205 protein-coding genes, 4 tRNA genes and 3 rRNA genes (1 of these 212 running past the window's edge) are annotated in these 227,875 nt (G+C 66.3%); 139 read left to right on the top strand and 73 right to left on the bottom strand.

From position 1 onward, the window contains the following. Positions 1-132: 132 nt before the first annotated feature. A complete protein-coding gene (locus tag ACVXZ4_RS15450; RefSeq protein WP_461795693.1) occupies positions 133-522 on the top strand; it encodes a VOC family protein in 390 nt (129 codons plus the stop codon). A gap of 21 nt (positions 523-543) precedes the next feature. On the opposite strand, the gene ACVXZ4_RS15445 is transcribed toward ACVXZ4_RS15450, so the two are convergent. Then, positions 544-1,626: a GAF domain-containing protein gene (locus tag ACVXZ4_RS15445; protein ID WP_461795692.1), complete on the bottom strand. Its 1,083-nt coding sequence runs from the start codon at positions 1,624-1,626 to the stop codon at positions 544-546. A 411-nt stretch (positions 1,627-2,037) separates the two neighbouring features. Between ACVXZ4_RS15445 and ACVXZ4_RS15440 the strand changes: the two genes are divergently transcribed. Further along, positions 2,038-2,376 carry a YciI family protein gene (locus tag ACVXZ4_RS15440; protein WP_461795691.1) on the top strand — a complete coding sequence of 113 codons (339 nt, stop codon included), beginning with the start codon at positions 2,038-2,040 and terminating at the stop codon, positions 2,374-2,376. 83 nt (positions 2,377-2,459) lie between these two features. On the opposite strand, the gene ACVXZ4_RS15435 is transcribed toward ACVXZ4_RS15440, so the two are convergent. After that, a tRNA-Thr gene (locus ACVXZ4_RS15435) sits at positions 2,460-2,536 on the bottom strand. A 65-nt stretch (positions 2,537-2,601) separates the two neighbouring features. Between ACVXZ4_RS15435 and ACVXZ4_RS15430 the strand changes: the two genes are divergently transcribed. After that, the gene (locus tag ACVXZ4_RS15430) at positions 2,602-3,570 is read left to right on the top strand and encodes a DMT family transporter (protein ID WP_461795690.1); all 969 of its coding nucleotides are present in this window, start codon (positions 2,602-2,604) and stop codon (positions 3,568-3,570) included. On the opposite strand, the gene ACVXZ4_RS15425 is transcribed toward ACVXZ4_RS15430, so the two are convergent. Both ACVXZ4_RS15425 and msrB read right to left on the bottom strand, forming a co-directional pair. Next, positions 3,557-4,102, bottom strand: a complete 546-nt coding sequence (locus ACVXZ4_RS15425) for a nitroreductase family protein (RefSeq protein ID WP_461795689.1) — start codon at positions 4,100-4,102, stop codon at positions 3,557-3,559. The two genes, ACVXZ4_RS15430 and ACVXZ4_RS15425, sit on opposite strands and share 14 nt — an antisense overlap. Before the next feature lie 7 nt (positions 4,103-4,109). Next, on the bottom strand, positions 4,110-4,532 hold the full coding sequence (gene msrB / locus ACVXZ4_RS15420) for a peptide-methionine (R)-S-oxide reductase MsrB (protein ID WP_461795688.1): 423 nt from the start codon (positions 4,530-4,532) through the stop codon (positions 4,110-4,112). 49 nt (positions 4,533-4,581) lie between these two features. On the opposite strand from msrB, the gene ACVXZ4_RS15415 reads away from it, so the two are divergent. The 7 genes from ACVXZ4_RS15415 (at position 4,582) to groL (ending at position 10,223) form a co-directional block, all read left to right on the top strand. Next, complete coding sequence (locus tag ACVXZ4_RS15415) at positions 4,582-5,040, top strand: GNAT family N-acetyltransferase (protein ID WP_461795687.1); 459 nt, start codon at positions 4,582-4,584, stop codon at positions 5,038-5,040. Further along, positions 5,040-5,996, top strand: a complete 957-nt coding sequence (locus ACVXZ4_RS15410) for a DUF2332 domain-containing protein (protein WP_461795686.1) — start codon at positions 5,040-5,042, stop codon at positions 5,994-5,996. The genes ACVXZ4_RS15415 and ACVXZ4_RS15410 overlap by 1 nt, the downstream gene beginning before the upstream one ends. Before the next feature lie 91 nt (positions 5,997-6,087). Continuing rightward, positions 6,088-6,402, top strand: a complete 315-nt coding sequence (locus tag ACVXZ4_RS15405; RefSeq protein WP_461795685.1) for a DUF3263 domain-containing protein — start codon at positions 6,088-6,090, stop codon at positions 6,400-6,402. Positions 6,403-6,422: 20 nt separating this feature from the next. Further along, positions 6,423-6,986 carry a LytR C-terminal domain-containing protein gene (locus ACVXZ4_RS15400; RefSeq protein WP_461795684.1) on the top strand — a complete coding sequence of 188 codons (564 nt, stop codon included), beginning with the start codon at positions 6,423-6,425 and terminating at the stop codon, positions 6,984-6,986. 117 nt (positions 6,987-7,103) lie between these two features. Then, a complete protein-coding gene (locus tag ACVXZ4_RS15395) occupies positions 7,104-7,310 on the top strand; it encodes a cold-shock protein (protein ID WP_185201570.1) in 207 nt (68 codons plus the stop codon). Positions 7,311-7,401: 91 nt separating this feature from the next. Then, a complete protein-coding gene (locus tag ACVXZ4_RS15390) occupies positions 7,402-8,469 on the top strand; it encodes a DUF3048 domain-containing protein (RefSeq protein WP_461795683.1) in 1,068 nt (355 codons plus the stop codon). A gap of 125 nt (positions 8,470-8,594) precedes the next feature. Then, positions 8,595-10,223 (top strand): chaperonin GroEL, encoded by a 1,629-nt coding sequence (groL, locus tag ACVXZ4_RS15385; RefSeq protein WP_461795682.1) that lies wholly within the window; start codon positions 8,595-8,597, stop codon positions 10,221-10,223. A gap of 562 nt (positions 10,224-10,785) precedes the next feature. Here groL and ACVXZ4_RS15380 read toward each other — a convergent pair. The 3 genes from ACVXZ4_RS15380 to ACVXZ4_RS15370 form a co-directional block, all read right to left on the bottom strand. After that, positions 10,786-11,076: a WXG100 family type VII secretion target gene (locus ACVXZ4_RS15380; RefSeq protein ID WP_461795681.1), complete on the bottom strand. Its 291-nt coding sequence runs from the start codon at positions 11,074-11,076 to the stop codon at positions 10,786-10,788. A gap of 87 nt (positions 11,077-11,163) precedes the next feature. Next, a complete protein-coding gene (locus tag ACVXZ4_RS15375; protein WP_461795680.1) occupies positions 11,164-12,825 on the bottom strand; it encodes a sensor histidine kinase in 1,662 nt (553 codons plus the stop codon). Positions 12,826-12,892: 67 nt separating this feature from the next. Then, complete coding sequence (locus ACVXZ4_RS15370) at positions 12,893-13,585, bottom strand: response regulator transcription factor (RefSeq protein ID WP_461795679.1); 693 nt, start codon at positions 13,583-13,585, stop codon at positions 12,893-12,895. 162 nt (positions 13,586-13,747) lie between these two features. Between ACVXZ4_RS15370 and folP the strand changes: the two genes are divergently transcribed. Both folP and ACVXZ4_RS15360 read left to right on the top strand, forming a co-directional pair. Continuing rightward, a complete protein-coding gene (folP, locus tag ACVXZ4_RS15365) occupies positions 13,748-14,551 on the top strand; it encodes a dihydropteroate synthase (RefSeq protein ID WP_461798003.1) in 804 nt (267 codons plus the stop codon). Beyond that, positions 14,551-15,297 (top strand): pyrimidine reductase family protein, encoded by a 747-nt coding sequence (locus ACVXZ4_RS15360; protein ID WP_461795678.1) that lies wholly within the window; start codon positions 14,551-14,553, stop codon positions 15,295-15,297. The genes folP and ACVXZ4_RS15360 overlap by 1 nt, the downstream gene beginning before the upstream one ends. A gap of 204 nt (positions 15,298-15,501) precedes the next feature. On the opposite strand, the gene ACVXZ4_RS15355 is transcribed toward ACVXZ4_RS15360, so the two are convergent. The 5 genes from ACVXZ4_RS15355 to ACVXZ4_RS15335 form a co-directional block, all read right to left on the bottom strand. After that, positions 15,502-17,160: a DNA repair helicase XPB gene (locus tag ACVXZ4_RS15355; protein ID WP_461798002.1), complete on the bottom strand. Its 1,659-nt coding sequence runs from the start codon at positions 17,158-17,160 to the stop codon at positions 15,502-15,504. Positions 17,161-17,455: 295 nt separating this feature from the next. After that, positions 17,456-18,451 (bottom strand): DUF1700 domain-containing protein, encoded by a 996-nt coding sequence (locus ACVXZ4_RS15350; protein WP_461795677.1) that lies wholly within the window; start codon positions 18,449-18,451, stop codon positions 17,456-17,458. Continuing rightward, positions 18,448-18,807: a PadR family transcriptional regulator gene (locus tag ACVXZ4_RS15345; protein ID WP_461795676.1), complete on the bottom strand. Its 360-nt coding sequence runs from the start codon at positions 18,805-18,807 to the stop codon at positions 18,448-18,450. Before ACVXZ4_RS15345 ends, ACVXZ4_RS15350 begins: the two co-directional genes overlap by 4 nt. Positions 18,808-19,037: 230 nt before the next feature. Next, entirely contained in the window at positions 19,038-20,906 is a 1,869-nt protein-coding gene (locus ACVXZ4_RS15340) for a helicase-associated domain-containing protein (RefSeq protein WP_461795675.1), read from the bottom strand. 49 nt (positions 20,907-20,955) lie between these two features. Then, positions 20,956-21,234 carry a multidrug ABC transporter ATPase gene (locus ACVXZ4_RS15335; RefSeq protein ID WP_461795674.1) on the bottom strand — a complete coding sequence of 93 codons (279 nt, stop codon included), beginning with the start codon at positions 21,232-21,234 and terminating at the stop codon, positions 20,956-20,958. Between the two features lie 86 nt (positions 21,235-21,320). On the opposite strand from ACVXZ4_RS15335, the gene ACVXZ4_RS15330 reads away from it, so the two are divergent. Together ACVXZ4_RS15330 and ACVXZ4_RS15325 are read left to right on the top strand one after the other, a co-directional pair. After that, positions 21,321-21,701 (top strand): cold-shock protein, encoded by a 381-nt coding sequence (locus ACVXZ4_RS15330; protein WP_461795673.1) that lies wholly within the window; start codon positions 21,321-21,323, stop codon positions 21,699-21,701. Then, complete coding sequence (locus ACVXZ4_RS15325; protein ID WP_461795672.1) at positions 21,694-22,317, top strand: DUF3027 domain-containing protein; 624 nt, start codon at positions 21,694-21,696, stop codon at positions 22,315-22,317. The genes ACVXZ4_RS15330 and ACVXZ4_RS15325 overlap by 8 nt, the downstream gene beginning before the upstream one ends. A gap of 59 nt (positions 22,318-22,376) precedes the next feature. Here ACVXZ4_RS15325 and ACVXZ4_RS15320 read toward each other — a convergent pair whose 3' ends face one another. Both ACVXZ4_RS15320 and serC read right to left on the bottom strand, forming a co-directional pair. After that, positions 22,377-22,610 (bottom strand): DUF2530 domain-containing protein, encoded by a 234-nt coding sequence (locus ACVXZ4_RS15320; protein WP_461795671.1) that lies wholly within the window; start codon positions 22,608-22,610, stop codon positions 22,377-22,379. Between the two features lie 2 nt (positions 22,611-22,612). After that, positions 22,613-23,725 (bottom strand): phosphoserine transaminase, encoded by a 1,113-nt coding sequence (serC, locus tag ACVXZ4_RS15315; protein WP_461795670.1) that lies wholly within the window; start codon positions 23,723-23,725, stop codon positions 22,613-22,615. Between the two features lie 94 nt (positions 23,726-23,819). Between serC and ACVXZ4_RS15310 the strand changes: the two genes are divergently transcribed. From ACVXZ4_RS15310 to ACVXZ4_RS15295, 4 genes are all read left to right on the top strand, one after another. After that, on the top strand, positions 23,820-24,512 hold the full coding sequence (locus tag ACVXZ4_RS15310) for a metal-dependent transcriptional regulator (RefSeq protein ID WP_461795669.1): 693 nt from the start codon (positions 23,820-23,822) through the stop codon (positions 24,510-24,512). A gap of 340 nt (positions 24,513-24,852) precedes the next feature. Further along, positions 24,853-25,350 (top strand): HNH endonuclease, encoded by a 498-nt coding sequence (locus ACVXZ4_RS15305; RefSeq protein WP_461795668.1) that lies wholly within the window; start codon positions 24,853-24,855, stop codon positions 25,348-25,350. 199 nt (positions 25,351-25,549) lie between these two features. Further along, positions 25,550-26,935: a GmrSD restriction endonuclease domain-containing protein gene (locus ACVXZ4_RS15300; RefSeq protein WP_461795667.1), complete on the top strand. Its 1,386-nt coding sequence runs from the start codon at positions 25,550-25,552 to the stop codon at positions 26,933-26,935. A 193-nt stretch (positions 26,936-27,128) separates the two neighbouring features. Continuing rightward, a tRNA-Arg gene (locus ACVXZ4_RS15295) sits at positions 27,129-27,200 on the top strand. Between the two features lie 115 nt (positions 27,201-27,315). On the opposite strand, the gene ACVXZ4_RS15290 is transcribed toward ACVXZ4_RS15295, so the two are convergent. After that, on the bottom strand, positions 27,316-28,410 hold the full coding sequence (locus ACVXZ4_RS15290; protein ID WP_461798001.1) for a type I restriction endonuclease: 1,095 nt from the start codon (positions 28,408-28,410) through the stop codon (positions 27,316-27,318). 240 nt (positions 28,411-28,650) lie between these two features. On the opposite strand from ACVXZ4_RS15290, the gene ACVXZ4_RS15285 reads away from it, so the two are divergent. Next, the gene (locus ACVXZ4_RS15285) at positions 28,651-29,451 is read left to right on the top strand and encodes a DUF5067 domain-containing protein (RefSeq protein ID WP_461795666.1); all 801 of its coding nucleotides are present in this window, start codon (positions 28,651-28,653) and stop codon (positions 29,449-29,451) included. A gap of 42 nt (positions 29,452-29,493) precedes the next feature. After that, positions 29,494-31,269 carry a M16 family metallopeptidase gene (locus ACVXZ4_RS15280; RefSeq protein ID WP_461795665.1) on the top strand — a complete coding sequence of 592 codons (1,776 nt, stop codon included), beginning with the start codon at positions 29,494-29,496 and terminating at the stop codon, positions 31,267-31,269. A 183-nt stretch (positions 31,270-31,452) separates the two neighbouring features. Here the strand turns inward: ACVXZ4_RS15280 and ACVXZ4_RS15275 are convergent, their stop codons facing one another. Genes ACVXZ4_RS15275 through ACVXZ4_RS15265 form a run of 3 tightly spaced genes read right to left on the bottom strand, consistent with a single transcriptional unit; the run spans position 31,453 to position 34,455 of the window. Further along, complete coding sequence (locus ACVXZ4_RS15275) at positions 31,453-32,181, bottom strand: FadR/GntR family transcriptional regulator (protein ID WP_461795664.1); 729 nt, start codon at positions 32,179-32,181, stop codon at positions 31,453-31,455. A 13-nt stretch (positions 32,182-32,194) separates the two neighbouring features. After that, complete coding sequence (locus ACVXZ4_RS15270; protein WP_461795663.1) at positions 32,195-33,637, bottom strand: APC family permease; 1,443 nt, start codon at positions 33,635-33,637, stop codon at positions 32,195-32,197. An 11-nt stretch (positions 33,638-33,648) separates the two neighbouring features. After that, the gene (locus tag ACVXZ4_RS15265) at positions 33,649-34,455 is read right to left on the bottom strand and encodes a carbon-nitrogen hydrolase family protein (protein ID WP_461795662.1); all 807 of its coding nucleotides are present in this window, start codon (positions 34,453-34,455) and stop codon (positions 33,649-33,651) included. A 192-nt stretch (positions 34,456-34,647) separates the two neighbouring features. On the opposite strand from ACVXZ4_RS15265, the gene ACVXZ4_RS15260 reads away from it, so the two are divergent. The 11 genes from ACVXZ4_RS15260 (at position 34,648) to ACVXZ4_RS15210 (ending at position 47,336) form a co-directional block, all read left to right on the top strand. After that, on the top strand, positions 34,648-35,871 hold the full coding sequence (locus tag ACVXZ4_RS15260; RefSeq protein ID WP_461795661.1) for an ROK family protein: 1,224 nt from the start codon (positions 34,648-34,650) through the stop codon (positions 35,869-35,871). 110 nt (positions 35,872-35,981) lie between these two features. Then, complete coding sequence (locus tag ACVXZ4_RS15255) at positions 35,982-36,827, top strand: carbohydrate ABC transporter permease (protein WP_461795660.1); 846 nt, start codon at positions 35,982-35,984, stop codon at positions 36,825-36,827. Beyond that, positions 36,820-37,710, top strand: coding sequence for a carbohydrate ABC transporter permease (locus ACVXZ4_RS15250; RefSeq protein ID WP_461795659.1), 891 nt, complete (start codon positions 36,820-36,822; stop codon positions 37,708-37,710). The genes ACVXZ4_RS15255 and ACVXZ4_RS15250 overlap by 8 nt, the downstream gene beginning before the upstream one ends. A 55-nt stretch (positions 37,711-37,765) precedes the next feature. Then, positions 37,766-39,013, top strand: coding sequence for an ABC transporter substrate-binding protein (locus ACVXZ4_RS15245; RefSeq protein WP_461795658.1), 1,248 nt, complete (start codon positions 37,766-37,768; stop codon positions 39,011-39,013). A gap of 121 nt (positions 39,014-39,134) precedes the next feature. Next, a complete protein-coding gene (locus ACVXZ4_RS15240; RefSeq protein WP_461795657.1) occupies positions 39,135-40,277 on the top strand; it encodes a glycoside hydrolase family 15 protein in 1,143 nt (380 codons plus the stop codon). Further along, positions 40,274-42,499: a glycoside hydrolase family 31 protein gene (locus ACVXZ4_RS15235; protein WP_461795656.1), complete on the top strand. Its 2,226-nt coding sequence runs from the start codon at positions 40,274-40,276 to the stop codon at positions 42,497-42,499. Before ACVXZ4_RS15240 ends, ACVXZ4_RS15235 begins: the two co-directional genes overlap by 4 nt. A 191-nt stretch (positions 42,500-42,690) precedes the next feature. After that, a complete protein-coding gene (kynA, locus tag ACVXZ4_RS15230; protein WP_461795655.1) occupies positions 42,691-43,545 on the top strand; it encodes a tryptophan 2,3-dioxygenase in 855 nt (284 codons plus the stop codon). Beyond that, positions 43,542-44,591: an amidohydrolase family protein gene (locus ACVXZ4_RS15225; RefSeq protein ID WP_461795654.1), complete on the top strand. Its 1,050-nt coding sequence runs from the start codon at positions 43,542-43,544 to the stop codon at positions 44,589-44,591. Before kynA ends, ACVXZ4_RS15225 begins: the two co-directional genes overlap by 4 nt. Then, the gene (locus ACVXZ4_RS15220; protein WP_461795653.1) at positions 44,588-45,829 is read left to right on the top strand and encodes a kynureninase; all 1,242 of its coding nucleotides are present in this window, start codon (positions 44,588-44,590) and stop codon (positions 45,827-45,829) included. Before ACVXZ4_RS15225 ends, ACVXZ4_RS15220 begins: the two co-directional genes overlap by 4 nt. Beyond that, a complete protein-coding gene (locus ACVXZ4_RS15215; RefSeq protein ID WP_461795652.1) occupies positions 45,826-46,752 on the top strand; it encodes a PaaX family transcriptional regulator in 927 nt (308 codons plus the stop codon). Before ACVXZ4_RS15220 ends, ACVXZ4_RS15215 begins: the two co-directional genes overlap by 4 nt. Next, positions 46,749-47,336, top strand: coding sequence for a DinB family protein (locus ACVXZ4_RS15210; protein WP_461795651.1), 588 nt, complete (start codon positions 46,749-46,751; stop codon positions 47,334-47,336). The genes ACVXZ4_RS15215 and ACVXZ4_RS15210 overlap by 4 nt, the downstream gene beginning before the upstream one ends. A 19-nt stretch (positions 47,337-47,355) precedes the next feature. On the opposite strand, the gene ACVXZ4_RS15205 is transcribed toward ACVXZ4_RS15210, so the two are convergent. Then, a complete protein-coding gene (locus tag ACVXZ4_RS15205; protein WP_461795650.1) occupies positions 47,356-47,787 on the bottom strand; it encodes a nitroreductase family deazaflavin-dependent oxidoreductase in 432 nt (143 codons plus the stop codon). Positions 47,788-47,869: 82 nt separating this feature from the next. Between ACVXZ4_RS15205 and ACVXZ4_RS15200 the strand changes: the two genes are divergently transcribed. The 3 genes from ACVXZ4_RS15200 to ACVXZ4_RS15190 are packed head-to-tail and all read left to right on the top strand — an operon-like array spanning position 47,870 to position 50,702. Continuing rightward, a complete protein-coding gene (locus ACVXZ4_RS15200; protein WP_461795649.1) occupies positions 47,870-48,151 on the top strand; it encodes a metal-sensitive transcriptional regulator in 282 nt (93 codons plus the stop codon). A 41-nt stretch (positions 48,152-48,192) separates the two neighbouring features. Further along, on the top strand, positions 48,193-48,426 hold the full coding sequence (locus ACVXZ4_RS15195) for a heavy-metal-associated domain-containing protein (RefSeq protein ID WP_461795648.1): 234 nt from the start codon (positions 48,193-48,195) through the stop codon (positions 48,424-48,426). 23 nt (positions 48,427-48,449) lie between these two features. Further along, on the top strand, positions 48,450-50,702 hold the full coding sequence (locus ACVXZ4_RS15190) for a heavy metal translocating P-type ATPase (RefSeq protein WP_461795647.1): 2,253 nt from the start codon (positions 48,450-48,452) through the stop codon (positions 50,700-50,702). Here ACVXZ4_RS15190 and ACVXZ4_RS15185 read toward each other — a convergent pair. Further along, positions 50,665-51,096 carry a pyridoxamine 5'-phosphate oxidase family protein gene (locus tag ACVXZ4_RS15185; RefSeq protein WP_461795646.1) on the bottom strand — a complete coding sequence of 144 codons (432 nt, stop codon included), beginning with the start codon at positions 51,094-51,096 and terminating at the stop codon, positions 50,665-50,667. The two genes, ACVXZ4_RS15190 and ACVXZ4_RS15185, sit on opposite strands and share 38 nt — an antisense overlap. Positions 51,097-51,201: 105 nt before the next feature. On the opposite strand from ACVXZ4_RS15185, the gene ACVXZ4_RS15180 reads away from it, so the two are divergent. Further along, positions 51,202-52,008: a thymidylate synthase gene (locus ACVXZ4_RS15180; protein WP_461795645.1), complete on the top strand. Its 807-nt coding sequence runs from the start codon at positions 51,202-51,204 to the stop codon at positions 52,006-52,008. 9 nt (positions 52,009-52,017) lie between these two features. On the opposite strand, the gene ACVXZ4_RS15175 is transcribed toward ACVXZ4_RS15180, so the two are convergent. Together ACVXZ4_RS15175 and ACVXZ4_RS15170 are read right to left on the bottom strand one after the other, a co-directional pair. Next, positions 52,018-52,752, bottom strand: coding sequence for a C40 family peptidase (locus ACVXZ4_RS15175; protein ID WP_461795644.1), 735 nt, complete (start codon positions 52,750-52,752; stop codon positions 52,018-52,020). 96 nt (positions 52,753-52,848) lie between these two features. Next, positions 52,849-54,075: an MFS transporter gene (locus ACVXZ4_RS15170; protein WP_461795643.1), complete on the bottom strand. Its 1,227-nt coding sequence runs from the start codon at positions 54,073-54,075 to the stop codon at positions 52,849-52,851. 7 nt (positions 54,076-54,082) lie between these two features. Between ACVXZ4_RS15170 and ACVXZ4_RS15165 the strand changes: the two genes are divergently transcribed. Continuing rightward, entirely contained in the window at positions 54,083-55,327 is a 1,245-nt protein-coding gene (locus tag ACVXZ4_RS15165) for an aminotransferase class I/II-fold pyridoxal phosphate-dependent enzyme (protein WP_461795642.1), read from the top strand. 128 nt (positions 55,328-55,455) lie between these two features. Here the strand turns inward: ACVXZ4_RS15165 and ACVXZ4_RS15160 are convergent, their stop codons facing one another. Next, the gene (locus tag ACVXZ4_RS15160) at positions 55,456-56,766 is read right to left on the bottom strand and encodes a hypothetical protein (protein ID WP_461795641.1); all 1,311 of its coding nucleotides are present in this window, start codon (positions 56,764-56,766) and stop codon (positions 55,456-55,458) included. A 129-nt stretch (positions 56,767-56,895) separates the two neighbouring features. Here ACVXZ4_RS15160 and ACVXZ4_RS15155 point away from each other — a divergent pair, with 129 nt between their 5' ends. Together ACVXZ4_RS15155 and ACVXZ4_RS15150 are read left to right on the top strand one after the other, a co-directional pair. Next, complete coding sequence (locus ACVXZ4_RS15155) at positions 56,896-60,669, top strand: AAA family ATPase (protein WP_461795640.1); 3,774 nt, start codon at positions 56,896-56,898, stop codon at positions 60,667-60,669. Position 60,670: 1 nt separating this feature from the next. Beyond that, positions 60,671-60,844 carry a hypothetical protein gene (locus ACVXZ4_RS15150; RefSeq protein WP_461795639.1) on the top strand — a complete coding sequence of 58 codons (174 nt, stop codon included), beginning with the start codon at positions 60,671-60,673 and terminating at the stop codon, positions 60,842-60,844. A gap of 114 nt (positions 60,845-60,958) precedes the next feature. Here ACVXZ4_RS15150 and mscL read toward each other — a convergent pair whose 3' ends face one another. From mscL to ACVXZ4_RS15135, 3 genes are read right to left on the bottom strand one after another with little or no spacing between them, the layout of a single operon-like run. Beyond that, a complete protein-coding gene (gene mscL / locus ACVXZ4_RS15145; RefSeq protein WP_461795638.1) occupies positions 60,959-61,432 on the bottom strand; it encodes a large conductance mechanosensitive channel protein MscL in 474 nt (157 codons plus the stop codon). 30 nt (positions 61,433-61,462) lie between these two features. After that, positions 61,463-61,831 (bottom strand): FmdB family zinc ribbon protein, encoded by a 369-nt coding sequence (locus ACVXZ4_RS15140; RefSeq protein ID WP_461795637.1) that lies wholly within the window; start codon positions 61,829-61,831, stop codon positions 61,463-61,465. Between the two features lie 24 nt (positions 61,832-61,855). After that, entirely contained in the window at positions 61,856-62,434 is a 579-nt protein-coding gene (locus ACVXZ4_RS15135; protein WP_461795636.1) for a 5-formyltetrahydrofolate cyclo-ligase, read from the bottom strand. Between the two features lie 100 nt (positions 62,435-62,534). Between ACVXZ4_RS15135 and galU the strand changes: the two genes are divergently transcribed. From galU to ACVXZ4_RS15095, 8 genes are all read left to right on the top strand, one after another. Further along, positions 62,535-63,428 carry a UTP--glucose-1-phosphate uridylyltransferase GalU gene (gene galU, locus ACVXZ4_RS15130; RefSeq protein ID WP_461795635.1) on the top strand — a complete coding sequence of 298 codons (894 nt, stop codon included), beginning with the start codon at positions 62,535-62,537 and terminating at the stop codon, positions 63,426-63,428. Positions 63,429-63,496: 68 nt separating this feature from the next. Next, positions 63,497-64,153 (top strand): GNAT family N-acetyltransferase, encoded by a 657-nt coding sequence (locus ACVXZ4_RS15125; protein ID WP_461795634.1) that lies wholly within the window; start codon positions 63,497-63,499, stop codon positions 64,151-64,153. Positions 64,154-64,191: 38 nt separating this feature from the next. After that, positions 64,192-65,121, top strand: a complete 930-nt coding sequence (locus ACVXZ4_RS15120; RefSeq protein WP_461795633.1) for a hypothetical protein — start codon at positions 64,192-64,194, stop codon at positions 65,119-65,121. Between the two features lie 224 nt (positions 65,122-65,345). Next, a tRNA-Ala gene (locus tag ACVXZ4_RS15115) sits at positions 65,346-65,421 on the top strand. A 115-nt stretch (positions 65,422-65,536) separates the two neighbouring features. Continuing rightward, complete coding sequence (locus ACVXZ4_RS15110; RefSeq protein ID WP_461795632.1) at positions 65,537-65,719, top strand: hypothetical protein; 183 nt, start codon at positions 65,537-65,539, stop codon at positions 65,717-65,719. 48 nt (positions 65,720-65,767) lie between these two features. Further along, positions 65,768-66,007: a hypothetical protein gene (locus tag ACVXZ4_RS15105; RefSeq protein ID WP_461795631.1), complete on the top strand. Its 240-nt coding sequence runs from the start codon at positions 65,768-65,770 to the stop codon at positions 66,005-66,007. Between the two features lie 39 nt (positions 66,008-66,046). Beyond that, a complete protein-coding gene (locus ACVXZ4_RS15100) occupies positions 66,047-66,880 on the top strand; it encodes an ABC transporter ATP-binding protein (protein ID WP_461795630.1) in 834 nt (277 codons plus the stop codon). Beyond that, the gene (locus ACVXZ4_RS15095; protein ID WP_461795629.1) at positions 66,862-68,430 is read left to right on the top strand and encodes a transporter; all 1,569 of its coding nucleotides are present in this window, start codon (positions 66,862-66,864) and stop codon (positions 68,428-68,430) included. The genes ACVXZ4_RS15100 and ACVXZ4_RS15095 overlap by 19 nt, the downstream gene beginning before the upstream one ends. 38 nt (positions 68,431-68,468) lie before the next feature. On the opposite strand, the gene ACVXZ4_RS15090 is transcribed toward ACVXZ4_RS15095, so the two are convergent. Then, a complete protein-coding gene (locus tag ACVXZ4_RS15090; RefSeq protein ID WP_461795628.1) occupies positions 68,469-69,341 on the bottom strand; it encodes a DUF4349 domain-containing protein in 873 nt (290 codons plus the stop codon). Positions 69,342-69,511: 170 nt separating this feature from the next. Here ACVXZ4_RS15090 and ACVXZ4_RS15085 point away from each other — a divergent pair, with 170 nt between their 5' ends. Next, positions 69,512-69,727, top strand: coding sequence for a hypothetical protein (locus ACVXZ4_RS15085; RefSeq protein WP_461795627.1), 216 nt, complete (start codon positions 69,512-69,514; stop codon positions 69,725-69,727). Between the two features lie 64 nt (positions 69,728-69,791). Further along, positions 69,792-70,790 carry an aldo/keto reductase gene (locus tag ACVXZ4_RS15080; RefSeq protein WP_461795626.1) on the top strand — a complete coding sequence of 333 codons (999 nt, stop codon included), beginning with the start codon at positions 69,792-69,794 and terminating at the stop codon, positions 70,788-70,790. Between the two features lie 66 nt (positions 70,791-70,856). On the opposite strand, the gene ACVXZ4_RS15075 is transcribed toward ACVXZ4_RS15080, so the two are convergent. Beyond that, positions 70,857-71,684 (bottom strand): aldo/keto reductase, encoded by an 828-nt coding sequence (locus tag ACVXZ4_RS15075; RefSeq protein WP_461795625.1) that lies wholly within the window; start codon positions 71,682-71,684, stop codon positions 70,857-70,859. Between the two features lie 85 nt (positions 71,685-71,769). Between ACVXZ4_RS15075 and ACVXZ4_RS15070 the strand changes: the two genes are divergently transcribed. Next, positions 71,770-72,330 (top strand): NADPH-dependent FMN reductase, encoded by a 561-nt coding sequence (locus ACVXZ4_RS15070; protein WP_461795624.1) that lies wholly within the window; start codon positions 71,770-71,772, stop codon positions 72,328-72,330. A gap of 31 nt (positions 72,331-72,361) precedes the next feature. Here ACVXZ4_RS15070 and ACVXZ4_RS15065 read toward each other — a convergent pair whose 3' ends face one another. Further along, positions 72,362-73,573: an MFS transporter gene (locus ACVXZ4_RS15065; protein WP_461795623.1), complete on the bottom strand. Its 1,212-nt coding sequence runs from the start codon at positions 73,571-73,573 to the stop codon at positions 72,362-72,364. 293 nt (positions 73,574-73,866) lie between these two features. On the opposite strand from ACVXZ4_RS15065, the gene ACVXZ4_RS15060 reads away from it, so the two are divergent. From ACVXZ4_RS15060 to ACVXZ4_RS15050, 3 genes are all read left to right on the top strand, one after another. Continuing rightward, positions 73,867-76,380: a ribonucleoside-diphosphate reductase subunit alpha gene (locus tag ACVXZ4_RS15060; protein ID WP_461795622.1), complete on the top strand. Its 2,514-nt coding sequence runs from the start codon at positions 73,867-73,869 to the stop codon at positions 76,378-76,380. Positions 76,381-76,641: 261 nt separating this feature from the next. After that, positions 76,642-77,634, top strand: coding sequence for a ribonucleotide-diphosphate reductase subunit beta (locus ACVXZ4_RS15055; RefSeq protein ID WP_185201515.1), 993 nt, complete (start codon positions 76,642-76,644; stop codon positions 77,632-77,634). Between the two features lie 92 nt (positions 77,635-77,726). Continuing rightward, positions 77,727-78,149, top strand: coding sequence for a GNAT family N-acetyltransferase (locus ACVXZ4_RS15050; protein ID WP_461795621.1), 423 nt, complete (start codon positions 77,727-77,729; stop codon positions 78,147-78,149). A gap of 15 nt (positions 78,150-78,164) precedes the next feature. Here ACVXZ4_RS15050 and ACVXZ4_RS15045 read toward each other — a convergent pair whose 3' ends face one another. Further along, positions 78,165-79,604 carry an HNH endonuclease signature motif containing protein gene (locus ACVXZ4_RS15045; protein ID WP_461795620.1) on the bottom strand — a complete coding sequence of 480 codons (1,440 nt, stop codon included), beginning with the start codon at positions 79,602-79,604 and terminating at the stop codon, positions 78,165-78,167. A gap of 31 nt (positions 79,605-79,635) precedes the next feature. Beyond that, positions 79,636-79,920: a hypothetical protein gene (locus tag ACVXZ4_RS15040; RefSeq protein ID WP_461795619.1), complete on the bottom strand. Its 285-nt coding sequence runs from the start codon at positions 79,918-79,920 to the stop codon at positions 79,636-79,638. A gap of 63 nt (positions 79,921-79,983) precedes the next feature. Here ACVXZ4_RS15040 and ACVXZ4_RS15035 point away from each other — a divergent pair, with 63 nt between their 5' ends. The 4 genes from ACVXZ4_RS15035 to ACVXZ4_RS15020 all read left to right on the top strand — a co-directional run bounded on the left by ACVXZ4_RS15035 (position 79,984) and on the right by ACVXZ4_RS15020 (position 85,324). Then, positions 79,984-81,561 (top strand): long-chain-fatty-acid--CoA ligase, encoded by a 1,578-nt coding sequence (locus ACVXZ4_RS15035; protein WP_461795618.1) that lies wholly within the window; start codon positions 79,984-79,986, stop codon positions 81,559-81,561. Positions 81,562-81,640: 79 nt separating this feature from the next. Further along, complete coding sequence (locus ACVXZ4_RS15030; protein ID WP_461795617.1) at positions 81,641-82,687, top strand: iron ABC transporter substrate-binding protein; 1,047 nt, start codon at positions 81,641-81,643, stop codon at positions 82,685-82,687. Positions 82,688-82,787: 100 nt separating this feature from the next. Beyond that, positions 82,788-84,290, top strand: coding sequence for an ABC transporter permease (locus ACVXZ4_RS15025; RefSeq protein WP_461798000.1), 1,503 nt, complete (start codon positions 82,788-82,790; stop codon positions 84,288-84,290). After that, the gene (locus ACVXZ4_RS15020; RefSeq protein ID WP_461795616.1) at positions 84,287-85,324 is read left to right on the top strand and encodes an ABC transporter ATP-binding protein; all 1,038 of its coding nucleotides are present in this window, start codon (positions 84,287-84,289) and stop codon (positions 85,322-85,324) included. Before ACVXZ4_RS15025 ends, ACVXZ4_RS15020 begins: the two co-directional genes overlap by 4 nt. Positions 85,325-85,335: 11 nt before the next feature. On the opposite strand, the gene hrpA is transcribed toward ACVXZ4_RS15020, so the two are convergent. The 6 genes from hrpA to pdhA form a co-directional block, all read right to left on the bottom strand. After that, on the bottom strand, positions 85,336-89,145 hold the full coding sequence (gene hrpA / locus ACVXZ4_RS15015) for an ATP-dependent RNA helicase HrpA (RefSeq protein ID WP_461795615.1): 3,810 nt from the start codon (positions 89,143-89,145) through the stop codon (positions 85,336-85,338). A 96-nt stretch (positions 89,146-89,241) separates the two neighbouring features. Then, entirely contained in the window at positions 89,242-90,432 is a 1,191-nt protein-coding gene (locus ACVXZ4_RS15010; protein WP_461797999.1) for an acyl-CoA dehydrogenase family protein, read from the bottom strand. Positions 90,433-90,434: 2 nt separating this feature from the next. After that, entirely contained in the window at positions 90,435-91,178 is a 744-nt protein-coding gene (locus tag ACVXZ4_RS15005) for an SDR family NAD(P)-dependent oxidoreductase (protein WP_461795614.1), read from the bottom strand. Between the two features lie 38 nt (positions 91,179-91,216). Further along, entirely contained in the window at positions 91,217-92,515 is a 1,299-nt protein-coding gene (locus tag ACVXZ4_RS15000) for a dihydrolipoamide acetyltransferase family protein (protein ID WP_461795613.1), read from the bottom strand. After that, positions 92,515-93,495, bottom strand: coding sequence for an alpha-ketoacid dehydrogenase subunit beta (locus ACVXZ4_RS14995; RefSeq protein ID WP_461795612.1), 981 nt, complete (start codon positions 93,493-93,495; stop codon positions 92,515-92,517). The genes ACVXZ4_RS15000 and ACVXZ4_RS14995 overlap by 1 nt, the downstream gene beginning before the upstream one ends. Continuing rightward, positions 93,492-94,607, bottom strand: coding sequence for a pyruvate dehydrogenase (acetyl-transferring) E1 component subunit alpha (gene pdhA / locus ACVXZ4_RS14990; protein WP_461795611.1), 1,116 nt, complete (start codon positions 94,605-94,607; stop codon positions 93,492-93,494). Before pdhA ends, ACVXZ4_RS14995 begins: the two co-directional genes overlap by 4 nt. A gap of 151 nt (positions 94,608-94,758) precedes the next feature. On the opposite strand from pdhA, the gene ACVXZ4_RS14985 reads away from it, so the two are divergent. After that, positions 94,759-95,235, top strand: a complete 477-nt coding sequence (locus ACVXZ4_RS14985) for an Lrp/AsnC family transcriptional regulator (RefSeq protein ID WP_461795610.1) — start codon at positions 94,759-94,761, stop codon at positions 95,233-95,235. On the opposite strand, the gene ACVXZ4_RS14980 is transcribed toward ACVXZ4_RS14985, so the two are convergent. After that, positions 95,225-97,123 carry a propionyl-CoA synthetase gene (locus tag ACVXZ4_RS14980; RefSeq protein WP_461797998.1) on the bottom strand — a complete coding sequence of 633 codons (1,899 nt, stop codon included), beginning with the start codon at positions 97,121-97,123 and terminating at the stop codon, positions 95,225-95,227. The genes ACVXZ4_RS14985 and ACVXZ4_RS14980 overlap by 11 nt on opposite strands. Before the next feature lie 176 nt (positions 97,124-97,299). Between ACVXZ4_RS14980 and ACVXZ4_RS14975 the strand changes: the two genes are divergently transcribed. The 5 genes from ACVXZ4_RS14975 to ACVXZ4_RS14955 are packed head-to-tail and all read left to right on the top strand — an operon-like array spanning position 97,300 to position 101,734. Beyond that, positions 97,300-97,995, top strand: a complete 696-nt coding sequence (locus ACVXZ4_RS14975; RefSeq protein WP_461795609.1) for a GntR family transcriptional regulator — start codon at positions 97,300-97,302, stop codon at positions 97,993-97,995. Then, the gene (locus ACVXZ4_RS14970) at positions 97,992-99,491 is read left to right on the top strand and encodes an MmgE/PrpD family protein (protein WP_461795608.1); all 1,500 of its coding nucleotides are present in this window, start codon (positions 97,992-97,994) and stop codon (positions 99,489-99,491) included. The genes ACVXZ4_RS14975 and ACVXZ4_RS14970 overlap by 4 nt, the downstream gene beginning before the upstream one ends. Further along, positions 99,491-100,387 carry a methylisocitrate lyase gene (gene prpB / locus ACVXZ4_RS14965; RefSeq protein WP_461795607.1) on the top strand — a complete coding sequence of 299 codons (897 nt, stop codon included), beginning with the start codon at positions 99,491-99,493 and terminating at the stop codon, positions 100,385-100,387. Before ACVXZ4_RS14970 ends, prpB begins: the two co-directional genes overlap by 1 nt. Before the next feature lie 10 nt (positions 100,388-100,397). After that, positions 100,398-101,525 carry a bifunctional 2-methylcitrate synthase/citrate synthase gene (locus tag ACVXZ4_RS14960; protein ID WP_461795606.1) on the top strand — a complete coding sequence of 376 codons (1,128 nt, stop codon included), beginning with the start codon at positions 100,398-100,400 and terminating at the stop codon, positions 101,523-101,525. Positions 101,526-101,536: 11 nt separating this feature from the next. Beyond that, positions 101,537-101,734 carry a hypothetical protein gene (locus tag ACVXZ4_RS14955; protein WP_461795605.1) on the top strand — a complete coding sequence of 66 codons (198 nt, stop codon included), beginning with the start codon at positions 101,537-101,539 and terminating at the stop codon, positions 101,732-101,734. Positions 101,735-101,755: 21 nt separating this feature from the next. Here the strand turns inward: ACVXZ4_RS14955 and ACVXZ4_RS14950 are convergent, their stop codons facing one another. Beyond that, a complete protein-coding gene (locus ACVXZ4_RS14950; protein WP_461795604.1) occupies positions 101,756-102,118 on the bottom strand; it encodes a DUF1844 domain-containing protein in 363 nt (120 codons plus the stop codon). Positions 102,119-102,363: 245 nt separating this feature from the next. Here ACVXZ4_RS14950 and infC point away from each other — a divergent pair, with 245 nt between their 5' ends. From infC to ACVXZ4_RS14875, 15 genes are all read left to right on the top strand, one after another. Continuing rightward, entirely contained in the window at positions 102,364-103,470 is a 1,107-nt protein-coding gene (gene infC / locus ACVXZ4_RS14945; protein WP_461795603.1) for a translation initiation factor IF-3, read from the top strand. A 29-nt stretch (positions 103,471-103,499) separates the two neighbouring features. After that, positions 103,500-103,694: a 50S ribosomal protein L35 gene (gene rpmI / locus ACVXZ4_RS14940; RefSeq protein ID WP_185201499.1), complete on the top strand. Its 195-nt coding sequence runs from the start codon at positions 103,500-103,502 to the stop codon at positions 103,692-103,694. Positions 103,695-103,725: 31 nt separating this feature from the next. Then, positions 103,726-104,112, top strand: a complete 387-nt coding sequence (gene rplT, locus ACVXZ4_RS14935) for a 50S ribosomal protein L20 (protein WP_185201498.1) — start codon at positions 103,726-103,728, stop codon at positions 104,110-104,112. 138 nt (positions 104,113-104,250) lie between these two features. Beyond that, positions 104,251-105,063 (top strand): TrmH family RNA methyltransferase, encoded by an 813-nt coding sequence (locus ACVXZ4_RS14930; RefSeq protein WP_461795602.1) that lies wholly within the window; start codon positions 104,251-104,253, stop codon positions 105,061-105,063. A 43-nt stretch (positions 105,064-105,106) separates the two neighbouring features. Further along, entirely contained in the window at positions 105,107-106,162 is a 1,056-nt protein-coding gene (gene pheS / locus ACVXZ4_RS14925; RefSeq protein WP_461795601.1) for a phenylalanine--tRNA ligase subunit alpha, read from the top strand. Further along, on the top strand, positions 106,162-108,708 hold the full coding sequence (pheT, locus tag ACVXZ4_RS14920) for a phenylalanine--tRNA ligase subunit beta (RefSeq protein ID WP_461795600.1): 2,547 nt from the start codon (positions 106,162-106,164) through the stop codon (positions 108,706-108,708). The genes pheS and pheT overlap by 1 nt, the downstream gene beginning before the upstream one ends. A gap of 477 nt (positions 108,709-109,185) precedes the next feature. Further along, a complete protein-coding gene (gene argC, locus ACVXZ4_RS14915) occupies positions 109,186-110,229 on the top strand; it encodes an N-acetyl-gamma-glutamyl-phosphate reductase (RefSeq protein WP_461795599.1) in 1,044 nt (347 codons plus the stop codon). Next, positions 110,226-111,377: a bifunctional glutamate N-acetyltransferase/amino-acid acetyltransferase ArgJ gene (gene argJ / locus ACVXZ4_RS14910; protein WP_461795598.1), complete on the top strand. Its 1,152-nt coding sequence runs from the start codon at positions 110,226-110,228 to the stop codon at positions 111,375-111,377. The genes argC and argJ overlap by 4 nt, the downstream gene beginning before the upstream one ends. Beyond that, positions 111,377-112,273, top strand: a complete 897-nt coding sequence (gene argB, locus ACVXZ4_RS14905) for an acetylglutamate kinase (RefSeq protein WP_461795597.1) — start codon at positions 111,377-111,379, stop codon at positions 112,271-112,273. The genes argJ and argB overlap by 1 nt, the downstream gene beginning before the upstream one ends. Continuing rightward, the gene (locus ACVXZ4_RS14900; protein ID WP_461795596.1) at positions 112,273-113,487 is read left to right on the top strand and encodes an acetylornithine transaminase; all 1,215 of its coding nucleotides are present in this window, start codon (positions 112,273-112,275) and stop codon (positions 113,485-113,487) included. The genes argB and ACVXZ4_RS14900 overlap by 1 nt, the downstream gene beginning before the upstream one ends. Beyond that, positions 113,484-114,404, top strand: a complete 921-nt coding sequence (gene argF, locus ACVXZ4_RS14895; RefSeq protein WP_461795595.1) for an ornithine carbamoyltransferase — start codon at positions 113,484-113,486, stop codon at positions 114,402-114,404. Before ACVXZ4_RS14900 ends, argF begins: the two co-directional genes overlap by 4 nt. A 102-nt stretch (positions 114,405-114,506) precedes the next feature. Continuing rightward, positions 114,507-115,724 (top strand): argininosuccinate synthase, encoded by a 1,218-nt coding sequence (locus ACVXZ4_RS14890; protein ID WP_461795594.1) that lies wholly within the window; start codon positions 114,507-114,509, stop codon positions 115,722-115,724. 3 nt (positions 115,725-115,727) lie between these two features. Further along, on the top strand, positions 115,728-117,164 hold the full coding sequence (gene argH, locus ACVXZ4_RS14885; RefSeq protein ID WP_461795593.1) for an argininosuccinate lyase: 1,437 nt from the start codon (positions 115,728-115,730) through the stop codon (positions 117,162-117,164). Then, positions 117,161-117,307 (top strand): hypothetical protein, encoded by a 147-nt coding sequence (locus tag ACVXZ4_RS14880; RefSeq protein WP_461795592.1) that lies wholly within the window; start codon positions 117,161-117,163, stop codon positions 117,305-117,307. Before argH ends, ACVXZ4_RS14880 begins: the two co-directional genes overlap by 4 nt. 10 nt (positions 117,308-117,317) lie before the next feature. Next, a complete protein-coding gene (locus tag ACVXZ4_RS14875; protein ID WP_461795591.1) occupies positions 117,318-117,923 on the top strand; it encodes a DNA-3-methyladenine glycosylase in 606 nt (201 codons plus the stop codon). A 4-nt stretch (positions 117,924-117,927) separates the two neighbouring features. On the opposite strand, the gene ACVXZ4_RS14870 is transcribed toward ACVXZ4_RS14875, so the two are convergent. Together ACVXZ4_RS14870 and ACVXZ4_RS14865 are read right to left on the bottom strand one after the other, a co-directional pair. Beyond that, positions 117,928-118,497, bottom strand: a complete 570-nt coding sequence (locus ACVXZ4_RS14870; protein WP_461795590.1) for a hypothetical protein — start codon at positions 118,495-118,497, stop codon at positions 117,928-117,930. Continuing rightward, the gene (locus ACVXZ4_RS14865; protein WP_461795589.1) at positions 118,494-119,108 is read right to left on the bottom strand and encodes a DNA-binding protein; all 615 of its coding nucleotides are present in this window, start codon (positions 119,106-119,108) and stop codon (positions 118,494-118,496) included. Before ACVXZ4_RS14865 ends, ACVXZ4_RS14870 begins: the two co-directional genes overlap by 4 nt. Positions 119,109-119,246: 138 nt before the next feature. On the opposite strand from ACVXZ4_RS14865, the gene tyrS reads away from it, so the two are divergent. From tyrS to recN, 10 genes are all read left to right on the top strand, one after another. Continuing rightward, entirely contained in the window at positions 119,247-120,548 is a 1,302-nt protein-coding gene (gene tyrS / locus ACVXZ4_RS14860; protein WP_461795588.1) for a tyrosine--tRNA ligase, read from the top strand. Positions 120,549-121,251: 703 nt separating this feature from the next. Continuing rightward, positions 121,252-122,770 (top strand): 16S ribosomal RNA (locus ACVXZ4_RS14855). Positions 122,771-123,310: 540 nt separating this feature from the next. Continuing rightward, positions 123,311-126,431 (top strand): 23S ribosomal RNA (locus ACVXZ4_RS14850). A gap of 153 nt (positions 126,432-126,584) precedes the next feature. Beyond that, positions 126,585-126,701 (top strand): 5S ribosomal RNA (gene rrf, locus ACVXZ4_RS14845). The 16S, 23S and 5S rRNA genes sit together here, the layout of an rRNA operon. Before the next feature lie 134 nt (positions 126,702-126,835). Beyond that, positions 126,836-127,924 (top strand): tetratricopeptide repeat protein, encoded by a 1,089-nt coding sequence (locus ACVXZ4_RS14840; protein ID WP_461795587.1) that lies wholly within the window; start codon positions 126,836-126,838, stop codon positions 127,922-127,924. Next, on the top strand, positions 127,884-128,924 hold the full coding sequence (locus ACVXZ4_RS14835; protein ID WP_461795586.1) for an HAD-IIA family hydrolase: 1,041 nt from the start codon (positions 127,884-127,886) through the stop codon (positions 128,922-128,924). The genes ACVXZ4_RS14840 and ACVXZ4_RS14835 overlap by 41 nt, the downstream gene beginning before the upstream one ends. 15 nt (positions 128,925-128,939) lie before the next feature. Continuing rightward, on the top strand, positions 128,940-129,173 hold the full coding sequence (locus tag ACVXZ4_RS14830) for a hypothetical protein (protein WP_461795585.1): 234 nt from the start codon (positions 128,940-128,942) through the stop codon (positions 129,171-129,173). Continuing rightward, positions 129,166-129,975, top strand: a complete 810-nt coding sequence (locus ACVXZ4_RS14825; protein ID WP_461795584.1) for a TlyA family RNA methyltransferase — start codon at positions 129,166-129,168, stop codon at positions 129,973-129,975. The genes ACVXZ4_RS14830 and ACVXZ4_RS14825 overlap by 8 nt, the downstream gene beginning before the upstream one ends. 66 nt (positions 129,976-130,041) lie before the next feature. Continuing rightward, positions 130,042-130,944 (top strand): NAD kinase, encoded by a 903-nt coding sequence (locus ACVXZ4_RS14820; protein WP_461797997.1) that lies wholly within the window; start codon positions 130,042-130,044, stop codon positions 130,942-130,944. Continuing rightward, positions 130,941-132,659, top strand: coding sequence for a DNA repair protein RecN (gene recN, locus ACVXZ4_RS14815; protein WP_461795583.1), 1,719 nt, complete (start codon positions 130,941-130,943; stop codon positions 132,657-132,659). Before ACVXZ4_RS14820 ends, recN begins: the two co-directional genes overlap by 4 nt. Here the strand turns inward: recN and ACVXZ4_RS14810 are convergent. After that, positions 132,656-133,411, bottom strand: coding sequence for an MBL fold metallo-hydrolase (locus ACVXZ4_RS14810; RefSeq protein WP_461795582.1), 756 nt, complete (start codon positions 133,409-133,411; stop codon positions 132,656-132,658). The genes recN and ACVXZ4_RS14810 overlap by 4 nt on opposite strands. A 22-nt stretch (positions 133,412-133,433) precedes the next feature. Between ACVXZ4_RS14810 and ACVXZ4_RS14805 the strand changes: the two genes are divergently transcribed. Further along, entirely contained in the window at positions 133,434-135,338 is a 1,905-nt protein-coding gene (locus ACVXZ4_RS14805; RefSeq protein ID WP_461795581.1) for a thioredoxin domain-containing protein, read from the top strand. Here the strand turns inward: ACVXZ4_RS14805 and ACVXZ4_RS14800 are convergent. The 3 genes from ACVXZ4_RS14800 to ACVXZ4_RS14790 form a co-directional block, all read right to left on the bottom strand. Then, positions 135,326-135,961 carry a hypothetical protein gene (locus tag ACVXZ4_RS14800; protein WP_461795580.1) on the bottom strand — a complete coding sequence of 212 codons (636 nt, stop codon included), beginning with the start codon at positions 135,959-135,961 and terminating at the stop codon, positions 135,326-135,328. The genes ACVXZ4_RS14805 and ACVXZ4_RS14800 overlap by 13 nt on opposite strands. A 44-nt stretch (positions 135,962-136,005) precedes the next feature. Next, a complete protein-coding gene (locus tag ACVXZ4_RS14795; RefSeq protein ID WP_461795579.1) occupies positions 136,006-137,022 on the bottom strand; it encodes a LacI family DNA-binding transcriptional regulator in 1,017 nt (338 codons plus the stop codon). Between the two features lie 74 nt (positions 137,023-137,096). Further along, the gene (locus tag ACVXZ4_RS14790) at positions 137,097-138,737 is read right to left on the bottom strand and encodes a dolichyl-phosphate-mannose--protein mannosyltransferase (protein WP_461795578.1); all 1,641 of its coding nucleotides are present in this window, start codon (positions 138,735-138,737) and stop codon (positions 137,097-137,099) included. A gap of 40 nt (positions 138,738-138,777) precedes the next feature. Here ACVXZ4_RS14790 and rsmI point away from each other — a divergent pair, with 40 nt between their 5' ends. Continuing rightward, positions 138,778-139,587, top strand: a complete 810-nt coding sequence (gene rsmI, locus ACVXZ4_RS14785; RefSeq protein ID WP_461795577.1) for a 16S rRNA (cytidine(1402)-2'-O)-methyltransferase — start codon at positions 138,778-138,780, stop codon at positions 139,585-139,587. A gap of 3 nt (positions 139,588-139,590) precedes the next feature. Here the strand turns inward: rsmI and ACVXZ4_RS14780 are convergent, their stop codons facing one another. Continuing rightward, positions 139,591-140,442, bottom strand: a complete 852-nt coding sequence (locus ACVXZ4_RS14780) for an aldo/keto reductase (protein WP_461795576.1) — start codon at positions 140,440-140,442, stop codon at positions 139,591-139,593. Between the two features lie 215 nt (positions 140,443-140,657). On the opposite strand from ACVXZ4_RS14780, the gene ACVXZ4_RS14775 reads away from it, so the two are divergent. From ACVXZ4_RS14775 to ACVXZ4_RS14750, 6 genes are all read left to right on the top strand, one after another. After that, positions 140,658-142,586, top strand: coding sequence for a S53 family peptidase (locus ACVXZ4_RS14775; protein ID WP_461795575.1), 1,929 nt, complete (start codon positions 140,658-140,660; stop codon positions 142,584-142,586). A 128-nt stretch (positions 142,587-142,714) separates the two neighbouring features. Further along, the gene (metG, locus tag ACVXZ4_RS14770) at positions 142,715-144,310 is read left to right on the top strand and encodes a methionine--tRNA ligase (RefSeq protein ID WP_461795574.1); all 1,596 of its coding nucleotides are present in this window, start codon (positions 142,715-142,717) and stop codon (positions 144,308-144,310) included. Between the two features lie 16 nt (positions 144,311-144,326). Further along, positions 144,327-145,265 (top strand): NADP-dependent oxidoreductase, encoded by a 939-nt coding sequence (locus tag ACVXZ4_RS14765; protein ID WP_461795573.1) that lies wholly within the window; start codon positions 144,327-144,329, stop codon positions 145,263-145,265. Between the two features lie 34 nt (positions 145,266-145,299). Further along, a complete protein-coding gene (locus tag ACVXZ4_RS14760; protein ID WP_461795572.1) occupies positions 145,300-146,217 on the top strand; it encodes a TatD family hydrolase in 918 nt (305 codons plus the stop codon). Positions 146,218-146,356: 139 nt separating this feature from the next. Then, the gene (gene rsmA, locus ACVXZ4_RS14755) at positions 146,357-147,199 is read left to right on the top strand and encodes a 16S rRNA (adenine(1518)-N(6)/adenine(1519)-N(6))-dimethyltransferase RsmA (RefSeq protein WP_461795571.1); all 843 of its coding nucleotides are present in this window, start codon (positions 146,357-146,359) and stop codon (positions 147,197-147,199) included. Between the two features lie 33 nt (positions 147,200-147,232). Further along, positions 147,233-148,168 (top strand): 4-(cytidine 5'-diphospho)-2-C-methyl-D-erythritol kinase, encoded by a 936-nt coding sequence (locus ACVXZ4_RS14750; protein WP_461795570.1) that lies wholly within the window; start codon positions 147,233-147,235, stop codon positions 148,166-148,168. A gap of 184 nt (positions 148,169-148,352) precedes the next feature. Here the strand turns inward: ACVXZ4_RS14750 and ACVXZ4_RS14745 are convergent, their stop codons facing one another. From ACVXZ4_RS14745 to ACVXZ4_RS14730, 4 genes are all read right to left on the bottom strand, one after another. Then, positions 148,353-149,573: an acyltransferase family protein gene (locus ACVXZ4_RS14745; RefSeq protein WP_461795569.1), complete on the bottom strand. Its 1,221-nt coding sequence runs from the start codon at positions 149,571-149,573 to the stop codon at positions 148,353-148,355. 68 nt (positions 149,574-149,641) lie between these two features. Beyond that, positions 149,642-151,189, bottom strand: coding sequence for a glycosyltransferase family 39 protein (locus ACVXZ4_RS14740; protein ID WP_461795568.1), 1,548 nt, complete (start codon positions 151,187-151,189; stop codon positions 149,642-149,644). A 113-nt stretch (positions 151,190-151,302) separates the two neighbouring features. Then, the gene (locus ACVXZ4_RS14735; RefSeq protein ID WP_461795567.1) at positions 151,303-151,977 is read right to left on the bottom strand and encodes a hypothetical protein; all 675 of its coding nucleotides are present in this window, start codon (positions 151,975-151,977) and stop codon (positions 151,303-151,305) included. Between the two features lie 387 nt (positions 151,978-152,364). Beyond that, positions 152,365-153,783, bottom strand: a complete 1,419-nt coding sequence (locus tag ACVXZ4_RS14730) for a glycosyltransferase family 87 protein (protein ID WP_461795566.1) — start codon at positions 153,781-153,783, stop codon at positions 152,365-152,367. Between the two features lie 114 nt (positions 153,784-153,897). Here ACVXZ4_RS14730 and ACVXZ4_RS14725 point away from each other — a divergent pair, with 114 nt between their 5' ends. After that, positions 153,898-155,202, top strand: a complete 1,305-nt coding sequence (locus tag ACVXZ4_RS14725) for a molybdopterin-dependent oxidoreductase (RefSeq protein WP_461795565.1) — start codon at positions 153,898-153,900, stop codon at positions 155,200-155,202. Between the two features lie 5 nt (positions 155,203-155,207). Further along, complete coding sequence (locus ACVXZ4_RS14720; protein ID WP_461795564.1) at positions 155,208-155,684, top strand: hypothetical protein; 477 nt, start codon at positions 155,208-155,210, stop codon at positions 155,682-155,684. Here ACVXZ4_RS14720 and ACVXZ4_RS14715 read toward each other — a convergent pair. The 3 genes from ACVXZ4_RS14715 to ACVXZ4_RS14705 are packed head-to-tail and all read right to left on the bottom strand — an operon-like array spanning position 155,630 to position 157,613. Then, a complete protein-coding gene (locus tag ACVXZ4_RS14715) occupies positions 155,630-156,307 on the bottom strand; it encodes a class I SAM-dependent methyltransferase (protein WP_461795563.1) in 678 nt (225 codons plus the stop codon). The two genes, ACVXZ4_RS14720 and ACVXZ4_RS14715, sit on opposite strands and share 55 nt — an antisense overlap. Further along, positions 156,304-156,948 carry a TIGR04282 family arsenosugar biosynthesis glycosyltransferase gene (locus ACVXZ4_RS14710; RefSeq protein WP_461795562.1) on the bottom strand — a complete coding sequence of 215 codons (645 nt, stop codon included), beginning with the start codon at positions 156,946-156,948 and terminating at the stop codon, positions 156,304-156,306. Before ACVXZ4_RS14710 ends, ACVXZ4_RS14715 begins: the two co-directional genes overlap by 4 nt. Further along, a complete protein-coding gene (locus ACVXZ4_RS14705; RefSeq protein WP_461795561.1) occupies positions 156,945-157,613 on the bottom strand; it encodes a glycosyltransferase family 2 protein in 669 nt (222 codons plus the stop codon). The genes ACVXZ4_RS14710 and ACVXZ4_RS14705 overlap by 4 nt, the downstream gene beginning before the upstream one ends. Positions 157,614-157,803: 190 nt before the next feature. Between ACVXZ4_RS14705 and ACVXZ4_RS14700 the strand changes: the two genes are divergently transcribed. From ACVXZ4_RS14700 to ACVXZ4_RS14690, 3 genes are read left to right on the top strand one after another with little or no spacing between them, the layout of a single operon-like run. Further along, on the top strand, positions 157,804-158,502 hold the full coding sequence (locus ACVXZ4_RS14700; protein ID WP_461797996.1) for a response regulator: 699 nt from the start codon (positions 157,804-157,806) through the stop codon (positions 158,500-158,502). After that, a complete protein-coding gene (locus ACVXZ4_RS14695; protein WP_461795560.1) occupies positions 158,499-159,674 on the top strand; it encodes a sensor histidine kinase in 1,176 nt (391 codons plus the stop codon). The genes ACVXZ4_RS14700 and ACVXZ4_RS14695 overlap by 4 nt, the downstream gene beginning before the upstream one ends. After that, complete coding sequence (locus ACVXZ4_RS14690) at positions 159,671-161,287, top strand: molybdopterin-dependent oxidoreductase (protein WP_461795559.1); 1,617 nt, start codon at positions 159,671-159,673, stop codon at positions 161,285-161,287. Before ACVXZ4_RS14695 ends, ACVXZ4_RS14690 begins: the two co-directional genes overlap by 4 nt. A 4-nt stretch (positions 161,288-161,291) precedes the next feature. Here the strand turns inward: ACVXZ4_RS14690 and ACVXZ4_RS14685 are convergent, their stop codons facing one another. Both ACVXZ4_RS14685 and ACVXZ4_RS14680 read right to left on the bottom strand, forming a co-directional pair. Continuing rightward, positions 161,292-162,356, bottom strand: a complete 1,065-nt coding sequence (locus ACVXZ4_RS14685) for an NAD-dependent epimerase/dehydratase family protein (RefSeq protein ID WP_461795558.1) — start codon at positions 162,354-162,356, stop codon at positions 161,292-161,294. Then, on the bottom strand, positions 162,353-163,216 hold the full coding sequence (locus ACVXZ4_RS14680; RefSeq protein ID WP_461795557.1) for an MTAP family purine nucleoside phosphorylase: 864 nt from the start codon (positions 163,214-163,216) through the stop codon (positions 162,353-162,355). The genes ACVXZ4_RS14685 and ACVXZ4_RS14680 overlap by 4 nt, the downstream gene beginning before the upstream one ends. Positions 163,217-163,561: 345 nt before the next feature. Between ACVXZ4_RS14680 and ACVXZ4_RS14675 the strand changes: the two genes are divergently transcribed. The 7 genes from ACVXZ4_RS14675 (at position 163,562) to ACVXZ4_RS14645 (ending at position 172,036) form a co-directional block, all read left to right on the top strand. Continuing rightward, entirely contained in the window at positions 163,562-164,293 is a 732-nt protein-coding gene (locus ACVXZ4_RS14675) for a hypothetical protein (protein WP_461795556.1), read from the top strand. A 189-nt stretch (positions 164,294-164,482) separates the two neighbouring features. Continuing rightward, complete coding sequence (locus tag ACVXZ4_RS14670) at positions 164,483-166,339, top strand: ABC-F family ATP-binding cassette domain-containing protein (RefSeq protein ID WP_461795555.1); 1,857 nt, start codon at positions 164,483-164,485, stop codon at positions 166,337-166,339. A 47-nt stretch (positions 166,340-166,386) separates the two neighbouring features. Then, a complete protein-coding gene (locus ACVXZ4_RS14665; RefSeq protein WP_461795554.1) occupies positions 166,387-167,391 on the top strand; it encodes a 3-oxoacyl-ACP synthase III family protein in 1,005 nt (334 codons plus the stop codon). Continuing rightward, positions 167,388-168,155 carry a glycosyltransferase family 2 protein gene (locus ACVXZ4_RS14660; RefSeq protein WP_461795553.1) on the top strand — a complete coding sequence of 256 codons (768 nt, stop codon included), beginning with the start codon at positions 167,388-167,390 and terminating at the stop codon, positions 168,153-168,155. Before ACVXZ4_RS14665 ends, ACVXZ4_RS14660 begins: the two co-directional genes overlap by 4 nt. Further along, entirely contained in the window at positions 168,152-169,324 is a 1,173-nt protein-coding gene (locus tag ACVXZ4_RS14655) for a cytochrome P450 (protein ID WP_461795552.1), read from the top strand. Before ACVXZ4_RS14660 ends, ACVXZ4_RS14655 begins: the two co-directional genes overlap by 4 nt. Further along, the gene (locus ACVXZ4_RS14650) at positions 169,321-171,093 is read left to right on the top strand and encodes a class I adenylate-forming enzyme family protein (RefSeq protein ID WP_461795551.1); all 1,773 of its coding nucleotides are present in this window, start codon (positions 169,321-169,323) and stop codon (positions 171,091-171,093) included. The genes ACVXZ4_RS14655 and ACVXZ4_RS14650 overlap by 4 nt, the downstream gene beginning before the upstream one ends. Position 171,094: 1 nt before the next feature. After that, a complete protein-coding gene (locus tag ACVXZ4_RS14645; protein WP_461795550.1) occupies positions 171,095-172,036 on the top strand; it encodes an NAD-dependent epimerase/dehydratase family protein in 942 nt (313 codons plus the stop codon). Between the two features lie 29 nt (positions 172,037-172,065). Here the strand turns inward: ACVXZ4_RS14645 and ACVXZ4_RS14640 are convergent, their stop codons facing one another. Beyond that, positions 172,066-173,325 (bottom strand): cytochrome P450, encoded by a 1,260-nt coding sequence (locus ACVXZ4_RS14640; RefSeq protein ID WP_461795549.1) that lies wholly within the window; start codon positions 173,323-173,325, stop codon positions 172,066-172,068. A 48-nt stretch (positions 173,326-173,373) separates the two neighbouring features. Between ACVXZ4_RS14640 and ACVXZ4_RS14635 the strand changes: the two genes are divergently transcribed. From ACVXZ4_RS14635 to ACVXZ4_RS14575, 13 genes are all read left to right on the top strand, one after another. Beyond that, entirely contained in the window at positions 173,374-174,057 is a 684-nt protein-coding gene (locus tag ACVXZ4_RS14635; protein WP_461795548.1) for a TMEM175 family protein, read from the top strand. 149 nt (positions 174,058-174,206) lie between these two features. Further along, a complete protein-coding gene (locus ACVXZ4_RS14630) occupies positions 174,207-174,683 on the top strand; it encodes a hypothetical protein (protein WP_461795547.1) in 477 nt (158 codons plus the stop codon). A gap of 557 nt (positions 174,684-175,240) precedes the next feature. Beyond that, positions 175,241-176,230 (top strand): phosphate ABC transporter permease subunit PstC, encoded by a 990-nt coding sequence (gene pstC, locus ACVXZ4_RS14625; protein WP_461795546.1) that lies wholly within the window; start codon positions 175,241-175,243, stop codon positions 176,228-176,230. 2 nt (positions 176,231-176,232) lie between these two features. Continuing rightward, positions 176,233-177,630, top strand: coding sequence for a phosphate ABC transporter permease PstA (gene pstA / locus ACVXZ4_RS14620; RefSeq protein WP_461795545.1), 1,398 nt, complete (start codon positions 176,233-176,235; stop codon positions 177,628-177,630). Next, positions 177,627-179,240, top strand: coding sequence for a phosphate ABC transporter substrate-binding protein PstS (pstS, locus tag ACVXZ4_RS14615; RefSeq protein ID WP_461795544.1), 1,614 nt, complete (start codon positions 177,627-177,629; stop codon positions 179,238-179,240). The genes pstA and pstS overlap by 4 nt, the downstream gene beginning before the upstream one ends. A 328-nt stretch (positions 179,241-179,568) precedes the next feature. After that, a complete protein-coding gene (locus ACVXZ4_RS14610; protein WP_461795543.1) occupies positions 179,569-182,067 on the top strand; it encodes a hypothetical protein in 2,499 nt (832 codons plus the stop codon). Between the two features lie 112 nt (positions 182,068-182,179). After that, positions 182,180-183,298 (top strand): hypothetical protein, encoded by a 1,119-nt coding sequence (locus tag ACVXZ4_RS14605; RefSeq protein WP_461795542.1) that lies wholly within the window; start codon positions 182,180-182,182, stop codon positions 183,296-183,298. Positions 183,299-183,340: 42 nt separating this feature from the next. Then, positions 183,341-184,414: a hypothetical protein gene (locus tag ACVXZ4_RS14600; RefSeq protein ID WP_461795541.1), complete on the top strand. Its 1,074-nt coding sequence runs from the start codon at positions 183,341-183,343 to the stop codon at positions 184,412-184,414. Positions 184,415-184,557: 143 nt separating this feature from the next. Then, complete coding sequence (locus ACVXZ4_RS14595; protein WP_461795540.1) at positions 184,558-185,673, top strand: hypothetical protein; 1,116 nt, start codon at positions 184,558-184,560, stop codon at positions 185,671-185,673. Next, complete coding sequence (locus ACVXZ4_RS14590) at positions 185,663-186,433, top strand: hypothetical protein (protein ID WP_461795539.1); 771 nt, start codon at positions 185,663-185,665, stop codon at positions 186,431-186,433. Before ACVXZ4_RS14595 ends, ACVXZ4_RS14590 begins: the two co-directional genes overlap by 11 nt. Continuing rightward, on the top strand, positions 186,430-187,407 hold the full coding sequence (locus ACVXZ4_RS14585) for a sortase (RefSeq protein WP_461795538.1): 978 nt from the start codon (positions 186,430-186,432) through the stop codon (positions 187,405-187,407). Before ACVXZ4_RS14590 ends, ACVXZ4_RS14585 begins: the two co-directional genes overlap by 4 nt. Positions 187,408-187,421: 14 nt before the next feature. Then, on the top strand, positions 187,422-188,327 hold the full coding sequence (locus tag ACVXZ4_RS14580) for a phosphate ABC transporter ATP-binding protein (protein WP_461795537.1): 906 nt from the start codon (positions 187,422-187,424) through the stop codon (positions 188,325-188,327). A gap of 5 nt (positions 188,328-188,332) precedes the next feature. Continuing rightward, positions 188,333-189,124 (top strand): lytic murein transglycosylase, encoded by a 792-nt coding sequence (locus tag ACVXZ4_RS14575; protein ID WP_461795536.1) that lies wholly within the window; start codon positions 188,333-188,335, stop codon positions 189,122-189,124. Here the strand turns inward: ACVXZ4_RS14575 and ACVXZ4_RS14570 are convergent. Continuing rightward, on the bottom strand, positions 189,121-189,612 hold the full coding sequence (locus ACVXZ4_RS14570) for a MarR family winged helix-turn-helix transcriptional regulator (protein WP_461795535.1): 492 nt from the start codon (positions 189,610-189,612) through the stop codon (positions 189,121-189,123). The genes ACVXZ4_RS14575 and ACVXZ4_RS14570 overlap by 4 nt on opposite strands. 247 nt (positions 189,613-189,859) lie before the next feature. Here ACVXZ4_RS14570 and ACVXZ4_RS14565 point away from each other — a divergent pair. The 5 genes from ACVXZ4_RS14565 (at position 189,860) to ACVXZ4_RS14545 (ending at position 194,712) form a co-directional block, all read left to right on the top strand. After that, positions 189,860-189,931: transfer RNA gene (locus ACVXZ4_RS14565), tRNA-Gln, on the top strand. A 62-nt stretch (positions 189,932-189,993) separates the two neighbouring features. Next, positions 189,994-191,418: a bifunctional UDP-N-acetylglucosamine diphosphorylase/glucosamine-1-phosphate N-acetyltransferase GlmU gene (glmU, locus tag ACVXZ4_RS14560; RefSeq protein ID WP_461795534.1), complete on the top strand. Its 1,425-nt coding sequence runs from the start codon at positions 189,994-189,996 to the stop codon at positions 191,416-191,418. 49 nt (positions 191,419-191,467) lie between these two features. Beyond that, positions 191,468-192,445 (top strand): ribose-phosphate diphosphokinase, encoded by a 978-nt coding sequence (locus tag ACVXZ4_RS14555; protein WP_461795533.1) that lies wholly within the window; start codon positions 191,468-191,470, stop codon positions 192,443-192,445. 82 nt (positions 192,446-192,527) lie between these two features. Beyond that, positions 192,528-194,243, top strand: coding sequence for a long-chain-fatty-acid--CoA ligase (locus tag ACVXZ4_RS14550; protein WP_461795532.1), 1,716 nt, complete (start codon positions 192,528-192,530; stop codon positions 194,241-194,243). 46 nt (positions 194,244-194,289) lie between these two features. After that, a complete protein-coding gene (locus tag ACVXZ4_RS14545) occupies positions 194,290-194,712 on the top strand; it encodes an ACT domain-containing protein (RefSeq protein ID WP_461795531.1) in 423 nt (140 codons plus the stop codon). A 9-nt stretch (positions 194,713-194,721) separates the two neighbouring features. Here the strand turns inward: ACVXZ4_RS14545 and ACVXZ4_RS14540 are convergent, their stop codons facing one another. Next, the gene (locus ACVXZ4_RS14540) at positions 194,722-195,093 is read right to left on the bottom strand and encodes a hypothetical protein (RefSeq protein WP_461795530.1); all 372 of its coding nucleotides are present in this window, start codon (positions 195,091-195,093) and stop codon (positions 194,722-194,724) included. 230 nt (positions 195,094-195,323) lie between these two features. Here ACVXZ4_RS14540 and ACVXZ4_RS14535 point away from each other — a divergent pair, with 230 nt between their 5' ends. The 4 genes from ACVXZ4_RS14535 to ACVXZ4_RS14520 all read left to right on the top strand — a co-directional run bounded on the left by ACVXZ4_RS14535 (position 195,324) and on the right by ACVXZ4_RS14520 (position 199,828). Continuing rightward, positions 195,324-196,556 (top strand): ABC transporter substrate-binding protein, encoded by a 1,233-nt coding sequence (locus tag ACVXZ4_RS14535; RefSeq protein WP_461795529.1) that lies wholly within the window; start codon positions 195,324-195,326, stop codon positions 196,554-196,556. A gap of 100 nt (positions 196,557-196,656) precedes the next feature. Next, a complete protein-coding gene (locus tag ACVXZ4_RS14530) occupies positions 196,657-197,613 on the top strand; it encodes a carbohydrate ABC transporter permease (RefSeq protein WP_461795528.1) in 957 nt (318 codons plus the stop codon). Next, positions 197,606-198,514, top strand: a complete 909-nt coding sequence (locus tag ACVXZ4_RS14525) for a carbohydrate ABC transporter permease (protein ID WP_461795527.1) — start codon at positions 197,606-197,608, stop codon at positions 198,512-198,514. Before ACVXZ4_RS14530 ends, ACVXZ4_RS14525 begins: the two co-directional genes overlap by 8 nt. 81 nt (positions 198,515-198,595) lie before the next feature. Next, entirely contained in the window at positions 198,596-199,828 is a 1,233-nt protein-coding gene (locus ACVXZ4_RS14520; RefSeq protein ID WP_461797995.1) for an alpha-L-fucosidase, read from the top strand. 135 nt (positions 199,829-199,963) lie between these two features. Here ACVXZ4_RS14520 and gndA read toward each other — a convergent pair whose 3' ends face one another. Beyond that, positions 199,964-201,367: an NADP-dependent phosphogluconate dehydrogenase gene (gene gndA / locus ACVXZ4_RS14515; RefSeq protein WP_461797994.1), complete on the bottom strand. Its 1,404-nt coding sequence runs from the start codon at positions 201,365-201,367 to the stop codon at positions 199,964-199,966. Positions 201,368-201,461: 94 nt separating this feature from the next. Then, entirely contained in the window at positions 201,462-202,376 is a 915-nt protein-coding gene (locus ACVXZ4_RS14510; RefSeq protein ID WP_461795526.1) for an NAD(P)-dependent oxidoreductase, read from the bottom strand. A gap of 105 nt (positions 202,377-202,481) precedes the next feature. Here ACVXZ4_RS14510 and ACVXZ4_RS14505 point away from each other — a divergent pair, with 105 nt between their 5' ends. Genes ACVXZ4_RS14505 through ACVXZ4_RS14490 form a run of 4 tightly spaced genes read left to right on the top strand, consistent with a single transcriptional unit; the run spans position 202,482 to position 206,264 of the window. Then, positions 202,482-203,537, top strand: coding sequence for a D-2-hydroxyacid dehydrogenase (locus tag ACVXZ4_RS14505; protein ID WP_461795525.1), 1,056 nt, complete (start codon positions 202,482-202,484; stop codon positions 203,535-203,537). 35 nt (positions 203,538-203,572) lie between these two features. Then, a complete protein-coding gene (locus tag ACVXZ4_RS14500; RefSeq protein WP_461795524.1) occupies positions 203,573-204,406 on the top strand; it encodes an IclR family transcriptional regulator in 834 nt (277 codons plus the stop codon). Further along, positions 204,403-205,170, top strand: a complete 768-nt coding sequence (locus ACVXZ4_RS14495; protein WP_461795523.1) for an SDR family oxidoreductase — start codon at positions 204,403-204,405, stop codon at positions 205,168-205,170. The genes ACVXZ4_RS14500 and ACVXZ4_RS14495 overlap by 4 nt, the downstream gene beginning before the upstream one ends. Positions 205,171-205,217: 47 nt before the next feature. Next, positions 205,218-206,264 (top strand): L-idonate 5-dehydrogenase, encoded by a 1,047-nt coding sequence (locus ACVXZ4_RS14490; protein ID WP_461797993.1) that lies wholly within the window; start codon positions 205,218-205,220, stop codon positions 206,262-206,264. Between the two features lie 87 nt (positions 206,265-206,351). Here the strand turns inward: ACVXZ4_RS14490 and ACVXZ4_RS14485 are convergent, their stop codons facing one another. The 10 genes from ACVXZ4_RS14485 to ACVXZ4_RS14440 form a co-directional block, all read right to left on the bottom strand. Further along, positions 206,352-207,392, bottom strand: a complete 1,041-nt coding sequence (locus tag ACVXZ4_RS14485; protein WP_461795522.1) for a 2-hydroxyacid dehydrogenase — start codon at positions 207,390-207,392, stop codon at positions 206,352-206,354. Beyond that, positions 207,389-207,880, bottom strand: coding sequence for a ribose-5-phosphate isomerase (locus ACVXZ4_RS14480; RefSeq protein ID WP_461795521.1), 492 nt, complete (start codon positions 207,878-207,880; stop codon positions 207,389-207,391). The genes ACVXZ4_RS14485 and ACVXZ4_RS14480 overlap by 4 nt, the downstream gene beginning before the upstream one ends. Further along, positions 207,877-209,604: a dihydroxyacetone kinase family protein gene (locus ACVXZ4_RS14475; RefSeq protein WP_461795520.1), complete on the bottom strand. Its 1,728-nt coding sequence runs from the start codon at positions 209,602-209,604 to the stop codon at positions 207,877-207,879. The genes ACVXZ4_RS14480 and ACVXZ4_RS14475 overlap by 4 nt, the downstream gene beginning before the upstream one ends. Beyond that, positions 209,601-210,602 (bottom strand): sugar phosphate isomerase/epimerase family protein, encoded by a 1,002-nt coding sequence (locus tag ACVXZ4_RS14470; RefSeq protein WP_461795519.1) that lies wholly within the window; start codon positions 210,600-210,602, stop codon positions 209,601-209,603. Before ACVXZ4_RS14470 ends, ACVXZ4_RS14475 begins: the two co-directional genes overlap by 4 nt. Next, complete coding sequence (locus ACVXZ4_RS14465) at positions 210,586-211,380, bottom strand: fumarylacetoacetate hydrolase family protein (protein ID WP_461795518.1); 795 nt, start codon at positions 211,378-211,380, stop codon at positions 210,586-210,588. Before ACVXZ4_RS14465 ends, ACVXZ4_RS14470 begins: the two co-directional genes overlap by 17 nt. 81 nt (positions 211,381-211,461) lie before the next feature. Further along, positions 211,462-212,637, bottom strand: a complete 1,176-nt coding sequence (locus tag ACVXZ4_RS14460; protein ID WP_461795517.1) for a substrate-binding domain-containing protein — start codon at positions 212,635-212,637, stop codon at positions 211,462-211,464. 3 nt (positions 212,638-212,640) lie between these two features. After that, entirely contained in the window at positions 212,641-213,855 is a 1,215-nt protein-coding gene (locus ACVXZ4_RS14455; protein WP_461795516.1) for an ABC transporter permease, read from the bottom strand. After that, entirely contained in the window at positions 213,852-215,354 is a 1,503-nt protein-coding gene (locus ACVXZ4_RS14450; RefSeq protein ID WP_461795515.1) for a sugar ABC transporter ATP-binding protein, read from the bottom strand. The genes ACVXZ4_RS14455 and ACVXZ4_RS14450 overlap by 4 nt, the downstream gene beginning before the upstream one ends. A gap of 92 nt (positions 215,355-215,446) precedes the next feature. Continuing rightward, the gene (locus tag ACVXZ4_RS14445; RefSeq protein ID WP_461795514.1) at positions 215,447-216,223 is read right to left on the bottom strand and encodes an IclR family transcriptional regulator; all 777 of its coding nucleotides are present in this window, start codon (positions 216,221-216,223) and stop codon (positions 215,447-215,449) included. After that, positions 216,223-217,155 (bottom strand): SMP-30/gluconolactonase/LRE family protein, encoded by a 933-nt coding sequence (locus ACVXZ4_RS14440; RefSeq protein ID WP_461795513.1) that lies wholly within the window; start codon positions 217,153-217,155, stop codon positions 216,223-216,225. Before ACVXZ4_RS14440 ends, ACVXZ4_RS14445 begins: the two co-directional genes overlap by 1 nt. A gap of 134 nt (positions 217,156-217,289) precedes the next feature. On the opposite strand from ACVXZ4_RS14440, the gene ACVXZ4_RS14435 reads away from it, so the two are divergent. From ACVXZ4_RS14435 to pth, 3 genes are all read left to right on the top strand, one after another. Further along, a complete protein-coding gene (locus ACVXZ4_RS14435) occupies positions 217,290-217,829 on the top strand; it encodes a gluconokinase (RefSeq protein WP_461795512.1) in 540 nt (179 codons plus the stop codon). Between the two features lie 349 nt (positions 217,830-218,178). Next, complete coding sequence (locus ACVXZ4_RS14430) at positions 218,179-218,814, top strand: 50S ribosomal protein L25/general stress protein Ctc (protein ID WP_461795511.1); 636 nt, start codon at positions 218,179-218,181, stop codon at positions 218,812-218,814. A gap of 36 nt (positions 218,815-218,850) precedes the next feature. After that, on the top strand, positions 218,851-219,438 hold the full coding sequence (pth, locus tag ACVXZ4_RS14425) for an aminoacyl-tRNA hydrolase (protein WP_461795510.1): 588 nt from the start codon (positions 218,851-218,853) through the stop codon (positions 219,436-219,438). A gap of 25 nt (positions 219,439-219,463) precedes the next feature. Here the strand turns inward: pth and ACVXZ4_RS14420 are convergent, their stop codons facing one another. Then, positions 219,464-220,129: a hypothetical protein gene (locus ACVXZ4_RS14420; protein WP_461795509.1), complete on the bottom strand. Its 666-nt coding sequence runs from the start codon at positions 220,127-220,129 to the stop codon at positions 219,464-219,466. Between the two features lie 107 nt (positions 220,130-220,236). Here ACVXZ4_RS14420 and mfd point away from each other — a divergent pair, with 107 nt between their 5' ends. Together mfd and ACVXZ4_RS14410 are read left to right on the top strand one after the other, a co-directional pair. Then, positions 220,237-223,842, top strand: coding sequence for a transcription-repair coupling factor (gene mfd, locus ACVXZ4_RS14415; RefSeq protein WP_461795508.1), 3,606 nt, complete (start codon positions 220,237-220,239; stop codon positions 223,840-223,842). A gap of 204 nt (positions 223,843-224,046) precedes the next feature. After that, positions 224,047-225,198: a DUF4192 domain-containing protein gene (locus tag ACVXZ4_RS14410; protein ID WP_461795507.1), complete on the top strand. Its 1,152-nt coding sequence runs from the start codon at positions 224,047-224,049 to the stop codon at positions 225,196-225,198. Positions 225,199-225,386: 188 nt separating this feature from the next. On the opposite strand, the gene ACVXZ4_RS14405 is transcribed toward ACVXZ4_RS14410, so the two are convergent. After that, a complete protein-coding gene (locus ACVXZ4_RS14405; protein ID WP_461795506.1) occupies positions 225,387-225,821 on the bottom strand; it encodes a VanZ family protein in 435 nt (144 codons plus the stop codon). Positions 225,822-226,040: 219 nt separating this feature from the next. Then, positions 226,041-226,928 carry an HNH endonuclease gene (locus ACVXZ4_RS14400; protein ID WP_461795505.1) on the bottom strand — a complete coding sequence of 296 codons (888 nt, stop codon included), beginning with the start codon at positions 226,926-226,928 and terminating at the stop codon, positions 226,041-226,043. Positions 226,929-227,233: 305 nt separating this feature from the next. Here ACVXZ4_RS14400 and ACVXZ4_RS14395 point away from each other — a divergent pair, with 305 nt between their 5' ends. Further along, positions 227,234-227,875: the beginning of an HNH endonuclease signature motif containing protein gene (locus ACVXZ4_RS14395; RefSeq protein WP_461795504.1), read on the top strand. Its footprint extends 717 nt past the window's final position; 642 of the gene's 1,359 nt are visible here — the first part of the coding sequence; the start codon lies at positions 227,234-227,236; its stop codon lies off the right edge, out of view.

Here is a 227,875-nt window from a genome sequence, read left to right as displayed (position 1 = left end):
GGCGCGCTCAACTCTTCCATCTCCCGTTTTTGCGACCACCTCCGTGTGCAGACCGGCCGGTGATAGTAAAAACGGTAGATGGATGCGCGGCCCGGAGTAGGATTCGACGCCGAGCCATCGAAGGAGAGTGTCATGCCCAGAATCACCGTGACGAGTGTGCTGGTCGACGACCAGGCCAAAGCGCTCGCGTTTTACACCGAGAAGCTCGGGTTCGTCGCCAAGACCGATGTCTCGCTCGGCGAGTACCGCTGGCTCACGGTGGTCGGGGCGAATGAGCCCGACGGCGTGGAGCTGCTGCTCGAGCCGGACGTGCACCCGGCAGCGAAGGTGTTCAAGCAGGCGATGGTCGCGGACGGCATCCCCTTCGCCTCGTTCACGGTGGATGATGTTGCCGCCACCCACGCGGACCTCGAGGCTCGCGGGGTGCGCTTCACCCAGCCTCCGATGTCGATGGGGCCGGTCATCACCGCCGTATTGGATGACACCTGCGGCAACCTTATCCAGCTCACCAGCCCCGCCTGAATAAGTCGGTCCGGTCCGAGATCAGGCTGGTGTGGCGCGATGGGGCCAGAGCCCTCGCAGCGCCGACCCTGCGAGGTTGTGTCCTTTCACCTGTGGTTCCAGCGCATCCTTCCCTTCCACCTCTGGGAGAGCTGCGATCGCTGCCCGACCGAGCTGCTCCTGAACCAAAAGCGCGAGACTCCGCAACAGCTTCTTGTCACGACCATCGAAGCTGCGTGGAACCGTGTCGAAGATGCACAACGCGCCGATTCTCTCACCGTCTTCTCCCTCGAGCGGATACCCGGCGTAGAACCTCAGGTGATTTTGGTCGTTGACGAACCGGTTGTCGACGAACCGAGCGTCGAGTGTGGCATCACAGACCACGAACGGACCGCCCTGTCGAATGGTGTGATCGCAGAATGCGTCCTCTCGAGCCGTCTCGGTCGCCTCGAAGCCCGCCCTCGACTTGAACCATTGCCGATCTCGATCGATGAAAGTGATCGCGGCGGCCGCTGTGCCGAACAGGTCTCGGGCGAGGAGCATGATCCGATCGAAAGCTTCTTCGGGAGGGGTATCCAGAATGGCGAGACGGTCAAGCGCCGCCTGGCGCAAACCCTCATCCGCGCTCGTGTCTTCCCGCCGTGACCGGCACAGCGAATCGCCGATTGGTCGCGCAATCTGCTCGGCCCAGCGTTCGTAGGTCTCTGGACTCCGGTGCCGGAGCGCTTCCTCCGCTTCGTCTGGGATGAAAGGGACGAAGGTGCCCGCATCCGCCATGACCGCGCGAGCGGCCTGATTGAGCATGTCGGCATGCCGGTCGACTCGAGTTCGAAGAGGGAAGGGCAGGGTCAGAATACGAGAGACCGGTGGGATTGCCACGAACACGATTTCCGGTGCAGTGGGACTGTCGGTGATCGACTCGAGCATGTGGCGGAGTTCCTCACCCCAAGTCGTCGGACTGGCGAAGTCGAGCGCATCTTGCACGCCGACGAATACGACGATCGCCTCGTACTTCGAGGCCGTCACGGTGAGGAGCAGGTCGCCGGCCCCCTCCAGTGTGAGGTCAGCACGTACCGTCACGTCCAGGTCGATGGCGCGGTTGGTGAGGGAGGACAGTTGTCGCATCAGAGCACCTGCGAGAGCCAATTCGTGGGTTTTCACGCCGTAACCAGTCGCGGGTCCCCCGCCGAAGACGAGTACCTTCAGCGGGTCGGATCCACACGAACGCAGCTGGGCGGTCTCGGGCGGCCGTGGCCCGTCTGTCCAGTCATCGCTACCGAGCGTGTGAGCAATGTGCAGCGCCTGGCGCACGAGGATGCGGCTCAAATCGTGGATGATTTACCCTCCCGTCGCACGTCATCGCGAGCAATCCCTCGCAAAACCCATAAAAAGCGTAAGTCACTCACCCCTCCCATCGTGTCGCCGGTGCGCCCCCAGTTTGGGTGCTCGACAGTGAACGGCCGGGTTCGGAACCACGGTGCCGCAATCTTCGTTACTCGGTTGCCGGCAGGCCCGCCTGCGGAGCATCATGAAGGCATGACGAAGTACCTCATCTCCTTCCCGAGTGAAGCCATGGTGCTCACGGCCGAAGAGTTTCCTATCGTCGTCGCTACGTCCCACGCCATGGTCGCGGAGGCGAAGGCCGCGGGCGTCTGGGTGTTCGGCGGTGGGATCAACGAACAGGTCGACCCGGTGCTCGTCGCAGAGGACGGATCGGTGACCTCCGAGATCTACCCCGGCACCGAGTTCCGGGGCGGCTTCACAGTGCTCGAGCTGCCGACCCGCGAGGATGCGGTCGAATGGGCGAGGAAGATCGCGGTCGCCTGCAGGTGCGCGCAGGAGTTGCGCGAGTTCATGTACGACCCGGAGAGCTAGATTCCGCGAACACCGGGCGCGCGCGGACAGACCGGGCTGGCGTGCCGGCCCCAGTAGTCCGAACACGCCCGTCTTCGGCCGAGTGGAGCCCCCTGTCGGATTCGAACCGACGACCCCCGCTTTACAAGAGCGGTGCTCTGGCCAACTGAGCTAAGGGGGCGCAACGGGTATTCATATTACTTGGCGTGTGCGGGGCACTGCGCCGGGGCCGATAGCGTGAATGCCATGACACCCGTTCATTCGCGATCCGCCGTTGCGCTCGGAGTGCTCGGAGCCGTGATCGTCGGGGTGCTCACCGCCACCCAGTCGCGCGTGAATGGGGAACTCGGTCGGGCGCTCGCCGACGGCTATCTCGCCGCGGTGATCTCCTTCGGCTCCGGCCTCATCATCCTGCTGTTGGCGCTCGCTGTGTGGGCCCCCGGGCGCCGGGGCCTCGCGCGAGCCTTCGGCTCCGTTCGCGCGGGCGTGACCCCGTGGTGGTATCTCTGCGGGGGAGCGGGCGGCGCACTCTTCGTGCTCTCGCAAGGCATCACCGGCGCGGTGCTCGGAGTCGCCCTGTTCACCGTCGCGGTGGTCTGCGGCCAGACGATCAGTGGCCTGGTCATCGATCGCAACGGCATCGGCCACACCGCTCCCGCCGCCATCACCATCACGCGCCTGGTCGGATCGGTGCTGGCGCTGGTGGCAGTCGGTGTGGCCGTCTCGGCGGGCTTCGGTGGGAACATCCCGGCGTGGATGCTGCTGCTGCCGTTCGCCGCGGGACTCGCGGTCGCCGTGCAGCAGGCCGTCAACGGTCAGGTGCGTCGCGTCGCCGAATCCGCCCTCACCGCCACGTTCATGAACTTCCTGGTCGGAACCGCCGTGCTGCTCGTCGCCTGCGTGATCCACGAGGCGATCGTCGGGCTGCCGGAGCGGATGCCGACCGACCCGCTGCTCTACCTCGGCGGCCTCATCGGCACGATCTTCATCGGCGGAGCGGTCATCGTCGTGCGGGTGACCGGGGTGCTGCTGCTCGGCCTCGGATCGGTGGCCGGTCAGCTGGCGATGTCGCTCGTGCTCGACCTCGTGATTCCGGCATCCGGGCAGGTGATCGTGACCTCCACCGTCGTCGGCACTCTTCTCACGCTGGTGGCCGTGGTGATCGCCGCACTCCCATCGCGACCGCTGGGCACGGCGCCGGTCAGAGCACGCTGAGGTAGTCCTCGGCGGGGAACGGCTTGCGTTCGCCGGCCTTGTCGCCCGCGTCGCGGCCGCCGACATACAGCCAGCCGAGAAGCTGCTCGCTGTCGCGCAGCCCGTGCAGCACGCGCACGGGAAGCGAGCGTGTGAGGTGCCCGGTACGCCACATGACACCCCAGCCCGCGTCATCCAGCAACAGGCTGAGCGTGTGGGCGACACCGGAGGCCACGGCCTCCTGCTCCCAGTCGGACACTTTGGGGCTTGGCTGGAACGACGCGACGACGGCGATGAGCAAGGACGCCCGCATCGCCTTTCCGACGAGCTTCTCGGCATCCGCGCCCTCCGCTCCGCTCGCCTCGGCGAAGGCCTCGCCAAGGCGGGCACGGGCGTCCCCCCGCAGTTCGATCAGGCGCCACGGTCGCAGCGATCCGTGGTCGGCCACGGAGGCTGCGGCAGCGACGAGCGGCAGCAGCTCGTCGTGACTGGGTGCGTCGGAAGTCACCTTTGGTTGTGAGCGGCGACCAGCGACGGCATCCAGGATCGACATCGTCGGGTCAGTCCTTCTGCGTGAAGTCCAGTGAGAGCGAGTTCATGCAGTACCGGTCGCCAGTGGGCGTCTGATAGGCGTCGTCGAAAAGGTGACCGAGGTGCGAACCGCAGTTGGCGCAGAGCACCTCCGTGCGGGTCATGAACAGGCTCTTGTCGGTCTTGAGGATCACGGCGTCGGGGTTGACCGACTCGTAGAAGCTGGGCCAGCCCGATCCGGAGTCGAACTTGGTGTCGCTGGCAAAGAGCTCCGCGTGACAGGCGCCGCAGGTGTAGACGCCCGCACGCTTCTCATCGAGCAGTGCGCCAGACCAGGGCCGCTCGGTCGCGGCTTCGCGCAGGATCGAGAAGCGGGTGGGGTCGAGCTCTGCACGCCATTCCGTGTCGCTCTTGGCGACGGGGTACTGGGTGTTGTCGGTGTTCTTGCTCATGAGGCATCCTTTGTCGAGATGAGTCTTACCTCTCATTAAACTCGGCAGCATGCCCGAATGTTCCGTCGTCCAGAAACCATGGAGCGAACTCTCACTGGAAGAGCTCTATTCGGTACTCAAACTGCGCACCGACGTCTTCTTCGTCGAGCAGCGCATCGACGAAGAAGAACTCGACAATCGCGACCAGGAGCCGAGCACCGAGCACCTGTGGATCGCGGATGCCGTGGGCACGGCCGCCTACCTGCGCGTTCTCGTCGAGACCGGGGCGTCGCATCTCGACGCCCGGCATTCGTTCGGCCGGGTCGTCGTTCGGGCGGATCGGCGTGGCGAAGGTCTCGCGCAGGTGCTCGTCGCCCGGGTGATGGAGCAGTACGGCCACGAGTCGATGCTGCTGCACGCCCAGGAGTACATTGCACCGCTCTACACGAAGTTCGGCTTCGAGGCCTTCGGTGAGAGCTACATCGAGGCGGGCATCCCGCACATCTCGATGTACCGCGCCGGCCGCTGATGGACACCGCAAGCTGGTATCGCGGGTTCGGCGAGCTCGAGGCGCGCGGCCACTCCGAGATCTACGAGCGGTGGGCGCTTGGGGTGGCGGATGACCCGGCGCTGATCTCCCTCATCGACGAGCTGCCCCTGCAGAAGCGCCAACCCAATCTCATCTTCGCCTGCGCGAGGCTGCTCGGAGCGCCGGAGGGTAGCTACCAGGCCTTCCAACGCTGGCTCGTGGACCACTGGGCCGCCGTCGTGCCCGAGGCCCTCGCCCGCAGCACCCAGACCAACGAGGCGCGGCGTTGTGCCTCCCTCCTGCCGGCGCTCTCACTCATCCCGGGCCCGCTCGCTCTGATCGAGGTCGGCGCGAGTGCCGGCCTCTGCCTTTTCCCCGATCGCTACAGCTACTCCTATGACGGCGGTGCGCGGATCGACCCGGCGGACGGGCCGAGCTCGGTCCTGCTCGAGTGCGCGACGACGGGCGGCGTGCCCGCGCCTACCGAGATTCCCCGTGTCGTGTGGCGGGCGGGACTCGATCTGCGTCCCCTCGACGTGCGTGACACCGACGACATGCTCTGGCTCGAGACTCTGGTCTGGCCGGAGCAGCACGACCGTCGCGCGAGGTTGCGCAGCGCCATCCGCATAGCCGCGGAAGATCCACCCCGGATCGTGCGGGCGGATGCCTCCGAGCTCGCGTCCCTGGCCGCCGAGGCGCCGGATGACGCGACCCTCGTCGTGATCACGAGCGCTGTTCTCGTCTACCTGCCGTTCGCCGAGCGGATGAGGTTCGTCGATTCGGTGCGGGCGCTCGGTGCGCGCTGGATCTCGCTCGAGGGGGTGCGGGGCTTGCCGACGGTGCGCGCGGCCCTGCCGGATGACGGCGGATCGGATGGGCGGTTCGTGCTCGCACTCGACGAGGTGCCGCTCGCTTTCACCGGCCCGCACGGCAGCTCGCTCGACTGGATCGCCTGAGCCGTCCCACCGGAATTCGCGGCATGCGCCGGGGTTCCGGCGATGCACAGCGAGCCAGCCCTAGTATGGCGGCAGAGCGGAGGGAGAACCCGTGGCAGCCTCATCCGAGCGTTCCGGCCCGCCGTCGGCGACCCCGCTGGGATCAGCCCTCCCCGAGCGCGAGCAGCGCATCCTGGTGTTCGAACGCCAGTGGTGGGCGCACGCCGGGGCGAAGGAGGCGGCGATCCGCTCGGAGTTCGACTTGCCGGCCGCCCGGTACTATCAGTTGCTGAATGCGGCGCTCGACCTGCCCGAAGCCACCATCTTCGATCCGATGCTGGTGAGAAGGCTGCAACGGATGCGGGACGCCCGCACCGGTGCGCGATCCGCCCGGGTCCTCGGCGGCTCCGACTCCACACACCAGTAACCCCTCGACGAAATGAACTGATGGCGACCAAATCGACCGACCGCTTCGACAGCGTGCCTGACGACCTGCTGCGAACGGGCGCCCACCGTTCCGCGCCCAGAAAGGGACGGGGCTGGATCGCCTTCGCCTGGGCCGCTCTCGCCACCGGTGTGCTCGTCGCCGCGGGACTCTTCGGCCTCGCGGTCATCCGCGGCACCATCGAGCTCCCGTTCGCAGCCCCGAGCACGACGTCGACCCCGTCGCCCACCCCCACCCCGACGCCCACCACCGAGGCCAAGATCAATCCGGCTCTTGCGATCACCGTGCTCAATGGAACGAAGACAAAGGGGCTCGCCACGGCCGCGGGCAACAACCTCGTCACGCAGGGCTGGGCCGGGGCATCCGAGCAGATCGGATCCCGCACCAACGCCGCTTCCAGCAACATCACCAAGACGATGGTCTACTACAGCGACGCCGCCAACGAGGGTGCAGCCCGCGCAATGGTGCTCTCACTGAAGGTCGGCGAGATCCAGCTGTCCCAGGCGTATCCCGGATCGCCGATCACCGTCGTGCTCGGCAGCGATTACGTTCCTCCCGCGGGCTGATCCGCGGTCTTCGTGTTTCGCCGATGTTTAATTCGTCCCGAATCGCCCGGATCGCAGTTACTATCTGGGATTGGTCGCTGACAGCGGCGATCCGAGGCGAAACACAGGGAGTATTCAATGGCGAACGGAACCGTCAAGTGGTTCAACGCTGAAAAGGGCTACGGCTTCATCACGGAGGATGGGGGCGGGCAAGACGTCTTCGTCCACTACTCCGCGATCGACATGGGCGGCTACAAAGTGCTCGAGGAAGGCCAGAAGGTGACCTTCGAGGTCGGCACCGGTAACAAGGGTCCCCAAGCGGAATCGGTGCGCCTGGCCCAGTAGCTCGGCCACGCCGCCCCACTTCGGTTCGCTGTCCTCGAGACGCGCCCCGCAGCACGCGGGCCGATCGTCCGTGCGACGCTAGTCTGCTCCCGTGGGGCACACTCCGGCGCGGTCGCGCCTGCGCGTTCGAGCGCTGGTCTCGATGACTCTTGTCATCGGGCTCGGTCTTTCCGCCGCGGGGTGCGCACCGGAGAAGGTGACGCCGACGCGCTCGCCCGCTGCGACCGCCTCCCCGAGGCCCACCCCCACCGTCACCGCGCCGCCCATAGCGATCGCTCCGCTCCGGGGGACCACGGTGCCGGCTGGAACTCTCGACCACGCGTCGATCGCCGCCAAGATCGACAATCTGCCGTCCGCGCGGCCCCAGATCGGCCTGGAGAGCACCGACCTCGTCTACCAGGAGCTGGTGGAGGGCGGTCTCACCCGGTATGTCGCGGTGTGGCAGTCGACGATCCCGGCCCTTCTCGGGCCGGTGCGATCCATCCGTCCGATGGATCCCGACATCGTCTCGCCTGTCGGCGGCATCATCTGCTACTCCGGCGGTCAGCAGCGTTTCGTCGACCTCATGCGTCGCACCCCCGTGTACAACGCCATCCACGGCCAGGCGGACACCGCGAGTACCTTCTTCCGCACACCCGCCAAGGCGGCACCGCACAATGTGCTGGTGAAGGCCCAGGACCTTCTCGCGCAGCACACGGGGATCGCGGCCCCGGCGGCGCAGTTCGAATTCGCTCCCGACCTGCCATCGTCGACGGCTGCCAAAAGCGGCACCCCCACCGCCGTCGTGAACTACACCTTCTCCAGCCTCACGAACGGCAGTTGGACCTGGGATCCGGTCTGGTCGGTGTTCCGACGGTCCCAGGGAAGCGGGCCCGATCTGGACAGCGCGGGAGCGCAACTCTCCACCACCAACGTCGTCGTGATGCGCGTCACCGTCACGAACGACCAGGGGGTGCCCAAGACCAACCTGATCGGGTCGGGAGAGGCGTGGATTTCCACCGGCGGCGGCACCGTTCACGCCCGCTGGTCGAAGGCATCGGCGACGGATCCGATCCATCTCGTCGATGACGCCGGCGCTCCGGTGCGCCTCGCCCCGGGCAACACGTGGATCGAGCTCGTTCCCTCGGCGGGATCCGTCTCCTTCCTCGCCCACGCCTAGCGCTTCGTCAACCGGAAGCTCACTTGCACTCTCAGGGGGAGAGTGCCAGAATCATTTAGCACTCCCTTATTGAGAGTGCCAATAGCTGTTGCTTACATGACGTCCCGGAAGGACGAAAAACACACATGGCAAAGATCATTGCTTTCAACGAGGAGGCCCGTCGTGGCCTCGAGCGCGGCCTCAACATCCTGGCCGACGCCGTCAAGGTGACCCTCGGCCCGCGTGGCCGCAACGTCGTACTCGAGAAGAAGTGGGGCGCCCCCACCATCACGAACGACGGTGTCTCCATCGCCAAGGAGATCGAACTCGACGACCCGTACGAGAAGATCGGTGCGGAGCTCGTCAAAGAGGTAGCCAAGAAGACGGATGACGTCGCCGGAGACGGTACGACCACCTCGGTCGTGCTCGCCCAGGCCCTCGTGCGCGAAGGACTGCGTAACGTCGCCGCCGGAGCGGACCCCATCAGCCTCAAGCGCGGCATCGACAAGGCCGTCACGGCCGTCATCGCCGCGCTCGTCGCCGGCGCAAAGGAGATCGAGACCAAGGAAGAGATCGCGGCAACCGCCTCCATCTCCGCCGGGGACCCCGAGATCGGCGCCCTCATCGCTGAGGCGATCGACAAGGTCGGCAAGGAGGGTGTCGTCACCGTCGAGGAGTCGAATACCTTTGGTACCGAGCTCGAGCTCACCGAGGGCATGCGCTTCGACAAGGGTTACCTGTCGGCGTACTTCGTCACCGACCCCGAGCGCCAGGAAGCGGTCTTCGAAGACCCCTACATCCTCATCGTCAACTCGAAGGTCTCCAACATCAAGGACCTCCTTCCCGTGGTCGACAAGGTGATCCAGTCGGGCAAGCAGCTCCTCATCATCGCCGAGGACGTAGATGGCGAGGCTCTCGCGACCCTCGTCGTCAACAAGATCCGCGGCATCTTCAAGTCCGTGGCCGTCAAGGCTCCGGGCTTCGGCGACCGTCGCAAGGCGCAGCTGCAGGACATCGCGATCCTCACCGGTGGACAGGTCATCTCCGAGGAGGTCGGACTCAAGCTCGAGAACGCCACGCTCGACCTGCTCGGCCGCGCCCGCAAGGTCGTCGTCACCAAGGACGAGACCACGATCATCGAGGGCTCCGGCGACGCCGAGGCCATCGCCGGTCGCGTCAAGCAGATCCGCGCCGAGATCGAGAACACCGACTCCGACTACGACCGTGAGAAGCTCCAGGAGCGTCTCGCGAAGCTCGCCGGAGGCGTTGCGGTCATCAAGGCCGGAGCCGCGACCGAGGTCGAGCTCAAGGAGCGCAAGCACCGCATCGAGGACGCCGTCCGCAACGCGAAGGCTGCCGTCGAAGAGGGCATCGTCGCCGGTGGTGGCGTCGCCCTCATCCAGGCCGGCGCAATCGCGTTCGCCTCCGAGGCCCTCACCGGCCTCACCGGAGACGAGGCGACCGGCGCCAACATCGTCAAGGTCGCCGTCGACGCCCCGCTCAAGCAGATCGCGCTCAACGCCGGTCTCGAGTCCGGTGTCGTCGCCGAGAAGGTGCGCAACCTGCCCACGGGACACGGCCTCAACGCCGCGACCGGTGAGTACGTCGACATGCTCGCCGCCGGAATCAACGACCCGGTGAAGGTCACCCGCTCGGCCCTGCTCAACGCAGCGTCGATCGCCGGACTGTTCCTCACCACCGAGGTCGTCGTCGCTGACAAGCCCGAGAAGGCTGCAGCACCGATGGGTGACCCGTCGGGCGGCATGGACTTCTAAGTCCACCAGCACCACCGGTTGGCGCTGCCAGTCAGCACAGTCGGAAAGCAGGGCGTCTCCTTCGGGAGGCGCCCTGCTTTCGTGTGCGGCCTGTTACTTCGTCGGGCGTGGTCCTGCCGCCGGCCGCGTCACCCCACCTCGACGATCCGTCAGAAAGCGCTCGTCTGTACGCCGCAGTCAGGCGTTTGCGACGGATGGCGTAGTTGCTGCCTCTCCGGCCCTCCGGGAGGCACATTGGCCCGGCGACCCGTCACTAACTGCTCTTTCGGGGACCATGGCCAGCGGTTTGTGACGGTTGGGCGCCAAACGCCCAGCCCGGGGAGCCTGCGCCACCGGCCACGCCCAGCCCGGGGAGCCTGCGACACCAGCACCGGCCACGCCAGCCCGGGGAGCCAGCGACACCAGCACCGGCCACGCCAGCCCGGGGAGCCAGCGACACCAGCACTGGCCACGCCCAGCCCGGGGAGCCTGCGGCACCGGCACCGGCACCGGCACCGGCACCGGCACCGACACCGGCACCGGCCGCACGCCCGCCCGGGGCCAACCCTGCCCCGCGGCGCGGTCAGTGGGCGAACAGCCGGGTGTTCGCCGCCTCGATCTCGGCGTACTGCTGCCCGGCATGACCGAGCGCCGTCCCCATGGCACCGAGCACCTCTTCGACGCGCTGCTCGAGGCTCTTCCATTCCGTGACGGCACCCTGGAAGGCCGACGCCGCCGGCCCCGACCAGGAGCCCTGAAGGTTGGTGAGCTGGCCGTGAAGAGCGCCGACCTCGCCTTGGATTCGACCGATGGTGCTCTTGGCCGCGGATGTCGCGGCGAGTACCGCTTCGCTGTCGACCTGATAGCGGGTCATGTGTGTCTCCGTAGATTCGTGTCCGTGCACCGGATGTGCCGGATCGAATCCCGAGGCTAGTGTCCGGCCGGCGCCGTAGCGCCCGCGTCAGTCGCGCTTGGGGGCAGCGGGAGCAGTCCAGCCCTCGGGGAGGAGCGGAAGGCTCACCCGGAAGGTGGCGCCTCCTCCGGAAGTCTCCCGCACGGTCACCTCGCCCTTGTGCGACGCGACGATACCGGAGACGATCGCGAGCCCCAGGCCGCTGCCACCGGTCTCGCGGGTGCGCGAGGAATCCGCGCGCCAGAAGCGCTGGAAGATCTTGTCGCGGATCTGTGGGGGGATCCCCTCGCCGTGATCGATGACTTCGAGCACGCCGATGCCGCGGGCCGCATCGACCGAGACGACGAGCTCCAGTGGGGAGTCCTCCGGCGTGAACCGCATCGCATTGCCGATGAGGTTGGTGACCACCTGGCGGATCTTGTTCTCTTCGGCCAGCACCACGGCCGGTTGTTCGACGGCGTCAACGACGGGCGCGACGATCTCGATCGGCATAGTGGTGAGCTCACCGCGAGCCTGGCGGCGGCGCAGGCGGGCGAGCTGCGCGCCGGCGAAGCGGATCGGACCCGTCGCCGCGGTGGTGCCCGACGGTCTGCCGGCAGAATGCGGGGCCGCCGGGGCGACCGTGGCATCCGTCGACACTGCGGGGGCTTTGGCCACGATCACGCTCACCGTGCGCTGCGGGGCAGAGGCCATGGCGTCGAGGGCGGCGTCGTGGGCGATCGGAACAAGGTCGACCGGGCCGAGTTGCAGGGGCTTGGCCTCGTCGATGCGGGCGAGTTCGAGCAGGTCGGAGACGAGCTCACCCATGCGGATCGCCTCCTTCTCGATGCGCTCCATGGCCTGGGCCACGTCTTCGGGCTTCTGCAGGGCGCCCATCCGGTAGAGCTCGGCGTAGCCGCGCACCGACACGAGGGGAGTGCGTAGCTCGTGGCTCGCATCCCCGACGAAGCGCCGCATCTGGTCGATGGTGCGAGCGCGGTCGGAGAAGGCCCGGTCGATTCGATTGAGCATGGTGTTGAGAGAGCGGTTGAGCCGCCCGACTTCGGTGTTCGGGGTCGCGCCCTGCAGCCGCTGGCTGAAGTCGCCGTCCGCGATCGCGGCCGCGGTGGCTTCGACCTCACGTAGGGGGGTGAAGGTGGAGGTCACGAGCAGTCGGGTGAGCGCGGCACCGAGCACGATCACCGCGAGCCCGAAGCCGAGGAAGATCACGAGGAACTGGTTGATGAGCTTGTCGGAACTCACCAGGTCGACGGCCACCACCACGGTGACGTAGTCCGGTGAGTTGAGGATGTTGCGGGGGATTGCCACCACCCGCCACTGGTCGTCGTGCTCTTGATCCCACACAGTGAAGGGAACCCCGCCGGCCTTGATGACCGTGTTGAACGGCATGGCCGGAAACTTCGGTACCGACGTCGTCAATGCGCGGTTGTTGCAGAGTTCGTCGCCGTTGGTGTCGAGCACGGCGAGGTAATAGTCGTTGATCCCCGGGAGCGCGTCACAGGTCTTGGCGCCGGTCTTCGTGTAGCCCGGAACGGCCTGCGCGTAATTGGTCATCTTGGTGTCGGCGTCATTGAGCAGGTAGGTGCGCAACACCGTCATCGTGCCCACGCCCGCCACGAGAAGGCCGAGGGTCACCAAAAGCACGGTCACACCGGTGATCTTGGTGCGGAGGGAGACCCCGTTCCACCAGCCCATGAGTTTGTCGTGCATCAGGAAACCCAGATTACGGCGCGCACCCTGAGGGTGCGCCCCATATCTCCGACCGCCGGGGTGATGCTCAGACCCGCGCGGCCTTGAGCATGTAGCCGAAGCCGCGCTTGGTCTGGATCACCGGCTCCTGCGAGTACTGGTCGAGCTTGCGTCGGAGGTACGAGATGTAGCTCTCCACGATGCCCGCGTCGCCGTTGAAGTCGTATTCCCACACGTGATCCAGGATCTGGGCCTTCGACAGCACGCGGTTGGGGTTCAGCATGAGGTAGCGCAGCAGTTTGAACTCCGTGGGGCTCAGCTCGATCTGCTCGGATCCGATGGTCACCTCGTGGGTGTCCTGATCCATGGTCAGTTCGCCGGCGCGGATGATCGCGTCCTCCTCGTCCTGCATGGTGCGGCGGAGGATCGCCTTGATGCGGGCCACTATCTCGTCGAGGCTGAAGGGCTTGGTCACGTAGTCGTCACCGCCGACGGTGAGGCCGGTGATCTTGTCCTCGGTGTCGTCCTTTGCGGTGAGGAAGAGGATCGGTGAGGTGTACCCGCTCGACCGCAGTCGCTTGGTCACGCCGAAGCCGTTCATGTCGGGGAGCATGACGTCGAGGATGATCAGGTCAGGCTCCTCCTCGAGCACAGCCGAGATGGCCTGCGCCCCATTTCCCACGGCGCGCACGGCGAATCCGGCGAACCGGAGGCTCGTCGTCAGCAGGTCGCGGATATTCGGTTCGTCGTCGACAATCAGGATCTTCGGGCCATCGCTCATGGCACCAGTATCTGCGCGTCGGCTGTGCACTTCCTGAGTATGGATTCCGGATGCTCGGAGCCCCAGACTCTCGGCGGGAATCCGGCTTCCCGTGGCTAGTCTGTGAGGGTGAATCGCATCATCGGAAGCCGCACCTTCGACTTCGACCGCCAGGTCGCGGTGATGGCGATCATCAACCGCACTCCCGACTCCTTCTTCGACAAGGGAGCGACCTTCGCGCTCGATCGTGCCGTGGATGCGGCGCTCGCCGCGGCCGTCGACGGCGCCGACTGGGTGGACATCGGGGGTGTGCCCTTCGGTCGCGGCGACCCGGTGAGTCTCGAGGAGGAGCTCGACCGGGTGGTGCCCGTGATCGCCGCCATCCACTCCCGCAGCGACGTGGTGATCTCGGTGGACACGACGAACGCGGAGGTCGCCAGGCTCAGCATCGACGCCGGGGCATCCGTCATCAACGACACGAGTGGATTCTCCGACCCCGACATGGCGGGGGTCGTGGCGGCGAGCACCGCCACCCTCGTGATCACGCACAGTAACGGCGTGCCCCGCAGCGAGCCGCAGAGCCCGCAGTACGACGACGTGACCGCCGAAGTAGTGGCTTACCTGACGGAGAGGGTGGCACGGGCGGAGGCCGCGGGCATCCCCCGGGATCGCCTGGTCATCGACCCCGGCCACGACCTGAACAAGAACACGCTGCACACCCTGGAGATCACCCGGCGTCTGCAGGAGGTCGTGGCGATCGGCCTGCCGACGCTCGCGGCGGTATCCAACAAGGACTTCATCGGCGAGGCCATCGATCGCGAGCAGGGGATGAGGCAATCGGGGTCCCTCGCCGCCGCCGTGATCTGCATCATGAACGGTGCGCGGATCGTGCGGATGCATGACGTCGGCGCTGCTGTCGATGCGGTGCGCCTCACCGAAGCGGTGCTCGGATTTCGCCAGCCCGCCTACACCCGACACAACGTCTGATGGAAGTGCGCATCGACAGGGTCTTCCCGTCGCCGGGGTACGACCTCTCCGACGACGCACTCTCGGGGCTCTACACACGGGCGGACCGATCCCAGCGCTGGCTGAGGGTCAACTTCGTCTCGAGCCTGGATGGTGCGGTTACCATCGACGGGCTGTCTGGTGGACTCGGGGGCGAGGCAGATCACCGGGTCTTCGACCTGGTGCGTGAACTGTGTGATGTGGTGATCGTCGGCGCCGGCACAGTGCGTGGCGAGGGCTACGGCCCGATGGTGGTGCCGCCGGCATCGGTCGCGCGACGGGTCTCGCGGGGGCTCGCGCCACATCCGGTGTTCGCGATCGTGTCCAATCGATTGGATCTCGATCCCGCCTCGCGCATCTTCACCGAGGCCCCGGTGCGCCCGATCATTGTGACGACGGATGCCGCGCCCCGCGACCGCCGGCAGTCGCTCGCCGCCGTTGCCGACCTCGTGATCGCGGGGGACTCGCACCTCGACCCCAGGGTTCTCGTCGACTCCCTCGCTGCACGCGGTCTCGCCCAGCAGCATTGCGAGGGCGGCCCGTCCCTGTTCGGCTCGCTTCTCGCGGCGGGTGTCGTCGACGAGCTGTGCCTCACCGTGAGCCCGCAGCTCGTGGCCGGTGATGCCGGGCGGATCGTCACGGGCGACCTCGCCGGACCGCGCAAGCTTTCCCTCGGTCATGTGCTCGCCTCCGGCGACACACTCCTGCTGCGCTACGAGCTGCGCTGAGCCCACCCGTCAGCTCCTGGACCCAGTCGCATGGCGCCTGCGCTTCCCCCCATTCACTGTCCATGCTGGCGGCGAGGTGATTTCGGCCAGAAGAGCCATTTCGCAACGAGTCATCCCGCCGAAAAGGGCTCGCCAGCCGCGCTGCGGAGGAACAGGCGCCGCGCGAAGAGCGGGCGCCGCGCCGAGTCGAGTCGCACTGAGGCCTCAGGCGGCGATCGAGTCGCCGTCGAGGATCGTGTAGCTGTAGCCCTGTTCGGCGAGGAATCGCTGGCGGTTCTGGGCGAAGTCCTGATCGACGGTGTCGCGGGCGACAAGCGTGTAGAAGTTGGCGGGAAGTCCGCTCTCCTTCGGGCGCAACAGCCGTCCGAGGCGCTGGGCCTCCTCCTGGCGGGAGCCGAAGCTGCCGGAGACCTGGATGGCCACCGTCGCCTCGGGGAGGTCCACCGAGAAGTTGGCCACCTTCGACACCACCAGCACGGTGATCTCGCCCTCGCGGAATGCCTGGTAGAGGCGCTCGCGTTCCTCGATCGGCGTGGATCCGGTGAGCTTGGGAGCATCGAGGGTCTCCGCGAGCGTGTCGATCTGGTCGAGATACTGGCCGATCACCAGAATGCGCTCGCCCGCATGCTTCTTCACGAGATCCCGCACCACCTGCAGCTTGGCTGGGGCGGTCGCCGCGAGCCGGTAGCGCTCGTCGTCGGCGGATGCCGCGTATTCGAGTCGCTCCTGGGCGGGCAGGTCGATCCGCACCTCGAAGCACGAGGCGGGGGAGATGAAGCCCTGGGCCTCGATCTCCTTCCACGGCGCGTCGAACCGCTTCGGGCCGATCAGGCTGAACACGTCGCCTTCTCGCCCGTCCTCGCGAACGAGCGTGGCGGTGAGGCCGAGCCGTCGGCGCGCCTGCAGCTCGGCGGTGAGCTTGAAGACGGGAGCGGGCAGCAGGTGAACCTCGTCGTAGATCACGAGTCCCCAGTCGAGCGCGTCGAGCAGTGCGAGATGGGCGTATTCACCCTTCCGCTTCGCCGTGAGGATCTGGTAGGTCGCGATGGTGACCGGCTTCACCTCTTTGACCTGCCCGGAGTACTCGCCGATCTCATCCTCGGTCAGCGTCGTGCGCTTGAGCAGCTCGGCCCGCCACTGCCGGGCGGAGACGGTGTTGGTCACGAGGATCAGCGTCGTGGTCTCGACCCGCGCCATCGCGCCGGCTCCGACGAGGGTCTTGCCCGCTCCACAGGGCAGCACGACGACTCCCGATCCGCCGTCCACGAAGCTCGAGACCGCGTGGTTCTGGTATTCGCGAAGGTTCCATTCGCTGGTATCGAGCGCGATCGGATGCGGCGTGCCCGGGGTGTACCCGGCGAGGTCCTCGGCCGGCCAGCCGAGCTTGACCAGCTCCTGTTTGACCTGCCCGCGCGCCCAGGGCTGGATCTCGTAGCGGTCGATCTCGACGCCCTTGCCGCGCTGGTCCTCCGGAAGGAAGAGCAGCGGTGCGATGCGCTTCGCCCGCACGATCTCGCTCAGGACCGCGGCATCCGTCGACCGCAGGATGAGCGTGCCGTTCTCATCGCGCTCGATGACGAGCCGGCCGTAGCGCCCGACGGTCTCCGCGATGTCGATCGAGACGCTCTGCGGGATGGGGAACTTGGAGTACTTCTCGAGGGTGTCGAGCATGTTCTCGGCGGTGTGGCCGGCGGCGCGGGCATTCCAGAGTCCGAGTCGCGTGATGCGGTAGGTGTGGATGTGCTCGGGTGCGCGCTCCAGTTCGGCGAAGACGGCGAGGTCGTGGCGGGCATCCTCGGCGGCCGGATGCGCGACCTCGAGCAACACGGTGCGGTCGCTCTGCACGATCAGGGGTCCAGACAGCGCATCCACCTCGTAAGCCTAGGTCACGCGGGTGGGTGGTCGTCCGTGGGGCTAAGTGTGGCTGCCATGCGGTGCGCGCCGGGCTTTCCGTACTGCGCCCGGCCGGGTGGCCGTCGACCGTCGCCGAGAGCGGATTCCGCCGACGCCGCGCCGCGTATTCCGGTGCCTGTGCGGCGTGTCGTGGAGATCTCCGCCCACAGCATGCGTCGCTCGCCGCCCGATTTCCACGAGATTCCTGAGCTCGGCGGGGAAGCCATTTCCCAAGCAGTCAGAACACGGGACGTCCCCGTCCTCGTCATGGAGCCGGTGTCACCGTGCTGCCATCGCGCAGCGGTACCGGCGTGAGAAGCGGTTGGACGCGGGCGAACGGTGGTGCTACCGGTGAGGTCGTCGCGTCGGAGCGGGGCAGCCCGGTCATGCTGTCGACCGCGCTGAGTGGGATCGATTCGAGGGGGAAGACGTTCCAGCCGTTTCCGCTGGTCGTACGATCGCTGGGCACGAGCGCGGTGGCATCGCTGATCGTGGTGAACTCGTCGTACGGGGGCTTCGCCGACAGCGGCTTTCCGTTCTGATCGAACAGCTGCACTCCGGTGAGCGGCTCGCCATTCGCGTCGTAGGCGAAGATATTCGTGACCGATTCGCCATTGCGGATTAGGCCGGCCGGAGTCGGTTCCTGATTCGAATACAGGGACTGTTCGTATGCCTGGGCTGCCGAGCCGATGGCAGTCGCCAGCAGGAACGGGAGGGCGAGCACCGCAAACACACTCACCAGCACTTTGACGTACCGCAGCCACCGAGGAAGCCAGAGCCCTCGACCCCACTGCACGCTCACACCAATCAACGCGGCAAAGAAAACCCAGCGGAGCACCGTTTCGGGAAGAATCGTGAGGGTCCCTCGTCCACCGACAAGGAGCAGTGCGACCTGATAGACGGCCCACCCGCGCAGGATCCACCACGCCGGACGCAGAGCGATCGCGAAGTCGAGCAGCTGGGCTCCCACTGTATTACGGCGGATGCGTGCTGCCAGCGCCGCCCGCCATAGTCGGATTCCCGCAAGGGTCCACGGCACCCTGGTCTTGACCGACCGCGCAGGGAGCCCCGCAGCGGAACGCAGCTCGGTGGCGTACTCCTCTGGATCGCCGAGCTCCTCTTCGAGCGCCTTCTCGGTGAGGTCGGCCTCGAGGCCCTCGGTCAGGTCTTCGATCTCGTCGACGGGAAGGTCATCGAGGCTCTGTCGAACGCGAGCGGCGAAGTCGGCGATCGCCGGGTCGATTGATGTCGTGGCGGTCATGAGTGCTCCCCGATCGTTCGTAGCTGTGTGTGGGTGACGGACTGGTCGAGAAGCGCGGACATCGTCTCGACGAAAGAGGCCCAGCTGGCGCGCTGGTCGGCGAGCATTTGCCGACCCTGGGCGTTGATGCTGTAGTACTTGCGATGAGGTCCGCCGTCGGAAGGCGCCACATAGCTCGAGACGACGCCCGCGGTGTAGAGCCGGCGCAGAGTTCCGTAGACCGACGCATCGCCCACTTCATCGAGGCCGGCCAGCCTGAGTCGGCGAACTATGTCGTAGCCGTAACCGTCGTCATCCTTGATGGCGGCGAGTACCGCGACATCGAGCACGCCCTTGAGCAACTGGGTGGTATCCATCTGTCTCCCTCGTCAACGGATCCCACACTACTGTGCAGTGCGCGCTACTGCGCAACACGACACACCGGCCTGTTTCGCAGCGCTCGGCGGGCAACTCCTGCAGTTGAAGAACGGGTCCAGAGCGCAATCACGGCATGCTGGCCGCGCGCTGGCGCAGCCGGAGTGGGCAGGACTCCTGCATCGCACGCCCGCCTGTCCATCCCAACCCGCAGGAGTCTCCCTGACGGGCCCTACTTCGCCGGGGAGATTCCCGCGATGCGCGACAGCGGAAGGGTGCGCTCGATCGCGGCCCGGTTGTCGCGGCCACGCAAGCGGCCACCGGCCACACTCGTCGGTTCGAGCTGGTAGTCCACGAGGGTGCCGTTCGGCATCGTCACGCTCACGGTGAGCGGCGTCTTGGCCTTGATCGCGGCATCCAGCTGGCGGATGAGCCAGGCGTGCCCGGTCTCCTCGTCTTCCGGCTCTCCGCCGAGGCGCAGGCGTTCGATGAGGGCATCGATCGGGTTCAATCCGTCTGCTGGCGCGGGGCGAGCGGTGCGCTGCCGGCGAAGGGCCAGGATCTCGCCGGCGGCATTCTCCGCGGCCACCGGGTAGCGCGCGTCACTCACTGACCAGAAGACAACGTCGAGGGGGAAGCGGCTCTCGGCACGGGTGCTCGAGGTACGGTCGAAGCCGAGGGACGAGAGGTTCTGGTCGACGAGGATCGTGCCGATCAACAACTCGTCGTCGGAGCGGATGTAGCTGCGGGCATCCGCACCACGATCGGCGATGCTCCCCACCCGCACCTGCCCGTAGCGGCTCGACGCCTCGCCGATAAGGTAGTCGAGCGGTTGCGGGATGCCCGTGAGCGAGATTCCGCCGAGGAATTCGAGGATCGACTCCGCCGTCTCGCCCGCAGCCATCGCCCGGTTGACGCTCGACGTCGACACGCGGTAGCTCGAGGCGAGCGCGCGGCTCTCCACGTCGGCGAGCGACCGCAGCCGGGCATCCACTCGCGGGGTCAGCGGGCCGGGAGCGACCACCGAGAGGTCGTGTTGCAGGTACACCTGCTCGACCTCGGCAGGGAGCAGGGCCGTCATCGCCTCCTCTGCCGGGCGGATGCCGTCGGCGAGAAGCAGGGACCCCGGCCCGGTGGGCGCCTGGTTGGCCGTGATGCCTAACAACTCTGCATCGCGGGTGTAGGCGCCGATGCGCTCGTCCATCCAGTCGCCGCCGGCCGGGTAGAGCCAGTCGATATACCCGCGGAGACCGGAGCCCCAGAGCGCGTGGGTTCGCTCGCCGAGCAGTTCGCGGATGTCGGCGGGCAGGCGTTCGAACCACGCGGAGCCGAGCGTGGCCCAGCGCGCGCCGGTGGAGCGCAGCAGCCAGGCGCCGCCGCTCTCGGTGATCATCCACGACCCGGTCTCGCGCGCGACGAGTCCAGCGCGCCCGGCGACGGCGAGGAACACGGCCACCGATTCGAGGTCGACGCTCATGGCGTGGGCGAGTCGCTTGCTGTCCGGGAGGGCGACGCCGCCCTTCGCGAGCTCGCGGGCGGGTTCACGCTCGACCTCCACCAGCAGCTCGGTGATCGCCGTGATGGCGGCGAAGGCGCGTTCGGCGCCGAGCCGGTCGATGAAGCGGCGGTCGACATCCGGAACAGGTTCGAGCGCGGCCGGGGCGCTCGCCCCGGAGAGGTCGGCGAGAGAGGGGAGGCCGAAGGCGGGCCAGGAGCGCAACTGGTCGCGCACGCTGCCGTAGGCGGCGAATCGGCCGGACTCCGCCTCCAGAAGCAGCAACTCCGTCGCGGCGGCGACGCGGTCGGAGACGGATGCCGCGGAGACCTCCCGATCCGAGAGCAAGGACAGCAGTGTAGCGACAGTCGCGATGGTGGGCGGTGACCCCTCGGCGGGTTGGCTGATCGCCGAGAGAACCGCGAGGGTCTCCCGATCGAGCCTCGTGAGGATCTGCTGCACCGATGCGCGGTCGAGGAATGCCTCGGCGAGGTCGAAGAAGTCCTTGATGCCCGACGGGCCGATTTCGCGGGACCGCATCGCCGCGGCGAGGGCCGAGTCATCCATCGCCCGGAGGCGCGTCGCCAACGACAGGGTGTCGCTCATCTCTGCCCACCCGTTCCTGTGTCCGGCGACGACGCCGGATCGCTGCGTTCTACTTCTTGGTCGTGCGAGTGGTGCGGACTGCCTCGGTCTTCGCCTCGCGACTGCGGCGGATGCCGCTGATCACGATCAGGACGATGATCAGAAGGAATCCGATCGGCAATCCCACACCGGGCAGCAGGGCGACCGCCTGCCAGAAACCACCCGTGAACTGGTTGCCGGGGAGACCGGACGCCGTGGCGATGATCACGGTGAGGAACGCCACGATGGACAGGCCGACGATCCCTGCGATCATGAAGGCCAGCACGCGTTCGTTACGATGAATAGTCACCGGGGTTTCTTTTGCCACAGTCCTAAGGATACGGCCCCCGACTCCCCGTAGGCTTACGGGCACAGCCAAGTGAAAGAGGTACCGCCATGCCCACCGGCAAGGTCAAGTTCTACGACGAAGAGAAGGGCTTCGGCTTCATCAGTTCTGATGACGGCCAGGAAGTCTTCCTTCATGCCTCCGCGCTTCCCGCCGGCACGACGGTCAAGGCGGGCACCAAACTCGAATTCGGTATCGCCGATGGCAAACGGGGAGCACAGGCGCTCTCGGTGCGCGTGCTCGAAGCGCCTCCGAGCCTCGCCAAGCTGAGCCGCAAGCCGGCGGATGACATGTCGATCATCATCGAGGACCTGGTCAAGCTCCTCGACGGCATCGGCACCAACCTGAAGCGCGGCCGCTACCCCGACAGCAAGCACGGCAAGACGATCGCCGCGATGCTGCGCAAGGTCGCGGACGAACTCGATGCCTGATTCGGTGGCCCCGGACTCCGACTTCGAACTCGGTCGCAGCGCACTGCTCGAGATCACCTCCGCCGATTCGATCGGTGCCCCCGCGGGATCGATCGACGAAGGCGAAGGCGTCACCACGGTCTACTTCGAGACCCTCCTTTCGGGATATCCGGGCTGGCGCTGGACCGTGAGCATCGCCCACGTGGATGACACCCCCGCGAGCGTGCTCGAGACCGAGCTGACCCCGGGTGACGATGCCCTGCTGTCGCCTGCCTGGGTGCCATGGGTCGATCGCCTCGCCGACTACACGGCCGCGCAGGACACTGCCGTGGAGGACGACGAGACAAACGACGAGCTCGACGACGACGATGATGACGACGAGTCGGACGAGACCGACGATGACGAGTCGGACGACGAGGACGAAGACGACGAAGACGACGATGACCTCGGCAGCGACGTGCTGCACGGGGGAGACCTCGACGGAGTAGACATCGATGACCTCGACGAGTCGGGCGATGACGAGTCGGACGATGACGCGTTGGATGACGACGAGTCGGGCGACGACGAGTTGGAGGACGACGACGACCTCGACGATGACGACGACGATCCCGAGGACGAACACGAGCGCTCCGTCTGACCTACTCGGGCTGGCCCACTTCGGGCTGACCTACTTCGGGCTGGCCTACTTCGGCTGACCTACTTCGGGCGCTTCGCCGCGTAGACGAGCCCGGCGAGGCCGAGCACGATGCCGACAACACAGGTCCAGAGCAACAAGCCGTTGCCGGTGCCGCTGAACGGCCGGAGGAACAGCAGCACGATGATCGTCGCGATCACCCAGGCGGCGAGTCCGGTGAGCAGGGGACGACGGTCATCAGTCTTCACCGGCACGGGATCGGGGCGGCGCTCCGAGTCTTTCAGGAACAGCCGCATGGTCAGCTGTTCTCCACGACGAACTCGATCGAAGAGACGAGCGCGCGCACGTCATCCGGCTCGATCGCGGTGAAGGTGGCGACCCGCAGTTGGTTGCGGCCGAGCTTGCGGTAGGGCTCGGTGTCGACGATGCCGTTGGCGCGGAGGGTCTTCGCGATGCCGGCCGCGTCGATCGAGTCGTCGAAGTCGATCGTGACCACAACCTGGGAGCGGTGGTCCGGGTTGGTCACGAACGGGGTCGCGTAGTTGGAGGCCTCGGCCCATTCGTACAGCACGGAAGAGGATTCGCTCGTGCGGGCATCCGCCCAGGCCAGTCCGCCGTTGCCATTGATCCAGTCGACCTGGTTCTCCATGAGCAGGAGGGTCGAGAGCGCCGGGGTGTTGAGAGTCTGCCTGAGGCGAGAGTTGTCCACGGCGTTCTTGAGGCTGAGGAACTCGGGGATCCAGCGTTCGCTCGCCGCGATGCGCTCGACCCGCTCGAGCGCCGCGGGGGAGAAGAGGCCGAACCAGAGGCCGCCGTCCGACGCGAAGTTCTTCTGCGGCGCGAAGTAGTACACGTCCGCCTGCGACGCGTCGAAGTCGATGCCCCCGGCGGCGCTCGTGGCGTCGACCACAGTGAGCGCACCCTCGTCACCGGCGGCGCGGATGACCGGGGCCATCACTCCCGTCGAGGTTTCGTTGTGCGGCCACGCGTAGACGTCGATGCCAGAGGTGATTTCGACCTCGCTGCGGGATCCGGCGGGCGCGTCGATCACGATCGGCGCCTTGAGGAAGGGGGCGCCGGCGGCCTGAGCGAACTTGGAGCCGAACTCGCCGAAGGTGAGGTTCTGGCTGCGCTTCTCGATGAGGGAGAACGCCGCGGCGTCCCAGAAGGCGGTGGATCCGCCGTTGCCGATCACGACCTCGTAGCCGTCCGGGAGGCGGAACAGCTCGGAGAGCCCGGACTGCACCCGGCCGACCAGGTCTTTGACCGGAGCCTGGCGATGCGAGGTTCCGAGGATACCCGCCCCCGCGCTTGAAAGGTGGGCCAGCTGTTCCGCTCGCACCTTGGAGGGCCCGCAGCCGAATCGTCCGTCGGCGGGCAGGAGGGAAGAGGGAATGGTCAGATCCGGCATGATCCCAATTCTATTGGCCCGGTTTCGCAAGGAATTACGGGGGTGTGCCGCAGGTTAGGCTTACCTGAGAAGCACGCAGCGTTAGGAGGCGACGATGGCCGATCTCATTGACACCACTGAGATGTACCTCCGCACGATCTACGAGCTCGAGGAAGAGAACATCTTCCCCCTTCGCGCGCGCATCAGCGAACGCCTCGGGCACTCCGGACCGACGGTTTCGCAGACCGTCGGACGCATGGAGCGCGACGGTCTCGTGGTGGTCGAGGGCGACCGGCACCTGGCCCTCACCGCCGAAGGTCGGAGCAAGGCCATCCACGTGATGCGCAAGCATCGTCTCGCCGAGCGCCTTCTCGCCGACGTGATCGGCTTGGACTGGGCGCTCGTGCACGAAGAGGCCTGCCGCTGGGAACACGTGATGAGCGAGTCCGTCGAGCGTCGCATCATCGAGATGCTGGAGCATCCAACGCACTCCCCGTACGGCAATCCGATCCCCGGTCTTGACGAGTTCGGGGATCACGCCGCGGGCAAGTTCTCGGACGGCGTCGTCAACATCGTGAACTTCACGCTCGGCGCTGTGGGCCCGGTCAAGGGCATCATCCGGCGCCTCGGTGAGCCCGTGCAATACGAGGTTGAGCTGCTTGAGCAGCTGCGTACCGCCGGTGTGATGCCCGGGGCGAAGGCGAGCTTCTCGGCTGTTGGCTCATACGTGCTGGTGCAAGTGGAGGGCCACGAAGACGGGCTCGAACTGCCCAACGAGGTTGCGATCCACATCTACGTGGGAATCTAACAACGCGTTAACTGTTCGTTTCGGAGTGCGTCGCCCTTGCTGTTGCGCGGTTTTTCTGGGTTACGCTGAGATTCTTGCAATTCTGAGAGTCGTTTCGAAGAGAGCCAGATGTCGAAGTCGCGAGCCATCCAATCCGTGGATGCGCGCGCGCTCTTCTACATACGGCACTGCTGTCAGCACCGGGCGGGTCTCTCCGCGCGCAATCATCAGGCACTGTCTCACTGACAGTGCCTTTTTGTTTGCCCCGGTGCCTCACGGCACGCTCTTCCTGACTTCTCGCCAGAACCCAAGGTGCATCGAACTGCCTGGAAGCCGTCCAGGCGATGTCGGAAGGATGACAATGCGCACGCTGGTCCTGAATGCGGGCTTCGAGCCCCTCGCCGTTGTGTCGTTCAAGCGAGCACTCGTGCTCGTGATGAACCAGAAGGCGACGATCGTCGCGGCGGATGCGGGACATCCGGTGTGGGCGGCATCCGGCTCCTACGATCGCCCGTCTGTCATCCTGTTGACACGCTACGTGCGCATCCCGAACAGCCGGCTCATCCCGGTGTCGCGGCGCGGTGTGCTCCGTCGCGACGGGCAGCGCTGCGGATACTGCGGGGGAGCTGCCAACACCATCGACCACGTGCTGCCCCGCTCGCGTGGGGGCGCCGACAGCTGGGAGAATCTCGTGGCCTGCTGCCTGCGCTGCAACAACGTGAAGGGTGATCGCACTCCCGCCGAGATGAACTGGACCCTGCGCGTGCGCCCGAAGCCCCCGCACGGCACAGCCTGGCTGGTGCGTGGGGTGGAGCGCGCCGAGGCCGAGTGGGAAGAGTTCCTCGCGCCTGCCGCCTAGCCTGCTGGTCTCTGCTGGTCGAGTAGGAGCGCTAGCGACGTGTCGAGACCCGCGCTGCTGGTCGAGTAGGAGCGCTAGCGACGTGTCGAGACCCGCGCTGCTGGTCGAGTAGGAGCGCTAGCGACGTGTCGAGACCCGTGCCCGAAGTGGGGGTGCCCCACCCCGCCGGGATGAGCGCTTCGCCACTACGCTCAGGAATGTGAGCAATGCTTCTCCAAAAGCCCCGCCCGGATGGTACGACGACGGAACCGGCGCAACCGGGCTTCGATGGTGGGACGGTTCTGAGTGGACCGACCGGCGACAGGCCTCGACATTCGACCGCAAACCACGATTCACGCCAGTCGTCTCCACGTGGATCGTGGGAACGCTCGCCCTCCTCTTCCTGGTGATCGCTGCCGCGACGGGAGGTATTTCGGGGTTGCTCATCATGCTCGGGACCATTGCAATTCCCACGGGGTTATACGCCCTTCTCTTCGGCCGTCGGTCGTGGGCACTGATCCCCTCCCGCAAGGTCGGCGCGCTGGTGCTCGCCGGAGCCGTCGTCGCGGTTGCTGTCGGGGGATCCACAGTCGCCCCGTCGCCCTCCATTCCGTCGCCCGCTGCGGCGATTGCGCCGACCTCTTCGGTTAATCCGTCGGCCGTCGCCGCAGCGCCGAAATTCACCGCCGAGGAACCGGTGGATCCGAGCGCCGTGATCCTTCCCTCGAGTTCGAGCTCGGTGGCAATCACCAGCACCGCGGACACTGATACGACAGCGCTCGCCCTGCTAGAAACGCTCGCGGTCAAAGGCCGGGCACCGATGACCGGATACGCCAGGGTGGCCGATTTCGGAGCAGCGTGGCTCGACGTCGATCGCAACGGATGCGACACCCGCAATGACATCCTCGCGCGCGATCTCACCACGAAGTCTCTTTCGGGAAGCTGCCGTGTTCTGGCCGGCGAACTCGCCAACCCCTACCTGGGCAACTCGATTTCCTTTGTACGCGGAGCCGCGACATCCGCTCTTGTACAGATCGATCATGTCGTCGCGCTTGCGGATGCCTGGCAGACCGGCGCCCAGCAACTGACGACTGCGCAGCGAGTGTCCCTTGCGAACGACCCGATCAACCTGCTCGCGGTGGACGCGAAGTCGAATGATCAAAAGGGCGCGGGAGATGCCGCGACCTGGCTTCCCGCCAACAAGTCATTCCGATGCGAGTATGTTGCGCGGCAGGTGTCGGTGAAGGCGACCTATGGGCTGTGGGTGACGGCTGCGGAGCACGATGCCATCGCGCGGGTGCTCGCCGCGTGTGGGGACCAGCGAGCGTTCACCTCGTCCTTCGCGCCAGCCCCGGTGGTGGTGGAGGCGCCGGTTGTTGTCGCGCCAGCCCCAGCGGTTGTTGCTCCGGTGCCCACCGCTCCGAAGCCGGCCGCGCCCGCCCCGGCCGCGCCGGCGGTGCCACCCGCCCCAGCTTCAACCATCAGTCCGGGAGCATTCTGCCCTGATGCGTCGGTGGGCCAGACGGGCGTCTCGGCGGCCGGGAAAACCTATGTTTGCGGCAGCAAAGGCCCCGACGCAAAGGGCCACTACCACTGGAACAGCTGACTCGACGGACGCGGGTGACTTGCAGAGTGGGCGTCACCGTTGCTCGCAGTCCGATCGTCAGCCACTTTCGCTCTCGTGCGTGTCGACACTCGACGCCCCGGCGGCTTCGTGACTGGCGACAACAACACCTTCCCTCGCGCGAGGTGCATGCAATTCTCGCCACTCGCGCTCGCCGACTAAACTCGTGGAGCCAGCCTCTGTAGCTCAATGGAAGAGCAGTTCCGTCCTAAGGAAACGGTTGGGGGTTCGAGTCCCTCCAGGGGCACACGAATCCAGCCGACACCATCGCTGGTCAAAGCTCTATTTCCGATATCGAATGGCCCGGAAAGTCCGATTTCGCCCGCCGGAAAATTGTCAAGTTGCTCGGTCGGATCGGGCGCTCAGGCGAGAAGCTTGACCGCCTCACGGATGCTGGAGGCGTGCTGGTAGATATCGTCGAGCGAGTCGATTTCGTGGCGCGTTTCGACCTTGTCGGCGTCGAACAGACCCAGATACTTCTTGGCCTTGCCGTTGAAGTGGAGTCGGGCGATGGGCTTCCTGTTGTTGTCGTCCAGGAGGATCGCAAAGTACGACTTCGAGTCGCGATGCACCACCCGCTGTGGCTTCACTTCGCTGCACGCGATCGCCTTGATGATCTGATAGCCCTCGAGCTCTTCGGGAGTGGTCTCGATTTCAGTGTCGCGATCGAGATCCTCCCGCACGGCAACGTGACTGGTCACGGCCTCTTCCTGCGCGCCGGATTCGACTGCCGAGAAGTTATTGCCACCGAGCGCCACTTTCAACCGGTCGTTGGCTTGATCGTTGAGAAACTGCTTCGTGGCTTTCGTGACAAGGGTCGTGAATTGAACGCGGACGCGCTGAGTGAATGCTCCGTCGTACACCCGCGTGGTGAAGAACCGGATCCACTCGTCCTCGGGCTCCTTGAACTGAGCGGCGATGATCCGCTTGATTTGGCCGATGTACTTGAGCTCCCCGGCGGCGTTGATGATCGAGTCGAGGTCGAAAACGTCTTTGGTGAGTTTGCGAAGTTCGGGGATCAGCGACTCGTCGATGTCGAGGAGGTCGAGCACGAGGAACGGCTTGTCGTCCATGCGGTTGGGTGCGTCCAGGTCCGTGTAGAACTGATAAGTCTCACCATTCGTGAGCACCGCGATGCGAGCATTCGTCACGGCGAAGTAGCGGTATAGCTGCGAGGCGTTCTCAATCTTCAATGGCTCGCTCGATTTCTTGCATTCGATGAGCATCTGCACTTCGCCGTCTCGCATAATGGCGTAGTCGATCTTCTCGCCCTTTTTGATGCCGACGTCGGCCGTGAACTCTGGGACGACCTCGAGCGGATTGAACACGTCGTAGCCAAGGATGCTGGAAATGAAGGGCATGACGAAGGCGTTCTTTGTGGCCTCCTCCGTTTGGATGGCTTCACGCTGGTTCTTCACCTTCAGCGCCATTGCTGTGAGCAGCTCTTCAAATTCCACGATTCCTCCATTGTGAACATTCCTAGCAAAACAGTATCGAGAAGATGACGCGATGTCGTCCGCGCCACGACAGCGTTCCGTCCGCCGAGTTCTTTCGCCGCGAGGCTTCGTCTGGTCTAAGCGGGAGCTCACTACCCCACTTTTGAGGGATAGTCACGCTATGGTCAAAACCGATAGTCTCGTGGACGTTCTGCCGCTCGCAAGGATGGGCGTAGACCCCACCTTCAATCAGGAGCTTCCGTGTCCCAAATCACTTCCCCGCCCGCGCCCGAGGTCTCACCAGCAGCACAGCCGCCGCGAGCAGCCGGTAACGGTTTGGGCATCGCTTCTTTGGTGCTCGGTATCGTCACGATGGCAGGATTCGCCATCCCCGTTCTGAACGTCGTGGGTATCGGCACCGGAATCATCGGCCTCGCACTGGGAATCATCGGCCTTATCGTGAAGTTCAAGCCGCGAAAGGCAGCGATTGCCGGCGTGATCCTGTCCGGGATCGGTCTGATCCTCTCGATCGTTCTTGTGGTCGTTTACAGCGTTGCTCTCGCTGGCGCCGCGAACGCTGTCAAGGGCGACACGGTGCCGTCCGCGTCTGGACAGGCGAGCAATTCGGCGAGTAAGCCGAAGGACGGCTCTTCGTCCTTCGCAAATGGTGTTCTTACGACCTCAGAGATGAAGATCGTGATCACCGACCACAAGATCCTTCCGGTGGGCGCCCCCGGTAACGAATATGGTTCGAAACCCGTCCTTGCGTTCTGGTATTCGACGACAAATCTGACAGACAAAAAGCTCGATCCGACCACGGGTTGGATGTTCGCGATGAAGGCAATCCAGGACAACGATCCGAACGCGGTGAACGAGCTTGATATTGCCCTGCTACCGGACGCGAAGTTCCTCGACAGCCAGTTGCAAGACATCAAGAAGGGCGGCACCGTCGATAACGCGGTGGCCTATGAACTCGACGATGAGACCACCCCTGTGAGTCTCGTCGCCTCTGAGGGGCTCGGCCTGCTAAAGATCGGCACCGTCACCTACAAGCTGCAGTAGGCCGCGGCGAGTTTCGACCGCGACTAGGGCGAGAGGGGACGCATGACCGTCGCACCGGACCAGGACCTGGAGTGGTTCAGAGCGCTCGAGCACCTCCTGCACGTTGAGCGCATCGACGGAGTCCCCGTCATCCACATCGGTGCGCCGGGACCCGTGCGGGCGGGTCTCGTTTTTCGAGTGGGATCGGCCGATGAAACGCTGCCGCAGAGGGGCCTCACACACCTCATCGAACATCTCGCGCTGCACGGCCAACTCAACCCCGTCGAAAACCGCAACGGATCCACCGGTAGCACCATCACGCAATTCATCGTGTCGGGAACCGAAGAACAGGTCATCGCCTATCTCAATCACGTGTGCGCAGCACTTCGTGAGCTGCCGACGGAGCGCATGAAGCTGGAGAAGTCCATTTTGCGAGTGGAGGCCAAGGGGCGCAGGTCCTCGCCTCACGATCGGCAGCTGGATATTCGCTTCGGCGCAGACGGACTCGCGCGGGGGTCGTACCGAGAATTCGCCATCGACACGGCGGAGCCAGACGAGGTGCTCGCGTGGGCACGGCGATGGTTCGTCCGGGGCAATGTGACCGCCTGGATCACCACGGACCGTGTCCCCGTGGGGCTGGATTTGCGCCTACCCGAGGGCGAGCGTCGGACCTTCGTGACTTCCCCCACTGTGGTGAGGGTGCGTCCCTCCTGGTTCCAGGGGTACCCCGGTGCCGCACTCGTGGATGCAGTGGTGCCTCGGTCTGCGGTGGCGGTGATGTTTGCGGCTGTGCTGAACGAAACGCTGTTTCGCCAGCTGCGCATTGAGCATGGATTCTCCTATGTAGCCGGGGCGCAGTATGAGCCTCTCGATGCCCATCAGGCGCGCATCAGCATCTTCGTCGATGCGGACGATGACGCGCCCTCGGACATGGTTGGCGCGTTAGCAGACATTCTTTCGGCGCTCCGGAAGGGCGAGTTCGACGCGACGGATGTCGCGCGGGTACGAGAGCAGAAGTGGGAGAGAGCCCGAGAGATTGCGCGAGCGCCGGAGTCCCTGCTCGGAGCCGCGGCCTACTGCTTTCTTCTAGGAGGCGAGCCGATTTCGCTTGGCGATCTATGGGAGTCGGGCAGTGGGGTGACTGACGCCCAGCTGGCGGCGGTCGCCGGTGCCTTCTGGAACGACGCGATCTGGCAAACGCCGACGGCGCCCGACCGCGCCATAGGGGTGGACCCGATCCCGGTTCGAACGGGTGCGTTCGTGGGGGGACTTTCGTACTCGAACGGAGTGCCAGGTGAGCGCGTCGTACTGGGCGACAGAGGTGTCTCGATGGTGACGCCCGCACGCACTGACACTGTCCTCTTCGAGGATTGCGCGCTCGCGCTGCGGTGGGCCGACGGGGGGCACCTGCTCATCGGGCGCGACGGTGTTGCGGTGAGTATCGAGCCGACGATGCTTGTCAGCTTTGGTCTTCGCGAACTGCACAGGTTCGACGCCGCTATCCCGCCTGACACGCTCGTGCGGCTCCCCACCCGCGACGGGAACGCCCTCCCGCAAATGCCGCTCGCCGCCACTCCACGACGCGGACTGGGGGTCTGGGCAGTGATGGCCGGCGTCCCCACTCTCGCCCTCGCGGTGATGTTGTTGTGGATCGCCGTGGATGGCATGACCCTGATTTTCCAACCCGGCCAGTACGGCAGGCAGGACCTGACCTCGTCTGTGAGCGCGTCGCTGGTGACCGGGATCGTGTTTCTCGCCGTCGGGGGCGCCTTCATCTGGGCCTGGGTGCGACGCCTGACCTGGGCTTACGGCCGAAGACCTAAAAGAGTGCCGCTCTAGTTCACAGGCGGGGTGATGGGTGGGCGACGCTGTATCCGCAGCCCCGGCCTGGTCTTGGGTGGGTGTGTGTCAATCGCCGACAAGCAGCAGGTGGATGACAGGGGCGCTTACCGGCAACGCCTCGCGGTAGCCACTGGCGTGCAGCCTCGCCGAACAGCGGCCAGCACCCCACCGGGACGCCCGCTACTCCTGCCCGACGTACATCGAACTGTGGAGCTCGATCACGTGCGCATTGGCGAGGGACCCCGCGAGGGAAGCGTCCTTCGCCTCGAGCGCGGTGATGATCTCGGCGTGCTCGTCGTTGGACCGGTGGAGGTACTCGAGGGGGTACGGCAGGAAGTAGCCGTACAGTTCGCGGGAGATGAGACGGTGGAGGGCACTCGCGGCCGGCGAGTGCGCCGCGGCGGCGAGCAGGTCGTGGAACTCGGTGTCGGCCTCCCGGTATTCGGCCCAGTTGGTGGCGTCCCGCATCCGCTGCACCCGTGCCCGCAGCTCCGCGAGTTCGTCGTCGTCGCGGGAGCTCGCGGCCAGGTGCGCGAGCCCGGTCTCGAGGGCCGCGCGCTGGTCGATCAGGCCGTGCACGTGAGCCGAGTCGGCGCGGTACTCCGCGACGGCCGGGACGCTCCCCGTCGACGGGGTCTCGCTCACGAAGGTGCCCCCCGTGTGCCCCCGCCGGCGCACGAGCACTCCCGATTCCTGCAGCATCCGGTAGGCACGGAGCACTGTCATCTCGCTGACACCGAAGGCCACGGCGGTCTCGTCGATCGCCGGGAGTCGTTCTCCCGGCAGCACGAGTCCGAGGTCGACGGCCAGCGCGATCCGCGCGCGCACCGTGTCCACGGCCGATGTGCGCCGGATCGCGCCGAGGGAGGGGGAGCTCAGGTCGATGGCGTCCTCCTTCGTGGCGCTCAAGGCTCCGTCGCGCTCAGGTCTCCGTTGTCGACGTGAGGTCGCGACGGCCTCCCAGCAGGATACCGAGCACAAGGGCGACCGCGGGGATCAGCGCGAGCACGATGCTCACCCCCACGCTGCCGCCGGTGACGAGAGTGAAGTTGGAGAGGACGAGCCAGAGGCTGGCCAGGAGTCCGAGGACGGCGAGCACGGGCGCAATTCGCGCCGTGAACGTGTTGCGCACGAGAGAGGGGCGCCGCACGAAGAAGACAAGCACGGCGATGGATGTCACCAGCATCAGGAGCACCATCCCGACCGTCGCGACGCCCGCCATCGAGCCGAACACGCCGACCAGGGGGTCGAGCCCCACAAGCACGAGCACCAACAGCACGACTGCTGCCGTCACGGTCTGGACCAGGGACGAGGCGGAGGGCGCCGAGTGCTTGGGATTGCTGAGCCCGAGTCGCGCGGGCAGCACGCCCTTGTTGGCGAGCGTGAACTGGTACCGCGCGATGACGTTGTGGAACGACAGCACACACGCGAAGAGACTCGAGATCAGGAGGGCCTGCATGATGTCACGGGCGACGAACCCGAGGTAGCGCTGCGCGGTATCGAGCATCAGGTTGCCCTCGCCGGCGAGGGTCTTCTGCGCGAGGGGCACGGCGTGGTCGGCACCGACGCCGATGATGATCGCCCAGCACGAGAGCGCGTAGAACACACCGATGATGATCACCGCGAGATAGGTGGCCCGCGGAATGGTGCGCTCGGGGTCACGGGCTTCGTCGCGGAAGACCGCCGTCGCCTCGAATCCGATGAACCCCGTGAGTGCGAAGAGCACCGCGACACCGATCGACCCGGTGAACACGTGCTCCGGGGCGAAGGTCGCCCCCACGATGCCGCCGTCCCCACCTCTCGCGAAGATGACGGCATCCATCACCAGGACGATGGAGATCTCCAGCACCAGGGCGACGCCGAGGATCTTCGCGCTCAGCTCGATGTGCCGGAAGCCGAGGAGGGCGACGATGCCCATGGTGGCGAACGAGTAGAGCCACCACGGCAGCACGGGGCCGCCGAAGTAGACGACCAGATCGTTGGCCGCCCAGCCCATGTAGCCGTAGACGCCCACCTGGATGGCCGTGTAGGCGACCAGGGCGACGAAGGCCGTTCCGAGTCCGAGGCGCGATCCGAGCCCCGCGGTCACGTAGGAGAAGAACGCGCCGGCCTCCTTGACGTGCGGGGTCATGGTGACGAAACCGATCGAGAACAGCAGCAGCACTACCGCCGCGAGCGCGAACCCGACCGGCGCTCCCACACCGTTGCCCACGCCGATGGCGAGGGGGACGTTGCCCCCGATGACGGTCAGCGGAGCGGCGGCAGCGATCACCATGAAGACGATCGAGCCGACTCCGAGCCGACCGGTCAGGCGTCGGCTCGGTGGAGTGGCCGCCTCGGAGGTTACTGCGGGGGTTGCGGACATCGGGATGCCTTTCAGTCGGACTCGGGGAGGTGCGGACGGTACAACCCGGGGCGCCGATCCGAGAGATACGGATTGCGTTCCCGGGCAGTCTTGGTGACCCCGGCGTCGATGACGGCGAGCACGAGGCCCTCGTCGTCAGTTCCGCCGCGGGAGTCGAGCACCTCGCCGGAGGGGGCGATGATGCTGCTGCGTCCGACATAGCGGAGGTCGCCCTCGGCGCCGGCCCGGTCGATGTAGGCCACGTAGACCTGGTTCTCCCACGCGCGCACTCTCACCAGCTGTTCGGCGATGAACTCGTAGGGCTCCATCTGGGCCGTGGGAACGATCAGCAGGTCGGCACCCGCGAGCGCCGCGCCGCGCACTGTCTCGGGGAACTCGACGTCGTAGCAGACCAGCAGGCTCACCTGCAGGCCGCGGAACGCGATCGGGAGCGGCAGCGTGTCCCCGGCGACGAAGAGCCGGCGATCGAGTGCGCCGAACAGGTGTGTCTTGCGATACCGTGCCAGCTCGGTTCCGTCCGAGTCGATGAACACGGCGGTGTTGGCGATCCCGGTGGGAAGGCGGTCGGGCATCCCGGCGACGATGGCGATGCCTTCGGCTCGCGCGATGTCCGCGACCCGGCTCGCGAGGTCGGGCGTCGTGACCGCATCGAGCTCGCTCACGGACATGTTGTATCCGGAGACGAACATCTCCGGGGTCACGAGTAGATCCGCACCGCGTGCCGTGGCCTCGCGGGCCGCGCTGGCGAGGAGGGCGAGGTTTGCCGCGACATCGCCCGTCGTGCCCGTCGCCTGCAGGCCGGCAAGTGTGATGTTCATGGCTAAGTGAAACAGATCAAAGTGACATATTTCTAGTGGCAGTTTGTTTTAGGCCGTCGACGGCCCCGTGAACGGGGCCGGAGGGCCCGTGATGGGCCGTCAACTCTCTTGGCGCCACCACCACCGATTAGCGCTTGACAGTCTCGAAAACTTAGTTCTATTCTTTGTTTAGTCCTGAACAAAGAGGTTCCCTTGGCTCTCCGCTCACACGCTCGCACCGACGTGAATCGCTCCGCGATCCTTGCTCATCTCGGTGCGCACGGCCCCGCCTCCCGGGCGGATCTCGCCCGCACCCTGCGAGTCTCGCCCGCCCTCATGACCCAACTCACCAAGGACCTGATCTCCGAAGGCCTGCTGCGTGAACTTGAGAACGGCCCCTCCCAGGGTGGGCGCCCGGCCCGGATGCTCGGCCTCGTCTCGACCGCGGGAAGGGCCATCGGCGTCAAGGTTGTGGCCGACCATGTGGCCTTCGTCGAGGTGGGAATCGACGGATCGGTCATCCGTTCGGCGAGCGAACCGTTCGATGCCTCTGCCACCACCCTCCTTGCCGACCTGATCGGCCTCCTCCAGCTTTTCATCTTGGGGGGAGAGTCCATCCCGCTGCTGGGAATCGGCGTCGGCGTACCTGGCAGCGTCGACCGGCAGGGCAAGGGCATCGTCGACTCCACCCAACTCGGGTGGAACCAGGTTCCGCTTGGCTCGACGCTGCGTCGGGCATTCTCGCTTCCCGTGCTCGTCGAGAACAACGTCAACGCCCTCGCCGTGGCCGAGCGGCTGTACGGCATCGGTCGCGAGCACGACAACTTCCTCGTCGTGACGATCGGAACCGGGGTCGGCGCCGGCATCGTCTGCGATGGAGTCGTCCTTCGCGGTGCAGGGGGAGGAGCCGGCGAGATCGGGCATATCCCGGTCGCGGACTCCGGCCCGCGCTGCTCCTGCGGCAACATCGGGTGTCTCGAGTCGTTCATCGGAGAGGCGGCCCTCGTTCGCCTCGCCACAGAACGGGGCGTGATCGGTGACGACGATGGGATAGCGGCGCTGCGCGCGGCTGCCGATGCGGATGTCGCTGACGCCACGCAGATCTTCAGCGAGGCAGGGCACTTGCTCGGTCGTTCCCTTGCGGGAATCATCCACACGCTCGACCCGGAGATCGTCATCGTTCTGGGGGAGGGCACCACCGCCTGGAAACACTGGTCGTTCGGCTTCGAACCCGCCTTGCGGTCGTCGCTCATCCCGAGCCGTCGCGGAGTCGCCGTGGCCGTCGAGACCTGGCAGGACGAAAGCTGGGCGCAGGGCGCCGCCGCTCTCGTGCTCGCGACCCCGTTCGACGCGGCCGACGCGGCCGGCGACCAGGGGCGACTCGTGCGCGAACGCCTGGTCGAACAGGCCGCCCCCCAGCAGGATGTCGCGTCATGACTGTGTCGATGGCGCCTCTTTCGCCGGTAGCGGAATCCAGGCAACGAGCGACCACCCCACCGACCTCGAGCCCGCGCCGCCGGGGCATACGTACCCGATACGGGTTGGTGGTGCTCGCCTTCCTTCTTCCCAGCGCCATCCCGATGCTGCTGTTCGTGCTCGGCCCCATGGTCGCGGCAGCCTGGGTCAGCCTGAACAAGTGGAACTTGCTCGCGCCGATGCAGTGGGTCGGACTCGACAACTACGCGAAACTGCTCACCGACCCGATCACCGGGGACGTCTTCCTGCACACCGTCTACTACATAGTCGGATATCTCCCTCTCGTCTACCTCGGTGGCCTTGCGCTAGCCCTGGCCCTCAACACCGCGCTGAAGGGGCGGTCGTTCCTGCGCGGCATCTACTTCCTCCCGGTCGTGACGAGTTGGATCGTCGTCGCCCTCGTGTGGCGCTGGCTACTGAGCCCGAGCAACGGAATCGTCAACACGGTGCTCGGTGCCGTCGGAATCCAGGGACCCGGCTGGTGGACGGATCCCCACTGGGCAATGCCGTCGATCATCTTCGCGTCGGCATGGAAGGACCTCGGCTTCGTGATGGTCATTCTTCTGGCGGGTCTCCAGGCCATCCCCACCGATCTCTACGACGCGTCGAAGGTCGACGGAGCGGGATGGTGGCGACGCCTCTTCAGCGTCACCCTGCCGTTGCTGTCGCCCTCGAGTTTTTTCGTGCTTGTGATCTCGCTGATCAACGGCTTCCAAGTCTTCGATCAGGTCTATGCCATGACCGGTGGTGGTCCAAACGGGGCGAGCCAGGTCGTGGTGCAGCAGATCTATGACCTCACGTTCCGGTACGGCAAGGCGGGTGAGGCATCCGCCCTGTCCTGGATGCTGTTCATTGTCGTGCTCGCTGTCACAGTGATTCAGATCCGCGGGCAGAGGAGGTGGGTCACCTATGGCTGATGCGACTCTCACGCGCATCCCCGGCACGACGGTGGTCCGCCCACGGACACCCCGCACCCGCGAGGCCCGAATGCGCTTGGCGGGCATCATCGTGCTGCATGCGGTGATCATCATCGGCGCCATCGTGATGTTCTTCCCGTTCCTGTGGACGATCATCACCTCGATCACCCCGGGAGCCAGCCTCACGAATACGCCGGCACTGATCCCGGCGAATCCTTCGCTCGATGCCTACCAGCGGCTGTTCGTGGAGCGTCCCTTCGGCCAGGTGATCCTCAACAGCCTGTTGCTTGCAGTGACCACCACAGTCGTCCAACTCATCACTAGCTCGACCGCGGCGTATGCGTTCAGCCGTCTTCCGTTCCGGGGTCAGAACGTCGTCTTCGGCGTCTACCTGGCCACGATGATGATTCCCCTGCAGGTGCTCATCGTGCCGCTGTTCGTCGAGCTGAAGACCGTCGGCCTGCTCGACACGTACCTCGGCGCATTGCTGCCGACCTTCGCCTCAGCGTTCGGAATCTTCCTGCTACGACAGGCGATCAACCAGGTTCCACGGGAACTGGATGAGGCGGCGAAGCTGGACGGAGCTGGACACTTCCGCATCTTCGGAAGCATCATCCTCCCTAACATCAGACCGGCGCTCGCCACCCTCGTGGTCTTCGCTTTCATGGGCAGCTGGAACAGCTTCCTGTGGCCGCTCGTCGTGCTCCGGTCGCCCGAACTACAGACCCTGCCCATCGCGCTCGCCGGGCTGCAGGGGCAGTACACGTCGCAGTGGGACGTCATCATGGCCGGCTCGGTCGTGAGCGTGATCCCGATGCTCGCGCTTTACATCTTCGCCCAGAAGTACGTCATCCAGGGTGTCGCAAGTTCCGGGATCAAGTAGCCCGACCCGATTTCATCCACCAGCAGCACCATCACACCAAAGGAGATAGCAGCACATGAACAGAAAGCTCGTGGTCGCAGTGAGCCTCGCCGGGGTCTTCGCCCTCGGCCTCGCCGGATGCGCATCCAACGGCCCGAAAGCCGATGGCAAAGTCACCATCACCTACTCGAACTTCATTTCCAACGGCGGAAACGAAAAGAACCTCGCGAAGATCGTTGCCGCATTCGAGAAGAAGAATCCGAACATCACAGTGGATGTCAAGACACTGCCATATGACGCCTACGGCACCGCGCTGCAGACCGATCTCGCCGCGGGCACCCCGGCCGACGTATTCGACATCAATGGGCCGTCTGCCTACGGTCCTCTCGAGACGAACGGCACCCTCTCCGAGCTGAAGGGAGTCCCCTCCTCGCTGTACAACACGGCACTGCTCGACAGCTACGCCACCGGAGGGAAGCAGTACGCCCTGCCGACGTCGTTCTCCGATGTCGTCCTGTATTACAACAAGGACCTGTTCGACAAGGCCGGAGTCTCCTACCCGACCGCGTCCTGGAAGTGGAAGGACGAGACCGCCGCCGCGGCGAAGCTCACGGACAAGGCCGCCGGCGTGTGGGGCGACCACCAGCCAGTGACCTACAACGAGTACTACAAGGTCCTGGTGCAGAACGGGGCGTCATTCCTCAGCAAGGACGGCAAGAAGGCCGCATTCAACACCCCGGCCGGCATCGAGGCGGCGAAGTGGCTCGTCGACAAGAGCGGAACGACGATGCCGACCATCGCCGACGGCCAGGGGACGGCGGACTTCGACACGAACCTGTTCAAGGCCGGAAAGCTAGCGATGCTTCATACCGGGATCTGGGTGTTCGGGGCCTTCGCCGACGGCCCGGCCAACTGGGACATCGCCGTTGAACCCGGCAACAAGGCAGAGGCCAACGCGGTGTTCTCCAACGGCATCGGTGTCTCGGCCACGAGCAAGCACAAGGATGCGGCCCAGAAGTGGGCTGTGTTCATGTCCTCGTCCGACGCCATGGTGAACGTGCGTCTCGACTCCGGTTGGGAGCTGCCGACTATCGCCGATACCAAGAAGCTCGACACCTACCTGACCAAGGGTGCTCCGGCGAACCGTCAGGCCGTCTTCGATGCGGCGAAGAAGATCGCCCCCGCGCCCTCCATCGGTGACAACCAGTCCGCGATGCAGGATGCGATCACCGGCGAACTCGTCGAGGCGCAGGCCGGTCGCGAGACCGTCGAGCTGGCGCTCGACAATGCGGAGAAGAAGATCAACGCCCTTCTCGCGGGCTGAGCTCCCTCGCATCCTCGCCAACCATTCGGCAGGGGTCCCGGTCGACCGACCGGGACCCCTCTTTCCCACCCGTCAATCGCGCGGCCAGAACCCGCGCGGCAGCACGAGAGAGAGTTCCAGCATGACCGAGGCAACCTACGACCTGAGACCACCCCGGCCCGTGAGCGACGACGAATTGGCCCGACTGGCACGTTCGAGCGTCACGCTGATCGCCGGGCTACAGGATGTGTCGGGCGCCTACCCCGCCAGCCCCTCTTTCAGCGCCTACCAGGGCTACTGCTGGTTTCGAGACGGTGCCTTCATCGCCGATGCGATGTCCGCGGCGGGAGAGGTGGAGTCGGCCAGTCGGTTCTTCGACTGGTGCAGCCGCATCCTCGAGGCGCGCGACTCGCAGATCGTCGAGATCGTGCGGCGGGCGAATTCCGGAGACCCCGTACCGGACAACGAGATGCTCGAAACCCGGTTCACCTTCGCCGGTGCCGCCGGGAGCGACGAATGGTGGGATTTTCAGCTCGACGGCTACGGCACCTGGCTGTGGGCCGCGGTCGAGCACCTGCGGCGGCACGGGGGCGATTCCTCGGGGTGGATGCGGGCGATCGAGCTCTCCACGGACTACCTCGTCGCTTCGTGGTCGCGCCCCTGTTTCGACTGGTGGGAAGAGAATAGCGATCGCGTCCATATTTCGACTCTCGGGTGCATTGCCGCGGGGCTCGAAGCCGCGAGCACCGTGCTCGCCGGGGAACGCTCGGTACGGGCCCGAGCCGCGGCCGGTGCCATCCGCGCGGTCATTCTCGACGGAGGCCTCGAGGACGGCCACCTGGTGAAGTGGGTGGGTTCGCACCGGGTGGATGCCAGCGCACTTGCGCTGGTCGCACCCCTCGCGGTGTTCCCGCCGTCCGATCCGGTGGGGACGAGGACTGTCGCGCAAATCGAGCGCGAATTGTCTGTCGGTGGGGGAGTCCATCGGTATCGCGCGGACACGTTCTACGGCGGCGGCCAGTGGCCGTTGCTCAGTTGCTTCCTCGGCCTCGCGTTCGCGGCCGGTGGCGATTCTCGAAACGCCCGCACTCAGCTGCGGTGGGCGGCCGCGACGGTCGACGGTACGAGCGCCATGCCAGAGCAGGTGCCGTGGGATCTCCTGCACCCTGGCCGGCAGCAGGAGTGGATCGCCAAGTGGGGTCCCGTTGCCTCCCCCCTGCTGTGGAGTCACGCGATGTACGTGCGCCTCGCCGTCGAACTCGACGCGATGGAGGTGACCGAATGATCCGGCACCGTCCCTACGGATCCGGCCATCCCTACTCCGTCGACACCGAACAGCGCCGGCCGATCGATCCGATCGCCGGGCATCCGGTCACCATCGGTGTGCGAGCGTCGGCCGACGTTGCGGCCGTGGTGTGTGAGGTCGAGCACGCGGGGCAGTCCGCCATCCTTCCAATGACTCCCGCGGTGCGCCAGTCCCGTGGGCAGAGCATCGACGGGGGCCACCTCGCTTCGGCGCAGGCTCGCCTCGCCCGGGCCGCCGGCGGATGGCAGCTCTCCCTCCATGACCTCATCGTCGGCGATCGCTATCGCTATCGCTTCATCTCCGAAGGAGCTCGTCCGCAATCGACGCGCTGGTTCGAGTTCCGGGTCGCGGGATGGCGACCGCAGGCTGACGCGGTCACCGCCATCGGTACCGGTCGCGTCATCCCCGGCTCCGTCACGGTTCTCGACGATGGCGAGCGGATCAGTCGCGTGCGGTTCGCGCTTCCCCTGCTGAGTGGGGAGCATGTGACCGGCCTCGGCGAACGCTTCGACGCCCTCGATCACAGAGGGAGCAGCCTGGACTCCGTAGTCTTCGAGCAATACAAGAGCCAGGGTGCCGAGCGCAAGACCTACCTGCCCATGCCATTCGCTCATATCGTCGGAGCCTCGGGCTGGGGATTCCACCTCCGCACCTCTCGCCGGGTCTGGTTCGACTTCGCCGAAACGGAGCGCGGCGTGATCTGGGTGGAAGCGGAGGTCGACTCTCCCTCGGCATCCGTCTCGGTGATAGAGGTGGCCTTCTACGACGGCTCGCCCACGAGGGTACTCGAAGGCTTCCTCGACGACGTCGGACGCCCGACCGAGTTGCCGTCATGGGTGTTCCGACTCTGGGCTAGTGCGAACGAGTGGAACACCCAGGCCGAGGTGATGAAGCAGATGGACCTGCACCGGGTGCACGACATCCCGGTCGGGTCCGTTGTGATCGAAGCCTGGAGCGACGAGAGCACCTTCACCATCTGGAGGGACGCCGAATACGCGGTGCACGAGGACGGAAGCCCGCATCGCCTGGTCGACTTCAGCTACCCGGCCGAGGGTGCCTGGCCGGATCCGAAAGGAATGATCGACGAACTCCATGCCCGCGATGTGAGAGTGCACCTCTGGCAGATCCCGCTCGTGAAGATGCGCCCGCACCCGAAGGGCCAGGCGGCGGCGGATGCGGCGGCCGCGTTGGATGAAGACGTGCTTGTGCGGGAGGAGGCGCCCGACGGCTCCCTCCGCCCGTACCGCAACCGCGGATGGTGGTTCCCGCTCGGCCTCATGCCCGACCTCACCGACGACCGGGCAGCGAAGTGGTGGACCGAGAAGCGGCGCTACCTTGTGGAGGACATGGGTGTGGACGGATTCAAGACCGACGGTGGCGAGCACGCCTGGGGCCGGGACCTCCGGTATTTGGACGGCACTCGCGGGGACGCCGGAAACGCCCTCTTCCCGGTGGCGTATGCGAAGGCCTTCGGCGACCTTCTCGAGTCCGCAGGCAAGGCGCCGGTCACTTTCAGTCGTGCTGGATTCACCGGCAGCCAGGCTCACGGCACGTTTTGGGCCGGGGATGAGAATTCGACCTGGGATGCGTTCCGCTGGTCGCTGTTCGCTGGCCTGTCTGCGGCGTCGAGCGGCATCCTCTACTGGGGGTGGGATCTTGCCGGATTCTCGGGAGAGGTGCCCGGTGCCGAGTTGTACCTGCGGTCTGCTGCGGCTGCAGCGTTCGTGCCGATCATGCAGTACCACGCCGAATTCAACCACCACCGGCTCCCGTCGGGAAACCGCACCCCGTGGAACATCGGGGAGCGGAGCAACGACGATCGGGTAATTCCCGTCTTCCGACAGTTTGCGAAGCTGCGCGAACGCCTCGTTCCTTACCTCGCCGTGCAGGCAAGGCGCTCCATCGAATCGAGTGCGCCCCTGATGAGGCCGCTCTACTTCGACTGGCCGAACGATGAGTCGGTGTGGGGGCATCCGCTCCAATGGATGCTGGGAGACGACATCCTCGTCTCTCCGGTGACCGAAGAGGGCGCGTCCGAGTGGACCTCCTATCTCCCTGTCGGCAAGTGGGTCGACGTCTGGACCGGCGAATCGGTCACCGGGGGGGCGAACGTCACTCGACCCGTTCCCATCGACGAGATACCGATCTATGTCCGGGCGGATGCCTGGGGTGTGCTCCGAGAGATCTTCAGCCAAGACTGAGGTCTTCTGAAAAGGAGCCCGACGATCAACCATGTGGCTTGCGGCCTGGCGCGCCAGACCGACCGCTGCGCGGGCCCGGCGGCCCCGAGAGGCATGGGCGCTCGCCGGTGGGTCGCCCACGCCCGATGTTTCATAGTTGTGACGCTCGTTACAACCGCGTAGGGTCCAGAGCGAACAGAAACGAGGATCTCGTGAGCATCGAGGACAATACGAGGCCCATCGAGGCGGGCATCGTCACCGACTTCTCCGAGCGGATGAACTACGGGTCGTACCTCGCGCTCGATGAGCTGCTCAGCCTTCAACGACCGGTGAGCGAACCGGTTCATCACGACGAGATGCTGTTCATCATCCAGCACCAGACCAGCGAACTGTGGATGAAGCTGCTGCTTCACGAACTGCGCTCGGCCCGCGACCTGCTGCGCGTCGATGACATCGGCACCGCGCTCAAACGCATCGCCCGGGTCAAGCACATCCAGGAGACGATGACCCAGCAGTGGTCGGTACTCGCCACTCTCACGCCCGCCGAATACTCCGAGTTCCGCGACTTCCTGGCCAACTCCTCGGGATTCCAGTCGCATCAGTACCGCGCCGTCGAGTTCATCCTCGGCAACAAGAACGAGAAGATGCTGACCGTCTTCGACGCCGACCCGGCGGCCCGGCAGGTGCTGCAGGACCTGCTGGACCAGCCGAGCCTCTACGACGAGTTCCTGCGATTCCTCTCCCGCCACGGCTATGCGATCCCCGCCGCGGTACTGCAACGGGATGTGACGAAGGCCTGGGTCATGATTCCGGAACTCCTGCCGGTGTTCACGGGCATCTACGAGTCGGCGAACGACAACTGGCGCGTCTACGAGGCCTGCGAAGAGCTCGTCGACCTTGAGGACAACTTCCAATTCTGGCGGTTCCGGCACCTCCGTACCGTCCAGCGCACCATCGGCATGAAGACCGGCACTGGCGGGTCGAGTGGTGTCACGTTCCTGCAGCGCGCCCTCAGCCTCACCTTCTTCCCCGAGCTGTTCGCGGTCAGAACAGAGATCGGTAAGTGAACGGCACCGCCGAAGCCTCGGCCGTCTTCACGACGGACGAGGTCTGGCTGGACGGATGGCGCGGGCCGAGCGTTCTGCGCACCGACGGGGTCGACCTCCACTGGGTTGGTCCGGCGGGGACCCGGTCCGGGACGATCGACGCCCACATCCCCGGCACCATCGTGGGAGGATTCACCGACTCGCACGTGCATCTCGGCCTCATCGACCCGTCACTGCTCGTGGCCGGGGGCATTGCGCGCGTCGTCGACCTCGGCGGCGATCCCGTACACGGTGCCGCGCGGCGGCGGCGGGGGGAGACGGATCTGGAGGCGGTCCAGGTCGACTTCGCCGGCCCCTTCCTCACCGCGCCGGGAGGCTATCCGAGCGATCGTTCGTGGGCTCCGGCCTCCAGCGTGCGCCAGGTCGCGACCCCGGTCGAAAGCGCTGCAGCCATCGCCGAGATCCGGAGCTACGGCGTCGACCGCATCAAGATCACCCTCAATACCGTGGCCGGCGCCGTCTGGGACGATCGGATGCTCGCAACAGTCGTCTCACAGGCGCACGCGGCCGGCCTTCCGGTCGTCGCTCACGGGGAGGGCGCCGGACAGGCGATGCGGGCCGCCCGAGCCGGGGTCGACATGCTGGCGCACACCCCCTTCACCGAACGGCTGGGCGACGACGACATCGCCGCGCTCGCGGGCTCGGTCGCCGTCATCTCGACCCTCGACATCCATGGGTACGGTGACCCTTCCGAGTCTTTCGCCGTCGCGAGCGACAACCTGGCGCGATTCCAGGCGGCCGGTGGCCGGGTGCTCTACGGCACCGACCTCGGCAACGGACCGCTGCCGGTCGGCATCAACGAGCGCGAGCTCACCGCGCTCGCCACCACCGGCCTCGACCTGGAGGCCCTGCTCGGCTCCCTCGGCGCGCGCCGCTCGGGCAGCGGCTTCACCGGACGGGTCAGCCGGCTCCCCGGCGCTGTTCCCCGCGACCCGACCGAGGTCGCCCACTGGCTTTCCACTGCATCCGTGCTCGCCGTCCCCGCACTCAAGGAGTCCTTCGCATGAACCCCACAACTGCCGCACAGCGCGACGCGGAGGACCCGGTCGGCGGGTACGTCTCACGGTTCGTCCCGAGCGACGAGGTGCTGTCGTACCTCGATGGCAACTCGCTCGGGCGACCCCTCGCGGTCACCGCCGGTCGCATCACCCGGTTCGTCGAGCATGCCTGGGGTGACCGCCTCATCCGCTCCTGGGACGAGGGCTGGCTCGAGCTGCCCCTCACCATCGGAGACCGCATCGGCCGTCTCACCCTCGGAGCCGCGGAAGGCCAGACCGTGGTCGCCGACTCCACGACGGTCATGCTCTACAAGCTGGTGCGGGCGGCCATCGACACGCGCCCCGACCGCACCGAGATCGTGATCGACGACGACAACTTCCCGACCGATCGCTTCGTGCTCGAGGGCATCGCTCGGGAACGCGGAATCACCATCCGTTGGGTTGCCGTCGACAAGACTCGCGGCGCGACCCCGGATCTCGTGCGCGCGGTCGTCTCGGAGGCGACGGCCCTGCTCGTGCTCAGTCATGTCTCGTACCGCTCCGGGTTCATCGCCGACATGGAGGCCATCACCGCCATCGCCCATGAGTCCGGAGCCCTCGTCCTGTGGGATCTCTGCCACTCGGCCGGCTCGGTCCCGACCCAACTCGACCGATGGGGCGTCGACCTCGCTGTCGGCTGCACGTACAAATACCTCAACGGCGGCCCGGGTTCTCCGGCCTTCGGCTACGTCGCCGGCGCGCTGCAGGCCACGCTCGAGCAACCGATCTGGGGGTGGATGGGTGCCGCCGACGTCTTCGCGATGTCCGAGGGCTTCGTACCCGCCGACTCGATGCGCCGGTTCATCAGCGGAACTCCGCCGGTGATGGGGATGCTCGCGATGAGGGACATGCTCGACCTGATCGAGGAGGTCGGCATCGAGGCCATCCGCACCAAGTCCCTCGCTCTCACCGACTTCGCCTTCGAGCTGATCGACACGCACCTTGTGCCCCTCGGCATCGAGGTCGGCACGCCACGCGAACATGCCGAGCGCGGCAGCCACGTCACCATCATGCACCCGGCGTTCAAGGGCGTCGTCGAGAGGCTGTGGACGCAGGGAACCATCCCCGACTTCCGCAATCCGGCGAGCATCCGCATCGGGCTCTCACCCCTCAGTACCAGTTTCACCGAGGTCGAGATCGGGGTGCTCGCGATTCGCGACGCCCTGCTGGCCGACATCGGCGGCTCCGCAGGATCCACCAAGGGATGAGCTCGATCCTCGATGACATGGACTCCCGCCCGCGGAGCACCACGTCATTGCTGCGCACGGTGGTCGGCCTGTACCTCCGTCGGGTCGGCGGCTGGATCTCCATCACCGACCTGATCGTGCTGATGGAACAGCTCGATGTGCCGGCGCCGCGAACGCGGACCGCGGTCGTGCGGCTGAAGAAGAAGGAGCTCCTGGTACCGAAGACCGTCGACAGGGTCATCGGATACGAGCTCAATCCCGATGCCGCCCTCATGCTGGCCAAGGGGGATCGTCGAATATTCTCGGCCCGGAATATGCAACCGGATGACCCGTGGTGCGTGATCTCCTTCTCCGTGCCGGAGGAACTCCGGCACGTGCGGCATCAGTTGCGTCGTCGCCTGTACTGGACCGGCTGCGGGATCGTCGCTCCCGCACTGTGGATCTGCCCCGACTTTCTCGCGAACGAGGTCGAGGACATCTTCGACGACCTCGCGATCCGGGAGCATGCGACCCTGTTTCGCACCGAGAGGCCGAGGGTCGAGGGCGAGCTCCGGGACGCCGTCTCCCGATGGTGGGACCTCGACGCCCTCGCGGGGATGCACCGGGAGTTCATCACCGGACTCGACGGCCTCCCCGACCGACTCCTCGACGGCCTCTCCGTCGGCGGGGCGGTGACCGACGCCACGGCGTTCTCCCGTTACATCCGCGGGGTCGACAACTGGAGGATCATCCCCTATCTCGATCCCGGACTGCCCGTCGACCTGCTCCCGGTCGACTGGCCGGGCAGTGAGAGCAGCAGGCTGTTCAGAAACCTGTCCTCCCGGTACAGCGAGCCGGCCTGGCGCTACGTCTCTTCGCTCGGCAGCCTCAGAACCTCGAGACCGGGCTCGCGGGAAGAGGCACCTGCCTTCCTGTCGGGGGCCCATGGCATCCTGCCTTCGTGAGCGAATCGACTATGAAAGCAGATCTTCAGCGCTACCTCCAGCTGGGTCGGGAGGCGGTGCTTTGGAAACTCGAGGGGCTGTCACCCTACGATTCGCGGCGACCTCTCGTGGGCACCGGCACCAACCTCGTCGGCATTGTGAAACACCTCGCCAGCGTCGAGACGGGGTATTTCGGGGATACCTTCGGGCGGCCCTTCCCCGAAGACCTGCCCTGGATCGCCCGCGATGGCGAGCCGAACGCCGACATGTGGGCGGGAGCGACGGAGTCGGTCGACGGCATCGTCGCGCTGTATCGGCGAGTGGCGGCGCACTCCGACGCCACGGTGGCGGCCCTCACGCTCGACTCGCTCGGGCGGGTGCCGTGGTGGCCGGCCGATCGCGGCGAGGTCACGCTGCACCGCATCCTCATCCACATGATCGCCGAGACCAACCGGCATGCGGGCCATGCCGACCTCGTGCGGGAACTCATCGACGACACCGTTGGGTTGAGGCCCGACAACTCCAACCTCGCTCCCGGCGATGCCGCGTGGTGGACCACCTACCGCGAGAAACTCGAGCAGACGGCCCGCGCAGCGACGGACTGACTCGACCTTGGCGACACCCCTAGCTGGTCGGCTCGAGCAGGACGAGCGGGATCTCGCGGTTCGTCTTCTTCTGGTAGCCGGCGTAGTTCGCGTACTTCGCCGTGATGAGGGGCCAGAGCCTGGCCCGCTCTTGCGGGTCCGCGATCCGCGCGGTCATCGGGACGCGCGGATGCCCCTCGATCACTACCTCCACCCTCGGATCGTCGCGGAGGTTGAGGAACCAAGCCGGATGATTATCGTCCCCGCCCCGCGAGGCGACGACCACATACGCATCCCCATCCTTCACGGGGGAGGTGAGCATGGTCGCCCGGCGCTCGCCGCTGCGCCGACCGGTGGTGGTGAGCTCGACGACCGGCATTCCGGCGATGTTCCAGCCGGCCTTGCCTCCCGTGAGCCGTTGCAGCAGACGGTGGGTGGATTCCATCAGTTTCATCGAGCGGGTGCTGGGCATGATCGGAGCCTACTGCGCTTGACTTCGGCTCGTGGCCGCTCTAGATTTGATACCCCATAGGGGTATATCGAAAGGATCGTGGATGGTCGGGTACAGCCAGAACAAGGACGACCTGGTCAAACGCTTGCGACGGGCGGAGGGGCAGGTGCGTGGCATCCAACGCATGGTCGAGACCGACACCTATTGCATCGACATCCTCACGCAGGTATCCGCGGCGACGAAGGCTCTGGAGAATGTCGCGCTCGCCCTGCTCGATGACCACCTCGCGCATTGCGTCGCCGAAGCGGCCCGCGAGGGAGGACCGGTGGCCGAGGAGAAGATCAAGGAAGCGTCCGCCGCAATCGCGCGTCTCGTGCGTTCATGAGCCCGGCTGCGCACGACCGAATGACAACAAAGGAACAGACGATGACCGAAATCGCCAGCACCGAAGAGCAGTATCTCGTCGAGGGGATGACCTGCAAGCATTGCATCGCGAGCGTCACCGAAGAGGTCTCCGAACTCGCCGGTGTCGAGAGTGTGACCGTAGACCTGCAGGTAGGGGCCGCGTCCCGCGTGACCGTGGTGAGCGCCGCACCGCTGCCGCTCGATGGCGTTCGCGCCGCTGTGATCGAAGCGGGATACCGGTTGGTGTCGGCCTAGGAATGGCCGGCACCGAGCTGACGATGAGTGACGTGAACCTCGAGATCGGGGGGATGACCTGCGCGTCCTGCGCCACCCGCATCGAACGCAAACTCAACAAGCTGGACGGCGTCACTGCGACGGTGAACTACGCCACCGAGAAAGCACATGTGGAGTCCACCGGCGTCGATACCGCGACTCTGATTGCGACCGTCGAGGCAGCCGGGTACACCGCGGTGCTCCCGACACCGGTCGTCGCCGAGCCGGAGGCCGCTCCGGTCGATCGTGAGACCGCTGACCTGCTCCGCCGCCTCACCATCACGGCGAGCCTCGCCCTCCCGGTCGTGCTGCTCTCGATGATCCCCGCACTGCAGTTCACCAATTGGCAGTGGCTTGCCCTGACCCTCGCCGCGCCGGTGGTCGTGTGGGGGGCCTGGCCGTTCCACCGGGCCGCCGCGCTCAATGCCCGCCACGGTGCCGCAACGATGGACACCCTGGTGAGCGTCGGAGTGATAGCCGCGTTCACTTGGTCGCTCTACGCCCTGTTCTTCGGCACGGCAGGGATGCCGGGCATGCACATGAGCTTCGCGCTTCTGAACGGCGGCCTCTCCGCGGACCGGTCCGGCGCGAGCGAGATCTACCTCGAAGTCGCCTCCGCCGTGACCGTGTTCATCCTCGCCGGTCGTTACATCGAGGCGCGGGCGAAGCGCGAATCCGGAGCGGCGCTCCAGGCGCTACTCCGACTCGGGGCGAAGGATGCCACCCTTCTGCGCGACGGGGTCGAGTCACGGGTCAAGGTCTCCACGCTCGCACCGGGGGACTCCTTCGTGGTGCGCCCCGGCGAGAAGATCGCCACCGACGGACTCGTCAGGGGCGGGGCATCCGCCGTCGATCGCAGCATGATCACCGGGGAATCGGTGCCGGTGGAGGTCTCCATCGGCGACCGGGTCGTCGGGGCCACCGTCAACGTCGGCGGCCGGCTCGTCGTCGAGGTGACCCGGGTGGGTGCCGACACCGAGCTCGCCCGCATCGGTCGTCTGGTGGAAGAGGCCCAGAGCGGCAAAGCCAAGGCACAGCGACTGGCCGACCGTGTCTCGGCGATCTTCGTGCCGGTGGTGTTCGCCCTCTCCGTGGTGGCGTTCGTGGGCTGGCTGCTTGCCGGTGGCACGATCGAAGCGGCATTCACCGCCGCGGTCGCCACGCTCATCATCGCCTGCCCTTGCGCTCTCGGCCTCGCAACGCCGACGGCACTCCTGGTGGGCACCGGCCGCGGATCCCAGCTCGGCATCATCATCCGTGGGCCGCAGGTGCTCGAGCAGACGCGCACCATCGACACCATCGTGCTCGACAAGACCGGCACTATCACCACCGGAACGATGGCGGTCGATTCGGTGCAGCCCATCGGCGCCACCTCGCGGGCCGAGTTGCTGGCCGCCGCCGCCACGGTCGAGAGCGGCTCCGAGCATCCGGTCGCCCGGGCGATCCTCGCCCGTGCCGCGGAGGAGGGCGTTCTGCCGCGGGAGGCGTCGTCGTTCACCGCCAGCGCCGGGCAGGGGGTCCAGGCGCTGGTCGACGGACGGCTGGTGCTCGCGGGACGTGCCGACTGGCTCACCGGGTCCTGGTCGATCACTCTCGATACCGCTGCTGCGGATGCCGTGACCGTCGCGGAGGATGCCGCCGCCACGGTCGTCGCCATCGCCTGGGACGGCGCACTACGCGGCATCATCTCGGTGCGGGATGCCCTCAAGCCGAGCAGCGCGGAAGCGGTCGCCCGGTTCCGCAAACTCGGACTCCGCCCGGTGCTGCTCACCGGGGACAACGCGGGATCCGCCCGCACCGTCGCGGCCCTTGTGGGCATCGACGAGGTGCACTCCGGGGTGACGCCGCAGGGCAAGCTCGAGCTCATTCACAGCCTCCAGGCCGACGGGCGCGTAGTCGCGATGGTCGGTGACGGGGTCAACGACTCCGCGGCTCTTGCGGCGGCCGACCTCGGAATCGCCATGGGCGGCGGCACGGATGCAGCGATCGCGGCGAGCGACATCACCATCGTGAGCGGCGACCTGCTTGTCGTCGCGGACGCGGTGCGGCTGGCCCGCCGCACGCTCGGCACCATCAAGGGAAATCTGTTCTGGGCGTTCGCCTACAACGTCGCGGCGATTCCGATCGCGATGCTCGGCCTGCTCAACCCGCTTCTCGCCGGCGCGGCGATGGCATTCTCGTCGGTGTTCGTCGTGACCAACAGCCTCCGCCTCCGTCGGTTCAGGCCGGCGTCAACCGAGACTGGTGGGAACTCGTGAACTGGCGCCCGGTGATCGACGAGGCGATGATCCGCACGTAGTTCCACTTCTCGGTGGGCACGAGGGAGTGCAGCGAGAGCACCCCGGAGGCCTCGATTTCCTCGTCCGATCCGAGACGCACGGCCGATCCTTTCACCACAACGCTCCACCGACGACGGTGATGCGTGCCATCGGTCTCGAGCGCCACGATCGGATGTTTCGTGAGATCCATGAGTTTGGATCCGGGCGCGGTGCGGAAGAAGATCACCCGATCCGCCACCACGTAGTTGATGGGGAAGATGTCGACGCCGCCGTCGATCGACACCGCGAGTCTGCCGAGGTCGGCGCTCGCCAGCAGATGCCAGCTCGCTTCGTCGCCGAGCACGTCGACGGGGGATTCGGTGGGCTGGGTCATGGTGAGCTCCTGGCTGTCGGTGACGGTGCCCAGTCCACCAGCCCGGCCCACGGTCCGAGGGGTCGAAGGTCCCCAATGTCGTCGTTTGGCCCTACGCTCGAAGGGATGACTACGCCGATCGCCACCCCCTATGAAGACCTCCTGCGCGACACCCTCGAACACGGTGCCCGCAAGTCGGATCGCACCGGCACCGGCACCCGAAGTGTCTTCGGGCGGCAGTTACGTTTCGATCTCGAGCACGGGTTCCCGCTGATCACCACCAAGCGGGTGCACTTCCGTTCCATCGCCTATGAGCTGCTGTGGTTCCTTCGCGGAGACGGCAACGCACGCTGGCTTCAGGACAACCGGGTCACCATCTGGGACGAGTGGGCGGATGCCGACGGCGACCTCGGTCCGGTCTACGGGGTGCAGTGGCGTTCCTGGCCCACCCGCGACGGGGGCACGATCGACCAGATCGCGGAGGTCATCGAGGCGATCAAGACCAACCCGGACTCCCGACGACTGATCGTCTCCGCCTGGAACGTGGCGGACATCCCGAGCATGGCGCTGGCGCCGTGCCACCTGCTGTTCCAGTTCTACGTGGCCGACGGCAAGCTCAGCTGCCAGCTCTACCAGCGCAGCGCCGACCTATTTCTCGGGGTGCCGTTCAACATCGCGAGCTACGCGCTGCTCACCCACATGATCGCGGCGCAGGCCGGACTCGGCGTCGGCGAATTCGTCTGGACCGGCGGCGACTGCCACATCTACGACAACCATGTCGACCAGGTGACGGAGCAGCTCACCCGCCAGCCGTTCCCGGCACCGACCCTGCGGCTCGCCGACCGCGACAGCATCGACGACTATGTCTTCGAAGACTTGGAGGTGCTCGACTACCAGCACCACCCCGCTATCAAGGCGCCGGTCGCGGTCTGAACGGCGCCGTTACAGCCGGATGAAGACCGGGTGGCCCCAGATCGCGCGGTGCGAGATGTCCGTGCCGGGCTTGGGGGCGTCGATGATGCCGCCATGACCATCGTAGAAGCCGATGTGCTGGTGCGAGTAGTAGACCAGGTCGCCCATGACGGCCTCGGATTCCGGCACCTCGGTGCCCTTGCTCGCCTCGACCACGGCATCCCCGGGCAGGTAGACCCCGAACTGCTCGTAGACGTAGCGCACGAAGGTATCGCAGCTGAAGCCGGTGCTCGGCGAGTTGCCGCCGACGATATACGGCACCATCCCGACGAACTGCAGCGCGTACTGCACGACGGCAGCGCCGCCTCCGCCGAGGTCCGGCGGGTTGATCGACATGTGGGCGCCGACAGACAGCGGGGTCGCGGGGGAGGCGCCTCCGGCCGAAACGCCCTCGGCCTTCTGCACCGCTGCGGCGTAGAACACCGAGCTCTTGTCGCGCGTGACCGGCACTTCGGCGACGGCAGCGCTCACACGCAGCTGCTGCGACTTCGACTGCTGGGACTGCTGGATGAAGTCGGCGACCACGTGGGCGGATGCCTGTTGGGGGGACACCGTTGCGGATGCCGACACCGCGGGGATCGCCATGGTCGCGGCCATACCGACCGCCATCAGCATCGCCCCGGCCGTGCCCGCCGCGCGCTTCAGCGGAAGGGTCGATCGGCGGGCGGGAGTGCGCAGGGAATGCCTGCCGTGAGGAGAAGCCACGAGGGGGAAGATCCAAATCGGTCTGCGTTATCGGGTTGTGATCTCCTCCCACGATAACCCATCGCCCCGAACAGGGGGCACCGGACACTCGACGACTCAACCGATCCGGCGACCGAGCGTGCGGCTCGCCACGAGGATCACGACCGCGAGAATCGGCATGATCGCCAGCGCCACCCGCAGCGACGTGAGGTCGGCCACGAATCCGACCAGGGGAGGCGAGACGAAGAGCCCGATGCGGATCGTCGTGCTGACCCAGGTGAGACCCGTCCCCGGGGGGAGCCCCGGCAAGCCCTCTGCAGTGCGGATCGCGCCGGGAATCAGCGTGCCCACCCCGGCTCCGACCATCCCGAACGCGACGATCGTGGTCACCGGCGTCGCGAAGACGAGAGCCAGTGTCATCCCCACGAGCGCGAGGGATGCCCCGACCCGCGCGACCGCCCGGTCACCGAAGCGCGTGACCAGTCCGTCTCCCGCAAAACGGCCGACGGTCTGCGCGGCCTGCAGCGCGATGAATCCGAATCCGGCCACCACCGCCCCGGTGCCGAGCGAATCGCGCAGGTAGACCGCGCTCCAGGTGGAGGTGACGTCCTCCATCATGTTGGCCGCCGCGGCGATGAGACCGAGTGAGATCAGCACGGGCGCGTAGCCGAGGCGACCGCGTGTGGCGGGCGGAACGTCTGCGCCGACGCTCTCCGCGAGGTCCGCCCCCGGCAGCATCCATCGACTCACCAGCAGCGCGAGCACTATGAAGACGACGGCTGCGGCGGAGAAATGCCAGACGAGGGGAACACCCGCACCCGCGGCCAGTGCCCCCATCACGCCCCCGATCACCGCTCCGACGCTCCAGAGGCCGTGCATCGAGTTGAGGATGGAGGTGCCGTACAGCCGCTCCACCCGAAGGCCGTGGGCGTTGTTCGCGATGTCGGCGATCGAGTCGAGCGCGCCGGCGATGCAGAGCCCGACTGCGAAGAGCCACCAGACCGGGGCTGCGCCGATCAGCACCAGGTTGAGGGAGAGCAGGAGCACCGCGACCGGCCCGATCCGCCCCGAATGCCAGCGACGGATCGCCGCGCCACCGAGCGTGCCGGCGATCAGCGCCCCGAGCGGATAGGCGGCGACCGCGATGCCGAACTCCCCGTTCGAGAGGTCGAGAGCGTCTTTGATGTCGGGATACCGCGGCACGATGTTGGCGAACGCCGCCCCATTGAGGAGGAAGAGCGCAGACACGGCGAATCGCGCTTTCCGGCGGGGTGCGAGCATCGTCCCATGATGGTGCACGGCGGTACCGCGCGCGGCCCATTCGGTCGCGCCGTCCCAGTACATTTGAGGAGTGAGCGAAACCACCACAGCCCTCGAATCGCAGTACGCCGAACTTCGCGCGAAGAACCTGGCCCTCGACCTCACGAGGGGCAAGCCGTCACCCGCCCAGCTGGACCTGTCGAACGCCCTTCTCGGGCTCCCGGGAGACGGCGACTACCGGGATGCATCGGGTACCGACCTGCGCAACTATGGCGGTCCGGACGGCCTGCTCGAGCTGCGCCAGATCTTCTCCGAGCTGCTCGTAATCCCGGTCGATCAGTTGCTCGCCGCCGGCAACGCGAGCCTGGCGATCATGCACGATGTCATCGTCACCGCCCTGCTGCACGGTGTTTCCGGCGGTGCCGGTCCGTGGAGGGACGTGCAGGGGCTGTCGTTCCTCTGTCCCGTGCCCGGCTACGACCGCCACTTCTCGATCTGCGAGGCCCTCGGCATCCGCATGATCCCGGTTCCCTTCGTGGACGGACACCTCGACCTCGAGACCGTGCGTCGGCTCGTGGTCGCGGATCCCGGCATCCGCGGAATGTGGGCGGTGCCCATGTACGCCAACCCCACCGGGACCAGCTTCAGCGTCGAAGAAGTCGAGGCACTCGTGGGCATGCCGACGGCAGCGCCCGACTTCCGACTGTTCTGGGACAACGCCTATGCGGTGCACCACCTCACCGACGACGAGCCCGCAGTGATCGACGTGCTCGCCGCCGCCGAGGCCGCGGGCAACCCGGACCGCCCCTTCGTGTTCGCCTCGACCTCGAAGATCACCTATCCGGGCGCGGGGATCTCGTTCTTCGGAGCGTCGCCGAGCAACATCGCTTGGCGCAAGCACCACACCGCGGTGCAGACGATCGGTCCCGACAAGATCAACCAGCTTCGCCATGTGCGCCTGCTCGGGGATGCCGAGGGTGTTCGCCGCCTCATGCGCGCCCATCGCGCCATCGTCGAACCACGTTTCGCCGCAGTGCTCGAGATCCTCGAGCGCAGGCTCGGGGGAGTCGCCACCTGGACGACGCCGACGGGAGGCTACTTCGTGAGTCTCGATGTGCCGCACGGCGCGGCCTCGGCGGCGGTCGCGCTCGCCGCCCAGATCGGCGTGGCCGTCACCCCCGCGGGAGCGAGCTTCCCCTATGGCGACGACCCCGACGATACGAACATCCGGATCGCGCCGACCTTCCCGTCTCAGGCCGACCTCGAAGCCGCGATCGACGCACTCTGCACCTGTGTGCTGCTCGCCGTGGAGCGGATGTCCGCGCCGGCCGGGTAGCGACCGCGGCGGTCGCGGCCAACCGACTCCACCCCGCTCCTACCACCTCCCCTTTTTGCGACCACAACCCTGTTTGCACAGGGGGGTGGTCGCAAAACCGGGAGGTGGTGCGGCGGGAGCGGCTGGCGTCAGCGGTGCGCGTCGAACCTCGCGAGGGCGTCCGCGTCGCGCGAGTAGGTCGCCGAGCTTCGCGCACTGTCGAGGGCGGCCACCGGATCCGACTGGGCCTCGGCCACCTCGAGCAGCCGCTGCGCCTCGGCGAGGCGGGTGCGGGCATCCGCCCCCACGCCGCCGCGTCGCCCGGCGATGAAGTCCTGCGTGGCAGCGATCTGGCTGCGGGCACTCACCAGCACGCCGGCGAGTGCCGCGCTGGCGTGCTCGAGGCGCTGAGCCTGATTGCGGGCGGTGGCGAGGGCGCCGTCGAGGGTCGCAATGGCCCCTTCAAGCCGGGAGAGGGATGCCGCGGGGTCGCCGGTCTCGAGTGATCCGAGCACGGCCTCGAGGCCTGTGACCGCGGCCCCGATGCTCGCCCCGGAGCTCGGATCGGGGGCGGCATCCCGCGCGATCCGCGCCTCGGCGAGGTCGACCCGGCTCTGGGCCGCGAGCCGCTCGAGCCGGTCGGACTGCTCGGCGAGGGTGGCACCGAGGGCATCCACCGCGTCGAGCAATCGCACGGCCCGGGTGGCGGTTGCTCGCGCGTCCTGCACGCGGTCGGCGACATCGGTGGCGAGCGGATCGGCGAGCCGCGCGTTCGCGGCTTCCGCACCCTGCCCGGCGGTGGTGAGCAGTTCGCGAGCCTCCGTGACATTGCCGCTCACGGTCGCGATCGCGGCGGGCGAGTACCGGGCGGCGAGGGTGGTGAGCGCAGTCTCCGTCGTCGGCACACGCATCGAGGTCGCGACGACGAGCATGCGCACGGCTCCGAGCTCGGTGGGGGCATCGGTTTCGCGGCGCCGCAGGGCGTCGAAGGCCGCGGCCTCGTCGGCGAGGGCCTTTTGTGACGACTCGCAGAGGTGGATGATCCGCGCATTCCACTCCCGCTGCTGCGTCGCGGTATCGGGCTGCGAGTCGTCGAGCCGCTGCTTCAGCCGGAACGATTCGGTGAGATCCCGCCGCGCGGCCGCGAGGGCGTCGGCGAAGCTGCGGGACCGGTCCTCGCCGAACTGTGCGACCGCGAAACCGAGGTCGTCGTCGGCCTGTGTGACGGCGTCGTCGAGGCGCACGAGGAGGATGTTCGCGCGGGTGGCGAGATCGCTGTCTCCCGCGACCGGTCCGGGCGCCTGACCTGCCGGGGCCACCGTTTCGCGTCCTCGTCGATGGCGGAGGATTGTGAAGCCCACGATCACCACGATCGCGAAGAGGACGACAATGGTCAGGAGTGCCGTCGTCACGGCCTGGACGAGGTCTGACGAAGCGGCGCGGATTGCCAGGAAGAGCATGGCCGGTATCTTACGTTTCGCCCCCGGGGGGAAGCTCCGCGGCTCCGACGCGTCCCCGGCGGGCCCGACGCGCGGCGAAACTCCCCGCTATCTCCCGAGATTCCGGGGCGCCCCCGTTAAGGTGGCCCTGTGTGGCGTGCCAATAGACCCCAGGATGACGACTTCTTCGCGGAGCCGGACGACAGTCATGCCCGCGTGGAGCGGCAGGTGACTGCGCCCCATGCGCTGACCCTCGGCGATCCCAACTACTCACTCTCGAACGTCGCGGAGCCCACCTGGCAGGGCTGGCGATCCGAATTGGGCAGCATCGGGGGCGTATCGCCGCTGTTGCACTTCGTGGACGGGCCCCGCACCCGCATCGAGCTCGGCGCGACCCATCCGGGTGGCCTCGCTCAGTTCATCACCGGCAAGTCCACGCTGCTCTCCAACCTGATCCGGGATGACATCGCGTTGCGGGCCGCCAAGCTCGCCGCTGCGGAGATCGCCGACAAGAGCCTCGAACTCGCCACCGCCCGGGGAATCGACTCGATCCACCTGGGCATCGGGATCGCCGAATGGCAGCACGAGGGCGTGCAGTTCCGCGCGCCGGTGCTGCTGCGCCCGCTCGCCATCCGTCGCTACGGCAGCAACTTCGAGCTCAAGCTCAAAGGAGCGCCGTTCCTCAATCCGGAGCTGTCTCGTGCTCTCGAGGCCCAGTTCCAGATCTCCCTCGATGCCGAGGCATTCGTCGCGCTCGCCGAAGAGGACGGCTCGTTCAAGCCGAACCCGGTGATCGACCGTCTCCGCGGACTCACCTCGCACCTCGAATGGTTCAACGTGCAGCCGCGGCTGGTCGTGTCATCATTCGCGGATGTCTCGCGCGCCATGGAGGCGGACGCCGGCGACCTCGAGCATCCGCTGCTCGACGCCCTCGCCGGCAATCCCTCCGCCAAGTGGGCCATCGAGGAGAGCTACTCGCCGGTGCAGCCGCAGAGCCCCGACCTTCGCACCCCCGAGACCGACACCCTCCTGCTCGATGCCGATGCCGAGCAGGAGCACGTGATCGCCCAGATCGCTGCCGGCAACTCCGTGGTCGTCAAGACCCTTCCCGGCACCGGTGCAACCCAGACCATCGTCAACGCCATCGGCGCCCTCGTGAGCCAGAACAAGCGCGTTCTCGTCGTCAGCGCTCGTCGATCCTCCCTCGCCGGCATCGCGCAGCGTTTCGGTGATGTCGGTCTTGCCGGTCTCGCCGTCGCGCCCGGCACGCTCCGCCGCGATCTCATCCGTTCGATCGGACGCAACGAGAAGGCCCGCGCCCCGCAGATCGGGGAGGTGGATGACGCGCTCGTGCGCCTGCGCAAGGTGCTGCTCGACTACCGCGGCGCCGTAGCCCGCACCGATCCGGCCCTGCGCGTCTCCGTGCTCGACTGCCTCACCGAACTCTCCCGCCTCGCACTGCTTCCTGACCCGCCGGCCACCACCGCGCGGCTGTCCCGCGAGTCGGTCGAGCTGATGGCGGATGACCGCGCCGGCGCAGCCCGCGCCATGGTCGAAGCCGCCGGCCTCGGCGAATTCCGCTATGGTCCGGGAGACTCGCCCTGGTACGGAGCCACCTTCGCGACGAGCGAGGCCGCCTCGCGCGCCCACGCCATCGCGAAGCAGCTTCACCACACCGAACTGCCGCGACTGCTGGAGCGGGCGACGGATCTCATCGCCGGCACCCGTATGCGACCCTTCGAGACGATCAACGAGCTCGGCATCTACCTCCGCCTGCTCATCGACATCCGCGACAGCCTCGACCGGTTCCTCCCGGTGGTGTTCGACCGCTCGCTGAGCGAGCTGATCGCCGCGACCTCCGCCCGCAAGGACTCTCCCGAGATGTCGTCGGCGAATCGCCGCCGGCTCAAGAAACTCGCCAAGGAATACGTGCGCCCCGGCGTGCACATCGGGGACATCAACGAGAGCCTCCAGCACATCCAGCAGCAACGCATCCTGTGGCAGCGCTTCGTCGCGGCCGGGGTCACCCCGGAGGTGCCGGTCGGAATCGCCGATGTGCAGGTGGCCTACCAACAGGTGGCGCAGGACCTCGAATTCCTCGACGAGCCGCTCGGTTCGGTGACGCGCGAGACCCAGCTCATCCACCTGCCGATCCACGTCCTCGCCCAGCGGATCGCGGCCCTCGCGGCCGAATCCGACGTGCTCAACAACCTCCAGGAACGCGCCGAGCTGCGCGCGACCCTCCGTCACCTCCAGCTCGACCCGCTGCTCGACGACCTGGCCTCGCGCCATGTTCCCGATGAGCAGGTGGCCGCAGAGCTCGAACTCTCGTGGTGGCAGTCGGCGCTCGAGTCACTGCTCGAGGCGGATCGTGCGCTGCTCAACGCGAACACCTCTGTGCTCGATCGGCTCGAAGCGGACTTCCGCCTCGTCGACGAGGCCCATGCCGCCGGCAGCGCCCAGCTCCTGGGCTGGCAGCTCGCCGAGAACTGGAGCATCGGTCTCGTGGACTGGCCGGAGGAGGCATCCGCCCTCAAGACGGCACTCCGCGGCCCTTCGATCGACGCCCGCGACCTGCAGGAAGCCGCGCCGCACCTCTCGCGCACCATCGCGCCGGTGTGGCTCGCATCGCCCTATGAGGTCGCCGGCATCACCGACACCCTCGCCTTCGACACCGTCGTGCTCGTGGATGCCGGAGCGACGACACTCGCCGAGAACCTCGGCGCCATCCGTCGCGGCAAGCAGACCGTGGCCTTCGGCGACCCGGTCACCCAGACCCCATCCCCCTTCGCGCTCGGGCTCGCGGGAGCCGACGAGGCCGCTCCGCTCGAGGCCGAGGCGCTCGACGCCCTTCACGGGCAGTCCGCTCTCGCGCGTCTCGCATCCGTGCTTCCGACCCTTGCTCTCACCCGCAGCTATCGTGCGGGCGGGGAAGACCTTGCCGAGCTTGTGAACCGTCGTTTCTACGCGGGCAAGATCGAGTCGTTTCCCTGGGCGGGCAGCTTCCTCGGTCACGGCAGCATCCGCCTCGACTTCCTGGCCGATGGATCCGGGATGCCCGATCCGGAGTCCGGCGGCGTCGAGAGTGTCGACGCCGAAGTCAACCGCGCCGTCGAACTCGTGATCGAGCACGCGACGACCCGCCCGCACGAGTCCCTCATGGTCATCACCGCCAGCGCCCGCCATGCCGTCCGCGTGCAGCAGGCGGTGCTCGCCGCCACCTCTGGTCGACCAGAGCTCAGCGACTTCGTGCTCGGCGATCGGCCGGAACCGTTCACGGTGACCACCATCGAACAGGCCGTGGCGCAGAGCCGCGATCGCGTGATCTTCTCCATCGGCTACGGTCGCACCCCGCACGGTCGGGTGCTCTCGGACTTCGGTGCCCTCGGGCGCCCGGGGGGCGAACGACTGCTCGCCGTCGCGATGACGCGTGCCCGCCGTTCCATGGTGATCGTCACGTGCTTCGAGGCGCAGGACATCGACGAGGACCGCATGCACTTCGGCGCCATCGCCCTCGCCGAGATCCTCACCGACGTGACCGCTCGCAACGCGCTCGCCTCCTCGACGGATGACAGCGAGCCGATGCTCGTCGACCTCGCAAGGCGCCTGCAGCTTCGCGGCCTCCGGGTGGCCCTCGGTCACCGCGGCAAACTCGGGCTCGTGGCATCCCACCAGGGCATGTGTCTCACCATCGAGACCGATTCTGTGCTTCACGGCACGAGCCTCCGCGAGTCGCTGCGCCTGCGCCCCGAGATGCTGCGCCGCCTCGGATGGCACTACTTGCGGGTGCACGCCTTCGAGCTGTTCAGCGAGCCGGATGCCGTCGCGGATCGCATCGTGACGATGCTCGGTGCGACTTCTGCTCCCGACACCCAGCCGATCCCGATCGTGGGTACGGCCGGCAGTGCGGCACACCAGGGCTGACGTGGGCAAGCACGACGCCCCGACACCGCGGGAACGACCGCGCCGCCGGGTGAGAACCGAGGCCATCGCCGGTTCCGATCCGAACCCCCAGAAGGAACCGCCGCGGCACGCCGAGAACGAGAACGACGAACGCCTCAAGGCCGACAAGCCGCCGCACTGGGGCCAGACGCACTAGCCCGTGCGCGAGCGTCGCCGGTTCACTCCGCCGACGAATCCGGGCCATTGCGGTCACCTCGGGCCGGCGTGCCGACCCGAGGTGACCGCAACGGCCCAGATCGCGGCATGACCGCTACTGTGCAGCGTGCGCTCCGCTCGAGGGCGGAAGCGTGTGATCGCCCTCGGGCGACGGGCGTCCGGCTAGCAGGTCCCGGATCTGGATGAGCAGCTCGGTCTCGGTGGGGGGAAGGTCGGCCGGGGTGGCCGCCTCCTCCTGCTTCTGTTTCGCGAAGGCCAGCTTGCCGAGGTGGTTGATCGGCAGCACGATGGCGAAGTAGACGACGAGCGCAATGATCAGGAACTGGATCACCGCGGCCAGTACCGAACCGAACATGATGACTCCCGGCTTGCCGCCGCCGATCGCCGGGAGGGGAACCTGGAACGCCTTTGTGAGGTCTGTGGCGTTGAACAGAACCCCGATGATCGGGTTGAAGATTCCCGAAACCAGTGCCGTCACGATCGCGGTGAAGGCGGCGCCGATGATGATTCCGACGGCCAGGTCGATCACATTGCCGCGGAGAATGAATTCCTTGAAGCCTTTGAGCACGGGGACTCCTCTGCTGTCTCTCGTCGAGAGCTACGAACCGGTAGGACCGGAGGGGGAATTCGAAGATACCGTGCCAGATTTCGGAGCGGGGGATTTCGGCGCTGGTGATTCACTCTTCGAACTGGTCTGCTCGGATTTCGCTGCCGGGGCCTCGGGTTTCGTGGCGGAAGACGACTCGGATGACGGCGTGGAAGACGATCCGGACGACTTCGAGTTCTCGGCGCGGCTGTCGTTGCGGTAGAAGCCCGATCCGGTGAAGCTCACTCCGATCGAGTTGAAGACCTTGCGCAGCTGGGACTGGCCGCAGTTGGGGCACACGGTGAGGGACTCGTCGGTGAACGCCTGGTACTGGTCGAACGCGTAGTCGCAGTTCGCACAGCGGTAGGAATAGGTGGGCACAGGAGTCCTTTAGGAAAGAGAAAGTCAGAAGCTGATGATGGCGCCGGGGGTGACGACACCGTCCACGCGCTTGTCGTGCACCTCGCTCGGCACACTGTCGACCAACTCCCGGTCGAAGATCACAGCATAGACCGGCGGGCACTTCTCCATCGATCCGAGCGTGCGGTCGAAGTAGCCGCGACCCCACCCCATCCGCATTCCGGAGCGGTCGACGGATGCCGCGGGCACGAGGATCAGGTCCACATCGTTGATCGCGATCGGGCCGAGCAGCTCGCCGACGGGTTCCGGCATGCCGAAGAGCCCCTCGATCTCGGTCTCGCCGTCGCCGACGGTCCAGTCGAGCAGGCCGTCGTCGCGCGAGATGGGGAAGAGGATGCGGATCTTCTGCTCGTCGGCCCAGTTCAGGAAGGGGCGGATGTTCGGTTCGTCTGTCGCCGGTAGATAGGCCGCCACCGAGCTCACCCGCAGCTTCGTGGCAAGGTCGATGAGGTGGGCACACAGCTGCCCGGTGGACTGCTCCCGCTCGCGCGCCGTCATGATGCGCCGGCGCTCGCGTAACTCCGCACGCAGGGCGCGCTTCTGGTGACTCTCGTCGCCGCTCATGCCACCACCCCGTTCACGCCAGTACCCCGCTCGTGCGCCCAAGTCTATGGTCCGTCGTGAGTTAACGCCCTCGAAATGGCGGTCGTATACCCTAGGCGCCATGGCCTTCACAATCACTAAAGCTGTCATCCCCGCAGCGGGACTCGGTACACGATTCCTGCCCGCCACCAAAGCGATGCCCAAGGAGATGCTGCCCGTCGTCGACAAGCCCGCGATCCAGTACGTGGTGGAGGAAGCGGTCGCCGCCGGCCTCACCGATGTGCTGATGATCACGGGCCGCAACAAGAACGCTCTCGAGAACCACTTCGACCGCGTGGGCGAGCTCGAGGCCACACTGCTCATGAAGGGCGACATCGAACGCCTGCGCAAAGTGAACTACGCCACCGACCTCGCCGAGGTGCACTATGTGCGCCAGGGCGATCCCAAGGGACTCGGCCACGCCGTCCTGCGCGCCCGGATGCACGTGGGCCACGAACCATTCGCCGTGCTGCTCGGTGACGACATCATCGACGAACGCGACGTGCTGCTCTCCCGGATGCTCGAGGAGCAGGGCAAGCGCAACGCCACGATCGTCGCACTGCTCGAGGTCGACCCGGCCCAGGTGCACATGTACGGAATCGCGACCGTCGAGGCCACCGAGGACGACGACGTGGTTCGCATCACCGGACTGGTCGAGAAACCCACCCGCGACAAGGCCCCGTCCAACTACGCGATCATCGGCCGGTACGTGTTGCAGCCCGAGATCTTCGACATCCTCGAGCACACGCCGGCAGGCAAGGGTGGGGAGATCCAGCTGACGGATGCTCTCCAGACACTCGCGGCCAACCCCAGCATCGCGGGCGGCGTCTATGGTGTGGTCTTCCGCGGTCGCCGGTACGACACCGGGGACCGGCTCGACTACATCAAGGCCATCGTGCAGCTCGCCGTCGAGCGCGACGACCTCGGCCCGGATCTGCGTCCCTGGCTCAAGGACTTCGCCAGCACCCTCAAGTAGTCCGGTGGTCGAGTAGGCCGCCCCCGGCCGTACCGAGACGCGCGGGCCCCCGGCTCTAGACTGGTGCGGTGGCGACCCCGATCCCTACCCTCCGCGAGGGCAAGACCACTATCCGCCCCATCCGTCTGAGGGATGCGCGGGTGCTCGAGCGCGAGTTGCTCGAGAACCGGGGATGGTTGCGCAAGTGGGAGGCGACCAACCCGCACGGCGCGATGAGTTTCGATGTTCGGTCGAGCATCCGGAGCCTCCAGGCCAACGCACGTGCCGGTTTCGGGCTGCCCTTCGCGATCGAGTACGACGGCGAATTCGCCGGGCAGCTCAACGTGTCGGGCATCACCTACGGCTCGCTGTCGTCGGCGACGATCGGCTACTGGGTGTCGGAGCGCTTCGCGGGCAAGGGGGTGACGCCGACCGCGGTGGCCCTTGCAAGCGACTACGCCTTCTTCCAGGTCGGGCTGCATCGCATGGAGATCTGCATCCGTCCGGAGAATGCGCCGAGCCTCCGGGTGGTGGAGAAACTCGGGTTCCGCTACGAGGGACTGCGCCGGCGCTACATCCACATCAACGGAGACTGGCGCGACCACTTCTGTTTCGCGCTCGTGGCCGAGGAACTGCCCACAGGCGTCCTGAGGCGCTGGCTCGACGGCCGGGTTCCGGAGGGCGCCGGCGTCGTGCCGCAGGCCGACTGGGATGCGTCGCTGCAGCGGGGAACACACCCTCGGTAATCGAGCCTTAATCGACCAGGCACTCGTACCGTAGGGATATGGGTGCAGAGGGAGTCGGATCGGGCGTGATCATCGCCCTCGCCGCCGTGCTCTGGTTGGCCTACCTCGTGCCGACCTGGCTGCGTCGTCGCGAGTATCTCGCGACCGAACGCAATGCGCTCCGCCTTCAGCAGACCCTTCGCATCATGGCGGAGACGTCCGAGGTTCCCCAGCAGGTGCGGGCCGAGGCCAGCGCCCGCAACGCCGCCCAGCAGGAGCGCGTGCTCAAGAAGCAGCTGCAGCGCAGCGCTGCGATCGCCGAAGCGCAGGATGCCGCGGTCGCGCGCGCCGCGGCCCGCCGTCTCGCAGAGACCCAACCCGCCATTGCTGCGGATGTCGCGACCAGCTCATCGGCGTCCCGTCGCCTTCGTCGCTCCCGCGCGATCACCTCGGTGATCCTCTTCTCCGGCCTCGCCGCCACCGGCCTCGGGGTATCGCAGCTGGCCGCATCCGGTGCCTGGATGCTTCTCGCGGTCGGCGCCGCCGTGAGCCTCGGCAGCGTCGCGATGCTCGGGCAGATGGCCTCCGTCGGCCGCGCCCGCGCCGAACTCGCCCGCACCCTGCGCTCGCGTCCCGTCGTCGTGGTCGAGGCGCCGCCGGTGGTCGTCGCGCCCGTCGCGCCCGTGCAGGTCACCTGGACCCCGGTCCCGGTGCCGAAGCCCCTCTACATGACCCGTCCCGCACCGGAGCGCTCCCTTGTCGCTTCGCTCGAGGCCGCGGCCGAGCTTCGCCAGGCCGCGGCGGATGCCGAACGCAGGCTTCGCGAAGCGCATGAGGCCCCGGAGGTCACTCCGATCCGCCCCGCGGCCGCTGTGGCCTCCGCTGCAGCTTCTGTCGCGCCGAGTCGCTTCGCGCGCATGGGGTTCGTCGAGGAGCAGCCCGAGGCGCACACGGACCTCGACGCCGTGCTTCGCCGCCGTCGCGCCTGAGCTGCCCGAGCGATACATCCCCCCACGGCTTTTCGTGGCTGCGCCTTTCCGGGGACTGCTGCCGTGCCAGAACCCCTGTATAGCCCCGCGAGTGGGCAGAAGTGGCGCGAAAACCAGCATTTTGGCGCCACTTCCGCCCACTCGCGGAGGTTTCGAGGGATTCTGGACGCCCGGCGGCCTGCGCCGAAGCCGCGCTCGAAAGTGATAACGTAGCTACGCAGTACGGGCCCTTGGCGCAGTTGGTAGCGCGCCTCGTTCGCATCGAGGAGGTCAGGAGTTCGAATCTCCTAGGGTCCACCAGCACTGCAGAAACTCCCCTCACTATGGCGAAGCGGCCAGGGTGAGGGGAGTTTTTCAGTGATCGGGTGAGCTCACGAGGAGCCCGTAGCAGCCCGCGAGCAGCGAGGACACACCGATGAGCGACGACAGCCTCACCGAGCGCTTCGACACTCCCGCGACTCCCGCTCCCGATGGGCCCGACCGGCGCTGGACTCTGTTGTTGCCGAGCCTTGCGGCAATCGGCGGGGTGGTGCTCATGCTCGTGATCATGATGGTGGTCACCCTCGTCGCTCGGGGCGGCGCAACTCTGCCGGGCTGATGACCTGACACCCGTGATGCTGCACCCGAAATGCGGTTCGATCACGCTATGAAGCCGCTACGTCGGGACGACAGCCGGACGATGTTGGCGATGATGGGCTCGATCACGGGCCTCCCACCGGTGATGTGGGGCACGAGCATCATCGGTTTCGGTACTCACCACTACGTCTACGAGAGCGGCCGCGAGGGGGATACCCCGATAGTCGCGTTCTCCCCGCGCAAGTCCGCCCTCGTGGTCTACAGCGTCATCGCCCACCCCGGCGCAGGGCAACCGACCGCGCCCCGGTAGCTCCGAACCCGTGCGGACACGTCGAGTAGGGTGGCGTTCGTGTCCGACACCGAGAGCCCACCGCCGAACCAGACGTCGAGCCCGACGCCCGCGCCGCCAACTCACGAGCCGGCCTCCGCACCGGCGGCCCTCGGCATCCGCGGGCTCTACAAGCGTTTCGGTGACAAGGTCGCCGTCGACGACCTCGACCTCGATGTGCCGACCGGGTCGTTCTACGGGCTGGTCGGTCCGAACGGCGCCGGCAAGACCACGACCCTCTCGATGGCGACAGGGCTGCTGAGACCGGATGCCGGCACCATCACGCTGCACGGGGTCGACGTCTGGCGCAACCCGCTCGAGGCGAAGCGCCTCGTGGGGGTGCTCTCCGACGGCGTGCGCCTGTTCGACCGGCTCACCGGCGAGCAGCTCGTCACCTATTCCGGCCTGCTCTCGGGCATGAACCGGGAGACGGTGGCCGAGCGCGTGGACGACCTCCTCCGCCTTCTCGACCTCCAGGCCGCGAGCGGCACACTGGTGGTCGACTACTCGGCGGGGATGACCAAAAAGATCGCGCTCGCCTGCGCGCTCGTCCACGCACCGCGGCTTCTTGTGCTCGACGAGCCGTTCGAGTCGGTCGACCCGGTGTCGGCCGCGAACATCCGCGACATCCTGCAGGGCTATGTGTCGTCCGGCGGCACGGTCATCGTCTCGAGCCACGCGATGGATCTTGTGCAGCGCATGTGCGACCATGTGGCGATCATCGCGGCCGGTCGGGTGCTCGCCGCCGGCACCGTCGACGAGGTGCGCGGTGGATCTACTCTCGAGGACCGGTTCGTCGAGCTGGTCGGTGGACGTCACCATGCGGAGGGTCCCGAGTGGTTGCGGATCTCCTGAGGCTCCGCCTCCTCGTTCTCAAGAACTCCCTGCTGCGCAGCACCTGGCAGCTCGTCGCGGTGATCTTCGGCGCGCTCTACGGCCTCGGCATCCTGTTCGGTATCACGATCGGCCTCATCGCCCTCAGCGGGGTGCCGGTGTCGATCTCGCGCACCGTCGTCGTGCTCGCGGGCTCGGCGCTCGTGCTCGGGTGGGTGCTCATCCCGCTGCTCGCGTCCGGGATCGACCAGACGCTCGAACCGGCGCGGCTGGTGACCTTCCCCATTCCGCTCGACACCCTGCTGCTCGGTCTCGCCCTCAGCGGTCTCGTCGGGGTACCCGGCATCGTGACCATGCTCGGATCGCTGGCGACCGCGGGCACCTGGTGGCAGCATCCGCTCATCGCCCTGATCGCCGCCGTGTGCTCGGCCATCGCGGCGGCGACCTGCATTGTGGGATCTCGCGCCGTCACCACCCTCAGCACCCTCTTCACGTCGGGGCGACGATTCCGGGAGGCGGCGGGCTTCCTCGCGATCATCCCGCTCGTGCTGCTCGGTCCGATCATCGTGTCGGTCTCCTCGGGCATCCGCACGTCGACCGATGCCCTCCCGGGGCTCGCGAACGCCCTCGCCTGGACACCGCTCGGAGCGCTGTGGGCTGTGCCCTCCGATATCGCCGTCGGGCATTGGGGGCAGGCCGCGGTGCACTTTCTGATCGGAGCCGTGACCTTCGCGCTCCTGGTACTGGTCTGGCGACGCAGCCTCGCCCTCGCCCTCGTCACACCGGCCCACAGCACCTCGCGCAGCCGAGGCAGCGGCAAGCTCGGGCTCCTCGGCCGCTTTCCCGCGACGCCCGCCGGGGCGGTGGCGGCCCGTTCGCTCACCTACTGGATACGCGATCCGCGGTATGCGCGACAGCTGTTGGTCGTTCCGCTCATCCCCGTGCTGATGTTCTTCTACAGCCGCGAAGGATCGCTCGATCTGCTCCACGCGGTCGCGCCGATCGTCGCTCTGCTGCTGTCGCTGTCGATCTTTTCCGACCTGTCCTACGAGGGCACCGCGTTCGCGACACAGATCTCCTCCGGCATTCGGGGGAGGGATGACCGGCTCGGCCGCGCCGCCGCCCTCGGCAGCTTCGGGCTGCCGATCGTCATCCTCTTCAGTGTCGGTTCGGTGTGGATCAGCGGCTCTTGGGAGGTGCTGCCCGGCCTCCTTGGACTCTCGATCGGCATCTTCCTCACTGGTCTCGGCGTGTCGAGCTACTCCTCGGCGCGCATCGTCATCCCCGTGCCCGGCCCGGGTGACAATCCGTTCAAAGCCGCGCCGGGTGCCGGATTCACTACCGCCCTCACGACCTTCGCCACCTGGGGCGTGCTCGGGGTGCTGGTGCTGCCGGAGCTCATACTCGCCGTGGTGGGTGCGGTGACCGGCGTGGCGCTGCTCGGGTGGATCGGGCTCGTGGTCGGCATCGGCCTGGGGTCGGGGCTGATGATCACCGGCATCCGTCTCGGGGGAGCCCAACTCGATCGGGCGGCACCGGAGCTTCTCGAGCACCTCGCTCGCCAGCGCTGACCTTTCGGGCTCACCTCCCCTCGGGGCTGGACCCCGGCTCAGGCGCGCTGGGCGCGGCTGCGGCGACGGCGCACGATGACCACGGCGATGCCGGCGAGCAGGGAAGCGAAGACCACCCAGGGCAGCGCGACCCCGAGCACCACGAGGAGTCCGGAGAGGAATGCCAGGAAGGACTCCCATCCGGCCACCAGTCCGGAGAGGAAGGTCGCGGGTGGTCGCACCGGCGCCGTCGCGACGGTGCCGAAGTCCACAGTGAGGGTGGCGAGATCGACCTGGTCGTCGAGGCCGCGCTTCTGGGACTGCAGGCTCTCGAGGGTGGCCTGGCGATCGGAGAGGGCGGTCTCGATGGAGATGAGGTCCGCGGTGGTCGTGGCGCGCGACATCAGCTCGATGAGCCGGTCGACGGAGGTCGTGAGGGCGGTGATCCGCGCATCGAGATCCTGGGCCTGGGCGGTCACGTCCTGCGTGGTGAGGGACACGTTCTCCACGCGACCGAGCTTCTTCAGCTGGGTCACGGCGCCATCGAGTTTCGCGCTCGGAATGCGCAGCACCAGCTGCGCAGACCCCGGCGTGCCGTCGGTGGTGGGACGCTCTTGCCGGCCGTCGACATGCCCGCCCGCGGCATCCGCGATCCCCGCGGCCTTCTCGGCGGCGGCGGACGGCGTCTCGACCGTGATTGAGATGGTGCCGGTCGTGATGACGGAGCGGTTCGCCGATTGGGCGGCGGGCACGGTGGCCGATGAGGCCGTGCCGGACGAATCGGTGACGGTGGTGCCCTTCTCGGCTGCGTTCGCGGGCGCGCGGGAGATCGAACTTCCCGAGGTGCCGGTCGCCGATGGCCCCGCCGCGGAGCACCCCGCAAGCCCGAGCGCCGCAACGAGCAGGACCGTGGTGACCAGGATTCGCCTCATGTCATCACGGTAGGACGCCGCTCCGGTGAGCCGCTACCCAACGTTTTCCGTCGTTCGCACGTCAGCGGCATCGGCGATTCTGGGAATCCCTTGGGAGTCGGATGTGCGGGGGTACGGCCAGGAATACCGTGCCAACTACATCGCACTCATCACCACACGAAGGAGAGATCATGGGCCTGTTGGACAACGCCAAGGACGCCGCGGAAGCGACCGGAAAGAAGGTCGGCGAATGGGTCGACGATAGTAAGGAGCGTGTGAGCGACCGCGTCGACGAGGTGAAGGCCGAAGCCGATGTGAAGCGTGCCGAGGCCGAGGTCTCGAAGGCGGAGGCCGAGCGCGACGCCACCAAGGCGAAGAACGACTACAAAGAAGACCTGCGCGACTGAGGACTTGGGCGGGCGGGCACTTCAGGCGGGCAGCGCGATGACAGCGTCGACCTAGGCTGGAGTGATGGACACTCGCACTCTCGGACGCACCCACCGCACCGTCTCCGCCATCGCGCTCGGCACCTGGCAGCTCGGTTCCGACTGGGGCGAGGTGACGGAGACGGATGCCCGGGCCGTGCTCGACGCGTCCGTCGAGGCCGGCGTCACCCTGTTCGACACCGCGGATGTCTACGGCGACGGGCGCAGCGAGCAGCTGATCGGCGGCTATCTCGCCGATCGCCCGGGCCACGGCATCACCGTCGCCACCAAGATGGGACGGCGGGAGAGTCAGGATCCCGCCAATTTCACCCTGCCGAAGTTTCGTGAGTGGACCGACCGCTCGCGCGCCAACCTGCGCACCGACACCCTCGACCTCGTGCAGCTGCACTGCCCGCCGACCGCCGTGCTCCACACCGATCGAGTATTCGACGACCTGGACACCCTCGTCTCCGAGGGCGCGATCGCGGCCTACGGCGTGAGTGTCGAGACGGCGGATGAGGCGCTCGCGGCGATCGCGCGACCGAGTGTCGCCACGGTACAGATCATCCTCAATGCGTTCCGCCTCAAGCCGCTGGACGCCGTGCTGCCCGCCGCGATCGCGGCCGGCGTCGGCATCATCGCGCGGGTTCCCCTCGCCTCCGGACTGCTCAGCGGTAAGTACACGGCCGAGACGACCTTCGCCGCGAACGACCATCGAACCTACAACCGCGACGGCTCCGCCTTCGATGTGGGGGAGACCTTCTCGGGGGTCGACTTCGAGCGGGGTGTCGCGGCCGCCCAGGAGTTCGCTGCGCTGCTGCCGGCGGAGGCCGCAGCATCCGGTTTCAGCACCGCACAGGTCGCTCTCGCCTGGGTCGCCCAGCTCGAAGGGGTCAGTGCGGTGATCCCCGGCGCGCGGAACGTCGCCCAGGCCGAGAGTAATGCGGCGGCGGGATCGGTGCCGCCGTTGAGCCCGGCCTTCACCGCTGCGGTCACCGCGCTCTACGACCGGGAGTTCCGGGCAGCGGTGCACGACCGCTGGTGACCCGCCTGCTGGTCGAGTAAGGCGCTCAGCGCCCGCGGGGAGCGAGCCCGCGGTTCCCGCGCGATATCAGTGCTTGTCCGGCTCCATACCGGTACGCACGCCAGACTCGAGCCCACCGATTGCGGCCAGGTCCGCCGCATCCAGTTCGAAGTCGAAGACCTCGAAGTTCTCGACGATTCGGCTGGCCGTCACCGACTTCGGAATCACGACGTTGCCCAGCTGGAGATGCCAGCGGATCACCACCTGCGCGGCGCTCCGATTATGCTTCGCTGCGATGGAGTCCAGCACGCGATCGCCGATAAGGCGTCCTCGCGCGAGCGGCGACCACGCCTCCGTGAGGATGCCGTGGCTCGCGTCGTAGTCGCGCACCTCCTGTTGGGGAAGCCACGGATGCAGCTCGACCTGGTTGATCGCCGGCACCGTTGCGGTCTCGGCGAGGAGCCGATCGATGTGATGCGGAGCGAAGTTCGATACTCCGATCGAGAGTGCGCGGCCGTCGGCCTTGATCGCCTCGAGGGCACGCCAGGTCTCCACGAACAGGTCCTTCGAGGGCACCGGCCAGTGGATGAGGTAGAGGTCGACGTAGTCGAATCCGAGCAACTCGAGGCTTGTGTCGAAGGCGCGGCGGGTCTTGTCGAAGCCGTGGTCGTCGTCCCAGACCTTCGTCGTGACGAACACCTCGTCACGCGGCACCCCCGAAGCCCGCACGCCGTCGCCCACTCCGCGCTCGTTGTTGTACAGCGTCGCGGTGTCGACGTGACGGTAGCCCGCATCGAGTGCCACCTCGACGACCCTGGCCGCCTCGGCATCCGGTACCTTGTACACGCCCAGCCCGAGCTGCGGGATGTCGCGGCCGTCGTTCATGGTGAGCATGGGCGAAATCGAGGGCGTCATCCCCCCATTATCGAAGACGGCCTGCTGCCCCGGCATCCGGCTGCAGAATAGTAGGTGTCCCGAGAAAACGCGTCGAGGAGAAAAAATGACGAAACTCATGATCATCGTCGGAAGTGTGCGACCGGGGCGTATCGGCCCGGTGATCGCCGAATGGGTGCGGAAATCGGCTCTCGCCCGCGGGGATTTCGAGGTGGACTTCGTCGACCTCCTGGAGCTCGGGCTGCCCTTCATGGACGAGCCGAACCATCCGCGACTGCGCGCCTACACGAAGCAGCACACCCTCGACTGGAGTGCTCGGGTCGATGCGGCGGATGCCGTCATCATGGTGACGCCCGAGTACAACCACAGTTTCTCGCCGGCGTTGAAGAACGCTCTCGACTTCCTCGCGGCCGAGTGGTGGCGCAAGCCGGTGGCCTTCGTCAGCTACGGCGGTGTCTCCGGCGGATCACGCGGAGTCACGGCGATCGAGCCCGTGGTCGTGGGACTGGGAATGGTGCGGGTCGGTGCCGAGGTGGAGATCCCCTTCGCAGCCCGCCTCATCACCGACGGTGTGTTCGCGCCGGAAGCCAAAGAGGTGGCCATCCTCGCAAAGCTCCTCGACGAGACCGCGGCCCTCGCGGCCGTGCTCGGTCCGCTGCAGAACTGACGCCGGTCGGCATCGCCCGCGATGCATCCCACTAGCCGGGATGCGTCGCGATCGGCTCCGTGTCCGGGATCGGGCTCGCATCGCGGCCGCGCAGGTCGGGGTGCGCCCGGTGGAAGATCGTCGGGATGAGGAATCCGACGCCCGCAAAGGCCGCTGCCACCCAGAAGGCGCCGGGAGCACCGAAGCTGTCGATGAGGAATCCGGCGACGGCGGATCCGATCGCCGCCCCGATCAGCTGTCCGGTGCCCACCCAGCCGTAGGCCTCGGCGGTCTCGCTGAATCGCACGCTCGACGACACGATCGCGAACATCACGGCGAGGGCTGGCGCGATGCCGATTCCTGCGACGAAGAGCGTCACCGCGAGCCACCAGAAGTTGAGGGATACCGCAGCAAGCGACATCCCCACGAAGATCGCGAAAAGGCGGCGGGCCAGCGCCCACGGGCCGATCGGGATGTGGCCGAGGGCCAGGCCGCCGATGAGCGATCCGACCGCGAAGAGACCGAGCACGACGCCGGCCTGCGGTCCGCTGTCGCCGAAGGCCGAGACGACCCCCGCCTCGACCGCGGCACAGGCGCCAACGAGTAGGAACCCGGTGGTGGTGGCGAGCAGCACGGCCGGCTTCTTCAGCACGGCCCCGAGGTTGCGCTTGCTCCGGGGGATCCGTACGCGACCGACCTCGGGGGAGGAGATGAACCAGATGCCGCCGCCGACGAGGAAGGCGAGAGCGACGAGGATCGCGAGCACCGTGCTCACCTGGATGGCGAGGAAAGTGGTGATCACGGGCCCGAGCACCCAGATCACCTCCTGGGCCGAGGCGTCGAGGGAGAACAGCGGGGTGAGCTGGCGGGAGTTGACCATCTTGGGGTAGATGGTGCGCACTGCCGGCTGGATCGGCGGGGTGCTGAGTCCACCGACGAATCCGATGGCCATGTAGAGGCCGATCGGCAGCGGCGGGGCGAGAGCGATAGTTCCGACGGCCGTTGCACAGACGATGATCGTGAGGATCAACACCCGGCGCATTCCCCAGACGCCCATCCAGCGGCTGGTGAGCGGCCCGGCGATGGCCTGGCCGATGCTGGTGGCTGCGAGCACCAGGCCGGCGGCGAAGTACGTGCCCGAGATGTGCTCGATGTGCAGGAGGAAGGCGAGCGAGAGCATCCCGTTCGGGAATCGGGCCACAAGCTGGGCCGCCATGATGCGCGCGACGCCGCGCGTTTTCAGGAGGCTCAGGTAGGTCTTCACAAGGCTGCAATCCTACCGGTCGGGCACGGATCCGCCGGGGTCGGATGTGTCGGATACCGTCGTGTCTACGGGCACCGGATCTCTGCACAGCCTGTGCAGAATCCGGCGAACTTATCCACAATCTGTGGATGACACGCCCACTACATATAGGGTTACCGTTTTGTCGGAGGCCCGCTATATAGTGGTCAAACCGCGGAACCACCGTTCTCCGACCACACCGGTCGGAGGCCGTGAAATGAAGGTTTCCGCACACTATTTCGGCCCTGCTGAGGGGCGCATGAGGGGAAGCAAACGTGGCAATCACCGTAGTCAAGCGCAATGGGCAGCGCGAGCCGTATGACGCGAACAAGATCAACCTCGCGATCGAGCACGCCAGCGCCGGTCTCGACGAGAACATCACCTGGGTCACGCAGATCGCGAGCGAACTCGAACTGACCCTGTTCGACGGCATCACCACGCAGCAGCTCGACGAGGCCGTCATCCAGGTTGCCCTGCAGAACGTGAAAGACGACCCGGCCTTCGACACCGTCGCCGCGCGACTGCTCCTCAAGACGATCTACAAGCGTGTGCTCGGCGACTACGACTCTCCCGAAGAGCTCAAGGTCCTCCACGCGAGCCACTTCGCCGCCAACATCACCCGCGGGGTCGAGGAGCTGCTGCTCGACTCCCGCCTCACCCAGCTGTTCGATCTCGAGGTGCTCGCCAGCGCCCTCGAGCCGGCGCACGACGAGCTGCTCAAGTACATCGGCGTCGTCACCCTCAACAACCGCTACGGCATCAAGGGGCGCAATGGTGACGCCCTCGAGGTTCCGCAGTACTTCTGGATGCGCATCGCCATGGGCCTCTCGCTCAACGAGCAGAACCCGACCGAGCATGCCATCGCCTTCTACGAGAAGATGTCGAGCCTCGAGTACATCGCGGCCGGATCCACCCTCGTCAACGCGGGAACCATCTACCCGCAGCTCGCGAACTGCTTCGTCATGGAGATGCAGGATGACATGGAGCACATCGCGAAGACCACCCGCGACGTGATGTGGCTCACCAAGGGCACCGGCGGCATCGGCCTCTCGGTGACCAAGCTGCGCGCGCAGGGTTCGCCCATCCGTTCCAACAACACGACCTCGACCGGTCCCATCCCGTTCATGCACACGATCGACTCGATCCTGCGTGCGGTGAGCCGCGGCGGCAAGAAGTTCGGCGCCCTCTGCTTCTACATGGAGAACTGGCACCTCGACTTCCCGGAGTTCCTCGACCTCCGCCAGAACTCGGGCGACCCGTACCGCCGAACCCGCACGGCCAACACCGCGGTGTGGATCTCGGACGAGTTCATGAAGCGCGTGCAGAACGATGACGACTGGTACCTCTTCGACCCGCTCGAAGTGCAGGATCTCAACGAGCTCTACGGCAAGGAGTTCTCGGCGAAGTACAACGAATATGTCGCGAAAGCCGAAGCCGGCGAGATGCACATGTTCAAGAAGATCACGGCCCGCGAGCAGTTCAAGTCGATCCTGATCTCCCTCCAGACCACGAGTCACCCGTGGCTGTGCTGGAAAGACACGATCAACCTGCGTGCGCTCAACAACAACACCGGCACGATCCACCTCTCGAACCTCTGCACCGAGATCACCCTGCCGCAGGACGAAGACAACGTCTCCGTCTGCAACCTGGTCTCGATCAACCTGTCCCGCCACCTCGACCCGGTCACCGGAAAGATGGACTTCGGCAAGATCGAGGCGAGCGCTCGTCTCGCCGTCCGCCAGCTCGACAACCTCATCGACATCACCCGCTCCTCGGTGAAGGAGGCGGACTTCTCCAACCAGCAGAACCGCGCCGTCGGTCTCGGGGTCATGGGTTTCACCGACATCGTGGAGCGCCTCGGATTCAGCTACGAGAGCGAAGAGGCATACGACCTGATCGACGAGATCATGGAGCACGTCTCTTACGCGGCGATCGACGAGAGCGCCAACCTCGCAACCGAGCGCGGCGCGTATGCGAACTTCGAGGGCTCCGGATGGTCGAAGGGCCAGGTGCCGTTCGACTCGATCGCGCTCACCGAAGCGGACCGAGGCTCGGTCATTCAGGTCAACCGCACCACCCGGCTCGACTGGGACGCGCTGCGTACCAAGGTGAAGGGTGGAATGCGCAACGCGACCCTCATGGCGATCGCGCCGACCGCATCCATCGGTCTCGTTGCCGGAACGACCCCGGGTCTCGACCCGCAGTTCTCGCAGATCTTCAGCCGCGCCACCTCGAACGGCAAGTTCCTCGAGGTGAACCGCAACCTGGTGAACGACCTGCAGGAGCTGGGCATCTGGGATTCCACCCGCGAGTCGATCCTGCGCAGCCAGGGCGACATCCAGGGCATCGATGCGATCCCCGACCACATCAAGGCCACCTACAAGACGAGCTTCCAGCTCTCGCCGTATGCGTTCCTCGAGGTCGCGGCCCGCGCCCAGAAATGGGTCGACCAGGCCATCAGCCGCAACATGTACCTCGAGACGCGTGACCTCGGCGACATGATGGATATCTACATGGGCGCGTGGGAGCGTGGCGTCAAAACCACCTACTACCTGCACATGAAGCCGCGTCACACCGCGGAGCAGTCCACGGTGAAGGTGAACAAGTCGGAGCAGATCGGTGGCGGTGCCACCGGCGCTGTGCGCAAGGGCTTCGGCTCGGCCGGTCCGGCGGCTCCGGCCGGCGTGTCCGCCTCGACGGCACCGGTCGAGTCTGGTCCCGTGGCCGAGGTTCCGGCGCCCAAGCGCGGCTTCGGTTTCGGTGGGCTCTCTCCCAAGTCGGGGGAGTAGACATGGGATTCGACACCGCGGTCTTGAACACTGCAGCCTTAGTGCCTTCCGGCTTCGACTATGAAGTGCCGGTCGACCCGATGGATGACCTCCAGTGTGAGAGCTGCCAGTAAGTAGGACGTTTAACCGCGCGGATCTCGACACGGGCGGATCTCGACACGGGCGCTGAGCGCCCTACTCGATCACCATTTGCACCTCTGAAGTAACAGCAGACAAAAAGCAGCAGCACCACCACACAGCCAATAGAAAGAAGCACAGGACATGGGAATTCTCGGCACCGGCCTCCAGGAGGGGCTGCTCCTCAAGCCGATCCGTTACCAGTGGGCGATGGACCTGTACGACCAGGCCGTCGCGAACACCTGGTTCCCCAACGAGATCCAGCTCGGCGAGGACATCGCCGACTTCAAGAAGATGACCGATGAAGAACGCCACGCGGTCACCTTCCTTATGAGCTACTTCAACCCGAACGAGCTTCTCGTGAACAAGGCGCTCGCCTTCGGTGTGTACCCGTACGTGAATGCGGCCGAGTGCAGCATCTACCTCGCGAAGCAGATGTGGGAGGAAGCCAACCACTGCATGTCGTTCGAGTACGTGCTCGAGACCTTCCCGATCGACCGGGAGGCCGCGTATAACTCGCACGTCGACATCCCCTCGATGGCGAAGAAGGAAGAGTTCGAGATCAAGTACATCCGTCGCATGACGGAGAACACCCTCGACATCACCACCACCGAGGGCAAGAAGGACTTCGTGCGCAACCTCGTGGCGTACAACGTGATCCTCGAGGGCCTCTGGTTCTACTCGGGCTTCATGGTCGCCCTGTCGTTCCGTCAGCGCAACCTGCTGCGCAACTTCGGATCCCTCATGGACTGGGTCGTTCGCGACGAGTCGCTGCATCTCAAGTTCGGCATCAACCTCATCCTCACGGTGCTGGAGGAGAACCCCGACCTGCAGACCGAGGAGTTCGCCGCCGAGATCAAGCAGATGATCCTGGATGCCGTGGAGCTCGAGGAGCAATACAACCGCGACCTGCTCCCGGGCGGCATCCTCGGGCTCAATGCCAACTACATCAACCAGTACGTGAAGTACCTGGCCGACCGTCGTCTCGAGGAACTCGGCTTCGAAGCCGAGTACAACGTCACGAACCCGGCCAAGTGGATGGCGACCGCGAACGACACCCTCCAGCTCGTCAACTTCTTCGAGTCGACCAACACCTCGTACGAGTCCAACGCCTCGGCGACGGTGGGAGCGAAGTAGTCGGCACGAATCCCACAGAGGCGATCGAGATCGCGCGGGTCGACTGGGTCGACCCGCGCGCTTCTGCTCTGCGGGACATCATGGAAGACGAGATGACCGCGCTGTACGGCTCGACGATGGACCACTATGTGCCAGAGGCCGCCCGAGCACTCTCTGCGGCCTTCGCCGTCGAGCCGCAAACGATCGTGGCGACACTTCTCGCACTCTCCGGGGACGTCCCGGTCGGGCAGGCTGGGCTACGCCCGTGGGGATCGGATGCCGACTCCCTCGACGTGCTCGAGATCAAGAAGGTCTTCGTGCACGAATCCCAGCGAGGCCGGGGCATCTCGCGTGCCCTCATGGTCGAACTGGAGGTTGCCGCTCGAGAGCTGGGTTCGACCCGGCTGATCCTCCAGACCGGCACCCTCCAGCACGCCGCGATCGGCCTCTACGAGAGTCTCGGATACACAGTCTCCGCTCCCTATCCGCCTTTCGAACTCATGTCGAACGCGCTCTGCTACGAGAAGGTGCTGTAGCGCTAACACGGTCCGCTACGCCAGGGGCGCCGCCTTCCCGCCGCGTCGAGGGGTTCGTCGGGGGTCGATGCTGCTGGGTGGGATAAACCAAGGCACGTTCTCGCGCACGTCGATCAGCCAGTTGTTGCGGTGGACCTCGTGGTGATGTCTCGAGCAGAGCAGTATCCCGTTGCGCAGGTCGGACTCTCCATCGTGGGTCCACCAGCGGATGTGGTGGGCTTCGGTGTGGCTCGGCGGATGGGTGCAGTTGCGCCAGGCGCAGCCCCCGAACCGTTCGGCGAGGGCGAGTTTCTGTGCCCGGCTGAAGAGTCGTTGGGTGGTGCCGAGGTCGAGGAGGTCGCTGTCGCCTCCGAGGACCATCGGGATGACATCGGCATCAGCGGCGAGCCGACGGACCGTACCGGCGGAGATCGGTTGTTCGATCCCGTCGGTGGTGGCGTCCCCGATTCCGGTGAGGAGGGAGTCGAGGGTCATCCGCACCACGATCGTCGTGGCGCGGAGCGGGATGTCCGTGTTGGTGCAGGCGATGCCGTGCCGGGCGAAGTCGATGATCGCTTCGGCAGCGAGTTGGGCGATGCTGCGCGGGGCGAAGAGGGCCTCGTCTTCCGCGGCGGTGACATCCGCCCCGGCCTCTGCGCCCGGACCGACATCGGCGGTGGCGTCGACGGATGCGCCGGTGAAGCCGGGACGCCGGATTGAGGCACCGACGTGCACGTCGATCGCGGCGTCGAGATAGGCGGCGCTGAGGGGATCGGCGTCGAGGACGTAACGTTTCATCCCGTTGGGGCGGAGGGTGCGGCGCAGACAGGTGAGGGCGGCGAGGGCCTTTTCTCGAGGCTCGACGCCGTCAACATCGAGGGCGTCCCGCCAGGAGCAGGCGACCTTTCGCACCAGGTCGGCGGGACATTCCGCCGCGAAGGCCACCAGCGCATCTTCGGCTGCGAGGAGGTCGGCCGGATCCGCACGCGGAGTGGCCTGGGTGAGAGCGGTGATGATGTGGTTCGCGGACTCCACCGGGATGGAGCCGGCATCAAGCGCACGGCGGAGCAGGGCGAACTCGGCGGCCAGCACTTCGCCGTGCAGGGAGGTGTGCGGTTCGGTCGCCGTGCCGACCCTGGTGAACCGGTGGGCGTCGGCCAATGGAATCCGTCCGATGTCGACCAGTAGTTCGGCGACGCTGCGATGGCTGTCCGGCCTCGAGTCGGAGGGGACTCCCGCACGCTGGTTGGTCATCATCCGGTCGGCATCGACGGCGTGGCGCGCGATCTTCGCATCGATCAGCCGGCGCGCTGAGAACGCGGAGTTCAGGTCGGCCAGCAGCCGTGCCTCACCGGGGTCGCCGCTGCCGAAGCCGTGATCGGACAGGGGCACAGGCGTGTTCCATTCCCCGGGAACAGTCCACACGTCAGCCGCCGGCAGGGCGACTTCCGTGTGTTGTTCGAGGGTCATCGTCATGACTAAATTCTCCCACTTCAACCCTCAAAGATCAAGTCAAATATAGAGTCTGAACAGCAATTTTACTGATTTCGGGGGTGGACAACGGGTGGGCGTGGCTGCCTGTGGAGGAGAGGAGGAATTGCGTCGCGAAAGCGGAAAAGTTGCCAATGAAGGAGTGGATGTTCGTGGCCCGATAGACATCGAAGCAACCAAGGAGGACGGCAAGAACCAAGGCCCGACGCATCCCCACCCCCGACAGAATCGACATCCCCTGCCCCACCTCACTGCGCATTTGCTGTGGCGCACCGCGCGAAGTTGATGTTTTCGCATTCATAGGCGTAGCGTGCGAAAGAGCGTTCACAGCCGAACGTACCCAGTCGAGGATGACAGGAACACCATGACCGACCCGAGCTACTCCACCCTCTCCGTCGCAGCGATCCTCAAGGAATCCGCCGACCGCACCCCGGATAACGTCGCGCTGGTGGTCGGTACCCAGGAGCTCAGCTACGCGGAGCTCTGGACGCAGACCCGCTCCTACGCGGGAGCCCTGCTCGGCCAGGGTGTCGCCGAGGGCGACGCAGTCGCGATCCTCATCCCGAATGTCGCCGACTTCGCCCGGGCCTACTACGCGATTCTCAGCATCGGGGGGATCGTCGTGCCGATCCACGCGCTTCTGAAGGCCGACGAGATCGAGTACGTTTTGCGCGACTCCGGCGCGACGATGCTCGTCTGTGCTGCACCGCTCCTCGGCCAGGGGGCGAAGGGTGCGAGCCAGGCCGGCATCCCGGTGCTGTCGGTGCTCGCACCGCAACCGATCGACGGCATCCTGCAGCTCGAGAAGCTCGCCGCGGAGGCAGAACCGATCCGCACCTACAGCCCCCGCCAGCCCTCAGACACCGCCACGATCCTCTACACGAGCGGCACGACCGGTAAGCCGAAGGGGGCGATGGGCAGCCACTTCGCGCTCGTCGAGCAGACGAACACGCTTCTTCTCAGTACCTTCGACATGAGGGCGGATGACACAGTCTTCGGTGGTCTTCCGCTGTTCCACACCTTCGGCCAGACCTGCACGCTCAACACGGGGCTCCGCGCCGGTGCGAAGATCGTGCTCCTGCCGAAGTTCGACGGCGACTCCGCCCTCCGTCTTCTCATCGACTCCGGCTGCACCATCATGATGGGTGTTCCCACGATGTACATCGCGCTGCTCGAGGCCGCGAAGAAGACCACCGAGCGGCCGAAGCTGCGCTACGCGGTGTCCGGGGGCGCCTCCCTCCCCCTCGCGGTGATCGAACGCTTCCGTGCCGAGTTCGGGGTAGAGATCTACGAGGGCTACGGCCTTACCGAGACTTCGCCGGTTGCCAGCTTCAACCACGTCGGACGCACGCCCCGCCCCGGAAGCATCGGCACACCGATCTGGGGGGTAGACGTGGAGATCGCCCGCGCCGAGGTGGAAGACAGCATCGAACTCCTTCCGATCGACGAGCTCGGGGAGATCGTGATCCGCGGCCACAACCTCATGAAGGGCTACCTCAACCTGCCAGACGAGTCCGCGAAGGCGGTAGTCGACGGCTGGTTCCGCACCGGCGACCTCGGCACGAAGGATGCGGACGGATACCTCTGGATCGTCGACCGCAAAAAAGACATGATCCTGCGCAACGGCTACAACGTGTATCCCCGTGAGGTCGAGGAGGTGCTGGTGGCGCATCCGGCAGTGTCGAGCGCAGCGGTTTTCGGGGTCGCGCACGAGACGCATGGGCAGGAGATCATGGCGGCCGTCGTTCTGACCCCGGGGGTGGATGTCGACACCGCCGCCCTCGCGGACTACGCGAAGGAGAAATTGGCCGCCTACAAGTACCCTCGCCGGGTGGAGATCGTTGAGGCCCTGCCCCTCGGACCGAGCGGGAAGGTGCTCAAGCGCGAGCTCGTGGCGATCTACGAGGCCAAGTCGGACGCGGCGGCCGAACTCCGGTTGTAGTCAGTTAGGGTAGGCTTACCTAAAGGCTTTCGACGAGGGAGCCCGCCCTGACCAGGGCCGCCCCTGATGGAGGAGCCCCATGATCACCACCCCGAAATGGGTCGGCGCTACCGCGCTCGCACTCGCGACGGTCGTCGCTCTCGCCGGCTGCTCGGCCGCGACGCCGACAGCCAGTTCCACACCCGGCGCCAAGCCAAGCGGATCGATCACCGTCTACAACGCGCAGCATGAGGAGCTCACCCAGGCGTGGGCCGACGAGTTCACGAAGGAGACCGGCGTCGCCGTGACGCTTCGCAACGGCGACGACTCGGAGCTCGGCAATCAGATCGTGCAGGAGGGCAACGCCTCTCCCGCCGACGTCTTCCTCACCGAGAACTCCCCGGCGATGAGTCTCGTAGACAACGCGAAGCTCTTCGCGCCGGTGGACGCCGCGACCCTCGCCCAGGTACCGAAGGCCTACCGGCCGTCGTCGGGGCACTGGACCGGCATCGCTGCACGTAGCACGGTGCTCGCCTACAACCCGTCCCTGGTGTCGGAGAGCCAGCTGCCGGCATCCCTCCTCGATCTTGCGGACGCCAAGTGGAAGGGGCGCTGGGCGGCCTCGCCGTCGGGCGCGGACTTCCAGGCCATCGTGAGCGCGCTCCTTGCGCTGAAGGGTGAGAAGGCGACATCCGCCTGGCTCGCCTCGATGAAGGAGAACTCCACGTCCTACAAGGGCAACAGCACCGTGATGAAGGCGGTGAACGCGGGCGAGATCCCCGCCGGCGTGATTTACCACTACTACTGGTTCGGCGACCAGGCCGGCACCGGGGAGAACAGCGACAACACCAAGCTCTACTACTTCAAGAACGGAGACCCCGGAGCCTTCGTGAGCACTTCCGGCGGTGGAGTGTTGAAGACGGCGAAGAATCCGGTCGCAGCCCAGGCGTTCCTCAAGTTCATCACCGGAAAGGCCGGGCAGGGCATCCTGCAGACCGGGAGTTCGTTCGAATATCCCGTCGCCAGTGACGTTGCCGCGAACAAGGCGCTCGTGCCGCTCGCCGACCTCGACGCCCCGGTGCTCGATCCGTCGAAGCTCGACAGCAAGAAGGTCACCGACCTCATGACCGCGGCAGGACTTCTCTGAGTCTCCGGCTTCTTCGAGTCTCCGGATTCTCCGAGCCGCAGATGAATAGACTCGGCCGGTGACTCGACTCCGACAGCGAACTCCCGCGGCCGTGATCGCGATGGCCGCCGGGGTTTCGCTGTTGGGTCTCGTGCCGCTCGGCTACGTGGTGGTCACGGCGATCCTCACCGGCGCGCCCACCCTGTCCGCCCTCGTCTTCCGACCGCGGGTCGGGGAACTCCTCGCCAACACCGCCGGCCTCGTTCTCATCACCGTTCCGCTCTGCGCCCTCGTCGGTGTGGCCGCGGCCTGGTTGGTGGAGCGCACGCGGCTGGCGGGTTCCCGCGCCTTCGCGGTGCTGCTCGTCGTGCCCCTCGCCATTCCGGCCTTCGTCAACAGCTATGGCTGGGTGAGTGCCGTTCCGTCTCTCAACGGCCTGTGGTCGGGCGTTCTCGTCGCCGGCCTCTCCTACTTCCCGCTCGTCTACCTGCCGACCGTCGCGGCCCTGAGGAGGCTTGATCCGGCCGTCGAGGAATCCGCACGCTCCCTCGGGGTCGCACCCCTCGGGGTGTTCCTCAGGGTCGTGCTCCCGCAGCTGCGCCTGCCTATCCTCGGGGGTTCGTTGATCATCGGTCTCCACCTGCTGTCGGAGTACGGCGCCTTCGCGATGATCCGTTTCGATACCTTCACGACGGCGATCGTCGACCAGTTCCGGTCCACCTTCAATGGTCCCGCGGCCAACGCCCTCGCCGGCGTGCTTGTGCTGTGCTGTCTGTTCCTGCTCGTCGGCGAGAACGGCGCGCGCGGCGGAGCCCGCTACGCTCGCATCGGATCGGGATCGGCGCGGCCCGCCGAACGCGCCCGTCTCGGTGCCTTCGCCCCGGCCGCCTACCTCTTCCTCGGGCTCCTCGTCGCGCTGTCGGTGGTCGTGCCCTTCGCGAGTGTGGCGCGCTGGCTCGTGGCGGGCGGCCTCTCGGCCTTGACCGATCGCTATCTCCTCACGGCCCTCGGCCAGACGATCGGCTACGGCCTGGTCGGAGCGGTGGTCACCTGCCTGCTCGCCTTCCCGATCGCGCTCCTCGCGGTGCGTTTCCCCGGTCGCCTCGCCCGCATCCTCGAGTCGATCAACTACGTGACGAGCTCGCTGCCGGGGCTCGTCACGGCCCTCGCCTTCGTCACCGTCGCGATCCGCCTCGTGCCGGGCCTGTACCAGACCGCGGCGCTCGTGATCGTGGTCTACCTCCTGATGTTCCTGCCCCGGGCGATCGTGAATCTGCGGTCCGGCCTCGCCCAGGTTCCCCCCGGGCTCGAGGAGGCGGCTCGCTCGCTCGGCCGGCCGCCGCTCGTGGCATTCGTCACGGTGACGCTGCGGTTCGTGACCCCGTCGGCACTTGCCGGTGCGGCCCTGGTCTTCCTCGGGATCGTCACGGAGCTGACCTCCACCCTGCTCCTCGCGCCGAACGGCACGCGCACTCTGGCCATCCAGTTCTGGTCGCGGGTGAACGACATCGATTATGTCGGCGCGGCACCGTATGCGAGTCTCATGATCCTGCTCTCATTGCCGGTCACGTACCTGCTCTTCGCGAGATCACGATCGGAGAAGTCGGCGGTGAACAGCCTGTGAGCGGGATCGAACTCCGCGGGGTGAGCAAGCGCTACGACGAGACCCCGGTTCTCGACTCCATCGATCTCACGGTGCCGGCGGGGTCAAAGACCGTGATCGTCGGATCCTCCGGGTCGGGCAAGACCACGCTGTTGCGACTGCTGAGCGGTTTCGATTTCCCGGATGCCGGCTCCATCCGGATCGGCACGGAGATCGTGGCCGGGCCGGAGGTGGCGATCCCCGCCCATCGTCGGGGGATCGGCCACGTCGCCCAGGACGGCGCCCTCTTCCCGCATCTCACCGTCGCACAGAACGTGGCCTTCGGTCTGGATCGGCACGAGCGCGGCGACAGCGCTGAGACAGTGGCCCGGCTCCTCGATCTCGTCTCCCTCGATTCGTCCCTCGCGTCCCGCCGCCCGGACGAGCTTTCGGGGGGACAGCAGCAGCGTGTCGCCCTCGCCCGTGCCATGGCCCGCAAACCCGCGGTGATGCTGCTCGACGAACCCTTCTCCGCCCTCGACACCGGGCTGCGCGCCGCAACAAGGGAGCTCGTCTCGTCCGCGCTCGGGTCCGCCGGCATCACGACGGTGCTGGTCACTCACGACCGGGCCGAGGCGCTCACGTTCGGCGACCAGGTCGCCGTTCTGCGCGACGGACGCCTGGCCCAGGTCGGCAGCCCCGCGACGGTCTATTCCGCTCCCGCCGATCTCGCGACCGCGCGGTTCCTCGGCGAGGCGGTGGTCTTCGACGCCCGGGCCTCCGGCGGACAGGTGCACTGCGCCCTCGGCCTCGTCGCCAAGGCCTCGTCGCTGGAGGGGGCCTGCACGGCCCTCTTCCGCCCGGAGCAGCTCGTCGTCGAGACCGGCGCGGATGCCGCGGGCTGCGTCGCGCGCGTCGTGGCTGTTGAGTTCCAGGGGGCATCCCAGGTGCTCACCCTCTCGATCGCCGATGCCGGGATCGTCGACCTGCCGGTTGCCGGCGGAGTCTCCTATCACGCCGGGGACCGGGTCGTGCTCCGCGTCCTTGGTGAGGCCGTGGTCTTCGCCGCCGACTGAGTGCCGGCGCCCTACTCCGAGAGAGCCCGGACGATCCGCTGGAGCGACACCGGCTCGGCAGTTCCGAGGTGCTGGGCGAACAGGCTGATCCGCAGTTCTTCGAGCAACCAGCGGGCATGCACGAGTGACGGCGTTGTATCCGGCGCGAGCGGCAGGCGACCGCCGGCGAGCTCGTAGCGTGCCGTCGCGGTCTGCACCTCCGTCATCCACACGCGGTCACGGCCCAGATTCTCCGCGAGCTTTCCAATGCGATGCACGATCCCGGCGAGGTAGACCGGCATCCGACGCAGCTGGGCGAGGCCGGTCTCGGAGGCGAAACCCGCATAGACCAGGGCGGAGAGCTGCTCGCGGGCATCCGCTAACGGGCTCAACAGTGCGATGTTGGAGGCCGACTTGATCGCCTTCTCGGCGTCGCGGGCGCCGGCGATGACCTTCGTGAGGAGAGAGACGGTCTGGAACAGCGAATCCATGATCGTCGCGGAGATCTCGTCGCGGGCCGCATCGAACCCGGTACGCGTCCAGATCTCGCGGCCGGCGACCACAGAGTCGATGCAGACCGCCATGCAGTCGGCGAAGAGCTCACCGGTCGTGCGATAGGGACTCTGCGCCAGGGTGAGCTTCTCGGTGTGGGTGAGATGCTCCTGCACATAGGACACGGGCGAGGGGATGGCGAGCAGTAGCATCCGCCGCACTCCGCGCCGGTGCTCCCGAGCCTGGTCGTCGGGGGTACTCATGAGACGGATGGCCACGCTTGCGCCCTCATCGACAAGGGCCGGATAGGCGCGGATCGTGTTGCCGCCCTGCTTCGTGTCGAGCGTGCGCGGCAGTTCGTCGAAGTCCCAGGTGGTGAGTCCCGCACGCTCGAGGTTGCTTCGCGGGGTGACGGAGGCCCGGGCGACGCTCTCCCGCACCGTCGAGGCGAGCTGCTGCTGCAGCGCCCGCAGGTCCGTGTCGCTCGCGACGGTGCGTGAGCGTTCGTCGACGACCGCGAAAGTCATGCGAAGGTGCGATGGGATTCGGGATTCGTCGAAGTCGCCGACGGCAACCGGCACGTAGGTGAGCCGGGTGATCGCCCCGGCGAGGGCGGCGCGAAGCGAGGTACCCTCCGACACCTCCGGCAGCTCGGCGAGCAACCGGCGCGCCCAGTCGTTCGCCGGAACGACATTGCGGCGGATCGCCTTCGGAAGGGACTTGAGCAACGCCGTCACCAGTTCCTCGCGGAATCCGGGAACCTGCCAGTCGAATCCCTCCGGCTTCAGGCGCGCGAGCAGGGCGATCGGCACCTGAACGGTCACTCCGTCGTCGTCGCTCCCCGGCTCGAACCGGTACGCGAGGCCAAGCTGCTGGTCGCCTTGGGTCCAGGTCTTCGGATAGGAGGTCTCGACGAGTTCGGCCACCGGGGCGGCCTCGTCCTCGTCGATCAGGTTCTCGGCCGTCATCGTGAGCAGGTCGGGGGTGGTCGCGCGCTCCTTGCGCCACCAGGTCTCGAACAGCCGCTGGCTGGTGATCTCGGCGGGGATGCGGCGCTGGTAGAAGTCGAAAACGGCTTCGTCGTCGTAGAGCAGATCGCGTCGCCGTGTCCGTTCCTCGAGCTCGGCGAGCTCCGAGCGCAGCGCCCGATTGGCGCGGTCGAAAGCGCTCACGCGCTTGTCGACCCGGTCGAGATCCCAGTCCCCGTCGACCAGCGCGTGGCGGATGAACAGCTCACGTGCGTAGGCCGGATCGACCTTCGCGAACTGGGTCCGCCGACGCGCGACGATCGGCACACCGTAGAGGGTCACTCGCTCCCAGGCGACCGCGGAGCCCTGTTTCTTCTCCCAGTGCGGTTCGCTGTAGCTGCGTTTGACCAGGTCTCCGGCGATGGGCTCCGCCCAGGAGAGGTCGATCGCCGCGTTGGTGCGGGCGAACAGCCTGCTGGTTTCCACGAGCTCGGCGCTCATCAGCTCGCCGGGCTGCTTCTTCGCGAGCGCCGAGCCGGGAAAGACACTGAACCGCACCTGCCGGGCGCCGATGTAGTCCTTCTTTGCCACATCCCGGATGCCGAGCTGGCTCAGGAGGCCGGCGAGGAGCGAGCGGTGGATGCCGTTCGGGTTCGTCGACGGGCCGCCGACCATGAGCCCGAGCGGCTTCGCCATCCGCTCGAGCTGGCGGAAGACATCCTTCCACTCCCGCACCCGGAGGTAGTTGAGATATTCGCTGCGGCACAGGCGGCGGAACTGGTTGCCACTGAGTTCCTTTTCCTTCTCGCGCAGGTAATTCCAGAGATTGAGGAGGGTGAGGAAGTCGCTCGTCGGGTCGACGAACCGCGCGTGCGACTGGTCGGCCTGCGGTCGCTTGTCGAGTGGCCTCTCCCGGGGATCCTGGATGCTGAGGCCCGCGACGATCGCCATCACCTCGCGCGTCACGCCGTGCTGCTTGGACTCGACCACCATTCGTGCGAGTCGGGGATCGATCGGCAGCTGGGTGAGCTGCTTGCCGATGCGCGTGATGCGGGGATCGTCGCCACTTCCGGCCTCCACCGCTCCGAGCTCACGGAGCAGGTCCAGCCCGTCCTTGATGCCCCGCGAATCCGGCGGCTGGAGGAAGGGGAACTTTGCGATATCGCCCAGCCCGAGCGAGATCATCTGCAGGATGACGGCGGCGAGGTTGGTGCGCAAGATCTCCGGCTCGGTATATTCCGGCCGCCGCATGAAGTCCTGCTCCGAGTACAGGCGGATGGCGATGCCGTCGCTCGTCCGACCGCTCCGGCCCGAACGCTGGTTCGCGCTCGCCTGGCTGATCGCTTCGATCGGTAGCCGCTGCACCTTCGACCGCACGCTGTACCGCGAGATGCGTGCCGTGCCCGCATCGATCACGTACCTGATGCCCGGCACGGTGAGGCTGGTCTCCGCGACATTCGTGGCGAGCACGATGCGACGACGGATGCCGGGGGCCCGCCCGGTCTCGAACACCCGGTGCTGCTCCGCCGAGCTCAGCCGGCCGTAGAGCGGCAGAACCTCGGTGAACGGAAGATTCCGCCCCCCGATCGCCTCCTCGGCATCGCGGATCTCGTTCTCTCCGCTGAGGAAGACGAGCACATCGCCGTTCGACTCGCGCGCGAGCTCGTCGAGGGCGGCGTTGATGCCCTCCATCGGGTCGAGGTCGGCCTCCGTCTCTGCGTCATCGTCATCCTCTTCGAGCGAAGCTTCAGCCACGAGTGGGCGATACCGCACCTCGACGGGAAAGGTGCGTCCGCTCACCTCCACGATGGGGGCGCCGACGCCCGTGGCATCCGCGAAGTGTCGGGAGAAGCTCTCGGGATCGATGGTCGCGGACGTGACGATGATGCTGAGGTCCGGGCGCTGCGGCATCAACTGCTTGAGGTAGCCGAGCAGGAAGTCGATGGTGAGGCTGCGCTCGTGGGCTTCGTCGATGATGATCGCGTCGTACTTGCGCAGCAGCCGGTCGCGATGGATCTCGTTGAGGAGGATGCCGTCCGTCATCAGCTTGATTCGGGTGTCTGGGCCGACGGTGTCGGTGAATCGCACCTGGTACCCGACGAGCCCGCCGAGCGGGGTGCCGAGTTCGTCGGAGATGCGCTCGGCGATCGTGCGGGCGGCGATGCGTCGCGGTTGGGTGTGGCCGATGCTCGTCCTGCCGAGCTCGAGCAGGATCTTCGGCAGCTGGGTCGTCTTGCCCGACCCGGTCTCGCCGGCGATGATCACGACCTGATGGTCGCGGATGGCCGCCGCGATGTCATCACGACGCTGGCTGACCGGCAGGTCTTCCGGATAGGAGATCACGTACCGCGGGGTCGAGGGGTCCGGGGTCGCGTCGGTCATGGGCGTCTAATTCTACCGACCTGCGTCGGACGACCGGTGTGGAGGGATCGGCCGCGAGCAATCGCTGCCTGCCCTCGGTGTCGGATGTGGCGCGAACTACTCGAAAGCGCTGATCCCGGTGATCGCTCGCCCCACCAGCAGAGTGTTGATCTCGTAGCTTCCCTCATAGCTGTAGACCGCTTCGGCGTCCGCGAAGATCCGTGCCATCCCGAAGTCGGTCGAAATGCCATTGCCGCCGAGGATGCCTCGCGCCATCGCCACCGATTCCCGCATCCGTGCGCTGCCGGAGGCTTTCGCCATTGCCGCGTGCTCAGATCTCAGGGTGCCGTTCTGTTGCAGTTGCGCGATGCGCACCATGGTGCCGAGGGACGCCGTGGTGTTCTCGAGGATGCGCACGATCTTCTCCTGCACGAGCTGGAACGACGCGATCGGCTTGCCGAACTGTTGGCGCTCGAGTGCGTAGGCGAGCGCGTGGTCGTAGGCGGCGAATTGCAGGCCGACGGTCTGCCAGGCCACCCAGACGCGGGAGTCGGTGAGCAGGGCGCTCGCGTCGCGGAACGAGGTCGCTCCGGGCAACCGCGCCGACTCGTCGACGCGCACATCATCGAGCAGGATGTCAGCATTCTGCACGATTCGCAGCGAGATCTTGTTCTCGATTTTCTCCGTGCGAAGGCCTGGGGTGTCGCGGTCCACGATGAAGGCCTTGATCTCGCCGTCGGCGGTGTCCCGTGCCCAGAGGATGATGTGGTCGGCCATCGTGCCGTTGCCGATCCAGCGTTTGGCGCCGGAGATGCTCCAGGTTTCGCCGCGTCGGGTCGCGGTCGTCGTCATCGAGCGCGAGATGTCCGATCCGTGGTCCGGTTCCGTGAGTGCGAAGGCGCCGATGCGGGACAGGTCGTGGAGACCGGGCAGCAGCAGTTCGCGCTGCTCGTCCGAGCCGAGCCGGTCGATCGCGGCGGTGACGAGTTCGGAATGCACGCCGAGGAAGGTCGAGATCGACATGTCGACCCGCGACAGTTCCAGGTGCAGGAATCCCCTCATCAGGTGGCTGCCGCCGGAGTCGGGGATGCCGATCAGGTCGAGCCCGGCGAGGGTCGGCAGCAGTTCGAATGGGAAGGTCGCGGCGTCCCAGTGCGCACCGATCACCGGCCGCACCTCGCGGTCGAAGATCGCGGTCGCCGTGGCCAAGCGACGCTGCTCCGCAGTGGTGAGGAGGCCGCGGTAGTCGAGGAAGTCGTCGGAAGGACGCGGTCGACGGGCGTCCGTGACCGCAGTGTTCGACGGCATACTCATCGGGGTGTCATCCGGATCGCACCGTCGAGACGGATCGTTTCACCGTTGAGGTAAGGGTTCTCGACGATGTGCCGCACGAGGGCGGCATACTCGGAGGGCCGACCGAGGCGGGCCGGATGCGGCACCTGGCTGCCGAGCGAGAGTTTGGTCTCCTCGCTCATCGCCGCCATCATCGGGGTCTCGAAGACGCCGGGGGCGATGGTCATCACCCGGATGAGGCTGGCGGCGAATTCCCGCGCGATCGGAAGGGTCATCGCCGCGACGGCGCCCTTGGAGGCCGAGTAGGCGGCCTGGCCGATCTGCCCGTCGAACGCCGCGACCGAGGCCGTGTTGACGATGACACCGCGCTCCCCGTCGATCGGCTCGTTCTGCTGCATCGCCGCCGCCGCCAGCCGGAGCACGTTGAAGGTGCCGACGAGATTGATGCGGATGGCTCGCTCGAACAGCTCGAGGGCGACCGGCCCCTCGCGGCCGACAACGCGATTCGCCGGGGCGACGCCGGCGCAATTGACGAGGATGCGCAGCGTGCCGAGTCCGGTGGCGACGGCGACCGCCGCTGCGACATCCGCCTCACTGGTCACATCGGCGGAGACGAAGGTCGAGCCCTCCAGCGGTTCGGCCGGCGCGGCCCGGTCGAGGGTCACTACTTGCGCGCCCGCCGCGATGAGCGCCCGGGACGTCGCGAGCCCGAGTCCCGAGGATCCTCCGGTGACGAGGGCGACGGTACCGCTGATGTTCACACTGCTCCGATGTTCATGTTGCTCCGATGATCATGCTGCTAGCTGAGGGCGATGAGTTCGAGGGGATCGGCGAGGATCCGGCCGATCTCGGCGAGGAAGGCGGACCCTTCGGCCCCGTCGACGAGACGATGATCGAAGGAGACGCTCAGCGTCATCACCGAGCGAAGCGCGATCTCTCCGTTGTGCTCCCAGGGCTGCCGCCGGATCGCCCCCGCGCAGAGGATCGCTGCCTCCCCGGGATTGATGATCGGGGTGCCGCTGTCGATGCCGAAGCTTCCGATGTTGGTGAGGCTGATCGTGCCGCCCGACAACTCGGCCACGGCCGTCTTACCCTCCCGTGCCCGGGAGGCGAGCCCTGAGAGGGCATCGGCGAGTTCCCGCAGTGTCAGTGAGTTGACATCACGGACGTTCGGCACCATGAGGCCCCGTGGCGTAGCGACCGCGATGCCGAGGTTCACCGACCGGTAGGTCACGATCTCCTGGGCGGATTCGTCCCAGCGGGTGTTCAGCTCCGGATGCAGCACCGTCGCGATGGCCAGCGCCTTCGCGATGAGCAGCAGTGGCGTCACCTTCGCGCCCTCGAATGCCGGATGCGCCCGCAGGCGGTCCACGAGTTCCACGGTGGGGGTCACATCCACAGTCACGAATTCGGTGACGTGCGGAGCAGTGAAAGCGCTCGACACCATCGCTGCTGCAGTGCGCTTGCGCACCCCACTGATCGGCACGCGGGTCTCGTCGGCGGCATCGTCGCGGGGTGCTGCGGCGGCGGTTCCGCTCGCCGCCTCGACATCCGAGCGGATGACCGCGCCGTTCGATCCCGTACCCACGACGGTTGCGAGGTCGAGTCCGAGGCGTCGCGCCAGGTCGCGCACGGGCGGTTTGGCCAGCACCCGTGAGGGCGACGGCGAGGGCGCCGGCTCGGTCGCGGCTGGCGGCGCGGCTGACGAAGCGTGTGAAGGCGCAGGTGCAGGGGTCGAAGCGCCACCGCGTCGGCGACGGTGACCCGACCGATGATCGCTCTCGCCCGGACCGTAGCCGACCAGCATGTTCGACCGGCCGTCCTCTTCGACTTCGATCTCGCCGGCGGGCTCGATCACGGAGTCGCCGCCGAAACTGATGATCGGCGAGCCCACCATCACCGTCTCGCCCTCGGCGACGCGAAGGGATGAGACGACCCCGACGATCGGGGAGGGCAGCTCGACCAGCGCCTTGGCGGTCTCGACCTCGCAGATCACCTGGTTGAGCGTGACCTCGTCGCCCGCCTTCACAAGCCAGCGCACGATCTCCGCATCGGTGAGTCCCTCGCCGAGGTCGGGGAGCAGGAATTCGGTGGCCATTACTGCACCGCCAGGCTTCGGTCGATGGCGTCGAGCACACGGTCGATGTCGGGGAGGTAATACTGCTCCACTTTTGACGGCGGATAGGGGGTGGAGTACCCGCCGACGCGGATCACGGGGGATTCGAGCATCCAGAAGCAGCGTTCCGAGATTCGGGCGGCGATCTCGGCACCCAGGCCGAGGAAGACCGGGGCCTCGTGCACCACGACGAGCCTGCTGGTCTTGGCGACCGAGCGCTCGATGGTGACGAAGTCGATGGGGGAGAGCGATCGCAGGTCGATGACCTCGATGGAGGTGCCCTCGCCGGCCGCTTCGCGGGCCGCGGCGACGGCGGTGGCCACCATCGGGCCGTAGGCGACGACCGTGAGGTCGGTGCCCTCGGTCACGACCCTCGCGTCGTAGAGCCCGAGCGTCGGGGTGCCGTCGAGGTCGACATCCTGCTTGTCCCAATAGCGGCGCTTCGGTTCGAAGAACAGCACCGGGTCGTCAGAGGCGATGGCCTGCTGGATCATTCCGTAGGCGTCATCCGCCGAAGAACAGGAGACGACGCGAAGGCCGGCGGTGTGTGCGAAATACGCCTCCGGAGACTCCGAGTGGTGCTCGACGGCGCCGATGCCCCCGCCGTACGGCACCCGGATGGTGAGCGGCACTGTGACCGCGCCATCCGTACGGTTGTGGATCTTCGCCAGCTGCGACACGATCTGGTCGAAGGCAGGGTAGATGAACCCGTCGAATTGGATCTCACAGACCGGGCGATACCCGCGCATGGCGAGGCCGATGGCGGTGCCGATGATGCCGGATTCCGCGAGCGGGGTGTCGAACACCCGCTCACGGCCGAATTCGGCCTGGAGCTGGTCGGTCACGCGGAAGACCCCACCGAGGGCACCGACGTCTTCGCCCATCAGCATGACCCGGTCATCCGTGTCGAGGGAGCGACGCAGGCCGGCGTTGATGGCCTTGGCGAGGGAGAGGGTGGTCACTTGCCAGCCGCCTTCGAATCGGGAATGCCGTGGTACGCAAGGAACTCGACGCGCTCCTCCTCGAGCAGCGAGTGCGGCTCGGAGTAGACGTTCTCGAAGATCGATTCCGGGGCCGGTTCGACGGTTCCGAGGCATCCGGCGCGCACCGAGGCCGCGAACTCGGAGGCCTTCGCTTCGGCGGCGGCGAGCATCTCCGGCGTCGCGAGCCCACGGTGCTCGAGGGTGCGAAGCAGCCGGTCGATCGGGTCGCGCTCCTTCCAGCGGGCAAGCTCCTCGGCGTCGCGATAGCGGGTCGGGTCGTCGGATGTCGTGTGCGGCCCCATGCGATAGGTCACGGCTTCGATGAAGGTGGGTCCGTCGCCGTTGCGCGCACGCTCGGCGGCGTAGCGGGTGACGGCGAGAACGGCGAGCACGTCGTTTCCGTCCACCTGCACGCCTTCGATGCCGAAACCGGCAGCACGCCTCACGATCGGCACTGTGGTCTGCACGCCGACGGGAGCCGAGATCGCGAACTGGTTGTTCTGGCAGAAGAAGACGACCGGTGCGTTGAAGCTCGCGGCGAACCCGAGGGCCTCCGAGAAGTCACCCTGGCTGGTGGCGCCGTCCCCGAAGTAGGTGATCGCGATGTCGTCGGAGCGGTCCCGTCGGATGCCCATCCCATAGCCGACCGCCTGGAGCATCTGCGAGCCGACGACGATCGCGGGGGTCGTCATGTTGACCTCGTACGGGTTCCAGCCCGAGTGGGTCGATCCGCGCCAGAAGCGCAGGATCATGGTGGGGTCCACGCCGCGCAGGTACGCGACGGCGTGCTCCCGGTAGCTCGCGAAGACGAAGTCCTTGGTTCGCAGCGCCCGGGCCGATCCCACCTGGGCCGCCTCCTGGCCGAGCATCGGCGCCCAGAGTCCCAGCTCGCCCTGCCGCTGCAGCGCGGTGGCTTCGGCGTCGATGCGCCGAACGACCACGAGGTCTGTGTACATCTCGACGAGCTCGGCGTCGCCGATGTCGCTGACGTAGGACGAGAAGACGGGATGGCGCAGAAGCTCGCCGCCTCCGGTGGGCAGGAGCGCCACCGCCTCGGTGTGCCCGGTGATCTCGATCGATGCGATGCTCATGGCGACCGTCCTCTTTGACGAAAATACCTGCCCGGCTTGTGGCCAGTTGTTCCTGAATAGTGCGCCCTGCGGCGAGACTGCACAACCTATCCTTCAGGTGTTGAGCAGAATGCACACCGCCGAGGGCCTCACCCGTGCCAGACTGCGATACATGCAAGACCTCGACGGCACCGACGCCCGCATCCTCCTCGCGCTCAGTGAAGACGCCCGGCTCTCGGGTGTCGAGCTCGCCCAGCGCCTCGGCCTTTCGCGCAATACCGTGCAGTCACGGCTCGCTCGGCTCGAGGCAGGCCAGCTGCTCGGCAGCATGGATCGCCGGGTGCACCACCGTGCCCTGGGCTATCCCCTCACGGCCTTCGTGGCAGCACGGGTCGACCAGCATCGCCTGCAGGAGATCGAGTCAGCGCTCACCGGGATCCCCGAGGTGGTGGAGGTGCACGGCATCGCCGGCGACGCCGACATCATGATCCGCGTGGTGGCGCAGGATACCGACGATCTCTACCGCATCGCCGGCGTCGTGTTGGCTTCACCCGGGATCGAGCGCACCGAAGTCTCGCTGTCGATGCGGGAGATGGTGCCGTATCGCACGGCGCCGCTGTTGCGCCAGCGCGCCGGCCTCAGCGGGTGACCGTCGCGGCGATCACGGCGATCGACTGGGTGTCTTCGATCGTCGGAGGCACAACGTAGTCCTCGCCGTTCACGATCTGGCGCATCGTCTTGCGAAGGATCTTGCCCGACCGGGTCTTCGGCAGGCCAGAGACCACTACCACGTCGCGGAAGGCGGCGACCGCGCCGATCTGCTCGCGCACCATCGCGACGAGCTCGGCGGCCAAAGTCTCGTCCGAGATGTCGGTGCCGCTTTTCAGCACGACGTAGCCCATCGGCTTCTGGCCCTTGATCTCGTCGTGCACCCCGATCACGGCGCACTCGGCGACGGCCGGATGCTGCGCGAGCACCTGCTCCATAGACCCGGTGGAGAGTCGGTGGCCGGCCACATTGATGATGTCGTCGGTGCGCCCCATGACGTACAGGTAGCCCTCGCGATCGAAGTAGCCGGAGTCCCCGGTGAGGTAGCGACCGGGAAAGACGGAGAGGTATTGCTGGATGTAGCGCTCGTCGCCGTTCCACAGCGTCGCGAGGGTGCCGGGCGGCAGGGGCAGCGAGATGACGATGTTGCCCTCATCGAGGTGCGGCACCGGGTCGCCGTGCTCGTCGACGATCGACACGTTGTAGCCGGGCACGGGGAAGGACGGCGATCCGGCTCGCAGCGGGAGCTCCTCGAGTCCGCGCGGGCTCGCACAGATGGCCCAGCCGGTCTCGGTCTGCCACCAGTGGTCGATCACGGGCTTCTCGAGCAGGGCGGTGGCCCAGGTCCAGGTGTCGGGGTCCAGGCGCTCGCCGGCGAGGAACAGGGCATCGAGGCAGGTCAGGTCGTACTGGTGGGAGAGTGCGGCATGCGGATCGGCCTTGCGGATGGCTCGCAGCGCGGTCGGCGCGGTGAAGAGCGTCTTCACGCGGTAGTCCGAGACCACCCTCCAGAACGCCCCGGCATCCGGTGTTCCCACCGGCTTACCCTCGTAGAGCACCGTCGTCGCCCCGGCGAGGAGTGGGCCGTAGACGATGTACGAATGACCGACGACCCAGCCGACGTCGCTCGCCGTCCACATCACATCCCCCGGTCCGATGTCGTAGATGTTCTTCATCGACCAGGCCATCGCCACCGCGTGGCCGCCGTTGTCGCGCACGACGCCCTTCGGCGTCCCGGTCGTGCCGGAGGTGTAAAGGATGTAGAGCGGGTCGGTCGCGGCGACCGGCACAGGCGCACGGGGGGTGGCGGTCTTCGAGTGTTCGTCCCAGTCCCACCAGGCGGTCGTCTCGGTCGAATAGTCGCTCGCACGGCCCGGTACCTCCGGGCGATCCTTCACGATCACGGTGGAGACAGAGTGGGTGCTCAGCTCGAGGGCCGCAGAGATGGTGGGCAGGTACTCCACCACCCGGTTCGGCTCGATTCCGCCCGTGGCGGTGACGATGGCGACCGGAGATGCATCGTCGATGCGGGCCGCGAGTTCCTTCGCCGCGAAGCCGCCGAAGACCACGGAGTGCACCGCACCGAGCCTGGCGCACGCCAGCATTGCGACGATCGCCTGGGGCATCATCGGCATGTAGATGATCACCCGGTCGCCCTTGGCGACCCCGGCATCCGCGAGCACTCCGGCAAATCGCGCGACTTTGTCGAGCAGCGTCGCGTAGCTATAGCTCTTCTTCTTTCCCACGACGGGAGAGTCGTAGATCAGGGCGGTGGAGTCCCCGCGGCCGGCGAGCACGTGGCGGTCGAGAGCATTGAAGCAGGTGTTGAGCTCGGCTCCGGCGAACCAGCGATAGAGCGGGGCGTCTGTGCTGTCGAGCGCGCTGGTGGGCGCGACGGTCCAGTCCACGAGACTCGCCGCGTCGAGCCAGAAGCCCTCGCGGTCGTCCACGCTCTGCGCGAATGCCCGCCGGTAGCCGCCGGTGGTCACTTCGGACTCGCTCAGTTCACTCACGGGATACCTCTTCATCGAGTTGTCACAGTGGTTCTGGATACAGGTTGTGTATACAGAATGTGGATGAAGTATGACACAGGATGGGCAAATCACCATCTAATGGGCCATAATGTGTACAGAGCAGCGAATTGCGATCGCAACGGAGGGAAGCAATGGCAGTCACTCAGCGCGCGAGCGACCGGGCGTACCAGACCCTCCGCGACGAGATCGTCGAGTGGGACCTGCGCCCGGGCAGCGTACTCGGGGAGGTCGAGCAATCCACTCGCCTCGGAGTCTCGCGCACCCCGCTCCGTGAGGCGCTGGCTCGGTTGGTAGCCGATGGGCTCGTGTCGTCCCAGTCCGGTCGCGGCCTCGTCGTCGCCGACCTGTCGCTCGCCAGCATCCGCGAGATCTTCGAGGTGCGCCAGGCGCTCGAGGAGCAGGCGGCGCGCCTCGCGGCTCATCGCGGCGACCCCGCCGTGTTCCAGCAGCTGGAGCGGGAGTTCGCGGCCGTCAACGAGCTGCTCGAACACGACGACCCGGCCCGCCACTCCTATTACGGCCTCGTGGGGCGACTCGACGACGCCATCGATGATGCGGTCGACAACTCCTACCTCACGGCGGCGCTTGCGACCCTCCGAACCCACCTCGTGCGGGTGAGACGTCTCGCCGTCGACGACCCGGCACGGTTGTCCGCCGCCGCCGCCGAGCACCTGCTCATAGTGCAGGCGATCGCCGCCCGGGATGCAGAACTGGCCGCCCACGCGACGCAGGTGCACCTCCACCAGGCCCTCCGAAACATCCAGAAGATGACCGACCTCCACACCCCTGCGGGCGATCCAAGCCCGGAGCCGAAAGGAAAATTGTGAAACTACATTCCGTCCGCGTGCACCCGAGCTCCGAGAACCTCGCCCGTGAAGACCAGCTGGCCTGGAAGATCGCCGAGGTCGCTGCGGACCCCGTTGCGGTGACGCCCGAGGTCACCGAGATGGTGATCAACAGGCTGATCGACAATGCGGCGGTCGCCACGGCGTCGCTCTCCCGCGGACCGGCAGTCGCCGCCCGGGCCCAGGCCGAGGATCACCCCTACTCCCCGGGATCGACAGTCTTCGGCATCCCCGGTCGCTTCGGGCCGGAATGGGCTGCCTGGGCCAATGGCGTCGCCGTGCGGGAGCTCGACTACCACGACACCTTCCTCGCCGCCGAGTATTCGCACCCCGGTGACAACATCCCCCCGATCCTCGCGGTCGCCCAGCATGTGGGTTGCACCGGAGCCGACCTGGTGCGCGGCATCGCCACCGGGTACGAGATCCAGGTGGACCTCGTCAAGGCGATCAGCCTGCACGCCCACAAGATCGACCATGTCGCCCACCTCGGCCCATCGGCCGCTGCCGGCATCGGTACCATGCTCCACCTCTCGCCGGAGGTGATCTTCCAGTCGATCGGGCAGGCGCTGCACACCACCACCGCCACCCGCCAGTCGCGCAAGGGCGAGATCTCCACCTGGAAGGCCCACGCCCCGGCCTTCGCCGGAAAGATGGCCGTCGAAGCCGTCGACCGTTCCATGCGCGGGCAGACCAGCCCGACCCCGATCTACGAGGGCGAGGACGGCGTGATCGCCTGGCTCCTCGACGGGCCCGATGCCCACTACGAGGTTCCTCTCCCCGAGGCCGGAGAGGCCAAGCGCGGCATCCTTGACACCTATACCAAAGAGCATTCGGCCGAGTACCAGGCGCAAGCCTGGATCGACCTCGCTCGCAAGCTGCACAACGAGTACCCGGCCCTCGGCACCGACTCGATCGCCTCCGTCGTCATCCACACGAGTCACCACACGCACTTCGTGATCGGATCGGGTGCGAACGATCCGCAGAAATACGACCCGACCGCGAGCCGCGAGACCCTCGACCACTCGATCCCATATATCTTCACCGTCGCACTCCAGGACGGGGAATGGCACCACGAGAGGTCGTACGCCCCCGAGCGGGCCGGCCGAGCCGACACCGTCGCACTTTGGAACCGGGTGACGACCACCGAGGATGCCGAGTGGACCCGCCGCTATCACTCCAACGATCCGGCCGAGAAGGCCTTCGGTGGGCGTGTGGTCATCACCCTCGTCGACGGTACGACCATCGTCGACGAGATCGCGGTGGCGGATGCCCACCCGCTCGGCGCCCGGCCGTTCGCTCGCGAGCACTACATCGCGAAATTCCGTGCGCTCGCCGCGGGCATCCTCGACCCCGCGGAGATCGATCGGTTCCTCGAGCTCGTACAACGACTGCCCGAACTCACCGCCGAGGAGCTCGGCGGCCTCACCGTGACTGCGAAACCCGGCCTCCTCCCCGTCGGCCCGAAGGGACTCTTCTGATGCTGTACTCCTCTCTCACCCCGGCCGAGAAACGCTCCACCTTCCGGGCCGCGCTCGGCAGCGGAAAGCTGCAGCTCGTTCCCGGCGCCTTCAACCCGCTGAGCGCGAAGCTCATCCAGGACAAGGGGTTCGACGGGGTCTACATCTCGGGCGCCGTCATCGCCGCCGACCTCGGGCTTCCGGACATCGGGCTCACGACGCTCACCGAGGTCGCGAACCGTGCGAAGCAGATCAGCCGCATGACCGACCTGCCCTCGCTCGTCGATGCGGACACCGGCTTCGGCGAGCCGATGAACGTCGCCCGCACCGTGCAGGAGCTGGAGGATGCCGGCGTCGCGGGCTTGCATATCGAGGACCAGGTCAACCCGAAGCGGTGCGGCCACCTCGACGGCAAGGCAGTGGTGGACTCGGACACGGCGACTAAGCGCATCCGGGCGGCGGTGGATGCTCGCCGCGACCCGAACCTTCTGATCATGGCGCGCACCGACATCCGCGCCATCGACGGACTCGCTGTGGCCATCGATCGAGCCAAGGCGCTGGTGGATGCGGGGGCCGACGCGATTTTTCCGGAGGCCATGAAGGACCTCGCCGAGTTCGAGGCGATCCGCGCGGCCGTCGACGTGCCGATCCTCGCCAACATGACCGAGTTCGGCAAGAGCGAGCTTTTCAGCAACGAGCAGCTCGCGAGCGTCGGCATCAACCTGGTGATCTACCCCGTGAGTCTCCTCCGCCTCGCGATGGGGGCGGCGGAACGCGGTCTCGATACGATCAAGCGAGAAGGTTCGTTGAACTCGGAAGTGCCGAACATGCAGACTCGTGCCCGGCTCTACGAGCTTCTCGATTACGAGGCGTACAACGCCTTCGACACCAGCGTTTTCAACTTCACCCTGAGCTAGGAGCACGCACATGGCCGATCCAGACATCAAAAAGGGCCTCGCGGGAGTCGTCGTCGACTACACCGCGGTCTCCAAGGTCAACCCCGATACCAATTCGCTGCTGTATCGCGGGTATCCCGTGCAGGAGCTCGCCGCCGGGTGCTCTTTCGAGGAGGTGGCTTACCTGCTCTGGCACGGAGAGCTCCCGGATGAGCACCAGCTCGCCGACTTCGAGACCCTCGAGCGCTCGCTCCGGTCCCTCGACGACAATGTGAAACGCGTGATCGACGACCTGCCGCTCACCGCTCATCCGATGGATGTGGTGCGCACGGCCGTGAGCGTGATCGGTGCCAACGATCCGGATGCCGCCGACGCGAGCCCCGAGTCGAACCTCACCAAGTCCGTGGCGCTGCTCGCCAAGCTGCCGGCGATCGTGTCCTACGACCAGCGCCGTCGTCGCGGCCAGGAGCTGATCGAGCCGCGCGACGACCTCGGCTATTCGGCGAACTTCCTGCACATGACCTTCGGCGACGTGCCGGAGCTTGTCGTCGTCAACGCCTTCGACGTGTCGATGATCCTCTACGCCGAGCACTCCTTCAACGCCTCCACCTTCACCGCCCGGGTGATCACCTCGACCCTCGCCGACCTCTACTCGGCCGTCGTCGGTGCGATCGGCGCGCTCAAGGGTCCGCTCCACGGGGGAGCGAACGAGGCCGTCATGCACGTCTTCGACGAGATCGGCACCGCCGACAAGGCGCAGGGCTGGCTCGACACCGCTCTCGCCGAGAAGCGCAAGATCATGGGCTTCGGGCACCGGGTCTACAAGAACGGGGACTCCCGGGTGCCGACGATGAAGGCCGCACTCGACACCCTCATCGTGGAATACGACGCCAAGCCGCTCTCGGATCTCTACGACACCCTCGAGGCAGCGATGGGGGCGGCGAAGAACATCAAGCCGAACCTCGACTACCCCTCCGGTCCGGCCTACAGCCTCATCGGCTACGACACCGAGATGTTCACCCCGCTGTTCGTGGCGAGCCGGATCACCGGCTGGACCGCCCACATCATGGAGCAGCTGGCCTCGAACGCGCTCATCCGCCCCCTCAGCCTCTATAACGGCCCGGAGGAGCGCCACGTGCCGGCGTCGGAGAAGAATTAGGGGGCTCCACGGTGCGTCGCCCCTCTGTCTACTTCTGGCTGAACCTCGGCTTCGTCGTCGTGCTCGTCGGCCTGGTGCTGGGGGCGGCCGCGCAGCCGTGGTTCTTCGTCGTCGCGGTCGCCTGGGCGGTGCTGGGATTCATCGTCACCGCACGCAATCGGCGCAACCGGCCCGGACCGCCGAACCTCTTCGACGACGAGCCCCGTTAGCGACGGTTCGTCAGCGGCGGCTCAGTTGACCGCGCCGGTCCACTTCTCCCCGGCACCGAAGCCGGGTGCGTCCGGCATCGGGGATGCCTCGCGGAATGCCAGCTGCACGGATCGCAGGCCGTCCCGCAGTGCACGCGCGTGCTGGTCCCCGAGATCGGGGGCACTCGCGGTGATGAGGCCGGCGAGGGCGTTGATGAGTTTGCGCGCCTCGTCGAGGTCGAGCTGGGTCTCCGGGTCATCCGCGAGCCCGCACTTGACCGCCGCGGCGCTGAGAAGGTGCACGGCCACGGTGTTGATCACCTCGATGGCGGGGACGTCCGCGATGTCTCGCGCCGCTTCGTTCTCGTGGCTGTGTCCGGGTTCTGAATGATCCTGCTGGTTCATCGGGCGTTTCCTCTGTTACACTGAACGCTGGCTCCGGCCCCGTCAGGGTGCCCGGAACGAAAGTGGAGATTCTCCCACCCGCGCTTGACCGCTTGGCGATGTGTTTGTTCGACATCGCTGATGACGAGGTTACCGGGTTGTTGCGGTCCGCCTGTGCTCCCTCGAGGAGCGGAGGTAGTTCAGGTCGCAGTGCCAGGAATCCGAAGAATCTCGGAAACCTGAGCGCGTGAATTTCTTCAGTCGTCGTGAGTCCGGCACATCGCCGAACACACAGGCCAACACGACCGACTAAGGAGTTACGCATCAGCGATCCCCGTACCAATGACCGAATCCGCGTGCCGGAGGTCCGACTTGTTGGCCCCAACGGCGAGCAGGTCGGTGTAGTGCGCATTGAAGACGCCATTCGTCTTGCCCAGGAGGCAGACCTGGATTTGGTTGAGGTTGCTCCCAATTCCAAGCCTCCCGTTGCCAAGATCATGGACTTCGGCAAGTTCAAGTACGAAACAGCGCAGAAGGCGAAAGAAGCCAAGCGCAACCAGTCGAACACCATCCTCAAAGAGGTGCGTTTCAGGCTCAAGATCGACGTCCACGACTACGAGACCAAGCGCAAGCGCGCCGAAGGATTCCTGCAGGGCGGCGACAAGGTCAAGGCCATGATCCTGTTCCGTGGCCGCGAACAGTCGCGCCCTGAGCAGGGTGTACGCCTCCTCCAGCGCTTCGCCGAAGACGTGTCAGAGTTCGGAAGCGTCGAGTCGACGCCGATGATCGACGGCCGCAACATGGTCATGGTGATCGGCCCCCTCAAGACCAAGGCCGAGGTCAAGGCCGAGCACGACGCCAAGATCGCGAAGTCCAAGCCGGAGCGCACCGAGCGCCCGGCCAGCGCGGAGCTTCCGGCACTGCCGCCCGAGCTGGTCAAGGCCGCGACGGATGCCGCAGCCAACCCGGCTCCGGCAGCGGCGGCTCCCGTCGAGGCGCCCACGGCGAGCGCGGTCGAGACGAAGGCCGCTCCGGCTGCTAAGGCAGCGGTGCCCGCTACAGCCCCCGTGCCCGCTACAGCCTCCGTTCCCGCTACGGCCCCCGCGCCCGCTACAGCCCCCGCCGCGAAGGCAGCGCCCGTGGCATCCGATCCCGTTGCTGCTCCGGCCGCACCCGCACCCGCCGCCGCGCCAGCCCCTGCGGCGAAGGCCGCTCCGGCACCGCGGGCGACGCCCACCCCGGCTGCCGCATCCAAGCCGACGCCGGCGACGGCGTCCAAGCCGGTCCCGCGACCGGCTCCCACCCCCGGAAACGCGCCGAAGCCGCGCGCCGTTCCGCCCAAGACTGCACCAGCAGATGTGACGTCGGACTAGTTCCGGCGAGTGCACGACTAAGGAGAGATATGCCCAAGCAGAAGACGCACTCCGGCACCAAGAAGCGATTCAAGGTCACCGGCAGCGGAAAGATCATGAAGCAGCAGGCTGGCATGCGCCACAACCTGGTAACCAAGTCGGGCCAGCGCAAGCGTCGCCTCAACCAGGACCAGGTCATCGCCCCGGCGAACGTCAAGGCCATCAAGAAGCTTCTCGGCATCTAACGTCGAGCCCCAGAACTAAAGGAAAACGGAAATGGCAAGAGTAAAGAGGGCCGTCAACGCCCACAAGAAGCGTCGGGTAATCCTCGAGCGCGCCAAGGGTTACCGCGGCCAGCGTTCGCGTCTGTACCGCAAGGCCAAGGAGCAGGTCACTCACTCCCTCGTTTACGCGTATCGTGACCGCCGCGCCCGCAAGGGTGACTTCCGTCGCCTGTGGATCCAGCGCATCAACGCGGCTTCCCGTGCGAACGGCCTCACCTACAACCGCCTCATCCAGGGACTGAACCTGGCCGGAGTGGGAGTCGACCGCCGCATCCTTGCCGATCTCGCCGTCACCGAGCCCGCCACGTTCGCGGCTCTCGTCGCCACCGCGAAGGCCGCTCTCCCGGCCGACACGTCGGCCCCGAAGGTGCTTGCGTAACCTGTAGTCCGTGTCACGAAGGGCCCGACCGCCGCTGGGTGGTCGGGCCCTTCGTCATTCTGCTCGCCGCCGCGACATATACGCGCCGCGGAATCCGACGTCCACGGGGAATTCGGCTCGGCCGAATAGACTGGCGGCGTGTTAGACAATCCGCGTTCGCCCCGAGTCAGAGGCGTTGCCAAACTGGCCAAGCGTGAGGGGCGTGCCTCTGGCGGGCAGTTCCTGCTCGAGGGCCCTCAGGCCGTCGCGGAGGCCCTGGCCTTCCGCCCGGAGTTGGTCGTCGAACTCTTTGCGACCCCCACGGCATTCGACCGTTACACCGATATCGCACAGGGCGCGTCGGACGCGGGGATCGATGTGGAATTCGTCACCGAACAGGTGCTCGACACCATGGCCGACACCGTCACTCCCCAGGGCATCATCGCGGTCTGCCGCCAGTTCCCCACCTCGCTCAAAGACATCTTGGCGTCTGAGCCGAAGCTGATCGCCATCCTCGAAGAGGTGCGCGACCCGGGCAACGCCGGCACGATAATCCGGGCCGCGGATGCCGCGGGAGCGGATGCCGTGATCCTCACCGGTCGCAGCGTCGACCTCTACAATCCCAAGGTCGTGCGCGCCTCGACGGGCTCGATCTTCCACCTGCCGGTCGCGGTCGGGGTCGAACTCGAGGCCGTGCTGCTGAAGGTGCAGCAGGCGGGACTCTCCGTGCTCGCCGCGGATATCAAGGGGGAAGACCTGCTGTCGGCCCGTGTGGACGGCGTCCTCGCCAAGCCGACGGCCTGGCTCTTCGGCAACGAGGCTCGTGGTCTCTCGGATGAGCATCTCGCGCTGGCGGACCGCGCGATCACCGTACCGATCTATGGCCACGCCGAGTCGATGAACCTCGCGACAGCTGCCTCGGTCTGCCTGTACGAAAGCGCATTTGCGCAGCGAATGCGGGTCTCGCCTTAGCCACGGCCGATGCCTCGGCGCGTTGGCATTAAGCTTGGGACCCGTGTCAGACCCCACCACGCCGCCACCCCCGTCGATCTCCGAAGCCACAGTCGGTGCCGCACTCGACGCGGCTCTCGCCGCCATCACGGAGGCCAGGGATGTCGCGGAACTCAAGCAGGTCAAGACCGAGCACCTCGGTGAGGCCTCCCCGCTCGCCAAGCTCAACGCGACGCTGCGGGATGTCGCCCCGGCCGACAAGGCCGCCTTCGGCAAGCTCGTCGGCCAGGCCCGCGGTCGCGCCAACCAGGCCTTCGCCGCCCGCGAGTCCGAACTGTTCGCCGCCGAGGAGACCGCTCGCCTCGCCGAGGAGGCGGTGGATGTCACGGCCGTGGCCTCCCGCTGGACCCCGGGCGCGCGCCATCCGCTCAACCTGCTGCAGGAGTACATCGCCGATGTCTTCGTCGGCATGGGCTGGGAGGTGGCCGAGGGGCCGGAGCTCGAGAACGAGTGGTTCAACTTCGACGCGCTCAACTTCGACGAGGATCACCCTGCTCGCGCCATGCAGGACACCTTCTTCATCGAGCCGGTCGACTCGCACCTCGTGCTGCGCACCCAGACCAGCCCCGTGCAGATCCGCTCGCTGCTCACCCGCGAGCTCCCGGTCTACGTGATCTCGCCCGGCAAGGTCTTCCGCACCGACGAACTCGACGCCACCCACACCCCCGTGTTCCACCAGGTGGAGGGCATCGCCATCGACCGCGGCCTCACCATGGCACACCTGCGCGGCACGCTCGAGCACTTCGCCCGCATCATGTTCGGCGACGAGGCGAAGATCCGCCTTCGCCCCAACTACTTCCCCTTCACCGAGCCGAGCGCCGAGATGGACGTCTGGCAGCCGAATGCAAAGGGCGGCGCGCGCTGGGTGGAGTGGGGCGGATGCGGCATGGTGAATCGCAACGTGCTGCGCGCCGCGGGAATCGATCCCGACGAGTACCAGGGCTTCGCCTTCGGCATGGGCATCGAGCGCACCCTGCAGTTCCGCAACGATCTCAATGACATGCGCGACATGGTCGAGGGCGACATCCGCTTCTCCCAGCAGTTCGGAATGGTGGTCTGATGCGGGTCCCGATCTCCTGGCTCCGCGAGTTCGTCGACGTGCCGCTCGACGTCACCCCCGAGCAGGTTCATGCCGCTCTCGTGAGCGTCGGCTTCGAGGAGGAGGCCATCCACGGCTTCGGTCTCAGCGGACCGATCGTCATCGGCCGCGTGCTCGAGTTCACCCCCGAACCGCAGTCCAACGGCAAGACGATCAACTGGTGCCAGGTGGATGTCGGCGAGGCCGAGCCTCGCGGAATCGTCTGCGGCGCCCACAACTTCGTCACCGGCGACAAGGTGGTCGTCGCGCTGCCCGGAGCCGTCCTGCCTGGCCCGTTCCCCATCGCGGCGCGCAAGACCTACGGACATGTCTCCGACGGCATGATCGCCTCGGCCCGCGAGCTCGGACTCGGCGAGGAACACGACGGCATCCTGCGTCTCGCCTCCCTCGGCCTCGATCCCGAAGTGGGAGCGGACGCGACCGCTCTGCTCGGCCTCGACGACTGGGCCGTCGAGATCAACGTCACCCCCGACCGCGGCTACGCCTTCTCCATCCGCGGTGTCGCCCGCGAATACGCGCACGCCACAGGTGCCGCCTTCCGCGACCCCGCCGCCGCTGATCGAGTAGCGAGCGACGAAGGAGCCCGCGTGGCTCCCCTGAGTAGCTCGCTCAGCGACCGTGTCGAAGGGTCGAGACCCTCACCCGTCATCGACGACCGCGAACCGATCCGCGGCCGCGTCGGAGCCTCTGTCTTCGTCACCCGCACGGTGCGCGCCATCGATGCCGGTCGCCCCACCCCGCCGTGGATGATCGCCAGGCTCGCTCTCGCCGGCATCCGCTCGATCTCGCTTGTGGTCGACATCACCAACTACGTGATGCTCGAACTCGGCCAGCCGATCCACGGCTACGACCTCGATGCTCTCAGCGGCGGAATCGTGGTGCGCCGTGCGCAGCCGGGTGAGAAGCTCGAGACCCTCGACGGGCAGGTTCGCACGCTGAATCCCCAGGACCTCCTGATCACCGACGACTCTGGGCCCATCGGGCTCGCCGGGGTCATGGGTGGAGCGTCCACCGAGATCGGTGCGACCACCGAGAACGTGCTGGTGGAGGCGGCCAACTTCGATCCCGTCTCGATCGCTCGCACCGCGCGCCGGCACAAGCTGCCGAGCGAGGCCTCCCGTCGGTTCGAGCGCGGCGTCGACCCCGAGGTGTCGGATGCGGCGGCGGCCCGCGTCGTCGAACTGCTCGTGCAGCTGGCCGACGGGCACGCCGACTCCGAGGGCACGCGCCTGTTCGCTGCCGCCCCGCGCGAGCCGATCGTGCTGCCGGACGGCTACATCACGGGCCTGGTCGGCGCCGACTACTCGGATGTCGAGATCCTGCGTTCGCTCACGGACATCGGCGGATCGATCGAACCGATCGATCACGCGCTCTCGGTCACGCCGCCGAGCTGGCGCCCGGACCTCACCGACAAGGCGACGCTGGCCGAGGAGGTGGCCCGCATCGTGGGCTACGACCGCATCCCCGCGGTGCTCCCGACGGCTCCGCCCGGGCGCGGCCTCACGCGCACACAGCGTCTTCGCCGATCTGCGGCGCAGCTCCTCGCGTCCGCGGGCCTCACCGAGGTACTGTCGTACCCGTTCGTGTCACAGCGCGCTAACGACACCTTCGGTTCCTCCGTAGCGGGCGCGGTTCCGGCCATCCGTCTGGTCAATCCACTCGATGGTGAAGCGCCCTTCCTTCGCACCTCGCTGCTCCCGGGCCTCATCGAGATCGCGCGCCGCAACCTCTCCCGCGGGCTCGTCGATCTCGCTCTGTACGAGATCGGCTCCGTGTTCCGACCGGAGCCCGGCGCGCGTTATGGCAGCGGGGACCTGCCATCGGGCATCATCCGCCCGACGAGTTCCGAGCTCGCCGACCTGCTCGGCAGCATCCCGCCCCAGCCCCTCCGCGTCGCCGCGCTGTTCACCGGAGCTGCCGTGTCGAAGCAGCCCGGCCAGCCCGCGGTACAGCACGGCATCGCGGCTGCCCTCGACGCGGCACGCCAGGTCGGTCACGCGGTCGCCGCCGACATCACCGTGCGCCAGGGATCCCACCACTCCTTCCATCCGGGCCGCACCGCGGAGCTGTTCTTCGGCGATCGCAGCGTCGGGTTCGCCGGTGAGCTGTTGCCGGCCCTCGCCGCGGAGCTCGACCTCCCACGCGTGACGGCAGTGCTCGAGCTGGAGCTCGGCCTTCTCATCGAGCTCGCCGCCACCGAGGTGTCACCGGGCGCGATCGCGGCCTACCCCGCGGCCACTCAGGATCTGTCGCTCGTGCTCGGGGCCGAGGTTCCGGCCGGCGAGGTGCTGTCGTCGATCGTCGACGGCGCCGGGCCGCTCCTCGAGGTCGCGCACCTCGTGGACGACTACCGCGGCCCGGGCATCCCGGAGGGCTCGAAGTCGCTCACTTTCGCGCTGCGTTTCCGGGCGGCCGACCGTACGCTCACGGCGGGGGAGGCCACCGAAGCGAAGCTCGCCGGCGCCGCCGTCGCCGCCTTTCGTTTCGGAGCGAGCGTCCGCGAGTAGGCGTCGAGGGGCACGGGGCTCTCCGTCGCTTGGGCCCTCCTCGGGCCCCAGCCCGACGGCGGATCCGCGTCCCGCATGTTCGAAATGCAGGACAACCTGTGACGGGTGGGGCTGGTGGGCCCCATCTGTCACTTGCGTCACAGGTTGTCCTGCATTTCGAACGAAACGGCGGCCTGCTTGGGCCCAAAGATGGCCCCGCGACCGATCCCCACCCACAGCGGATGCTGCGCGAGCATCCGCGAGTAGCGAGCGCCGTGCGGATGTCCGCTAGGCTCGACGGGTGGACATCCTTCGCATCACCGGCTCGACCGAGCGCCGCACCTCCGTGCGCCGTGGTCTCCGCGTGCGCTCGGACCGTCGCGGACAGCGACTGCAGGCGACGCTCTCCGTCTGATCGACCGCCGAATCCGGCATCATGATCCGACACCAGCGCCGCCGCACCAGGCCCCGTCGATCCACTCTCAATAAGGTGTAACCATGTCCTATTCCGTTGCCGTGGCCGGTGCCAGCGGCTATGCGGGCGGGGAGCTGCTTCGGCTGCTGTCCCAGCATCCCGAGTTCCGGGTGGTCACGGTGACCGCCTTCCAAAACGCGGGCCAGGCGCTGTCCGAGGCCCAGCCCCACCTCCGTTCTTACGGCTCACTCACGCTGCAGCCGACAACCGCCGACGTGCTGTCCGGCCACGACCTCGTCTTCCTCGCCCTTCCCCACGGCAGGTCGGGGGAGCTCACCGCCCATCTCGGCGACGACAGTCTCCTCGTCGATTGCGGCGCCGATCACCGCCTCGCGGATGCCGCGGACTGGGCCGCGTTCTACGGCGGCGACCACTTCGGCGCTTGGGCCTACGGTGTTCCCGAGCTTCCGGTGGGCACCGGACGACAGCGGGACCTCTTGGTCGGGGCCACCCGGATCGCCGCCCCCGGCTGCAACGCGAGCACCGTCTCACTTGCTCTCGCGCCGGGCATCGCGGCCGGCGTCATCGAGGAGCGCGACCTCGTCGCCGTACTCGCGGTCGGTCCCTCGGGAGCCGGCAAGAGCCTCAAGGTCGAGAATCTGGCCAGCGAGATCCTCGGGTCGGCCAATCCCTACGCGGTCGGCGGCACCCACCGTCACATCCCGGAGATCCAGCAGTCGCTGCGAGCCGCGGGGGCCACTTCCCCCACCATCTCGTTCACCCCGGTGATCGTGCCGATGGCGCGCGGCATCCTCGCCACCTCGACTGCCCGCATCGTGCCCGGCACTTCGGCGTCGGCCATCCGAGCGGCCTGGGAGGCCGCCTACGCCGACGAGCCCTTCGTTCACGTGCTCCCTGAGGGTCGGATGCCGCGCACCGGCGACGTCCTCGGCTCGAACACCGCACTCATCGGCCTCGCCGTCGACGAGGCGGCCGGTCGCGTCGTCACCGTCACCGCTCTCGACAACCTGGTCAAGGGCACCGCAGGGGCCGCCATCCAATCAGCGAACATCGCCCTCGGTCTCGACGAGACCAGCGGCCTTCCGATCGACGGAGTTGCACCATGAGCGTCACCTACCCCAAGGGCTTCGTAGCGGCCGGAGTCGAATCCGGCCTCAAGGGTAAGGGCGGCAAGGATGTCGCACTCGTTGTCAACCAGGGTCCGAGCCGGGCCGCCGCGGCGGTCTTCACGAGCAACCGGGCGAAGGCCAACCCGGTGATCTGGTCGCAACAGGTGATCGCCGACGGCATCGTCAGTGCCATCGTGCTCAATTCCGGTGGCGCCAACTGCTACACCGGCGCCCGGGGTTTCCAGGTGACGCACGCGACCGCCGAGCACGCGGCATCGCTGCTCGGCGAATCGGCCGGCGACGTGCTGGTGTGCTCCACCGGTCTCATCGGCGATCAACTCGACCTGCACAAGGTGAGCTTCGGAGTCACCGCGGCCCACGCCTTCCTGCGCGACGACGGCGGGCTCGACGCCGCGACTGCGATCATGACCACCGACACCCATCCGAAGCAGGCCGTCGCCCAGCGCGAGGGCTGGTCCATCGGTGGCATGGCAAAGGGTGCCGGCATGCTCGCGCCGGGCCTCGCGACGATGCTCGTCGTCATCACGACAGATGCCGCGCTCGACTCCGGCCAGCTGGATGCGGCCCTCCGGCAGGCGACGCGGGTCACCTTCGATCGCCTCGATTCCGATGGCGCGATGTCCACCAACGACACTGTCGCGTTGCTCGCCTCCGCGGCCTCCGGCATCACGCCGTCGATCGAGGAATTCACGACTGCCCTCACCGAGCTCTGCGAAGACCTGGCCACCCAGTTGCAGCAGGATGCCGAGGGCGCGGCCCACGACATCACGATCGAGGTGATCAATTCGGCCTCCGAAGACGAGGCAGTCGAGGTCGGTCGGGCGGTCGCGCGCAACAACCTGTTCAAGGCCGCCGTCTTCGGCAACGATCCCAACTGGGGCCGGGTGCTCGCCGCGGTCGGCACCACGAAGGCGGCCTTCGATCCCTACGACATCGACGTGTCGATGAACGGCGTGCGCGTCGCCCACAAGGGTGAGCCGGACCAGCCGCGGGAGAGCGTCGACCTCACCGGTCGCGCCATGCACCTGCTGATCGACCTCCATGCCGGCTCGTCCACCGCCACGGTCTGGACAAACGACCTGACCCACGAATACGTGCACGAGAACAGCGCGTACTCGAGCTGATGGGCGCGCACTCGAGGGAAGCATCCGCGAAGGCATCTGCCCTCATCGAATCGCTGCCGTGGCTCCAGCGGTTCCACGGCAAGACCATCGTGGTCAAGTTCGGCGGCAACGCCATGGTCAACGACGAGCTCAAGCACGCCTTCGCGGAAGACATGGTCTTCCTGCGCCAGGTGGGCGTTCGCCCGGTGGTCGTCCACGGCGGCGGGCCCCAGATCTCCGCCGAGCTCGCGGCCCGCGGCATCCCGAGCGAATTCCGCGGTGGGCTGCGCGTCACCTCCGCCGATGCCATCTCGGTGGTCCGCGAGGTGCTCACCACCCGGGTCGGGCCGGAGATCGCGGCCCTCATCGACTCGCACGGCATCGAGGCGCAGGCGCTCTCGGGAGAGACCGACGGACTGTTCGCCGGAACCCGGCGCGGCACCATCGTCGACGGCGAAGAGGTCGACCTCGGTCTGGTGGGCGATGTAACGGCGGTGGACCCGGCAGTTGTCTTCGCCATCCTCGATGCCGGCCAGATTCCGGTCATCTCGTCGATCGCACCGGATGCCGCCAGGCACGGGCAGTCCCTCAACGTCAATGCCGATTCGGCCGCCGCATCCCTCGCCATCGCCCTCGAGGCCGAGAAGCTGGTGATCCTCACCGATGTGGCCGGTCTGTATCGCGACTGGCCGGATCGCGAATCGCTCATCTCCACGATCGATGCGACGGAGTTGCGCGCGCTGCTGCCCTCACTCGAATCGGGCATGATCCCCAAGATGACGGCCTGTCTCGACGCCGTCGACGGGGGAGTCCCCAAAGCCGCGATCATCGATGGTCGCGTGCTGCACTCGATCCTGCTCGAGGCGTTCACCGCCGAGGGGATCGGCACCGAAGTGGTTTCCGGAAAGGACCTGTGATGAACACCGACGACTGGCGTGCACGCTTCGGCGACGCGATGATGGGTTCTCTCGCCCCACCCCTCGCGATGCTCGAACGCGGCGAGGGCGCTCATGTGTGGGATGTCGACGGCAACCGCTACCTCGACTTCCTCGCCGGTATCGCCGTCAACGCGCTCGGCCACGCGCATCCGGTGCTCGTGGATGCCGTGAGCCGCCAGGTCGCGACTCTCGCGCACGTCTCCAACTACTTCGCCTCCCCACCCCAGCTCGAGCTCGCCGAACGCCTTCGACGCATCACGGGAGCAGGAGACACCGGCCGCGTGTTCTTCGCGAACTCGGGAGCCGAGGCGATTGAAGCCGCCATCAAGCTGGCGCGGCTCAATCGTGGCGATGGCCGTCGCACACGCATCCTGTCTCTCATCAACTCGTTCCACGGACGCACCATGGGCTCGCTCTCGCTCACGGGCAAGACCGCGCTGCGCGAGGCCTTCGAGCCGCTGCTGCCCGGAGTCGAGCACATCGACACGACGATCGCCGCCCTCGAAGCGGCGATGGACGATACGGTCGCGGCCATCTTCATCGAACCGATCAAGGGGGAGGCCGGCGTCGTCGACCTCCCAGAGGGCTTCCTTCGGCGCGCCCGCGATCTCGCCACGGAGCACGGTGCCTTGCTGATCCTCGACGAGATCCAGACCGGTATCGGCCGCACGGGTACCTGGTTCGCCTTCCAGCAGACCGACGTGCTACCAGACGCCCTCGCCCTCGCGAAGGGCATCGCCGGCGGCGTGCCGATCGGGGCCCTCGTCACCTTCGGGGCGGCATCCGACCTCTTCCAACCCGGCCAGCACGGCAGCACCTTCGGCGGCAATCCGCTCGCCACGGCGGCGGGCAACGCCGTGCTCGGTGAGATCGAGCGTGCCGGGCTGATCGAGAACGCCTCGGCCATCGGCGCGAAGCTGCGGGCCATCGTGGAGGGAATCGACTCTCCTCTGATCACCGAGGTGCGGGGTCAGGGTGCGCTCGTCGGGCTCGGACTGTCGCAGCCCGTCGCCGCCGCGCTGTCGGCCGCAGCCTTCGCGAATGGTCTCATCATCAACGCCCCGAACGATTCGAGCATCCGAATCGCGCCGCCGCTCATCATCGGTGATGCGGAACTCGAGGAGTTCCGGGAGAAGTTCACGCTCGCGCTCCGTGCACTCGGACCCGGGGCCCTCAGATTGGACGCGAAATGACCCGACACTTCCTGCGCGACGACGACCTCAGCCAGGCCGAGCAGACCGCGATCCTCGACCTCGCGGTCGAGCTCAAGAAGGATCGGTTCGGTACCCGTCCGCTCGCCGGCCCGCAGACCGTCGCGGTGATCTTCGACAAGTCGTCGACGCGCACCCGGGTCTCCTTCGCGGTGGGGATCGCCGAGCTCGGGGGCATCCCCCTCATCATCTCGACGGCCAACAGCCAGCTCGGGGGCAAGGAGACCGCCGCCGACACCGCGCGGGTGCTCGAGCGCCAGGTCGCGGCGATCGTCTGGCGCACCTTCGCACAGTCCGGGCTGGAGGAGATGGCGCTCGGCACGACCGTGCCGGTGATCAACGGGCTGTCCGACGACTTCCACCCCTGCCAGTTGCTTGCGGACCTGCTCACGATCCGCGAACATCGTGGGGCGCTCGCGGGCCTCACTGTCACCTTCCTCGGCGATGGGGCGAGCAACATGGCGCAGTCCTACCTTCTCGCCGGCGCCACGGCCGGGATGCACGTACGTGTCGCCTCCCCGCTCGACTACGCCCCCACCGACCAGGTGGTTGCAGCGGCGGATGTCGCGGCGGCGAAGACCGGCGGCTCGGTCACGCTGTACACCGATCCGATCGAGGCGGTCGCGGGAGCGGATGTCGTCGTCACGGACACCTGGGTCTCGATGGGCAAGGAGGAGGAGAAAGCAGAGCGCCTCACCACCCTCGGCTCGTACCGGGTCGACACCGATCTCATGGCACTGGCGAAGCCGGATGCGCTCTTCCTGCACTGCCTTCCCGCGGATCGCGGCTACGAGGTCACCGCGGAGGTGATCGACGGCCCGCAGAGCGTGGTCTGGGATGAGGCCGAGAACCGCCTGCACGCGCAGAAGGCCCTGATGGCCTGGCTGCTGCAGCAGTAGCACCCTCTGGTCGAGTAGCTCGCGCCAGCGAGCGTGTCGAGACCCGCCACCGAACAAACACTGCACCGATAAACTGCGTACGAAAAACAAGGAGCACCACACATGGCAGAACGCGTTGTCCTCGCCTATTCCGGCGGCCTCGACACCTCGGTGGGTATCGGCTGGCTCAAGGATGCCACCGGCAAGGAGGTCGTGGCCCTCGCCGTCGACGTCGGGCAGGGCGGCGAAGACATGGAGGACATCCGCCAGCGTGCGCTCGACTGCGGCGCTGTCGAGGCGATCGTCGTCGATGCGAAGGACGAGTTCGCCGACGACTTCCTCATGCCGGCGCTCAAGGCCAACGCGCTGTATCAGAAGCGCTATCCACTGGTCTCGGCGCTCAGTCGCCCGGTGATCGCGAAGCACCTCGCCATCGTCGCCAAGCAGCTCGGCGCAGACAGCGTCGCCCACGGTTGCACCGGCAAGGGTAACGACCAGGTGCGTTTCGAAGCCGCGGTCGCCGCTCTCGCGCCCGAGCTGACGAGCATCGCGCCGGTGCGTGACCTCGCACTCACCCGCGACAAGGCCATCATCTACGCCAACGAACACAATCTGCCGATCCGCCAGAGTGCCGCCAGCCCGTATTCGATCGACAAGAACGTCTGGGGTCGCGCGGTCGAGACCGGCTTCCTCGAAGACCCGTGGAACGCCCCGATCGAAGAGCTCTACGAGTACACGATGGATCCGACCGTGGCGAAGGACGCGGACGAGGTCACGATCACCTTCGCCTCCGGCATCCCCGTAGCGCTCGACGGTGTGTCCTACAGCGCACTGCAGATGATCGAGAAGCTCAACGAACTCGCGGGAAAGCACGGCGTCGGTCGAATCGATGTCGTCGAGGACCGCCTGGTCGGCATCAAGAGCCGCGAGGTCTACGAGGCGCCCGCTGCGATGGCCCTCATCGAAGCCCACGAAGCCCTCGAGAGCCTGACCCTCGAGCGCGACCTCGGCCGCTACAAGCGCGGTGTCGAGGCGGAGTGGTCCAACCTCGTCTACGACGGCCTGTGGTTCTCCAGCCTGAAGCGCTCGCTCGACGTGTTCATCGATGACACCCAGCGGTACGTGAGTGGTGACATCCGCCTGAAACTGCAGGGCGGTCGTGCCACTGTCACGGGACAGCGCAGCGAGCAGAGCCTCTATGACTTCAACCTCGCGACCTATGACACTGGCGATACCTTCGACCAGTCTCTCTCCAAGGGCTTCATCGAGATCTGGTCGCTGCCGAGCAAGATCTCGGCGCGCCGCGAGCTCTCGAGCAATCGCGACCTCTCCGGAAAGTAAGAGATGACCACAGGTTCGGGCAGCGATATCGGGGCGACCACCGAAGGTGCCCTCTGGGGTGCCCGTTTCGCTTCCGGCCCGTCGCCCGAGCTCGCACGGCTCAGCAAGTCGACCCATTTCGATTGGCAACTCGGCGGCTATGACATCCTCGGTTCGCGGGCGCACGCCAAGGCGCTCGCTGCAGCGGGCTACCTCACGGCCGCTGAGCTCACCGCGATGGATGCCGCGCTCGAGACCCTCTGGCGGGCCTGGTCCGACGGCACCTTCGCCGAACGGGAGTCCGACGAAGACGTGCACGGGGCGCTCGAACGCGGGCTGATCGACATCGCCGGAGCCGAGCTCGGCGGCAAACTGCGCGCCGGGCGCAGCCGCAACGACCAGATTGCCACGCTCGTGCGGCTCTACCTGCTCGATCACGGCCGGGCGATCGCGGAACTAGCCACTCACCTCGTCGACGCGATCGCGTCCCAGGCGGAGGCGCATCCGGATGCCGCGATGCCGGGCCGCACGCACCTCCAGCATGCCCAACCTGTGCTGCTCGCCCATCATCTCCTCGCCCACGCGTGGCCGCTCGTGCGTGACCTCGAGCGACTGCGGGACTGGTCGGTGCGGGCATCGTTCTCGCCGTACGGATCCGGTGCGCTCGCCGGCAGTTCCCTCGGCCTCGACGGTCGGCTCGTTGCGACCGAGCTCGGCCTCTCCGGGCCGATGGAGAACTCGATCGATGCGACCGCGAGCCGCGACGTCGTGGCGGAGTTCGCGTTCATCCTCTCCCTTATCGGCATCGATCTCTCCCGGTTCGCGGAGGAGATCATTCTCTGGAACACCCGGGAGTTCGGCTTCGTGACACTGCACGACTCCTATTCGACCGGGTCGTCGATCATGCCGCAGAAGAAGAATCCCGACATCGCGGAGCTCGCCCGGGGCAAGTCCGGGAGGCTGATCGGCAACCTCGCCGGGCTCCTCGCGACCCTCAAAGGCCTGCCGCTCGCTTACAACCGCGACCTCCAGGAAGACAAGGAGCCGGTCTTCGACTCGGTGGAGACGCTCGAAGTGCTGCTCCCGGCGTTCACCGGTATGGTCGCCACCCTCACCTTCCACACCGAGCGGATGGCCGAGCTCGCGCCCCAGGGGTTCTCGCTCGCGACCGACGTCGCCGAATGGCTCGTCACCCAGCGCGTGCCGTTCCGTGAGGCGCACGAGATCAGCGGCGCCCTTGTCAGCTTTTGCGAGCAGCGCGGCCTCGAACTCGACCAGCCGACGGATGCCGACTACTTGTCGATCTCCCCGCACCTCCTTCCCGAGGTGCGAAGTGTGCTGACCGTCGCCGGCTCGATCGGCAGCCGCACCGGCGTCGGTGGCACAGCGCCGGAGCGCGTCGCCGAACAACTCGCCGCGCTCACCCGCCGCGTTCGAACCCTCACGGAGGCCCGAGAATGACCCTCAGCAAAGACAACCGTCCCGAGAAGCCGGAGCAGACCCGCACGCAGAAGATCGTGATGTGGAGCGTCTACGGCGTCGCTGCCGTGCTGCTCGTGATCGCCGCGATCCTCTTCGTCACCAGCGGCGCGAAGCTCTTTTAGCCCCGTCGCGATGTTCGACCGGCAGTTCTTCGACGCGCCATCTGTCGAAGTCGCGCCGCTGCTGCTCGGGGCCGTGCTCAGTCACAGCACCCCAGAGGGCACCGTCGTGGTGCGACTCACCGAGGTGGAGGCCTATCTCGGCGAGGTCGATCCGGGGTCCCACGCGTTCCGTGGTCCGACGAAGCGCAACGCGGTGATGTATGGGGTACCCGGTCACCTGTACACCTACTTCACCTACGGGATGCACGTCTGCGCGAACGTGACCTGCTCGCCACCCGGCACGGCGACCGGGGTTCTGCTGCGGGGAGCCGAAGTGATCGACGGCCTCGACCTCGCTCGCGCCCGCCGCACGACCTCCAAGACGGATGCCGACCTCGCCCGCGGTCCCGCCCGCCTTGTCGTCGCGCTCGGCATCACCCTCGCCGAGGGAGGGGCGGACCTCGCGGAGCCGCCCTTCGAGCTGACGCTTCCGGAGCATCCGCTGCCCTTCTCCACCGGTCCGCGTACGGGTGTGTCCGGCGCCGGCGGGTCCGCGGACTACCCGTGGCGCTTCTGGCTGCCGGGGGAGCGCAGCGTGTCGCCCTACAAGGCTCACGTGCCGAAGAAGCGGGGGTGAGACCCTAGAGCACGATCAGCAGCGCGCAGGCGCCCGCCCAGATCAGGCTCACCAGGGTGCCGATGATGAATCGCTCGCGGATCTCGGGACTGTCGAGCTCCGAGAACCGGCCGAGTCCCTTCACGGCGATGAGGACAGCCACGATTTCGAGATGCCCGAGCACGATGGCGGCGATCAGGGCGAGTCGTTCGAGATACCCGATGATGGTGCCGCCCCGCAACACCTCTGCGCGACGGATCTCCGGTGCGATGCCCTCGCTCACGACTATTCCGCCGTGGGTGCCGTCCACCGTGGGTGCAGATCCTCGACTCGAGAAGCCGAGCACGGCGACGGTGATGGGGCTGCCGCCGACGACGCCGAGGAGCGCGAGCAGTATTCCGGCCACCACCGCGACGGCATCGCTCGGCGCCGGCACTCCCGTGCGGAAGGCGAGCCCCACCAATCCCGCGATCACGGGGATCGCTGCGAGGAGCGCGAGGGACGGCTGTCGAAACCTGATGGCGGTGATGCAGGTCGCGAGGGCCGCAGCGATCACGGCGATGGCCAGAATCCACAGCACCACCTGCACGATCACGATCGGCTCCCTTCGTCTGCTGACACGTCCACGGCAGCGAGCCTACGTTCCAGCGGTGACCTCGCGGCGAAGTCGACGCGGAGTGCCGCGCTCCGTGCGCGTTTGCTTGCGGCCTGGGGTGTGATCCCGAGCAGCTTCGCCGCTTCGGCCTGGCTGTGGCCGGCTGCGAGCAGGTCGCACATCTCCCACCCTTCGGCACTGCGCCGGGCCCGCAACTGCAGCAGCAGGTCCACGAACGCCTCGGCATCGGCGGCGGCGGTCACCGCCGTGCTGCGAAGGGCGAATCGGGTGTCGCGCTTTTTCGCGTCATTCACGGCCTCGCGGGCCGAGACGAAGGCATCGCCTCCGGCCTCCCGGGCGTTCGCGGGTAGCGGGAGGTTCACGCCCCCGACCCCGCACCCCACACTCCATTCGCCGTTCCGGGTGAGGGAGAGTATCGCCGTGAGCGCCGCATCGGAAGTCGCGACGAGCAGCTGGATCTCGTCTCCGGCTGTGCGATCCACCGGCAGCACGAGCCGGTCGCCAAGGGCATTTCCGAGCGCGCGCATCGTGTCGGCCGCGATATCCTGCCGATGCCGGCTGTCGACCTGGTCTGCGGTGATCGCGAACATGGCTCCTCCGATCATCCCTGGGGCATTGATCCCGATGAGTCAACCCTAAATGGTTGATTTTGCAGAATCAACCCCAGGGGCGTGACAAATGCCGACGTACGCCCGGTCGCGGCGGGACCCCGCTGGTATTCTTGCCCGGTGCCAGCATCCGAAGTCCTGTCCACCCAGCACAACGACGATTCGTTCGACTCCGTCTGGGACGAGATTCTCTGGCGTGGCCTCGTGCACGTCTCCACCGATCACGACGAACTGAAGGCACTGCTCTCCGGTGAGCCGATCACCTACTACTGCGGGTTCGACCCGACGGCGGCAAGCCTGCATCTGGGCAACCTGGTGCAGCTACTGCTGATGCGCCGGTTCCAGCTCGCCGGGCACAGACCCCTCGGTCTCGTCGGCGGTTCTACCGGGCTGATCGGCGATCCGAGGCCGACGGCCGAACGCACTCTCAATTCGAAGGAGCAGGTCGCCGAGTTCGTGGGCTACTTGGAGGCGCAGGTGGCCAAGTTCCTGAGCTTCGAGGGCGACAACGCCGCCCGACTGGTCAACAACCTCGACTGGACCGCGCCCCTGAGCGCCATCGACTTCCTCCGGGACGTCGGCAAACACTTCCGGGTCGGCACGATGCTGAAGAAGGATGCGGTGAGCGCGCGTCTCAACAGCGACGCCGGCATCAGCTACACCGAGTTCAGCTACCAGATCCTGCAAGGGATGGATTTCCTCGAGCTCTACCGCAGCTATGGGTGCGTGCTCCAGACCGGGGGGAGTGACCAATGGGGCAATCTCACCAGCGGTACCGACCTCATCCGCAAGGCGGAAGCAGTCTCGGCACATGCGATCGGCACGCCCCTCATCACCAATTCCGACGGCACCAAGTTCGGCAAGAGCGAGGGCAACGCCGTCTGGCTCGACCCGGCGCTCACGAGCCCCTATGCCTTCTACCAGTTCTGGCTCAATACCGACGATTCCGATGTGATCCAGAGACTCAAGATCTTCACCTTCCAAGGGAGGGTGGAAATCGACCGCCTTGCCGCGGCGGTCGCGGCCGAGCCGTTCCGCCGCGAGGCCCAGCGGGCGCTCGCGCTGGAGGTCACGACCCTGGTGCACGGAGCGGATGCCACGCAGGCGGCGATCGCGGCATCCGCTGCCCTCTTCGGCCAGGGCGAACTCGACCGGCTGGATGCTTCGACGCTCGAAGCGGCCCTGCGTGAGCTCCCCAACACCACGACCACCGAGAGCACGCCGGTGGTCCAGCTGCTCTTCGACACAGGGCTCGCCAGCAGTCTCAGCGAATCACGCCGGGCGATCGAGCAGGGTGGGGTCTACCTCAACAACGCCAAGGTCACGGATGCTGCGGTCACGCTCGAGGGCAATGCCCTGCCGGGCGGTATGGCCGTGCTCCGCCGGGGCAAGAAGACCCTCGCCGGCATCTTCATCGAATAGCGTCCGGGTCGACGACGCGCGGCATTCGGTCGACAACCCCGTATTCGCGGGCGACACGCCCGGGCTGCAGATGTGATTTGACCGACCCCCGATAGACACGTAATCTTCTTTCTTGTCACCCCAAAGGTTCGGAAAGCGGAAGAGCTTACCGGCTTCAAGAGGGACACAATCTAAGTCAAACAGCGGTCAATCCCTTGCAGATGACCGTCTTCAGATCTTATGATGAGTAACCCACCTCGTGAGTATGTCGAAGTGATTCGGCGCGCGCTTTTCAAGCCGCACCGGTCGATTTGACAAGCAGCGCGAAGGTGGTAAGTTAGACAAGTTGCCCGGCGCGAGAGCGAGGGTGACAAACACAAGCTTTACAGCAGCCAGACAGTGCCTTTCAGGCGCGTCCAGGCCGCGAAAAGGTATGGCCCTGGGTAGAAGCCGCAAGGTGAAAACCAGGAGCATCCGATCCTTGAGAACTCAACAGCGTGCACAATGTCAAATGCCAAAAACCCGTATGCGGTGTAGCCGGTTTCTAACCGTCGAACCGCATCGGATTCCTTTGGAAAAGATATAAAACAACAAAGCAAGTCAGTCCGGATTTATTCGGTTTGGTTTGTTCTTGTCAGTTTCAAACTTGCAACCTGTCCGCCCATTCCGGTGGCTGGTTGCACTAGATGTGCCGTTCGACTTCGGTCGTTCGTGCAATCAAACATTTACGGAGAGTTTGATCCTGGCTCAGGATGAACGCTGGCGGCGTGCTTAACACATGCAAGTCGAACGATGAAAGGGAGCTTGCTCCCTGGATTAGTGGCGAACGGGTGAGTAACACGTGAGTAACCTGCCCTTGACTCTGGGATAAGCACTGGAAACGGTGTCTAATACCGGATACGAACTTCAGCCGCATGGCTAGGAGTTGGAAAGAATTTCGGTCAAGGATGGACTCGCGGCCTATCAGCTAGTTGGTGAGGTAATGGCCCACCAAGGCGACGACGGGTAGCCGGCCTGAGAGGGTGACCGGCCACACTGGGACTGAGACACGGCCCAGACTCCTACGGGAGGCAGCAGTGGGGAATATTGCACAATGGGCGCAAGCCTGATGCAGCAACGCCGCGTGAGGGACGACGGCCTTCGGGTTGTAAACCTCTTTTAGTAGGGAAGAAGCGAAAGTGACGGTACCTGCAGAAAAAGCACCGGCTAACTACGTGCCAGCAGCCGCGGTAATACGTAGGGTGCAAGCGTTATCCGGAATTATTGGGCGTAAAGAGCTCGTAGGCGGTTTGTCGCGTCTGCTGTGAAAACTGGGGGCTCAACCCCCAGCCTGCAGTGGGTACGGGCAGACTAGAGTGCGGTAGGGGAGATTGGAATTCCTGGTGTAGCGGTGGAATGCGCAGATATCAGGAGGAACACCGATGGCGAAGGCAGATCTCTGGGCCGTAACTGACGCTGAGGAGCGAAAGCATGGGGAGCGAACAGGATTAGATACCCTGGTAGTCCATGCCGTAAACGTTGGGAACTAGATGTAGGGTCCATTCCACGGATTCTGTGTCGCAGCTAACGCATTAAGTTCCCCGCCTGGGGAGTACGGCCGCAAGGCTAAAACTCAAAGGAATTGACGGGGGCCCGCACAAGCGGCGGAGCATGCGGATTAATTCGATGCAACGCGAAGAACCTTACCAAGGCTTGACATATACCGGAAACGGCTGGAAACAGTCGCCCCGCAAGGTCGGTATACAGGTGGTGCATGGTTGTCGTCAGCTCGTGTCGTGAGATGTTGGGTTAAGTCCCGCAACGAGCGCAACCCTCGTTCTATGTTGCCAGCACGTAATGGTGGGAACTCATAGGAGACTGCCGGGGTCAACTCGGAGGAAGGTGGGGATGACGTCAAATCATCATGCCCCTTATGTCTTGGGCTTCACGCATGCTACAATGGCCGGTACAAAGGGCTGCAATACCGCAAGGTGGAGCGAATCCCAAAAAGCCGGTCTCAGTTCGGATTGGGGTCTGCAACTCGACCCCATGAAGTCGGAGTCGCTAGTAATCGCAGATCAGCAACGCTGCGGTGAATACGTTCCCGGGCCTTGTACACACCGCCCGTCAAGTCATGAAAGTCGGTAACACCCGAAGCCAGTGGCCTAACCGCAAGGAAGGAGCTGTCGAAGGTGGGATCGGTAATTAGGACTAAGTCGTAACAAGGTAGCCGTACCGGAAGGTGCGGCTGGATCACCTCCTTTCTAAGGAGCACGTGCTGCTCGCTCTGTATACAGGCGAACAAAGCAGCCAAGCCATTTCGGAGGCATACGTTCTCCGGTGGCGCTCATGGGTGGAACATTGACATTGTGACCAGGACGAAGATCCGTCAAGCCAGTACAACCGCTGTTTACAGCGGTTAGGAAAACTTCGGATCCCACACCCTGGTCTTCTGCACGCTGTTGGGTCCTGAGGGACCGGGCCGGCCTTCCCTTCGGGGTGGCCGGATACCGACCTCTGGACCCACTGGTGACTTCGTCTTCGGACGCGAGTCACCACGGTCTTGGACTTCGATCCCTGGCGAACTACCGGCCCATCATTACTGATGACACGGCAAGCACAGGTAAGACGAAGTACCGCCCGTACTTTGAGAACTACACAGTGGACGCGAGCATCTTAGAGACTGCCCGTCAAAATGGTTGGCGACTTCGGTCGTCTTCCGCCTTGACGGGTTGATCTCTTCAATAAAGATCTAGCAAGCGTTGTTAATTCAACGCATTTGCTGGTTCTTTGTGTAATTTTGTCATCAAGTTTCTAAGTGCAAACGGTGAATGCCTTGGCTTCTGGAGCCGAAGAAGGACGTATAAATCTGCGATAAGCCTCGGGGAGCTGATAATAGAGCTTTGATCCGAGGATCTCCGAATGGGGAAACCCCGCCAGGCGTAGCAATACGACCTGGTGACTTCCGCCTGAATATATAGGGCGGATAGAGGGAACGTGGGGAAGTGAAACATCTCAGTACCCACAGGAAGAGAAAGCAAAAGCGATTCCGTAAGTAGTGGCGAGCGAAACCGGAAGAGGCCAAACCGATCATGTGTGATAGCCGGCAGGCGTTGCATGGTCGGGGTTGCGGGACTTTTTAGCAGTTACTGCCGTACTGCAACAGTTACAACGCGATATAGACGAATGGCATTGAAAGGCCAGTCACAGAGGGTGCCAACCCCGTAGTCGAAATGTCGCAATGGCTGAAGAAGTATCCCAAGTATCACGGGGCCCGAGAAATCCCGTGTGAATCTGTCAGGACCACCTGATAAGCCTAAATACTCCCAGAAGACCGATAGCGGACAAGTACCGTGAGGGAAAGGTGAAAAGTACCCCGGGAGGGGAGTGAAATAGTACCTGAAACCGTTTGCATACAAACCGTTGGAGCCTCCTTAGTAGGGGTGACAGCGTGCCTTTTGAAGAATGAGCCTGCGAGTTAGTGCTCAGTGGCGAGGTTAACCCGAGTGGGGTAGCCGTAGCGAAAGCGAGTCTGAATAGGGCGAAATAGTCGCTGGGTCTAGACCCGAAGCGAAGTGATCTATCCATGGCCAGGTTGAAGCGACGGTAAGACGTCGTGGAGGACCGAACCCACTTCAGTTGAAAATGGAGGGGATGAGCTGTGGATAGGGGTGAAAGGCCAATCAAACTTCGTGATAGCTGGTTCTCTCCGAAATGCATTTAGGTGCAGCGTTGCGTGTTTCTTGCCGGAGGTAGAGCTACTGGATAGCTGATGGGCCCCAAAAGGTTACTGACGTTAGCCAAACTCCGAATGCCGGTAAGTGAGAGCGCAGCAGTGAGACGGTGGGGGATAAGCTTCATCGTCGAGAGGGAAACAACCCAGACTACCAACTAAGGTCCCAAAGCGTGTGCTAAGTGGGAAAGGATGTGGAGTTGCATAGACAACCAGGAGGTTGGCTTAGAAGCAGCCACCCTTGAAAGAGTGCGTAATAGCTCACTGGTCAAGTGATTCCGCGCCGACAATGTAACGGGGCTCAAGCACACCACCGAAGTTGTAGATTTCGTATAGTAGCCCGGCCCACTTGTGGGTCCAGGCGTACGGAGTGGTAGGAGAGCGTCGTGTGGCGAGTGAAGCGGCGGTGTAAACCAGCCGTGGACGCCACACGAGTGAGAATGCAGGCATGAGTAGCGAAAGACGGGTGAGAAACCCGTCCTCCGAAAGAACAAGGGTTCCAGGGCCAGGCTAATCCGCCCTGGGTAAGTCGGGACCTAAGGCGAGGCCGACAGGCGTAGTCGATGGACAACGGGTTGATATTCCCGTACTGACGAAGAACCGCCCAAGATAATCCAGTAATGCTAAGCATCTGAATCCCCTAGATGGATCCCTTCGGGGTGAAGCGTGGGGCCTAGCGTGCGACCCTATGCTGGTGCGTTTAGCGTATTAACAGGTGTGACGCAGGAAGGTAGCTGAGCCGGGCGATGGTTGTCCCGGTCTAAGGATGTAGGGCGAACGATAGGCAAATCCGTCGTTCACATAGCCTGAGACCCGATGGGTAGTCCTCACGGACGAAATCAGTGATCCTATGCTGCCAAGAAAAGCATCGACGCGAGGTTCAAGTCACCCGTACCCCAAACCGACTCAGGTGTTCAGGTAGAGAATACCAAGGAGATCGAGAGAATCGTGGTTAAGGAACTCGGCAAAATGCCCCCGTAACTTCGGGAGAAGGGGGGCCCGCGGTGTGAAAGGACTTGCTCCTGGAGCACCATACGGCCGCAGAGACCAGTGGGAAGCGACTGTTTACTAAAAACACAGGTCCGTGCCAAGTCGCAAGACGATGTATACGGACTGACGCCTGCCCGGTGCTGGAAGGTTAAGAGGAACGGTTAGCCGCAAGGCGAAGCTGAGAATTTAAGCCCCAGTAAACGGCGGTGGTAACTATAACCATCCTAAGGTAGCGAAATTCCTTGTCGGGTAAGTTCCGACCTGCACGAATGGCGTAACGACTTCCCAGCTGTCTCAACCGCGAACTCGGCGAAATTGCACTACGAGTAAAGATGCTCGTTACGCGCAGAAGGACGGAAAGACCCCGTGACCTTTACTACAGCTTGGTATTGGTGTTCGGAGTGGCTTGTGTAGGATAGGTGGGAGACTTTGAAGCTTGGACGCTAGTTCAGGTGGAGTCATTGTTGAAATACCACTCTGGTCACTTTGGATATCTAACTACGAACCGTAATCCGGTTCTGGGACAGTGCCTGGTGGGTAGTTTAACTGGGGCGGTTGCCTCCTAAAAAGTAACGGAGGCGCCCAAAGGTTCCCTCAATCTGGTTGGCAATCAGATGTCGAGTGTAAGTGCACAAGGGAGCTTGACTGTAAGACTGACAAGTCGAGCAGGGACGAAAGTCGGGACTAGTGATCCGGCAGTGGCTTGTGGAAGCGCTGTCGCTCAACGGATAAAAGGTACCTCGGGGATAACAGGCTGATCTTGCCCAAGAGTCCATATCGACGGCATGGTTTGGCACCTCGATGTCGGCTCGTCGCATCCTGGGGCTGGAGTAGGTCCCAAGGGTTGGGCTGTTCGCCCATTAAAGCGGTACGCGAGCTGGGTTTAGAACGTCGTGAGACAGTTCGGTCCCTATCCTCTGCGCGCGCAGGAAATTTGAGAAGATCTATCCCTAGTACGAGAGGACCGGGATGGACGAACCTCTGGTGTGTCAGTTGTTCCGCCAGGAGCACCGCTGATTAGCTACGTTCGGAATGGATAACCGCTGAAAGCATCTAAGCGGGAAGCCAGCTTCAAGATGAGATTTCCATGACTTAGGTCGAGAGGCTCGCAGCTAGACTACTGCGTTGATAGGCGGGATGTGGAAGTGGGGACTAAAGACCCATGGAGCTGACCCGTACTAATAAGCCGATAACTTGATAACACTTTTCTTCCCATCCTGGGCCCGTGAGGGTACCGGTGGGAATGAGATGCTCTGCGTCCACTGAGTGGTTCCCGATGTACGGTCGGGAATCAGCACGCTGTGCTTGCTACTGAGCAAGGCAGCTGGCTAATTCGAAACCTATATCCATAGTGTTTCGGCGGCCATAGCGAGAGGGAAACGCCCGGTCACATTCCGAACCCGGAAGCTAAGACTCTCTGCGCCGATGGTACTGCAAGGGGGACCTTGTGGGAGAGTAGGACACCGCCGGACTTCTTTGTAAGATAGCCACCCACCGCGTTTAATAGACGCGGTTGGGTGGCTATTTTGCTTTAACGAGCGCGTGCTTTAACGAGCGCGTGCTGTACCCATAACTTCACCAGTGACTACAGATCCAGGGGTAATTCGTGTCCGAATTCGGAGATCGCTCCAAGCGCCCGGGCGAACGGCCCGCCGGCTCGCGTCCGGACGCCGGACGCCCGCAGCGGGGAGCTCCCGTCGGTGGTCGACCACCCCGCCCAACGGGCTCACAGGGCGACCGCCCGCAGCGCGGCAGGCCCGACGCCGATCTTTCGAAGAACCCCCGGGAGCGTCGCCCGGGCGCGGGCTACCAGGGCCGCTCCGCACAGGAGATCGAGGACCGCGACCCCTTCGGCACCAAGTCCGTGCGTTCGCGGCATGATGATCCGCTGATCCCCGACGACGTGCAGCCGAAGGACCTCGACCGTGTCGCCCGTGCCCAGCTGAAAACGCTGAGCAAGGAGAACGCGGATGGGGTGGCCCAGCACCTGGCGATGGTCGCCCGCCTAATCGACACCGACCCGACCCTCGCGCACGCCCATGCGGTATCCGCCGCTCGTCGCGCCGGCCGCATCGCCGTCGTACGGGAGACCCTCGCCATCACGGCCTATTCGATCGGAGACTTCGCTCTCGCATTGCGAGAGCTCAGGACCTACCGGCGCATCTCCGGCCGGGACGACCAGCTGCCGCTGATGGTGGACAGCGAGCGCGGGCTCGGACGCCCGGATCGCGCGCTCGAGCTTGGGCGCTCCGTGCCCCGATCGTCCCTGTCGGTGGACGTGCAGGTGATGCTGGCCATAGCCATGTCGGGCGCGCGCCTCGACCTGGGACAGACGGATGCCGCCCTCGACGAGCTGCAGATCCCGCAGCTCGACCCGAACACCGCGTTCTCGTGGAGTCCGGCCCTGTTCGACGCCTACGCCGCCGTGCTCGAGGACCTCGGCCGCACAGACGAGGCGGAGGTCTGGTGGGAGCGTTCCGATCGGGCGACCGACGCAATCGACACCGGTGCCCGCGAGCCGGAAGACGACGTGATCGAGATCGTCGAAGAAGACGCCGACGAAGAAGACGCAGTCGAACAAGACACAGACGAAGAAGACACAGATCAGAACCACACGGGCGCCGACGACGCTCAGAGCGATGAGGTAACCGAGGATGGCGCTGTTCCCGCGGAAGAAGAGCCGCTCGTTGACTGAGCGCACACCGCTCGACGGAGTGGACCTGGTGCTCGCCGACCTCGATGGCGTTGTGTACACGGGCGACTCGGCGATCGATTACGCCGTCGAGAGCCTCAACGCCGCCGGCGAGACCCGGCGCATCGGGTACCTGACCAACAACGCCTCCCGTACCGCAGCATCCGTCGCGGGCCATCTGGCGAGCCTCGGCCTCTCCGCGGTCGAGGACGACGTCGTCACCTCCCCTCAGGCGGCGGTGCGGCTGCTCGCGGAGCTGGTGCCGGCCGGGGCAACTGTTCTCGTCGTCGGCGGGGACGGCCTCACGAGCGTTGTCGAGGCCGCGGGGTTCGTCGTGACGCGCTCCGCGCTCGACAGTCCCGCTGCGGTCATCCAGGGGTTTTCTCCCGATGTCGGCTGGAAAGACCTCGCCGAGGCATCCTTCGCGCTGAACGACGACAGCGACCGCCCCTGGGTGGCGACGAACACCGACTGGACGATCCCGGTCGCCCGTGGAGTCGCGCCCGGCAACGGCACCCTCGTCGGCGCCGTACACAACGCGGTAGGACGCCTGCCGGTCGTCGCGGGCAAGCCCGAGGTGGCGATCTTCGAAGAGGCGGTGCGTCGGTTCGGTGGGGTGAAGCCGCTCTTCATCGGGGACCGGTTGGATACCGATATCCTCGGCGCGAACCGGGCCGGTATGCACTCGGCGCTCGTGCTCACCGGTATCGACCGGCGCAAGCAGGCCCTCGCCGCCCCTGCGAAATCCCGCCCCACCTACCTCCTCGGCGACCTGCGCGAGTTGGCCGAGCCCTACCCGGAGGCGGTGCAGACAACGGATCCTCGGAGCGGCGACACGGTGGTCACAGTCGGCACATCGGCCGTGCGGCTCGCAAAGACTGTCGTGACCGTCGAGCGCGCCGGAGACCGGCCGATCGACCTGCTTCGCGCCGCGACGTCGCTCATCTGGGGATCCGGGCTGCCGATCTACGGCCTCGAAGTCGCGCCCGAGCTGTACACGTGAGGGTAGCGTTGGACTATGGCCGCTGACTTGAACGCCGAGACTCCCGTCGCCTCCGGGGATGACGCTAGTGCGCTCCTGCCTCGCCTCCGCGTGATCGAGGACCAGCCGCTCGAATCCCGGGCGGCGGCGTTCGTGCAGATCCACGACCGGTTGCAGGCCACCCTCGAGGGGTCGATCCGCGACGGCCGTGACGGTGTTCGAGACGCTGTTCGAGAAGGCGGACTCGACTCGTCGAACACCCATGGCTGAGGCGCGACTGGATGCCGCTTTGGCCGAGCGGGGAATCGCCCGTTCCCGCACGCACGCGGCGCGACTGATCACCGACGGATCTGTCACCGTAGACGGTCGAACCGTGATCAAGCCTTCCGCCCGGGTCGGTGACGACCAGGTACTGGCGCTCACGGCCATCGACCACTACGTCAGCCGCGCGGCGCACAAACTCCTCGCCGCCCTCGATGCGTTCGGGGTGACGGTCACCGGGCGCATCGCGCTCGACGTCGGGGCCTCGACCGGCGGTTTCACCCAGGTGCTGCTTGAGCGGGGTGCCGTGTCGGTCGTGGCCCTCGATGTCGGGCACGGCCAGCTCGATCCGTTCATCGGCAACAACCCTGCCGTCACGGTGATCGAGGGCTTCAACGCCCGGGAACTCACCGTTCCGACGCTGGATGCCGCTGCCGGCCATGCCGTTCGGGCCGACATCGTCGTCGCTGACCTCTCGTTCATCTCCCTGACCACGGTGTTGCCCGCCCTGGTGGCCACCGTCGGAACGGCGGCCGACTACATCTTGCTCATCAAGCCGCAGTTCGAAGTGGGCCGGACGGGCGTGAAAGAGGGGATCGTGCACGATCCCGGGTTGCGCGCGGACGCGATCAGCGACGTGCTCTGGGCGGCCTGGGACCTGGGGCTCCCGACGGCAGGTCTCATCTCCTCACCAATCCTCGGTGCGGCGGGAAACCAAGAGTATCTGGTCTGGTTCAGCACGCTCTCGGGCAGCAATCCGACAGAATGGAGAGAGCGGGTTCTCGCCCTCTCCCGACCGTCGGCCACCTGAAGACTCGACGCCCCGAAACCTGGACATCCCGAACAAGCGCAAGGAGAGACAGTGTCCGAACGCTTCATGCTCGTGGTCGCCCACACCGGACGGCAGGACTCGCTCGATGCCGCGGTGACCGTCTCGCGCCAGTTGCTCGCTGCCGGCGTGACTCCGGTGATGAAGGCCGACGAGCATGATGACGTGCTGGCGAACGCCCCCGAACTCGGAGCGATGGCGGTGCTCGGCGAGACCGTCACCGTCGCCGACGTCGAACTGGCGATCGTGCTTGGCGGAGACGGCACGATCCTTCGCGCTGCAGAGTTGACGAGAGGATGCGCGGCACCCCTCCTCGGGGTGAACCTCGGCCACGTCGGCTTCCTCGCCGAGAGTGAGCGCGACAACCTCACCGATACGGTGCGGCGCGCCCTCGACCGGGACTACGAGGTCGAGGAGCGGATGACCCTCGCCGTGCGGGTGAAGGTCGACGCAGAGGTCATCTACGAGACCTGGGCCCTCAACGAGGCCACGGTCGAGAAGGCCAGCCGGGAGCGGATGCTCGAGGTGGTCATCGAGGTCGACGGCCGACCGCTGTCGTCGTTCGGCTGCGATGGAGTGGTGATGTCGACGCCGACGGGATCCACCGCGTACTCGTTCTCCGCGGGGGGACCGATCGTCTGGCCCGAGCTCGAAGCGATGCTGCTCGTGCCCCTCAGCCCCCACGCGCTGTTCGCGCGGCCGCTCGTGGTGGGTCGCGAGTCGGTGTTCGCCGTCGAGGTGCTCGCGCGCACGCAGGGCACCGGGGTGCTGTGGTGCGACGGCCGCCGCACCCACGACCTGCCACCCGGGGCGAGGGTGATCGTTCGTCGCTCGCCGGTACCGGTGCGCCTCGCGCGATTGCATCGCGGGCCGTTCACCGACCGGCTGGTCAACAAGTTCCACCTTCCGACCAGTGGCTGGCGCGGCCCCGGGGAAGGTACCAGCGCGTGATCGAAGAGATCTTCATCCGCGACCTCGGGGTGATCGGTGAGGCGAGGCTCCCTCTCGGTCCCGGGTTCACCGCGATAACGGGCGAGACCGGTGCCGGCAAGACGATGGTGGTCACCGCGCTCGGACTGTTGCTCGGCGATCGCTCCGACAGCTCGGTGCTGCGCCAGGGCAGCGGTGCGGCCGTGGTCGAGGGGCGCTGGCTCGTCGATTCGGATGGTGCCGTCGCCGAGCGTGTCCGTGACGCTGGGGGAGACCTCGACGACGGCGAGTTGATCCTCGCACGGTCGGTCTCGCCGGAGGGACGCAGTCGTGCCACAGTCGGCGGCCGCACGACACCGGTGGGCGTGCTCGCCGAACTCGGCGAGCAGCTTGTGGTGGTGCACGGCCAGTCCGACCAGGTGCGGCTGCGGTCGGCCACTGCTCAGCGCGAGGCGCTCGACCGCTTCGCCGGACCGGCGCTGTCGACTGTTCTCGACGACTACCAGGCGACCTATCGGCGCTGGCAGGCGAACCAGGGTGAACTCGATGTGATCGTGGCGGAACAGGATGCCCGGGAGAACGAGGCCGCCGAGCTGCGCCTGGCGATGACGGAGATCGAGGCGGTCGCACCCCAGCCCGGTGAGGACATCGAGCTCGCCGAGCGGGCAGATCGACTGACCAACCTCGAGGACCTGCGGCTCGCGGCATCCGAGGCCCATGAGCTCGTTTCATCCGAGGATCTGATAGACCCGCGGGATGCGCTCGGGCTGTTGGATTCGGCCCGTCGCCAGCTCGAGCGGGTCGCCGGCCACGACGCGACGCTCTCGCCGATCGTCGAGGCGCTTGCCAGCGCGAGCTACCTCGTCGCGGATGTCTCCTCCCAGCTCTCGAGCTACCTCGGCGATCTGGACGCCGACAGCGCCCGCGAGCTCGAGGTCGTGCAGGACCGGCGTTCGGAACTCGGCGAGATCAGCCGCAAATACGGTCCGACGCTCGATGAGGCGATCGCCTACCTCGACCGCGGAAGCGCGCGCCTTCTCGAACTGGACCAGGACTCCGACCGTATCGACAGGCTTCGCCGGGAGGTGGAGGCCGACCGTGCCGCCGTCGTCGAGCTCGCCGACGAGCTGAGCCGCGTGCGCAGCGAATTCGGACGCCAACTGGGGGAGCGGGTGAGTGAGGAGCTCGCGGCCCTTGCGATGCCGAACGCCCGGCTGACCGTCGAGGTGACCGATCGGCAGGACTTCGGGCTCAGTGGTCGGGATGCCGTCGCGATCCTGCTCGCCCCGCACCCGGGGGCGGAGCCTCGCTCGCTCGCTCGCGGCGCATCCGGGGGAGAGCTCTCCCGGGTGATGCTCGCGATCGAGGTCGTGATCGCCGGCAACGATCCCGTGCCGACCTTCATCTTCGACGAGGTGGATGCCGGTGTCGGCGGCGCATCGGCGATCGAGATCGGCCGTCGCCTTGCGCGGCTCTCGCGGAGCGCCCAGGTGATCGTCGTGACCCATCTCGCCCAAGTCGCCGCCTTCTCCACCAACCACCTTCGCGTCGTCAAGGACAGCGATGGTGCGGTGACCGCATCGAGCGTGCAGCAGCTTAAGGGCGAGGAACGGATCGAGGAGATGGCCCGGTTGCTCTCCGGCCTCAGCGGCTCCGAGACCGGCCTCCAGCACGCGCGCGAGCTCATCGAGACGGCACGCAGCCTCGACGCCGAATCGCCTGAGACCTCGCGCTAGACCTCGAGTTCGACCCGAACGCCGCGCGGGGTGTTCGCGAGGACTCCGGTGCCCTCGAAGGCCGCCTCGAGCTGTTCTCGTGTGTGGCTGAAGTGGGTCCAGTCCTCGGTGTGCAGGCCGACGACCAGTCGCGCGCCGAGCGCCGCCGCTGCCCTCGCGGCATCGGTCGAGTTGAGGGTAAGGTCGGCGTCGATCTCATCTACCCTGGCCGCCCCGGCGAAGAGGATGGCGATGTCGACGGGCGCGAAGCGGTCGGCGATCTGCTGCACGAGCGGAAGCGAGGCGTTGTCGCCGCTCACGTAAATGGTCGGTTCGCCCTCGGACTCGAGGATGAATCCGATGACCGGGCCGACATCCGGTTCTGATCCGGGAGGTCCGTGCAGTGCGGGCATGGCAGTGATGGTCACTGCACCGAAGTCGTGGCTCTCCCAGTTGTCGAGTCCGATCACGCTTCCACCGAACAGGTCGCCGGCAGCCTGGCGCGTGCTCAGCGTCGGGATGCCCTGAGCGATGAGCTCGAGGCCCTCCCAGTCGAGGTTGTCCTTGTGTCCGTGATGCGAGAGCAGGACGAGGTCCACCGTCCCGAGATCTTCGCGAGCGATCGCCGGACCAGTGGTCTTCACCAGGGTCGTCTCCTCCGGATCCTCATAGACCTGGGGGGCGTCGAAGGTGGGATCGGTGACGATCCGCAGGCCGGCATACTCGAGAAGGGCGGTGGGACCGCCGATGAACGTGATTGCTGTCTTGGGCACAGAGCGAGCCTACGCTTGAGACATGGCGGAACGACTCGTGGATGCTGTGAGCCCCTACCTTCGCTCGCACGCGGCGAACCCGGTGGACTGGTTCCCCTGGGGCGACGCGGCATTCGCCGAAGCGCGTCGACGCGATGTGCCCGTGCTGGTCTCGATCGGGTATTCGACCTGCCACTGGTGCCACGTGATGTCGCGCGAGAGTTTCAGTGATCCGGCGATCGCAGCCCAACTGGCACACGGCTATGTTGCGATCAAGGTCGACCGGGAGGAGCATCCCGATGTCGATGCCAGTTACCTCGCGGCCGCCGGCGCTTTCACTGAGAACCTGGGCTGGCCTCTCAACGTCTTCGTCACGCCGGCGGGCAAAGCCTTCTACGCGGGGACCTACTGGCCGCCGGTGGCCGTGGGGGAGTCGCCGTCGTTCGGGCAGGTGCTCGATGCGGTGACGGATGCGTGGACCTCCCGACGCGTCGAAGTCGAGCGCACTGCCGGCGCGATCGCCGACGCGCTGCGGGACTCGGCCGGATCCCGGAAGACGCCGGCGACGGTCACCGCGCCGGCAGGGGAGCTTCTCTCCGCCGCGGTAGACGAGCTTTGCGGCTATGAAGATCAGGAGTTCGGTGGATTCGGCGGCGCACCGAAGTTCCCGGTGGCGCCCGTGCTGCTCTTCCTGCTCGAGCGCGCGGCCGGAGGGGACGCCCGCTCCCTCGCGCTTGCCACCCGTTCGCTCGCCGCTCTCGGTGGGCGAGACCTGACGGCCGACCTCCCCTTCGCCGCGCTGCGCGACCGGGTGGACGGCGGATTCTTCCGCTACGCGACCCGGCGTGACTGGAGCGATCCGCACTACGAACGGATGCTCTACGACAACGCCCAACTGCTCGCCGCGTTCACCAGGCTCGCGCAGCTCGATGCAGACTCGCGGCAGTGGGCCATCGAAATCGCGGAAGGGATCGCCGGCTTCCTGATCGAGGTGCTCGAACAGCAGGGCGGTGGGTTCGCCTCCGCCCAGGACAGCGAGAGCACCGTCGACGGGGAGCGGCTCGAGGGGGCATACTTCGCCCTCGGCGCGGCGGGCCGCGTGGGGCAGGAGCCTCCGGCACTCGACGCAAAGGTTCTCACCGGCTGGAACGGACTCGCGATCGGTGCCCTCGCCGTGGCGGGGTTCGCGCTCGGTCGGGATCCGTGGATCTCCGCGGCCCGGCGTGCCGCCGACGCCGTGATCGAACGGCACCTTCGACCCGATGGGACCCTGGTGCGGGCATCCATCGGCGCCCGGGTGTCTACCGCGCAGGCCACACTGGAGGACTACGGGATGCTTGCCTCCGGCCTTCTCGACCTCGCCCTGGCGTGCGGGGAAGCATCGTACGCGGGTGTCGCGCGCACGCTGGCGGACCGCACTCTCCACGAGGCCGGGGCCGGTGTCTTCGGTGTGCCGGGAGGGGCGGACCCCGTGCTCGCAGCGCAGGGCACGGCCATCGAGCACGACCCTTCTGAGGGAGCGTATTCCTCGGGCCTGAGCGCCATGGCGCGGGCCTGCGCCTCGCTGTACCTGGTGACGGGCGACCGGAGGTACCGGGAGGCCGCGGACCGCGAGATCCGACAGCTGCTGCCGTTCGCGGCGGCGCGGCCGGTGTCGTTCGGGGCGACGCTCGCGGTGGCATCCGCTCTCTCGGGCGCCATCGTGCAACTGGTGGTGGTGAGCGGTGACGCCGGCTCCGAGCTGACCGCCGAAGCTCGGAGCCTGTATCGCAGCGGCATGATCACCGCCATCGCGACCCCTGCCCAGTCGGCCGAGTTTGCCAGGGCCGGGTTCGAACTCTTCGCCGGGCGACAGCGTGAGGCGGCCTATCTCTGTCGCGACTTCGTCTGCCGGCTGCCCATCGACGACGCAAGAGACCTCGCCGCAGCCCTCGGTCAGTCGGGCTGAACCGAGGCGCCTTCCTCTGCCGGCGACCTCGTCGGCACGACGGTGGCGACACGGCCATTGGCCGATCGCTCGATCACGACACAGAGCCACGCCCAGCCGACCGCGAGGGCGAGCTGGCCGATCACCCCCACCGGGAAGTAGATGTGCGCCTGAAGGAACAGAATCGAGCCCAGGATCACGAGCACCGACGGTGGCACTGCGGCGGCGCGGAAACGCACTATGGCGGTGATCGCCGCGATCGTGGTGGCGGCGATGAAGGCGATGCTCCCCACCTCCCCGAGATGGTTACCGAGCCCGAACACGGTGCCGGTCGCCATCCCCATGCCGTCGACCTTGAGTCCACCCGCGCCGATTCCCGCTAGCACGTCGAGCGCGGTGTAGAACGCCGCATAGAGGAAAGCGAGCACGCCGACGATCCAGGCGACAACGGCGCCGGCGCCACGCGCGACGATCCAGGGGGCGATGGCCAGAAGGGGGAAGATCGGCAGGATCGCGATGTGCAGGTTCCGCCAGTATTCGGCCGATGACGCGGTGAGATGCATCGGGTGGGTGACTCCGATCGCGGCGAGCACGAGCGGCGGAAGGGCGACGGTCACGAGGACGAGAGCGGAGCGCGCAGACATGGCGTCATGCTACGTGACCAGACTGGACTGTCCGCTGCGGCCGCTCAGTCGCGCGGTGCGGCCGTGCTCGAACGCACGATGAGCTCGAACGGCAGCGGCACGCGGAGCGAGGGCTCCTGCGACCGTGCTGGATCGAGCCCGGCGATGAGGATCTCGGCGGCGAGCTCGCCCTGCCCCGTCGGGAACTGGGCGACGGTCGTGAGCTGGAAGAAGTCCGCGAGCTCATGATCGTCGATGCCGACGATCGAGACGTCCCGGGGAATCGCGAGACCGAGGTCACGTGCGGCCAGGATGGCGCCGATCGCGATCTCGTCGCAGGCAGCGAAGATCGCGGTGGGGCGGTGGTGCGGATGCCCGAGCACCTGTTTCGCTCGTGCGTAGCCGCCGGCGATGGTGAAGTCGGCGGGGATCATCGATTCGGCGGAGACCGGGAGGCTTGCGGCGGCCATTGCCTGCTCGAAGCCGGCCCGCCGGTGGCTGCCGATGTGGAAGTCGGTGTCGTTCTCCGCGGACCCGCCGATGTGGAAGATCGAGCTGTGGCCGAGCATGAGGAGGTGCTCTGTGGCGAGGCGGGCGATCGCCATCTCGTCTATCTCGAGCGAAGGGACCCCCGCGAGAGGACCGCCGACCCCGACGAGAGGCTTGTCGAGGGCCAGGAGGCCGGAGATCTCGGCGTCGGTGAGTTCCAGCGCGACCGCGATCACGGCGTCCACACGACGGCGCCGAAGGAAGTGGTCGAAGACGCTTCGGCGTTCTTCGCCTCCTCCGCTCAGGTTGTAGAGGGTGAGGTCGTACCCGTGGCGCAGCAGGGCGCGCTCGGCGCCCTCGACCACCGAGGAGAAGAACCAGCGATTGAGGTGGGGCACGACGACACCCACGTTGCGGGTACGACCCGAGGCGAGGCTCGATGCGTTGGACGACACCACGTAGTGGAGCTCGTGGGCCGCGGACTCCACCCTGGCGCGCGCCTCGGCCGAGACGGGCCCGTTGCCGCTGAGCGCCCGCGAGACAGTGGCCGCCGAGACCCCGGCTCGTCGTGCGACCTCATCGATGCCGACCATGGCCCAACGCTACTCGACCGTGCAGAATGTCACGGCACTGACACCGAGGACCTGTGCCGGTGCGAAAGTGCCGGTCACCGCCAGCCGGGCAACCAGTAGTGGAGCCTGGCGAAGATCTCGGGCACCTGCAGACCCGTCCAGATGGGATAGAAGAATGCGCTGACGAGCACGACGAGGAACACGAAAACGGTGACCACCCCGATTCCCCGGGTTCTGCGCCAGGTGGCATCGGTGCGAGTGCCGAGGATCAGGCCGATCACGAACACCAGGCCGAGGATCAGGTAGGGCTCGAAGACGATCGCATAGAACTGGAAGATGGTGCGGTCGGAGTACAGCAGCCAGGGGAGGTAGCCGGCGACGGTCCCCATGAGGATGAACCCGACGCGCCACTCCCGGTAACGAACGAGGCGGTAGACGAGGTAGAACAGGGCGGCGGTCGCCGCCCACCACAGGATGGGATTGGCGATGGAGGTGACGTACTCCGCGCAACTCGAGAAGCTGCATCCGCCCTGCCCCCGCACCTGGCCGACGTAGTAGAACGCCGTCGGCCGCACCAGGAACAGCCAGGTGAAGGGGTTCGCCGAATAGGGATGGGCGGAGTGCTCGTTGACGTTGAAGTCGTAGACGCTCGACTGATAGTGCAGAAAGCTCTGCACCGAGTGGGGTACCCAGGAGAAGAAGCCGGTGGCGGCATTTCCGGGCACTTCCGCCCAGTTGCGGTAGTAGCCGCCTCGCGTGATGAACCAGCCGGTCCAGCTCGCCAGGTAGGTGGCCAGTGCCAGCGGGATCGTGAGGAGAAAGGTGACCGGACCCTGCTTGACGATCGTGCCGGTGATCCAGAACGGAACGCCTGCCGCGCGTCTCGCCAAGGCATCGACGACCAGGGAATAGACGGCGAACGCCGCAAGGAAGTAGAGGCCGCTCCACTTGACGGCGGTCGCCGCACCGAACAGGATGCCCGCGGTGAGCAGCCAGGGGCGCCACCAGATCGCCGGCCCCCAGTCGATGCCGCGTCCGGCATCCGCTCGGCGTGCCAGCCAGAGTGAAAGTCGCCCGGCGCTCTGCGCCCTGTCGAGCAGGACGGCCCCGAATCCGAGCAGCGTGAAGATCATCACGAAGTTATCGAGCAGTGCGGTGCGCGAGAGCACGATCGCGTGCCCGTCGATCGCGAAAAGCCCGCCGGCGATGGTGGCGAGGAGGGTGGAATCGAAGAGCTTGCGGGCGATGATCACCAGCAGGAACACGGCGAGGATGCCCACGAGGGCGGTGCTGATGCGCCACCCGACCGTATCTTCGGCGCCGAACACGCGAAGGCCGAGCGCGATCATCCACTTGCCGAGGGGGGGATGCGCGACGTACGAACCGGCTTCGGTGTAGATGTCGACGTTGCCCGCGTTGAAGGACTGGTCGGCATTGTCGGGCCACGATGCCTCGTATCCGAGGTGCAGCAGCGTCCAGGCATCTTTCACATAGAAGGTCTCGTCGAACACGAGCGAGCGGGGATCCCCGAGTCGCACGAGGCGCAGCACGGCGGCGAGAATCGTGACCGCGATCGGCCCGCCCCAGTACCAGAGCGTCCGCACGCCGGGCCGGGAGAGCAGGCGACCCCACCAGTCGTCGAGCCGGGTGCCGGTCGGTTCGATCCACGCCGGTTCGGCTACCGGTGCCGACCGTGCGTCGACCACGGCGTCGAAGTCGGCGTCGGGTCTGGTCACAGGTGCAATGGTAACGAGGGTTCGCTGCAAGGATGGGCAGGTGATCATCCTCGCAGCGACTCCGATCGGCAACCTCGGTGACGCGTCCCGGAGGCTGGTAGAGGCGCTCGGCAACGCCGAGGTGATCGCCTCGGAGGATACGCGGGTCACTATCCACCTGATGCGCGCCCTCGGCATCGAGAACCGCCCCCGGCTGATCGCGCTGCACGAGCACAACGAGGTGGAGAAGGCCGGCGAGATCGCCGAGCTCGCCCGGGACACGGATGTTCTCGTGCTCACCGATGCCGGGATGCCGGCCATCAGCGACCCGGGATTCTCCATCGTGACGGCGGCAGCGGCGGCCGGAGTCACCGTCACGGCACTCCCGGGACCCTCGGCCGTGATCACGGCCCTCGCCCTCTCCGGCCTGCCGACGGACCGCTTCAGCTTCGAAGGTTTCCTGCCCCGCAAGGGCAGGCTCGCCTCGCTGCGCCAGCTCGCCCGCGAGCCGCGCACGATGGTGTTCTTCGAGTCGCCGAACCGGCTGGCGGATGCCCTCGGCGACATCGCGACGGCTTTCGGCCCCGGCCGCCGGGTGGCCGTCTGCCGCGAGCTCACCAAACTCTACGAAGAGGTGCGCCGGGGCACCGCAGCCGAACTCGTCGAGTGGGCGTCCCTCGGCGTGAAGGGCGAGATCTGCATCGTGGTGGAGGGTGGCGTCGTGCACGAGGTCGACCTCGATGCCGGTGTCGCGCAGGTGCAGGCGCTCGTGACGGCCGGGTCGAAGCTCAAGGACGCGGCATCCGAGGTGGCGGATGCGACCGGCCTCGGCAAGCGGGACCTCTACGAGGGCGCGCTCAAGGCGCGCTGACCCTCAGGACCCGTCGAGCGCTGCCCGCTGGGCGTCGCTCAGTGCGAGCTCCGCTGCGCCGGCGGAATCGGTGATCGACCCGGGCCGGCTCGCACCGGGGATCGGAATCACGCAGTGGCCGAGCGACAGCTCCCAGGCGAGGGCGACCTGCTGCGGGCTCACCGCGAGTTCGGCCGCGACCGCGGTAAAGGTGCTGCTGTCGTCGAAGACCTCGGAGCCCTGCCCGATTCCGCCAAGGGGACTCCACGGCAGGAAGGCGATCTCGTGGGCGACGCAGTAGTCGAGTTCGTTGCGGCTCGATCGGTAGGCGGGGGAGAACTGGTTCTGAACCGACACCAGGCGTCCGCCGAGCACATGGTCGGCAAGCGCGATCTGGGCGAGCGTGGCATTGGAGATGCCCGCCATGCGGATCACCCCTTCGTCGAGCAGCTCCCGCAGCGCGCCGATCGAGTCCTCATAGGGAACGCCGGGATCGGGGCGATGAAAGTGATAGAGCCCGATCGCGTCGACCCCGAGGCGAACGCAGGACTCACGCGCGGCCTTCTTCAAGTGGCCGGGAGTGCCGTTGCGATCCCAGGGGCCGCCGTCTCGAAACAGCAGTCCGCCCTTGGTGGCGACGAGCACCTCCTCGGTTCGACCACGCAGGGCCTCCGCGACGAGGAGCTCGTTGTGACCGGGCCCATCGGCCTCAGTCGTGTAGGCATCCGCGGTGTCGATGAAGGTGATGCCGGCATCCAGGGCGGCGTGGATGGTCGCGATCGATCGCTCGCGGTCTGGACGGCCGGGCAGCGAGAGCGGCATCGCGCCGAGTCCGATGGAGCTGACCTTCTGGTCTCCGATCCTGCGGTATTTCATGCGCCCAGCCTAGGTCGCACGCCCGATTCCGAGCGCGCACGCACTATTTTTGCTTAGTCTGTAAAATCTTCGATTCCCCCCTTGTGAGGGGTATTCAGGCGGGGTTACTGTCGCGATTGCGTCGTTTCCGGCGCGGTCGTTCTTCATTGGGGAAGGTTCAGCACTTGGATATTCGCGCGCGCAGAAGGCCGGGTTCTCGCAGGACACTCGGCATCGTGGCCACGGCCGCAACCGTCATCGCACTCTCACTCACCAGCGCCTCGGCAGCCTCGGCCGCCGATCGTGAGTCCTTCGCCGGATCGGTCCCCAAGTGGGCGACTTCCGCCAACGACGCCGGGGTCACCGCCGCGGACGAGACCGTCGAGGGCGAGATCTACCTGCCGCTTCGCGACCAGGCCGGTGCCGAGGCCCTCGCTACGGCCGCCTCGACTCCCGGTGCCCGCGGGTACCGCCAGTTTCTCTCCCCTCAGGCCTGGATCCAGCGATTCTCGCCCACCAAAGCCGACTCGGATGCCGTCGTCGCCTCCCTTACCACCAAGGGACTGACCATCAGCGCGGTGCCCGCCAGCCGCCAGTACGTGGTCTTCCGTGGCACGGCCGCCCAGGTCGCAGGCGCCTTCGCCACCACCCTGCACGACTACAACTACTCCGGGCAGGTGCTCTCGGCCCCGTCGAGCGCTCCCTCGGTACCCGCCGCACTCGCGGGCAAGGTATCGGGAATCAGTCTCGACCAGGCCAGATTCCTCACCCATCCCGATTCGATTAAACAGGGCGACCTGCCAGCAGGCGCGGACGCCCTCAGCCGGCAGGCTCCCACACCGTCGGCCATCGCCGCCAAGTGTTCGGTATACACCGGTGAGCACACCGTGACCGCCCCGGCCGCCTACGGCCAGACCACCTTCGACACCTTCAACTGCGGCTACGTCCCGTCACAGCTGCGCTCGGCCTACGGCGTGGACTCCCTCGCGAAGTCGGGGGTCAACGGCGCCGGCCAGACGGTCGCGATCATCGACGCCTACGCGTCGCCGTCCATCGTGGACGACGTGAACACCTACTCGGCCGCGCTCGGTGAGCCCGGCCTCACCGCCGCGAACTACTCCCAGATCGTGCCGACCCCCGCACAATTCGTCGACCAGGAGGCCTGCGGCTACCCGAGCGGATGGCAGGGAGAGCAGACGCTGGACGTCGAAGCCGTGCACGGCATCGCGACCGGCGCGAAGATCCTCTATGTCGGAGGCTTCAACTGCGGTGGCGGACTGGATGTCGCCCTCTCGAAGATCCTCGACAACAAGCTCGCGAACATCGTGAGCAACAGCTACGGCAACCTCGGCGAGGCGATCCCGGATGACGCGCTGAAGGGCGCGCAGAACCTGCACATCCAGGCGGCCGGCGAGGGCATCGGGCTCTACTTCTCGAGCGGTGACAACGGTGACGAGGTGGCGAACCTCGGCTACGCGTCGCCGGACTTCCCGGCATCCTCCCCGTACGTCACCTCGGTGGGAGGCACGAGCCTCGGCATCACCAAGGCCGGCAAGATCGCCTACGAGACCGGATGGGGCACCGCGGGCGACAAGATCAACCCGGCCGGCACCGCCTACCTCTCACCTCTTCCCGGCGACTTCTTCGGTGGCGCCGGGGGCGGCGTCAGTGCCGTCTTCGCGGCTCCGGCGTACCAGCGGGGAGTCGTTCCGACATCGCTCTCGCACGGTTTCCGGACCTCGCCGGACATCGCGGCGCTCGCCGACCCGTACACGGGATTCTCGGTCGGCATCCGTCCGATCATCGACGACGACACCCTCGCAGTCGGCGATTTCGAGCGCGACACCTATGGCGGAACCTCACTGGCTTCGCCCCTGACCGCCGCCCAGATCGCGATCGTGCAGCAGGCCACCCGTACGTCGATCGGGTTCGCGAACCCGACACTTTACGGGCTCGACCGCATCCTGCCGTTCTCGTTCCGCGACGTGCTTCCGCAGAACCCCACCAAGGCTCTGGTCTACACGAGCGCCACCAGTGGTAACAGCTACCTGATCAGCCTCGACCAGGACACGACGCTGAAGACCACGCGCAAGTACGACACCGTGACCGGCATCGGCGGGGTGACCTTCGGGTTGCTGTCGCTGCTGGCGGCGGGGCGCCACTAGCCGAACCGTGACGGACCGACGGCCCTGGCGAGCGATCGCCGGGGCCGTTCGCCTGTGATCCAAGGGCGGTTGTGCGCCTGCCGCGTAACGAAGACCCCGTGGCATCCGCCGCCAATTAGGATGATCGAATGCCCGCCGCTTCCGAGTCCGCCGACTCTTTCTACATCGCGACCCCCATCTTCTATGTGAACGATGTGCCGCACATCGGTCACGCGTACACCGAAGTCGCGGCCGACATGCTGGCGCGCTGGCACCGCCAGCGAGGCGACGACACCTGGCTTCTCACCGGCACCGACGAACACGGCCAGAAGATCCTGCGCACGGCCGTTGCGAACGACACCACTCCGAAGGAGTGGGCTGACAGGCTCGTCACGGATGCCTGGCTGCCGCTGCTGAAGACGATCAACATCGCCAACGACGACTTCATCCGTACAACGGACGAGCGCCACGAGAAGGCCGTCACGATCTTCCTCAAGAAGCTCCACGACGACGGATTCATCTACTCGGGCGAATACGAGGGCTATTACTGCGTCGGCTGCGAGGAATACAAGCAGATCGACGACCTCATGGAGACCGCGGATGGCGACTTCGCCGGCCAGCTGGTCTGCAAGATCCACGGTCGGCCCGTTGAAATCCTCAAAGAGAAGAACTACTTCTTCCGGATGAGCGACTTCCAGCAGAAGCTGCTGGACCTGTATGAGTCGCAGCCCGACTTCATCCAGCCGGAGAGCGTGCGCAACGAGATCATCTCCTTCGTGAAGCAGGGTCTCGACGACCTCTCGATCTCGCGGTCGAGCTTCGACTGGGGCATCCAGATCCCCTGGGATCACAGCCACGTGGTCTACGTCTGGTTCGATGCGCTGCTCAACTACATCTCCGCCATCGGGTACGGAACCGACACCGAGAACTTCGAACGACGCTGGCCGGCTGTGCAGCTCGTCGGCAAGGACATCGCCCGGTTCCACGCCGTGATCTGGCCGGCGATGCTGATGGCCGCCGGCCTTCCGGTGCCGCGTCGCGTCTTCGGGCACGGCTGGCTGCTCGTGGGCGGCGAGAAGATGTCCAAGTCGAAGCTCACCGGCATCGCGCCCTCAGAGATCACCGACACCTTCGGCGTCGACGCGTTCCGCTACTACTTCATGCGTGCGATCAGCTTCGGGCAGGACGGCTCCTTCAGCTGGGAAGACCTGTCCGCGCGCTACCAGGCCGAGCTCGCCAACGGATTCGGCAACCTCGCGTCGCGCGTGATCGCGATGGTCACGCGCTACCGCGGGGGAGTCATCCCGACCGGGGTCACGCTCACCGACGCCGACGAGGCCATCTTCGCGACCGGTCTCCGCGTGACAGCGGAGGCGGATGCCGCGATCGAGCGACTCGCCATCCACGAGGCTCTCGCCTCTATCTGGACCCTCGTCGACGAGTTGAACGGCTACATCACCCTCCAGGAGCCCTGGGCGCTCTCGAAGGATCCGGCGAATGCCGAGCGCCTCGATGCGGTGCTGTTCACGATCGTGCGGGGTCTCGGCACCCTTGCGGTACTGCTCTCCCCGGTGATCCCGGATGCCGCAGCCAAGCTCTGGACGGCCCTCGGCGGCACCGGAGAGGTGGCGGGCCAGGACGTGCGCGCGGCCTCCGACTGGGCCGGCGGACCTTCGGTCTTCCCCCTCGAGTCCTCGCTCTTCCCCCGCATCGAACAACAGCCGGACACCGCAGTCACGGCCTGATCTCAAGGAGCACAGCATGCCGAAAGCCGTGAAGTTCAGCAGGTACGGCGGTAGCGACGTGCTCGAGCTCGTCGAAGTGGATGCCCGCGCCCCGGGCCGACGTGAGGTGCAGGTTTCGGTCGTAGCAGCCGCGATCAACCCGGGGGAGATCCAGATCCGGGAGGGTCGGATGCACGAGGTATTCCCCGCCCACTTCCCGGAGGGGCAGGGCAGCGACTTCGCCGGTGTCGTCACCGCGGTCGGCGAGGGCGTCGACTTCCCGCAGGTCGGCGACGAGGTCATCGGTTTCTCGGACGGGCGCAACGCGCAGGCCGAGTCCGTGACGATCGACGCGAGCCGAGTCATCCCGAAGCCCCACGGCGTGGGCTGGAACGAGGCCGCGAGCCTCTTCGTCGCCGGTACCACCGCGCGCGCGTGCATCGTCGCTGTCGACGTTCGGCCCGGTGACACCGTCGTCGTGGCGGGGGCAGCCGGCGGGGTCGGTATCATCGCGACCCAGCTCGCCGTGCTCGCGGGGGCCGCCGTCGTGGCGACCGCGAGCGAGGAGAACCATGCGTACCTCCGCGGCCTCGGCGCCATCCCGGTTGCCTACGGAAAGGGGTTGGCCGACCGCATCCGCAAGATCGTTCCGGACGGCGTCGACGCGTTCATCGACGCGCACGGCGACGGCAACGTGCAGGTCGCCATCGACCTGAAGGTGCCCAAAGACCGGATCAACACGATCGTCGACTTCGCAGCGAGAAGTAAGTTCCGGGTGAAGGCCGAGGGCATGTCGACGGTCGAACCGCGCGAGGTGCTCACCGAGCTGGCCCGGCTGGTCGCTAACGGCGAGCTGAAGATCCCGGTGTACGCCACCTATCCGCTCGATCGGGTGCGCGCCGCGTACGAGCGCCTTGGCGCGAGGCACGGCCTCGGCAAGATCGTGCTCGAAGTGCGGCCCGCCGACACCGTCTGACGGGCCGCGGGCGAAGGCCCGGTAGAATTCGGGGATGCCCGACCAGAGCTATCCGCCGCTCCCGCAGGCACTCACTGTCGGTGTCTATGACAACCACACCCACCTCGACCCCACCGTAGGATCTGGTGAGCGATCGGACCACGAGCTCGACTATCGGGAACAGCTCGACCGTGCCTCCAGCGTCGGCGTGCGCGGAGTGGTGCAGGTGGGCGGAGACCTCGAGACCTCGCGGTGGTCGGCCGAGATGGCCGCCCGCGAACCTCGGATGCTCGCGGCCGTGGCCATCCATCCCAATGAAGCATCGCGTTACGAGGCCGCCGGGCAACTGGATGCGGCCCTCGCCGAGATCGACGAGCTCGCGTCCCGCCCGCGCGTGCGAGCCGTCGGCGAGACCGGCCTCGACTTCTTCCGCACCGATGAGAGCGGGCGCGGGGCCCAGTACCGCTCGTTCGAGGCGCACATCGCCATTGCGAAGAAGCACGATCTGGCAATGCAGATCCACGATCGCGATGCCCACGCCGAGGTGATCTCGACGCTGAGACGCACTGGTGCGCCCGAGAGGACCGTGTTCCACTGCTTCTCCGGTGATGCCGACATGGCGCGCCTGTGCGCCGACAACGGGTGGTACCTCTCTTTCGCCGGCACCGTCACGTTCAAGAACGCCGACAAACTGCGCGAGGCCCTCGCGGCGATCCCCCGCAGCCAGATCCTCATCGAGACGGATGCCCCGTACCTGACACCGACGCCCTACCGTGGGCGTCCGAACGCGCCCTACCTGATTCCCACCACCCTCCGCTTCATGGCCGACCACCTCGAAACCGATGTCGCGCTGCTCGCTGCCCAGATCACCTCGAACACCGAGCTGGTCTACGGCACCTGGGACGCGGAGCCGGTCACCCAAGATCTCGGTTCTCCCTACGACGAGGCAATCGACTCGTCGGACCTCGCGTGATGGTCTCGACACGCTCGCTGGCGCTCGCTTCCCGACCGGCACAGTCTGCCCGCTCGGTGGCGCGCGCTACTCGCGGATCTGCCGGTCGTGTAGAGCGCCCCGCGCCCGTGTCGAGACTCGACCAGCAGGGGGAACTCGCGTGAGCCTGCTCGGGCCCGCAGAGATCCGCGACCTCGCCGACCTGCTCGGTATCCAGCCGACCAAGAAGCTCGGCCAGAATTTCGTCATCGATGCCAACACCGTCCGCCGCATCGTCAAGGCCGCCGGCATCGTCTCGGGCCAGAGCGTCGTCGAAGTGGGGCCGGGACTCGGCTCACTCACCCTCGGGTTGCTCGAGACCGGGGCATCCGTCATCGCCGTCGAGATCGATACCCGGCTCGCGACCCAGCTGCCGGTCACGGTCGAACAATTCCAGCCGGGCGCCGCACTCACCGTGATCACACAGGACGCGATGACGATCACCGAGCTGCCAGGGTTGCCGACGAGCCTGGTCGCCAACCTGCCCTACAACATCTCGGTGCCGGTGCTTCTGCACTTCCTCGAGCACTTCCCGAGCCTCGAGACCGGACTGGTAATGGTGCAGGCGGAGGTCGGCCAGCGGATCGCTGCAGACCCGGGATCCAAGATCTATGGCAGCCCGAGCATCAAGGCTGCCTGGTACGGCAAGTGGCGCACGGCCGGCCAGGTGAGCCGCCAGGTGTTCTGGCCGGTGCCGAACGTCGATTCGATCCTCGTGCGGTTCGACCGCGGCGAACTGCCGGGTACGGAGGAGGAACGGCTCGCGACCTTCGCCCTGGTGGATGCCGCGTTCCAGCAGCGTCGCAAGATGTTGCGGCAGTCCCTCTCGGTCGTACTCGGGGACAGCTCCGCGGCATCCGTCCGCCTCGAGGCCGCCGGGGTGGCGCCGACCGCGCGCGGTGAAGAGCTGACCGTCACGGACTTCCTCGCCGTGGCCCGGGCCGGCACCCCGGCCGGGGCGTAAAGCAGGCTGCGAGGGTTCGGCTAGGTTGGACTAATGACCTCCGCGGCCGCCCCGAAGGTGGTGCACGCACGGGCACCGGGCAAGATCAACGTGTTCCTCAAGGTCGGCGCGCTTCTCGAGGACGGGTACCACGACGTGGCCACCGCGTACCAGGCCGTCTCGCTCTACGAAGACATCCGGGCGACGGCGGCCGACGACTTCTCCGTGACGTTCACCGGACCCATCGACACCTCGTCCCTCGCGACCGATGGGAGCAACCTCGCCATCAAGGCCGCGACCCTGCTCGCGCACCGCGCCGGGTATCGCAAGGGAGTTCACCTCGAGATCGAGAAGCATGTGCCGATCGCCGGGGGCATGGGCGGCGGATCGGCGGATGCCGCGGCAACCCTCCTTGCCTGCGACAGCCTGTGGGGCACCGACCTCAGCCGCGAGGACCTGCTCGAACTCGCGACCCAGCTCGGCTCCGACGTGCCGTTCGCCTTCACCGGCGGCACCGCGATCGGCACCGGTCGCGGCGACCAGCTGAGCCCCGCGCTCGCCAAGGGCAGCTTCCAGTGGGTGCTTGCACTCGCCGACTTCGGCATGAGCACGCCGCTGGTCTACAGCGAGCTCGACCGGCACCGGGACCGGCACGCCCAGGACATCTTCCCCGCCTCGACGCAGCCGCAGGTGGATGCGAATGTGCTCCAGGCGCTGCGAGCGGGGGATCCGCACATGCTCGCCGAGGTGCTGCACAACGATCTTCAGGCTCCCGCCCTCCACCTCGAGCCCCAGCTCGGTGCCGTGATCGAGCTCGGCGAGGAGAACGGCGCCCTTGCGGGGATGATCTCCGGATCGGGACCGACGGTCGCCTTCCTTGCTGCGGACCTGGATGCCGCGCTCGAACTGCAGATCGCGCTCAGTGCTGCCCGTCTCACGGTGGTGCGCGCCACCGGCCCCGTTCACGGAGCGCGCCTGATCGGGACCTGATCGGGTGCACCTGCACGGTTCTAGTTCTACCTGCGCCGGTCGACCTGCGCCGGTCTGCTGTTCGCACGACATCAGCCGGGGCCCGAAACATCCGAAATCCTGCTGTTGAACACATCTGCCGGAGAAATCCTGCTGTTGAGCCTGCGTGAGGACCGGGTGCAGCGGCTGGGGAGGGCCGGCCCGGTCAGTTCGGCGGGGTGAGCGCGCTGGTCCAGCGCGAGAATGAGCCGCTCGCTGCCGTGCCGGCGCGGCGAGACAGGCGGTGGCTCGGCTGCTCAACGAACCGGGCGAACAGCTCGCCGGCGATGAGTGAGAGCAGGAGGGACACCGGGATCGAGATCGCGAGGTTATCCGGTCCGAACAGGCTGCTCATCGCGATGATGATGGGCACGTGCACGAGGTAGAGGCTGAACGAGATGCGGCCGAGCCAGCGGAACAGGCGGGTGCTGAGGAGCGCACTCAGCGGGTTCCAGAATCCGGCGCCGATCACGAGGCCGAATGCGCCGATCACGACGACGGCGCTCGACGCGACGTGGAGTAGTTGGGACTTCGGCCAGATCGCGTCCGTCACCCACGGCAGTGTGATGGCAAGCAGCGATGCGACGACGATCGTGGCCGCCACTGGGGTGAACCAGCGCCGGGGCGCGAGCACCGCCATCCACGATTGGATGTCGGGGAGCTTGACGGCGACAACGGTACCGAGCAGAAACACGGGGAGGTAGCGGAGGGAATCGTTTGTCAGGTGCTGCCCGACGACGCTGGCGATCCCGCAGAGCACCAGCACCACCCACCAGAATCGGCGGGTCGCGACGGCGATGATCACGAAGAGGGGGAGCGCGAGGGAGAAGAGCACTTCCCACCGCAATGACCAGAGGGGGTTGTTGATGTTGATGTTCCCGAACAGCAGGTCGAATCCGGAGATCACGTCCTTCACACCGACGGAGGAGTAGCTGCTCCCGGCCGTCCAAGCGCTCGTCGCGGTTGCCCGGTCCTGGTGAGAGACGAGGATCCACACCGCGGCGAGCAGCACAGAGGCGATGGACGGGAGGTAGAGCCGCAACATCCGCTGGACGTAGTACCCGATCCAGTCGAAGTTGACCTTGCGGATGACCGGGAGGGCGACCACGAGTCCGCTCAGGACGAAGAACACGAGGACGGCCTCTGGGCCGGCAACGAACAGGTGCGCGGGAGTGGCGATGAGCCACCACTCGAGAGACCAGGTGACAGGACTGACGGGAGTGGGCGGGTTGCCCCCGGCAATCGTCGGCATCGTGAGCGACAGGTGGTGGAACACGACGATGACCGCGGCGAGGCCGCGCAGGCCATCGAGAGAGCGCAACCGCGAACTGCTGGCCGGAGCCATGGCGCCAGAGCTGGCTTCCCTCGGGAGAGGAAGTTTCGACACGTCTGAAGTTTAGGTGCACGGTCGTGACCAGAGAAATGATTCTTTTCTGGCAGCGGCAACGGCAGCCACTAGCGCTCGAAGCGCAGCACGTTTACCCCGGTGAAGCCCTTCTCGTCGGCGAGCGAGTACCCGAGCTCGGCCAGCTTGCGAGTCACGGTCGGCCGCCAGTCCTGCTTGTCGCTGGTGACCAGCCAGACCGTGTTCACACCGTCGAGGCGGGCGGTCACCCCATCGAGCGGATAGCGGGTCTCCCACAACTCGCCGGTCTCGGCCGCCGGGGTCTTGAGCTTGACATCCACGAGACCGGCGAAAGCGGCCGGGTAGGAGTAGGCGATCACTCGGGTCGTCGCCGCCCGATGTTGGCGCACCGGTCCGTAGATCACCGCCTGCGTCACTGTCGCATCGGCGGACCGTTCGGAGGCGATGAAGCTCGCGACCTCGCTCCAGGAGGAGTTCTGTTTCGCTTCCGGCGTCCGCTGGTGGAGGTACTGCGGCGCGGCGAGCACGGCGCAGAGCGCGAGGGAGGCCAGCACCAGTCGACGTCGGCGCAGCCGGGAGATCGCCAGGCCGATCAGGATGGCTGCGGCCGGTGCCGAGAAAGTGAGGTAGCGCGGCGAAAAGAGCGGTGAGACGGTGACCGACGCGAGAAGGAGACCGACGGTGGGCACGACGAGCCAGGGCAGGAGCACGGATGCAGCGGAAGGGGCCGCGACACCCGGCTGGGCACCCGGAAGCGGACGACTGCGCCACAACCCGACGATCGCGATGCCGATGAGCGTCCAGCCGAGTGCGGCGAGGACAGGGCTGCCGAGGAACCACTGCGTGACGAAGACGGCGTGGAACGTGCTCCCATCGATGGGAGCGATCCAGTCGACCTGCGCCGACTGCCCGGAGACGAGCGACGCCAGCGGCAGCACAAGGAGAGCGGATGCCGCGGCCGCCGCCGCCCAGCCGATCAGCGGGCGGCGTGCGGGGCGTCCGGCGGCGATGAGTGTCCAGACCGCCGTGACGCCGTGTGCTGCCACGAGGAAGACGAGATAGAGGAATGTCGTGCAGGAGATCACGGCGAGCAGGCCGTAGGCCGCCCACCACCCGGCACGCACCCCGAGTCTCGAGGATGTGCTGCGCCAGGCCAGGAGGAAGACGAGGGTGAGCGCCACAGCGAGAGCCGCGGTGAGGGCATAAGAGCGGCCCTCGGTGCCCGCCCAGGTGATGCGCGGCAGGATCGCGAAGACGATCCCCGAGATGATCGCGATCCGGGAGGAGGCGAACAGGCGAACGAGGATCACGATGAGGCCGGCGCCGACGCCGACGGCGACCGCGCTGAGAAGACGAAGGGTGACGGGCGAGTAGCCGACAAGGTCAAACCACAGCCGCGTGACCACGTAGTAGAGGCCGTGGACGGCGTCGACGTTGCCGAGCATCCGGAACAGCTCCGACCAGCTGCGCCCGGTCGCGGAGACCGTTGCGGCTTCGTCGAACCAGACCGACGGCAGCCAGGAGAAGGCGAAGGAGACCAGGAACGCGAAGAAGCCGACGGTGAGGGGAGCGCGCGCCCGGCGAGGGGTGCGGGCGCCGAGGCGGGAGACGGTGGCTTCGCGAGTGACTGCGCTCATGGTCTACCTCCTCTGGGAACTCTGGGCTGGCGGGGAATTCGCGCCGACTGTGAAAACTACGCCGAAAGGCCCGCTACGCGAAGCGCAGCGGGCCATTCGTCAGAGTTTTGTTATTACTTGGCGATCACCGTGATGGTGGCGATGCCGACGAGCAGCTGGGACTTGACGGCGTCCGTGTTGAACGTCTTGTTCAGGAGGCCGGCGGCGTCAGCGGAGATGTGGACCGTGGTACCCGTGAGGATGGCGTTGTTGCCGTCCATCTGGAGGGGCTTGAGGGTTCCACCGTAGAGGTCGAACAGGTCGACCTGGGTCGCGGCGGAGGTGCCGTTGACCGAGACGTCACCGTACAGGATGGACTTGCCCGGGTCGATGGTGAAGTTGGTCAGCTCGACCTTGGTGTCGCCGGCGGTCAGCGAGAAGCCGGATCCCTCGTGCTTGATGGTGCCCTGCACGTACGGGCGGAGCTTCTTGGCCGGGTCGTAGTAGTCCACGTTTCCACCCGTGATGGGGAAGTGCAGGCTGCCGTCGGTGAGCGTCGCGGTTCCGACGGTTCCGGGGGTGAGGCCGAGTGTGGTCAGCGCCGCAGCGAAGCCACCATCGAGAAGAACGGCGGTGTCGACACCGGTGAGGCTCGGGATCGAGGCGAGAGGCTTCTGAACTGCCGGAGCCGATGAGGCCTTGGGGCTGGAGGAAGTGTCGGAGCTGGCGGTGCTCGAGCAGGCGGCGAGGCCGGCGACGAGGAGTCCGGCGGTGATGATCCCGACTGTGGCCTTCTGGAATTTGCGCATGATGTGATCCTTAGGTTTTCGCTTGCCCTTGGTGACAAGCGGTTCTGGGTATTGGTTCGGCCTCCCCCGCCAAAGGGTTTGGAATTGGCCTGTCCTGTTATCGTTCCGTTACATTTCCCAGCAAACGTCCAGCGAAAAACCCCGGGATCACGGGGTTTTCGTCGCCGGCGAATCCCGATCCGACCCCGTCCCCGTCCCGGGCTCGACCCCGTCGCCGTCCCGGGCTCGACCCCATTCGCGGTCCCTGCCCCGTTCGCGGATCAGGAGTTGCGAGGATTCTGCGGCGCGTCGCGGCGCGACACGCCTACGTTCCGGCAGCACTCCTGATCCGTGAACACGATCCGTGAATACGATCGGTGGCGGGACGTTACGGGTCGGGGGCGTGGGTCAGGTGCGTGGCACTCCACGGAGCAGTGTGACCGGATGCCGCAACCGAGCGCGCCCGTCCGGACCGGTGCGGTGGAGCGCCATAGCGACGATCACCACGATGGCGATCGCGATGGCCACCTGGGAGACCGTGTGGTTGGGGATGAGCAGCCGAACCGTGAGGGCGAGCGGCACGGCGAACCATTCCCACCGTCCGCTCAGTGCGATGAAGGGCACGAGGAGGAGGGCATACCAGGGGTATCGCGGCGAGACGATCAGCAGGGTAGTGCCGATCATCACGAGTTGCCCGAGCCAGGGGGCATCCGGATTCGTCTTCCACCACACGAGCACGGCGGTCACGATGAGCAGCACCGCGGCGACCGCGAGCGAGGCGGTCTTCGGCACGAAGAGGGTGAGAAGGGTGAACCTGCTGCCGTTGTTATAGCCCTCCTCCGAGAGGTATCCCGGAAGATAGCCGAGCACGGCGATGCCCGTCGAGAGCACATAGGGGATGTAGAGCACGGCGAAGGTGACGACCGAGGCCACGATCACCTTCCACGGCTGGCGACGCAGCAGCGCCGGGGCCGCGATCACGGGGATCAGTTTGACGGCGATCGCCGCTCCAAGGGCGACACCCCCGCGAAAGCGCAACCCGCGTGCCACCAGAAGGGTCGCCACGAGCGCGAGGAGGGTGCCGAGGATGTCGATGTGCGAGTTGGTGATCGCCTCGGTCGCGACGATCGGGCTCCAGCCCCAGAGCGCGGCCCAGCGCGGATCGAGGTTGCGTCGTCGCAGCGCCACGATGAGCATCGCGGTGATGGCGATGCTCATGAGCAGACCGGTGAGCTGGAGCGGCCAGTATTCGGCCGACGGCCCGGTGACGAAGCGCACGCCGGCGAAGAACATCTCGGCGGCCGCCGGATAGATTGTGGGCACCTTCGAGCGGTTGAGCGCGGTGCAGAGGGGGATGCCATCCGGAACCGAGGAGGTCTTGTGCGTGCGCGGCTCGACGCACCGGTGAGTGCCGTCGGCATTCTTGAGCGGTGTGGGGAAGAGCCAGTCGGGGCGAAGGGATCCGACAGCGTCGGCCACGGGCACATACCGGTAGGGCGAGACGCCGGCGTTCTGCACGATGCCGTCCCAGGCATATCTCGCCGAGTCGGTGCTCGTATTGGGAGGGCCGGCCATCGCGGCACCTCCGATCACCGCCGAACCGATCAGGATGATCGCTATCGCGGGCCGTGTCGGCACCGCGCGAAGGGCGAGGATCGCGAGCGCGAAGAGCACCCACAGCCCGGCGGTGCACAGGATGAGCGCGGTGGGGTGCGAGCTGTCGAAATAGCCGAGCGCGGTGACGGAGTAGGCCGTGAGCCCCGCCATCGCCGCGGCGACCACAGCGGCGAGCGCGGTCGAGAGAAGCGGAGGCAGGGCGATCTTCATCGACACCATCCTGTCGGACGGAAGGTCGGGATCCGCGCGGCTCGACCGGTGTCGTTTCTGAACCGTAAGGTTTTGGTGGCGCAGTGTTCGCCATCCGGATGCTCAAATAAGAACATGCGCCGACTTCTGCTCGACCTCCGGCGGGTGCTCTCGACTCCGTCGAGGAACCCGCGCATGGCCGTCGTGCTCGGGCGCCTGCTCGGCATCGCCTTCCTCGTGTGCTTCGGCACCGGGCTCTACAGCCACTTCCTGCAGGAGCCGCTGCCGTGGATGGTGTTCCCCACGCGCCCCCAGACTCTCTACCAGCTGAGCCAGGGCATCCACATCACGGCTGGCATCGCCTGCTTCCCCCTTATCCTCGGCAAGCTCTATGTGGTCTTCCCAGAGCTGTTCCAGACTCCGCCGATGAAGAACTTCCTCGGATTCCTCGAGCGCGCGTCCATCGCGATCTTCGTGGCATCCTCACTCGTGCAGATCGTGACCGGGCTGCTCAACACCTACCAGTGGTATCCGTTCCCCTTTCCGTTCAAGCAGGTGCATTTCGCGCTCTCGTTCGTGATCATCGGTTCGCTCGCCATCCATATTGCGGTGAAGCTGCCGGTGATCAGCCGGTACTGGACGCGCTCGCGCAGCTTCGATGCGGAGGGGAACCTGCTGCTCGACGACGAGGACCTTCCGGTCACTCCTGCAGAAGTCGCCGCCGAACTAGCCGAGACGACAAGGGAGCCGGTCGGCCCGATCTCCCGCCGCGTCGACGGTCTCACCGGCCGCGTGTTCGACTGGATCGACAGCGCCCCACCCCGAATCGACACGCCGAAACAGGCGAGGGTCTCGCGGCGTGGTTTCGTCGCAACGATCGGGGTGGCGACCGCCGCGGTCGTGGCGCTCACGGCGGGGCAATCATTCCGGGTGCTCGACGCGATCAACGTCTTCGGGCCGCGTAAGAACTTCATCGGGCCGAATTCCCTCCCGATCAACCGCACAGCCAAAGCCGCCCAGGTGACGGAGGCCGACATCGGCGTCGACTGGGCCCTCTCGGTGAGCCGGGGAGCGGTCACCAAGACCTTCACCCGCGCCGAGCTCGAGTCGATGACCCTGCACAGCGTGGATCTGCCGATCGCCTGTGTCGAGGGCTGGAGCCAGATGGCGTCCTGGCGCGGAGTGCGGCTTCGCGACCTGATGGATGCCGTCGGTGCGCATCCCGATGAAGACCTGCGGCTCACGAGCCTGGAGAAGAGCGGCGGGTACCGCGTGACCGAGATGGGCCATGAGTATGCGCAGGACGACCTGACACTCGTGGCTCTCGACCTCAACGGTTCACCGCTCGACATGGACCACGGTTTCCCAGCCCGCATGATCGCTCCCGGACGGCCAGGGGTGCTTCAGACCAAGTGGCTGTCGAAACTCGAGGTGATCTGATGAGGATGGATGCGACGAGGGCCTGGCGCACGGCGCTGCTGGTGATCGGAGTGCTGCTGCTTCTTCTCGGCGCCTACGTGATGGTCGACACGGTCAAGCCGGTGAAGATCGCCGGGGTCGCGCTGTGGTTCCTGCTGGCGCTGATCGTGCATGACGGCATCATCGCGTTCGTGACCTTCGGGGTCGCCTTCCTGCTGCGCAAGGCGGGGCTGCTGCGCAAGGCGGGACGGGCCCTGCCGATCGCCGTGCTTGCGATCGTGCAGGCCGGGCTCGTGGTCTGCTCGGTCTTCGCGATCATCGTGCTGCCGGCCGTGTACAAGAAGTCGATCGGTACTAAGAACCCCACGGTTCTTCCGCTCGACTACGGTCCCTCGCTCGTGATCCTCTGGGCCGTCGTGGTCGTGCTCACGGCCCTCGCCGTCGTCGGCTATACCGCGGTGGCGAGACGGCAGAAGAACCGGCCGTCGGTCTCCCAGGACTGATCGAGCCGGAGCCCGATCCGCGCGGCGCGACGCACGAGGGCGGCTTCACCGATCTCGGCCCACGGGAACGCGTCGCTCTGGTGGCCGCGGATGTCCACGACGGTGCCGTCGTACATGTGATCGCGCGACGGGTCGGCGTGCACCTCGACGACGATGACACCGTCGAAGGCGATCAGCTCTGCGCAGCGCTCGAGGAGGGCAGACGGGTTTCCGCCGATGCCGATGTTGCCGTCGACCAGCAGCGCGGCCCCCCAGAGTCCCTCGCGGGGGAGGCGCTCGAAGACCGAGCGGTTGAGCACCATCAGGCCGGACTCGCGGGCGATCTCCACCGCGGTCTCCGACACGTCGATGCCGAGGGCCGTGAGGCCCCGGTGCATGGCGGCACGCACCATGCGCCCCGGTCCGCAGCCGATGTCGAGGACGGCACCGTGGATGCCGTCGAGGAGGCCGAGGTCCGCGGCATCCGCCGCATCGTTCCAGCGGGAGACGTCCATCGCACGCGACGGCGTGAGGGAGTCGGAGTCGACATCGCGGAGGTAGAGCACCTGGTCGGCACGTCGGAGCGCGCGGGCGTAGGGCTCCGCGCCGCCGGACCCGAAGGTGGCGAAGGCCGCGTCGCTCATCGGTTCGTCCCCTGCTCGTCGGCGCGAGTGTCGAACGACGCGAGAGTGCGGGCGAATTCGGTGTGCGGGGCGAGGCCGGCGACCACTCGGGCATCCTCGATGGTGTCGACATCGACGAGCTCCGGCAGCATCAGTACGCTCAGCCCAGCCTCGGTGAGCCGCTCGAGCTGCAGTCGGCCGGTGTCGTCGCGCGACATCGGCACCCCCCGGATCAGCGAGCCGTCGGGCTCGGCCATGGCTATGGTCCAGTAGCCGCCGTCGTTGGCGAAGCCGAGGAACGCATCGACTCCGGAGGGCCATTCCCCGAAGAGCGGGGACAGCATGGCGGGGTCCAGCTGTGGTGTATCCATGCCGACGAGGACCGTCGGGCCCTCACATTCGTCGAATATCGCTCCGAGACGCATATCCAGATCCCCGCTCACTTGGTGTATCACGTCGTATGGTTCGGAGCCGAGGGGCAAAAGGTTGCCATCGAAGAGCAGAATTCGTCGGGACGCGTCGAGCGTCTCCACCGCGCGGAAAGTGTCGGCCAGGCTCGCGGAGGCCAGGGTGGCCGCCTGCTCGAGACTGAGCGGGGGGTGCAATCGTGTCTTCACTCGCCCGGGAATGCACTCCTTGGCGATGATGATGAGTGTGGTCAACGCGTGTTCGCCCTCAGCAGTCGTGACATGTCGGTGATGGCCACGACGGTGCCGCGGATCGTACCGGTGACTTTAGAGCGACCGATGCGGGGAGAATAGGGGGTTGCCTTTTCGACGATGGTCCAGCCCGCGCGCGAGGCCTTCAGCACCATCTCCAGTGGATAGCCGCTGCGCCGGTCGGTGAGGTCGAGGGTGAGGAGGGCTTCGCGATCGGCAGCCCGCATCGGGCCGAGGTCGTGGAGGGGCACCCCAGTGGCCCGTCGCATCAGCCGGGCGAGGGCGAAGTTGGCGAACCGGGCGTGCAGCGGCCAGGCCCCGCGGGTCGTCGGCCGCCGTCGACCGAGGGCGAGGTCGGCCGTTCCGCTGGTGACCAGGGCGACGAGCGGCTCGAGGTCCCGGGGATCCATCGACGCGTCGGCATCGCAGTAGGCGACGATCGGGGCGGTGGCCGCGAGCAGGCCGGCGTGGGCGGCCGCGCCGAATCCCCGGCGGGATTCGCGTACGACGAGGGCGCCGGCGGCCTCGGCGATCTCGGCCGAGCGGTCGGTCGACCCGTTGTCGACGACGATCGCCCGGTACCCCTCCGGAAGGCGAGAAAGCACCCAGGGGAGGGCGCCCTCTTCGTTCAGGCAGGGCAGAACGATGTCGACGAGCGGTGTGGTCACACTCGCAAGCGTAGGAGCCGCCGGTGGCCGCACCCGCCCCTAAGCATTACGAAATGCTGACCGATGGCCCGGGCCGCGGCATCCACGTCGATTTCCCGGCTTGCCGACCTATCCTGAGCAGGTGAGCACGTCATCCACAGCGGGGCCCTCGACGACCGCAGGGTCCGACCTCCTCGCGCACACCGACCCGCTGCGTGACCGGCGCATCCTGGTGGTGGATGACGACGCCACCGTCTCAGAGGTCGTGTGCAGCTACCTGCGCTCGGCCGGGTTCATCGTCGAGAGCGTCGCCGATGGACCGAGCGCGGTCGAGACGGCCGCGCGCATCCGCCCCGACCTCGTGGTGCTCGACCGGATGCTCCCCGGGATCGACGGGGTGGAGGTGTGCCGCCGCATCCGGGCCGAACGCCCGGTACCGGTGATCATGCTCACCGCGCTGCGTGAAGAAGAAGACCGGATCGACGGTCTCGAAGCGGGCGCCGACGATTACCTCGCCAAGCCGTTCTCCCCCCGCGAGCTCGTGCTGCGGGTGAAGTCCATCCTGCGGCGCAGCCTGCCGGAATTCTCGCCGGAAGCCACGATCGACGCGGGGGAATTCCACCTCGACGTGTCGTCGCGCCAGGTGAGCCTTCGCAGGGAGCCGCTGGCGCTCACCATCCGCGAATTCGACCTCCTCGCGTTCCTGCTCAAGCATCCGCGCCAGGTCTTCAGCCGCGAGGAGTTGCTCCGGGCTGTGTGGGGGTGGGAGTTCGGCGACCTCTCTACGGTCACCGTGCACGTGCGGCGTTTGCGCGAGAAGATCGAGCGGGATGCCGCCCATCCCACCCTGCTGAGCACCGTCTGGGGCGTGGGCTATCGATTCGACGTCGAACCGGCGGTGACCGCATGAGCATGACCGACCTGCTCATGGTCTCGCTCTTCGCCCTCGGCTGCGCGGTGGTGGTCGGGGCCGTCTCCCTCGTGGTGTTGCGGTTCATGACCCGCACCTCCCTCGTGCTGCAGCTGTGTGTCGTCGTGCTTGCAGCGGTGCTCTCTATCGCGGCGGGCATGTGGCTGGCCGCCTCGATGATGCTCGTGACGCCGCACGATCTCACGGTGCTGCTCTCGGTGGCCGCGATCGCGGGGGTGGTGTCGCTTGCGCTCGCCGCGCTGCTTGGTCGATCGCTCGTGCGCAACAGTCGCCAACTGATCGACGCGACCCGGCGGATCGGCACAGAGGAGGCCATGACCGAACCGGTGCGGCACTCGAGCAACGAGTTCGCGGCGCTCGCTCTCGAACTCACCGCGACCAACCGGCGGCTCGCCGAGTCCCGGGCGCGCGAAGCGCTCGCGGAGAACTCGCGGCGGGAACTCGTGGCGTGGATCTCTCACGACCTGCGAACGCCGCTCGCGGGTATCCGGGCGATGGCGGAAGCGCTCGAAGACGGCATGGTCGACGAGCCGGAGCGCTACTACGTGAAGGTGCGCAGCCAGGTCGACCGCATGAGCGGAATGGTCGACGATCTCAATGAACTGTCGCGCATCCACTCCGGGTCGCTGCGCCTGTCGATGCAGAAAGTGTCACTGTACGACCTGATCAGCGACGTTGTCGCCGAGCTCGGTCCCTTCGCCGAATCCCGTTCGATCTCTCTCGTGGGCGACGGCGCCCGGGAACTCACGATCCTCGCCGACCCTCGGGAGCTCTCGCGCGTGGTCGGCAACCTGGTGATGAACTCGATCCAGCACTCCCCGGCGGGCAGCCCGATCACGGTGAGTGCCAGGCGCAGCGATGACGGGCTCGCCGTGATCTCTGTGATCGATGCGGCCGGTGGCATCCCGGAGAAGGATCTTGGCCGGGTCTTCGAGGCGGGCTGGCGCGCGAGCAACTCGCGCACCCCGGAGACGGCGACGGCGCGCTCGGGCGGTGCGGGCCTCGGGCTCGCTATCGTTCAGGGCATCGTTCAGGCCCACCGCGGCCGGGTCGTCGTGCAGAACGTGCCGGGCGGATGCCGCTTCGACGTGTTCCTTCCCCCGAGTCCGTCTGACGGCTCTCCCTCGTCCCTCGCCGGGGTGACCTCATGAATGCCGATCGCGTGACTACGGAGACCCGACCGACGACACTGTCGTCGCGGACCACCACGGCCTGGGCGGCGTTCGCCGGAGTGGTCTCGGCCGCCGTCGTTCTCGGTGTCGCCGAGCTCGTCTCCCTCTTCGTCGGGGCCGCCGGCAGCCCCCTGTTCGCGGTCGGATCCCTGGTGATCGACCTTGCGCCGGCCGGCGTCAAGGAATTCGTGATCGCGATCTTCGGCACCGGGGACAAGGCTGCGCTCCTTACCCTCATGGGCATCCTCATCGTCGTGATCTCGGGGACCGCGGGGGTGCTCGAGCTCCGGCGTCCACCACTCGGTGTGATCGTGATCGGCATCGGCGGGGCCGTCGCCCTCGTCGCCGTGCTCACCCGGGCCGGAGCCACCGGGTTCAACGGAATCGCCACCATCGTCGGCGGTGTCACCGGGGTGGTGGTGCTGCGACTCGCGATCGAGAAGCTCGGACGCTGGCGGCGAGCCGCGGAGCGGAGCGCGGACGTCGTCGCGGCCACGGGCCGCCCGGCACGGGGGCCGCAGCTCGAGCGGCGCGGCTTCCTCACTCTCGCGATCGTCGCGGGGGCGGCATCCGTCGTCGTGGGCGCCGGAGCGCGGCTCGTCAACCAGGGGGCGACGAAGGTCGCCGCCATCCGCACGAAGCTCACGCTGCCGAAACCGGCGGTCGCCGCCGACCCGGTGCCGGCCGGGGCCGCTATCGACGTGCCGGGCATCTCGCCGTTCGTCACCCCGAACGCCGACTTCTATCGAATCGATACCGCACTGCAGGTGCCGTCGATCGACCCCGACAAGTGGATGCTGAAGGTCACCGGAATGGTGGAGAACGAGTTCTCCCTGAGCTTCGCCGAGCTGCTCGCCAAGCCGCTCGAGGAGCATCTCGCCACGCTCACCTGCGTATCGAACGACGTGGGCGGCGACCTCATCGGCAACGCACTCTGGCTGGGCTACCCGATCCGCGACCTTCTGGCCAAGGCGGTGCCGAAGGCCGGGGCCGACATGGTGCTCTCCACGAGCATCGACGGGTTCACCGCAGGCACGCCCCTCTCGGTGCTCCAGGACGCGGGCACGAACGCCATGCTCGCGGTGGGGATGAACGGGGAGGCCCTGCCGCTCGAGCACGGTTTCCCGGTGCGGATGGTCGTGCCCGGCCTCTACGGCTATGTCTCGGCAACGAAGTGGGTTGTCGAGCTCAAGGTGACGAAGTTCTCCGAGGACGAGGGCTACTGGACACCGAGGGGGTGGGACGCGAAGGGACCGATCAAGCTCGCCTCCCGCATCGACACCCCGCGCGCCGGGGCATCGGTCGCGGCCGGAACTGTCGCGATCGCGGGCGTGGCCTGGGAGCAGCATGTCGGAGTCAAGTCGGTAGAGGTACAGGTGGACGACGGCCCCTGGGTCGAGGCGACCCTCGCCGATTCGATCTCGGCCGATACCTGGCGCCAGTGGGTGTACCGCTGGCCGGCGACCGCGGGCTCACACAAGATCCAGGTGAGGGCGACGGATGCCTCCGGCGTCACCCAGCGCCGCACCTACCAGCCGCCGGCACCCAATGGCTCGGAGGGCTGGCACGCGATCTCGGTCGACGTCACCTGACCGGTCAGACTACTGCGGCGCGTAACGGCGCGCTCGCGAACTCGGCCATCCCCTCGTCGAAGCTCACCGCCGGATGCCAGCCGAGCTCGGACTTCAGGCGCTCGGATGACGCGGTGATGTGCCGCACGTCACCGAGGCGGTACTCGCCCGTGATCACCGGCTCGGGGCCGCCGGAATAGCGGCTGAGCGCGGACGCGAGATCACCGATGGTGTGCACGATCCCGCTGCCGACGTTGAAGGCGCGGAACTGCCCGCCGGTTCCCCCCTCTGCCGAAATCGCCTCGATCGCGGCGAGATTCGCGGATGCCACGTCCCGTACATGCACGAAGTCCCGGCGTTGCGCGCCGTCTTCGAACACGCGGGGCGCCTCACCGCGTTCGAGAGCCGAACGGAAGAGCGAGGCGACGCCCGCGTAGGGGGTGTTCTGCGGCATCCCCGGTCCGTAGACGTTGTGGTACCGCAGCGCGACGGCGCGGCCGCCGGTGGATCGCGCCCAGGCCGCGGCGAGGTGTTCCTGAGCGAGTTTGGAGGCCGCGTAGACGTTGCGCGGATCGAGGGGCGCGTCCTCGGAGATGAGTTCGGGCAGCAGCGGGCCGCCGCGTTCGTCCAGCGGATCGAAGTGCCCGGCGTCGAGGTCTTCGACGCGCCGGGCGGCCGGACGGGTCGATCGCCCGGAACTGTCGCGGTAGTTGCCCTCGCCGTAGACCACCATGGACGACGCCACGACGAGCCGTTCGACGCCGGAGTGCGCCATGGCGGCCAGCAGCACTGCCGTGCCGAGATCGTTGCTCCCGATGTAGTCCGGGGCATCGTCGAAGGAGACTCCGAGCCCGACTTTGGCGGCCTGGTGGCACACGACATCCACCCCGAAGAGAGCGACGGCCAGGGCATCCGGATCCCGCACGTCCGCCTTCACGAACTCCACCCGGGCATCGGGGCGGTAGTCGCCGCCGTGCACATCCGGGCGGAGCGAGTCGAGCACGCGTACGCGCCAGCCTGTGTCGAGCGCGGCGTCGACGATGGCGGAGCCGATGAAACCGGCGCCCCCGGTGATCAGCACGGTGGTCATCGGGTCTCCTCCGATCGGGCTCTTCTCGGAGGGACGGGCCTGGCCAGCACGGCCGCGACCTCCGCGGGATCGATGCTCTGCCGCGGGGTGTACTGCTCGGGCAGCGCGCGGATGATCGTCTCGATGGCCGCGACGATGCGCGGCTGGGCCTCGGCGAGGCGCCGCATCACGAGGGCGTGGCTCACGGCATCCGGGTCCACCTCGCCAGGGCGGGGCGCGAGCCCCGCGTCGCTGTCGGTCACGAACGACAGGTTCACGGTGTCGATGTTGAGCTCGGCGGCGAGCGGCACCTCCGGGTACATGGTCATGTTCACGGTGTGCGCTCCCGCGGCGGCGAACCACAGCGACTCGGCGCGGGTGGAGAACCGCGGACCCTGGATCACGACGACGGTGCCCGAGGTCTTGATGTCGGCGCCGGCCAGCGCCTCCGCGGCGATCGCGTGGAGGTCCGGTGCGAAGGGATCGGCGGCGGCGAGATGCTGCACGGAGCCCTCGTCGAAGAAGGTGTCGGGACGGCCGCTGGTGCGGTCGATGAACTGGTCGGTGAGCACGAGCGTGCCGGGCGGATAGTCCGCGGTCACGCCGCCCACCGCGGAAGAGGACAGGATGACCCGCGCTCCGAGGCTCGCGAGGGCCCAGATGTTGGCCCGGTAGTTGATGAGGTGCGGGGCGACCGAGTGGTCGACGCCGTGCCGGGTGAGGAACGCGGCGCGCCGCCCGCCGAGCTCGCCGAGCGTGACCTCCGTCGGTCCGTATGGGGTCTCGATGCGGAGCTTCTCGCTGCGGGTCGGGTCGAACAGCGTGTACAGGCCGGAGCCGCCGATGACGGCGACGGTCACTTCGCGGGAGGGTGGGGTCATCCTCCTATTGTTCCAGCGTTGCGGGAGTGTGCTTTCAATCGACTTGGTAGACGATGCGACTTGCCGACCGAAAAAGTCTCATCGTCTACCAAGTCGATTGGATGGGCCTGTGGATGGTTCGCGCACGCCCGGGCCGAATCCAGCCACGATTCAGCAATGTCGAAGCGCGAATCCCTCCCAGCGCAATTCATCGGTGTGCCCTTCCGCGTCACCGAGGCCCGAGCCTCCGGAGTGTCCACGGCTCGATTGCGGGCATCCGATCTCCGAGTGCCGATTCGGGGCGTCCGTGAGCCTCGGGCCTCCGTCGACACTTTCGAGGCTCTGGTCGGCAGATACTCGGTCCACATGGCTGACGACGAGTTCTTCAGTCACATCACGGCGGCGAAGTTGTACGGCATCCCGCTTCCCCGTCATCTCGAAGAGCTGCCGGTACTCCACGTCAGTGTGCACGAGCCGGCTTTTCCGCCTCGGGTTCGTGGAGTCATCGGGCACCGGCTGTCGGTGCCGATCGCCCCACGATTGCACGGCAGCTTCAGAACAGTGTCGCCGGCGCGAACCTTCACCCAGTTGGCGGCGGTATTGGCTCACGACGACCTTGTCGTGGCGGGCGATTTTCTTGTCAGGAGGAAGAGTCCCCTGTGCACGATGGAGGAGTTGCGGGCCGCGGTGTCCTCAATGGGTCCGGCCCGCGGGGCGCGTGCGGCGCGGCAGGCGCTTCCGGAGGTGCGAAGCGGAACCGACTCACCGATGGAGACGCGAACTCGACTCCTCATTGTGCGGGCGATGCTGCCGGAGCCGGTGATCGGCTACACGGTGCGGGACGAGAATGCCGATTTCATCGGCACGCCGGATCTCGCCTACGTGAAGGAGCGCATCGCCATCGAATACCAGGGCAGCGATCACTGGACGGATCCCGCAGTCTTCGCCGACGACATCGAGCGCCGGATCCTGTTCGAACGCGCGGGTTGGTTCGTCATCCTGGTGATCGCAGACCATGTCTTTCGCAATCCCCACTGGACTGCCGAGCGTATCCGCGTCGCGCTCCGCGAGCGCGCCGACCTGTCTCCTCTGCGCTGAATCGGCCCCGGCCGCCTGTTCACTCGATCGACTTGGTACAAGTTGCACAAAAGTGGTCGCGGAACTTGCAACGACTACCAACTCGAGTGGGGCGGCGACGCACACCACCCCGATGACCTGAGCCACCCCCACATTGCGCCGAGAGCGAGACGGAACCCCGGGGGACTCCCCACCGGCTACAGTCATTCAGTGGCACATCTCCTGGGCGCCGAGTCCCTTCACCTCGAATATCCCACCCGTGTCATCTTCGACAAGGTCACTATCGGCCTCGACGAGGGAAATCGCATCGGCGTCGTCGGGCGCAACGGCGACGGCAAGTCGACGCTCCTTCGCCTGCTGAGCGGACGCATCGAGCCGGATGCCGGCCGCGTCACGCGCCGCAACGGCGTCACGCTCGGCATGCTCGACCAAGCCGACCTGCTGCCGGAAGACCTCGTGGTCAAAGACGCGATCGTGGGCGACAAGGACGAGTACGAGTGGGCCGGGGACGCCCGCATCCGCGACGTGATCGACGGCCTGCTGCTCGACGTGCCGTGGGAAGCCACGATCGGGGAACTCAGCGGCGGTCAGCGACGACGCGTCGCCCTCGCCAAACTGCTCGTCGGCGACTGGGACGTCATCTTCCTCGACGAGCCCACCAACCACCTCGACGTCGAAGGCATCGCCTGGCTCGCCGGTCATCTCAACAAGCGCTGGTCGCCTAACCAGGGTGGGCTCGTGGTCGTGACCCACGATCGATGGTTCCTCGACGAGGTCTCCACCGACACGTGGGAGGTGCACGACCAGATCATCGAGCCGTTCGAGGGAGGCTACGCCGCCTACATCCTGCAGCGTGTCGAGCGCGACGAAATGGCCGCGACGATGGAGTCGAAGCGCCAGAACCTCGCCCGAAAGGAGCTCGCCTGGCTGCGCCGCGGCGCTCCGGCCCGCAGCACGAAGCCGAAGTTCCGGATGGATGCCGCCTACGACCTCATCGCGAACGAACCGCCTCCCCGCGACACCGTCGCCCTCAGCCAGCTCGCCACGGCGCGTCTCGGCAAGGACGTCGTCGACCTGCTCGACGTCGGCGTCACCTATGGCGGAACGAAGGATGCGGACGGCCACGTCACCGGCGGCGTCGAGATCCTGAAAGATATCGAGTGGCGCGTCGCCCCGGGCGAGCGCACCGGCATCCTCGGGGTGAACGGTGCGGGCAAGTCGACGCTGCTCAGCCTCATCGCCGGCACCCTGCTTCCCACGAGCGGCCGGGTGAAGCGCGGCAAGACCATCCGTGTCGCCATCCTGAGCCAGCAGCTCGGTGAGCTCGCGGACATCCTCGAGGACCGGGTGATGGATGTCATCGCCCGCCAGAAGAGCTCCTACGTCACCGGCGGCAAGGAACTGACGCCCGGCCAGCTGCTCGAACGCATGGGGTTCATGTCCGCCCAGCTGAGCACCAAGGTCAAGGACCTCTCCGGTGGTCAGCGCCGTCGGCTGCAGCTGCTGCTCATCCTGCTCGGCGAGCCGAACGTGCTGATCCTCGACGAGCCCACCAACGACCTCGACACCGACATCCTCGCCGCCATCGAGGACCTGCTCGACTCCTGGCCTGGCACGCTGCTCGTGGTGAGCCACGACCGGTATCTGCTCGAGCGGGTCACCGACAATCAGTACGCGATCCTCGACAAGCGGATGCGGCACCTGCCCGGCGGCGTCGACCAGTACCTGCAGCTGCGGTCGCAGCAGACCACCAAGGGGCTCACGGTCACCGAGACTCACAAGGCCGAGGGGGCGTCGCCCGAGAAGAAGGCGACCGTCAACTCGAAGGGCCGCACCAAGCTCACCGGTGCCGAACTGCGCAACGCGCAGAAGGAACTCGGATCCGTCAGCCGGAAACTCGAGAAGGTCACCACCCAGATCTCGGCGATCCACGATCGTTTCGCGAGCCATGACCAGGGCGACTTCAGCGGACTCGCCGCGCTTCAGGGCGAGCTGAAGCCACTCGAGGATTCGATGGCCGATCTCGAACTGCGCTGGCTCGAGCTCAGCGAGGTACTCGAGGCGTAGCGGGCGCACCGTCGGGTGGCGACGGTCGACGCAACTAGTGTCGTACCGTGCACACCTCCCGATCACGCGTCGCCGGGCTCGGTGTCTACCTCCCGGAGACGACACGTTCGACCGCGCAGACCGAGGCGGACCTGCGGCGCCACAACCCCACGCTGAAGCTCGCGACCGGCATGATCGGGCGCATCACCGGCGTCAAGTCCGTGCACCTCCGACCTCACGGCTGGCAGACCTCGGATCTCGCTGCCGCCGCCGCGCGAAAGGCGCTCGCCGACTCGCCGGGGCCGATCGACCTTCTCCTCTTCGCGAGTGCAAGCCAGGACCTGATCGAACCGGCGACCAGCCACATCGTCGCGGCGAAACTGGGCCTCGACTGCCCGGTCATGGACATCAAGAACGCCTGCAACAGCGTGCTCAATGCGATGCAGGTGGCGGATGCCCTCATCACCAGCGGTCAGTACGAACGGGTGCTCATCGCGAGCGGCGAACAGCCCTCGCACGCGGTGCGCTGGCGGCTGGACAGCAAGGAGCAGTTCCTGCGCTCCTTCCCCGGCTACACGATGAGCGACGGGGGAGCGGCGGTGATCCTAGAGCGAAGCGGCGATCGCTCAGGCATCCTCGGATCCACCTTCGTGGCCGTCTCGAGCCACTGGGAGATCGGCACTCTCGGCACGGGGGGATCGATGGACCCGCACGCCGAGAACGGTAGCCACTTCGACATGGATGGCCCCGCCCTGCAGCAGGCCTTCCTCGAGCTCGGGCCGGACGCCGTGCTCGCAACCCTTCAGAAGCTCGAGCTCGACTGGAGTGACTTCGACCTCGTGGCGATCCACCAGGTGGCGCTGCCCTACCTCCCACCGATCTTCGAGCGCCTCGGGGTCGCCGACGACAAGACGATCATCACGATCGAGGATCACGGCAACCTCGCCTCCGTCACCCTTCCACTGCAACTGCTTCTCGCACGGGATGCCGGGCGAATCAGGCGGGGAAGCCTCGTCGCCCTGATCGGGTTGGCCGGCGGCATCAGCCTCGGCGTGATGGTGATCCGTCTGTGACTGGCACGGTCACCCCGCCACGGCTCGCCGTCGTCGTGCCGGTCTACAACGAGTCGGGATGGATCCGGCCGACGCTCGCCGCGCTCGCCGCCCAGCACGACCAGGACTTCGACGTCGTCTTCGTCGACAACGGCTCCACCGACGATTCGGAGGCCATCATCCTCGATTTCGTGACGGATCGCCCGCGCTGGCGCGTTATCCACGAAGATCAGAAGGGCACCGGGGCAGCCGCCGACACGGGGATGCGCGCCGCCATCGCCGCCGGGGCCGGAATCCTGGCCCGCACCGACTCCGATTGCCTGCCCCGCCCCGACTGGACGGCGAGTATGCGCCGAGCGCTCACCACCGATGGACTCCAGCTGGTGGGCGGCGAGCTCGTGCCGCGCACCGACGAGGGTCTCTCATGGCTCACCCGCGCCGGTCTTCGCGGTGCCGTGCATCTCGCGGAGGCCTTCGGTCGGGTGCGGCGCGAGAATCGATCGCCCGACTACCTCGGCCCCTACATGATGGCCGCGGGCTGCAATGTCGGCATCACCTCCGAGCTCTATCTCGCGAGCGGTGGATTCCCGCGCACCCGCATCGAAGACCTGCACGAGGATCGCGCGCTGGTGAACGCGGTGCGCCGGATCACCCCGCGCTACGCCCGCCGAGCGGACATCGTAGTCTTCGGATCGAGCCGCCGGGTGAGCGCCTGGGGCCTGAAGAACACCCTGCTCTGGTACAAGGACCACCAGTATCGGCCCGAGCACGTGGACATAAGATGACACTCTCACCGGCCCCGAACCGGCTCGCGGCGCGCTGGGAGGAACGGGTGATGCGGGCCGCGCATCCGCTCGCCTATCCCGCGTTGCGGGCGGTCCGCGCACCGGTGGTGAGAGTGCCGGGACTCGGCGTGCTCGTGCGGGATGCCGCGCTTCTTCGGTCCACCCTTCTCAACACGTCGAGCTTCACCAAGACCGGCCCGGGTTCCCCGGCCGACCTCTGGACCGACGTGCTCGGCCCGAGCGTGCTGCTCAACATGGAGGGGGCTGACCACCAGGCGCTTCGCCGCAAGCTCGCCCCGATCTTCGCACCCTCGTTTGTCGAGCCGATGGTGGAGGGGAGCCTCGGCGGGCCTGCTGCGCAGTTCGCCCGACGGCTGTCGAAAGGGGAGCCGGTGGACCTCGTCGAGGAGGTGCGGCGCTATTCGAGCATCGCGATCAGCCGCCTGGTGGGGCTCGACTCCGCCGAGCTGACCGCCGACCTGTTCCGCAAGGTCTCGGCGATTACGTCGATGGTGCGTCTCACCCGGACCAAGCTCACGCCGGCCGAGGTCGCGAAGGCGCGGGCGGTGATGGGCGAGCTGGGCTCGCACGCCGAGCGCGCCTACCGGGCGGGTGACGAGCAGACCGTCCCCGGACGGATGCGCGCGCTCGGGCTCACCGAATCCGAGGCGATGGGGGCCGTGGGAGCCTTCGTCCTCACTGGCACAGAGACCCTCGTCTCGTACATTCCCCGTCTGGTATGCCTGCTGATCGACAGCGGCTGGTTGCCTCTCGTCGCAGCGGATCGCGCCCTGATCGAACCGGCCATCGCGGAGGGCCTGAGGGTGACCACGCCGTCGCCGGTGATGCTGCGCTCGGTGGTGTCGGCGGACTCGATCGGCCCGATTGCGGTGCGTGCCGGGGATCGCGTGATCCTCGCGACCTTCGCAGCCAATCGGGCGCTCGGTCGCTTCGACCCTGGCGCCAATTCCGCCGGGACCCTCCGTCAGCTGTGGTTCGGAGCCGGGTCGCACTTCTGTCTTGGCGCACCCCTCGCGATGGCGCAGATCCGGCTCGTGGTCGACGCTCTCCTCGATGCCGCCCCGCTCGGCGATCTGCGGGTCGAGTCGCGACGGGCCGCGCGCGGGGTGCTAATCCCGGGCTATTCGAGGGTGGTGATCGGGCGGTGAGCGTCGATCTCCTCGACGCCCTGCTCGACTCCTGCCGCGAGCATCCGGATGCCCCCGCCCTCAGCCAGGGGCGGCGCACGCTCACCTACCGCGACCTCGATCGCCGCATCGACTCGGTCGTCGACTCCCTCGAGTCGGCAGGATTCCGGGCCGGCGATCGTGTGCTCTTCTCGGTGCGGCCGGGGCTCGACGGCATCTGTCTCGCCCTCGGGATCATCGCCGCAGGCGGCACCGTCGTGTTCGCCGACCCGGGGGCCGGGGAGGCGATGTTCCGCGCGCGCGCCGCTCTCGCGGCCCCGCGCTGGGTCGCCGCAGAGGCGCTGCTCTACTTTGCGTCCTCCGGCGTGCTGAAACCTCTCGCGCGGCGCCGCGGACTCGAGTTGCCGCCCTATTCGGTCGTGGTTCCGGATGCCCGGCACATCGTCGCCGGCTGCTGGCTGCCTGGCGTGCCGCGGGGAGCGCTGCGGGTGCGAAGGCTGCTCAGCGGCGGTCTCGACACGGGCGCTGGGCGCCCTACTCGACCAGCAGAGTGTGCCGGTCGAGTAGCGAGCGCTAGCGAGCGTGTCGAGACCCTTTCGCCCGGTCTCGACACGGGCGCGGAGCGCCCTACTCGACCAGCAGAGAGCGCCAGCGAGCGTGTCGAGACCCGCTCGCCCGGTCTCGACACGGGCGCGGAGCGGCCTACTCGGCCGGCAGGGGCGTCACCCTCCGAAGCGCTCATCATCTTCACCAGCGGCACCACCGCTCATCCCAAAGCCGTCGTGCACTCGCGCACCTCGCTCGGCACCGGACTCGCCGGGTTCGCGGCCCACGTGCGCTTCGCACCGGGAGACCGCCTGCTCACCGACCAGCTGATGATCGGCATCCCGGCGCTCATCGCCGGTGCGCACTGGCGGCTGCCCGCGGTGGGCACGGACCCTGGCGCCAAGCCGGCGCACTACCTCGAGGTACTGCCGGGTACCGACGCGCTCTTCATGGTGCCAGCCGCCCTGTCTGCCCTGCTGACGCTGCTCGAACAGCATCCGGAGAAGACACCGCAACTCACCACGCTTCTCATCGGGGGCGCTCCGGTGCTCCGGCCACTGCTGGAGCGGGTGAAGCTTCGCTGGCCTCTGGTGCGGGTCTGCGCGATCTACGGAATGACGGAGATCCTCCCTGTGGCGATCGCCGACGGCGACGACAAGCTCGCTTTCGAGGGACCGGGGGATTACGTCGGAACGGTTCTGCCCGCCATCCGGGCCCGGGTCGAGACGAATGCCGCGGGCGATGGAGAGCTCGTGCTGGCGGGGGAGGGCCTGGCGCTCGGGTACCTCGCCGACCTGCCCGCGCATCCGCTCGTGTCCCTGCACACGGGGGATCTCGCCGAACTGCGCGGCGACTCGCTGGTGCTTCACGGACGAAGCAAGGACATGTTCATCCGCGGATCGACCAACGTCTATCCCGGGCTGTATGAACCGGTGATCGCGGGCATCGCCGGGGTCGCGGAGGTGGCGATGGTCGGCGTGCCCGACGGAATCGGCGACGATCGGCTCGTGCTGGTGATCGTGCCGCAGTCGCGGGCCGCCGCACCGGGCGCCCCTCACGGCTTCGGCGTGCGCCATCCACTGGTCGACACGGTGCGGGCGGCACTTCCCGGGCTGGTGGACGCCGCGGTGCTGCCCGACCTGCTGCTCGTCGCCGCCGACCTGCCACGATCCGGTCGTGGGAGCAAACTCGATCGGGCCGCGCTCGCCGCCGCGGTCTCCGACCACCTTGAGTCAGGACGCTGACATGAAGATCGCGGTCACCGGTGCGAGCGGGTTCATCGGCGGAGTCATCGCCTCGGCGCTGGCGATGCCGGAGTTCGGGCACGAGGTGATCGGCTATGGCCGCACCCCGGGCGGCTGGTCGTATCGCAGTCACGTCGCCAACGCCAGCCACTATCGGATCTGGGACGTCGCCCGCGGCCGGCTCTCCTCCGAGACGAGGGTGGACGCTGTGGTGCACTGTGCCGCCCTCGCCGACGACTGGGCGCCGCTCGCCGAGGCGATGCGGGTGAACCGCGACGGAACCCGGAATGTCGTGCGCAGCTTTTCCGGCGCGCGAATCGTGCACCTCTCCACTTCGAGCGTCTACGACGCCTTCCGCCCGACGGTGAATGCGGAGGAATCCACCGGACCGGCCTCGCGGTTCCTCAGCTCGTATTCGCAGTCGAAGGCGGCGGCGGAAGCGGAGTTGATCGGCACCGACGCCGTGATCCTGCGCCCGCACGCGGTGTACGGCCCCGGGGACTCGACGCTGCTGCCGCGGCTGCTTGCGGGCATCCGTCGCGGGCGGCTCAGCCTGCCGGAGGGTGCGGCCGTGCAGCACACCCTCACCCACATCGACAACCTCGTGGCAGCGGTGGTCCTGGCACTCGACACCGATGCGCCCGCGGGGGTCTACAACGTGGGGGATGACGCGCCCGTGCTCCTGAGCGCGGTCGTCGCGGAGCTGCTCGTGAAGAAGGGGCGGTCGGATGTCACGCTGCACCGAATCCCGTATGGCACCGCCTTCGCGCTCGCCTCCGCCGTCGAGCTCGCGCATCGCGTCACCCGCCGGGGCCGCCCGGGGGTCACCCGCTACGCGGTGAGCCAGCTCGGGCTCGAGCGCACACTCGACCTCACCGCGGCACGGACGCTGTTGGGGTATCGCCCGCGGCCGACCAGCCTCGAGGGCGCAGAGCGCTGGTAGCGCTGGTCGCGATACGGGCGCTGCGCGCCCTAGCCGACCGCCGGCCGACCGACTTTTTGCACCACCAGCGAACGGTAGGCCGGGATCAGCACCCGCCGGCCGTACTCGCGCGACACCACCCGGAACGGCGTGCTATCGCCAACGAGCAGGTCCACCATCGCGGTGAGCTCGGCGCGGGCCAGTGGTCCGCCGAGGCACAGGTGACGTCCGGCGCCGAACCACAGCTGGCGGTTCTGCGGAATGTACGCGCGGTCGATGCGGTACTCCCCGGCGAGATTGTTGGCGGTCCAGGTGAGCACCACGATGCGCTCCCCCGCCCTGAGGGTATGGCGCCCGATCTCGAGGTCGGCGAGCACCGAACGGCCGATGATCGGGGCAGGGGACGTCACCCGCAGCGCCTCGCGAACGGCTCCCTCGGTGAACTCCGGGCGTTCGATCAGCCGGTGTTGCTCCCCGGTGTCGAAGAGCAGGGCAGCGGTGCGGGCCATCGCCGATGCCGCGGTCTCAGTGCCCGCGACCATCAGAAGGGTCGAGAGCCCCTTGGTCTCACGGATGGAGAGCCCGAGGTCACGGCACCGCCCGATCACCGTCGCGGAAGAGGCAGTGGCGAAGGACGCGTCGATGTGCCCGGTGAGCTTCTCGACGATCTCCCGCGCCTTCTCGACCTTCTCCGGGGGGAGCACCGTGTCGGAGGTGGTGCCGAGGGCGATCGCGGCGAGCTCCTCCCCGGTAGCGAAGATCGAGCGGAAGGTGTCGTCCGAAGCATCCGGCACGTCCATCCCGAGCAGGGTGACCACCATCTGGCCGACGAGGATGCGGCTGAGATCGGCCACGTCGAGCGGCTCGCCCGCCTCGAACGAAGCGCTCGCACGGGTCATCCGTTCTCCCCAGGCGGTCGCCACGAACGCGACACTCGTCTTCTCGGTGAACAACTCGCGGCTGCGGGTGCGGAGGTCGTAATGGCCGGCGCCGTCGAAGAGGTCGTAAACCCAGTCGCCGAGGATCTGTGCCCAGAGGTGTCCGACGCCTCCCTCGCTCAGCAGGGTGAAGTGCTCCGGATCGTTGAGCACCGCCCGCGCGGTGAGCGGATCGGCGGTGATCCAGCCGAGCCTCGGAACCTTCAACAGCGGTTTGGCGAAGGTGCCGACCCAGTTGAGCCAGGGCAGTGCGGGACGTGCGGCCACCAGCAGGCGGTGCTCGTGGGCGGTGGCACCCTGCCCTCGGCCGTCCCGCCAGGGCGCGAGCCGGCGTTCGCGAACGGGGGCGGTGAGGTCTTCGGCAACGGGCACCCGCCCAACGTATCCGCTGTCGCGAGGTCGATCGCTAGTCTTGGAGCCATGGGGGACACGAACCGGGCCTACGACCGCTTCCTCGGCAACGGCACGAACTCCGATCGGCTGCAGTTCTTCAGCGACGCGGTGTTCGCCATCGCGATGACTCTTCTCGTGATCGACATCACCGTGCCGACGATCGCCAACGGGCCATCGGTGACCCAGGCGCAACTGGATCCGAAAGTGTGGAATGCCCTCGGCGCCGAGTTCTCGCAGTTCCTCGCCTACGCGCTCAGCTTCGCCGTGATCGCGAGCAACTGGGCCACCCACCACCGCAAGTTCGCGCTGATCCGCCGGTTCGACGGCCGCCTGATGTCGCTGAACCTCCTTCTTCTCTTCTTCATCGCCTTCCTGCCCTTCCCCACCAGCCTGATCAGCGAGTACGGAAGCTCGATGCCGGCGGTGATCCTCTATGCGGGCAACGTGGCCATCCTCAGCCTTCTTCAGTTCAGCCTGTGGTCGTACGCCCACCGCCACCACTTCCTCGACGAGCGGGTGGACCTCGGAATGTACCGTTACGTCCGGCGCAATCTGCTTCCGGTGCCGACAGTATTCCTGCTCTCGATCCCGGTCGGGATCGCGTTCGGGGCCGTCTGGTCGCTCTATTCGTGGATTCTGCTCGTGCCGATAAATATCATCGTCGGCCGCTACGAGCCACGACGGAGGGGAAAAAAGCGGCTTCCACTTTGAGAAGTTCAGCCTGCTGAAAATTCAGCGCCTGTTGTTCACCTCTGCGCAGGTTGCTGGCAACGTCCTTGAGGGCAGGCGTTCAAGCACCAAATATTGAATCCTCTCGTGCCCACCCAGGGTGCTTACCCGAGCACGAAGGAATCCGAACCATGACGGTCGGTTCTCGCATAGTTTTTATGCGCTTTGCAACAGCGCGGAGCCCGAAACTCCAGCTGTGGATCGACCACTTCGATCGCGTCGTCGGCCATGAAGCCGACCGCCCCGCCCTGCCAGTCGAAGCCGCCGACGCAGGTGCGTACGTGTGGCATCTGATGTCCCCCAACAATCGAATGTTGGCTCGCGGGGCTAACGTCCACGGCGCCTTGCAGGAAGCGATAGAAGACACCGCGCGCCTCCAATCCCTGTCTCAAGAGATGCAGTTCAAGCTGGTGTTCGACAAGCTTCGGGGTCTCTACGGGTGGTACGCGTCGGTCGATGGGGGCGTTGCTCTCACCTGTGCGAGATGGTATTCGACTGAGCGAGATCGTCGATCTTCGATGGAACTCGTCGTGATGTCACTGTCCGTGGCGGTCCTTCGGCCCGGCACCCGACTTGTGCCGTCGGAAATCGGCAGCCCGGTTTGGTGAGCGATCCAATGACGCGGTCGGGGGATCAGCATCGGTCTTCAAGGCCTATGCCTGCTCGATCAATCGCACTATCGCGCTGCAGGTCCACCCTAGGCGACTCAGATACGAAGGGCCGGTCGCGTCGGGGTCCGCTGCCGTACCCCCAGTAATCCGCCTCACTGTGTCCGATGCCGTCCTAGCGATCCCTGGTGCAGGCTTCGTGCCCGCCGGATGCCACCTGGCAGCCCCGAACGGGCACGCTACACCGTCACGCGAAGCAGCCAGGGGACTCCGGCGTTTGACGGTCGGCTCGGCAGTTTTCATCGAGGTCGCGGAGCCGGAAACGACAACTCCGACCACGAACCCGACGCCGACAACGCCGGTCAACACTTCGCCGTCAGCGAGGTCCGCGAGCCAAGACCGAGGAGCCCCCATGATGATCGGGGGATATGGAGAGTTGCGGCTCATACGTCGTCCAGCCGCTCTTCACATAAGGGACTCGTTCCGTTCACCTTCGGCCTCGATGATCGGGCGAGCAGCAACCCGAATAGCTGCGTCGAGCCTGAAGGAGGGCGCCGATGAGCAAGACAGACGCCGCTCTCGGGCGCAGATCACTCGTCTCCGCCCCGTCCCGGTCCGACTCCGCATTCAAGGCTGTCACGTTCACAGCGGGAGTCACCACCGTCGGCATCATGCTCGCGGTCGGGCTCTTCCTCTCTCTCCGTGCGGCGGATGCTCTCAAGGTCTCGGGATTCTCGTTCCTCGTCGTGCAGCAGTGGTCACCCGAGACTCGGGTGTTCGGCATCGCGGCGATCCTGTTCGGAACCGTCACCATCGCAATCATCGCGATGTGCGTCGCCGTGCCCCTCGCTCTCGGCACGGCCCTCCTGATTTCCGAAGTGGTCGGGGGGCAACTCAAGTCATTCCTGGTATCGATGGTCGACCTGATGGCGGCTGTTCCCAGCGTGGTCTATGGACTCTGGGGCCTGTTCTTCCTTCAAGCCAACGTGATTCCGGTCTCCCAGTGGATCTCCACCTATTTCGCGTGGATACCGATCTTCCGGGTCTCGGATGCCACGGGTCATCCACTGTCGGAGGCCAGCGCCTTCACCTCCTCCGCCTTCATCGCGGGAATCGTCGTCGGCTTGATGGTCGTGCCCACACAGACCTCCGTTATGCGTGAAGCGTTCTCGCAAGCGCCTATCGGAGAGCGCGAAGGTGCTCTCGCGCTCGGATCCACCCGCTGGGGAATGATCCGAACGGTGGTGATCCCGTTCGGAAAGGGCGGGATCATCGGCGGCACCATGCTCGGTCTCGGGCGCGCCCTGGGCGAGACGATTGCCGTCTACATGATCATTTCGCCGATTTTCACTATCAATTGGCAGCTACTGAAGACCGGCACCAACTCGGTATCCGCCCTCATCGCGCTCCGATATGGCGAAGCGAGCGATTTCGGGCTCTCTGCCCTCATGGCCGCCGGGCTCGTGCTCTTCATCATCACCCTCATCGTCAACTTCACCGCATCCTCGATCGTGGCTCGGTCGCGGTCGGGCGCAGAGACAGGCTGATCGTGTCAACAGTCTTCGAAGACCGCACCACCCGTGTCGATCCCGTCGACGCCCAGGACGACTTCGAACCACTCGCGGAACCGGGGCTGCGCGATGCAGGGTCAACACTGACGAGCATCCCCACTACGGAGGGAATCGCCGTCGGCGCACGGCGTTCTCTTCGCAAAGCCACGCTCGATGAGAAGTTCAACCTCATCGGTGCCGCACTCGCCGCTGTCGCGCTCACCACCCTGTTGTTCGGCTGGTTCACCCCTCTGACCGGCGGTATCGGGTGGGTGGTGGTGGCGTTCCTTTCCTTCCTGGGCTTCTACATCCTGTTGGTCGCCCTTCGGTCCGATCGACAGGAAGTGAAAGACCGCGTGATGACTGCGCTGCTGGTCAGCGCGGGAGTGATTCTCTTCGGTTCTCTCATCTTCGTCGTCGCGTACGCTCTGATCCGTGGCCGCGAGGCACTGCCCCACCTCAACTTCTTCACACAAACGATGGAGTTGGCCGGACCGCTTGACCCGTTATCGGCGGGCGGAATCCTTCACGCGATCGTCGGATCGCTCATTCAGATCGGCATAGCGTTATCGATCACGGTGCCGCTCGGGATCACAACAGCTGTATTTCTCAACGAGATCGGCGGGCGTTTCGCTAGGTTTGTGCGAACGATCGCAGATGCAATGACGGCTCTCCCGTCTATCGTTGCCGGGTTGTTCGTTTATGCCGCGATAATCCAGCTGATAACGCATCAGCGTTCGGGATTCGCAGCCGCAATGGCCATCACTGTGATGATGCTGCCCATCGTCATTCGCGCTTCGGATGTGGTGCTGCGGCTGGTCCCCGGAAACCTTCGTGAGGCGTCTTATGCCCTCGGATCGACTCGCTGGAGCACGGTGTGGCACGTCGTTCTCCCGACGGCCCGCTCCGGGCTCGTAACTGCGGTCATCCTGGGCACGGCACGCGGAATCGGCGAGACCTCACCGGTGCTGCTGACGTCGGGGATCACGTCCGTGATGAACCTCAATCCTTTCTCCGGTCCGATGATCTCGCTTCCGCTGCAGGTGTTCGACTTCGTCAAGTCACCGGAGCCGAACATGGTTGCTCGCGGATTCGGTACCGCAGCCGTCCTGCTCTTGCTGGTGCTGGCGCTGTTCACCGTTGCCCGGATCTTCGGCGGCCGCGGGCCGGGGCAACTCACGAACGCGCAGCGTAGACGGGTGGCGGCGGCTTCGGCGGAAGACTTGGCGCGCATGACGGCAGAGCCAACGCTCCTCGCGCCCCGAAATCCTTCTGGCGGAGTTCTTTTTGCCGACATGGCGACCGCGCCATCTCACAGCCCGATCGCAGTCTCTTCCGGCGAGTCGAACAAATCCCCCAAGACACCCACTTCGAACCCCGAGGAGACGTCTCCGTGACGCCGCGAACCCGACTCATCCGTTTCATTGCGATTTTGTTTGCCGCGACCGTCTTTGCCGGATCCGCCGCAGCCGCATCTCCCCAGTCCGCCCTCGCCGCGACCTACGTTCCGATCAGCGGTACTGGGTCGACCTGGTCTCAGAACGCTCTCGACCAGTGGCGCAAGAACGTTGCGGCCAACTATGGAATGACAGTGAACTATTCGGGAACCGGATCATCCGCTGGGCGACGCGACTTCATTGCCGGCACCGTCGACTTCGCCGTCAGCGAGATCCCTTTCCAGAGTTCACCCGAAGACGGGTCTGCGCCAGAAAAGCCGCCTCGCGGCTTCGCGTATATGCCCATCGTCGCGGGAGGTACGTCCTTCATGTACAACCTCAAGATCGGCGGAAAGCGCGTTTCGAATCTGAGGCTCGGCGGGGAAACGATCACCAAGATCTTCACCGGAAAGATCACTAACTGGAACGATGCCCAGATCCAGGCCGACAACCCGGGCCTGGCCATGCCCAACAAGCCGATCGTGCCGGTCGTTCGCTCAGACGGGTCTGGTTCGACTGCGCAGTTCACCCTCTGGATGTCCAAGCAGTTCCCGGCGCTCTGGAGTGCCTTTTCGGGACGGTCTGGGCTCACTTCGCAGTACCCGATGAAGGGAAACGCGAAGGCCCAGAGCGGATCCCTCGGCGTGGCTGGCTACGTCAGCCAGGCCTATGGAGAGGGTGCAATTACCTACGTCGAGTATTCTTACGCGCTCAAGTCGGGTTTTCCGGTTGCGAAGGTCCTCAACTCGTCCGGCTACTACGTGGAGCCCACGGCACCGTCGGTTGCGGTGGCGCTGTTGAAAGCAGGGATCAACACGACCCCGTCCTCTCCCGATTACCTGACCCAGATCCTCGATGGGGTGTACAACAACGCTGACAAGCGAACCTACCCGCTGTCGAGCTATTCCTACATGATCGTGCCGACAGAGGTCGGGGGAATCTTCACCACGGCCAAGGGCGGGACGTTAGGCGCCTTCGGGAGCTACATGCTGTGCGAAGGCCAGCAGCAGGCCGCCGCCCTGGGATACTCGCCGCTTCCCATGAACCTCGTGCTTGCAGGCTTCGACCAGATCAAGCGAATACCCGGAGCAGGATCGGCCAATGTCGATCCGAACTCCTGCAACAACCCGACCTTCAAGAAGGGTGACTCTCCCGCAAACAATCAGCTCGCGGTGACTGCACCGCAGCCGGCGGACTGTGACAAACTGGGCCCCAACCAGTGCACCAACGGAACCGCCGGTGCCGCCGCGATCTCGACTGCTGTGACGGGCACCGGGAAGGGTGGCACTGCGGCGGGAGCGACCGCAAGCGCGGGAGCGGGCTCTTCGGTAACGCCGGGTGCCGTCTCGACAGCGCCGGATGTCCCTGCCTACGATGCGAACGGTGCGTTGGTGAGCGGTTCGGCAGGCGGGGGGTCGGCGGCCGTCTCGACGCCGTTTACGCTCGCAAGCTCCACATTCGGCGGGGAGCAAATGCTGATGCTCGGGGCGGGGGCACTGCTGGTCCTGGCCATCGTCTTGCCTCCGTTGCTCTCCCGGCGGCTCCGCCGGTCTTTGCCGGAGCGGGACTGACGTGCCGCCCGCGCCGATCCGCCATTTTCGCCCCAGAGCACTAGCGGTAGGGGGTCGGCGATAGCGGCCTCTGGCCAGCAATTCCGGCACCACCCGCCTCGCTGAAGACCCGGCTTTCACCCGTTGTGAGAAGGCCGCCTTCGGCGCGCGTCGGACGCCTCGAAACCCATGCCCCAGCGCGATGCGCAATGGGGAACGGTAGTACCCGATCTGTTCATCATCCCGAAACCAGCCACCCATAATTTCGACCCGTGCCCAGTACCCGCTGGGAATCATCTTGGAGTACGCAGTGCAAATCCCCTCGCGATCCCGGCCGCGAAGTGCCTGGTTGACCTCGGTCACCACCGGCGCTCTTGTCGCAATCATCTTCGGAGCCGCCTCCACAGCCATCGGCTTCTCGCGCGAGTCGGCGAACGCCAGTGACTCCTCGGCTGCGACCGTCTCGACTCCTGCAAGCGACACGACCTCGCCGGCGCCGAACCTCCGGGTGACAGTCTCGCAAACCAAGAACCTGATCTCCCAAGGCATCGTCGTGAGTTGGAGCGGGGGCAAGAAGTCGACAGTGCCGTCGAGCCAGACGGGAGGCGAGAACTTCCTCCAGATCATGCAGTGCGGTGGCGACGACCCAGCGAATCCCGGACAGCCGGACCGGACTACCTGCCAATATGGGGCATTTCTCACCCCGGGGACGACGCGGGACAGTTTCCGCGCGTCGGCTGATGTTGTGTCGCCCGAAGATCGGCAATACACCTCGATTGGGTCCGGATTCTTCGACCCGACCTACACCTCGATCCCATTCACATCAGCGACCGTCGGTGACAACGGGAAGCACGAAGTCGTTGCATCGGTCGTCGGCAACAAGAAGATCGATTCGGTCGATGTGAATACGAACCAGTTCTTCACCGCGAACACCTCGAACGAAGTGAATTGGGCCGGCTCGAGCGCAAAGGGAACCGGGTCGACGAAATTCGAGATTCAGACTGCCCAGCAGTCGCCGGGTCTCGGATGCGGCAGTCCGATCACCGCGACGGACGGGACCGTCACCGGTTCGTCATGCTGGCTCGTAGTGATCCCTCGTGGTACCTCCGACGGGGGCGCCACGAACATCACCCAATCCGGTCTCTTCTACGACTCTTGGAAGCACCGTCTTGCCGTCAAGCTCGATTTCAGGCCGATCGGACTTCACTGCGCTGTGGGCGCCGCCGAGCGCCAGCTGGCGGGGAGCGAGCTCATCGCGGGAGCTGTCGCGTCCTGGCAGCCGACGCTATGCAACGCCGGCGGTGGGTCGATCTACTCGATCCTCACCGGAAACGAATCGGATGCGGCAGCAAGCGCGAACGGCTCGGTCGTGGCGCCGATGGCGCTGACCTCGCTGCCGCTGTCGGTCACTCCCGAGCAGTCCGACACCCTCGCCTATGCTCCCGTCGCGATCAGCGGATTGGCTATCGGATTCGCGGTGGATCGTGAGCCGAGTGTTGCTGGATCTGCGACCCCGGACCAGTTACAGCAGGCGCGCCTCCCGTTCGCGGAGATGAAACTGACTCCGCGACTACTTGCGAAGTTGCTGACCAGCTCGTACATCGACTCTCTTCCGTACGGTGCCGATCGATCCAAACTCAACTATGTGAGCGCAAGCGAGCCCGGGCACAATCCGCGAAACATCGTCCTCGACCCCGAGTTCCTCGCCGTAAACCCCGACTGGGCAACCCAGTCCCTCGTGAGTCCTTCGCTCTCCGATCTACTCGTGCCGCAAGGTCGGTCTGATGCGGCTACGACCCTGTGGAAGTACATCCTGTCCGACCCCGAGGCCACGGCCTGGCTGGCAGGAGCACCGGACAAGTGGGGGATGGTCGTGAACCCCTGGAGTTCGACGAACGCCACGAAGAACCCGTCCACCGTGGGGGTCGAGCTGCCAAGATCCGACTTTCCCAAAGCGGACCCGGTCGAACAGCCAGCGGCAGGAACTGTTGCCGCGATCAATTCGGTCACCTGGCGACCGTATGTGAGCGACCTCGATACGAGCGCGTACCTCACCCTCCGCGGCGACGGGCAGGTGCTTGGGGGGTGGGATCCCACATCAACCCCGCCCAAATACACAAAGTCCATCCGGAGCCTTCCGGGAGTGCAGCGTGTCCTCGGTCTCACCGATACGGCCTCGGCAGCCAAGTACCAGGTCGTCACGGCATCTCTTCTCAATCCTGCAGGCGCCTTTGTCGCGCCGTCCTCCGCCTCTCTCTCGGCGGGCGCAGCCGCGATGACAGCCTCTTCCAGCTCGTCGAGTGTCTACGGTTTCGACCCGACCTCGACCGCAGCAAAAGGCGCGCTCACGGCCTATCCGCTGACGATGCCGATCTATGCCGCGGTCAGCCCGGCCATGGCGGACAGCGCGCTGCGACGCAGTTATGCCGACTTCATCCGGTATGCGGTCGGTGCTGGGCAGGTGGCCGGAGACCAACTCGGACAGCTCCCCGAGGGATACGCGCCGCTACCCAGTGGATGGCGCGACCAAGCTCTTGCCGCTGCCAATTCGATCCAGTCGGGCGTGCCGGACTCGCCGGTGGCCGACGCCGCGGGTTCGACCTCTGGCGACGGTTCATCTGTCGGTGGTTCGACGACCGGATCGCAGGCGGAGAGTCCCGCCGTGGCCGCTGCGTCCGCGACCAACCCGGGCGCTACCGGCAACGCCATCGTGGGCTTGGCGGGGTCGGCGACGCCGAAAGATCCCCAGCTCGATGCTCTCGGTGCCGCGATTCCGGGAAGCCTCTTCGCCGGGCTTCTCAGCGCACTCCTCGTTCCAGTAATCACCCGGATCCGGCGACGCCTGTGATCCCCAAAATCTTGGACCCTGCCCGGTATATCTCGACGGACCGGTGCCAAGTCGACGCCATCGCACTTGCGATGACTCGATACCTCCCTCATAAAAAAAGGAACGAATCCAAGTGAAGATGAAGAAGGCTGTCGCTATCAGCACGGTCATCGGTGTGGCCCTCGCGGGTCTTGCATTCGCAAACTCGGCGTCCGCCGAGCCGGTCTCAAACAGCTATGTACTGGTCGGTTCTGACACGCTTCAGGACTCGGCAAACGCTCTGATCAACGGCACCTCAGTCGGTGGAGCCGCTCTGCGCGTCACCAGCGGGGGCACCACCATCGGCTCATTCGATGCCTTCGGATCGGCCGCAATCCAGACGAAGCCGAGTGGCACGTTCTTCGGCCGCCCAGCCGGATCTGGTGCAGGAGTCAACGCGCTTCGCGCCTCGGTCACCGGAAACGCTTACGCTCCTGGCGGCACCAACTCCACCCCGGCTAAGGTCATCACCGGCCAGGTGGACATCGCCCGCTCCTCCAGTGGCCCCGGCGGCAACGCCAACGCTGCCGGCCTCCTCACCTACATCCCCTACGCTCGCGACGCAGTGGCGTACGCCTATAAGGGTGGCACCGCAGCCTGGGCCACTCTAACGGCGGCGCAGCTCAAGGCGGTTTACGACGGAACCAGCACGACCATCGACGGTGTGGCTGTGCGGCCTCGCCTTCCCCAGACCGGTTCGGGAACGCGCAACTTCTTCCTCCCGGCGATCGGCTACGCGGCAGGCACCACCGTCGCACCCGGTGTCAGTGACGTGGGAAACGCCACCGCGGAGAACGACGCCACGGTTCTCGCCGCCGGCGACATCATCCCCTTCTCGGTGGCGAGCTGGGTTGCGCAGTCCAACGGCGTGACTGGTGTGAACACGATCGGAACCACCGGCGTGCTGCTCGGTAGCCCGCTCGGTTCCGGCACGCCTCCGTTCACTGGCACCGGATCCGCTCTCGTGCCGAACAAGACGTACTACGACGACACCTCGTTCGGTCGCGACACCTACCTGGTCGTCGAGTTCGCACGAGTCAACTCTGCCGACCCGAAGTTCGACGCGAATCTGGCAAACCTGCTCGACCCGACCGTCGCCCAGAGTCTGACCAACTTCGGCACCTTCGCCAGCACTTCCGGTGCGGCCAAGAAGAAGTTCGGCTTCCTCGCTCCCTCCACGACGACGCCCCAGCGCGCTTTCGCGGCCCTTTAATCCACTCATTTCATTCTCCTAACCCCTAGAAAGGCAATGAAAATGTTCAAAATCAACAAGGCAACCTACGTGGTCCTCGCCGGCGCGATCGCCGCGTCGATCGTGGGCGCGTCCGTTACGTCCGCGCAGGCTGCACCGGTCCCCACCGGTTCGGTCGGGCCCGTCTACTTCCTCGACGCCAACAATGGACAGCGGGTCGCGGCCGGTACGCACGCCTGGGACTCCCAGTACGTCGCGTCTCCGAATGTGAACGGCTCAACTGGGGACGTCACGTCGCCGAATGAGGTCTTCGTCGGCCCGTCCGACGCCGAGTCCGCCGTGGTCTTCTTGGCACCGATCGGCAGCGAGGGCAACAAGTCCCTGTGGAAGGCGAGCCACCTGGACGGCTTCCAGCCCGGAACGAAGAACGTCTGGCTTCCGCGTATCGACCCGAGCAGCCTGACCGACGGCACACCCGCTGCGGTCAAGGCCGCAGGCGGTGACTACAGCATCGGAATCGCGTTCCTCAAGAACAACGGTGTCACCCTGATCAGCCCGACGACGACCGAGTCCTTCGCCACCATCCACATCACGGCTGGCACCGGCGCGTACACGTTCGATGTGCCGGATGGCCCGGTCGTCGTTACCCCGCCGAGTGGCTCGTTCGACCAGAACCTGTCCGTCACCACTACGGCGGCAGTCGATGGAGCGCTCAACCTGATCTCGCCGGCGAACGCGACCACCACCTTTGGTGCGGCCGTTCTCGACCCGATCACGAAGCTGTCGACCTCGACGGCTACGCTCGGCAACTTCTCGGTTCAGGACGACCGTGTTGTGTCACACCCTGGCTGGACCCTCACCAGCACCGTCGCTAACTTCGTCAGCGGCACCAACACCATCGACAAGAAGCAGCTCGGTATCACTCCGAAGGTTGTGACGGCGAACGGCACGGGCGCGACCGCCGGTTCTGCCCAGGTTGCCGGATCTGCCGTCTACCCGGCCGCCTTTGCGTCGGCAGACGCCAGCCCGACAGTCGGCACCACCGTGCTCGGCGCCGACCTGAAGTTCGTTGCTCCGGCAACGGCGCCGGCCGGCACCTACACCTCGAAGCTCACGATCACGCTGGCCTCGAAGTAGGAGCACTTTACTGAGGGGGAGGGATCGCAGAAGCTGCGATTCCTCCCTCTTGGTCTGCCCGAACCGCCAACTGCTACCACGCTGTTAAGTTGGCGTTCACTCCCGACAGATGTTCCCGCCAACTGAACTTGGATAGTAGTACTGTGCACCTTTACCCGAAATTTGCCCGGACGCACGTCCGACTAATCGCGCTGCTTCTCGCCTCTCTTTTTCTGGCGACTGGCTTCTCCGGCTCGGCCGCGAATGCTGAGGACACGAACGGTATCTCCGGAGCTCCGGCCAATGAAACGGGCGCTGACGGACGGTCGAGATTCAGCTACCAGATCTCTCCTGGACAGCAACTCCAGGACGGATACCTCGTGCGGAATACGGGCACGACCTCACAGACCATGACGGTCTTCGCAACCGACGCCTTCAACACCCCTGACGGCGGGTACGGACTGCTCGATACCGACGCGAAGGCTGAGGATTCTGGCGCCTGGGTGACTTTCGCCGGTGGAGCGAAGGCTCTTTCCTTGCCGATCGCGGCGGGAGCCAGCCAGCTGGTCCCGTTCACCCTCACCGTGCCGGCGGATGCTTCGCCGGGGGACCATGCGGCAGGGTTGGTCATCTCGGTCCTCTCGCCGAGCGGCCAGGTCCTCGTCGATCGGCGAGTTGCCACTCGCCTGTACGTCAGAGTTCCGGGTGCTTTACAGGCCACCCTTACTGTGGGGAACATCGCCGCCAAGTACGCCGGCCAGCTGAATCCCTTCACCGGCACGACCTCTCTCGTATTCACGGTGAAGAACAACGGGAACGTCGCGCTGGCGGCCAACGCCGTCGTCGGTGTTAACACGTACTTCGGCATCGGAGCGTCGTCCATCCGACGCGCGTCGATCGGCGAGCTGTTGCCGGGTGCCAGCCGCGTGATCACGATGAGTGTGCCCGGAGTGGGTCAACTCGGCTATCTGAATCCCTACATTCATCTCCTTCCCACAGTTGAGAAGGACGCGCTGGATCCCGGCCCGCTCCGCGAGATCGATCGGGACACCGTTCTGTTCGTTCCGCCGTGGTGGCTGATCATTCTGTTGGTGATCGCCGCGGCAGTCTGGCCTTTCCTGGTCATCCGACGCAAGAGAAACGATAAGAATGCCGCGGCGTGGATCGAGCAGATGGAAGCGGAAGCAAAGCGCAAGTACGGAGACGAATCCGAGCTTGTCGGCGCTAACTCGATAGCGATCTCCGATTCTCCGGAACCGCCCTCGTCACATGCGAAATAGATCCGGGCCCAGCAGCTGGCGACGCACGACGGCACTCACCGCTGCCCTGGCAGTGACTCTCGTGCTCGGCGGGATCTCTGCCGCGGGTATCGCCTCGGCTGACGACATCGATGGCGGGTCCGGGCTCACGGTCACGGTCGGTCCCACTGACCAGAACGGAGGCGACTCTGCCCTGGGCAACACTGGATCGGGTTCGAACGGTGGCACGGGTGCTGGCTCAGGAGTCAGCGGGGGAGTCGGCGCTGGAAACCCCGGCCCGACGCCGTCGTTGACTCCCTCCTCGACCCCGAAGCCCGGGGACCTCGATCTGGGGGGTGTGTTGTACCTGAGCGGAGTTACTTCAGAGTACGTCTGGTCTATCAACCCCGCTCACAGCGCGGTGCTGCTCCATCTCACCTTGCGTAACGTGTCGAAGACGACATTCAGTTCCTCGGCCCGATTCTGGATCGACACGACGCTCGGCAACACAGTCTCTGACGTGAAGGGTGTGCGCATCGATCGGTTGCGCCCGAACGAGACGCGCATCGTCACCGTCCTGATGGATGGCCTCGGCCAATGGACAGTGCTCCACGCACATGCCACGGTCACCCCGCCGAAGTCCGTGGATGGAGTCACGCTCCAACCTGTCACCCGAGACTCTTACATCTTCGTTCCTCCCCTTCTCGCGGGCAGCGTCGGGCTGTTGGGCCTCGGTCTCTTGGTTTTAGGAAGACTCGTGTGGGCTCTGCGGCTCGCCCCCCTGACCAAGGGCATCGCGTGACTGTGACGAAGGAGATGTCTTCGGTGCTTGTCTCACAGGAATCCAAGCCGCCCAAGATTGGACGGCTCCCCAAGCCGCCGAATCGCCCCCGCCGGCCACCCACTCCGCCAAAGAAAAAAATGGTTCTGTCTCACGGCGAAATAGTCGTTCGCGGCATGTTGACGGTCGTCTCGGCCTTGCTGATTGCGTTCGTGCTTAATGTCGCTGTCTTCAGCCAGGTGCAGCACCTGGTTTCTCAGCAACAGCTGTCAAATGCCTACCGTGAGCAGTTGGCGGCGGGCACCGCTCCGGTGAGCGAGGGCGACTTCGACAATCATCTGCTCGTGGATGGATCGCCGGTCGGCATCCTGTCGATTCCGTCGATTGGCGTGCACGAGGTCATTTCTGAGGGCACCTCGGCTGATGTGCTCAAGAACGGGCCCGGGCACCGACGCGATTCTGTGCTTCCGGGACAGGCTGGCATCAGCGTATTGATGGGGCGAGCGTCCGCGTACGGCGGTCCGTTTGCGCGCGTTCAGGAGCTCGCTCCCGGTGATGAGTTCCACGTCCGCACCGGGCAAGGAAATCTTCTGTTCAGGGTTGTCGGGGTTCGGTACGCGGGCGACCCGACCCTCAAGTCGCCGACCTCGAGTCAGAGTCGCCTGACTCTCGTGACCGCTCGCGGCCCTGCCTACATTCCCACCGGAATCGCCTATGTGGACGCCCAGTTGGCGACGGTCGCCAAGCCTGCCGGTGTGCGCCAGACCACTTTCCTGGGACTGCCCGTCCAAGACCGGCCGATGGCATCGGATACCTCCACGATCTGGGCTCTCGTGTTCGCGCTCCAGTTCCTCGTGCTCGTCGAGATAGCAGCGGTTTGGGCGTATCGCAAGATCGGCGCCCAGAAGACGTGGGTCGTCTTCCTTCCCCTGTCGGTTCTCGCGGTGTTGTTCACGGCCAATCAAGTCACCATTCTTCTCCCCAACCTGCTATAAATCAAGGATTATTCATGTCTACGACGAATGACGCCACGCAGGTCTTGCCCGTAACGCGGCGAGCGAGAAATCCCTTAGCAAAGCGAGAAAGCGGCGCACCGGCTGCGCCGGACTTTTCGAGCGCCTCCGCATCCGTCCCCGAGCCACTGGCCTCACTCGAGGCGCGAAACATCTCCGCGTGGTTCGGCGATCACCAGGTGCTGGATCGGGTCTCACTCACGATGCCGGCCGGGGTTATCACCTCACTCATCGGGCCCTCCGGATGTGGCAAGTCCACGTTTCTGCGGATTCTGAACCGGATGCACGAGCTCGTGCCATCGGCCAGCCTCGCGGGCGAAGTTCTGATCGACGGCCAGGACATCTACGACTCCGACCGAAAGCTGGTCGACGCGCGCAAGAGCATCGGGATGGTCTTCCAGAAGCCGAACCCGTTCCCCGCGATGTCCATTTATGACAATGTGCTTGCGGGGCTGAAGCTGACGGGCACGCGGGCCGATCGTGACCGGCGGGACTACCTCGTGGAAAGCTGCCTGATCAAAGCCGGACTGTGGAAAGAGGTCAAGGACCGCCTTCGCGCGCCGGGTGGTGGTCTTTCCGGCGGGCAACAGCAACGGCTCTGCATCGCTCGCTCGCTCGCCGTGACTCCCCGGATCCTCCTGATGGACGAGCCCTGCTCGGCTCTCGACCCCACTTCGACCCGAGTGATCGAGGAGACGATGCTGGAACTCGTCAACGACGTCACCATCGTGATCGTCACTCACAACATGCAGCAGGCCCAGCGAGTTTCGTCGCAGTGCGCCTTCTTCCTCGCCTCGCAGGGCACCCCCGGAGGAATCGTCGAACACGGTGACACAGCGGCGATGTTCTCCGAGCCGATCGACTCGCGAACCTTCGACTACGTCAACGGGCGATTCGGATAGCCGGAATGGGCACGCCGACTCGAGCGTCGCTCCTGCGACGAGCAGTTGCGCCGTTACTTCAGGCGACACTTCTCGTCGGGGTGATGGTCTGGGGGCTGACAGTGTGGATGTCGTCGGGTGCGCCGAAGGGGGCAGCATCCTCGTTTGTCGTGGCTCCCACCGCAACCGTCGCGACCGTCACGGTCGACCCGGCGGCGCCCGCACCAGTTCAATCCGCCGCGCCCGCACCCCTCGCGCCCGCAGTCTCGATCGCGTCTCGTGTAGACCCGGCCTGGCTGCAGCGGGTCGGTGCGACCACCGGAATACCGTCGCGCGCGCTGGCGGCCTACGCCGGGGCATCCCTCGCTCTCGCCGCGGAGAAGCCGCGATGTCACCTGGGCTGGAGCACCCTCGCGGCGATCGGCCACATCGAATCCGACGATGGGCGGCACGGCGGCGCGATCGTGAGCGACAACGGGTACTCGAGCCTGCCGATCATCGGGCCGGCCCTCGACGGCGGCGCGTTCGCGGGCATCCACGATTCGGATGGGGGAGCCTGGGACGGCGACGTCGTCTGGGATCACGCGGTCGGGGCGTTCCAGTTCATCCCGCAGACCTGGCGTACCTGGGGCGCCGACGGCAACGGCGACGGCCAGTCGGATCCGAATCAGCTGGACGACGCGGCCCTCGCCGCGGCGCGGTACCTCTGCAATGCCGGCGACCTGTCGACCGTCGACGGCTGGCGTCGGGCGGTGCTGTCGTACAACCACTCGGAGCACTACGTCGACGACGTGGCGCGGGTGGCCAACTCCCTCTAGTCGAAGTCGAGGCTGAGCTTCCGCAGCAGGGCGGCGAGCCGCTCCTGGTCCCCGGCGGAGAGGCCGTCGAGCAGCTCGGTCTCCGACACCAGCAGGGTGCTGATCGCGGTGTCAACACGCTGACGTCCGTCAGTGGTCATGGTCACCAGGATCCCCCGCCCGTCGTGCGGGTCGGTGCGGCGCTCCACGAGCGCGCGCGTCACGAGCCGGTCGATGCGGTTGGTCATCGTGCCGCTGGAGACGAGAGTCTGCTGCAGCAGCGCTTTCGGGCTCAGCTGGTAGGGCGAGCCCGCCCGGCGAAGAGCGGAGAGCACGTCGAACTCCCAGGACTCGAGACCGGATGCCGTGAAGGCGGTGCGGCGGGCCCGGTCGAGGTGACGGGCGAGACGGCCCACCCGGGAGAGCACCTGCAGCGGCGCGAAGTCGAGGTCGGGACGCTCACGCACCCAGGCCCCGACGATTCGGTCGACTTCGTCGTGTGCGGGCATCCGTCCATTATCGTGCCCGTCATCGTGGCGTGCACGGCCGGCCGCGCCCCGTGCGTCCGAAATGCAGGACTGGGGGTGACGGAGGTGAGGGATGTGGCGTCCGAGTCGACTCCCGTCACGTGCTCTCCTGCATTTGCGACGGTCCACGCCGACACCCCGCCCGCAGCCGAGGCGGAGGAGTCGGCACCGGGGCGCGGGCGCATCTGGCAGAATTGTCGCGGTCGGTCGTTGAACGGTCCGTCCGAATTCCGCCTTAGTGTAACGGCAGCACGACAGCCTTTGGAGCTGTTCGGTCCAGGTTCGAATCCTGGAGGCGGAGCGGTCTCGATACGCGCGAGAGCGCGCGACTCGACCAGCACTACCGAGCGAGGGAGCCCCACCATGTCCGACATCGCGATCATCATCCTCGCCGCGGGCCAGGGGACGCGCATGAAGTCCTCCCTGCCGAAAGTGCTCCACCCGATCGCGGGCATCCCGATGGTCTCGCACGTGCTCGCCACCGCCGAGGAACTGGGTGCCGCCCACATCGTCGCGGTGGTGCGCCATGAGCGGGATGCCGTCGCGGCAGTGATCACCGAGCACGTTCCGCAGGCGATCATCGTCGACCAGGATGAGGCGCCCGGCACCGGCCGTGCCGTGGAACTCGGGATGGCCGGGCTTCCCGCTGATTTCGTCGGATCCGTGGTCGTGCTGAGCGCCGACGTCCCGTTGCTCGACGCGGCCACCGTGCACGCGCTCATCCAGACTCATGCCCTCGCCGGCAACGCCCTGACGCTGCTGAGCGCGTACTTCGCCGACCCGACCGGCGCCGGGCGCATCGTGCGCGGCGGCGACGGCAGCTTCGAGTCGATCGTCGAGCAGAAGGACGCCACCGACGAGCAGCGCGAGATCAACGAGGTCAACGCGGGGGTCTACGTCTTCGACGCGTCCGCACTGCGGGAGGCCCTCGCCAGAATCGGCACCGACAACGCCCAGAACGAGAAGTACCTGACGGATGCCGCTGCCGGCATCCGCGCGACCGGCGGCCTGATCGAGGCTGTGCCGGTGACCGACCACTGGCTTGTCGCGGGCATCAACGACCGCGCCCAGCTCGCCGCCGCCGCCGCGGAGCTGAACGCGCGCATCGTGCGCAGTTGGCAGCTGGGCGGAGTGACCATCCAGGATCCCGCGACGACCTGGATCGACCTCGCCACGAGCATCGGGGAGGACGTGGAGATACTTCCCGGCACCCAGCTCAAGGGTGCGACCGCGATCGAACGCGGCGCCATCATCGGGCCAGACACCACCCTCGTCGACTGCGAGGTCGGTGAGAATGCGGTCGTGAAGCGCACGGATGCCACGCTCGCCGTCATCGGGGCCAACGCCACCGTCGGCCCCTTCGCCTACCTGCGCCCCGGCACCTATCTCGGCGACAAGGGCAAGATCGGCACCTTCGTCGAGACCAAGAACTCGACCATCGGCGCCGGGTCGAAGGTGCCGCACCTGAGCTACATCGGCGACACGACCATCGGCGAGGGCACCAACCTCGGGGCTGGTGCGATCACCGCCAATTACGACGACCTCGTGAAGCACCGCACCGAGATCGGGTCGCACGTGCATTCCGGCTCGCACAACGTCTTCGTCGCCCCGGTTAGAATCGGTGACGGGGCCAAGACCGGAGCGGGAACGATCGTGCGCAAGGATGTGCCGGCCGGAGCTCTCGCGATGACCGTGGCTCCCCAGCGCAATGTCGAGGGCTGGGTCGAGCAGAATCGGGCCGGAACGGCGGCAGCGAAAGCGGCCGCAGACGCCGAGCCCGAGAGCTGATCCCCGCCTCACCGAGCCACACAGCATCATCCAACAGAGAGCAGGACACGTGGCCGAGATCACCGCCAGTGGCAAGAAGCGATTGGTTCTCGTGACGGGGCGCGCCCATCCTCAGCTCGCGATCGACGTCGCCGCCGAGCTCGAGACCGAACTCGTGCACACCGATGCCCGCACCTTCGCCAACGGCGAGATCTATGCGCGCTACGACGAGAGTGTGCGCGGATGCGACGCCTTCGTCATCCAGTCCCACACCTATCCGATCAATGAGTGGCTCATGGAGCAGCTCATCATGGTGGACGCGCTGAAGCGGGCATCCGCCAAGCGGATCACCGTGGTCGCGCCGTTTTACCCGTATGCGCGCCAAGACAAGAAGGGCCGCGGGCGTGAACCGATCTCCGCCCGCCTCGTCGCCGACCTGTTCAAGGCAGCCGGAGCCGACCGCATCATGAGCGTCGACCTTCACGCCGCCCAGATCCAGGGCTTTTTCGACGGTCCGGTCGACCACCTCTTCGCCATGCCGGTGCTGCTCAAGTACTTCAAGGAGCGGCTGGATCCGTCGACGCTCACCGTGGTCTCCCCGGACATGGGGCGCGTGCGCGTCGCCGACATCTGGAGTGACAAGCTCGGAGCGCCGCTGGCGATCATCCATAAGCGTCGAGACCCGCTCGTGCCCAACAAGGTGACGGTCCACGAGATCGTCGGTGAGGTCAGCGGTCGCACCTGCCTGATCGTGGACGACATGATCGACACGGGCGGCACGATCGTGAAGGCAGCGGAAGCGCTCAAGCTCGCCGGGGCGACCAACGTCGTCGTCGCGGCGACCCACGCGGTCTTCTCCAGCCCGGCGTCCGAGATCCTGCAGAGCGACTTCATCGACTCCGTGGTGGTCACCGACACCCTTCCGATCCCCGAAGAGAAGCGCTTCCCCACTCTCACGGTCCTGCCGATCGCCCCGTTGATCGCCAGCGCGATCCACGAGGTCTTCAGCGACGGCTCGGTGACCTCGATGTTCGACGGCGCCGCCTGACCCGACCCCCTCTTCGCCAGGCTGTGCTCGCGGCCCGACGCCGCCGCACGTGCCGGTGCGCCGCTCCTCGTAGGCTTGCGCCATGACGATCACAACGCCGCGACCGTGGCTCTCCAGTTATGCGGAGGGTGTGCCGCCCCAGATCGAGCTGCCGACAGGGTCGCTGTTCGATCTCGTCGAGGCCTCGGTCAGCGAGTTCGGTGACAACATCGCCCTCGAGTTCTTCGGTGCGACCACCACCTACGCCGAGCTGGGGGAGCAGATCCTTCGGGCAGCCGAAGGGCTTCGGCTGCTCGGTGTGCAGAAGGGCGACACCGTCGCGCTGGTGCTGCCGAACTGCCCGCAGCACGTCGTGGCGTTCTATGCGGTGCTGCGCCTCGGCGCCATCGTCGTCGAGCACAACCCGCTCTACACTCCGCGCGAACTCAGGCACCAGTTCGAAGACCACGGGGCGAAGGTCGCGATCGTGTGGAACAACGTGGTCGACACCGTGCAGCAATTCCCGGCGGATGTCGCGGTCGAATCGATAGTGTCCATCGATGTGACCCGGGCGATGCCGTTCGGCACCCGTGCGCTGCTGAGGCTGCCGATCGCGAAGGCCCGGGACTCCCGCGCCGCCCTCACCACCAGCGTGCGGGGCACCGTGCCGTGGCACAAGCTCCTCGATCACCCCACGGTGGACGGGCACATCTTCCGCCCGACCGCGGCGGACGTCGCACTCATCCAGTACACGAGCGGCACCACCGGCGCCCCGAAGGGTGCAACGCTCACCCACCTCAACCTCGCGACGAACGCCGCCCAGGCTCGGGCGTGGGTGCCGACGGTGCACCGCGGTACCGCCGTCGTCTACGCCGTGCTGCCGATGTTCCATGCCTACGGACTCACCCTCTGCCTCACCTTCGCCATGAGCATGGGGTCGCGGTTGGTGCTCTTCCCCAAATTCGACCCGGAGCTGGTGCTCAAGGTCGTCCGCAAGCACCCCGCGACCTTCCTTCCGGCCGTTCCTCCCATCTACGAACGCCTCACTGCGGCCGCCGATGAGGCGGGAGTGTCGCTGAAGGGCATCGAGATCGCCATCTCCGGAGCCATGCCGCTGTCGGCATCCGTCGTGGAACCCTGGGAGAAGCGCAGCGGCGGCTATCTCGTGGAAGGCTACGGGCTCTCCGAGACGAGCCCGGTGCTGATGGCCAACCCGGTGGGACCGACCCGGCGTGCCGGCACTGTCGGCCTCCCGCTTCCCAATACTGAGGTCAGGGTGGTCGATCCGGAGAACCCGACCGTCGACCGGGCCGCCGGCGAGGAGGGCGAACTGATCGTGCGCGGGCCGCAGGTGTTCTCGGGATATTGGAAGAAGCCCGAGGAGACCGCGGAGGTCTTCGTGCCGGCCGCGGACGGCGATGACGCCGGCCCATGGTTCCGAACCGGCGACATCGTCACCCTCGATGCCGACGGCTTCGTGAGCATCGTCGACCGCATCAAGGAGCTGATCATCACCGGTGGTTTCAACGTGGCGCCGAGCGAGGTCGAAGACGCCCTGCGGTCGCATCCTTCGGTGGCGGATGTCGCGGTGATCGGCCTGCCGAGCGACCACAGCGGCGAGGAAGTGGTGGCCGCGGTCGTGCTCGCTCCAGGCGCCGAGCTCGACGAGGCGGCGCTGCGGGACTACGTGCGTCCGAGCCTCGCCGCCTACAAGGTGCCTAAGCGTGTGGTCGCTGTGGACGAGCTGCCGAAGTCACTCATCGGCAAAGTGATCCGCCGGGAGGTGCGGGACCGGTTGCAGGCTGACACGCCGCGGTAGACGGGTCGTGGTTCGGTTGGCGACCCCGGCGGGTTAGGGTGCTGTGATGGCCGGATCACACAGGGCGTCGTCGTGGGGCACTACCCATGTGCCCACCATTCTGCGATCCCTCGAGCCCCGGCTCCATCCGGGAGAGTTCGTGTTCGTGTCGGTGCTGCCGGATCGGGCGGCCCAGCTGAACGCGATGGCCACGATCGTCGAACTCGAGGGCACGACGGTCGTGCTCCGCCGTCGGGACGCCGATGCCGAGTTCCTGCCCTACGACTTCGTGGCACGGTGGATCACCCTCACCGCCCATTCCTCTCTCGAGACCGTCGGCCTCACGGCCACCATCACCGTCGCCCTCGCCGAAGCCGGCGTGAGCAGCAACGTGCTCGCCGGATTCCACCACGACCACCTGCTCGTGCCCGGTCACCAGGCCGACCTGGCGATGACGGTACTGCGCGCATTAGCGACCGACAACGACTAGGAACTACAACTACGCGTTCTTGCCGGGCAGTGGCACCGGCGCCAGTTTGGGCGAGATCGGTATGAGGCCGAGCGAGGCGACATTCTTCTCGCCACCGAACGCGCCCACCGTGTAACACTGCCAGCCGGGTCCGCCGGGGCCGAACAGCTCGAATCGTGCGGATGCCCCGGTCGCCTCTGGAGCCTCGTAGGCGACCCAGGCGGTGCAGGCCTCTTGGGCGGTGGAGGCGGCCACCGACACGGTAGTCAGCATCCCGGGCAGCACGAGACAGGCGATACCCACGACAACGACGATCCTGAGCACCAACCGCATACGGCGCAGGCGTGGTGCGCCCTCTGTCGGTACATAGCCGGCCAGTTCCGGCTCGTCGTCGTAATTCATCGCGGTTCGATCTTGTCACGGTCGCCTCGGATTGCAGAGTTTGGCGTATAGATCAGACCTATCTGTCGGCAAACAGGCCGAATCTGGTCAAATCAGCTTGACAGGGCCCCCGAACGTGGGTCATGCTTGCGAAACATCGGATGGATTCCCGCACAGCGGAGCGCCGATGATCAGCTCGACACACAACTCAACTGGGACCCGACCCTGCAAATTCTCAATGAGGAGTCTCCGTGAAATCGAAAATCCTTGCCGCGGTCGTGGTCTCCAGCGTGATTCTCGCGCTCGTCGGCTGCAGCGCCCCCGCATCATCCGGCACCGACTCGTCTGGCAAGACCACCATCAACTGGTCGGTCTGGGCCGGGTCGGAGGCCGAGACCGCGGCCTGGCAGCACCTCGCCGACCTGGTGCACACGAAGGAACCCTCGATCACGGTGAAGCTCCAGACGGCGTCCTGGAACGACTACTGGACCAAGCTGCCGACCCAGCTCGCAGGAGCGGATGCCCCGTGCATCGCCGGCATGCAGATGGCCAGGCTCCAGCAGTTCACCCAGTACCTGCTGCCGCTCGACGACAAGCTCGCCGGCGCGGGGATCACGCCGTCCGACTTCGATGGCTCGATCATGAAGGCGCTTCAGACCGGGGGCAAGCAAAAGGCGATCCCCTATGACCTCGGCCCCTGGATCCTGTTCTACAACAAGGACCAGTTCGCCGCGGCCGGGCTCACGGAGCCGGCCAACGGGTGGAAGATCGCCGAGTTCGAGGCGGATGCCAAAGCCCTGACCACCGGCGGAAAGTACGGCTTCGCCGTCAACAACACCATCGATCAGCCGAATGTGTGGGGACCGACGATCGCCGGCGTCCAGGCCGTTACAAAGGACGGCGCGCTCGACCTGACATCTCCCGGGGTGAAGAAGACGCTCGACTGGTACGCGGGACTAGTGAGCACCGAGAAGGTCGCGGCACCGCTCGCCGCCGACGCGACCGATGGCGCTCAGTTCTTGGCCGGTAACGCTGCGATGTACGTCACGGGGCCGTGGGACATGATCAACGTGAAGGCCCAGGCCAAGTTCGGTGTAGGCGTCGTCACGATCCCGGCCGGGAGCAAAGGGGTGGCGACCGCTGTCGGCGGGTCGGGCTTTGGCATCACGACCAAATGCAGCACACCGGGCGTGGCCGCCAAGGCGCTCGCGATCCTGACCGGTTCCGACGCTCTCAGCTATCTCGGCAGTGAGGGGCGGGCATTCCCGGCGCGGATCGCCGAGCAGTCGACGTGGTATTCCTCAGCCGTCGACGGCGCGAAGAGCACCATGGAGACCGCGCTGAAGTCCGGTGTCGCCTACCGGTCGACACCCACCTGGACCCAGGTCGGCCTGAGCTGGTCCCAGGGGGTCGTGTCGGTGGTGAACGGCGAAACGAACTCCAAGGCCTTCCTGTCGAGTGTGCAGGAATCCAACAGCCAGTAGGCCAGGCGGGGGATGAAGGTGGCCGGCCGTCGTCCGCGCCCCCTGGTTCCGTCACCGGTTGGGATGAAGGTCAGTATCGATGAAGACTGCAGGGAGTGTCATGGTGAACACCACCGAGGTGCGGCCGACCGGGCCGGCGCGACTCGTCGCGCCCGCGAAGACGGCACCGGTGCGGTCCGGCCGCAAGCGGAGGGATGACCGGCTGGCCGCGGCGGGATTCCTCGCGCCGAGCATGGGCGGGTTCACCGTCTTCACGCTCCTGCCGATCATCGCGTCGCTGCTCGTCGCTTTCACCGTGTGGCCGCTCGCCGGCACCCCCACCTTCGCCGGTGTCGACAATTTCGTGAAGCTGTTCACGAAGGATCCGGCGTTCCTCACCACCATCGGCAACACCCTGGTGTTCGTGGTGGCCTACGTGCCGCTCAACCTCGCTTTCTCACTTGCCATCGCGGCGTGGATCTCACCCCGGATCCGCGGGGCGAACGCCTACCGGGTGCTGCTGTTCATCCCCGTGGTCACGCCGATGGTGGCCAACGCGGTGGTGTGGCAGATGCTGCTGATCCCGACCGGGCTCATCGACAACCTGTCGCTCACACTGTTCGGAGTGCACGCGCCCAACTTCCTCGGCTCCACCTCCACCGCCATGATCTGCGTGGTCGTGATGTCGCTCTGGCAGGGATTCGGCTACAACCTCCTGATCTTCTCCTCCGCGCTCCAAGCGGTGCCGGAGAGCCTGCTCGACTCCGCCGCGATCGACGGGGCTGGCACCTGGCGCCGTTTCTTCAGCATCAAGGTGCCGATGATCTCGCCGTCGATCTTCTTCGCCGCCACGATGACGCTCATCACCTCGTTCCAGGTGTTCGCGCAGCCCTTTGTTCTCACCAACGGTGGCCCGAACAGCTCAACGACGACCATGGTGATGTACCTGTATCGCTCCGGGTTCCAGTTCCTCAACCTCGGCTACGCCTCGGCGGTGGGCGTCGTGCTCTTCCTCATGATCCTGGCCATCACCGGCCTCGTCTTCCTCGCCCAAAAGAAGTGGGTCCACTATGACTAGCCAGGCAACCGTGATCCGCACTGCGCGGGCGAAAGCCACCGGTGGCATCCGCGGGTCGATCCGCGCGCACAACCGGCGCGCCATCCGCAATTCCCGCCTCTCGCAGAGCCTGCTGACCCTGTTCGTGATCCTGTTCCTGATGCCGCTTGTCTGGATGATCTCCACCTCGCTCAAACCGGGGTCCGAGGTGTTCGCGTCGCCTCCGGTGCTGATCGGCAGCGAGGTGCGCTGGCAGAACTACGCCGACGTGTGGAGCTACATCCCGTTCGGCAGCTACATGATCAACGGCTTCCTCGTGTCGGTCCTCGGCACGCTCCTGGTGGTCGTCGTCTCCGTGTGCTCCGCCTACGCCTTCTCACGACTGCGTTTCCGCGGGCGTGACGGGCTGTTCTTCGTCTACCTCGGCACGCTCATGGTGCCGCAGGAGGTCGTGGTGATCCCGATGTTCCTGTTCATGACGCAGCTCGGCTGGGTCAACTCCTTCCAAGCCCTCATAGTGCCGTGGGCGTTCACCGCGTTCGGTACCTTCCTGCTTCGGCAGGCGATGCTCACGGTGCCGATGGAGCTCGAGGAGGCGGGCAAGATCGACGGCGCATCCCATCTCCGCATCCTCTGGGCGATCATCCTCCCGGTGGTGCGTCCCACGATCGCAGTGCTCGTGGTGTTCACTTTCATCAACTACTGGAACAGTTTCCTGTGGCCGCTCATCATCGTGAACGACGCGGCGCACACGACCGTGCCGCTCGGGCTCAACGCCTTCCTCGGCCAGGGAGGGCGGCAGTGGCAACTCATCATGGCGGCGTCGACGATTTCGATGATCCCCACTGCTGGCCTCGCGATCCTGTTGCAGAGACACCTGGTGAAAGGCATCTCCCTGTCGAGCGGCCTCGGCGGTCGCTAGTTGTCACTTCCCGTCCACATCCACGAAGGAGACCCCGTGTCTATCGCCCATGCCCCCTGGTTCACCGAGTCACGATTCGGGATGTTCATCCACTGGGGGCTCTATGCCCTCCCGGCCCGCCACGAGTGGGTGATGAACTACGAGCGCCGCGAAACCGCCGACTATGAGAGATACGCCGGGTTCTTCGACCCGGATCTCTACGACCCTGTTGCGTGGGCGCGCGCGGCGAAGGCCGCGGGGATGAAATACGTCGTGCTCACCACCAAGCATCACGACGGTTTCTGCCTGTGGGACTCGAAGCTGACCGACTACACCGCCGTCAACACTCCCTACGGACGCGACCTGCTGCGCCCCTATGTCGACGCCCTGCGCGCCGAGGGGCTCAAGGTGGGCTTCTACCACTCGCTGCTCGACTGGCACCACCCGCACTTCACCATCGACGGGCATCACCCCCGCCGCGATGACCCGGATGCCGCAGAGCAGAACGCGACGCGCGACATGTCGGTCTACCGCGAGTATCTCCATGGCCAGGTGCGGGAGCTGCTGACCGGCTACGGGCAGATCGACTACCTGTTCTACGACTTCTCCTACGCGAACGACAACCACAACCCGGTCTGGGGCGCGAAGGGTCGCGACGACTGGGCATCCGAGGACTTGCTCGCGCTCACCCGCGAACTGCAGCCGGGCATCATCGTCAACGACCGGCTCGACATCCCGGGCGACTTCGTCACGCCAGAGCAGTACCAGCCGTCCGCTCCTCTCGAGCTGAACGGCCAGCCGGTCGCGTGGGAGGCCTGCCAGACACTCAATGGCAGCTGGGGGTACTTCCGCGACAACTACAACCTCAAGTCGACCGACCTGCTCATCCGGATGCTCGTGGACGGGGTCTCCAAGGACGGCAACCTGCTGCTCAACGTCGGGCCGACCGCGCGCGGCGAGTTCGACTCGGCCGCGATCGAGGCACTCGATGGGATCGGGGAGTGGATGCGGCTGCACTCGCGCAGCATTTACGGAGCAGGTGCGTCGGAGTTCGTCGCACCGGCCGACGCACGCTACACCCAGCGGGGTTCACGGCTCTACCTCCACCTGTTCGCGTGGCCGTTCGAGCACGTGCACCTGCCCGGACTCGCCGGCAGGGTGGCCTACGCCCAGCTGCTGAACGACGCGTCGGAGATCCCGCTCAAGGAGATCCCGCCGGAGTTGGTCGCCCTGACCACCGGAGTCGGCGGACAGCCCGCCGGCACACTGACGCTGACTCTTCCGGTGCGGAAACCGGGCGTCGCGGTGCCGGTCGTCGAACTGTTCCTGCGGTAGGCGCGGGCGGGTGACTGTCGCGTTCAACAGCTGATTTTCGACGATGGATGCGTTCGACAGCAGATTCTCGGCTGTTGAAAGTCTCCACTGATGTCGAAGCGACGAGCGGCGCGGCGCCGCCGATGGTGCGGGGGACTAGTGCGAGCTGCCCTCGGACTCGATCTCGGTGCGGTCACCGCTCCACAGCGTGTGGAAGGTACCCTCCTTGTCGATGCGCTTGTAGGTATGGGCCCCGAAGAAGTCGCGCTGTCCCTGCGTGAGGGCGGCGGGAAGGCGGTCGGCGCGCAGGCTGTCGTAGTAGGCGAGCGAGGAGGCGAACACCGGCGCGGGGATGCCGGCGTGCGCGGCATCCGCGACCACATTGCGCCAGGAGTCCTGCGCCTTCGCGACCACGTCGGTGAAGAAGGGCGCGGTCACGAGGGAGACCAGCGAGGGGTCCTCGGCGTAGGCCTCGGTGATGCGGTTGAGGAAGCGGGCTCGGATGATGCAGCCGCCGCGCCAGATCCTGGCGATCTCGCCCTTCTTGATGTCCCAGCCGTACTGCTCGGCTCCGGCGACGATGGCGTCGAATCCCTGGCTGTAGGCGATCACCTTCGAGGCGTAGAGCGCCTGGCGAACTCCCTCGATGAAGCCGTCGACGTCCTCGACCGGGGATGCCGTCGGCCCGGGCAGCGCGGCGGCGGCGGAACGCTGGGCCGGCTTCGACGAGACGGAGCGGGCGAACACCGCCTCCGCGATGCCGGACACGGGGATGCCGAGGTCGAGGGCGGTCTGCACGGTCCAAACGCCGGTGCCTTTCGACCCCGCCTGGTCGAGGATCACGTCGACGAGTGGCTTGCCGGTCTCGGCATCCACCTGGCGCAGCACCTCGGCGGTGATCTCGATGAGGTAGCTCTCGAGCTCGCCCGTGTTCCACTCGGCGAAGATGTCGGCGATCTCGGCGGGGGACTTGCCGGTGCCGCGACGGATCAGGTCGTAGGCCTCTCCGATGAGCTGCATGTCGGCGTACTCGATGCCGTTGTGGATCATCTTGACGAAGTGTCCGGCTCCGTCGTGGCCGACGTGGGTGACGCAGGGTTCGCCGTCGACGACCGCAGCGATGGACTCGAGGATCGGGCCGAGGGTTTTCCACGCCTCATCCGAGCCACCGGGCATGATCGACGGCCCCTTGAGCGCGCCCTCTTCGCCACCGGAGATGCCGGCACCGACGAAGTTGATGCCGGTCTCGCGCACGGCCTTCTCTCGACGGATGGTGTCGGTGAAGAGCGCGTTGCCGCCGTCCACGATGATGTCGCCAGGCTCGAAGACCTTCACTAGCTCGTCGATGACGGCATCGGTTCCCTTGCCGGCCTGCACCATGATGAGGGCGGCGCGAGGCTTGGTGAGGGATGCAGCGAACTCTTCGTAGCTCGTGGTGCCGATGAAATTCGCCTCGGGGTGGTCGGCGAGAAGGGTCTCGGTCTTCTCATGGCTGCGGTTGAACACGGCCACGGTATTGCCCTCGCGGCTCGCGAGGTTGCGGGCCAGGTTGCTGCCCATGACGGCGAGCCCGACGACTCCGATGTTTCCGGCTGAATTCTCTGGCACGGGTTCTCTCCTTGCGAACTATGAACAGTTGGCTCAACAGTAGCTTTCAGTCGCGGGGTAGCGACTGGATGTAGCGATGCACGACGGCGAGATCGAGGTCGCCGAGGCCAGCGGAGACGAGCCCTTCGAACGAAGAGCGCAACACATCGAGTACCGGAGTCGCCGTGTCCGTCGCCGATGCCGCCGCGGCGGCGAATCCGAGATCTTTCACCATGTATCGGGCAATGCCCGTCGGCGTGTAGTCGCCGTCGATGATGCGTTGCTTCTTGGTTTCGAGCACACGGCTTCCCGCGTATCCACCCTGCAGGAGAGACAGTAGGGCCTCGAGGTCGAGACCGGACCTCTCGGCGATCACGCTGGCTTCGCTGATCGCCGAAATCGTCGCGGCCACAATGAGCTGGTTGCAGGCTTTGGCGATTTCGCCTGAGCCCAGAGGTCCGAGATGGACGGGCGTACCGAAAGTGGCAAGCACGGGAAACACCGATTGCACAGAATCGATATCGCCCCCGACCATGATGGATAGCGTGCCGGATTCGGCACCTTCGGTGCCGCCCGACACCGGAGCATCGACTACGGTCATCCGTCCAGCCGTCGTCGCGGACAGCCGCTCGGCGGTCTGTCGGAGGCCGACGGGGGACACCGATGAGCACACCACGACGGTAAGCGTCGAGCTGGAGGTCGAGATCGAGTCGTGACCGAAAAGCAGTTCTTCGACCTGGGGGAGATCGGGCACCATGATGACGATGACGGAGCACGAGTCGGCGACTTCACGGGATGTCCCGACCCAGATAGCGCCGGCCCCAACGGCGCTTTCGGCTCGATCCCGCGATCGCCCGGTGACGAGAAGGCCGCCGATGTCCGCCTTCAGGTAGTTGAGCGCCATAGGGAGCCCCATATTGCCGAGGCCGATCAGTCCTACGGATGGTCCGACTCGAGCGGAATGTTCAGGCACCTTCGACATGGGAACAGCATACAGAACACTGTTCACCAGAGTGGATAGACCGCTAAGATTGATTCACTTCCTCTTCGTGAGGACACAGATTTCCCCGGCTCAAAGGATACCGACGTGACGACTGACCAGCGACTAAGGGTCGTGGCTGCCACCCCGATCAGCGAAGAACTGATCGCACACGTGATCGCGATCGAGCCCCGCATCGATTTCATCCGCCGCCAGGATCTGCTGCACCCGATGCGCCACCCTGGGGATCACAGCGGTGATCCGTCCTTTCAGCGCAGCACGGAACAGCAGGCCGAGTTCGATCGACTCATCGACTCAGCGGAGGTGCTCTACGGGGTGCCTGACGAGACTCCGTCTGCGCTCACCCGAACCGTTTTGGCGAATCCCGGCCTGCGCTGGGTTCAGACGATGCCGGCCGGTGGTGGCGCTCAGGTTCGGGCCGCGGGCCTCGATGACGAGCAATTGGAACGTGTTGTATTCACTACAACAGCCGGCGTCCACTCTGGACCGCTCGCGGAATTCGCGACCTTCGGCGTGCTCGCGGGGGCGAAATCGCTTCCCCGCCTCCTCGAGCAGCAGTCCCGCCGAGAATGGCCCGGTCGTTGGACGATGGGACTAGTTTCGCAGCAAACGGTGCTGATCGTCGGGCTGGGAGCCATCGGTCGCGCCACCGCTGTGATGCTGAAGGCGCTAGGTGCGGTCGTGATCGGCACCAGCCGTCACCCCGATCCGGTCGAAGGCGTCGACGAGCTGGTGAACGCGGAAGACCTGACGGAGGTTGTCGGCCGAGTCGACGCGATCGTCGTCACACTGCCGGGAACTGCCGCCACCGAGGGGCTGGTCGGCGCGGAGGTGTTTGCCGCCGTCACTCCCGGGACAACGCTGGTGAGCGTGGGGCGCGGCACAGTGATCGACGAACATGCGCTCATCGACGCGCTCGAGGACGGCCGGATCGGGTTCGCCGCCCTCGACGTGGTCGCCAGCGAGCCGCTCTCGCAGGATAGCCCGCTCTGGTCGTCTCCCCGCGTGCTGATCAGCCCACACACCGCCGCACTGAACGTCGCGGAGGATCGACTGATCGCCGAACTCTTCGCCGAGAACGCTCGCCGGTTCCTCGACGGGGAATCTCTGATCAACCGCGTCGACACCGTCGAGTTCTACTGAGGCCGTGATGCCGTGTCGAGCGCGACGGAGAGCGAATGAGTGACACCGAGGAAAAGGGCGCCCTGGCGCCCGCCGTGCAAAAGGCGATCCGCATCCTCGATCTGCTTGCTGCTTCACCGGGGCGACCCAAACCGCTGAGCGATATCGCGCGTGAGCTCGGGATCGCCAAGTCATCCACCTCAAATCTGTGTGCGTCCCTAGAGGAAGGCGGGCTCATCCGTCGCACCGCGAGTGGATTTCTGCTCGGTCGTCGCACCGTCGAGCTCGGCAGCGCGTACCTCGCGGGATTCGACCAGATTCGCGAGTTCTATCGCATCTGCGAAGAATCGGAGGTGTTGCACCGCCAGCTGGTGCAGATTGCAATGCTCGACGGGGTGCGCGCGCTCTATCTCGCGGTCTACGAGGGGCGTGAGCGGTTTCCCCTGTCGGCCAGCGTCGGCGACCGGTACCCAGCCTCGGCCACCGCCGTCGGTACCGCCCTACTGGCAGAGTTGCCTCCCGACCGCATCGAGGCGCTTTTTCGCGAGACGAGCCACATCGTGAGCCTAACCAATCGCTCCACAGCCGACCTCGCATCCCTTCAGGCGAAACTCGAAATCACTCGTCGCAATGGCTACGCGGTAGACGACGGCGAGGTCCATCCGAGTGTATTTGCGCTCGCCACTCTCATTCCGTCGACCCGAGCCCACGAGCCATCATTCTCCATCGGAGTGTCGCTCGTGCATCCGAGCGATACGGCCGAAGAACGCGCCAGCGTTCTCGAAGCGCTCCGACAGGCATCAGCAGAGCTGTCCCGTCCCGTCCTCGTCGAAGCGAAGCCGACCGATGTCGGCCTCGTCGACGCTACCGCCCTAGAGGAGCACGTATGACTACCCTGTTCGATCTGACTGGCCGCACCGCGCTCGTCACCGGCTCTAGCCGCGGTATCGGGCTGACCCTCGCGCGCGGTCTCGTTCGGTCGGGCGCCCGGGTCGTGCTTCATGGGCGAGACCAGGTGACTCTCGACGCTGCCCGCGAGAATCTGCTGCGGGAAATTGGGGGAGAGGTCTCTACGGTCTGTTTCGATGTGACGGATGCCGATGCAGTCGACCTCGGAATCGCGGAGATCGAGTCTTCGGTCGGGCCGGTGCACATTCTCGTGAACAACGCGGGTATCCAGCGCCGGGCGCCGTTTACCGAGTTCGCCGTGACCGATTGGAACGAACTCATCGCCGCGAACCTCACCAGCGCGTTTTTGGTCGGCCAGCGGGTCGCCCGGGGAATGGTGGAGGCCGGAGCGGGCAAGATCATCAATATCGGTTCGGTGCAGTCTCAACTGGGCCGTCCGGGTATCGCCGCCTACGCCGCGACCAAGGGCGGTATCGCGATGCTCACCAAGGGGATGTGCGCCGATCTCGGCCCTCTCGGCATCCAGACCAATGCGATCGCCCCCGGATACTTCGCTACGGAGCTGACCAAGGCTCTCGTCGAAGATGAGACCTTCAGCCAGTGGGTACGAACGCGCACGCCGGCCGGGCGGTGGGGAGACACGGAGGACCTCGTCGGCGCACTCGTTTTCCTCGCGTCGGGGGCTTCCGACTTCGTCAATGGGCAAATCATCTACGTCGACGGCGGTATGACAGCGGTGGTCTGACCGACCGCGACCCGATCGACATTCACCTCTGGATTGGAACAGTGAAAATGACGGACGATATCCCCGAAACCGCACTGGGCGTAGTGGCCCATGCCAAGGATGACCTACGTGTAGAGGAGATATCGGTTCCTCGACCCGAAGCCCATCAGGCGGTGATCAGTGTCGCGTTCGGCGGCATCTGCGGTTCGGATCTGCACTATTGGACGCACGGCGCGGCTGGCGAGTCAATACTCAAGGCACCGATGGTACTCGGCCACGAAGTAGTCGGCACCGTGGTGGTAGCCGCTTCCGATGGTTCTGAACCGCAGGTCGGCGCGACCGTCGCGGTGCATCCGGCCACACCGGGCCCCGGCGACGGTAGTCGATATCCGGAGGACAGCCCCAATCTCTCGCCGGGCTGCACCTACCTGGGGAGCGCCGCGCGGTTCCCCCATACCGGCGGCGCTTTTGCCCGCACTGTGGTGCTCGACAGCCGGATGCTGCGTGAGCTGCCAGTTGGGCTATCACTGCGCGATGCGGCCCTCGTCGAGCCGGCCAGCGTGGCTTGGCACGCCGTCTCGCGAGCGGGCGCGGTTCGCGGCAAGCGAGTTCTCGTCACGGGAAGTGGTCCCATCGGCTCGCTGATCATCGCGGTGCTCCGACGGGCTGGTGCCGCTGAGATCATCGCCACTGACATGTTCGAGACGCCCCTTGAGATTGCGACTGCAGTCGGCGCCACCCGTACACTGTTGGCGACCGACGCAGACGTTATTGCCGCGGTCGATGCCGATATCGCCATCGAGTCTTCTGGCAGCTTCCGCGGTCTCGCAAGCGCCATGCGGGGAACGACTCGCGGCGGCAGAGTTGTCATGGTCGGATTGTTGCCTTCCGGGGAGCAGCCAGCACTGATCTCCTTGGCGATCACCAGGGAACTGGAGCTCGTGGGATCGTTCCGATTCAACGACGAGATCGACGAAGTGATCGCCGCGCTCGCGGATGGATCGCTATACGTCGCCCCCGTTGTCACCCACGAGTTTCCGGTGGAGGACGCCCTCGAGGCATTCGCCACTGCGAAGGACGCGGCGGTCTCGGGCAAAGTGCTTCTGAGCTTCTGAGCTTCTGAGCTTCTGAGCTTCTGAGCTTCTGAGGCGAGACGGAGGACTTTCGGCCGAATGGTCGTCCCCATAGGGCTCATCTGCCCGCTAATCGCCCGGTGAGACTGCCGTCTTTCTCGCCCAGGAATCCGAGTGGAGCACCTCGGGATTCAGGAGATACCGCGGTGCTCGTTTCTCTGAGATCGCAATTATGGCATCGAGAGCGCTTCGCGCGACATCCCGCGTGAACTCCTCGGTGTGCGGCAGCGAGTGCGGGCTGAGGATCACAGAATCGAACCCGACGAGTTCATCGCTCGGATCGATAGGTTCGGGATCGAAGACATCGAGGCCGGCTCCGGCGATAGTCCGAGCACGAAGCACAGAGACGAGGGAGGCGTGATCCACGAGCGCGCCCCGACCGACATTGATGAGGAAAGCGGTGGGCTTCATCAAGCCGAGTCGACGGCCGTCGATCATGCCCCGACTCTGTTCGTTGAGTGAGGCTGTGAGCACGAGGTAGTCCGCCGCTGCCACGACGGCATCCACCTCCAAGAGCTCCACCCCAAGGCGGCTCGCCTCGGGGTGCCGTGAGCTGCGGTTACTCCCGATCACAGTGAATCCGAGGCCCTGGGCCAAGGCGGCGAGGTCGGCCCCGACGCTCCCGAATCCGATGATTCCCAGTACCTTCCCGTCGACACCATGACCCCGGAACCGCGATCGGTCCGCCCAGTTGCCGGTTCGAACGAGCCGATCCTTCGCGGGGAGATTGTGTGCCAGGGAGAGCACAAGGGTGAGGGCTGCGAGGGCCAGCGGTCGACGCACTCCGTCGGGGGTATTCGTCACCGCGATTCCCGCTCGTGTGCAGGCGTCGACGTCGATGCTGTCGACGCCGGCCCCGAAGCGCGCAATGAGGCGAAGGTCGGGGAGATCCTTCACCAGTTCCTCGCCGAAGGTGGTGTGCCCGAGCGAGAGCACCGCGTGGTATCCGCGCAGATCGTCGGCGGGAAGAGGGTCGACGTAACGGGGGAGCACCTCCCACTCGACGCCGTGTGAGGCAAGGCGGTCAAGCCCGATGTCGCCGAAGCTCGTCGAGCCGTCCGGTGAGGCGGCGTCCGCGGTGATCGCGACCCGGAAGGGCGCGTGACTCACGCGAGGGGCTCGGCGATCGCTGACCCGGAGTCGTAACCATCGATTGCGGCCACCTTGGGGGCGGATGCCGACGATGGATCGAATCGATAGTCGAGCCACTCGGATACGAGACGACGAGCAAGCTCGAATCCGATGACCCGTTCACCGAGAGCGAGTACCTGGGCGTCGTTGCTCAGAACCGCGCGCTCTACCGAATAGCTGTCGTGGGCGGTCACGGCACGCACCCCCCGCACCTTGTTCGCGGAGATGGCCATGCCGAGTCCCGTGCCGCAGATCAGCAGCGCGCGGTCCACCTCTCCCGCTGCGACCAGGCGGGCGGCGGAGACAGCCACGTGGGGGTAGTCGGTGTCGCTGCCGTCAGTGCTGTGCATACCGACGTCCTCGACCGAGGCGACTCGGCCATCCGCTTCGAGGATCGCCTTCAACCGGTCCTTGTAAACGAGTCCGGCGGAATCGGCGCCGAGTGCAATGCGGAGCGGCACGGTCACCGGGACTCTTCTCTCGATAGTGCGGAGGCGGCCTCGGCGATGCGGGAGACGATCAGTGCGAACGATGTCGCGCCCGCATCCGGATGCCCGAGGCTCTTTTCGGCAAGCGGTCGAGCGCGGCCGAGCTGTGGTCGCAACGCCGAAGTTGCGGCGGCCGCTTCCGTCGCAACGATGGCAGCCGACCTCAGGGAAGGCGGCAGTGCTGTCCCGTTCGCGACCGCCTGGGTCAGTGTCTCCACGAAGGGCAGCATCGAATCGACCATGGTCTTGTCTCCGCGGCGAGCCTTGCCCAGTGTCATGATCGCTTCGACGGCGCTCGATGCCGCCTCGGCCGCATCCGCAGCGGTGTACGTCGCGCGGTCACCGAGTCGGGTGCCTGCGGCGACAAGGGCGGCACCCCAGAGCGCTCCCGAGGTCCCCCCGGCTTTGTCCGACCAAGAATGGCCCGCCGCGGTCAGTAGCTCGGTGACACCGGCTTCGGCGATGACGGAGGCGGCAGCCGACTCGTTTGCCGCCCTGAGGCCTCGAACCATACCGGTGCCGTGATCCCCGTCACCGGCAATCGCGTCGATTCGACCGAGTTCGTCCGCGTTGTCCATCACCGTAGCGAATGCAATAGTGATGAGTTCGGCGGTGAGGCGGGCAACTCGTTGTGATTCTTCGCCCGAATCTAGGTGCGTGATCTCCGTCTCGGAGAAGATCTCGACCTCAATCCGGTCTCCGGATGCCAGAGTGCCCTTTCGGTAGGCGGGGGTGTCCGCAGCATCCGTCCAGAGTGACTCGAGTTCATCGTCCAGCCAGAACAGCGTGAGCGAAAGCCCGGCCATATCGAGGCTCGTCACCAGCTCGCCACATTCTGGCTCGACAATGGCGATGTTTTGCTCGGTCAAGAGTCGAGCGATGTGACCGTAGAGCACGAACAGTTCCTCGTATTTCACCGTGCCGAGGCCGTTCAGCACCAGAGCCACTCGAGAACCGCGATCCTCGGGCACGTCCTCAAGCAATCTCGTGACGAGAATCGAGGCGAGTTCATGTGCTGAAGGAATCGGTTGTTCGCTGATGCCCGGCTCGCCGTGGATGCCGAGGCCGATGGACATCTGCCCCTCCGGCACGGTGAACAGCGGGCCGGATTCACCGGGCAGCGTGCATCCTGCAAACGCAACCCCGAGGCTGCGAGTGCGTTCGTTCGCGGAGCGGGCGACGCGTTCGACGTCATCGATTCCGAGACCGCGTTCGGCGGCCGCACCCGCGATCTTGAAGACGACGAAATCGCCGGCTATTCCGCGTCGCTTGGATCGCTCGCTGATCGGTGCGCTTGCGATGTCGTCCGTGCAGAGCACGATGCGGGCGTCGATTCCCTCGGAGAGAAGGCGCTGCTCAGCCTCGCCGAAGTGGAGCACGTCGCCGGCGTAGTTGCCGAAGCTGAAAATGACCCCACCGCCTCGGTTGGCAGAACGTGCAACAGAGTAGGCCTGGGCTGCGGACGGGGAGGTGAAGATGTTGCCGCAGACGGCACCGGCGGCGAGACCCGCGCCGACGACCCCGGCGAAGGCCGGATAGTGTCCGGATCCGCCGCCGACCACGAGCGCGACCTGGCCCTCCGGTGTTGCAGTCGATCGCACGACCCCTCCCGGCACTCGGGCGACGTAGCGTTCGTTTGCCGCGACGAATCCGTCGAGTGCGTCGTCCGCGAATTCTGCGGGATCATCGAAGATACGGGTCATGACAGCTCTCTACTCGTAGAGGCGAGGTCGGGTGCGTGCTGGAGCCGCTGGCTGGTACCGAGCGGGTAGTCATCGGCCTCCGGAAGGATGCTGCGCAGATAACGCTGGTTCGTGGCGCTGACGCTCAACCCATCGCCGCCGTAGTGCTCGCAACACAGCACACCTTGGAATCCGACCGAGACCGCAATTTCGATGGCCTCGCGATAGCTGATGACGCCGCTCTCCAGCGTGGACGGGATGGCGACGTACCGGGAGCTCTTGCGGTCCTCATCGCGCTGATAGTTCTTCATGTGCCAATAATTGGCGTAGGGCAGCGTGCGTTCGAGCAGTTCGCGCCAGTCGTCTATGGGGCGGTGGAGGCGCAGAAGATTGCCCGTGTCTGGGTTGAGCCCGACCGAGGGGAGGTCGATCTCCTCGATGAGCCGCACCGCGGAGTCTGCAGTGCCGAGATACGTGTCTTCGTACATCTCCAGGGAGAGAAGCAGCCCCACCTCGGCAGCATGGGCACCGAGTTCGCGCATCCGTGACACGGCCTGCTTCCACACCGCTGAGTCGCCGACGGGATCGAAGTGACCAGGCGCGGTCCAGAACCAGAGCTGTTCACGCTGTTCGGGCGTGAGTTCCTGGTGCAAGCCCACCGAAACTACTTCTGCCCCGAGCGCCGCTGCAGCGTCGATGGCCCGGTGGCTATAGGCGAGGTTGTCGTCCCCGTTGCTCGAATGGATCACGCTGCGGCGGATGAGAGACACTGCTGGTGTAGCGAGACCGTTGGCGTGTGCCGCGGCACCGAACTCGAGAACCCTTGCGGGGGAGAGGTCCCCGATACGCACCCACACGTCGGTGAGGTCGACCTGGGTGAACCCGGCACGCGAGACCTGCCGGAACGATTTATCCCACACCTCGGGCGCAGCGTCCTGGGCGAGGGATCCATCCCTGGCGACCGCAGGGAATTGAAGCAGTGCGACTGCGATTGGCCAGGTTTCAGCGGTGAAAGGCACGGAGAATTCCTTCTGGGAGATCGGGAGAAGAGTGGGGAAGCTCGAGCTCCACCACGGGGTTCTCGAGTACACCTAGCCCGTCGATCTCGAGTGCTACCCGTTGTCCGGCGCGCACGAGAGCGAATGAACCCGGGCATCCGCCGAGAATGACGTCTCCCGGACCGAGGGAGAGATAACGGGTCACGTAGACGAGCTGCTCCCTCACAAGCACCGCGAGGGATGAGGTGCGCCCGCTCGCGACAGCGACACCGTCGACGGACACGCGCATCTCGAGGTCGTCGAAACCGTCGAGCTCCGTCTCGATCCACGGACCGAGGGGCGTGTATCCGTCGCCCTGCTTCACCTGGGTGAGCAGATCGTCATGAGGGATTTGTGCGATCGCGGTCACATCGTTTCCGATGGTGAAGCCGAAGACGGCGTCAAGCGCATTCCCCGGGGAGAGATTGCGGCAGTGGCGGCCGATGACAATGGCGAGTTCCGTCTCGACATGGGTGTCGCCCTGACGGGAGTCGAGCACGATCGGATCCAGTGGGCCGACCACGGTGCGTGCCGATTTGAGGAACGCCTGTGGTGGCAGGTCGGTCGGCAGCGAGTTGTGCGCCATCCCGAGAACAACGAGAGGCTGACAGGGCGCGAGAAGGGCGACGTCGGCCGGGGCGATGCTGTCGGTCGGGGTGAAGCCATCCTCGATCGAGCCCTCGAGCACTCGCCATCCTGCGCCGGCGTCGAACTCGACGAACCGCGGCCCGCCAGTGGTGGCTATTCGCGCAACGCGCATATCGAGGTCCTGTCCGTTGAAAAGTGATCGATGAAGAGGGGGTGGCGGACGCGAGAAGCCCGCGCCCACCACCCTTCCGGGCTACTTGCCCCAGACCTTCTTGAACACGTCGCGGTATCCGCTCGCCGGGTCGAAGACATCGCCGCTCGGAACGTTCTTCACCGTGATGAGACCGGGCGAGGGGACGAAGGTCGACGGTGACTTCTTGGCGAAGGCGCGATTCGTCTCATCGATCAGTTGCCATGCTTCGAGGATGAGTGGCTCTGCGACTGTCGCTGCCTGGTAGTCGACACTGCGGATGCGCTGGAACTCAGCCGGGTCACCGTCTCCGGCAGCGACCGACTTCGGTGCACCGGCCGGGTCTTTTCCAGCGGCACGGAGAGCCTGCTGGGCACCACCGAAGTAGTTGCCGTTAATGGCAAGCAAGTAGGTGAGCTTGTCACCCTCCTTCTGCAGCAGGTTGGAGATGAGTCCGGGCATCCGCGAGTTGGCGTCCGCGATGGGTGAGTCGTTGTAGCTCAGCACAGCGCAGGTCTTGCAGGCCTCGATGTAGGCCTTCATGGCGTCGGCCTTCTTGACGGCGATCGCGTACTGCCCGTCGGTGAAGATTGCGACTCCAGCCTTTCCGTCCGAGTCCGCCACCGCGTATGCCGCGGCGAGCTGGGAGACGGTGAGGGGATCGGTGCTCACGTTGGTGAAGAGTCCATTGCCCGGGCCGGTGTCGGCTCCGGCGTGCCAGCCGAGCACGGGGATGCCGGCGGCTGTCGCCTCCTTGATCGAGGACGCTGACTCCGTCGGGTCCGACCCTCCGATGATGATGGCATCCGATTTCGCGGCGATTGCCTGACTCATGGCGGCGGTGCGGCCCTGCGCGGATGCCTTGCCGTCATAGACATTCACCGTCCAGCCCATGACCTTGGCTGCTTCTTGGAGACCGGTGGCCACGGCGTTGACCCCGCCATTGGTCAGGTCGCTCCCCACGTAGGCGATCTTCGCGCCTGGCTTCTGCGCAGGAGGTCCGTCCGTCGACGGCGTGAAGCCCTTCGAGGCATCGAGGCTGCTCGCGACGAGTTCCTTGGAGAAGGCGACGATGTCACCCGAGGGGATGATCGAGGAGAAGTCCTCTGCGGCCTTGGTTGTCGCGGCGCCGGGTTTGGCGCCAGAGACGCTGCCGCTCGAACAGGCGGAGAGCCCGACGACGGTTGCGACGGCGAGGGACGCGAAGGCGATCCTGCCGATTGTGGTCTTGACCTTCATGTGTCAGTTCTCTTCTCTGTGTGGGAAGGACGCGGCGTCGTCGCCGCGCGATTCTTCGGGTGTGATCGCGTCGGAGCCGGAGGGCACTGACGCCGGAAGGCTGCCTGATGCACCTGTGCGAGGTGGCGCGCCTAACGGTCCTGGGGATTCCGAGTCTCCGCCGTCATCGGCGGGTGTTGACGGGACGATGACTGGGGCATCCGCTCGAGTGGCTCGCCGTCGACTCGCGAGCGAGGCGATGGTGATCGCCGCAACGAGAGTCAGGCCGTTGAAGAGTGGCTCGAGGAAGAACTGGCCCGGAATGAGTTGTTGAAGTCCGGAGATACCGATGGTCGCGATGACCACGCCGAGTACCGTTCCCAGCGCATTGACCCTGCCCGGTCGAATCGTGGTCGAGCCGAGGAAGGCTGCGGTGAGGGCGGGGAGTAGATATTCCGGGCCGATGTTCGCCTGCGCGACACCACCCTGCTTAGAGGCGAGTAGGACTCCTGCGACCGCCGTGAGCACTCCAGAGGCGACCATGGCGCCGACGACGTACTTGCGGCGACTGACGCCCGTGAGTTCGGCTGCACGCGGGTTGGCGCCGACGGCATAGAGATAGCGGCCAGCCGGCAAGAACTCGAGTACCACCCAGAGCAGGAGTGCGAGCACGAGAGCGATGATGAACGGGCCGGGGATCGGGCCGAGCGACCAGGTCGACAGGGCATCGAAAGCACTCGCGCGCACGCCAGCGTTGTCAGTGACCTGTCGCCCACCCGTTGTCCAGTACGTGATCGCGTAGATGACCTGACCGGTTGCGAGTGTGGCGATGAAGGCGTCCACCTGGGCGAGTTCTACCAGAAGGGCATTGAACAGGCCGATGAGGGCACCGCCGAGGAGACTCAGGAAGATGACGAGGCGATAGTCCATCCCGATCAGTTGCCACTGCAGCGCCATGACCTGCCACAGGCCGATTCCGTAGCCGATCGACAGATCGATCTTCCCCGCAACCATGGGCACCGTGACGGCGATCGCGAGAATGAGGAGCGTCGACTGGCTCGACGCGAGGAGTTGGAAATTGAGGAGGGTCGCGAAAGTATCCGGTCGAGCGATCGCAAACACGATGAACAGTACGACGGTCAGCACCACCATGCCGTAGACGGTGGTGAGTTTGCGATACCAGGGTGCCGATTTCGGTGGTTCGAGAGCAGTGGATTTCAGAGAGGTGTTCATACTCATGATGCGCTCCCTTCGAGCACGGAGGTGGCGCGATCCAGGTCGGATGCGGCCGAGATCAGGTTCGTGATGGTGAGGTCGCCACCAGAGATCTCGGCGACCACCTTGCCTCGGCCGAAGACGAGAGCCCGATGGGCGATGGCGACGACTTCTTCCATATCGGTTGACACGACCACTGCGGCGGTGCCTTCCCTGGCTGCGTCGCGCAGGAGAGCGTAGATGTCGGCCTTCGCACCGACGTCGACGCCCATCGTGGGCTCCTCGAGCACCACGGCTTTGCGCCCGACGCCAAACCAGCGGGCGAGGATCACCTTCTGCTGGTTGCCGCCGGAAAAGGTGTCGAGGGGCAATTCCGGGTCGTTGGGCCGTACGCCGAAATCGCGGATGTATTCGCGAGCCGCGGCTTTCTCGCGCCCAGGGCCGCGCAGTTGCCAGAACTTTCGTCCCCACACCGCCGGATTGAGAAAGAGGTTCTCGCGCGCGGAAAGTCCTGCCCCTACGGCTTCGCTCTCACGATTGGAGGTCGCGAATCCGACTCCCGATTGCACTGCGATGCGCGGATTCGTCGGCACGTACGCGGTCCCATCGAGCTGAATGGTGCCTCCGGCGATCCGGGCATCCCCGGCGATGGCGCGCCCAATCTGCTCGTGACCGGCTCCGCGAAGTCCGCACAGCGCCACGACCTCGCCGCGATGCACCTGCAGCGATACCGGGCCGACTTCGTTGACGCGGATGTTCTCCAGCCTCAGGCGTACCTCGCTCTGCGGCGCATCGAACGTGGGATTGACCGTGTCGTGGCCGACAATCAGGTCGACGAGTTCGGCATGACTGAGCGAGGATACGGCCCGGTCGCCCACGACTTGACCATTTCGCATGACGACGGTGCGAGTCGAGATCTGGTAGATCTCATCGAGACGGTGCGAGACATAGATCATGCCGACGCCGGAGTCGCGAAGTCGGCGGAGCACGGTGAACAGGCGTTCGACGTCCTCGGCGGGAAGTGACGCCGTCGGTTCATCAAGGACGAGGAGTTTCGGTTTCGACACCAGTCCGCGCGCGATCGCGAGCAGACTGCGCTCGGTGCGCGGCAGGTCGAAGACACGGGAATCCGGATCGATTCCGCCGCCGACCAGGTCGAGCACCTCCGCGGCGCGTTCGCGCACCGCGTGATGGTCGATGAACCCGAATTTCTTGGGATACCCGAGTACCTGGGCGATGTTCTCGGCCACCGTCATCCATTCGATGAGCCCGAGGTTCTGGTGGATGATCGAGATGCTCTTGCGGGTCTGGCCGCTGGCGAGGTCTGCGCCGGACAGCGTCATCGTGCCTGCATCGGGGCGGTAGACGCCGGCAAGCATCTTGATCACGGTCGACTTGCCCGCCCCGTTTTCCCCGAGAAGTGAGACGACCTCGCCCTGATGCACGTCGAAGCTCACGTCTTGTGCCGCGCGGGTGGCGAAGAACGATTTGTCGAGATTCCTCACTTCGAGCAGTGGGATCATGGGTGCTCCTGTGGTTGTCGGGTCGATTTTGAACAAAAGGGTATCCATCGCCCGGGGCTACCAGGGCTCTCGGATGCGTCGGCGGTGGCCGGCTAGGTTGCCACCCCGGCGAGCTGGCGGGCGAGATTTCGCAGGTCGAGGATGAGGCGGTCACGAAGCTGTGGAGTCGCGCGGTACGACAGCATGGTCGAACTCACCGCCGTAGGTTGCCGCAGGCCGGTGATCGCGACGCCGAAGCAGGTGACTCCCGAGGTGTTCTGCTGGTCATCGATGGAATAGCCCCGCACCCTGATGTCTGCGAGGTCGCTCCGCAGTTCCGCCATGGTGCGGTAGGAGTGGTTAGTGAGTCGGGGCATTTCCGTCACGAAGCTGAGCCGGGCGTTCATCTCGTTTTCGGGAAGTGCGGCAAGCATCGCTTTGCCGAGGGAGGTGACGACCGCGGGAAGCCGGTGACCGATGTCCGTGGCTAGTCGCACTGGCTGGTTTCCGTTATGGCGCGCGAGGTAGAGCACGTCCATTCCATCGAGCACGGCGATGAGTGCTGTCTCCTCGCGGAGGGTCGGCAGCATGTTCGCGAGTCTTCGGAATTCCGAGATCAGGTCGGTCGATGAGAGCACGGATTGACCGAGTTCGAGCACGCGGAAGCCGAGCACCCATCCCCGGGAGATCTGCCTCGCCATTCCGGCAGTCTGCAAGGTGGTGAGCAGGTTGGAGACCGACGACTTCGCCATCCCGGTCTCGCGGGAGATTTCGGAACTCGTGACAGGTCCCTTGTGGCGGGCCATCAGATCTAGTATTCGCACAGCACGCAGCACGGCGGGGACCGGCGCATTCTCGTCGCGCGCCTGGTTGATATCAATGAGCGCCATCAGCCCGCCATCATCCGGTTGCGGAGGGCGATCGCGGCATCCCGAGTGAGGGTGCGGATCGAGTAGAGGCTGGTGGAGGCGACGATGAAGAGCTCGGTGCCATCGACGCCGCCGAAGCACAGGTTCGCGACCTTCTCGGGTACGGGGATCTTTCCTCGTACTTCACCGTCGCTCGAGTAGACGACGATGCCGGTCTCACTCGAGGTCCAGACGTTTCCCTCGACGTCGACGCGGAAACCGTCAGAGAGTCCCTCTTCGATCACTGCGAAGACTCGGCCGTTCTTCACTCGACCGTCGACGACGTCATAGGCACGAATGTGGTGGTTTCCACCGCCGTCGGAATGGGTGGCCGCCGAGGTGTCGGAGACGTAGAGCACACTCTCATTGGGGGAGAACGCCAGACCGTTTGGCTCCTCGATGTCGGTGACGACAGCTCTGGTCTCGCCGGTGGTCGTGTCGTGGCGGAATACGAAGTGGTCACCGTATTCACGAACTCCGGGATGCCCCTCGATAGGAACGATGATGCCGTAGGGCGGGTCGGTAAACCAGATGGTGCCGTCGGACGCCACAATCACGTCGTTGGGCGAGTTCAACCTGACCCCGTTATAAGAGTCGACGATCGGCGTGACCACTCCGTTGTCGTCGCGCTCGATGCGTCGCAGACCATGCGAACACTGGATGACAGTGCCGTCGAGGTCGAGGGTGCGCCCGTTGGTGAACTCCACGTTGGTGGCATAAACCCGAAGCGATTGGTCCCGCGTGGAGTATTCGAGGATACGGTTGGCCGGAATATCGCTCCACCGCACCGATTGCGTCTCCGGAAGCCAGACGGCTCCCTCCGACCACGTCGCGCCGGTCGCACGAGAGATGAGCACTGCGTCTTCGGCGAGCAATCCGCCGAGTCCGGTCAGCTCGTGGGATCGAACGTCCATGGTCACCTCCGTTGGTAGTCACTACTACACCACCCCGCGAAAGGTTCCGCAATGGACTGTTCGAAATACCGAACACCGTCTACCAGAGTGAATAGTGAGGGGAAGTCGGGTAAAATGAGCAATAGGGTCGTCTCATGAACACTCCGCCTCTTCTCGTCGTCATGGGTGTGAGCGGTTCGGGCAAGACCACCATCGGAGAGGCACTCGCCGCCCGCCTCGGAATTCGTTTCGAAGACGCGGATGCACTGCATCCCCTGTCCAATATTGCGAAGATGGCCGCCGGGCAACCGCTCACCGACGAGGATCGGATGCCATGGCTTGCGCTGGTCGGCGCAGAACTCGCGGGCGCAGGGGAGTCGGGGCTCGTGGTGGCGTGTTCCGCGCTCAAGCGTGACTACCGGAGGGCGATTCTGGCAGTCGCGCCCGCCACACAATTCGTCTATCTCGAGGTACCGCGGAAGGTCCTCGAATACCGGATGACCCACCGCAAAGGTCACTTCATGCCGGAGTCCCTGCTTGTCTCCCAACTGGCCACTCTCGAACCGCTCGCCGCCGACGAGCCGGGCATGACCATTCCCCTCGTGCCCGAGGCGACCCCGCGCCACATCGTCGAGGCGATCATCCGTGCCCACGGAGGGACGTATGACCCCCTTCCTTCGGAGCCTCTTACGTAACCCGCACCTCCCCGGTCCCCTTACCCTGTTGTGCCCCGCGCTCGCGAGTGACACGAGCGCCCGAAATTGCGCCCACGAGCGCCACCTCTCTCGGTGGAGATGCGCGTCGATCCCGCTCGGCTCGCTCCGGCGCTGTGCCGCACCCGAAGCGGTGCCTAAGACCGGGTCCGATCCGTGTAAACTCTCAACCTGTACTTCGGCGAGGGATGCCATGCATCCGTTATCGACGCGGTGGATCGGGCACGTGGCTGCTTTCAGCCCCAAGTCTTTCCTCACGCTGATGCGTTCGAGTGGAAACCAATAGACGCGGGCACTGTGCTGAACCACAGAAGGTCCGCCAAGGAGAAAAATGTCTGAGAAGAAGGCTCATAAAGAGCTCACCAACAAGATCGCGGCCGAGTCGCGCACGACCTTCGGCAAGGGCGTCGCTCGCAAGCTCCGCGCTGCCGGCAAGGTCCCCGCGGTCGTCTACGGTCACGGCACCGACCCGCAGCACGTGAGCCTCCCGGCCCACGAGGTCGCGCTCCTGCTGCGCAAGGCGAACGCCATCCTCGACCTCCAGCTCGACGGCGGCACAAACCAGCTCGCTCTTGTCAAGGATGTCCAGAAAGACCCGCTTCGCCAGATCATCGAGCACATCGACCTGATCGTGCTTCGCAAGGGCGAGCGCGTCGAGGTCGACGTCGCCGTTCACGTCTCGGGCGAGCCCGTCTCCGGCACCACGGTCGACCTGGATGCCAAGTCGATCACGATCGAGGCCCTGGCCACCAACATCCCGCAGAACGTCGTCGTCGACGTCGAGGGACTCGAGGCCGGCACCCAGATCTTCGCGAAGGATGTCGCGCTGCCCGAGGGTTCGGTGCTCATCACCGATCCCGACGTTCTGGTCGTCGCCATCAGCATCCCGGTCGAGCAGGACCTCGGCGAGCAGCCCGAGGTCGAAGCGGCCGAGGATGCCCCGGCCGAGGAAGCTGCCGCAGAGTAGCAAACCTCCTCAACACCACGCTGCAGTAAGTAGTCCATGGACTCCACTCAGTGGCTCGTAGTCGGGCTCGGTAACCCCGGGCCCGACTACGCCAGCAATCGACACAATGTCGGCCAGATGGTCCTGGCCGATCTCGCGGACCGCGCCTCGGCTTCGTTCCGCTCGCACAAGACCAACTCGACGGTCGCCGAGGGGCGCACAGGTCTCGAGGGACCCCGGCTCGTGCTGGCCAAGCCGAACAGTTTCATGAACCTCTCCGGCGGGCCGGTCGCGGCGCTTCTCAACTTCTACAAGATCGAGCCGGCGCAGTTGATCGTCGTTCATGACGAGCTCGACATCCCGTTCGACAAGATCAAGATCAAGTTCGGTGGCGGACACGGCGGCCACAACGGCATCCGCGACATCATCTCGGCCATCGGAACCGGTGATTTCACGCGGGTGCGGGTCGGCATCGGTCGCCCGCCGGGCCGTCAGTCCGCGGCGGATTTCGTGCTGCGTGACTTCGGATCAACCGAGCGCTCCGTGCTTCCCAACCTTCTGACGGATGCCGCGGATGCCGTCGAGTCGATCGCTCGCGACGGCCTCACCGCGGCCCAGCTGCGCTTCCATACCGCCGCCGAGTAGCCGCGCTTCCCCCGCCGCACCACTCCTAGGTGCTCGGAGTCGCCGGCGCGCTCGGCGCACTCGCGCCGGTCTTCGCCTCGACGACCCTCACGGCGGTCTTGACCTCGCCGGCCGACTTCTCGACGATGAGTACGGCCGAGCCGACGGCGAAGTCTGAGGCTGCGGCCGGGGTCTTCTTCGTTCCATAGAGCGTCGCGGAATCGACCGTCACGCGGTGCTTCGCACCGGCGCGGGTGGTGATGGTCCAGATGCTTCCGTCGATGCCGTCGATGGTCCCGCGCACCATCGTGCGCCCGGCGGCGGGTCCCTTCCGCGCCCCGGCGACAGGGGGAGCGGATACCGCGGGAGCCACCTCGGCGGATGCCCCGGTCTCATACGAGGAGGCCACGGCGGTGCCGACGCCCCAGGCCGTGAGGCCCGACACCACCACCACGGCAAGAGCCGCGGCGGTGATGCCGATCGCGAGGGGATGCCGTCGCACGAACGATTCGGGGGCGCTCGCTGCGGGCTCGAATGATGCAGAGCCCGGCGCTGCCGGGGGGTGGACCGGCGGCGCGAGCGGCTGTGTGTCGGCGAAGGGGTACGGCAGGGTGTCGGCGTCCGCGGGGCCAGATTGTGCGGGGCCAGATTGTGCCGGGCCGGACTCCTCCGGGCTGGGTTCGATAGGGGAGGGCTTCTTCGAGGTGACCATGGAGTCACCCAACCAGCGCAACGTTGCAATCGGGTACGGGCCGTGTTCGGGCAACGTAAAGAGCCGCGCCGCCGCCGCTGTCACCGGCCACGCGTACACTTGCCCGAGTGATACTTTCGGGCTTGAATTCTGCGCTTTTGCGCGCCCACACGTTCGAAAACGCCGTCTCCTGGGCGTCCCGCAGCGCGGATTTCTCCCTCGTCAACGGCGTTCGTGCGCCTCTTCTCGCGAGCCTGCTCAGGGCGCGGGCCACCAAATCGAAGTCCCCGCAGGCCCTCCTCGCGATCGTCGCCACCGGGCGCGATTCCGAATCCCTGCGATCCGCCCTCGGCAGCGTGATGCCCGAGACCGAGGTCGTCGAGTTCCCCGCCTGGGAGACCCTGCCGCACGAGCGACTGAGCCCGAGTGCCGAGACCGTCGGCAAGCGCATCCAGGCCCTGCGTATCATGCAGCGCTGGCAGGAGCATCCCGAGCATGACCTCGTCATCGTCGCGAGCGTGCGCGCCGCCCTCCAGCCCCTCGCCGACAATCTCACCAGCATCGAGCCGCTCGCCCTCACTGCCGGCGGGCGCGGCTACAACCTGGCCGGCATCAGCCGCCAGCTCGTCGATCTCGCCTATTCGCGCGTAGACATGGTCACCCGCCGGGGCGAGTTCGCGGTGCGTGGCGGCATCCTCGACGTGTTCGCGCCGGTGGCCGAGCATCCGTGGCGCGTCGAGTTCTTCGGTGACGAGGTCGAGCAGATCCGGCAATTCTCGGTCGCGGACCAGCGCTCGATGGACGAGCCGATCCCCTCTGTCGAGCTTCCGCCGAGCCGGGAACTGCTGCTCAGCGAGGCCGTCAAGCAGCGCGCCCGCGAGATGCAGCACGAGTTTCCGAGCCTCAGCCAGATGCTGGCCAAGATCAGCGAGGGCATCCCGGTCGACGGCATGGAGTCGCTCGCGCCGGCCCTGGCCGACCGGCTCGTGCCGCTCACGCACTACCTGCCGACGGATGCAGCGATAGCGGTCCTCGCGCCGGAACGGGTCGCGAGTCGCGCCGTGAGTCTCGTCGAGACCAACCGCGAGTTCCTCAGCGCAGCCTGGAACGCGGCGACGGCGGGCGCCGAGGCGCCGATCGACCTCGACTCCGGCGACTTCCTCAGCATCAGTGCGCTTCGGGATGCCGCGGGCTCCCGCAACTGGTGGACCCTGAGCTCGTTCGACAGTGGAGCCGCCGAGACCGAGACCTCCGCCACCTCCGAACTCCGCGACGGCGACCACTACATCCGCATCGAGGCCACCACCGTCCCCACCTTCCAGGGGCAGGCCGACGGTGCGATCGACTACGTCGGCGACAAGCTGAAGGACGGCTGGACCGTCGCCGTCGTCGCCGCCGGGCACGGCCTTGTCGAGCGCGCAGCGGAGGCCCTTGGCGAGCACGGTTTCGCCGCGCGTATCGTCGAAGAGTTCCCGCAGGACCTCGAAACCGGCGTCGCGTACCTGCTCTGCGCATCAGTCGAGCACGGATTCGAGCTGCCAGAGATCAAATTCGCGCTGCTGAGTGAGAGCGAGTTCTACGGCCGAGCCGTCGGCTACGACACTCGCCAGGTGAAGAAGCTCGCGAGCCGACGCAAGAACGTGGTCGACCCGCTGCAGCTCAAGGCCGGTGACTTCGTCGTGCACGAGACCCACGGCATCGGCCGGTTCGCCGAGCTCGTGCAGCGCACCGTCTCTACCGGCGGACGCAACGCCGTGAAGAACAACCGCGAATACCTGCTCGTCGAATACGCGCCCTCGAAGCGCGGCTACCCCAACGACAAGCTCTACGTTCCCACCGACCAGCTCGACCTGCTCACCCGGTATGTCGGGGGAGAGGCGCCCGCGCTGAGCAAGATGGGCGGATCCGAGTGGGCGGCCCAGAAGGGACGCGCCCGCAAGGCGGTGCGCGACATCGCCGTCGAACTCGTCAAGCTCTATTCGGCTCGCATGGCGAGCCGTGGCCACGCCTTTCCGCCGGACACCCCGTGGCAGCGTGAGCTCGAGGAGGCCTTCCCGTTCGCGGAGACCCCCGACCAGCTCACCACCATCGACGAGGTGAAGGCCGACATGGAGCGGCCGATCCCGATGGATCGCCTCATCTCCGGGGACGTGGGCTACGGCAAGACCGAGGTCGCGATCCGCGCCGCCTTCAAGGCGGTGCAGGACGGCAAGCAGGTCGTCATGCTCGTGCCGACCACGCTGCTCGTCAAGCAGCACATGGAGACCTTCGCCGAGCGCTTCGCCGGCTTCCCGGTGCACCTGCGCGCGCTCAGCCGGTTCCAGACCGATAAGGAGTCGAAGGAGACGATCGAGGGCATGGCGGATGGCACGGTGGATGTCGTCATCGGTACCCACCGCCTGCTCAGCCCCAGCATCGTGCTCAAGGATCTCGGTCTCGTGATCATCGACGAGGAGCAGCGTTTCGGGGTCGAGCACAAGGACGCGCTGAAGAAGCTGAAGACCAACGTCGACATCCTCGCGATGAGCGCGACGCCCATCCCGCGCACGCTCGAGATGGCGGTGACCGGCATCCGCGAGATGTCGACACTCGCGACACCGCCGGAGGACCGGCATCCGATCCTCACCTTCGTGGGTCCGTACAACGACAAGCAGGTCGGGGCAGCGATCCGTCGGGAACTGCTGCGAGAGGGCCAGGTCTTCTTCGTACACAACCGCGTGTCCTCCATCAGCCGGGTCGCTTCCCAGCTCGCCGAGCTCGTGCCCGAAGCACGCATCGCCGTGGCCCACGGGCAGTTGCCCGAGCATGTGCTCGAGCAGGTGATGGTCGACTTCTGGGAGCGCAAGTTCGACGTACTGGTCTCCACCACGATCATCGAGACCGGGCTCGACATCGCCAACGCGAACACCCTGATCATCGACCGGGCCGACAAGTACGGCCTCAGCCAGCTTCACCAGTTGCGCGGACGGGTCGGTCGCGGCCGGGAGCGCGCGTACGCGTACTTCCTCTACGACGCCGACAAGCCGCTCGGCGAGGTCGCCCACGACCGGCTCGCCACGATCGCCGCGAACAACGAGCTCGGCGCCGGAATGCAGGTCGCGCTCAAGGACCTCGAGATCCGCGGTGCGGGCAACCTGCTCGGTGGCGAGCAGTCGGGTCACATCGCCGGAGTCGGCTTCGACCTGTACCTGCGCATGATCGGCGAGGCCGTGTCCACCTTCCGCGGCGAGGTCGCGGAGGGCCAGACCGAACTCCGCCTCGAACTGCCAGTGGATGCCCACATCCCCGAGGAATACGTGGAGAGCGAACGCCTGCGGCTCGAGGCCTACCAGAAGCTGTCGACGGCGTCCTCGCCCGCGGCGGGCGCCGATTCGATCGATCGGGTGCTCGAGGAGCTCACGGACCGCTACGGCGAACCGCCCGTGCAGGTGCTCAACCTCATCGCCGTCTCCCGGCTGCGGCGGATGGCGCAGAAGGCCGGCCTCTCCGAGGTCGTGACCGCCGGCGGCAACCTGCGCGTGGCATCCATGGAACTGCTGGACTCGATCCAGATCAGGCTGCAGCGGATGTTCCCGGGCGCCCGCTACTTCACCCAGACACACTCGGTGTCGGTTCCGCTTCCGGTGCGCCAGGGCATTCCGCTGGCCGACGCGGATCTCATCGAGTGGACCGGCCAACTGCTCGTCGCCATCTTCGGTGCCGAACTGAAGGTGGATGCCCCGCTGGTCGAGTAGCCCTGCCGGTCGAGTAGCGCCCGACGTCGGAGGCCGCGTGTCGAGACCCGACGTCTGCTGGTCGAGTAGCGCCCGACGAAGGAGGCCGCGTGTCGAGACCCCCAGACCCGCCGTCTTGAACTCACCCCGATCCGCCCGCCGCAATTATCCACAGATCACCGCACCACCCGCTGACGTCCGCCGCAAACTCGCCACACTTGCCGCATGACAGTGATACTCAAGGCAAGCGGCCCGGCCGATCTGCTCGCGATGGCGCCCCCGATGGTCGGCTTCGTGCCGCGCAACAGCATCGTGCTCGTCGCCTTCCGCGGCAAGCGCACCTGTGGCGCGATGCGGTTCGATCTCCCGGCATCCGCAGATCGAGTCGTCCACAAACGCGTCGCAACGACCATCGTCGGTATGTTCTGCAAACTACCGGCGGTGGATGCCGCGCTGGTGATCGTCTACACCGACGACGAGTTCGGCGGAGGCGACGCCGTCCCCCAGGCGGCCTTCGCGGAGGTGATCGGGCGCCGGCTGCAGCTCTCGGGCTTCGAGCTGCGCGAGTCGATCTGCCAGGCGGCGGATGGCTGGGCATCCTATTTCGATCCTGACGTGCCGATCGGCGGTCATGCGCTGGCCGAGATCGCGGAGTCGACCGTCGCCCGCGCGATCGAGGGCCAGCGCGGGCTGTTCCCCCCGCCGGCGACGATCATCGATCGCGTTCCACGAGCGGAAAAGCCGCAGCGCTCGCGAATGTCGAAGAGGCTCGGAGCCTACGATTCCCTGGCTGTCGCGCTTCGTGATCCCCGGGTCGACCCGCCCGGCGTGTTCGACGCGCTCGAAGATCTACCCGGCTTCGCCGAGGATGCGCTCGCCTGGGATGCCGGCACGCTCGACGCCGAGGGAGCGCTTCTCGTGTTCGCGCTCCAGGGGCCGCCGGTGCGGGACCTCGTGATGCTGCAGTGGGCGTTCGGTCTCGAGCTCGGCGACCGGATGTGGGAGCAGGACCTTCGGGCCGACTCTCCCGAAGAACCCGATGCCGACGCTGATGTCGACTCCGATGTCGATTCTGCCGCTGCCGAACTTCTCATGGGAATCGGTCCGCGTCCCGATCCGCGCCGCATCGAGGGCGCCATCGCGCTCCTTCTCGAGCTCACCTCGCGCACCGAGGATGCGAAGCGGCCGCCTCTGCTCTGCATGCTCGCCTGGCTCAACTGGGCCCTCGGTCACGGAACGCAGGCGGGCCTACACCTGGACGAAGCGCTGGACATCGCCCCGGACTATTCGATGGCGCAACTTCTTCAGTCGATGACCGGCACCGGCATCCTTCCCGAGTGGGCCTTCGAGCCCCCGCCCCCGTCGCCGGTCGAGTAGGTCGCTCCCGCTGGTCCAGAGTCTTCTGCCGGTCGAGTAGGTCGCTCAGCGACCGTGTCGAGACCCACCGTACAATCCCCTCATGACCGCCCCCGAACCCCGAGCCGTCGAGCACACCGACACCCTCCCGCCGAGCCCACCCTGCGAGACCTGCGGCTCTCCCCGCGAGCTCGTCATGCTCGAGCGTTTCACCGGCTGGTGGTGTCGCGAGTGCGCCGTCGCAACAGCATCGTGATGCCCACGCCGATCGTCGCCCCCACCGAATTGGTGAGGATGTCGCCCCAGCTCGCATAGCGTCCCGGCAGCAGCAGCGCCTGGCCGAGCTCGATGAACGCCGAGAGCGCCACGCACGCCATCAGTGCGATCCACCAGTGCCGTCGGCTGAACTGCGCCGCGGCCAACGCCCCCAGCGGCAGGAACAGCAGCACGTTCGCCGCGCGTTCGACGAAGCTGTAGTCCACGACCTCCGGAGCCCCGATGGAGTGCAGATACGCAAGCACTCGCCCGAGCGAATCATCGACCGGCGCATCGACGGGAGAGGGCCAGAATCCGATCACGAGGCACGCCGCGACATACGCCACGCCCACGAGGGCGAGAAGTCGTCGGGTTCGGCCTCGCAGCATGGGGGAAGCCTAGTGAAGCCGGCTTGATCGCTGTTCGAGTAGGTCGCTCTACCGCCTGTGCCGATACTCGACAGGAGGGAGGGGTGGCAGACATGGCGTCGGGATACAGACGGCAATCGTAGGTTCCAGAAGATGCCGTTGCCCGGGTGGCATCCTTCATAGGCATTCGAGCAATAATTTCCCGTCAAATCATGCAGCCGGCGGCGAAAGAGAAATCAGTCAAAGGGAGAATTGCTCGTATCGAATGGCAAGAGCTTCCCTGGAAGGATAGTTCGCCTTCTGTTTGGGGAGTTCAAGAGACAGGCCGTTCATATCCTGCAGACCGTAACGGAGCATCGGGCCATCGATTTCGTCGAGTAGCTTCGCGTCGATCGCAACCTTATAGTCGGGAGAAATGCCGAGCAGGTTTCGGTCGTAGGCGGCGTGATGAATCTTGCACAACGCCATACCGTTCGTCACGGTGGCGAACCCCTCTACGTCAGAGTCGGAGATGATGCGTGCGGCATCCAGCAGTTCGACATGCTTCAGCCTGCAGATTGCGCAAGTACCGGAATATGCACGCATGATTCGCGCTCTAAACATCGGCTGGTGCAGTCGAGCTTTTGAGATTCGATCTGCGTATCGTCGCTCGTCTCCGGTCAATTGGAAAGGGTCAGTGAAATAGCGGAAAGACTCCTCGAAGGAAATAAGGAAAATCTGCGCCTCTGTATCGTCAGCTAGAACGTAAGCGGGGTACCGGGCTACGTAGCGTCCCTCGACAACCTCCTTGAAGTAGAGGAGCGGGTCCCTCCTCTTCATTGCAAGGCGAAGCTTCGTGTTGTCACCTTCTACGTGGGTATCGCGATAGTTGTAGCGAACGAGTTCTGAGTCGGCGTCCGCTTCATCGGAGTACTTGCTCTTGAGCATGGAAACAATGCTCAAAGTGGAGGAAAACTCTTTCGGGTTCCAGATACCCTTCTGAGCATCCGCGAGCGGCAACCGTTCACCGCCGTAGGCAAAGTCCCTGAGCTCGCGGCGGGAGAAGTCGTATCGACCGGCGCCCGTCTCTTCGTCAAGCCACCGAAATGCGGCTAGTCGAATCGTTTGTTGCTCAGGTTCTGTAAACATGACGCCCGATCGAGGTAGGTGTCACGAGCCTATCGACCTGGAAGGAGGCATTTGCGCGCTCCCTCACTCACCGTCAATGTCCATGAAATCGTCGCCGGCGTCGACGAATGCCAGGGAGTAGTTGCTCTCGATTGGTCGCAAAGGTCTTCAAAGTTCTCACCTTCTGTTCGCCTTCGCCAAGGCTCTCTCGATCCCGCCCGCGCCCCTCCTCCACAACTGCAGTTTCGCGGACTTATCCACAGGAATAGCTGATCAAGAACGGTATTGTCCCTTCGAATGTCAGTGGTCGTTGCGACACTCAATACATGAACACCTCGACCGCGACCCGTCCCGACACCAGTGTCGAGGGCGTCCTGGATGCCGCATCACTCACCGATGCGGCACTGCTGGAGGCGCTCGAGCGCGGGTTCGAACTGCGGCACGCCGCCGACTCCCGACTGGTGCGGCTGGCGGCCGAGGTGACGCGGCGATCCCGGTCCAGCCTCGGGCCCGACGGCCTCGCCTCGCGTCTCGGCAGCACCAGCGCGGCCGTGCTGCTCGCCGACGTCGGTCGCATCACTGTCGCCGAGGGTCAGCGACTGTGCCGGGTCGCCGACGCGACCGCGGATCGCGTCACTCTCCTCGGCGAGCGGATGCCTCCCCCTTACCCAATCGTCGCCGACGCCGTGCGCGCCGCCATCATCCCCATCGACTCCGCCAACCACATCGTCGCGGCGCTCACCCAGGCATCGCCGCGGGCGCAGCGGGATGATCTCGTGGCCGCCGAGCTGGCACTCGTGAAGTTCGCGCTCGAGTCGCCGGCGGACATGGTGCGCGCGGTCGCCGCTCGCTGGCGCGACGCGCTCGATGTGGACGGCATCGAACAGCGGGAGGGCGACCTCGTCGAGCGGCGCTCCCTGCGCCGAAGCATCCTCGCCAACGGGATGAAGCGCTATCGGCTCGATCTC

This window comes from Lacisediminihabitans sp. FW035 (assembly GCF_054880895.1).
This window is presented reverse-complemented; position numbering and strand designations above follow the sequence as displayed.

Excerpts from the sequence above, each read along its gene's own strand:
- ACVXZ4_RS15160 (WP_461795641.1), bottom strand. The coding sequence starts at position 56,766 with ATGCTCTTCCTGGCAATCCGCGCCGCTTCGTCAGACCTCGTCCAGGCC.
- ACVXZ4_RS14580 (WP_461795537.1), top strand. The coding sequence starts at position 187,422 with ATGTCTACGACGAATGACGCCACGCAGGTCTTGCCCGTAACGCGGCGA.
- ACVXZ4_RS14780 (WP_461795576.1), bottom strand. The coding sequence starts at position 140,442 with ATGAAATACCGCAGGATCGGAGACCAGAAGGTCAGCTCCATCGGACTC.
- ACVXZ4_RS15110 (WP_461795632.1), top strand. The coding sequence starts at position 65,537 with ATGAGCGACGACAGCCTCACCGAGCGCTTCGACACTCCCGCGACTCCC.
- ACVXZ4_RS14590 (WP_461795539.1), top strand. The coding sequence starts at position 185,663 with ATGCGAAATAGATCCGGGCCCAGCAGCTGGCGACGCACGACGGCACTC.
- ACVXZ4_RS14725 (WP_461795565.1), top strand. The coding sequence starts at position 153,898 with ATGCGCCGACTTCTGCTCGACCTCCGGCGGGTGCTCTCGACTCCGTCG.
- ACVXZ4_RS15370 (WP_461795679.1), bottom strand. The coding sequence starts at position 13,585 with ATGAGCGATGGCCCGAAGATCCTGATTGTCGACGACGAACCGAATATC.
- ACVXZ4_RS14520 (WP_461797995.1), top strand. The coding sequence starts at position 198,596 with ATGTTCATCCACTGGGGGCTCTATGCCCTCCCGGCCCGCCACGAGTGG.
- ACVXZ4_RS15245 (WP_461795658.1), top strand. The coding sequence starts at position 37,766 with ATGAACAGAAAGCTCGTGGTCGCAGTGAGCCTCGCCGGGGTCTTCGCC.
- ACVXZ4_RS15415 (WP_461795687.1), top strand. The coding sequence starts at position 4,582 with ATGCCCGAATGTTCCGTCGTCCAGAAACCATGGAGCGAACTCTCACTG.
- ACVXZ4_RS15395 (WP_185201570.1), top strand. The coding sequence starts at position 7,104 with ATGGCGAACGGAACCGTCAAGTGGTTCAACGCTGAAAAGGGCTACGGC.
- ACVXZ4_RS14600 (WP_461795541.1), top strand. The coding sequence starts at position 183,341 with ATGTTCAAAATCAACAAGGCAACCTACGTGGTCCTCGCCGGCGCGATC.
- ACVXZ4_RS15425 (WP_461795689.1), bottom strand. The coding sequence starts at position 4,102 with ATGTCGATCCTGGATGCCGTCGCTGGTCGCCGCTCACAACCAAAGGTG.
- ACVXZ4_RS14900 (WP_461795596.1), top strand. The coding sequence starts at position 112,273 with ATGAACACCGACGACTGGCGTGCACGCTTCGGCGACGCGATGATGGGT.
- ACVXZ4_RS14865 (WP_461795589.1), bottom strand. The coding sequence starts at position 119,108 with ATGTTCGCGATCACCGCAGACCAGGTCGACAGCCGGCATCGGCAGGAT.
- ACVXZ4_RS15360 (WP_461795678.1), top strand. The coding sequence starts at position 14,551 with ATGGAAGTGCGCATCGACAGGGTCTTCCCGTCGCCGGGGTACGACCTC.
- ACVXZ4_RS15400 (WP_461795684.1), top strand. The coding sequence starts at position 6,423 with ATGGCGACCAAATCGACCGACCGCTTCGACAGCGTGCCTGACGACCTG.
- ACVXZ4_RS14960 (WP_461795606.1), top strand. The coding sequence starts at position 100,398 with ATGGCCGATCCAGACATCAAAAAGGGCCTCGCGGGAGTCGTCGTCGAC.
- ACVXZ4_RS15080 (WP_461795626.1), top strand. The coding sequence starts at position 69,792 with ATGGACACTCGCACTCTCGGACGCACCCACCGCACCGTCTCCGCCATC.
- ACVXZ4_RS14435 (WP_461795512.1), top strand. The coding sequence starts at position 217,290 with ATGAACACTCCGCCTCTTCTCGTCGTCATGGGTGTGAGCGGTTCGGGC.
- ACVXZ4_RS15180 (WP_461795645.1), top strand. The coding sequence starts at position 51,202 with ATGACTACGCCGATCGCCACCCCCTATGAAGACCTCCTGCGCGACACC.
- ACVXZ4_RS14465 (WP_461795518.1), bottom strand. The coding sequence starts at position 211,380 with ATGCGCGTTGCGCGAATAGCCACCACTGGCGGGCCGCGGTTCGTCGAG.
- ACVXZ4_RS15325 (WP_461795672.1), top strand. The coding sequence starts at position 21,694 with ATGCCTGATTCGGTGGCCCCGGACTCCGACTTCGAACTCGGTCGCAGC.
- ACVXZ4_RS14835 (WP_461795586.1), top strand. The coding sequence starts at position 127,884 with ATGGCGCTGTTCCCGCGGAAGAAGAGCCGCTCGTTGACTGAGCGCACA.
- ACVXZ4_RS14950 (WP_461795604.1), bottom strand. The coding sequence starts at position 102,118 with ATGAACCAGCAGGATCATTCAGAACCCGGACACAGCCACGAGAACGAA.
- ACVXZ4_RS14820 (WP_461797997.1), top strand. The coding sequence starts at position 130,042 with ATGCTCGTGGTCGCCCACACCGGACGGCAGGACTCGCTCGATGCCGCG.
- ACVXZ4_RS14690 (WP_461795559.1), top strand. The coding sequence starts at position 159,671 with ATGAATGCCGATCGCGTGACTACGGAGACCCGACCGACGACACTGTCG.
- ACVXZ4_RS14500 (WP_461795524.1), top strand. The coding sequence starts at position 203,573 with ATGAGTGACACCGAGGAAAAGGGCGCCCTGGCGCCCGCCGTGCAAAAG.
- ACVXZ4_RS14825 (WP_461795584.1), top strand. The coding sequence starts at position 129,166 with ATGGCTGAGGCGCGACTGGATGCCGCTTTGGCCGAGCGGGGAATCGCC.
- ACVXZ4_RS15235 (WP_461795656.1), top strand. The coding sequence starts at position 40,274 with ATGATCCGGCACCGTCCCTACGGATCCGGCCATCCCTACTCCGTCGAC.
- ACVXZ4_RS15240 (WP_461795657.1), top strand. The coding sequence starts at position 39,135 with ATGACCGAGGCAACCTACGACCTGAGACCACCCCGGCCCGTGAGCGAC.
- rplT (WP_185201498.1), top strand. The coding sequence starts at position 103,726 with ATGGCAAGAGTAAAGAGGGCCGTCAACGCCCACAAGAAGCGTCGGGTA.
- ACVXZ4_RS14400 (WP_461795505.1), bottom strand. The coding sequence starts at position 226,928 with ATGTTTACAGAACCTGAGCAACAAACGATTCGACTAGCCGCATTTCGG.
- pheT (WP_461795600.1), top strand. The coding sequence starts at position 106,162 with ATGCGGGTCCCGATCTCCTGGCTCCGCGAGTTCGTCGACGTGCCGCTC.
- ACVXZ4_RS14730 (WP_461795566.1), bottom strand. The coding sequence starts at position 153,783 with ATGAAGATCGCCCTGCCTCCGCTTCTCTCGACCGCGCTCGCCGCTGTG.
- ACVXZ4_RS15075 (WP_461795625.1), bottom strand. The coding sequence starts at position 71,684 with ATGACGCCCTCGATTTCGCCCATGCTCACCATGAACGACGGCCGCGAC.
- ACVXZ4_RS14530 (WP_461795528.1), top strand. The coding sequence starts at position 196,657 with ATGGTGAACACCACCGAGGTGCGGCCGACCGGGCCGGCGCGACTCGTC.
- ACVXZ4_RS14985 (WP_461795610.1), top strand. The coding sequence starts at position 94,759 with ATGCAAGACCTCGACGGCACCGACGCCCGCATCCTCCTCGCGCTCAGT.
- ACVXZ4_RS14685 (WP_461795558.1), bottom strand. The coding sequence starts at position 162,356 with ATGACCACCGTGCTGATCACCGGGGGCGCCGGTTTCATCGGCTCCGCC.
- ACVXZ4_RS15320 (WP_461795671.1), bottom strand. The coding sequence starts at position 22,610 with ATGCGGCTGTTCCTGAAAGACTCGGAGCGCCGCCCCGATCCCGTGCCG.
- ACVXZ4_RS14420 (WP_461795509.1), bottom strand. The coding sequence starts at position 220,129 with ATGGTCACCTCGAAGAAGCCCTCCCCTATCGAACCCAGCCCGGAGGAG.
- ACVXZ4_RS14655 (WP_461795552.1), top strand. The coding sequence starts at position 168,152 with ATGACACTCTCACCGGCCCCGAACCGGCTCGCGGCGCGCTGGGAGGAA.
- galU (WP_461795635.1), top strand. The coding sequence starts at position 62,535 with ATGGCCTTCACAATCACTAAAGCTGTCATCCCCGCAGCGGGACTCGGT.
- prpB (WP_461795607.1), top strand. The coding sequence starts at position 99,491 with ATGCTGTACTCCTCTCTCACCCCGGCCGAGAAACGCTCCACCTTCCGG.
- ACVXZ4_RS14490 (WP_461797993.1), top strand. The coding sequence starts at position 205,218 with ATGACGGACGATATCCCCGAAACCGCACTGGGCGTAGTGGCCCATGCC.
- ACVXZ4_RS14735 (WP_461795567.1), bottom strand. The coding sequence starts at position 151,977 with ATGCGCAAATTCCAGAAGGCCACAGTCGGGATCATCACCGCCGGACTC.
- msrB (WP_461795688.1), bottom strand. The coding sequence starts at position 4,532 with ATGAGCAAGAACACCGACAACACCCAGTACCCCGTCGCCAAGAGCGAC.
- ACVXZ4_RS15050 (WP_461795621.1), top strand. The coding sequence starts at position 77,727 with ATGACCGCGCTGTACGGCTCGACGATGGACCACTATGTGCCAGAGGCC.
- ACVXZ4_RS15045 (WP_461795620.1), bottom strand. The coding sequence starts at position 79,604 with ATGACGATGACCCTCGAACAACACACGGAAGTCGCCCTGCCGGCGGCT.
- serC (WP_461795670.1), bottom strand. The coding sequence starts at position 23,725 with ATGCCGGATCTGACCATTCCCTCTTCCCTCCTGCCCGCCGACGGACGA.
- ACVXZ4_RS14550 (WP_461795532.1), top strand. The coding sequence starts at position 192,528 with ATGACGATCACAACGCCGCGACCGTGGCTCTCCAGTTATGCGGAGGGT.
- ACVXZ4_RS14880 (WP_461795592.1), top strand. The coding sequence starts at position 117,161 with ATGACCCTCAGCAAAGACAACCGTCCCGAGAAGCCGGAGCAGACCCGC.
- ACVXZ4_RS15030 (WP_461795617.1), top strand. The coding sequence starts at position 81,641 with ATGATCACCACCCCGAAATGGGTCGGCGCTACCGCGCTCGCACTCGCG.
- ACVXZ4_RS15090 (WP_461795628.1), bottom strand. The coding sequence starts at position 69,341 with ATGAGGCGAATCCTGGTCACCACGGTCCTGCTCGTTGCGGCGCTCGGG.
- ACVXZ4_RS15025 (WP_461798000.1), top strand. The coding sequence starts at position 82,788 with ATGGCCGCCGGGGTTTCGCTGTTGGGTCTCGTGCCGCTCGGCTACGTG.
- ACVXZ4_RS15070 (WP_461795624.1), top strand. The coding sequence starts at position 71,770 with ATGACGAAACTCATGATCATCGTCGGAAGTGTGCGACCGGGGCGTATC.
- glmU (WP_461795534.1), top strand. The coding sequence starts at position 189,994 with ATGTCCGACATCGCGATCATCATCCTCGCCGCGGGCCAGGGGACGCGC.
- ACVXZ4_RS14830 (WP_461795585.1), top strand. The coding sequence starts at position 128,940 with ATGGCCGCTGACTTGAACGCCGAGACTCCCGTCGCCTCCGGGGATGAC.
- ACVXZ4_RS14695 (WP_461795560.1), top strand. The coding sequence starts at position 158,499 with ATGAGCATGACCGACCTGCTCATGGTCTCGCTCTTCGCCCTCGGCTGC.
- ACVXZ4_RS14445 (WP_461795514.1), bottom strand. The coding sequence starts at position 216,223 with ATGGCGCTCATTGATATCAACCAGGCGCGCGACGAGAATGCGCCGGTC.
- ACVXZ4_RS15345 (WP_461795676.1), bottom strand. The coding sequence starts at position 18,807 with ATGGATACCACCCAGTTGCTCAAGGGCGTGCTCGATGTCGCGGTACTC.
- ACVXZ4_RS15215 (WP_461795652.1), top strand. The coding sequence starts at position 45,826 with ATGAGCTCGATCCTCGATGACATGGACTCCCGCCCGCGGAGCACCACG.
- ACVXZ4_RS14890 (WP_461795594.1), top strand. The coding sequence starts at position 114,507 with ATGGCAGAACGCGTTGTCCTCGCCTATTCCGGCGGCCTCGACACCTCG.
- ACVXZ4_RS15170 (WP_461795643.1), bottom strand. The coding sequence starts at position 54,075 with ATGTACTGGGACGGCGCGACCGAATGGGCCGCGCGCGGTACCGCCGTG.
- ACVXZ4_RS14675 (WP_461795556.1), top strand. The coding sequence starts at position 163,562 with ATGGCTGACGACGAGTTCTTCAGTCACATCACGGCGGCGAAGTTGTAC.
- folP (WP_461798003.1), top strand. The coding sequence starts at position 13,748 with ATGGCGATCATCAACCGCACTCCCGACTCCTTCTTCGACAAGGGAGCG.
- ACVXZ4_RS14740 (WP_461795568.1), bottom strand. The coding sequence starts at position 151,189 with ATGAGCGCAGTCACTCGCGAAGCCACCGTCTCCCGCCTCGGCGCCCGC.
- ACVXZ4_RS15440 (WP_461795691.1), top strand. The coding sequence starts at position 2,038 with ATGACGAAGTACCTCATCTCCTTCCCGAGTGAAGCCATGGTGCTCACG.
- ACVXZ4_RS14795 (WP_461795579.1), bottom strand. The coding sequence starts at position 137,022 with ATGGTCGGCATCGATGAGGTCGCACGACGAGCCGGGGTCTCGGCGGCC.
- ACVXZ4_RS15190 (WP_461795647.1), top strand. The coding sequence starts at position 48,450 with ATGAGTGACGTGAACCTCGAGATCGGGGGGATGACCTGCGCGTCCTGC.
- ACVXZ4_RS15350 (WP_461795677.1), bottom strand. The coding sequence starts at position 18,451 with ATGACCGCCACGACATCAATCGACCCGGCGATCGCCGACTTCGCCGCT.
- ACVXZ4_RS15250 (WP_461795659.1), top strand. The coding sequence starts at position 36,820 with ATGGCTGATGCGACTCTCACGCGCATCCCCGGCACGACGGTGGTCCGC.
- ACVXZ4_RS15120 (WP_461795633.1), top strand. The coding sequence starts at position 64,192 with ATGGGTGCAGAGGGAGTCGGATCGGGCGTGATCATCGCCCTCGCCGCC.
- ACVXZ4_RS15200 (WP_461795649.1), top strand. The coding sequence starts at position 47,870 with ATGGTCGGGTACAGCCAGAACAAGGACGACCTGGTCAAACGCTTGCGA.
- ACVXZ4_RS14975 (WP_461795609.1), top strand. The coding sequence starts at position 97,300 with ATGGCAGTCACTCAGCGCGCGAGCGACCGGGCGTACCAGACCCTCCGC.
- ACVXZ4_RS15280 (WP_461795665.1), top strand. The coding sequence starts at position 29,494 with ATGACCGTCGCACCGGACCAGGACCTGGAGTGGTTCAGAGCGCTCGAG.
- ACVXZ4_RS15055 (WP_185201515.1), top strand. The coding sequence starts at position 76,642 with ATGGGAATTCTCGGCACCGGCCTCCAGGAGGGGCTGCTCCTCAAGCCG.
- ACVXZ4_RS14510 (WP_461795526.1), bottom strand. The coding sequence starts at position 202,376 with ATGTCGAAGGTGCCTGAACATTCCGCTCGAGTCGGACCATCCGTAGGA.
- ACVXZ4_RS14540 (WP_461795530.1), bottom strand. The coding sequence starts at position 195,093 with ATGAATTACGACGACGAGCCGGAACTGGCCGGCTATGTACCGACAGAG.
- argJ (WP_461795598.1), top strand. The coding sequence starts at position 110,226 with ATGAGCGTCACCTACCCCAAGGGCTTCGTAGCGGCCGGAGTCGAATCC.
- pdhA (WP_461795611.1), bottom strand. The coding sequence starts at position 94,607 with ATGAGCATCGCATCGATCGAGATCACCGGGCACACCGAGGCGGTGGCG.
- ACVXZ4_RS15305 (WP_461795668.1), top strand. The coding sequence starts at position 24,853 with ATGCGCACGCTGGTCCTGAATGCGGGCTTCGAGCCCCTCGCCGTTGTG.
- ACVXZ4_RS14450 (WP_461795515.1), bottom strand. The coding sequence starts at position 215,354 with ATGATCCCACTGCTCGAAGTGAGGAATCTCGACAAATCGTTCTTCGCC.
- ACVXZ4_RS14875 (WP_461795591.1), top strand. The coding sequence starts at position 117,318 with ATGTTCGACCGGCAGTTCTTCGACGCGCCATCTGTCGAAGTCGCGCCG.
- ACVXZ4_RS15195 (WP_461795648.1), top strand. The coding sequence starts at position 48,193 with ATGACCGAAATCGCCAGCACCGAAGAGCAGTATCTCGTCGAGGGGATG.
- ACVXZ4_RS14720 (WP_461795564.1), top strand. The coding sequence starts at position 155,208 with ATGGATGCGACGAGGGCCTGGCGCACGGCGCTGCTGGTGATCGGAGTG.
- ACVXZ4_RS14430 (WP_461795511.1), top strand. The coding sequence starts at position 218,179 with ATGTCTGAGAAGAAGGCTCATAAAGAGCTCACCAACAAGATCGCGGCC.
- ACVXZ4_RS14680 (WP_461795557.1), bottom strand. The coding sequence starts at position 163,216 with ATGACCCCACCCTCCCGCGAAGTGACCGTCGCCGTCATCGGCGGCTCC.
- ACVXZ4_RS14525 (WP_461795527.1), top strand. The coding sequence starts at position 197,606 with ATGACTAGCCAGGCAACCGTGATCCGCACTGCGCGGGCGAAAGCCACC.
- ACVXZ4_RS15375 (WP_461795680.1), bottom strand. The coding sequence starts at position 12,825 with ATGCACGACAAACTCATGGGCTGGTGGAACGGGGTCTCCCTCCGCACC.
- ACVXZ4_RS14475 (WP_461795520.1), bottom strand. The coding sequence starts at position 209,604 with ATGACCCGTATCTTCGATGATCCCGCAGAATTCGCGGACGACGCACTC.
- gndA (WP_461797994.1), bottom strand. The coding sequence starts at position 201,367 with ATGGGCAGCAACCTGGCCCGCAACCTCGCGAGCCGCGAGGGCAATACC.
- ACVXZ4_RS15205 (WP_461795650.1), bottom strand. The coding sequence starts at position 47,787 with ATGCCCAGCACCCGCTCGATGAAACTGATGGAATCCACCCACCGTCTG.
- ACVXZ4_RS15445 (WP_461795692.1), bottom strand. The coding sequence starts at position 1,626 with ATGCGACAACTGTCCTCCCTCACCAACCGCGCCATCGACCTGGACGTG.
- hrpA (WP_461795615.1), bottom strand. The coding sequence starts at position 89,145 with ATGACCGACGCGACCCCGGACCCCTCGACCCCGCGGTACGTGATCTCC.
- ACVXZ4_RS15265 (WP_461795662.1), bottom strand. The coding sequence starts at position 34,455 with ATGAACATCACACTTGCCGGCCTGCAGGCGACGGGCACGACGGGCGAT.
- ACVXZ4_RS14635 (WP_461795548.1), top strand. The coding sequence starts at position 173,374 with ATGGGGGACACGAACCGGGCCTACGACCGCTTCCTCGGCAACGGCACG.
- ACVXZ4_RS14455 (WP_461795516.1), bottom strand. The coding sequence starts at position 213,855 with ATGAGTATGAACACCTCTCTGAAATCCACTGCTCTCGAACCACCGAAA.
- ACVXZ4_RS14460 (WP_461795517.1), bottom strand. The coding sequence starts at position 212,637 with ATGAAGGTCAAGACCACAATCGGCAGGATCGCCTTCGCGTCCCTCGCC.
- argH (WP_461795593.1), top strand. The coding sequence starts at position 115,728 with ATGACCACAGGTTCGGGCAGCGATATCGGGGCGACCACCGAAGGTGCC.
- ACVXZ4_RS15010 (WP_461797999.1), bottom strand. The coding sequence starts at position 90,432 with ATGCCGTCGAACACTGCGGTCACGGACGCCCGTCGACCGCGTCCTTCC.
- ACVXZ4_RS14760 (WP_461795572.1), top strand. The coding sequence starts at position 145,300 with ATGCCCGACCAGAGCTATCCGCCGCTCCCGCAGGCACTCACTGTCGGT.
- metG (WP_461795574.1), top strand. The coding sequence starts at position 142,715 with ATGCCCGCCGCTTCCGAGTCCGCCGACTCTTTCTACATCGCGACCCCC.
- ACVXZ4_RS14750 (WP_461795570.1), top strand. The coding sequence starts at position 147,233 with ATGACCTCCGCGGCCGCCCCGAAGGTGGTGCACGCACGGGCACCGGGC.
- ACVXZ4_RS15330 (WP_461795673.1), top strand. The coding sequence starts at position 21,321 with ATGCCCACCGGCAAGGTCAAGTTCTACGACGAAGAGAAGGGCTTCGGC.
- ACVXZ4_RS14545 (WP_461795531.1), top strand. The coding sequence starts at position 194,290 with ATGGCCGGATCACACAGGGCGTCGTCGTGGGGCACTACCCATGTGCCC.
- ACVXZ4_RS14715 (WP_461795563.1), bottom strand. The coding sequence starts at position 156,307 with ATGAGCGACGCGGCCTTCGCCACCTTCGGGTCCGGCGGCGCGGAGCCC.
- ACVXZ4_RS14440 (WP_461795513.1), bottom strand. The coding sequence starts at position 217,155 with ATGGACGTTCGATCCCACGAGCTGACCGGACTCGGCGGATTGCTCGCC.
- ACVXZ4_RS15310 (WP_461795669.1), top strand. The coding sequence starts at position 23,820 with ATGGCCGATCTCATTGACACCACTGAGATGTACCTCCGCACGATCTAC.
- ACVXZ4_RS15185 (WP_461795646.1), bottom strand. The coding sequence starts at position 51,096 with ATGACCCAGCCCACCGAATCCCCCGTCGACGTGCTCGGCGACGAAGCG.
- ACVXZ4_RS15340 (WP_461795675.1), bottom strand. The coding sequence starts at position 20,906 with ATGAGCGACACCCTGTCGTTGGCGACGCGCCTCCGGGCGATGGATGAC.
- ACVXZ4_RS14630 (WP_461795547.1), top strand. The coding sequence starts at position 174,207 with ATGACGGTCGGTTCTCGCATAGTTTTTATGCGCTTTGCAACAGCGCGG.
- ACVXZ4_RS15430 (WP_461795690.1), top strand. The coding sequence starts at position 2,602 with ATGACACCCGTTCATTCGCGATCCGCCGTTGCGCTCGGAGTGCTCGGA.
- ACVXZ4_RS15450 (WP_461795693.1), top strand. The coding sequence starts at position 133 with ATGCCCAGAATCACCGTGACGAGTGTGCTGGTCGACGACCAGGCCAAA.
- ACVXZ4_RS14405 (WP_461795506.1), bottom strand. The coding sequence starts at position 225,821 with ATGCTGCGAGGCCGAACCCGACGACTTCTCGCCCTCGTGGGCGTGGCG.
- ACVXZ4_RS15220 (WP_461795653.1), top strand. The coding sequence starts at position 44,588 with ATGAACCCCACAACTGCCGCACAGCGCGACGCGGAGGACCCGGTCGGC.
- ACVXZ4_RS15105 (WP_461795631.1), top strand. The coding sequence starts at position 65,768 with ATGAAGCCGCTACGTCGGGACGACAGCCGGACGATGTTGGCGATGATG.
- ACVXZ4_RS15040 (WP_461795619.1), bottom strand. The coding sequence starts at position 79,920 with ATGAATGCGAAAACATCAACTTCGCGCGGTGCGCCACAGCAAATGCGC.
- ACVXZ4_RS15000 (WP_461795613.1), bottom strand. The coding sequence starts at position 92,515 with ATGGCCACCGAATTCCTGCTCCCCGACCTCGGCGAGGGACTCACCGAT.
- argB (WP_461795597.1), top strand. The coding sequence starts at position 111,377 with ATGGGCGCGCACTCGAGGGAAGCATCCGCGAAGGCATCTGCCCTCATC.
- pstC (WP_461795546.1), top strand. The coding sequence starts at position 175,241 with ATGAGCAAGACAGACGCCGCTCTCGGGCGCAGATCACTCGTCTCCGCC.
- ACVXZ4_RS15380 (WP_461795681.1), bottom strand. The coding sequence starts at position 11,076 with ATGACCCGCTATCAGGTCGACAGCGAAGCGGTACTCGCCGCGACATCC.
- ACVXZ4_RS14645 (WP_461795550.1), top strand. The coding sequence starts at position 171,095 with ATGAAGATCGCGGTCACCGGTGCGAGCGGGTTCATCGGCGGAGTCATC.
- rpmI (WP_185201499.1), top strand. The coding sequence starts at position 103,500 with ATGCCCAAGCAGAAGACGCACTCCGGCACCAAGAAGCGATTCAAGGTC.
- pth (WP_461795510.1), top strand. The coding sequence starts at position 218,851 with ATGGACTCCACTCAGTGGCTCGTAGTCGGGCTCGGTAACCCCGGGCCC.
- ACVXZ4_RS14570 (WP_461795535.1), bottom strand. The coding sequence starts at position 189,612 with ATGCCCGCACACGACGAAGTCGACCGAATCGTCGGGGCCTGGGTGCGT.
- ACVXZ4_RS15135 (WP_461795636.1), bottom strand. The coding sequence starts at position 62,434 with ATGAGCGGCGACGAGAGTCACCAGAAGCGCGCCCTGCGTGCGGAGTTA.
- argC (WP_461795599.1), top strand. The coding sequence starts at position 109,186 with ATGTCCTATTCCGTTGCCGTGGCCGGTGCCAGCGGCTATGCGGGCGGG.
- ACVXZ4_RS14575 (WP_461795536.1), top strand. The coding sequence starts at position 188,333 with ATGGGCACGCCGACTCGAGCGTCGCTCCTGCGACGAGCAGTTGCGCCG.
- ACVXZ4_RS14495 (WP_461795523.1), top strand. The coding sequence starts at position 204,403 with ATGACTACCCTGTTCGATCTGACTGGCCGCACCGCGCTCGTCACCGGC.
- ACVXZ4_RS15270 (WP_461795663.1), bottom strand. The coding sequence starts at position 33,637 with ATGTCCGCAACCCCCGCAGTAACCTCCGAGGCGGCCACTCCACCGAGC.
- ACVXZ4_RS14805 (WP_461795581.1), top strand. The coding sequence starts at position 133,434 with ATGGCGGAACGACTCGTGGATGCTGTGAGCCCCTACCTTCGCTCGCAC.
- groL (WP_461795682.1), top strand. The coding sequence starts at position 8,595 with ATGGCAAAGATCATTGCTTTCAACGAGGAGGCCCGTCGTGGCCTCGAG.
- ACVXZ4_RS15085 (WP_461795627.1), top strand. The coding sequence starts at position 69,512 with ATGGGCCTGTTGGACAACGCCAAGGACGCCGCGGAAGCGACCGGAAAG.
- ACVXZ4_RS14765 (WP_461795573.1), top strand. The coding sequence starts at position 144,327 with ATGCCGAAAGCCGTGAAGTTCAGCAGGTACGGCGGTAGCGACGTGCTC.
- ACVXZ4_RS14410 (WP_461795507.1), top strand. The coding sequence starts at position 224,047 with ATGACAGTGATACTCAAGGCAAGCGGCCCGGCCGATCTGCTCGCGATG.
- argF (WP_461795595.1), top strand. The coding sequence starts at position 113,484 with ATGACCCGACACTTCCTGCGCGACGACGACCTCAGCCAGGCCGAGCAG.
- ACVXZ4_RS15410 (WP_461795686.1), top strand. The coding sequence starts at position 5,040 with ATGGACACCGCAAGCTGGTATCGCGGGTTCGGCGAGCTCGAGGCGCGC.
- ACVXZ4_RS15035 (WP_461795618.1), top strand. The coding sequence starts at position 79,984 with ATGACCGACCCGAGCTACTCCACCCTCTCCGTCGCAGCGATCCTCAAG.
- ACVXZ4_RS14800 (WP_461795580.1), bottom strand. The coding sequence starts at position 135,961 with ATGTCTGCGCGCTCCGCTCTCGTCCTCGTGACCGTCGCCCTTCCGCCG.